Source organism: Nitrospirota bacterium (assembly GCA_020851375.1).
In the GTDB taxonomy this organism is placed as follows: Bacteria; Nitrospirota; 9FT-COMBO-42-15; order HDB-SIOI813; family HDB-SIOI813; genus RBG-16-43-11.
This window is the reverse complement of the sequence record JADZCV010000044.1, coordinates 1-230,686: the sequence shown is the minus strand read 5'-3', so window position 1 is coordinate 230,686 and position 230,686 is coordinate 1. Positions and strand designations below refer to the sequence as shown.

Genomic DNA, 230,686 nt, shown 5'->3' with positions numbered 1-230,686 from the left:
TTCAGCATTGACGGCCTGGTGAGTGCGTCCGGTGTCCTGCTGCTCCCGGTTTATCTGAAGCTGATGACTCAGGCGGAGTTCGGACTATTCAACTATCTTCTGACAATTATCACCACGGTCTCTCTCATTCTCAACTATGGATTATCAGTTGCCCAAAGCAAACTGTATCATGCCTACAAAGACGATGAAGAACGGGGAACCTTCCTCTTTACACTGAACATGATCCAGCTTCTTTTCTTATCCGGAGTCTTATTCATTCTTTATTTTCTGAAATTAGATTACAGGCTTATCTCCCTGCTTTTCAAGAATGAAATTGATTATGAAAGTTACAGACCTGCTGTCTTACTCGCGGTCATTGTTTCTGTTTATTCATTAATCCTTATCAATTATTTCCTGACCAGTGAAAAGATCAGTCTGGTCCGGAAATTCGGTTTTCTGAAACTGATCCTTGTCCATGGGGTAGTTATTATTCTGCTTTATATGATGCCTGTTGACAGTGTTATGGTCAGGCTTAAGTACTCCTTCCTGATCGAAGGGCTTGTTATTCTGATTTTCAGCTATCCGTATCTGAAAAGCATGTTCCTGAGGTTCAACCTGAGCCAGGCTGTAAGGTCTGTAAAACTGGGATTTCCCATGATGCTTGCTGCTATTGTGGGTATCATCATCAACTCCGGAGATAAATTCTTTCTGGAACGGTACGGGAACTTTATTGATTTATCCATCTATTATCTGGCATTTTCTCTCTCAGCCGTCATACCTATTATATTCATGACAGTCCAGAATGTATGGCAACCCCTCTTTTTCAAGGAAAATGACATCTCGATGAATATCATAAAAACAAGAAAACTGATCGTCTACCTCGCCTGCTTTCTGATCGGGATTTCCCTGGTTACCTTGTTCGCTGTAGAACTTCTGCTGAGTTTCGGCATCATTAGTTCAGAATACCGATCCGTCATGAGGGTGCTTCCCATTGTATTACTGACTCAGATACTCAGTTCCATTGTGCCGCTCTACAGCAATTACCTTATTTACTTTGAAAAGACTTATCTTATTCCGACCGTCGGCTTTTTTATAGGGGGAATCTGTATTTTACTGAATCTGTGGCTGGTGCCGGGATACGGTATTTACGGCGCTGCGGCGTCTTCCTTTTTGACGCATTTGGTCTATCTGATAACGGAGTATACGATCGTTACAGTGTACATAAGGAAATATCAGGGTCTGGAACATGCAGGACAGGCAGTATAAAATAAAAAAGATGATAAAATTATTGACCCCTCCTGTGCTCCCGCTCCTCCTGCGCCCACTGTATTGCGGTACCCCTTTTTCGGGAAATTATGCCACATGGGGGGATGCAAAAAAACATTCTACTGGTTATGACTCTGATGTCATTCTGAGAAAGGTAAGAGATTCGCTCCTGCAGGTTAAAAAGGGTCTGGCTGTTCATGAAACGGATTCCATGCTTTTTGACAGGATTAAATATTCGTGGCCATTGCTGACGGCGCTGATGTGGTGCGCCTCACAGGGCGGCAATAAGCTCAGTCTCATTGATTTTGGCGGGTCACTCGGAACGACCTATTTCCAGAACAGGAAATTTCTGCAGGATCTTAAAGAACTTCACTGGAATATTGTGGAACAGAGGAACTTTGTTGAGTGCGGGAGAAAATATTTTGAAGACGAACAACTGAAATTTTATGATGACATTGACTCCTGTTGTGAAGCGCAGTCACCCAATGTCATCATATTTTCAGGCGTTCTGCAGTATCTTGAAGATCCTTACGGGATGCTCGGCGAAATATTCAGATATCCATTCGAATATATTCTTATAGACCGTACCCTTTTTTTCACTGACAACACCCGTGACAGGATTACGATACAGAATGTGCCGCCGGCCCATTATGAGGCAAGTTTTCCTGCCTGGTTTTTTAATCTGGAGAAGTTTCTGAAACATTTTAAAGACCGGTATGACATGATAGAAGATTTTGACTCAAATGACGGGATAATTAACCTGGAAGGAAGAGAGGCTGTCCACAAGGGTTTTATATTCAGATTAAGAAAACCAGAATCATCATGGATGCGTTCTGAAAAGGAGACGATATGCTGACATGCCGGATGTGCCAGAGCAAGAACCTCTACAGGTTTCTTGATTTGGGGTTTACACCCCCTGCAGACCAGTTCAGGAGAAAGGATCAATTGAAAGAGCCTGAGACGCACTATCCGCTCGAAGTCTACATGTGTGATGATTGCGGGCTGGCACAGTTAGGCCATGTGGTTTCTCCGGAAGTGCTTTACCGGATGGATTATCCCTATGAATCATCAACGACAATAACAGGACGGGAACACTGGAATGTTTTTGCCAGGACCGTCGTAAGACGGTTGAATCTCACAGGTGAGGACCTGGTTGTGGATATCGGCAGTAATGTCGGCGTATTGCTTGGGGCGTTCAAGTCGCAGGGGACGCTCATTCAGGGTGTGGATCCTGCTGCAAACATCGTTATGCTGGCCCATGAAAGGGGTATTGATACCATTTGTGATTTCTTTAACCATGAGACAGCGGAGAAAATTCTCAGGGAAAAGGGACCCGCATCTGTCATAACCGCAACCAACGTATTCGCTCATATAGATGACCTTTATCGCCTGATGAAGGATATTTTAATGCTCCTGAAAGAAGACGGGGTCTTTATTTTTGAGGCCCCTTATTTTGTGAATCTGATCCGGATGCTTGAATACGATACAATCTATCATGAGCATTTATCCTATTTTTCAGTCAAGCCCCTGTTAAGATTTTTTCAACTGTTCGACATGGAGGTTTTTGATATTGAGCTCGTGGATATTCATGGAGGTTCCTTCCGTGTCTATGTCGGGAGGAAATCCCGGCAGCATGTTTCTCCTGTGATAGCGCAGTTGTCAGGCGAAGAGGAGGCCATGAACCTCTATTCCCATCAGACCATGGATCATTTTGCGGAGGCAGTAAGAAAGAATAAGAGGGAGCTGACCTGGCTTCTCCATTCGCTGAAGCATGAAGGTAAAAGGATTGTGGGGGTAAGTGCGCCGGCAAAAGGAATGACACTGTTGAATTACTGCAAGATCGGCACTGAGCTGCTGGATGTGGTCAGTGAGAAATCTGAATTGAAAATAGGGAGATTTACACCGGGGATGCATATACCTGTCGTGCCTGACTCGTACCTGCTTGAAGAAAAGCCCGATTACGCATTGCTTCTGGCCTGGAATTTTGCTGATGAAATCATAAAAAATCTTCAACAGTTCAGGGAAGGCGGAGGAAAGTTTATCATTCCAATCCCGATGCCGAGGATTGCCGGCTGAAGAAATTAATCAGGGAGGGTATCCATGAAAAAAATCAGTCTGCCTGTTTCATTTGATGATGAAAGGGGAAAAATCACAGACCTTCTCGAGAACGAGGCGATTAATGCCGTTACCGTGATTACCTTTCAAAAAGGCGCTGTCCGGGCGAATCATTATCATAAAAATACATTTCAATGGAACTATGTCATGTCCGGCAGGGTAAAACTTGTAACCCGCATGCCAGGTGAAGACAAGACAGAAACGGTCCTCGGTAAGGGTGATTTTGCGCTGACAGTTCCTGAAGAACATCATGCCCTGGTGGGGCTGGAATATTCGGAGCTGCTGGTCCTTACGAAAGGACCCAGAGGGGGGAAGGAATATGAGAGCGATACTTTCAGGATTGAGGAGCCGCTGGCATGACTGTAAAAGGCAGACATATCCCGGTGTCGCAGCCGCTATTGGGAGAAGCGGAGACGAATTATGTCAATGATGCACTGGCTAACGGCGCTATTTCAGGTTTTTTCGGGGAATACATTTCAAGATTCGAGAGAGGCTTTGCCGGTTATTCGGACTGCAGGCATGGCGTTGCAACAACAAGCGGGACAACGGCGCTCCATCTGGCATTGCTTGCCCTGTCCCTCAAAAAAGGGGATGAGGTTCTTGTCTCCACATTAACCAACATGGCCACCTTCTTTGCAGTAATTTATGAGGGCGCCACCCCGATACCCATTGATATCGAGGAGGACACATGGAACCTTGACCCAGCCCTGCTGGAATCCAGGATTACACCGAGGACCAGGGCCATTATCGTTGTCCATCTCTTTGGTCATCCGGCAGATATGGACCCCGTGACAGAGATTGCTGGTAAATATAATTTACCGGTCCTCGAGGATTGCGCTGAGGCGCATGGGGCGACATATAAAGGGAGGAAGGTCGGCAGCCTCGGCACAGCCGGGTGTTTCAGTTTTTATGCGAACAAGATCATCACGACCGGAGAAGGCGGGATGATCACGACCAATGACAGTGCTGTTTATGAGAGGGCCCGTATGATCAGGGGACTTGCGTTCGGTGAGAGCAACAAGTTCATGCACCGGGATATCGGATATAATTACAGGATGACCAATCTGCAGGCTGCTATCGGTTGTGCGCAGCTTGAAAAGATAGAGGCTTTTATCAGCGGCAAGAGGAGAATAGCCTCGTTCTATACGGACAGGCTCAGGGACCTGGGTTCTCTGCTGCAGCTTCCTGTTGAGAAACCTTATGCCCGTAATGTTTACTGGATGTATCATGTCGTCTTAAAGGGTGATGTTGCAGGTCAGCGGTCTGTGATTATGAAAAGGCTGCTTGAAAAAGGCATTGAAACCAGGGAAGGTTTTATCCCTTATAATATGCAGGACATTTTTATACAGAAGGGGTGGACGCATTTTGATGATTGTCCGAAGGCAAATGCTGTGGCCATGAATGGCTTTTATCTCCCCAGCACGCCCAATCTGACTGATGAAGAGCTGGATTATATCGTTACTCATCTCAGGGCAGCATTGGTGAAGGGATGAAGAAGATCGGGCTTTTTCTCGAATACGAACCGGCGGGAGGCGGCACATTCCAGTACAATCAGGTCATGATAGATGCTGTGGCAGCGCTGCCCTCAGACAGATTTTCTGTGGTGGTCGGGTTCACGTCGGATCTGTGGCAGGACTATCTGGCAGGGTACAATCTGAAAACGGTCTTGATACCGCGCGGCTTCTGGGGCCGGGCCTTTGGCCTGGCCTGGACTCTCCTCGGCCTGCCGATGGGTTTATGGCGCAGGCTCTGTCCCCTGTTTCATCCCATGGCCAGGGCGCTCATTCGGGAGCATTGCGATCTGTGGATATTCCCATCTCAGGATGTGCGGGGTTTCCAGATCCCTGTCCCGGCCCTTATCAGCATCCAGGATCTGATGCACCGTTATGAGAGGCGTTTCCCGGAATCTGCCTCGTGGTGGGAATACCTGAACCGGGAACGGACTTACACAAACATCTGCCGGTGGGCAAAAGGCATCCTTGTTGAATCTGAGCTCGGGCGCAAACAGGTGATTGAATCGTATGGCGCACCGGCAGGCCCTGTTTACGTTCTTCCACTTCTGGCACCCAGATACATACGAAGCGGGCAAACCCCGGCTGATTTCGATTCCCGCTACAGGTTGCCCGGTAAATTTATTTTTTATCCGGCGCGATTCTGGGCGCATAAGAATCACCGTAATCTGATTAAGGCCATGGGGCTATTGAAAAAAGAGATTTCAGATATAAAACTGGTTCTGGTCGGAACGAAATCAGGCGCTTACGATTCCTATGATGAGGTTGTCAGTCTCATCCACAGCCTTAGTCTTGACAAAGATGTCTTTTTCCCAGGATACGTTCCGGATGAATACATGCATGAATTATACCGCCGTGCCAGGGCGCTGGTTATGCCGACCTACTATGGACCTACGAACATACCCCCCATGGAGGCCTTTGTTGCCGGCTGTCCGGTGGCTATATCCGGCATCTACGGGATGCCGGAGCAGGCCGGTGATGCGGCATTGCTCTTCAATCCCGATTCTGTGGAGGAGATAGCAGACTGTATCCGGAGGCTATGGACCGATGACCGCTTGTGTACGGAACTTGCTGAGAGGGGGAAGAGGCGGGCGGCCTCATGGGGAGAGAAAGAGTTTAATGAAAGGTTGAGAGAGATCGTTATGCGGCTCACCGGTGGCATTGAAGAATACCATGAATAGAGACGTGCGGTTTCCTTTCGTCTGCATCGTGATCCTTAACTGGAACGGATGGCGTGATACACTTCAATGCGTTGAGTCATGCCGGGGACTGACCTGGCCGAATTTCCGGATTGTGCTGGTGGATAACGGTTCAACAAACGGCTCTGAAGAGCGCCTTCGCAGGCAGCTTCCGGACGTGGAGGTCATTCAGAGCGGTTCAAACCTCGGTTTTGCCGGGGGATGCAACGTGGGGATCCGTTACGCGCTCAACAGCGGTGCGGATCTGGTGTGGCTCCTGAACAATGACGCTGTGACGGACTCTGAGGCTTTGACCAGGCTGGTTGAAGCCATGGAGGGAGATGCATCAGCCGGCATTGCCGGTTCCAAGATCTACTACTATGACGATCCCCTCCGCATCTGGTTTGCCGGAGGGCTATGGGAGAAGGGGCGGCTGCGGCTGCGCCATCGCGGCGCACAGCAATTGGACAAAGGCCAGTTTGACAGGATATGTGAGATGGGATCAGTTTCTGGGTGCAGCATGCTGATTCGTGCTGCGGTCATTCAGGACATCGGATTAATGGATGAGAGCTACTTCCTTTACTGGGAGGATGTAGAATGGTGTGCGAGGGCAGCGGAGCATAATTACAGAGTGCTTTTTGTGCCGGACTCGCACATATGGCACAAGGTCTCTGCCTCAGCCGGGCAAAGATCCTTTTCCCAGTACTATTACTGGACCCGGAACGGTTTTGCTTTTCTCCGCAGCTACGATCCCCGCTCTATTATTTTCCTGGCCATGTATGGTCTGTTATCCGGATTCAGGTGTCTGGCCGCAGGGAATGCCCGGCCGCTGCAGGGAATGGTGCATGGTTTCATTGATTTCGTGCGGAGGGAGAAGGGGGCGAGAATTGAAACCTGTTAATGTTGTCAATCGGGGGTGTGGACTTTGCGGATAGGAATAAACGCACTCTATCTGCTTCCAGGCAAAGTCGGAGGGAGTGAAGTCTACATCAGGAATCTTGTCAGGCTGCTTGTGAGCGAGGACAGGGACAATGAATATTTTATCTTTATCAACCGGGAAAGTCAGGGAGTTTTTGAACAGATTGCCACGGGGATAAATATTGTATCATGCCGGGTTCGTGCGGCAAGCCGTCCCGCCAGGATATTGTGGGAACAATTTATATTGCCATTCCAGATAAAACGTTACGGGATAGACATCCTTCTCTCCGCAGGTATGACAGCCCCATTTTTCTGTCCTGTAACCTCCGTACTTGTGATCTTTGATCTTCAGCACATTAATCAGCCTGATAATTTTTCGAAACCTTATCTGGTGTTTCTGAGGGCTATTATCTATCTAAGCGCCAAATCGGCTGATGGGATCATTACCATTTCCCAAAAGGTCAGACAGGATATTGTGAAATATTACAGGATCCTGCCTGAAAAAATTGCCGTCACCTATCTTGCAATTGACCACAACACCTTCAGGCCGCGGGATAAAAGTGATGTAGCGCGGATCAGAGAAAAATATCATCTCCCTGAACGTTTTATGCTGTACCCAGCCTCTTCCCTGCCGCATAAAAATCATGAGAGGCTCCTTCTGGCGTATAAAAAAATCAGGGAAAGATGGAAGGATATGAAGCTGGTACTGATCGGGGCAAGGGACAAGGGATATGATGTGATCGCAGAAAAGATCAATAACCTGGGGTTACAGGATAACGTTGTCTTCCTCGGATGGCTTCCTTTTGAAGACATACCATTGCTCTATTGTGCCTCGGATGTCTTTGTGTTCCCTTCCCTGCATGAGGGGTTTGGAATCCCCATTCTGGAGGCTATGGGCTGCGGTGTGCCGGTCATCTGCTCAGGCATTGAGCCTATAAAAGAGATTGCGGGAAACGGGGCACTTTTTGTGGACCCCTATGATCCTGAGAATATTGCCGAAGGGGTCTTGTCCGTGCTTGAAAACCACAACCAACGCCTCGGTTTGATTGAAGAGGGTTTTAAAAGGGCAAAGGAATTCAGTTGGGAAAATACGGCGCTCGACACTGTCTCTTTTTTGAGGGTAATGGCCGGATGGAAACCAGGGTTAAAGAAGACACAAAGGTTAAGCGTGGCCATTGTGATTGCCTATTATGCCCCGTCATGGGCTTATGGAGGGCCTCCGAGGATTGTGTATGAGTTTTCGAGGAAACTGGTCCAGAGAGGGCATTCTGTAACTGTTTTCACGACAGATGCCTTTGAGAAGGACAAAAGAATTGATACGCCCTTTAGTGTTATCGAGGGGATCCGTGTCCATTATTTAAGGAATTACAGCAATTATCTGGCATGGAACCAGAAAATCTTCTGGCCAAGGGGACAGAAAAAGGCATTGGAGGAGAGGATAAGGCAATTCGATATAGGTTTTATCTCTGATTTAAGAACCATGCAGATTTCAGCTGCCTATAAAGTATTCCGGAGATACAGGCTCCCCTATTTTGTTTCTGTCTATGGGAGTCTTCCCCGCGTGGGAAAGATCAAGAAGTATTTGAAATTTATATATGACAGGCTGTGGGGTTACGATATCCTCAAAAATGCAGTGAAGGTCTTCGCTCAGACGGATAACGAAAAAAGAGAATATATGAAGCTTGGGGTAAAGAAAGAGAACATTGAATGGGTCCCCCTCGGGATAGAATACAGTGATTTTGAAAATGTTCAGATTAACAAAGGGGCCTTCCGGGAAAAATACGCCATAGCCCCGGAGGACAAGATTATTCTCTTCCTTGGCCGCATCCATGTCCTAAAATTTACACCGGTCTTTATCCAGGCCTTCAGGAACCTGTCTGACAGGCATCCTGATCTGAAACTGGTCATTGTGGGACGGGACGACGGCTATCTTGACTCGGCAAAGAGAAAACTGGAAGACAGAGAGGACAGGTACATATTTACGGGTCCGCTATATGATAAGGACAAGGTGTCTGCCTATATGGATTCTGATGTCTTCTGTCTTGCCCCTTCTCATTACGAGGAGACCTCCACTGCAGCCCTTGAAGCCCTTGCATGCGGGACGCCGGTTGTGATCACTGAACAATGTGAGATCCCCGGGCTCGGAGAATCAGGGGCAGGGGTAACGGTCAGGTATGATGTCAGGGAATTAGAGTCTGCCCTGGAGAAAGTGCTTTATCATCATTCTCTCGGTGGAAATGTCTCTGAAAAGGCGAAAAATTTAATAAGGCAAAACTATGACTGGGAAAAGATCATCAACCGGATAGAGGATATATTCTATGGTGCAGCATAAGGAGTTGAGCGCCTATAACGGAAAGCAGGTTCTAATCACAGGCGGATTGGGGTTTATCGGGAGTAATCTTGCCATCCGTCTGGTGCAATTGGGGGCAAGGGTGACGGTACTTGACATCCTGTGGCCTGACCACGGCGGGAACCCGTATAATGTGGATCCGGTCCGAAAGGATCTGACTGTCAACATCTGTGACATACGTGACAAGTACGCGGTCGAGACCCTCGTGAGGAACCATGACTTCATCTTTCATCTGGCAGGCCAGTGCAGCCATGTCCTTGGTCAGGTGGATCCGTATCCGGATATAGACATCAATATAAGGGGGACCGCGATACTGATGGAGGCGATCCGTGAAAGGGCCCCTGAGGCGGTCACCGTCTACACGAGCACCCGTGGTGTTTACGGGCATGCAGAGCAACTGCCTGCAGGCGAAGGTTCGCCGACTAACCCAAAGGGGCTTTATGAGATATCCAACCTGACGGCAGAGAAGATCATAAATTTCTACGGGGAGATTCACAGGTTGAAGGTGATCAACCTGAGGCTCTCTAATATCTATGGCGAGCGGGCCCAGATGAGGCACAGTAAATTCGGGGTCGTGAACTGGTTTGTGAGAAAGGCATTGGAAGACGAGACCATTAAGGTATTCGGCGATGGAAAGATACGCAGGGATTTTCTGTATGTAGCTGATTGTGTGGATGCAATCCTGCAGACAGGGGCCTCGGAACAGGCCTTCGGGGGCACATTTAATGTGGGTAATGAAGAGAACTGCAGTTTTATGGAGCTTGTGAATACAATCATTGATGTTGCAGGCAGCGGCAGGTGGGAATATGCACCTTTCACGAGGGAGCGGGCTGCGCAGGAGCCCGGAGATTTCTATCCTGATATAAGCAGGATCAGGGAGACAACAGGCTGGCATCCCGGAACAACATTGAGAGACGGCCTTCTAAAGACCATTGAATATTACAGACAGCACAGGGCGATGTACTGGTGAACCGTCATGAGCCTCGAGCTCGCAAGGTGTCACGAAAACGTCGTTCCAGCGAAAGCGGAAATCCAGAAATGGTCAAGAAAAACATCATTCCCGCGGAAGCTGGAATCCAGAAATGATCAAGAAAAACGTCATTCCCGCGAAAGCGGGAATCCAGACCGAGGCCTGGATCTGGATTCCCACTTCCCGCTTAAATCATGCGGGGACAGGTTCCGTGGGAATGACGGGTAAATGGGAGCATTTTCAGGTGAAGCAACCAGCGGTTTATATCCTTGCCAGCAAGAGAAACGGTACTCTTTATATTGGAGTGACTAGCGACCTTATCAAGCGAACGTGGGAACACAAAAATGATTTGGTCGAGGGTTTCACGAAAAGATACGGTATTCATCGTCTTGTCTATTACGAATTACATGAAGATATGGAATCGGCTATTAGCAGAGAAAAACAGATAAAGAAATGGAATAGAAGCTGGAAGCTGGAATTGATAGAGAAGCAGAATCCTGATTGGCGAGATTTGTGTGAAGAGATTCTTTAAGGCGGGAAACTGCCGAAGGGTTTATGCAGGGATCTGGATTCCCGCTTCCGCGGGAATGACGGGGATGTCAGGAATGACGGGGATGTCAGGAATGACGGGGATGTCGGGAATGACGGGGATGTCGGGAATGTCGGGAATGACGGGGATGTCAGGAATGACGGGAATGGGTGGCCATCATTGATGATACCGTTTGGTGATTTGAGCAGGGAATACCGGGAGCTTACGGGCGAACTGGGGCAGGCTATCAGGGGGGTGTGTGAAAAGGGTTGGTTTGTTCTCGGTGAGGAAGGGGAGCGCTTTGAGTCAGCATTCGCTAAATACCTTGGGAGCGATGTCCATGCCGTGGGGGTGGGGTCCGGTACCGAGGCCATACATCTTGCTCTGGTGGCAGCGGGTATAGAATATGGCGATCTCGTCATTACTGTCCCCAATACCGCAGTGCCCACTGTTTCGGCTATTAGTCTTGCAGGGGCGATTCCGCTGTTTGTTGACGTGGACCCGCGCAGTTACAACATGGACCCTGCCCAGCTCAGAGAGGTTGTTACGAGGGAGAAGAGGCGTTGGGGGAACAGGCTTAAGGCCATCGTCCCGGTACACCTCTATGGCCAGTGTGCGGATATGGATCCGATCCTTGAGATCGCGACAGAGTTTGGTCTGAAGGTGATAGAAGATGCCTGTCAGGCCCACGGGGCTGAGTACAAGGGCCGGAAGGCGGGTACTATGGGGGATTATGCCGCGTTTAGTTTTTATCCGAGCAAGAATCTTGGCGCCTATGGAGATGGAGGGCTTATCGTGACGCGTGATGCCGGAGAGGGACAACGGCTGAAGATGCTTAGGAACTATGGTCAGGATAGACGCTACTATCACAAGATCAAAGGGTTCAACAGCAGACTGGACGAGCTGCAGGCCGCAATCCTGAGGGTCAAGTTAAACTATTTGAATGACTGGAACAGTCGCCGCAGAAAGATTGCGGACTACTATAGTAACGGGATCACAAACCCACGTGTTGAAAAACCTCCTGTAATGAGCTATGGCAGGCATGTGTTTCACCTCTACGTGATAAGACACCCTGAAAGGGATAGGCTTCAGGGTTATTTAGAAGAAAAGGGGATTAAGACAACGATACATTATCCTGTGCCGGTCCATCTGCAGGAGGCATATAAAGACCTCGGATGTCCGGCAGGAAGTTTTCCTGTTGCAGAGAGACTTGCCAGGGAGATTGTCTCCATCCCCATGTTTCCCCAGTTAACAGATGCGGAGGTATCAACAATTACGGAAGAGGTTAACCATTATGGGTAAGGCCGAACGCAAAAAGGGATTTCATGAAAAGATTTATCAGACGGATACGGGGCAGTTGCATCAGGGGAGGTATAATCTCATAGATGCTTTTTTAAATGCCCTTTATGATAAATTCAGACGATTTGAACTCCATCGGGAAGATGCCGTGGCCCGGCTTATTCCGCGGGGAGAGAAATTACTGGACATGGGCTGCGGTGGTGGATCATTCATATTTAAGGTAAAGGATAAATTTAAAGAACTGCATGGGATAGATATCGCTTCCAACAGGGTCCATGATGCCAACAGGTTAAAGGAGGAAAGGCATCCAAAAGCCAACATCAGTTTCCGGGTAGTGGATATTGATACGGGACTGCCGTATGCAGACGGATACTTTGATACCGTGACATGTATTGCGACGTTTCAACTTATTTATGACCCGTATTTTGTTATAGATGAGCTCCGGCGTGTCTTAAAAAAAAGGGGCGTATTGATGCTCGAAGTCCCGAACATGGCCTGGCTTCCGAGGAGAATAAGCCTTCTTTTCGGCAATTTATCGAGGACATCCGGCGCCGGAGGCTGGGATGGAGGCACATTGCACTACTTTACCGTGGGTTCGATGAAGGTCTTTCTGGAGGAACAGGGATTTAAGGTCACAGGGGTCTCCGGCGCCGGTATCTTCAGCAGCCTTAGAAATTGGTGGGTCTCTCTTCTTTCAGGCGACATCATTGTCAAGGCAGAAAAAAATTAGATGGATAAGAAAAAGGGACAGAGAAAACGTCATTCCCACGGAAGTGGGAATCCAGAACCAGGCCATCGGTCTGGATTCCCGCTTACGCAGGAATGACGGGTATATAGGAGCATTTTCAGGTGAGGATTGTAATCATAGAAAATGTCATAACGCCTTATGAGATTAAACGCTTCAATGTCCTTAACGAAGTCCTGGATAATAATCTGACAGTCTTCTTTCAGAATGAAACGGATATGAACAGGAACTGGAGATTTGACCTCTCCCGCCTGAGATTTAAATACAAAATCCTTCCAGACACACCGTTTAGGATGAAGGGAAAAGACATCTTCACCATGCACATCAATTACACGGCCTTTTCAGAGCTTAAGAATGCCTGTCCCGATGTCGTTGTATCCTGCGGCTGGGATTCTCTCGCATCATACATGGCGTACATCTATTGCAGGATTTACAATAAGAAATTCATCCTCTGGTCAGGGAGTACGATCAATGAGCCCTCGTGGCGCAGGACGGTTAGCAAGCCTCTTGTAAAATACCTTGTAAGGAATTCGGATTCGTATATTGCCTATGGGACGAGGGCAAAGGAATATCTTATGGATCTGGGCGCAGAGAAAGACAGGATATTCATGGGATGGAATACAGTGGACAACTCTTTCTTTGAAATTAATTCCAGAATGACAACTGAGGAGCGGGAGGCATTAAGATTCAAGCTGGGGATAAAGACAGGATTAGCCTTGTTGTATGCAGGTCAGTTGATAGAAAGAAAAGGGGTATATGATCTGTTATCTGCATTTTCCTGGTTAAAGAAAGATATTAAAGATGTGACATTATTGATTGCCGGCGCTGGTATGGAAGAAGATGCCATGAAAAAGAGATGCCTTCAGGAAAATATAGACGATGTGGTATTCGCAGGTTTTGTTGAATATGAACAGTTGCCGCGGTATTTCGGCCTCGCTGATCTGTTCCTGCTACCCTCTCATGAAGAGGTCTGGGGACTGGTAATCAACGAGGCGATGGCATCCGGCCTGCCTGTAATCACAACGGATAAAGTGGGGGCATCGGCTGATCTGGTAAGAGACGGTGTAAATGGTTTTGTTGTACGGGACAGTGATCCCCATGAATTATATAATGCCATGAAGAAGATGACTGCAGACAACGGCCTGAGGCAGAAAATGGCTGACGCATCCAGGCAAATGATAAGAAACTACGGCGCCGAACATACCGCCGAAGGGGTCAAAGAGGCTATATTATGTGCGGCATCACAGGCCTGATAAGCAGCAATCCATTGAAGCCAGCGGATATCGCAATCCTGAACAGGATGAATGATGCGCTGGTTCACCGCGGCCCGGACAGCATGGGTTTTTATCAGGATACGAATATTGCCCTTGCCATGCGGCGTTTGAAGATAATAGACCTCGCAGGCGGGAATCAGCCGCTGTACAATGAGGATGGATCCCTTGTGCTGGTGGCTAACGGCGAGATTTATAATTATATCGAACTTCGCAAAGAGATGGAAAACAGGGGTCACAAATTTAAAACTCAAAGTGATTGTGAGCCGATCCTGCATCTCTACGAGGAATCAGGAGAGGCATGCCTTCAAAACCTCAGGGGTATGTTCGCCTTTGCGCTCTTTGATAAAAAGAGACAGACGCTTTTTATTGCAAGGGATCGTTTAAGCGAAAAACCACTCTACTACTATAAGACAGAGGATGGGGTCGTTTTTTCATCAGAGATGAAATCTTTACTGGTCTGCCTGCGCGAAAAGGATGTCAGGTTAAATCCGGATGCAGTAAATATGTACTTTCACTATCAGTACGTGCCGGAACCCTATACATGCATTGAGGGGGTGTTGAAACTCCCTGCCGCCCATTACATGATGGTCTCTTTAAATCCCTTTGAATATGAACTGAGAAAGTACTGGGATTTTGAAGACGTGAAACCCGTGTCCGGAAACCCATCCCAGCTCATCAGAGAGGCATTTGAAGACCTGTCGGGGATTATCATCAGGTCCGATGTGCCTGTGGGCATTTCTTTATCAGGTGGTATAGATTCAAGCGCGATTGCTGTATTGGGCGCCAGATATTACAAGGAAAAGATGCATGCCTTCAGTGTCGGATATCCGGGACATCCGCAGAACGATGAGAGAGAGATGGCCATGGGGTTATCAAATCAGCTTGGCTTTTCATATCATGAAATAGAATTAAACACAGAAGACCTTGTCAACTCATTTCCTGAAATGGTCTATGCCATGGATGATCCTATTGCAGATATTGCAGCCTTTGGTTATTACTCTGTCAACAAACTCGCCAGGAGGCACAATGTCCCGGTTATATTGAGCGGCATAGGAGGGGATGAGCTTTTCTGGGGATATCTGGGGGTTACAACAGCGGTTGAAAAAAACCTGCAGAAACAAAAGTCCATTTCCAATAATGAAGTACAATCCCTGCAGTTACTCATAAAAAATATTTATACAGATATCAGAAATATCGGAAAAAGACAGCAGATGATACCGGCTGTAATCTCTGTGATTAACAATTTTAAAAATATAAGGGTTCGGTACGACAAGGTATTATCCAAACCAGACACATTTATTCTTTATGATGATGATGATTTTTTATCAGCCTTTGGTTATCTGGAAACCCTTTACAGGGAGGAGTTCAAACAGAAGATCCAGGAGGAAGAATTATTTTCCTTTTTTACCGGCAAAGATTGGGATGAGGTCCCGATTGAAATCTGCAAAATCCTGTATCAGACATGGCTCTATTCCAATTGTGTTGCCCTGGGGGACAGAATGAGTATGGCCTCTTCTGTTGAACTCCGTCTCCCCTTTCTTGATTACAGGTTTGTAGAACTGATAATGGGATTGAGAAAGACATATAAAGATGACTATAAGCTGGGGTATAAGAAATGGTTTATTGATGCAATGAAGGGTATTGTGCCTGATGAAATACTGAACAGGCGGAAGAGGGGATTTACGCCGCCTGTAAAGGATTGGTATAATGCCGTGATCAGCAGGTATGGCAGTTTATGCCATGACGGCTGCCTGGTCTCAGGCGGCGTGGTGAAAAGGGATGCGGTAATGGCATTTATAGACAGGAGTATTTCCAGGGGGGAAGATTTATTCTTTTCCTATAAAATTATCTTAATGGAAATGTGGTGCAGGATATTTATCCGGGGCGAAGATCCTAATGCCATCAAACTCAATATTGTTTAGTGTCATTATAGGGACCTGGAACAGAAAGGATGATTTGGCCGGTGCGATAGATTCCGTTGCAAGTCAGAAAGGTGTTGAAAAGGAGGTCATTGTTATTGACAATGATTCTTCGGATGGTACGGAGCATCTGATTTCGAAATATCAGGGGCAATACCCTTATATCAGATATATCCGGATGGATAAAAATACAGGTGTTATTGCCCCGAGGAATAAGGGGGTTGCTGAGGCAAAAGGCGGGATCATATTTATACTGGATGATGATGCTGAACTTGCAGATGAAGAGGCATTTCTGAAGGTGGCTTCAAAGTTTGAGGAAACAGGAGCGGATGTTATTACTGCAAAGATAATCAATTTCCATACCAGGGAGGACGAGGGTTTTATGTTCGCACATAACAGGGACCTTTATCACGACAAATCCTTTTTTGCCTTTGGTTTCAATGGCAGCTCGACATTCTTCAGAAAATATGTTTTCGATAAGATCGGTTATTTTGATGAAACATTTTTCCGCCAGGGTGAAGAGCTTGATTTCTCCTACAGGATGTCTAAGGCAGGTCTCCTTACATACTACTATGCTGATGTTGTCGTATGTCACAAGGCGAACCCGCACAGGCAGACCAGTAGCACCATTAACTACTTCTCATTTAGGAATACCCTGACAGGGATCTGGAAGAGTTTGCCTTTTTTCGAAGCTATGGCGATGAGCATGATGAATGTCATCCTGTACACCGGAATTGCTGTCCGAAGCCTGAGTTTTCTCTTTCCTCTGCGGTCGCTGATGGATTTCGTGCGGGCAATTCCCCAGACGGTGCGCAACCGCCATCCTCTAAACAGAAAAGAGGCGCGTCGTATGTTTTACCTGATGACGCATCCGCTGTCCCGCAGAGAGGAATTCGGAGGCGAGGCAACGATAGGTGACTATATGGCATATTATGTGGCGTCAAGATGGTTATGTAAACGACCTGGCAGGGTCAACACATCTAATGGAGAATTTTATGAAGACAATTAATTTCGGGAAGAGTGTTCTTTCAGGCAATGGTCCCTGTTATGTAATCGCTGAGATCGGTCATAACCATCAGGGAAATCTTGAAACAGCATTGAAAATGGTCAAAGTTGCAGCATCATGCGGGGTTCAGGCGGTGAAATTTCAAAAAAGGGATAATAAGGCCTTATATACGAAGGCCTTTTATAATAAGCCATATGATAATGAGAACAGTTACGGGGCTACTTATGGCGAGCACAGGGAATTTCTTGAATTTGGAAGAGATGAGTATGCAGCACTAAAGAAATGTGCAGAAGAAAACAGTGTTGAATTCATGTCTACGGCATTTGATTTTAAGAGCGTGGATTTTCTTGAAGATATAGGGATTACAAGTTATAAGATTGCATCCGGAGATGTAACGAATACCCCCCTGATAGAATACATAGCCAGATTGGGCAAACCGATGATAGTCTCTACCGGCGCTGCAAATCTTGAAGAAATTAGAATAGCCTATGAGACGATTCTCAAGTATAATAACAAACTTTGTCTCCTTCATTGTATTGCAGGTTATCCGGCAGAATATCATGACCTGAATTTAAGGGTGATAGAGACATTAAAGAGGGAATTTCCGGAGGCGATTATCGGATACTCGGGGCATGATAACGGGATAGTGGCGCCGGTGATTGCATATATGCTCGGCGCTGCAGTGGTTGAGAAACACTTTACACTAAATCATGCATGGAAGGGAACGGATCACAAGTTTTCACTGGAACCTGAGGGTATGCGCAAGATGATCCGCGACTTAAGGCGTGTGGATATTTCCCTTGGAACCGGCAACCGCATAATTTATGATTTTGAGATGGAGGCTCGGAAAAAGATGGGGAAGGGGGTCTATGCCTCAAGGCCATTACGCTCAGGAACAATACTCTCATGGGATGACATATGCCTCAAGACCCCGGCGAATGGCATCCCCCCGTTTGCTGCGAAAGATATGGTAGGGAGGAAACTGAAGGTAGACCTGGATGAGGAGGCGCCACTTTCGTTTGAGTGCCTTGAGTAAAATGACAAGCGATATGCAAGACAGAGAGCGACTGTACAATCTGGCCCGCAGGGTGGAGATGATCGTCTTTGATTTCGACGGTGTTTTTACTGATAACCGCGTCCTGGTGATGCAGGATGGGACAGAGGGGGTCTTTTGCAACAGGTCGGACGGTTTTGGCCTTGAAGCAGCCAGACGCGCGGGAATAAAACTCCTGGTCCTCTCAAAGGAAAAGAATCCTGTTGTCAGCGCCAGGTGCAGGAAGCTGGATATCCCCTGCATACAGGGGTGCGACCATAAAGGGGAAAGGCTTAAAGAGGAGGCTCGAAGACTGGTAGTCCCACTCGAAAACATCGCCTACATGGGAAATGACATCAACGACATAGAATGTCTGAATATCGTCGGCCTCCCGGTCTGTGTTGCCGATGCCTATCCCTCTGTCAAGGCCGTCTCACTCTATATCACCAGCGCCATGGGGGGGCACGGTGCAATCAGAGAGTTCTGTGATTTTATTATTGACGTAAAAACTGGTGGAAAATAGGTATCATGAAAACGTCATCCCCGCGAAGGCAGGAATGACGGGTATATAGGAGCATTTTTGGATGATGTATCTGAAATATAATTCTTTGTGTCCTTTGTGCCTTTGCGGTAAATAACGGGGATTTTAAGGTGAACCGTCATGAGCCCTTCGACTGTTCGACAAGCTCACAGCTCAGGGCTCACCAGGGTTAATGAAAACGTCATTCCCGCGTAAGCGGGAATCCAGACCGTGGGCCTGGTTCTGGATTCCCACTTCCGTGGGAATGACGGGTGCTTAAATCATGCGGGGACTGGTTCGGTAGGAATGAAGGGTGAATAGGAGCATTTTCAGGTGAAACAAATAATTGACAAGCTATTTAACCTCTCCGGCAAAGTAGCCATCGTTACCGGCGCGGCCGGGCAGCTCGGTGGGGAATATGTGCGCGCCCTTCTTGGCGCAGGCGCCTCTGTGGCCGCTTTTGATCTCAATCCCGGCAATCCAAAGGGGAGGCTCAGTGAGATTGTTTCAGACAAACTGCTCCTGGTACAAGTCAACATCATTGACAGGAAATCAATTGAACAGGGATTGGAGAAGGTCATATCCACGTTCGGGGACCCCGGGATTCTGATCAACAATGCCGCCATAGACGCACCGCCGAACGCGGATGAGCAGGAGACCGGCCCATTCGAGGACTATCCCGAGGCATCGTGGAGTATAATGATGGATGTAAACCTGAAAGGGACCTTCCTGTGCTGTCAGGTGATCGGAGGCCATATGGCAAAATCGGGCGGCGGGTCAATTATCAACATCTCGTCAATCTACGGGATACTGTCGCCGGACCAGAGGATATATGAGTACAGGGAAAAACCGTTTTTTAAACCAGTCACCTATGCGGTCAGCAAGGGTGGAGTCATCAACCTTACGAAGTATCTTGCGACCTACTGGTCGAAGAGCGGCGTCCGGGTGAATACGCTGACACTCGGTGGTGTCTTTAACAATCAGGATGAGACCTTTCTCAGTAATTACAGCAACAAGGTTCCCCTCGGCCGCATGGCGGGGCAGGATGAATACAACGGTGCAATATTGTTTCTTGCATCAGACGCCTCGTCCTATATGACAGGTAGCAACCTGATCATTGACGGTGGATTCAGTTGCTGGTGAGCGGACCCGTCATTCCCGCGCAAGCGGGAATCCAGAATGCGGGCATAGTTCTGGATTCCCACTTCCGTGGGAATGACGATGCGAAAGGAATTTCTGTGAACATCATAGTGGAGGTCAGGACATGACAGTTACCTTTAAGAATTATATCAACGGAGAGTGGGTAGACTCGGTCTCAGGACAGACCTTCGAGAACCGGAATCCATCCAATATTGATGAGGTTCTCGGCCTCTTCCCGCGCTCAACTGCGGAGGATGTCGGCAGGGCGGTCTCTGCCGCCCGGTCTGCCTTTGAAGCGTGGAAGGGTGTGTCGCCACCTGAGAGGGGGAAGATCCTCTATGAGGCGGGCCGGATCATGACCTCCAGGAAGAGGGAGCTTGCGGAGGTAATCTCAGGGGAGAATGGAAAGACCGTGAATGGCGCAATGGGTGATGTGCAGTCCGGGATTGACATGGCCTTTTACGCTGCTGGCGAGGGGCGCAGGCTCTTCGGAAGGACGTCCCATTCAGGTCTAAGGAAGCGCTTTGCAATGACAAAGAGATATCCTGTTGGCGTGGTTGGGATCATCACCTCATGGAACTTTCCGATGGCAATCACCGCCTGGAAGACATTTCCTGCACTCCTCTGCGGTAATACCGTTGTTTTAAAATCTGAGGAGAATACACCGGAAACGGCTGTGCATTTTGTAAAGATCCTGGAAGAGGCCGGATTGCCGAGGGGCGTCCTGAACCTTATCCATGGATTTGGTCAGGAAGCAGGAGAGGCCATGACTCTCCACCCTGATGTCTCCATGATATCTTTTACTGGTTCAAGTTCGACCGGAAAGATCATAGGGAAAAACTGCTCTGCAAGGCTGGCGAAGATATCGCTTGAGCTTGGCGGAAAAAACGCAGTGATTGTCATGGAGGATGCAGATATAGACCTCGCAGTGGATGGTGTGGTTTGCGGGGCATTCTCCATTTCCGGTCAGCGCTGCACAGCCACCAGCCGGGTGATCGTCCACGAACGCGTGTATGACGCCTTTCTTGAGAGGCTCCTTGAACGGACCGGAAAACAAAAGGTCGGCCCGGGGAGTGATGCGGGCTCTGATGTTACCCCGCTTATCAGCAGGAAACAGTTTGACCGGGTTATGGGTTATCTCGGGCGTGCCAAAAAAGAGGGGGCAAAGGTCATGACCGGGGGAGAACAGCTAAAAGGGGGAGTGTATGACAAGGGGTATTACATCGCACCGACTGTCTTAAACAATGTCACCCCTGAGATGGAGATCGCTCGCGAAGAGGTCTTCGGCCCTGTGCTGACTCTCTTTAAGTCCGGCTCCTATGAGGATGCCATAAGGATCCACAATGCGTCCCCCTATGGACTCTCGGCCTCACTCTTTACGAGAGATGTAAACCGCGCGTTTTCTTTCTTTGACGACGCAGACACAGGGGTCTGCTATATCAATGCCCCTACCTTCGGCGGGGAGCCGCACATGCCCTTCGGAGGGCTCAAGGATTCCGGATTGGGTTACCGTGAGTCCGGATGGGCGGCCATCGAGGCCTTCTCTGAGGTAAAGACATTGTATGTGGACTACAGTGCAAAGATCCAGAATGTCCAATTTGAAAAGAAGGATTGAGGAGGAGGTGTAATGCTGAACATTTCATTTATTCCATACAGTGAATTTCAGCGGGTATGGAACTCAAGGTCAGATAAGTTTTGGAAACTGCGGATTGTCAGCGACATGTGCCGTATCAATGCGCTGTCAGCCGTGAAAAAGGCAGGCTCGGGCCACTTGGGCTCCAGCCTGAGCGCCCTGGACATCAACGTGATGCTCTACTTCGACGAGCTGAACACAGTGAAGGCAGGCCTCAGCAGCCCTGACAGGGACATCTATTATTCATCGAAGGGGCACGACTGTCCAGGTCAGTATGCAGCACTCTTTGCCGCCGGCATCCTCTCATGGGATCACCTTCTAAAATTAAGGCGCCTTGGCGGATTAGACGGCCACCCTGATGTGAGCATTCCTGGGATGGAGGCTAACACCGGCTCCCTCGGGATGGGGATATCGAAGGGGAAGGGGATGGCCTGGGCCAGGAAGATGCAGGGGTCCGGGGGAAGAGTCTTTGTGATGACCGGAGACGGAGAACTCCAGGAGGGGCAGATCTGGGAGTCCCTGCAGACGACAGCCCATCAGAAGATATGCAATATCACGGTGATCGTTGACCATAATAAGATTCAGACAGACAAGCCTGTGGGAGAGATCATAAACCTCGGCGACATCGGGAAGAAGTTTCAGATCTTTGGATGGCATGTGGAGCGGTGCGATGGGCACGATTTTGCTGCCATGGACAAGGTGTTTGGCAAGTTGAGCAGTATTTCAGATAAGCCAAAACTCCTGATTGCAGACACTGTCAAGGGTAAGGGGATTTCCTTTATGGAGGGGCCGGCCTCATTGAAAGAGGGGAATGGACTCTATCGTTGGCATTCAGGCGCCCCGGATGATGATGCCTATGAAAGGGGCTTGCAGGAGGTACTCGACAGGATCAACACGGATCTCAAAAAATGCAGCATGGAACCTCTGTCCCTTGAAGTGGTTGAGACAAGGGAGAAGAACAGGACCAGGCTAAAGGATACTGCAGAGAAGGTAGTTACTGCCTTCGGTGAGGCGCTGGTAGAGGCAGGGAAGGGGAGAGAGGATATTGTTGTACTTGATGCCGACCTGTCTGCTGACTGCGGACTGCGCCCCTTTGAGACGGCCTTTCCGGACCGCTTCATCGAGAACGGGATAGCAGAGCAGGACATGGTCTCCATGGCCGGAGGGCTTGCGTTGCAGGGCCTTCTACCGGTCGTCAATTCATTCGGCGTCTTTCTATCCTCACGGGCCAATGAGCAGATATACAATAATGCTACAGAGGGGACAAAGATAATCTATGTATGCCATTACGCGGGCCTGATCCCTGCAGGCCCCGGCAAGTCGCACCAGAGCCTGAGGGACATATCCCTTTTTGCTGCCCTGCCGAACTTTGTCATAATGGAACCAGGCAATAGTCAGGAGACCAAGGCAGTCCTTGAGTGGAGCGTCAACAGGACAAAGGAGAACTGCATGATGAGACTTGCCATCTCGCCCTCTCCGCGAAAGATAGACCTTCCCGAAGATTACAGGTTTGAGATGGGGAAGGGAACTGTCCTGATGGATGGAGGGGATGCCGTGCTCTTTGCTTACGGCCCGGTGATGTTAAATGAAGCGCTCCTTGCATCAGAGTTATTGAGTGAGAAGGGTTTTTCGCTGAAGGTTGTCAATATGCCCTGGCTGAACCGTGTGGACAAAGAATGGTTTGCATGGGTTGTCGGCGGATGCCGCGTTATTTATGTTCTGGACAATCACTTCTCCCGCGGCGGATTGGGCGATTCCCTGCTTAATAAATTGAACGAATCAGAAAAACTGAGAGGCAGGCGATACGATAAAATCGCCATAGACGACTACCCTGTCTGGGGGACGCCACAGGAGGTTCTGAAATATCACCGGGTGGACGGGGCGTCTCTGGCTGAGAGGATTTATAAGTGAAGCGCGATGAGCCCTTCGGCTGTTCGGCAGGCCCACAGCTCAGGGCTCACAAGGTGTAATGAAAAACGTTATTTCCGCGGAACCTGTCCCTGCAGGATTTAATGAAAACGTCATTCCCGCGAAAGCGGGAATCCAGACCTGGGTCTGGTTCTGGATTCCCACTCCCCGCTTAAATCCTGCGGGGACACATTCCGTGGGAATGACACACAGATAGGAGTTATTTTCAGGTGGACATCTTAGCCTTCATCCCAGCCCGAGCTGGCTCAAAGAGGGTAGCCAACAAAAACCTCCGTACCCTCGGGGGCAAGCCTCTGATAGCCCATACGATCGGGGCTGCTGCCAAGTCCGGACATATTAACCGCATCGTCGTGACTACAGACTCGGAAGAGATAGCATCCGTTGCAAGGCAATACGGTGCAGATGTCCCGTTCCTGAGGCCGGTTGAGATTTCACAGAGCGACTCGACCGAGATGCAATTTTTCGAACATGCCCTCGACTGGTTTCTTGAGAACGAAAATTATGAGCCTGACCTGATAGTCCTCCTCTATCCCACGTCCCCGTTCAGAAGAACAGAGACAATTGACAGGGCTATCGAAGAGATGCTGCGGCATCCTGAGGCGGACTCCCTCCGCTCGGTCCGGCTGTGCGCGGAACACCCGTACAAGATGTGGGTAACGGAAGAGGGTTATCTGACGCCTTTCGTCAAAGGAAAAGACCCGAATATCCATACCTTCTCATATCAACTATTGCCGACGGTCTACATCCAGAACGCGAGCATCTATATTACCAAACCGGCTACGATCCGGAACAAGAAATCCCCGACCGGCGACCTCATCGTCCCTTTCATAATGGACGAGATGGAGTCAGTTGACATCAATACCCCGCTCGATTTCAGGATGGCCGAGGTCATTATCAACGGGGGATACTCATGAAAGCGCTTATCTGCGGTATATCCGGGCAGGACGGGACATATCTTGCCCAACTTTTATTGAACAAGGGTTACGAGGTATGCGGGACGTCGCGTGACGCACAGATGGCAAGTTTCAGCAATCTGGCCCGGCTTGGCATCCGGGACCGGGTGATGCTTGAGTCTATGGTCCTGACCGATTTTAGAAGCGTGCTGCAGACGATTGCCAGGATAAAGCCTGATGAGATATACAACCTGGCGGGACAGAGTTCCGTTGGCCTCTCCTTTCAGCAGCCTGTGGAAACGCTGGAGAGCAACAGTATCGGGACACTGAACCTCCTGGAGGCGATCCGGTTCATAGGGCTTCCGGTCAGGCTCTACAATGCCTGTTCCAGCGAGTGCTTCGGCGATATCGGCGAAGAGGCGGCGGATGAAGCGACCCCATTTCGCCCGAGGAGCCCCTATGCCGTGGCAAAGGCCGCTGCCTTCTGGGAGGTGGCCAACTACCGCGAGGCCTATGGCCTCTTTGCCTCTTCAGGCATCCTGTTTAACCATGAATCCCCCCTGAGGCCTGAGCGTTTTGTGACCCGGAAGATCGTCTCAGCAGCCGCACGGATCGCTTCTGGAAGCAGGGAGAAACTCTGTCTGGGCAATATTACCATTTGCAGAGACTGGGGCTGGGCTCCGGAGTATGTGGAGGCCATGTGGCTGATGCTGCATCAGGAACGGCCTGAAGATTTTGTGATCGCGACCGGGGAGAGTCACAGCCTGGAGGAGTTTGTGGAGACGGCCTTCGGGTGTGTCCGGCTGAACTGGAAAGACCATGTGGTAACCGATCCGTCACTCATTAGGCCCACAGAAATAGCCACTGGCAGGGGCAATCCCGCAAAGGCCCAAAGGGTGCTCCACTGGCAGGCTAAATACAGGATGCATGACGTGGTGAAGATGATGATGGAGGATGAACTGAAACGAAGATGAAAGAGATGATCGTCATAGAGCCCCAAAAAGGCTGGGTGCCGGTCAACTTCCGGGAGATATGGAAGTTCCGTGAACTCCTTTATTTTCTTGCCTGGCGGGACGTCAAGGTCAAATACAAGCAGACGGCCCTCGGCGTGATGTGGGCGATCCTGCAGCCTGTTATGACCATGGTGGTATTCTCATTGCTCTTCGGCCGCCTTGCAAAAATCCCTTCTGATGGTGTCCCGTATCCCATTTTTGTTTACATAGGGCTTCTACCCTGGCAATACTTCGCCTCCGTGCTTTCTCAATCTACAAACAGTGTGGTGAGCGGTGCGGACATGGTCAGCAAGATCTATTTTCCCAGGATACTGATGCCCGCGAGCACATCAATCGCCGCCATCCTGGATTTAGCCATTGCCGCCGTTGTCCTGGGATTGATGATGATATACTACGGCATAGCGGTGAGCGTCACTATACTCCTCGTGCCTTTACTCGTTGTGCTCACTATGATGAACGCCGTTGGATTCGGGATGTGGTTCTCGGCGCTCAATGTGAGGTACAGGGATATTCAGTATGTCATACCATTTGGGATACAGATATGGATGTTCGTGACCCCCGTCATCTACCCGACGAGCCTCTTTGATGAACGTTACGCCTGGATCCTTGCACTAAATCCGATGAGCGGGGTTATCGAGGCATTCCGTCCCGCTGTACTCGGCCATCTGCCGGTGCCGTGGATATCACTCGGGATATCTGCTGCAACGGGGATCGTGATATTCCTGGGTGGCGTCTTCTATTTCCGGCGGGTTGAGCGCTATTTCGCGGATGTGATATGAGCCGTCCCATAATCGAGATACGAAACATATCCAAACAATATACCATCGGCAGGAAGGAGGCCTACGGGAGCTTGCGTGATGAGATCATGCAGGCGATAGCAGCTCCTTTCAGGCGCGGTGTCCGGGCCCTGGGAACAGGGGAGGAGGATAACACCATCTGGGCGCTCAGGGACGTCTCGTTCAACGTTCAGGAGGGTGAGGTCATAGGCATTATCGGGAGGAATGGGGCAGGCAAGAGCACCCTGTTAAAGATCCTCTCACGGATCACAGAACCGACCTCGGGGCGTATCGTCATGAGGGGCCGGGTGGCAAGCCTCCTCGAGGTCGGCACAGGATTCCACCCGGAGCTCACAGGCAGGGAAAATATATTTCTGAACGGCGCACTCCTCGGCATGAGCAGACAGGAGATCAAGGCGAGATTCGATGAGATTGTCGCCTTCTCAGAGATCGAGAAATTCCTGGATACACCGGTAAAGAGATATTCAAGCGGAATGTACGTCCGGCTTGCTTTTGCAGTGGCTGCCCACCTGGAGCCGGAAATCCTGATTGTGGATGAAGTGCTGGCGGTGGGGGATATTCGCTTTCAACGGAAATGCATGGACAGGATGGGATATGTAAGTAAAGAGGGCCGGACAGTGCTCTTTGTCTCCCACAGCATGCCGGCAGTCACGCGCTTGTGTCAGCGTGCATTAATGTTCGGTGAAGGCCGCGTGCTGCAGGATGGACCTGCACACCAGGTGGTAACTTCGTATTTTCATTCTGACCTGGGAACCACTGCAATGCGGGAATGGCCTGATCTGAACAAAGCCCCTGGAGATGATGTCGTGCGGCTGAGGGCTGTAAGCGTTCAGACTGAAGAGGGGAAGATCAGTGATTCAATTGACATCCGATACCCGTTTGTGCTTGAAATGCGCTACGATGTTCTTAAATCCGGTGCCGTGCTAACCCCGATTATTCGTCTGACCAACCAGGAAGGTATTGTTTTGTTTACTGCTATAGACGTTGATACCAATTGGCGGAAACAACGACGCCCTACCGGACAATATATAACTAAGTTACAAATACCCGGGGACCTCTTGGCAGAAGGGAATATCTCTGTCTTGGCGAGTATTAGCACAATTAGTCCCACGACAAAGCGGGTATATGAGAAAGATGTAATTTCCTTCCAGATTGTAGATAATATGACTGGTGATTCTGCCCGTGGAGATTGGGGGGGAGACGTCCCTGGGGTAATTCGTCCATTATTGAGCTGGGTGACAGAAAAAGAGGGATAGATATAATATGGTTAATTTAAATCATTTTGATTTCGAGATTGAGAATATCCATGTTGTGGTAAATGAGGTAATCTGAGATGTGGCTGATAGATCGTGCTGCCGCCATTCTTAAACTCCGCCTTCTGGGTGAGTCTATGCACCATAAGGCAGATAAGCAAGATATTTTTCAGAATAAACTTGCCGAGATCGGATTTGAGCGGAAATTTAGGGGAATTAAGTGCGACGTTGTTGTCGGTCCATGGTCTTATTACCAGCCGACCTGTGAGTTTAGAGGCTATGATACAGATGATCAGATAAGAATCGGCAAGTTTTGCTCGATCGCTCAAAATGTTACATTTCTTGTAAATGGAAATCATAAGCTTACGGGTACAACATATCCGATGAGACATTTCCTTCTTAATGAGGTTGGTGCTGATATTCCAAAAAGACAGGGCGATATTGTAATTGGAAACGATGTATGGATTGCATACGGTGCAAGCATAGTGGGAGCAAGAATTGGAGATGGTGCTGTGATAGGGGCGTTTTCTGTTGTTCGGGGAGATATACCTCCATACGCCATAGTTCTCGGTAATCCAGCACAGATTATCAGATACCGTTTTGACGAAGATATGATCAAAAAACTATTACAAATCCAATGGTGGAATTGGCCTATTGAAAAGATTCGCTTTGAGACTATGTTGCTTACAAGCGATGTTGATAAATTTGTTAATAAACATTGGGTACCCGATAGGTTCCAAAATGAATAGATTGCAATTTAAAGAGCAGATTGAGCGGTACAAACAGGAGAGTTGGTGGCATAATTATCTTCATGTTCGCGACCATATCTTTTATTTGCTTGAAGAGGAACAAAAGCAAAGCAATCGGCCAAGCAATTATTGGGAAGAAGAATTGGCCGGATTTGACTACATGTTTGATGCATCTCCATTGATCATTCAGAAATTGCGTGAACATTGTTATCATCTTACCGGTTTGCGGGCTTATGACTATCGGGAGCATCATGCACATCAAATAGAGTCCTTTAAGAAGAAATTAAACGCATTGCGAGAGCAAGACGCAAATGGTCTTTTGGTTCCGGAGTCTCCACTTCTTGGAGGATTTGGTTATCTAATTGATGATATGTTGATCAATCTGGACACGCTTAAATTTTACGAATCGTTTTTAGCTTTAAATAAGGCTGGATTACTTGCTCCATTACGGCAGAATGTCGGTGATAAAAAGGTTATCATTGAGATTGGTGCTGGATGGGGGGGATTTGCCTATCAGTTCAAGAGTCTGTTTCCAAATACATGCTATATTATTGTTGATCTGCCTCAAACGATCCTATTTTCTGGAGTATATCTGAAGACTCTATTTCCTGACGCTTCAGTTCTTTTTTATGGTGATAAGCCTGTAGAAAGTTTGCTTGATGAATATAATAACTATGATATTATTTTTCTTCCCCATTTCTTTTTCAGTGCAATAAAAACTACCAAGATTGACCTTGCGATCAACATTGCATCTTTTCAGGAGATGACTGGTGAACAGGTTGATTCGTACATTCGCTGTTTAGCTGAACTGAAGTGTCCAAATATATACAGCCACAATAGGGATCGCTCGAAGCACAATCGCCAACTTACGACAGTTAGTTCGATTTTAAGTGGATATTATAATGTGACAGAACAACGTGTGCTTGATGTTCCATATACGGACCTGGTTGTTCCGATGACGACGACCAAAACTCTTACTCAAAAAATCCTATGGAAAAGTGATACGAATAGAAAACGATTAATTTACGAATATAGACATTTGATAGGAACTCTTTCAAAATAAGCATTCCGCCTTGGGATGAAAACAAAGACAACTACGTCAGCTTCACCAAAAGTCTGCTTCGGCATGGTTTTATACAACGCGGATCAGTACCTCCATGCTGCATTGGACTCACTACGGAAGCAATCCTATGCTGATTTTCAAATAGTTGCCTCAGACGACTGTTCGTCGGATGGCACTGAAAAGATCATGCGGCATTATGCCTCTATTGATCAACGAATCACCTATAGCCGGAATGATAAGCGCCTCGGGATGATCATGAACAAGCGCAAGGCATTTACTGAGGCCGTCAGGATGGGCGCAGACTATTTCGCCTGGGCTGCTGACCATGATCTGTGGCATCCCGAGTGGCTCCAGGCGCACGTAAATGTCTTAAATGAAGATCCTGAGATAGTTATGGCCTATCCCCTTACGGCGGCCATCGGGCCGACAGATGAACGGCTCCCCATCGGGCCGTCACGGTTTGAGACGGTGGGCATGAGCAAGATCAAGCGGGTCCGTGCAGCATGTACGGAAATGGAGGGGGCTGGAAATATGATCTATGGCCTCTTCAGGACAAATGTTCTTGAGAAATGCGGAGTCTTTCCCTACTGCGTTATGCCGGACAGACTACTGTTACTTGAGATGTCTGTGTACGGGACGTTTAAACAGATTAACAGGGAACTATGGTACAGACGCTATCCTAAGTCTAAGCCGGACTACGAAAAGGAAGTTGAGCGTCAGCGTTATTCGCTTTTTCCTGAAGGAGCAGCTCCGTGGCACTCTCGATTTCCGGTGCTCAGCCAGGCGCTGGGCATTATCTACCATCTGAGCTTACGGCCACCGGCCGGTAATTATGCCAATGCTCATCTGGGCCCTTATATGGCATATCTTCACCTGAGGAGAAAGAAAGGCTTTCTCCTGAAAGAATTTAAATGGGCTATTAAGAGCGGAGGATCCAGGACAAAACAGCGGGTGCTATAGAAAAAAATGATTCATCAGGCAAAAAATACAATCTCCCAATTTATTTTTGGTGGAGGTAAAACATTTTCGTGGGCTCCCCTGCTCAGAAATAATCATCCACAGTGGGATCAATCAAAAAAATCAGCCCAATCTGGTCCACGCGTCCTGATGGCGACCAGTCTTGGGGGCTATGACCAGGGGGCTGTGCTGGAAAGCGCCCTGGCAGTGGCACTGACCCTCCGCGGTGCACGGGTTGATATGTTGTTGTGCGATGAGTTTCTGCCGTCCTGTCAGATGACGAAGTTTGCCAAAATTTCCCCGGAGGATCTGACGGGTCATGGTCAGGTGTCTCTGTGCCGGGACTGTTTCAGTGCCGGTCGTAGGCTGTTTGAACCGCTCGGTCTTTCAATCCAACGCTATAGCAAACTGGTCGGTCCTGAACAGGTGAAGCGTGCTATGGATATGGCGGCCGTTGTTCCTTTGGAGGAGATCGGTGAATACAAGTTTGAAGGCCTGGCGGTCGGCGAGCAAGCGATGGCCGGCGCCCTGCGCTACTACGGCAGGGGCGATCTTGGCGGCGAGCCTCTCGGGGAGGCGGTGCTGCGCCGCTATCTTGAGGCGTCGCTGATGACGGTCTTTGCTGTGCAGAGGTTGATCGAAGAGAACGCGTACGATGTGGCCTGTTTTCATCACGGGATCTATGTCCCCCAGGGGATTATCGGAGAGGTCTGCAGGAAGAAGGGGTTAAGGATTGTCAACTGGAATCCCTCGTACCGGAAGCAGACCTTTATCTTCAGCCACGGCGATTCTTATCACCACACGATGATCACAGAGACTGTCAGCACTTGGCAAGACATCTCCTGGACCCCTGAGACCGAGAGGATGACCCTCGACTATCTGAAGAGCCGCTGGCAGGGGACCGGGGATTGGATCTGGTTTCATGAGTCCCCCAGGGAGGACTTGCCGGAGATCATCCGTGAGGTCGGGATTGACACAACAAAACCGTGGATCGGCATGCTCACCAGTGTGATGTGGGACGCCCAGTTGCACTATCGCTCGAATGCCTTTCCGAATCAGCTCGAATGGGTGATGCAGACGATCCGCTATTTTGCCAGGAGGCCGGAGCTTCAGTTGATCATCCGGATCCACCCCGCGGAAGTCCGCGGGATGGTCCCGTCCCGTCAGCCGATAGCGGCGGAGATCCGGAGCGTCTTTCCCTCTCTCCCTCCGAATGTCTTTGTGATCCACCCGGAGAGTCATGTGAGCACCTATGCCGTGATGGAGCATTGCGACTCGGTGATCATCTACAACACCAAGACAGGGATTGAGTTATCGGGCATGGGGATCCCCGTCCTTGTGGCCGGCGAGGCCTGGATACGGAACAAGGGGTTTTCGCTCGACGCGACAGACCCTGAGGGGTACTTCAAGCTGTTGGAACAGCTGCCGCTGAAAGAGCGCCTGAGTGAAGATAAGCTGATTCTGGCAAGGAAATATGCATTCCACTTCTTTTTCCGGAGGATGATACCGCTCCCGTTTATCACCTCACCGGAGAAATATGCATTCTCACTTAATATTTCCGGTCTTGATGAATTAATGCAGGGCCGGGATCCAGGACTTGATGTGATCTGTGACGGAATATTAAACAACAGGCCGTTCATTTACCCGGCGGAAAGGTTGAAGTAATGGCTAACGAAACGTTCAGGCACAGGCTTTCATGGGAAGAAAAGGCAAAACAGAATCCACTTTTTGCCGTAATGTCGGCGGAGCAATTTGCGGACAAGAGTTCTAATCCTGAAGACTGGTCAGCGGAAGATCTTGAGGTATTCTTTGCAAAGGGACAATTCATGTTTGACAACTTCCTGCGCCCTGTTCTCGATAGAATCCCACTGAATCCCGGTAATACTTTTATAGTAGAATATGGTTCAGGCATGGGAAGGATTCTAAGAGCGGTGAAGGCCGCTGGTTATGAATGCGCCGGCATTGATATATCACCAACTATGCTGGGCTATAGTCGCAAGATTGTTCCCGAAGTTACACGTCTTTCTTTACTCGATGAACATGGACATTGTGATATTCCTGATGCCTCAGCCGATTTCATCTATTCCTATGCAGTAATCCAGCATATTCATGTTTTGAGCAATGTTCGATCAGCAATTGCCGAGATGTGCCGTATCTTAAAACCCGGGGGGATAGTGAAGCTGCAATTCCGGACCCTTGATCCTCCCTTTCGCAGATTAAATTCAAGAGACAGGACATGGGTGTACAATTTTGAACATAGAAGCTTCGTGCTCAGTGGATTGATACCTTCCCTGACAAAACACACGAGCTGGGTAGGTGTCCCTCTTTCCTGCCGCAACCTGCAGCGGTTCCTGAATGACGGCGGTTGTGATCTGATAGGGATCGAAGGGGATGTTGGACAAAAGAAGAATATGGCGTGGGCTGTAGCCCGCAAAGAAAGTTAAAAAGGATTATGAAAAGATTAAGGGAAAGAACGGCATCCTTTCTGTTTATCGCTGGCTCATTACATATCATATTTATCTTTGGATTGTTTTTCATTGGTTCCATTACCTTATTAATGAATATGCCGCTGTCACGTTTCGGATTGTTATCACTAATAGGCGTGTTATACTGGGTATGGTTTACCTCTAAAAAATATTTTCCTGACAAGTATCTTTCCATGTTTATAATCCTCATCACCTCATTTATAGCGCTACTGTTGTTATCACTCTATTTTTCCGGAAAGATCTATGACCTGTCTCCGGACGGTCAAACCTATCACCAGGAGGCAATTGACAGACTGGCTAATGGCTGGAATCCCATTTGGAGTTATGAGAAGAATGATATTGATGCGCGATTAACGTATTACCCAAAGGCGCCATGGATTTATGAGGCATCAATTTACAAGGTAACAAAATACATAGAATACGCCAAGGTGTTTAATTTCCCAATTATGTTTTCCGCTTTCTGCCTGATAATGGGCATTATGCTTAAAGCTACAAACATTAAATCAGGATTGATATTCATCATTTCGTTGTTGGCTTCTTTGAATCCGGTAAATATTCTCCAGGTTCCATCTAATTATGTGGATGGTCATCTCTTTTCTATGCTAACGATAGTATGTTGTTTGGCCTTCTATTGCATATATGAAAAGAAAGACATTATTCCATTGTTAATTTTACTGGCATGTTCTTTAACGCTTGTGATAAATGTGAAGACTACCGGTATGGTTTATGCCGGCTTACTGATAACAGGGATATTGCCTCTTTTTTATATCCTTGGAGGACTTGGCAGGGCAAGGCTCGCTTTAATTTCCGGGACTGCGGCCTTCGCATTCATTATAGGGATTGCTATCTTAGGGTATAATCCTTATATTAATAATCTGTTGATGCATCAAAATCCCTTTTATCCTATTGGAGCGCAATACTGGCCTGGAACTACTTCATCACCTGTTGATCTCATCGAGATTGGCATGCCTGAAACATGGAAATCCTATAATCGTCTTGAGAAGATATTTGCGACCATCTTTTCTGAGTCTGCAGTTGCATGGGATAGCCCGTGGAAATTACCCTTTACATTTAAAATGGATGAACTGATGAGGTTCATTGAGGTGGATGTGAGGGTGGCAGGTTTTGGCCCCCTGTTCGGCGGGGCTATGGTCTTAAGTGTAATCTCTTTAATTATAGTATTAATCTTTAATTGGACATCGGCTGCTTTTTTGAGTATATCAGTCATTCTCCTATTAATAATATCAATCATTATAAATCCAGTTGCATGGTATAGTCGTTACGCCCCTCAGCTATGGCTGGTACCTGTCATTTGTGCAGGCCTGTGTTTTTACTTCAGGCCGAGGGAGATTTTATCCAGGATAGGACTGGTTGTGATCTTTGTCTTAATTTTAGACATAGCCTTAATCTCTACTGTAAGAATCACTGCGGTTTTAAAGGATAATGAACTGTTCAAAACTCAACTCAGTTATTTAATAGATCTTAACAAGCCGGTCAAAGTTTATTTTTCTAATTTTTATGCAAATCGCATCAGGTTCAATGATATGGGAATTTCTGCAACTGAAATTGGAAGGGATGAACTCGTGACATGTAGAAAGACTCTGCCGCTGGTCAGGACCGAGACAGTTGTATGTCTCGATTAACAGGTGGCTTTGGTACCCTTATGAAAAAAATAGCAGTGATGATTCCATGTCTTAATGAAGAATTGACGATCGCAAAGGTTGTAAAAGACTTCAAGGCGGCTCTGCCAGATGCGGAGGTCTATGTATTTGATAATAATTCAACTGACGGGACCAGCGGATGTGCTGAAGATGCAGGTGCAATTGTCATACATTCCCCGAATCGTGGAAAGGGAAATGTTGTAAAACATATGTTTGAAGAGATAGATGCAGATATTTATGTTATGTGTGATGGAGATGATACATATCCGTCAGGCGCTGTTAAAGAACTTATTGAAGCGCTGAAAAGGAGTGATGCAGGGATGGTCGTAGGCGCCCGGCTTCAACACCATATGCCCGGATCATTCAGAGTATTCCATAAGGCTGGAAATTGGATGGTCAAGCTGCTTGTTTCAAGGCTATTTTCCATAACGGTTACAGATGTATTATCCGGGTTCAGGGTCTTTTCCCGCGAATTTGTAAAATCAGTCCCCCTTAAATCAAAAGGATTTGAGATTGAGACAGAATTAACATTGCAGGCGATAACAAAGAATTTTGCCATAAAAGAGATCCCTGTTCATTATGGTCTGAGACCGGAGGGGAGCCATTCCAAGATAAATACCTTCAGTGACGGCATTCTCATACTGAAGGCCTTATTTATGATACTAAAAGATTATAAACCTCTGTTATTCTTTTCTTTGCTTGCTGCCATATTCCTCGCGACAAGTCTTATAACCGGTTATCTGCCTATCCGCGATTATATTACCACAAGGTATGTATACCATGTGCCATTGTCAATTCTTGCGGCAAGCTGTGGAATCTTGAGCGCCATCATGATAAGCATTGGACTTATACTTGATACAATAAGCAAATATCAGCATGAGAATTTCCTGCTCTTTAAAAAGGTGTTGAATCAGAAGATAAGACGAGATGACGCCGGCAATTAAGACCCATTCAGGTGATAACGGGGGTTTGCGTGAATTTGTCAGGATACCGATGGATGTCCTGTGTACACTTACGGATACTGCAAACGTACGCAATATATACATACACCCAAATCCATTAGCCCGTAATATCTTCTGGCAGCGCTTGAGTTGTGCGCATAAGATTCTGGGCAAACACACTGCCAGGAATTATAACGTGATAGATTGCGGTGGAGGGAGTGGCGCATTCCTCCCCACCCTGAGAAATCTATTTACAGAGGTATCTGTTCTTGATCTTGATCTCGGGGATGCACGGGAGATTGCAACGTACTACAGAATGACTAATATCAGATTCTTTGAGCAGGATATGAATTCATTTGATACAAATATATTATACGACCTTGTTGTAGCTACAGATGTGTTTGAACACTTTGCTGATTTAAATGAACCTTATCAGTTTCTGAAGAAGGCCCTTAGACGTGGTGGCCTCCTGCTCCTGAGTCTTCCCACTGAAAATATTCTGTACCGGCTTGGCCGCATCATTGTTAATAAGAGTAAACCGTTGGATCATTATCATGCGGCGAAGGATATAATCCACTATTATTGCAATAACGGTTATACCTTGCAGGAGTATCATTATGTCCCTGTTATTACGTTGATGCCGGTCCCTTTATTCTGGGTCGGCTTGTTGAAAAAAAATACGTAAATGTCTAATCAAATTTCTATACATGATAAGGAAATGACTGCAGGATTGTCTCACATGGCTTCCATGCCGCACTATACAAGCTGGGTTATGAGTTTTTTTCTGCCATATTTACACGGGAAGATTATTGAAGTTGGCGCTGGAATAGGTACTTATATTCCACATTACCAGGCCGTATCATCTTCTATATACGTATTAGAACCAGATCCTCTGTTTGCCGGTGAAATCAGGAGGACTTATCCTGATGTTACGGTAATTGATGTTCCAATTGAAGAAATGTCCGTGCCGGCAGTTGGCCCATTCGATGTTGTAATTTGCATAAATTCATTGGAACACTTTGCGGATGATCGCGCTGCTGTCCGGCAATTAAGTAGCATGTTGGCTGTCGGCGGAAAGATGTGCATATATGTTCCCGCACGACCGGAGTTATTCAGTAAGTGGGATCGCTCAGTTGGACATTATCGTCGCTACACAAAAAGCAGTCTGCGGGCAATAATTGAGGATACGAATATGACCATAAGGTCACTGCATTATACCGATCCGTTGGGTGGCGTGGCCTGGTATATTTCCGGGTGTATTGGTGTTACTCCTGCTGTGCAGGATTCATCTGTCTCAGCATTCATGAGATTCTTTGATATTTATTGTGTTCCGCTGCAACGATTGGTTGAAAGAATAATACCCATGTTCTGGGGTAAGACGTTAGTCTGTATAGCCGAAAGGATTTCATAACATTGAAGGAGTAAATATGAAGCTGTCAGTCGTAATCCCTGTTTTTAACGAAGTCAATACTATAAGAGATATCATCAAAAAGGTCGGGGAAGTTGATTTGGACAAGGAGCTGGTTATAGTTGATGATTATTCTTCTGATGGTACAAGAGACGTCCTGAAAAGCATGGAAGGGGACGCAAATATCCGTATCTTCTATCATCAGAAGAATATGGGGAAAGGGGCTGCGCTAAGGACAGGGTTCAAACAGGCGAGCGGTGATGTTGTGATCATTCAGGATGCTGATCTTGAATATAATCCTCAGGAATACCCCAGACTGATAAAACCTATCCTGGACGGCAGGGCAGATGTAGTCTACGGCTCCCGTTTCCTGACGACTGAGGAGCGCCGGGTATTGTTTTTCTGGCATTCTCTGGGAAACACATTTCTGACATTAATCTCAAATATGTGCACGAATCTTAATCTTTCTGATATGGAGACATGCTATAAGGTATTCAAGGCGGATGTGCTCAAGGACATAGTTATTGAGGAGGAGCGCTTCGGCTTTGAGCCGGAGATTACAGCAAAGATTGCCAAAAGGGGGTATCGGATCTACGAGATTGGAATATCTTACAGCGGCAGGAATTATTCTGAAGGCAAGAAGATAGGGTGGAAGGATGGCGTCAGGGCATTCTGGTGTATAGTAAAATACAACCTGCTTAGAAGATGATGAGTACAAAAGAGGGATATACGAAACCAACAAGGGGCAGCGGGCTATTGGAAGGCCTTCTTGCAAAAAAAAGGGCCAGGATCGCCAATGCTCTGATACCTCCGGAGAAGAGGAATGGACGATTGCTGGATGTTGGCTGCGGGACATTTCCGTATTTTTTAAATAACACCAGTTTTAAAGAGAAATTCGGGATAGATAAAGGGATAGGATCAGGTGTTGTTCAGGCCGGCCCTTTATCGTTGTCCAGCTTTGACTTTGAAAATGACGACACACTGCCGTTCCGTGAAGGCTACTTCGATGTAGTTACCATGCTGGCGGTCATAGAGCATCTCGAGCCTGACCGGGTTGCCGGTGTTTTAAACGAATGCCGCCGGGTATTGAATGATGGCGGGCTGTTGATCATTACGACCCCTGCCTTCTGGACTGACAAGTTGTTAAGAATGATGGCAGCGCTTGGATTGGTCAGCCCTGAAGAGATCCTGGAGCATAAAGACGTCTACAGCCATTCAAAGATAGCAGCGCTCCTATGCAAAGGCGGATTCAGCCAGGGAAAGATGAGGTCCGGGTATTTCGAGCTGTTTATGAATTTGTGGACAGTGGCTGCAAAATAGGCCGCACTAAGATTGAAGAAACCATATTGCCGGCCGGATTGTGGATCTGCTGCTTCAAAATAAATAAGATGAAAGAGGGTAATAAAAAAGTAGTTGTGTGGCTCTATTCTGACGATCACCTCCGGCATCCATTCATCTGCATTGCAGCAGAGTCGCTTATGAATCATGGGTATAGTCTGACAGTCATTGATAAGGCATCAGAAAAGGCAAAACAGTATGACCATATCCCGCTCTATCCACCGCTGCTGTCTGAGTCAGGGAATCTTATTTCACTCCTGATAAAGGCCCTTCAGATCGTAACCTATGAAATGATGGCCCTTTGGCGTCCTTTCTGCAATACGCTACGGAGGTCGCCTTCACTGATTATAGTGACGATGCCTCAGATGCTGGTCATTGGCTGGATCGCTTCACGGATCCTGCGGGCCCGCCTGGTTTATTATCCTTTTGAACTCTATGGGGAACAGTGCGCGCCGGCACGCATATTAGTAAAAAGGCTTGAGAGGCTAATCCTCAAAAGGGGGATTGATGGACTGATTACGCAAAATGAGGAGCGGGCAAAGGTCTATCAGGATGAACGGGGTGCGCGGGTCAGACCGGTCATCGTACACAATTATAAACCCTTAAGGGAAGTTACGGGTTCCGGCAAATTGCGAAAGTCGTTAAAGTTATCTGAAACAGACCGGATCGTATTATACGAAGGTATGCTGGTCCAGGGCCGCTGGCTGGATAAACTGATCCAATCAGCTACGTATCTCCATCCTGATGCCAAACTGGTATTTATGGGGAAAGATACGCCGTGGTGGCGGGAAAGCGCCGGAAGACTGTTGACTATGCCTGGAATAGTTGAGAAGGTACTGGTTGCACCTTATGTCTCTCAGGACGAACTCCTGAGTTATGTAGCTGATGCAGATGTGGGCGTCATCATCTACGATGACAAGGTGCGGAATAATTATTATTGCGAGCCAGGAAAGCTGAGCGATTATGTGATTGCAGGGGTCCCTCTGATCGTCCCGGATTTTCCGACTATAGCCCCTGTGGTGCGTCAGCACGGAATAGGAGCTGTCTTTAATAACCCGGAACCAGAGGAGATCGCACGGGTTGTAAATAGTGTATTAGCGACGCCAAAGCAGGTCTGGCAGACGGCGCTGGAAAAGGCCAGGAAGGACCTGGTCTGGGAGACGCAGCTGCCAGGCTTTCTAATGGCCATATCTGGCGAGCCGTCATGAGCCCTTCGACTGTTCGGCACGCTCACAGCTCAGGGCTCACCAGGATTCATGCAAACGTCATTCCCGCGCAAGCGGGAATCCAGACCGGGGGGCCTGATTCTGGATTCCCACTTACGTGGGAATGACGGGGTGAAAAATCCTGCGGGGACAGGTTGCGTGGGGCTGACGGGTGTATAGGAGCATTTTCAGGTGAACCGTCATGAGCCCTTCGACTGTTCGACAAGCTCACAGCTCAGGGCTCACCAGGGTTCATGAAAACGTCATTTCTGCGTAAGCGGGAATCCAGACCGTGGCCTGGTTCTGGATTCCCACTTGCGTGGGAATGACGGGGTGAAAAATCCTGCGGGGACAGGTTCTGTGGGAATGACTGGTACACAGGTGCATTTTCAGGTGAACCGTCATGAGCCATTTGACTGTTCGACAAGCTCACAGCTCAGGCTCACCAGAGTTCATGCAAACGTCATTCCCGCGCAAGCGGGAATCCAGACCGATGGCCTGATTCTGGATTCCCACTTACGTGGGAATGACGGGGTGAAAAATCCTGCGGGTACAGGTTCCGTGGGAATGACGGGTATACGGGGATTTTCGGATGATCATTATGGGGGATGAAATTGTCAGGGATTAAGAAGGCGATCATTCGGAGAGGCAAGGGGATCAAGGTACTCGGTGATGCCGCAGGGTATCTGTGGGGAAAGAAGAATCTCCGGGAGCTTGGTTTAGAGCGGTGGGATGAGGTCATGGGAAGGGATAAGGCGCTATGGGATCAGGCGATCCATTCCGGAAAAGAGAGGCGTAAGATCCTGCTGGCCACCAGCGTGGGGCACTATTATGCGGGCACTGCTCTTGAGAGCCTGATTGCCACAGCCCTTACCCTGCGGGGATTTGAAGTGCATGTCCTACTGTGTGATTCCTTCCTGCCTGTCTGTCAGGTCTGCTCAATATTTCTCGTGGATAATTTAAGAGACTTTATTAAAGACGGACCTGCACGAAACATCTGCGTTGGATGTTTTGTATCAGGGAAGATGCTCTTTGAGCGGGTAGGGGTTAAGGTCCACCGCTACAGTGATTTTATTACAGATGAAGAGGCAGAAAGGGCAAAGACGATTTCTTCAGGGCTTCCCCTTTCCGAAATCCCAAATTATACCGCGAATGGGATCCATATCGGGGAACATGCTGTTTCAGGCGCCCTGAGATTTTTTGGCAGCGGTACCCTCGATCAGGAGGCTGACAGTGAACCAATCCTGCGTCGTTCTCTCGACGCCTCGCTGCGTTCTTATTATGTCGCATCCGGCATGGCCCAAAAACACCGGTTTGATTGCGTGCTGCTGCACCATGGGATCTATGTGCCCCAGGGAATATTGTGTGAGACCTTCAGGGAATTAAAGACGAGGGTGGTGACATGGATCCAATCCTACAGGAGCAGGACCTTTATCTTCAGCCATGATGAGACCTATCATCATACTTTGATCTCGGAAGAGACGTCCAAATGGGAGAATATGAGGTGGGATGAAGATATTGAAAAAGAGTTGATGGATTATCTGGGGAGCAGGAGATGCGGTACCCATGACTGGATTTCTTTCATGCGCGACCCGGTGGATCAGGAGATAAAGATTGATTTCTCAAAGCCCGCTATAGGGATGCTGACGAATGTAATGTGGGATGCCCAGCTTCATTATCCTGCAAATGCATTCAGGAATATGCTCGACTGGGCCTTAAAAACGATCCGCTATTTTGCAGCAAGGCCGGATATGCAGCTTGTGATAAGGGTCCATCCGGCTGAGATCAGCGGCTTCCTCACTTCAAGGCAACCGATCATTCAGGAGATAAAAAAGGTCTTTCCTGAACTGCCGGCGAATGTCTTCATCATACCGCCGGATAGTAAGATCAGCACCTATGACCTCATGGATAAATGCGACACATTCATCATATACGGCACAAAGACAGGCGTTGAACTTTCGGCAAGGGGAATCCCGGTGATAGTTGCCGGAGAGGCATGGATACGGAACAAGGGGATCACCATTGATGTATCTTCAGAAGAGGAATATTTCAGGATACTGGACAGACTCCCGCTAAAGGAGCGGCTGTCTGCGGAGACTACGCTTAAGGCGAAGAAATATGCCTACCACTTCTTCTTCAGGCGGATGATACCCGTGGAATTTGTGGAGCCAACAGGCATTGATAATATCCCATACCGGATAAGTCTTGAGAGCCTGCACGATCTCCTGCCAGGCAGGAGCAGGGGACTCGATACTATCTGTGATGGGATTACAAAGGGCGTTGAATTTATCTATAAAGCGGAAGAAGCCTGATGACCCGTCATGAGCCGGTGGCTAACAAAGGATCGGAAAAACGTCATTCCCGCGTAAGCGGGAATCCAGACCATGGCCTGGTTCTGGATTCCCACTTACGTGGGAATGACGGGGTGAAAAATTCTGCGGGGACAGGTTCCGTGGAATGACGGGTACTTAGGAGTATTTTCGGGTGAACTGTCATGAGCCCTTCGACTGTTCGGCACGCTCACAGCTCAGGCTCACCAGGGTTCATGAAAACGTCATTCCCGCGCAAGCGGGAATCCAGACCAATGGCCTGGTTCTGGATTCCCACTTACGTGGGAATGACGGGGTGAAAAATTCTGCGGGGACAGGTTCCGTGGAATGACGGGTACTTAGGAGCATTTTCAGGTGAACCATCATGAGCCCTTCGACTGTTCGGCACGCTCCCAGCTCAGGGCTCACCAGGGTTCATGAAAACGTCATTCCCGCGTAAGCGGGAATCCAGACCGGGGCCAGATTCTGGATTCCCACTTACGTGGGAATGACGGGTGAAAAATCATGCGGGGACAGGTTCCGTGGGAATGACGGGGTGAAAAATCCTGCGGGGACAGGTTCAGTGGTTATGACAGGTATATAGGAGCGTTTTAAGGTGAAATAGCAGGGATTATAGATGAATGGTGCAGAGGGACAGGGCAGATGAAGAGCAAGGCTGAAAAGACAGGGCATTTTAATTCCATTGCGCCTCAGAAAGATTACTGGCGCAAAAAAAACAGCTATTACTATAAAGAGCTTGAGAAATTGCTTGCCTCTCTTGTTCCGGTGAATTGCAGGATTATCGAGGTAGGGTGTGGGACAGGCGATACATTGGCACACATGAAGCCTTCCTATGGAAAGGGTATAGACTTCAGCCCTGAGATGATAAGACTCGCCACTGGTAAATATCCAAACCTTGATTTTGCAGTGGATGACATTGAGGATCTGAAGACACAGGAACCTTTTGACTATGTGGTCTGCTCTGATCTGATAGGGGAGTTGACCGATGTCTGGAAGGCATTCCGGGATATGCGCAAGCTATGTCACAGGAACAGCCGGCTGGTCGTAACTTATTATAATTACCTGTGGGAGCCTGTCTTGAGACTGGCAGAGAGGCTCGGTCTCAAGATGCCCCAGGATTACCAGAACTGGCTCTCACTAGCGGATATCGAGAATCTCCTGTATCTGAATGGTTTTGAGACGATCAAGAAGGGGCACAGCGTGCTGCTGCCTAAGTATATTCCGGTGTTGTCCGGCCTGTGCAATCGAATGCTCGTCAAACTGCCTTTGTTAAAAAAACTGGGCCTTGTGGAGTACATAGTGGCAAAGCCGGCGAAGGGTTTCAGGAAACTTGCCGGAGAAAAAGGGTATTCTGTTTCCGTAATCGTCCCGTGCCGCAATGAGGTTGGAAACATTGAGGACGCAGTGGCACGTATCCCTCATATGGGCAGTCACACTGAGATAATATTCGTTGACGGGAATTCAACAGACGGGACTGTTGAGAAAATCGAAGAGATGATAAAAAGATACAATGGGATTAAGGATATCAAACTCATTCATCAGATTCCGAAAGATACCCGGGATAAAGAGAGCGCGGCTGATTTGAAACAGGCCCCGAACAAGATGCTGAGACTTGGCAAGGGGGATGCAGTCAGGAAGGGGTTTGATGCAGCTGCAGGGGAGGTATTGATGATCCTTGATTCTGACCTGACTGTGCCTCCGGAGGATCTGCCCAAGTTTTATGAGGCGATTGCTGAAGGAAAGGGTGATCTGATCAACGGGACGAGACTGGTATATCAGATGGAAGATGAGGCGATGAGGATATTGAACATCGCCGGGAACAAGGTTTTCAGCATGATCTTTACATGGTTGCTCGATCAGCCGATCAAAGACACTCTCTGCGGGACCAAGGTGCTGACAAAAGAGAACTATCTCAGGATCAGGGAACACCGGAATTATTTCGGGGACTTTGACCCATTTGGAGATTTTGATCTGTTATTTGGCGCCGCAAGGCAGAACCTTAAGATTGTGGAGATCCCGATACGGTACAGGGCAAGAAAATACGGGAATATCAAGATCGAGAGATTCAGGCACGGCGTGATATTGCTTAAGATGAGCTGGCTCGCATTTAAGAAGCTGAAACTGTCGTGAAGAAATGAAGAACCCTGCAGCAAGCTGCAGGGTATTCAAGCAACTTCAACGTCATTCCTGCGTAAGCAGGAATCCAGAACTACGCATGATTCTGGATTCCCACTTTCGTGGGAATTACAGGAGGAAACCCTGTAGCAAGCTACAGGGAATTATCAAGTTGAATGGTATCCTCTCCGGAAATAATCGTCGGTAATTTCTTATATAAAAACTGTTTTCCTGTCTATAACATTATTTACCCTCTTTTCAAAAGAAGGCAGGACAGGTTCGAAATAGAATTGCTCCGCCAATATATTAAACAGGGAGATGTTGTGCTGGATATCGGAGCTAATATCGGGTTTTACGCGAGGATCCTCTCACAGCTTGCCGGAAGTACAGGACAAATCCATTGTTTTGAACCGGATCCCCTGAATTTTACACATCTAATAAAAAATACGCTTCCTTTTAAAAATATTAAATTAATCAACAAGGCGGTCGGGGCTGAAACAGGGGTGCTAAAGATATACACCTCAAAAAGTCTGAACGTTGATCACCGCACCTACAAACCGGATGTTTACGACAGGGAGATAGAGATTCAGGCTGTAAGCATAGATGAGTATCTGGCAAACAATAAAAGGGTTGATTTTGTAAAAATTGATATACAGGGTTTTGAGATGCAGGCCATAAAGGGGATGGAGAAGACACTAAGGCACAATAAAACCATAAAACTGCTTTCAGAGTTCTGGCCATACGGACTAAGAAAGGCCGGAAGTTCCCTGAGCCAGTATTATAATTTTCTGAAGGACATGGGTTTCGAGGTGTTTTTACTGGAAATAGGGAGATGCAGGAATATAACTGCGGAAAATGTCAAACGATTGGAAGACTCAGGTGAAGAGCATTACTTTAATATCTTTGTGAAGCGGGACAATGGTCAGGGCGTATAAAATACCATTTAGTCTTGATGATCCGAGGACAACACTTGCCCACAGGGAGATTATTCTTGGTAAACCTTTCTTAAAACGACTCTACAGCGATTGGTACAGGACCTTTATTGGTGTCTGCAAATCGGTCAGCAAAGGCAGGTATCTTGAAATCGGCTCAGGGGGAGGTTTTTTAAAAGATCTGTTTCCGGAAGTCATTACTTCGGATATTCTTGACCTCCCCCTGGTTGATAAAGTATTCAGCGCTGAGCATCTTCCCTACAAAGAAAATGAACTGGGCTGCATAATGATGTTAAATGTGTTTCACCACATTCCGAGACCGTACCTGTTTTTAAAAGAGGCTCAGCGCACCCTCATGAAAGGGGGAAAGATTATCATGATTGAACCTGCCAGTTCAGTGTTAAGCCGGTTTATTTACAAACGGTTTCATCACGAACCATTCGATGTAGAGGGCCAGCGGGAAATTGAGGGAGGAAACCCGCTAAGCCGTTCGAACCAGGCGTTGCCCCATATTTATTTTGAAAGGGACCGCGAATGGTTTAAAAAGGAATTTCCCGGGTTACGGATCAATCGAATAGAGTACCATACCCCGTTCATGTATGCGTTGAGCGGCGGGCTATCGAGAGGTTCCATGATGTTTGATTTCATGTATGGCTGTTTTAATCTCTTGGAAAGACTGTTATCTCCATTAGCGAGACAATTAGGATTGTTTTGTACCATCGAAATTGAAAAGATTTAATTCAATACAAAGACACAATTTAATTTTATTGGCTATTCTTCCTGTTGCGCTGTTTATCAGGTTATACCACCTCGATTATTTCAGCGTCTGGGATGATGAGGCGCGTACATATATAACAGCCGCTGCTACGACCTTTAGCCATGTGCTCAAAATGCAGCAGCTTCAGATTTCTGCAAATCCACCCCTGGACCCATTGATACGTCATTTATTCATGAAACTCGGTAAGGATAATACATTCTATTTTATGCTTCCATCATTGATGTTTTCCCTGTCTGGGATAGTATGTTCCTTCTTTCTGGCAAGGAGATTATTTGGAATTCCTGTGGCCATTATTACAGCGGTCCTTCTGACTTTTCACCCGCTGGATATTGCTTATGCACAGGAAGGGAGAAATTATGCCATATTGAATATCGTCGTCCCTGTTGCATCAATACTCCTTTTAAGGGCCATGGATACAGGTAAGGCGTTAGACTGGCTGCTATACTCCATATCCTTATCCCTCTGTTACTACTCTCATCTTCTGACACTGGGGATTATGTTAGCGCATGGGACTTATTTCACTATAATGACAGGCAATGAGCTGTTACATGGAAAATCCCGTAAGGAGCTAATCAGTGTTTTGTTTAAGTATATTTTATCTGTCTCCCTCTCAGTCATACTTTTCATGCCCTGGTTATTTTCATATTTTAAGAATTCCGGATTAACACCGTGGAGCAGTGGACCTCAGACCATTTATTATGGCCTCAAAGGTGTCATCTTCACATTCAATGCAGGGGGCTTCAAGTTTTTACCGGTAATACTGACAGTTGTTGGTCTTGCCGGCTTTCTGCTGAGAAGGGACAAAAATGTCTTGTTTGTCATTACGACTATTCTTGTTTCCTCTGCAGCCTCGTATGAAGCCACAAAGAATAATTTCTTTCATATCAGGTATATATTTTTCGTTCTCCCTTTTTTCCTGATGATAACGGCATATGGCATATACTTACTCAGTGAAAAGGTATTGCAGGTGTTGCAAAGGGTTAAGTTGGATTTTACAAGGATTGAATATATTGCAGGGGGCATTCTCCTGCTTATTGCCTTAAATAACCTCCCTGTTTTAGCTGCCGGCTATCAGTATGGCTGGGAGAAAAATTCTGATGGAGATTGGAGAGGCGCTGCTGAATATGTTAACAAACATCATAGACAAAATGATGCCATTATAGTGCCTCACAGGTATCATGCCAATTTTGACAGCTATAATAAATTAACCACCTATGGCTTTGAAGTAACTGATCAAAAGGCTGCAATTATACCAGCCAGTGAAATTACAGAAAATTCGCTGACTGGAAGGGAATGGGGTATAATTATGTATAACAACAAAAACCCTGATTATAATGAAGAAATTACAGGATATATTGCTTCCGGAAAGTACCCCAGATTATGGGTGGTATGGAATTTTGAGTCTAATTTAACAAGGGATGACCTCCTCATGACCCTCTTGTTAAAGAACGGAAGACCAGTGGATGTAAAAAAATTTGCAGGGGTTGTAGTAACCTTGTGGGAAATATTCCCGAAATGATTCAGGGTGAGGGTGTGAATCTGCAATGAATAACGGAAACAAAACGGATGTAATCTTCGTCAATCCGCCTTTGACGCTGGAAGAGCGTTACGGCGACCTGTCTGCTGCAGGGAGCAACCTCCCCTCCATGGGGCTCCTTTTGCTGGCTGCTGTAGTAAGAAAACTGGGCCTTACCACAAAAATTATTGATGCCCCCTCACTGAACCTCAGCTATTCAGAGACCATGGACAGGATATTTGAGGCCCCGCCTCTTTTCCTGGGGATAACAGCCGTGACAACATCTGTGTACAAGGCTGCCAAACTTGCTGAAATGGTAAAAGGACGCGAGGGCCGGATCAGGATTATCATAGGAGGTCCTCATCTCACCGCTGTTCCGGAAGAGACCATGAAGCGTTTTCCGGAATTTGATATAGGTGTGATCGGAGAAGGGGAATCTACTGTTACGGAACTCTTCAATAAGTTCAGGGATATTGGGAAAGAGGGGGGATTTGTCAGTAACAGGCAATGGGATGCCTTGTCCGGAGACCTTGAAAAAATACCAGGACTAATCCTTCGTGATAATGGTTCATATAAGATAACAGACAAGAGGGATACTATAAAAGACCTGGATACCCTCCCATTTCCAGCGTGGGATTTACTGCCTGGTTTTCCTGATCAATATAAGCCGGCGGCTTTTAAATACAGGAAATTACCTGCCACATATGTGCTTACTTCAAGGGGTTGTCCGCACAAATGCATTTTCTGTGATACCTCAGTTTTCTCAAGGCAATTCAGATATTTTTCTGCAGAATATATGATGGAAATGATAATGCTTCTCTACAAAAAATATGGCATAAGGGAAATTTCCTTTGAAGATGATACATTCCTGACTTTTAAAAAGAGATTGGTAAAGATCTGCGAATCATTTATTCAACAGAAATTGGATATAAGCTGGAGCTGCAATGGCAGGGTTCATGGCGTGGACAGGGAGATATTAAAGTTGATGAAGCGTGCCGGGTGTTGGCAGATATCCTATGGGATTGAAAGCGGTGACCAGGGTATTCTTGACTTTGCTGACAAACATATAAAACTGGAACAGGTAGAACATGCCATAACACTGACTGAAGAGGCAGGGATATTGAGTAAAGGCTTTTTTATCCTTGGATTTCCGTTTGACAGTGATGAGACCATTGAGAGGACAATCATGTTTGCAAAGAGGCTAAGACTGAACGACATATCTGTTGCAATGATGACCCCGTTTCCCGGCTCTCAGATGTATGAGATCGGGCAGAAGCATGGTACGATCAATACGGACTGGCAGAGCATGAACCTGCTGGAGACTGTTTTTGTGCCGGATGGCCTGACTAAGGAGAAACTTGAATACTATAATAAGAAGTTTCTAAAGGAATTTTATTTAAGACCCAGGATCATGTTTAATTATTTAAACCGGGTGATGACAAATCCCGGGATTATAGTGCCTCTGTCAAAGGCCTTTGCAGGATTTATCAAAAAGGTTGTCATGTAGTCAGTGAATAAAAAGAAGAAACGAAAAGTCCTTATAGTGACGCAGCACTTCTATCCTGAGGTGGCAGCCACAGCCCAGCTAATGACAGATCTTGCTATTGACCTTGCCCATAAAGGGATTGATGTTACTGTAATAGCAGCAAGACCCTATTACCTGCCATCAGGGCACAGTGTAATCCCCCCTGAAGAGGAATATCAGGGCGTTAAAATTATCAGGGTATTTACTACACGGTTTAACCTCAGCAATATTTTTGGCAGGATCCCAAACTGGCTCTCATTTCATGTATCCGGACTGATTAAAAGCATGGTACTTGCGAAGCATGATGTTGTCCTGACCCTTACGATCCCTCCATATATAGCGTTTGTTGGCATGATCTTAAAAATGGTAAAGGGATCAAAGTTCATATTTGGGGTTCAGGATATCTATCCTGATGTAGCTGCACGGCTCGGTTTGATAAATAACAAAATAATTGTTAATCTACTTTCAGGTTTGACCCGGTGGAATTACAGAAAGGCGGACAGGATTATTGCAATAGGCGAGGTCATGCGGGAGGATATTATACGGCATGGGATCAGACCGGAAAAGATAACGGTTATCCATAACTGGGCAAACAGCAATGAGTTGTATCCAATCCGCAAGGAGAAGAATCCGTTTGTAAAAAAACTGGGTCTTGAAGATAAATTTATTGTGTCTTACTCAGGCAACTTTGGCATAGTCCATGACTTTCGTCCTGTTGAGAAGGCTGTCAGGGTGTTGGAAAGTGAAAAAGATATTGTTTTTCTATTAATAGGGGATGGCACTGAGAGGATGAGATTGGAAAAATTTGTGTCTGACAACAATCTTAAGAATGTAATGTTTCTCCCTTTTCAGCCAAGAGAGAATATATTGCACAGCCTCAATGCCTGTGACGTCTCCCTGGTGTCTATAAAAAGGGGAATGGAAGGGAAGCTGGTTCCGAGCAAACTGTATGGCAGTCTTGCTGTGGGCAAGCCTGTCATAGGGATCTGTCCTCCAAACAGTGAGGTGGCTCAAATCATAGAAGAAAACAGGTGCGGGTTGGTTGATACGGATAACGACCTTGCCGGCAAGATTCTAAGGCTTTATCATGACCATGCTTTGCAGGAAGAGATGGGCAGGAATGGCAGGGATGCCTTTATAAAGAAGTATGACAGGGCGATTGCCACTGAAAAGTATTACAGGGAAATAATGGAATTGTAATCATGCAGAGCTCAAAAGAAGTTATCATAATCATTCCGGCCTATAATGAGGAAAATAATATCACACCCCTGATTAAGGAGATTCAGGACAAGGTGTCCGGTGCGGCTATCCTTGTGATTGATGACGGCTCAAGGGATCGTACTGCGAGGGTTGCGGAGAAGGCAGGGGCCATGGTCATACGGCTTCCCTTTAATATGGGATATGGTGCTGCGCTGCAGACGGGATTTAAATATGCCCTGCTGAAGCGGTATATGTATGTGGTGCAGATGGATGCCGACGGCCAGCATGATCCTGATTCCATCAGGGATTTGCTGGATGAAGTAAAAAAGGAAAATGCAGACGTAGTTATAGGGTCGAGATTTTTAGAGGGTAGTGGTGAATATAAGACATCAGGGGTGCGAAGAATCGGCATGGCCTTGTTCAGTAAGATTGCCGGGGTTATTATAGGTCAGCCTGTTACTGATCCGACTTCGGGATATCAGGCTTTAAACAGGGATGCCATACGTTTTTATGCAAGCCCGTATTATCCTGCAGATTATCCTGATGCAGATGTCATGATAATGTTGCACAGGGCCGGATTGCGCATCAGGGAGATCCCTGTGCGTATGCACCCAAGAAAGCAGGGCCAATCAATGCACAGCGGTCTTAAACCCGTGTATTATATATTCAAGATGTTTTTATCCATGTTTGTCACGCTGTTAAGAAACGACAAATTTGACAGACGTGTACTAAAGAAGGGGGAGGGATCTCATGCCATTCCAACAAAAGATATTCGCGATTAGCATAAGCATATTGCTGTTTATAATTATAGTTGAGCTGGTAAGGAGGAGAAGGCTCCGGGAGGAGTATTCATGGATATGGCTGCTCACAGGTGTATTGGTTATAGTACTGGCAGTATGGTATGATCTTCTCAGGTTTATTACTGATACCATTGGAGCAGTCCTCCCCACCACAACCCTCTTTTTATTCAGCCTGATATTTCTGATGGTCGTTAATCTATATTATGCAACCAAGATATCAAGTCTTCATGGTCAGGTAAAAGACCTCGCTCAGGAGATGGCAATCCTCAGGACCGAGGTCCAGGGAAAAACAAGTGAACCGTCATGAGGCTCTGATTCATAAATGGTAATAAATCGTCATTCCCGCGTAAGCGGGAATCCAGACCGTGGGCCTGATTCTGGATTCCCACTTACGTGGGAATGACGGGTGAAATCATGCGGGGACAGGTTGCGTGGGAATGACGGGTGAATAGGAGCATTTTCAGGTGAACCGTCATGAGCCCTTCGACTGTTCGACAAGCTCACAGCTCAGGGCTCACCAGGGTTCATGAAAACGTCATTCCCGCGAAAGCGGGAATCCAGACCGGTGGCCTGATTCTGGATTCCCACTTACGTGGGAATGACGGATGAAATCCTGCGGGGACAGGTTGCGTGGGAATGACGGGTGAATAGGAGCATTTTCAGGTGAACAGGGGGGCAGATTGAAAAACAGGCTTAGCAACAATAAGATATTTATATTATCAGGATTAACATTCTTATCCTTTCTCGTGCGATATTTTAATGCACCCCCTGTGATATTATACCCGGATTCATGCATGTATCTGTCTTTCGCAAAGTCCATACTGAGAGGGCAATTTTCTTTTAATTTTCGTAACGGGGATGATATTATAATGCCGCCGCTTTATTCTATTTCAAGCGCCATCCTTTCATTTTTTACAGGGAATATTGAGCTGTCAGGTATTTTCATATCTGCGCTTGCAGGGGCATTATTGATTATTCCTGTCTTCTATCTCGCAAAGGCCACATATAATGAAAAGGCAGCATGGATAAGTGCCGTCTTAATATTTTTGAATCCATCCCTGATACGCTGGTCAGGGGTCATTTTGACAGAATCCTTATTTATTACGCTCTTCCTGTCCGCCATTGCCTTTGGCTGGTATGGAATTGAGGGTAAAAAAAACATCCTGTTGTTCCTAAGCGGAGCATTTATCGGACTATCGTATATGACAAGAATTATAGGGCTGGTTGCTGTTCCGGCCCTTGTCATGTATATCGTGTATAATTATGTGGTGTCCCGTAAAACAACCGGTTCAAAGCTATTCAGGGACATGTTAACACCTGTCATTATTTTATCCGTTGGCGTTCTCCTTGTTACAGGAGTCTATCTGGTGAAGATGCACTCCTTTTATGGATTCTGGACCCTTTCAGGTTCTTACGGAAGTATAAAAGGCACGATGACATTTGAGGGGGCTGAAACCCTGCACGGATGGGAAAAGTTAGCGTCCCAGCAAACAGAAACAAATTTTATAGATGCAGTATCAAAAAAGATAATTGTTAATATACAGAGTTATTTGTCAGCGCTTTTTAAAATGCTTATCTTAACTATTATTTTTATTGCTGCAGGATTATTTTCAAACAGAAAAGTTGTTTATCTGGTTTTCTTTACCATTTTTTATTTTTTAGCGCTTTTGGTGCAGCCGCTCTCTCCTTTGGCAGAGGAGAAGGTGAGGTACCTGTCTCCAATTCTCCCTATATTAATGATTGCAGCATCCGGCGGGATACTCCGCATCTATGAAATGCTTAGAGGGAAGGCAATCAGGTATTTAGTCATTCCACTGGCAGCTGGAATGATCCTGATATCCTGGATACCACAGTTGTGGTTATTTCCCCTCAACCTGAATGAATCCTGGACAAAAAAAAGGGTATTTATAGATCCCGAAAAAGATGTCGGACGTTGGATGAAGGAGAATCTGCCCCATTCGGCAAGGGTTATGGCAAGGAAACCCTTTATACCATATTATGCCGATGCTATCTGGTTTTTAACGCCGCCTACTTATAATGCTGTCATTGCTTTTGCTGATCAAAATGGAATTGATTATCTCGTGATTGACAGAAAGTATGATTATTATTTGAGACCAGAGCTGCGGTTTCTGTTTCAGACAGAACAGGCGCCTGCTGATCTGAAACTCATTTATGGAACGCGTAATCCCAGGACAGGCGAACTTGTGACCGGGGTGTATGAGATTAAGGGATAGCGATGGGTTTCACAGTTGCCATGAAGAGATTTCTAACTGCCAGGGTGATTGCATTAGGAGGATTTGTTTTCCTGTCCTTTATCCTGCGATTGTTTGGTGCACCCCCGACAATAGTAGTCCCGGATTCATGTCTGTATCTTTCTTTTGCAAAGTCAATCCTCAATGGGAAGTTCTCATTTGACTTCCATGAAGGGATTGATTCCATATTGCCGCCTCTTTATTCAATCTCAAGCGCCGTCCTTTCATTTGTTACAGGTGATATAGAGTTCTCCGGTGTTTTGGTCTCTGTTATAGCAGGGGCCTTGTTAGTTATCCCTGTATTCTATCTTGCGAAGGCAATATATGATGAAAGGTCCGCATGGTTGAGTGCCGTATTGATTTTGTTAAGTCCTCTGATGATACGCTGGTCAGGGGTCATGCTGACTGAGTCACTGTTCATTACCCTATTCCTTTCCGGCATTGCCCTTGGCTGGCATGGAATTGAGGGCAGGAAAAACGTTTTTCTCCTGCTTAGCGGCGCATGCATTGGGTTGTCGTACATGACAAGGATCATAGGACTGGTTGCTGTTCCTGCAGTCATCATCTCTGTAATATTTTATTCTCTGAATTTTACTAAATCTGCCGTCTCAGGCACTGGCTGGAAGGGTGATTTTAATCTAAAGAAGTTGTTTAAAAAAGTTATGGTGCCACTGATGATTTTTTTTGCAGGTTTTATCCTTGTAACAAGCGCCTACCTCGTGAAGCTGCATTCTTTTTATGGTCATTGGACCATTGCCGGATCCTATGGCAGCATAAAAAGCACGATCACGTATGAAGGATCTGCTACCACGTCCGGATGGGAGAGGCTTGATGCAAAAAAAACAGGGGGGGATGTCATTGAGAGGGTCTCTAACAAGGTTATTAATAATGCCAGGAATTACCTGTCTGCATTGTTTAAGATGCTTGTCTTAACCATTATTTTTATTGCTGCCGGATTATTCCCGGGTCGAAAAGCCATTTATCCGTTCTTATTTGTCATATTCTATTTTTTGGCCCTTTTAGTGCAGCCTCTATCTCCTCTGTTGGATGAGAGAGTCAGGTATATATCTCCTATTGTTCCACTACTATTAATTACAACATCCGGTGGAATCGTTCATATCTATGATGCCATTAAATGGAAGGCAGTCAGATATGCTATGGTGCCTGTTTCAACAGGCATTGTCCTCGTGTCATTTATATATCAACTTCAGGTTTTTCCATTCAACTTTAACAGCTCCTGGATTACAAAAAAGGCATTTACAGACCCAGACAAAATCGTCGGGCGATGGATGAACACAAACCTGCCCCATCCCCTCAGGATGATGACAAGGAAACCCTATATACCTTATTTTGCCGGCGCTACCTGGTTTTTAACGCCGTCTACTTATAATGCCGTTATTGAGCTTGCTAATCAAAAAGGAGTTGATTACATAGTAGTTGACAGAAGATATGATTATTTCCTGAGACCCGAATTGCGGTTCCTGTTTCATAAAGAACTGGCGCCTTCTGATCTTAAATTCATTGATGGTGTAAATGATTCCAAAACGAGTGAACTCGTAATAGGGATATATAAGATTAACAGGCAATGACGATATAGTTGGCATATTTATTGCATTTCAATAGTATTAATGTCAAGACATCATAGTTTGTTCATCAGTCTTCCCATTCTATTAACAGCCTGCCTTTTGACTTATATACTCACAGGTTGTAGCAGTGAGTATAAAACAATTGGTCCAATATTAGAAGGCAATAACAGTATAACCGGCGGTAAGATGTTATTGCTGGCAGGGAAGCCAGGTGGTTCAGGTACATCCGATGCTACAGGCACACTTGCAAGATTTTATTCGCCCACCGGAATGACAGTTTATGGAAACAATATCTATGTCACTGACAGGCAAAATCACACGATACGAAAGATTGATTTATCCACTAAATCCGTAACAACCCTGGCAGGTTATCCCGGCAGGCGGGGTTTTAGCGATGGAACCGGCAGGGATGCCGGATTTAACTACCCTGAGGGGCTTGTTGCAGATGGTTTAAATCTGTTTGTCACTGATACCTATAACCAGGTTATTCGTAAGGTCGGGATGTACAGTGGTGAGGTTACTACACTTTCAGGCAGGCGAGGTCAGGCTGGTTATTCAGATGGAACTGGCGCGGATACCATGTTCCAGATGCCGTCAGGAATAACTGCAATTGGCAGTGTGCTTTATGTTACGGATACGGATAATCAGGTTATTAGACGTGTTGACAAGAACAGCGGTACAACATTAACCATAGCAGGTTCAGTTAAAACCCGTGGTTCTGCAGATGGTATCGGTGACTCTTCCAGATTTAACAATCCGTTGGGTATAACTACTGATGGGGAGTTTTTATTCATAGCTGATTCCAATAATCACACTATACGGAGACTGGATATTCAAACAGGAGAGGTCATTACACTGGCAGGAAAAGCCGGGGAGAGCGGCATTTCAGATGGGTCACTTCTTAATGCACGATTTTCTTATCCATCTGGTCTTTATTTAAAAGGAGGCGAACTATTTGTTTCTGAGATAGGGAATGATCTTATCCGGGTCATAGACCTGATTAATGGCACAGTTATTACTCTGGCCGGAACACCGCGGGTACCCGGGTTTTTAGATGGTCCGCCTGGTATTGGCAGGTTCAACAGTCCTGCTGAGATTGCTATTGCAGGCGACTACATCTATGTTACTGATATGAATAATAACACGATACGCAGTGTCAACATCTCTACCGGAGAGATAGAAACAATAGCAGGGGCGCCATCGTATACAGGCGCTACAGATGATGCAGGTGTTAACAGCAGATTTAGCACTCCAGGCGGTATTGCAATAGATGGCAATACCCTGTACGTAGCGGATACCTATAATCACCTTATAAGAAAAGTGGATGGAGAGACAGGTGAGGTTACAACTATTGCAGGTAAAGCCGGCGTGTCCGGAGCTACTGATAGTTCAGAGAGTTCCGCAGTATTTAACTCCCCTACAGATGTTATAGCAGATGAGAGTGGAAATTTCATATATATAGTTGATACGAACAATCATATAATCAGGAGCATGAATATTTCTACAGGCGAGGTGCGTACATTTGCCGGATACCCTGCTGAATCAGGATCTGTGAATGGAATCGGCATAGATGCAAGGTTTAAATCACCCAAACGGGGTGTGAGGATAAATGGGAAGCTGTATATAGCTGATTCAGGGAATCATGTTATTCGCATCATTGACATTCTTACAAAGGAAGTGACAACTCTTGCAGGTCAGAGCGGTGTCGCCGGACTGAATGACTCAAGTGAGGGGTCTTCAGGTATTGCCCATTTTAATAGTCCCGGAGACATTACAACGGATGGGACCTTTCTATATGTTGCTGATACGGGTAATCATGCCATAAGAAGGGTGGACCCAAATACAGGAATTGTCGTAACCATATCCGGCAGCCGTGGAACCTCAGGTCTCGTGGAAAGTGCGGATGGTGCTCCATTATTTAATTTGCCTGAAGGTATTACATGGCATAATGACATTCTTTATGTGTCAGATACAGGAAACCATATCATCAGAAAAATAAATCTTACTACCGGGGAGGTATCTTTACTTGCAGGAGATGTAGACTGCGTAGATGAGGTTACAGTAACAAATGGCGTGGAAACAGTGGTAAGGAAGTGCACCGCTCTTCAGGCTGGGGAAAGCAGCTATGGTGATTCTACAGATGGGACTGGCAAGACAACATCCTTTTCTTCTCCTACAGGGATTAATACAGACGGGACATATCTCTATGTAATGGATACAGGAAGCAGCAGAATCAGAAGGGTAAAGATGAATACCGGAGAAACTGCAACATTTTCGTACTCCTTAAATAAGGGGGTTTCATTGAATTCTCCGGCAGGAGCTGATTTGGCAGGTAATATCCTCTACGTAGCAGACAGAGGCAACCAGGCCATACGCAAGTTGAATATAACAAACTTGGTCAATGCCCCGCTTATTCTGATAGCCGGCAATATCGGGAAGTCCGGCTACACATATAGTGCCGGTTATTCTGCCAGCTTTTACAATCCGGTTGGTATTGTCGCAGATGGCATGGGGAATCTGTATGTGGCTGACACAGGAAACCATACTATAAGAAAAGTGGTCATTTCCACCAGAGAAGTAACTACGATAGCAGGAGTTCCCGGCACAGCCGGTTTTGTAAACAGTGAATTTGGCTACCCCATGTTTAACTCGCCACGGGGGATTTGTATCATTGGAAATCATCTGTATGTAGCTGATTCCGGAAACCATCTTATACGAAGGATCAATCTGCTTACCGGGTATGTGGGACTTGTAGCCGGCTTGAGTGATTACGTCACAAGCACCGGTTCGCCAGGAACTGCTGACAGTACAGGGGCAGCAGCAGGGTTTAACGACCCAAGGGGTATTACTACTGACGGCAAATACCTTTATGTGACAGACAGCGGCAATCATTCGATCAGGAGAATCCTTGCCTCTACAGGGCAGGTAAAGACGATAGCCGGTATGCCCGGTATATCTGGTTATAAAGATGGCACCACATTCTATGTAAGATTTAATTATCCGAGGGGAATAGCTGTTGATGGAGATTATCTGTATGTGGCTGATACAGGGAATAATGTATTCCGGCGGGTCAACAAGAATACAGGTGAGGTGCTTACCTTATCAGGCAGGAGGGGGGAATCTTCTATCATACAGGGTGTAAGGGAAGATGCAAGATATAACAACGTTGTGAGCGTTGCCACGTCACAAGGCTCGCCCTATCTTTATTTTACAGACAGTGTTGAAAATGTGGTTGGGATGGTTGAAAAGTAGCGCTTCAATATGTGAACAGTCATACGGTGCGCGTGCGCGGTACCAACAGCAAAAGGCTTGCATAGATCAGCGCAGCGATAAACAGGCATCCGCTGAAACCTATTATGTATGCGCCGGCAACAGCCAGGGCGCTCCCTGCCACTGACATCATTCCGTTAAGACCCCACATCCATGGGATGTCATCCTGTCCGGATATGGAGATGAGTCTCAGTCCGCTTGGAAAGGGAATACCAAGGGCTACTCCCAGCGGCAGCAAAAGGAGGGCTGAGATAATTAAGCGGGCAAATAATGGCAGCGGCAGGAACAGATTCAGGACAGGGGAAAGAAGCAAAGCATAGATAATCACCAGCAGGGCAACGATCAATCCGGTAAGGCTCACCCGTCGAGCGAGTTGTCCGGTTTGCCAGTTCTGACTCAGGCGGCTGCCGATGCTGGCGCCGATCAGCAATGAAAAGAGTATCACTGCAAGACTTAAGGTGGGGTGGCCCAGAAAGAGAATGAATTTCTGAGCCAGAGGGATCTCGACTAACATAAAACCCATGCCGAGAGCGCTGAAATATATAAGCCAGCCGCGCACAGGACTGCCGGCGCGACCGCGAATCACGAGCATTACGATCGTATAGAGCAGAGCAGCCCCAATGGCGCCTGTAAGCAGCCCTTTAAGCACTCCTGGTACACCAAAGGCCAGATAGAGGAAAAAGGGCTTCTCATCCGTAGCAGGACGCAGGTTTATGAGCCGTCCTTCCTTAAGTATCCCTTCATTGTAAATCTGATCAGGTTTGATTTTCCCCTGCCCTATTTGTTCCAGAACAGTGTTGCCGCCAGCACCCGGAATAAAAACAGCTTCTGCCAGGCCGGAGGCAACCCCTCGTTTTGCCAGGGCAATATCTTCAGGACTGAAAGGGGATTTCTTCCAGACAAGCAGATACCGGTATGGATTGCGTACAGGTTCTGTATCGGTTGTTTTAAGGGCTATCAGGTGCTCTGTTGCTGCGGCAGAGTTTATGCCTTTTTCACCCATGACCCCGATGGCAGTAAAAGCGGCCCGCAACAACAGCTCTTCCGACTGCGTGACAAGGGTATAACGGCCGTTGGTTGTCAGGTGCTGATAATAATCTTCGAATGCCTCCTGTGTGTGAATATAGGATTCAACCAGTGCGACGCCGGCATTGCCGGTTGTCGCTGTCTGGGTCAGGGCGCTCACTATAAGGTCATACTGGTCCGGGGAACGGCGTACAAAACTGCGTCCATCATCAACAGTGACATTCACACCCGGAAGATGATAAATGTCGCCGTTTATTTTGCTGTGAAGGTCCACCATATTGACCAGAGATGCATTAATCTCAACTCCATCCATCTTCCTGAAACCTGCCAGTGATCCGAGGAGAAAATCCATCCCGCCGCCAGGTCCGATGGAAAGCATGCTGTCCCGTGGATTAAGGGCGAAAGAGAAGTATGTGAGCACACTTCTCAGATAACGTACATTATTCAGGTTTCCATCAAATAGAATCATGGGAGCAGGGACCTCCCCGTCTGTGAATATATGCACCCTTGAATCCTCTTCATGAGGGAGGCCATAGCGGACCATGTCGGTGCGGGCATAGGCAGACCATTTGCTGTCAATGATGTGCGCATGCAGTCCCGGATCCGCAAGGTCCTTTAGCATGGGTTTGGCTACTTCCGGGGCGCCTGATGTAACAGGCCGGACCCTGAGAAGATCGTAATTGGCTGTAACAGGCCATAATGCGAAGCATATGGCCACGCTGGCAGCGCTGACCAGGAGGAGCAGGCGGTTGCCCTGTGCAACGGCCCAGCAGAGTGTGCTGACAGCGCTCAGGCCGCCGAGCAGGAATGCCAGATAGAGCGGGCCGGTTATACTGATTAATGGAACTATCAGTATGGCGGCAAGCGCTGCGCCAATGAGATCAGCCTGGTATATCCGGCCGCTTTCCGCAGCGCGCTGTCGAAAAATCTCAGATAGGAATACACCTGCAAGGGTGAAGGGCAGGAGCGGAATAAAGGCTGCCCAAAGATGTGCTGCAAGAACCGAAGAAAGAGGTGTGCCGAAGAGGATTATAATACTGGCCGGCACTGACAGTGCAAATCCCAGTCCTGCCCAGCCGGCCTCTAATTGACGGTTCCTGGTTTTGCTGATCCAGTGCCAGGCGAATCCGCCGAGGCCCAGTCCGCAGACAGCTCCGGAAACCGCCAGAAAGGCGTAATGATAGCGAAACAACACTGAAAAGACGCGGGTAAGGCTGATTTCGAAAGTCAGTACGGCAAAGGAAACAAGAAAAACGCTGGTCAGAATCGCCCATTGCTGCCGACTGTTGAACTGATCCTCCATGCCTGTTATCTATATTCCCTGTAGACTGCCGGATGATAATCCATAATAATTTTCTGCATAAGAATAGCAGTAAGAAAATTAAGTGTCAATGGGAATTCAGGCATGGGAATGCATGCATGTTTATTGACAGAGAAATCTCATTCTGCTACTTTATTGCTTGTCAGTGAAGACAAATACAGCAATGCGCATGTCATCCAGTATTCATGTACAAGGCCTTTCGGGTTTCATCTCATGAATGTAAAAGCTCTGCAATGGCTCGACCGGTGGCTGGGGGTTCCACTCTGTTTCATATTAACCGTCATACGCACACTCGCCGGACGCCGTGCCCCTTCCTGTCCCCGTCCGCCTGGAAGCCTCCTTTTCGTAAAACTGGCAGAACAAGGCTCAACTGTTCTTGCAGCTCCTGCCTTGCGGCGGGCAGTCGAAATTGCAGGACGTGAAAACGTTTACTTCATTGCCCTTGAGGACAACCGGTTTATCCTCGACGCGCTTGGCATCATTCCTGAACAAAACGTAATCACCATATCATCTAAGAATTTACTGGAAATGATTCGCAGCGCGCCCGCTGCCTTACTGCGCCTGCGTACTTTGAAACCTGACGCTGCTGTGGATATGGAATTTTTTTCGCGAGGTTCAGCTGCGCTTACTTTTCTGAGCGGTGCACGATGCCGCATCGGTTTTCACGCATTTTTTGGGGCCGGTCCTTATCGCGGAAACCTGATGACTCACAGGCTGCTCTATAACCCTCACATCCACACCACACAGACCTTTCTGTCGCTGGTTGAGGCCGCCCTTTGTGACCCGGCGGCGCTGCCGACGTTTGATTGGAAACCTGAGACAGCCAGGGATGATTCGCCGCAGTTTACACCAGGCGCAGGCGAAACAGATGAGGTCAGGGAAATACTGCGCCGTAAGACTGGCGGAAGCCCTCCGTTGATACTGCTCAATCCCAATGCCAGTGACTTACTGCCGTTACGACGGTGGCCGAACAATCGCTATGTTGAATTGGCAGGCAGGCTGCTGGCAGGATACCCGGAGGTTTATGTGGCATTTACAGGAGCGCCGAGTGAGGCTGGGGCGACCTCTGAACTGGTCAGAGAAGTAGCGTCTGACCGTTGTTTCTCACTGGCCGGCATGACCACGCTCCGGCAATTGCTGATTCTCTATACGCTGTCTGAAGTCCTCGTCACGAATGACAGCGGTCCGTCGCATTTCGCAGCCCTTACACCTGTTCGCGTGGTTACTTTGTTTGGCCCTGAGACCCCGAAGTTATTCTCTGCATGTTCTTCCAGGAACACGGCTCTCTGGGCTGGAATTGCATGCAGTCCCTGCGTCAACGCATACAACAACCGCCAATCACCCTGCCGTAACAACCTGTGCATGCAGGCTATTACAGTGGAACATGTATTCGAGGAAGTCTGCCGGGCTTATGAACACAGCAAAGATGACTGATAAAACGCATATTTCTCCGGTTTACAAGGGCTGGCTGCAGGCGCTGCTTCTGGCAGCCGTTACCTTCATTGCCTATATTCCTGTGTGGCATGCCGGGTTCATCTGGGACGATGATAAATTTCTGTTGAATAACCCCCTTATCCGCATGTCCGATGGTCTGTACCGGTTCTGGTTTACTGCATCCGCCCCTGATTATTTTCCCGCAACCTCCACCACCCTGTGGCTGGAATGGAGACTGTGGGGAGAGAACCCTCTCGGCTATCACATAGTCAATGTGCTGCTGCATGCACTGAGTTCAATACTGTGCTGGCGGGCGCTGGAGAGGCTTAAAATTCCAGGGGCATGGCTGGCAGCAGCCCTGTTTGCCCTGCACCCGGTCAATGTCGAATCAGTGGCATGGATTACGGAACGGAAGAATACCCTGGCAATGTTCTTCTACGCATGGACCCTCCTCTGGTATCTGCGGTTTGAGGATACGAACCGCAGGTTATGGTATTGGATGTCCGCAGGGGCATTTGTGCTTGCCCTGTTGAGCAAGTCAGCGGTGGCGCCCCTGCCCGTTGTTTTACTGGGCATTGCCTGGTGGCGCCGGGGAAGGGTGGGACTTAAGGACGTGTGGCGCACTGTTCCCTTTTTTATTGCGTCTGGGATACTTGGACTTGTTACTGTCTGGTATCAATATCATCAGTCCATCGGTTCTGCTATTGTGCGGGAAGATAGCCTCTTGTCGCGTCTGGCCGGCGCCGGATGGGCGATATGGTTTTATCTTTTCAAGGCGCTGCTACCTCTAAATCTGATTTTTGTTTATCCCCGGTGGCATATTGACGACACGAATGTCTTGTCGTATGTGCCTGGATTATTGGTGATTGCAGGATTTCTGCTGTTATGGCGCTTCCGGCGCAGCTGGGGAAAGGCATGGTTATTCAGCCTCGGCTATTTTGTGGTAATGCTCCTGCCTGTACTTGGATTTTTAAACATTTATTTCATGCGATACTCCCTGGTAGCAGATCACTGGCAGTATTTTTCAATCATTGGCCCCATTGCCCTGGTGGCAGCCGGGGTTACGATGTCATTGAGCCGTTGGGAGAAGAGATATTCATTTTTTAAGCCAGTCCTCTGCGGGGCACTGCTACTGGCGCTTATTGTGTTGACCTGGCGGCAAAGCACGATGTATACCGGCATCGAAGCGCTGTGGCGGACAACGATTGCCAGGAACCCCGGATCCGCGATGGTACATAACAACCTCGGCGGCCTTTTGCTCGAAAGAGGACAGACAGACGAGGCAATCATCCATATAAAGAAGGCACTGGATCTGGAACCCGATCATGCAAACGCCCACGATAATATGGGTAATGCCCTTCGCCGGAGAGGACAGTTGGATGAGGCGATTGCCCATTACCAGAGTGCCATTGAGATCGAACCCAACCATTTCAAGGCACACAACCACCTCGGCTTTGCCCTCTTTCAGACAGGACGGGTGGATGAGGCGATCGCTCATTACAGGAAATCCCTGCAAATCTACCCGGGTTACGGAGATGCCTGGAACAATCTTGCCTATGCCCTTCAGCAGACAGGACGTGTGGATGAGGCAATCCCCCTTTATCAGACATCTCTGAAACTCCAACCCGGCAACGCCCCGGCGCACAGTAACCTTGCCAGGGCCCTGGCCCAGAAGGGGCGGTGGACCGAGGCTATGGAACACCAGAAGACATCCGTAAAGCTCCAGCCTGACAATCCCTTTATTCTATACAACTATGCCTGGATGCTGGCTACTTGTCCTGAGGCATCAGTCCGCAATGGTGCGCTCGCAATCGAACTTGCCAACAGAGCAAACCGGCTTACCGGCGGCAGAAATCCGGTAATACTCGGCACACTGGCAGCCGCCTATGCAGAGGCCGGACGTTTTCCTGAAGCTGTGACAACAGCGCGTGAAGCGATTGAACTAGCTTCCGCACAATCCGACATTGCATTGGTCAATGCCCTCCGGGTGCAAATCGGACATTACAATGCAGGCTACCCTATTCGTGACTCAGCCCAATAGAGTTTAAAAAGACTCTTATCAGAACGCCTATCGCTAATATTACAAAGAGTGCGCCTGAAACAATGCTTGTCGTGAGCCCTTCTATCCATCGCAAGGGGCGAAATTCCAGAATAAGTTGATGCTGTCCAGGCGGAACCGGCAGCCCAAGGAGTGCCAGGTTTGTGCGGTAGAGATGGACCTCATGTCCATCGAGACTTGCACGCCAGCCTGGATGCCAGACCTCGCTGATCACAAGGTATCCCTCTGTGGGACGATTGAGGTTCATGTTGAGATAGCCGTTTCGGGTCTCCGTAATTTCAACACCACCCCCCCCCTGCGGTACAGGGTATGCGATATCTTTAATTCCCCCCTCCACCACCGCCGCAGAGGAAAGGTTGTGCTGCTGTATTTGGCGGATAGCGGCCTCTTCATCATCTGCCTGAATCACCCTTTCTGTCCAGAATGCCCTGGGAAGGAAGTGTTGATTCCGGTAAAGATAGATATCAGTACGCCTCTCCCCCTGATAGAAGACGAATGCCGGCTGATTCGGAAACACCTCTGCCAGTTCATAGCGGTTGTTGGGAATATCCAGCGGGACCGGAGAGATCAGGTATTTCACATTCAGGGTGTCCAGCATGTCTGTCCTGGCAGTCAGCCGTGGAAGAGAGGGGCCAGGCGCCGGGATCAGATCATTCCATACCCGTGCGGCAGTGCGCTCGATCCTGCCCCAGCGTAAAAGGTCAAAGTAGGCATTGTAATGTTGATAATTGAACGAATCATATCCCGTCACCAACTGAAGCCCCATCGGCGCTGCCCAGCCGTATAAGACCGTTGGACGAAAGACCGGAGCGACACGGAAGAGGGAGCGGTCATCAGACAGGTATCTCTGGTATGCTGTGTGCGGCACTGCCTTTTCGTAAGGAACCATCGTCAGGTACCGCCACGCGTAGCTTATCCCCTCGGCGGAAATAAGGGCGATTATTATGACGGCGAGGATGGTCGCAGGATTGAAACCCCTTGTTTTCCTTTTTATCCTCTCCATTAGCGTGTCGAGTCCGATGCCGGCCAGGGCAATTCCAAAAAACGTACTGAGGAAAAGAAACCGCCCCGGGATGCGAAAGAGCCTGAATCCGGGCAGATAATCATAAATAAAGTGAATGACAGGGCTATCCATTGACAGGAACACGGTTGCTGCGAAACTGACTGCCAGATACTTCGTGTATGCCCGTCTCCACCCAAGTACTGTTCCAGCTCCTGCCAGCAGCAGGGGGATCAGGCCGAAATATGCAGCGTCTTCCCATAACTCACGGCGCTGGTAGCTCCCGTCCAGCGGTGTTCCAAGCGCCTCGGGGAAGAGGAATGTGAGGAGTTGCCTGGGTTCCAAGGCATGGCCGCCAAGAAAAAATGCATAGTTCGTCTCACTCCTCGAGATGAGCGTCGCCTCTGCAGCGAGCGGCCACAGGAGATAAGCCGAGATGCCGGCGGCCAGGATGGCGCTGATCGCCAGAAATAAAACCAAAGGTCCCAATACCCTGGTATTTTTTGTCCGGACTTGTCTTGCTGCGTGGATTAGAATCCATGCCAGCAGGAACCAGAATGTGTAGTAGAGGAGCTGCAGGTGGCCTGAGTGAAGGCAAAGACCTCCGGCTGCTGCCAGGATCAGGGATGAAGCAAGGGACGGCTTCTTCACAAGATAAAATAAGGCTGCAAAGAGCAGAGGCAGGCAGACGACGACCGGGATGTTGGGGAGCCATCCTGCATAAACGGCAACAATCAGCTTGAAACTGAAGAGTCCTGCGGCAGCCATCATCAGGCGCGGCCAGAACCCCAGTCCCAGTGATGCGGCCACAGCATAGTAGGCCAGTGCAGAGACCAGAAAGTGGAGAAAGAAGGTTCCCCCAACGGCTGCAAGAGGAGGAAGGAGATAAAATAAGAAGTGGAGCGGATATGTGTATTGGGCTATGGGGTTTATCAGTCCCGCGTAACCTGAAAATTGATCGTTCCGCCAGAAGGGGATTCCCCAGCCCTGATGGATGGAATCATACAGGACCTGTTTGGTTGAGACATGCTCGGCTATGAAATCGGAATACGGCGAATACAGGGTATTTCCAGGCTTCCAGAGAAAACCATACCCCACAAGCGTCAGGAGCAGGATGACGGCCATTGATTTCCAGAAGTCCTTAGACATCAAAGCGGCAGGCACGTTCCTTCCTCCCTGAAAGATTGCATATCCACCTCCCCATTCCTCTACGGTTAACCTGAAAATGCTCCTGTTCACCCGTCATTCCAACGGAAGTGGGAATCCAGAATCAAGCCCACGGTCTGGAATCCCGCATACGCTGGAATGACGTTTTCATTAACCTTTGTAAGCCTGAGGCTCATGACGGTTTAGCTATACAGGCATCCATAGCCTGGCATGTAGTCCAAAATATTATAGGTAATATGCTCAAGACTATCAAGGCAGGAAAAAATCTACCACCCTTCTAATCTTTTTCTAATCTTCTTTTAATCTTCCTTTAATCTTTAATCTGTACAATTTAACCTTAATTAAGAGCAGGTGATGACCGTAACCACAAGAAACTCAGAGACCCTTGCGCAATATCCTGAAACAACCTTCATCTGCTGCCTTAATCGTCATCGCAATAGCCTTAATCATTTTCTGCTTCAGTCCCCTGCTGAGACTCTTCTTTATCAATGACGACCTCACCATCCTCTATGGCGCTGAAAAAACCCTCGGTATTTCATCCTCAAAGATAGATTACCTGACAACGATACTGACCACTCCGAGTACTTTTGACCTGGCCTACAGGCCGCTTTCTGTGATGCTTTATCCGGCTTTTTTGTTAAAGGTCTTTGCCCTGAACCCCTTTGGGTATCATCTTGTCAATCTGTTTCTTCATATCCTTAATACCATTCTGTTCTTCTTTCTGATTCAAACCATTTTCAAAAATAAGATCACCGCATCCCTGTCAGCGCTGTTGTATGGGGTACGGGATTACCACTATGCGCTTCTGGCCTATTCCGTAGCAGGAAGCGCAGATTTACTAGTCCAGACGACCATGATTTCCAGCCTTCTATTCTACTTTAAATATCTGAAGGGCGGAAGGCGGGTCCACCTTTTCTTTGTCTATCTGTTCTATATCCTGTCCTTTCTGTGCAAGGAAATTGCAGTCACCCTGTTTGGATTACTTATCCTGGTCTTTTGCTATCATCATTTGGTCGTCTTAAAAGGCAAAATTGAACTTAATAAAATGAGGCATCTCATATTCCCATTGGTTGTGACATGTCTCTTTGTTGTCTGGAGAATGACCCTGCAGCAAACTGCGGGTTTCCCGAGCAGACTGCAAATAGATTTTTTAATTCCCATCCGCTTCTTCATATATATTGCGTACAGCCTGCTGGGATACCATTATACTCTCCCTTTTAAGAGCCAGCTGCAGTATGCCAATTTTCTTGAGTTATATGCCGGTTTCATAATATTCATTATTTGTATCGCTGCGTTGAACAACAGAAATCTGCGGAATCAGATGACACTGGCGCTAATATGGTTCACTATTACGATATCACCGATGTTACTGCAGCCCGGCAGGTATGCGGTTCATTATACGATAATTCCTTCGTATCTTCTCATCGGGGTCTTTGTATCGCATGGTGTAACAATCTTCACAAAGAGAAATGCATTATATAAACCTGTAGCTATCCTGGCATTATTAGTGTACCTCTTTTTAAACTGGCAGGTTATACAGTTGAAATATAAAGACCGTATCTGGACTGGCGGTTACCTCAGGACAGCAGATTCTGCACGGCTGGCCACTATGTTATATGAGATTAAACATATAGCGCCGGAAATTGGGCAAAATTCAAATGTATTCATTGCCAGCTACTACAGCGATGTATATGTTTCTGCCAGTCCCGGTGGCGAGGAGTATAAACTCCACTTCATTGGAGAGCATCTGCTGAAACTCTTCTATAACAACCCGCGGATGGAGGTCTATTACCTGTACCCTGGCAAGCCAAAGGGCAATGTTCCTGTCAGTTGGTTTTCCAGTTATGGAGAGTTTTTCCACTCGTATGACTCTGGAAAAGATATTCTATTATTATATCTGAATGGCCATTTTCGTGATTACAGCAAAAAGGAAGAAGAATCACAAAAAATTGTGTGGTACGGTTGGAAAGGCCGGCTATAACCCAATCGCAGTTTTAGTCATTTTTCTCGTCTTGGGATTAATAAGAAGTGCCATCAAAATAAGGATCTCAATGCCGATAAGCCACAGTCTCGATAAAAACGACAGACCAATAGCTACAGATGCAGGTAAAAACTGACTGAGCAGAACCGAGAGCAGCCCCTCACGTACACCAAGGCCTGCAGGCGTAATGAACGCCAGATATCCTGCTGTAAATGAAATAGCAAAAATACCTGCCAGTATTGGGATGTGGATTAGTTCCAAAGTATAAAATGCATTAACAAAAAAATAAAAGGCAGTGCCTGTTATTATCCAGTAGCAGGAATAGTAACAGGTTAGTAATAACATATCCTTAAAAGAGAGGGATATCTTAACCGGTTTTTTGCCGGCCCATGCCAGAACAGGATTCACAATTTTAAGAAATGGTTTTGGGTGGAGGAACAAGACAAATACCGGCAGGATAAAGATCAGGGGCAATACCTTTACCAGCAAATCTGCCGCAGGCCAGAAAAGGAGTGAAAAAACAAACACAATACATGCGGCTACAACCGGATAAGCCTGTTCCAGCAGGATGCTGATCCCTGATTTAGAGTCTGGAATCCCTTCAAGCCTGCACAGGTATAGTCTTCCGAGGGCCGACCAGATGCCGCCGGGGATGTATCTTCCGAATAAAGATAATAAAAATATTATTGTCCCTTTAGCCTTCCCTATCTTTACACCGATCATTTGCAAAATTATTGTCCAGCCAATGCCACAGAATACGTAGGCAAAAATTATAGCGGGGATAGAAATCACAAGCCAGACAGGCTGGGGGGACCAATTATATTTGGACAGGTTGTCCCACTCTTTATAGAAGGCAGCTCCCAGGAAATAACATATGATTATAACTAATATTATGCCTGTAAGTTTTTTATAGGGAATTTTCATTAAGTTGCTTGTGTCTTCTTATGAGGTTATCTTTTTCTGGCTACGAGCAGCATTCCTATACCCCACGGTAATGAACTGAAGATGTTGTCAATGCGAAAGAGGTTCCCCAGTATCAAAGTGGTCCAGCGGCTCAGTCCGATCCTCGTTGCTCTATCATCACATGATATCTTCCCGCCGCTTTTTTTATCTATGTGCCGGGCCCACATGAGAAAGACGATGCGGTGATAAAAGCGCATCAGTGGAAATCCCCAGGTGAATATTTTTTCAACAGAAAAAGATTGATCAGTAAAAAGTCTTGTGATGTCTTCCCTGGAGTATCTGCGCTTATGCCCTGCCATTTCGTCCCACTTATCCCATAAACGCTGGTTTGATGGGACAGTTATCAGGCAGAGGCCGCCTGGCCGCAATAATCTGCTGAACTCCCGGACAGCCTTATGGTCTTCTTCCAGGTGTTCCAGCACCTCAGCCGCAATTATGGCATCAAAAAACCTGTCAGGATAATCTGCCTCCAATGCACTGCCGCGCCTGACCTCAGCCGTGATGCCAGGTGACAGGCGCTTCATCCGTTCCGCGGTAACACGAAGACACTCGTCAGACATGTCTATTCCATATACATGATAGCCCTGCAGGGCAAGTTTGGCCATCAGGCTTCCGGTACCGCATCCGACATCAAGAATACGGCCTGAAGGGAGGCATTTGCGGAGGTTTTCCAATATCAGCCCCTCCCTGTAAAAATGCCTTGGGCCGCCGATCTCCCATGTGCCATAGTGGACCTCTTTACCCTTGTTATTTGCCACTGATGCTCTCCGATCTTTCCTGGATTACCCTTGCAGGAATTCCGACTGCAACACTAAAAGGGGGTATACTGCCGGTAACCACAGCCCCTGCGCCAACAACAGAACCCTCTCCTATTTTTACGCCATCCAAAATAGTAACCCCGGCGCCAATCCAGCACCCATCGCCTATCTCAACCCCTTCGATTGTAATCCCCTGATCCTTGATAGGGACATCAACCCTCGCAGTGACGTGACTTGAGGCAGTCACAAAGACCTGCCCTGCGAGAAGTACATTGTTGCCGATCTTAATGCCTCCATACCCATGAAGCTGACATGCCTGACCAATAAAACAATTAGCCCCAATGTCCACAAAACCATCGTCCCCGCCTGTGGATATCAGCGTAAAGGACCTTATTACAGAGTGTTTACGTATTCGTATGTAACCACTGCCGCCTGTCTTTGCATCCAGACGTACGGCATCATCAATAAAACACCCCTCTTCGACGGTAATATTTCCAGGACACCGGATGGATATATCTTTGCCGAGGAAAACCCTGCCAGTCAGGTTCATAATAAAGCGATAACAGTACAAACGAAGAAACGTGCCTGCAGCGCCCGGTATCCCCCCTAACAAACCTGTGATCAACTCGTAGCGAAGCAGGTCAAGGCATGATTTCCCGCCAACGACCCTGTTGAGGTAATTCCTGTAAGCCGATCCCTGTTTTTCCACACTACCGATGGTTTGAATATGTTTTTTCACCCAAAAATGCCCCTGTATACCCGTCATTCCCGCGGAACCTGTCCCCGCAGGATTTAAGCGGGGAGTGGGAATCCAGAATCAAGCCTCGGTCTGGATTCCCGCTTACGCGGGAATGACGTTTTCATAAGCCTGGTTTAATCAGGTTCAATCTGCAATGCCTTGTATAATTTCTGCAACCTTCCTGCCAATTGCATCAGCAGAAAAGTTATTATTAAAATACGTCATACCGTTTTGCGCTATCTTATTTCTGAGTGATTCATTATCCTTTAACGCAAGCACAGCCTTTGCCAGCGACGCCGGATCACCGGGATCACAAAAGTATACATTTTTATTGTGTGTAAGGACACTGTCTGTAGCTAATGTTCTTGCTGTAATAAGTGGTTTTCCTGCTGCCAGACAGTTATACACCTTGCACGGAATAACCCTCAATGCCTTATCGCTCTTACCGAAAATTCCAAGGCAGATATCAGCATTACTGATAAGGCCTGCGAGTTCAGACTCTTTTACAAACCTGTCTATAAAAGTGACATTCTTTAACCCAAGTCCTGTGGCCAGCCCCTTCATCTCAGGCAGGAGTTGTCCGGTTCCCACAAGGGTGAATCCAACCGTTCCATTATCTGTTTCCTGAAGCATCCCTGCTGCCTTAAGGATAATATCCACCCCATGCAAAGGTATATAAGACCCGAAATAGAGGACCGTAAATTTATTGTTCTTGCTTGAAGAAAGGCCGCTTGTATTATTGACAGGGAGCGAGGAGCCAACGGGTATTGCATGAAATTTCCCGGCAGGCAGGCTGAATTCACTGACAAAATAGTCAATATGGGCAGGAGTATCCAGCAAGACTGCATCGGCAATCCAGCAGGACCACGCATCTGTCATATGGAGCAGTTTTGCCCTGACAGACCCTGATGGCACTATTGCCCTGTCTACGACTGCAGTATCATATATTGAAAGGAAGACATCAAAGATCAGGGGTTTTCTTTTAAATAGGTTCAGTAACTTTGCCAGAAATATGTCTATATGGCCGGCATAACCAACAATGATGGCATCGTGTTTCCCGATACCCCTGTATTTAATGATTAGCCTGAAATAGACCTGCAGGATCCGCAGGAGCTTCGTGATGATGGAAAAACCATCCTGAATGCCTGCAAGTTTATCTGAAGTCCCGCCCCAGAGGTCTTCATGACATTCGACAACATCTATGCCGTTCTTGCTGAGGCCTTCAATGATCACCCTGTTTCTGGGATACCCTTCTTCAAGTGAGTAGGTACCGAAATAACAAACCCGCAATTTCCAGCTTTTCCCTTGTTTCAGAGTTTATTTTCCTGTTCCGATTCCTCTGTCCGGTCTAACCGCAGCTGGGCTATCTGCTCGGCAATAAGGGTCATCATAAAGATGATTACACCATTTCCAATCAGGAGCGCAGACATGTTTGTAAACCTCTGAGTGGTTACGAATGTGTAAATATAATATCCTATGCCGACAACAAAGAAGGAGGCGCTTACAGGAAGAAAGACCCTTGAAGGCGAAAAAAGCGTTGCTATCTTGAGCATGATCATGAAAAATCTGATTCCATCCTTGAGAAGCTTGATCTTGCTCTTGCCTTCCCTCTTTAGTGCCACAATAGGGACAAAGGTAACACTATGTCCTGACCTGATCAGCGAGAGTGTAAGGGTGGTCGGATAAGAAAAGGTGTTTGGCAGCAGGTATATAAATCGCTTTGCAATCTTTCCCTTAATTGCCCTGAATCCGGAAGTAAGGTCCGGTATTTCTCTCTTGGTAAGATAGCTTGCAAATCTGTTATATATGGAATTGGCAATATCCCTGTGAACAGATGTCTCAGACTGACTTGTCCGTGCCCCGATTACCATTTCATAGGGGCCAATCTGTTCAAGAAGCCTTGGTATGTCTTCAGGTTTGTGCTGGCCATCAGCATCCATGAGAACGATTATGTCCCCTTTTGCTGCACGCAGGCCGCTTTTAACTGCTGCGCCGTTTCCAAGATTATATGGATGGCTAACGACGGTTGCACCAGCCTCAAGCGCTGCCTTCTCAGTGCCGTCTTTAGAACCGTCGTTTACAACGATGACCTCACAGTTTCCTCCCAGGATATTTTTAACTCCTTTAATAACCTTCCCGATGCCCTTTTCCTCATTCATTGCCGGGATAACAACGGATACTGATTGACCAGGATTCATAATGAATTGTATGTTAACCTATATGATAATAAAGGTCAATTTAGAAAAACCATGGTATGACCTGCCGGCAGGGGGTTACAGCTTAAGTTGCCCCCCATGCCGCTTATTGTTATGATATAAAAAACAATAGCAGGAAAATAGAACGCTGAGACAGTGAAAAACCTGAAATATAAAATTATCCATGCCACTCTCGCAGTTGCCCTGATTGGCGCCTGCGGTTGCACGCAAAAAGCCCTTCGAACCAGCGGAAATGTGATGTCTGACTTTAATCCCTTCTTTTTCCCTGCGACAGAGGATGTCCGGCAGGAACCAAAAGCACCCTTCCTCGGAGTTCATATGGAGGTTGTGCCTGATCAATATCTCTCTGACCCGGTCAGGAAGGATAAAGCCGTGTATATTGATCGTATTATACCTGACAGCGCTGCGGCAGAGGCAGGCATGAAGCCCGGGGATATTGTAATTGCCGCTGATGGGGAACTTTTTGATGATAAGACTCCACCAATGGATCAGTTGAAAAAGGCTATAACAGGGAAGAATAGAGGAGACAACCTGATGTTGACCATCATCAGGGACGGCAAAGAGATGAGCATAGGGGCAAGGCCTGGAGTAAGGAGGAAAATTGCACCGAAGATTAAGCCTCACCCGGAGACAGATGCGATGCAGAAAACAATGGATAAGACCAGCTCTGCTGTTTATCATATGATGGAGGATTCCGGCAGACTGCAGGATTTCCAGACTACGCTGGCGCAGCTCAGGGAGCAGAGCTTTTTCCCTGATAGCGATAAGTTGGCGCACGACAATTCCTTCCGTTTGAGTGAGATCAATTATCTTTTACAAAATCCAACCAATATCCTTCCTGTATCCAGGGAAATTACGGCCTCTGTCCTCAGTCACATCTCAGGTGATGCCTGCGATCTGAACGGTTTAATTGAAGAGGCTTCACTGCTGCTTGATGTTGAAGTAAAAAGCGGGCCTGAGGATCCTCGGGCTATGGGCAGCCTTGACGGGATATTAGGCTATATTACTGAGACGATTTCCAGGGCAGAGTATTATAGACAGGAGTCCTTTAAGGGGCTGTCAGGGGAAGACAGGAAATTCCTGGAAGAGAAGGTGCTGGGTATCTTATCAGAGGATAAAGAGGCCCCTGAGCTTCAGGAAAGGCTGCTTGAAGTCGCCGGAAAGGTGGACTTCGCGATGTTATTAAGATCTGTGGTTGAGGCTTCAAAAGCAGTATCGCCTCAGGTGATAGAGGCCTTGAAGAAGTTAAATCCCGGGGCAATCAAAAGGCACAATACAGTGTCTCCTGATGTTGCCGAAGGCGATGTCCTCGACATGATAGATTCGGTCTTTGGGAGGATTATTGTTGGAGGCCCGGGCAGTACCCGTTATATAGGCAATGCCTTTATGATTATAGACTTTGGCGGCGACGATGTGTATGAAAACAATGCAGGGGGATCCACGATCGAATACCCTTTCAGTATCACGATAGACCTCGCCGGCAATGACCGGTACATTACAAGGGAGAACATATCCCAGGGGGCAGGGTTTATGGGAACGGGCATACTGGCGGATATTGAGGGAAATGACCTTTATATGGCTGACAGGGTTTCCCAGGGGGCTGGCATATTGGGGGGAGGAATCCTGCTTGATCTTCACGGGGATGATATATATATGGCAGACGCTGTTGCAGAAGGGGCTGGCATCTTCGGCATAGGTATGCTTCTCGATATGCAGGGAAACGACACATATGAGTCCCATGTGAAATCGCAGGGGTTCGCCTCTGTCAGGGGATTCGGGGCTTTGATAGACCTGAAAGGAGGAGATCTTTACCTTGCCGGGGGTAAGTATCCTGACTACAGAGAGCCGGGATACTCCACACTGAGCCTGTCGCAGGGTTTCGCCATAGGGATACGTCCGAACGAGTCAGAAACAGGCGCCTCAGGCGGCATTGGTCTGTTGATTGATAAGGACGGAAATGATAAATATATAGGTGACTATTTTTCCCAGGGTGCGAGTTACTGGTACTCGCTGGGCATTCTCCATGACATGAGTGGAGATGACACATATATTGCAGGCAGATATGCACAGGGTGCAGGGATACATACGTCAGCAGGGATCCTGATTGATGAAAGGGGAAAAGATTCCTACACTGTAACCTTCGGTGTCTCACAGGGCGCAGGGCACGACTATGGCACAGGTGTCCTGGCTGATTTTGACGGGGACAATACCTTCAAAGGCGGCGTCCTGTCAAGAGGGGCTGCAACCTGCGGAAGCATCGGCATCCTTTATGACAAATACGGCAAAGAATCATCCCTGAGTGACAGCGGAGGTCAGGAGGGTGGTAACGGGGAGGTTCCCTGCGGTGCCCCTGGTTTTGGAATATTGATGAACGGCAGAACCGATTAATGGTATGTAATTTGCTTTGTATTTTATTGATTCTAAATGATATTAATTGAAAGGACGTGATTATGCCAAAAAAAGCATTGGTGACCGGGATTACAGGTCAGGATGGATCATATATGGCAGAGCTGTTGCTGTCAAAAGGGTATGAGGTTCATGGGTTGATACGGAGGGCGAGCACGTTTAATACCGGCAGGATAGACCATATCTATGTAGACCCTCATGATCCTGCAGCCAGGCTCTTCCTCCACTATGGAGACCTCTCTGATGCAGGGCAGATCACGCATTTTATATACAACATCCAGCCAGATGAGGTCTATCACCTTGGTGCGCAGAGCCATGTCAGGGTTAGTTTTGATATGCCGGAGTATACAGGGGATATCACCGGCCTGGGCACTACCCGGTTACTGGAGGCGATCAGACGCAGCGGCAACAGCGTAAGATTCTATCAGGCATCGAGCAGTGAGATGTTCGGGGCTGCCCCTCCTCCCCAGGCAGAAGATACACCCTTTTATCCGAGGAGCCCCTATGCAGCGGCAAAGGTCTATGCCTACTGGATGGTGGTCAACTACCGTGAGGCATACAATTTATTTGCATCCAATGGGATATTGTTTAACCATGAGTCACCGAGGCGCGGGGAGATATTTGTTACAAGAAAGATCACAAGGGCAATAGCAAACATAGTTGCCGGGAAAGAGAAATATCTCTATTTAGGCAATCTTGAGGCAAAAAGGGACTGGGGATTTGCCCCAGAGTATATGGAGTGCATATATCTAATGCTCCAGCATGACAAGCCTGGTGATTTTGTTGTAGGGACTGGGGAGACCCATTCAGTAAGGGAATTTGTAGAAGAGACCTTCAGCTATGCTGGTCTGGACTGGAAGGAGCATGTAAAGATAGACCCAAAATATTTCAGGCCTACAGAGGTAGATGTGCTCAAGGCCAACCCGGCAAGGACAAAAGGGGCACTGGGGTGGGAGCCAAAGGTTGACTTTTCCATGCTCGCAAAGATCATGGTGGATGCTGACATGAGAGAGTTGGGTGTTGAGCCAAAAGGTGAAGGAGACAGGATGTTAAGAGAGGTATATCCGCATAAATGGTGGAAGAGGGATTAGTGCAAAAATGAAGACATACCTGTCAGGTCATAGAGGGCTTGTTGGATCTGCCATTCTCAGGACCTTAAATAAAAAGGGTTATACGGATACTGTGTACAGAACGAGCAGTGAGCTTGATCTGCGAAGGCAGTCTGATACAGAAAGCTTTTTTGAAGCGGAAAGGCCGGATCACGTTTATCTGGCTGCGGCAAAAGTGGGCGGCATATTGGCAAACGATACCTACAGGGCTGATTTCATTTACGACAATATGTCTATTGCCTTAAATGTAATTCATTCTGCCTACAAGTTTGGGGTAAAGAAGTTTCTCAATCTCGGTTCCTCCTGCATATATCCAAGGCTTGCCACTCAACCAATGAAGGAGGAATCTCTCCTGACAGGGAGTCTCGAGCCTACCAATGAACCTTATGCTATAGCAAAGATATCTGCCATTAAGTTGTGCCGTTATTATAATGAGCAGTATGGGACAAACTTCATATCCGTGATGCCTTCTAATCTTTTCGGGCCCGGTGATAACTTTAATCTTGAGACTGCACATGTCCTGCCAACCCTGATACGGAAATTTCATCTGGCAAAGCTGTTAAGGAATAAGGATTTTGAAATGATAAGGACTGACCTGAAAACTTTTCCATTAGGTTTTGGCATTGATCTGTCACCTTCCTCCCTCATGTCTGAAGAACAGATACTTGAACGGCTTGGCATTACAAAAGACTATGTTTTTCTGTGGGGCAGCGGTGAGCACTACAGGGAGTTTCTGTATGTGGATGACCTTGCAGGCGCCTGCGTATACCTGATGGAGAATTACGATTATAAAGACATCGGGGAGTTTGTGAATATAGGGATGGGCGAGGATCTGAAGATAAAGGAACTTGCAAATATTGTAAGAGAATTAACCGGCTTTACAGGCGATATAAGGCATGACCTTTCTAAACCTGAAGGAACGCCGCGCAAGCTCCTTGATACTTCAAAAATCAGGTCCATGGGCTGGGCCCCTGTTACCAGTCTTGCGGAAGGAATAATGAAGACGTATGAGTGGTATCTTGGCAATATGCAGTAATCATTACTTTTTGAACATAAAAAAGACAGCCCCAATTATAAACAGAAAACCAACCAGATAATTCCACCGGAACTCCTCTTTCAGGTACAGGATTGAAAACACTGAAAATACAATCAGCGTAATAACCTCCTGTATGGTCTTTAGCTGTGCAGCAGAAAAGTGGTAATGTCCGATACGGTTGGCTGGCACCTGGAAGCAATATTCAAGGAATGCTATGAGCCAGCTTATGATTATCACCTTCCAGAGCGCAGAGTCTTTGTATTTTAGATGGCCGTACCATGCGAAGGTCATGAAAATATTGGAGATGGTTAACAATATTACTGTCGTCATTTTCAGGACGTTATTTTAGCATAAGGTTGCATTGTCGGCCAGTAATATGTATTATACTCAATATGGATGAAATTACTGTATTGGTGATAGACGGACAGGGTGGAGGTATCGGCGCCCACATAATAGAAAAGATGCAGAAGAACCTGCCTGAGGCTTATGTTGAGAAGATGGACATTATTGCTATCGGTACCAATGCAATAGCTACATCATTAATGATGAAGGCAGGTGCAAACAAAGCAGCAAGCGGAGAAAATTCCATAGTTCAGGTATGCAGGTATGCAGACATTATTATTGGCTCATGGGCGATCGTGATACCAAATTCAATGCTTGGGGAGTATACTCAGGTGATGGCTGATGCAGTTGCCGCCAGCAAGGCGAAGAAGCTGCTGGTACCCCTTCCGCAGCAGGGTATTGAGATGATAGGTGTTACCCCTGAGCCCTTTCCTCATTTAATAGACAAACTGATTGACAGGTTGAAGAGAATCCTTTAATCTATCTTAAAAGGAGATGCAGCATGTGTGAGGCAAGCGTTTACATCGAGAAAAATGGAAGAGAAGAACTCCTCCTGGACAGTGTGGATGTCTTAGAGCCCCAGGAAGGGGGCAGGATATATATCAGAAACCTTTCTGGCGAGCAAAAGACGTTGACTGCCCGCATTAAGAAGATCCGGCTTGTTGAGCATAAGATTATCCTTGAGAAGACAGAAGGATAAAAAGTGCAATATGTTGTGTATTGGAGGCCATGGGAGGTAACCCTTCTATGGCCTTTTTAATGTGAGGGAAATGAAATCCACCTTAGTCCCCCTTTACAAAGGGGGAAAGTAATTCTTCTCTGCATAAAAGAGGGAAATCAGCTCCCACACTTTACAAAGGAGGACAGTAATTCTTCTCTGTATAAAGGAGGGAAATCAGCTCCCCCCTTTAGTAAAGGGGGGGAGGGGGGATTTGATCGGGGATTATTGGATGAAGATAAATTTCATAGACCTTAAAAGCCAGTATATCAAGTATAAGTCAGATATTGACAGGGAAATCTCAGAGGTGCTTGAGAGTACCCAGTTTATCCTTGGCAGCAAGGTTGCTGAACTCGAGAAACAGCTTGCCGCCTATGTGGGCGTCCGTTTTGGAATAGGTGTAAGCTCAGGTACAGATGCCCTTCTTCTTGGACTCATGGCCTATGGAGTCAAAAGCGGTGACGAGATTATATGCCCTCCGTTTACCTTTATAGCAACTGCAGAGGTCATAGCCCTTCTTGGCGCGAAGCCAGTGTTCGTTGACATTGATGAAAGGACTTACAATATAAACCCATCCCTTATTGAAGCAAAAATTACTGAAAAGACAAGAGGTATTATCCCCGTTGGCCTCTACGGTCAGGTTGCAGACATGGATGCTATATATACTATTGCGAAGCAAAGGGGGTTGTTCGTAATTGAAGATGGATGCCAGTCATTTGGTGCTACATACAGGGGGCGGAGGTCGTGCGGCCTGCCGGACATTGGTGTCACCTCATTTTTTCCGTCAAAGCCTCTTGGCGCATATGGCGACGCCGGGATGGTCTTTACAGACAATCAGGAAATTGCAGGTATCATCAACAGCCTGCACGTTCATGGAGAGATTAAGAGGTATCAGCACAAATATATAGGCATCAATGGAAGGATTGATGCTATACAGGCAGCGGTTCTGCTGGCCAAGTTTAAGCATCTTGATGAAGAGGTTAAGCTGAGACAACAAAAGGGTGCATATTATAGTGAGGGGCTGAAAGATGCAGTAGTAACACCGTATATAGAGCCGTACAATACCTCAGTATATGCCCAGTATTCTGTCATGTCAGATAAAAGGGATGCCTTGAGCAAATACCTCAATGACAATGGGGTGCCTACGGCAATTCACTATCCTCAGCCATTGCATCTTCAGGAGGCATTCAGCTATCTGGGTTACAGGGAAGGCGCTTTTCCGGTAAGCGAGAAGACATCGAAGGGAATCCTGTCCCTGCCCATGTCGCCGTTTATTACACAGGATGAGCAGGATTACGTGATTGAGAAGGTGAAGGAGTTTTATGCAGGCAGGTAAAATCCCCCTTAGTCCCCCTTTACAAAGGGGGAAAGTAATTCTTCACTGCATAAAAGAGGGAAATCAGCTCCCACACTTTACAAAGGAGGAAAGTAATTCTTCTCTGTATAAAGGAGGGAAATCAGCTCCCCCCTTTATTAAAGGGGGGGAGGGGGGATTTGAACGGGGGATTTTCATATAGTGACCCAGGAATCAAATAACAACTACATAGTCATCATGGCAGGCGGCAGCGGCACCCGCTTCTGGCCTTTGAGCAGGGAGGCCATGCCCAAACAGCTCCTAAGGATTGACGGTGACGAGACGCTGATACAGCAGACCATAGCAAGGGTCAGACCGCTTATCGCGCCTGGGCATATACATGTCGTAACCAATAAGTCCCAGGCTGAACAGATAAAATATCAGGTCCAGGAACTCAACAGAGATAATTTCATCATTGAACCGGCTGCCAGGAATACTGCTGCAGCAATAGGTCTTGCAGCGGTTTATCTGAACCACCAAAATCCTGATTCTGTAATGGGTATTCTTCCGGCTGACCATGTTGTAAAGAATAAAGAGAAATTTATTGAGACAATGAGAAATGCATTCAAAACTGCCAGTGACGGCTATCTCGTAACTATAGGCATAAAGCCATCGAGACCCGAGACAGGGTACGGATACATACATGCAGGAACTTCCCTGAAAATCCCCCTTAATCCCCCTTTTTCAAAGGGGGAAACATTCTCCACCCCGGTATTCTGCGTTGACCGCTTTACTGAAAAGCCGGACATTGAGACAGCAAGGGCATATCTCGCTGATGGAAGCTATTTCTGGAACAGTGGCATGTTTGTCTGGAAGACCTCGGTTATCCTTGATGAGATAGAACGTCACATGCCTTCTCTCGGAAAGGGGCTAAGAGAGATTAAAGAGGCGATAGGAAAGGGTGATGAGGCATCTGTCGTCAGCAAGGTGTTTTCAGGATTGGAATCAGTATCTATTGATTACGGCGTAATGGAGAAGTCTGACAAGGTTGTTGTCATCCCGGCAGACCTTGGCTGGAGTGATGTTGGCAGCTGGACCGCCCTTGACGAGATAACAGCTAAGGACACCAGGGGAAATGTCATAGCCGGAAATGTTGTTGATGTGGAGAGCAGGGATTCGATCATCTATGCGTCAAACCGGCTTGTTGCCACTGCAGGGTTGAGTGACATGGTGGTGGTTGATACGGAAGATGCAACGCTTGTCTGTCATAAAGACAGGGCTCAGGATGTAAAAAAGATAGTGGAGGAGTTGAAGAAGCGCGGGGCTGAGGAGCATCTGACTCACAGGACTGTGATAAGGCCGTGGGGTTCATATACTTTGCTTGAGAAGGGTGACAGGTACAAAATAAAGAGGATAGTGGTAAATCCAGGGGCCCGTCTTTCCCTGCAGATGCATTATCACCGCAGTGAACACTGGGTAGTAGTCTCCGGTACGGCAAAGGTAAGGCGGGGTGATGAGGAGTTTTTCGTCAATCCGAATGAAAGCACTTACATACCGATGGAGACCAGTCACAGGCTTGAGAATCCAGGCAGGATACCGCTCCAGATAATAGAGGTGCAGAATGGCGAATATCTTGAAGAGGACGATATCGTCAGGTTTGATGATGCCTACGGCAGGGTATGACAGGTATACATTTCTGAGTGAACCGTCATGAGCCCTTCGACTGTTCGGCACGCTCACAGCTCAGGGCTTGCAAAGGTTGATGAAAATTCCCCTTAGTCCCCCTTTTTCAAAGGGGGAAATTAGTTCCCCGCTTTTTCAAAGGGAAATTAGTTCCCCCCCTTTAGTAAAGGGGGGGAGGGGGGATTTGGACGGGGATTTTCAGATGTGCTAATCAGATAAGGAGGACTTGCGCAATGATTTCACCTAAGATTTTCAGAGAATATGACATAAGGGGTGTGGTAGGGGAGGACCTGACGGATGATGCTGCACGCCTTATTGGGTGGGCATTCGCAGTTAATCTCCTTCTTGTCAATGACATGTCTCCTGAAGACGCAGGGGAGCTTAAAGTGGCGATCGGAAGGGATGTGAGGCTCCATTCAGAGAAGCTCTGCAACAGGTTGATTGAAGGGATAATATCAACAGGTGTTAATGTCGTTGAGCTCGGTGTATGCCCTACACCGCTGTTATACTTTTCACTCTTTAATATTGATGTAAACGGCGGGATAATGATCACAGGGAGTCACAATCCCCCTGAATTCAACGGTTTCAAACTATGTGTCGGGAAAGAGGCGCTGCATGGAGATGCAGTTCAGGGGATAAGACGGATTATTGAGGAAAAGGATAAGTGGCAAAGGGAACTGGGAAGCCTGAAGATGATCGGCCAGGTCGAGTTTGTCCCGATAATTGAAACATATTTTACTTACATCAGGGAGCAGTTTGTCTTTGACAGCAGGCCACTTCAGCCTCCTGTTAAGGTCGTAGTTGATTCCGGTAATGGTACAGCAGGTGTAATTGCGCCGCGCGTACTTCGTGAGATGGGGTGTGAGGTTATCGAGCTCTATTCCAAACCTGACGGCCGGTTCCCCAATCACCATCCTGATCCAACTGTCCCTGAAAATCTTACTGATCTGATTAAGACTGTCAGAGAAAAAGACGCTGATTTCGGTGTTGCCTATGACGGTGATGCAGACAGGATCGGTATTGTAGATGAACACGGCAATATTGTCTGGGGCGACAGGCTTTTGACAATATATGCAAGGGATATATTGAAGGAATGGCCCGGCGCAATCATAGTCTCAGAGGTAAAGGCATCTCAGGTATTATATGACGAAATAGCGAAGGCAGGCGGTGTGCCTGTCATGTGGAAGGCAGGTCATTCCCTGATTAAGGCAAAGATGAAAGATGAAGAGGCGGTGCTTGGCGGAGAGGTGAGCGGTCATATATTCTTTGCAGACCGTTTCTACGGTTATGATGATGCCATTTATGCGACGTGCAGGCTGGTCGAAATACTTAAAAGGGAGAGGATAAAGGGAAGCAGGAGGGGCATAAGTTTTCTGCTTGAAGGCGTTGCTGCAACATACACGACCCCTGAGATAAGGGTCTCCTGTCCTGATGAAGAAAAATTTCAGGTAGTGGACAGTGTCCAGGAGGTATTGACTGCAGGTGATATACCGCCTTCTGTAAAACCTATGGCTATAAGGGACATAATTACAATTGACGGTGTCCGCGTCCTGTTTGAGTTTGGCTGGGGTCTGATCCGGCCATCAAATACACAGCCTGTGCTGGTGCTGCGTTATGAGGCAGATACAGAGGAGAACATGGCCAGGATCAGGACATTCATGGAGGGTGTGTTGTCCCAATTCTTGCCGCAGCCTTAAGCCTGAGATGCTTAAACATACTCCCTGTTATCCTGATCAGGCTGAAGCGTATCGGCATCCATTCAGGCAGGATAAATGGTCTTCCGGTAAAGTTGTCAAGGCTGTCGCCCTTGATTTTGATGTCTCCTGTGTCTATCGAAATTCCGTAATGATACTTTAGTGCGTTTAACACTTCAGAAGATGCGACAGGCAGTCCTATAATTTCGCACAGCACCCTGTCCAGAGAGATTGCGTCAGCAGATGCTGCAATCAGGCCGGTCTCCTTGGGATTTCCTCTCGTTGGTCCATGTCCCTCCAATGCAGTAACCCCATCAACAATGTGCAGGGCAGGGGTGACCGAATTATAGATTTCGAGAAGCACCCTGCCGAACCTGTATTCCTTATCCCCTGCCTTAAAATGCCACAGGACCTTCTTCTTACCGCTGAGACAGCCGAACAGGTTTTTTACAGCACCGCTGAACCCTACCTGAACATGAGTCTTTAACTTCGGGATGTTGATAATCTTGTCTGCTTCAAGGACAGCCTTGTCAATATCCAGACTCCTGACAAAAGGGTCTGATACCCTGACAGTAACCGGAGAGTTAAATGGCTGCAGCCGGATATCATATCTCCTGCAGATGTCGGCTATGCCTGTGGTTCTGGCAACAGCGGAGAGATCTCCGAATGCAGGACTGTCGCCGATAAAAGGCCTGCAGCCGTAATCAAGGACGATCCGTACGACAGCCTCGACAAACGCCGGGTGCGTTGTAATGCATTCACCTGGCAAGGAGGCCTTGAGCAGGTTGGGTTTAATCAGTACCCGGCTGTCTTTCGGTATGTATTGTCCTAAACCACCGAGGTGATCCAGTGTGTTTAGTATGGACTTTTCAATGTTTCCCCTCTGGTAGTCAGGACAATAGGCTAATGCAACCGTTTTGGAAGGGTTGTTCATAGATTTGGTGATCCCAACGGGGTTCGAACCCGTGTTTCCGGCGTGAGAGGCCAGCGTCCTGGGCCACTAGACGATGGGACCATAATTTGTGCTGAAAAGTGCCCATCTGCGGCGTCAGGACGATATATTTGCGCCTCAGCGTACAGGAAGTACGCCTGCGGCTCAAATATATCGTCCTTCCTTGCACCTGGACACTTTTGAGCACAAATTAGACCTGACTACCTTGTTAAACGCCCATTTGCGGCGTCAGGAATAATTATTTGAGCTTCAACGTACGACACAGTACGCCTCAGCTCAAATAATTATTCCTTCCTTGCAACTGGACATTTTTGAGCAAAAACTCCTTACTTTATTAGGCGCGGCAGGTCTGTTCAACTCAATGTACGAGACACAGTACGCCTGCGGCTCAAATATATCGTCCTTCCTTGTTAAACGCCCATTTGCGGCGTTTGCTATCTGAAAAATAGAAACCATACTAATGCATAGACCGGTATCAGGACTGGCAGCGAATACTTGTAAACGTATGCAAAGAAGCTGGGGCATTCTACTCCAGACTGTTCAGCGATTGATTTTACCATAAAGTTGGGGCCGTTGCCAATATATGTGTTTGCACCGAAGAATACTGATCCGAGAGAGATGGCCTGGACATATTTCCATGTATGGACTGCCATTCCGTTGCCTAATGTTATGACATGACCTGGGTCGAGAAACTTTGCCATGTCTGTGTCTACGGACAGGTTGGCAAGCCCGAAGGATGCACTGAGGAAGTTCAGATATGTGGGTGCATTATCAAGCACGCTGGACAGTATCCCTGACCCCCAGTAGAATTGGCCGTAGGTATTTATGCCAAGCGCTGCTGCATTCTGCTCGAGGTAGTCGAGTGCAGGTATCATGGTGGCAAATATGCCTATGAAGAGTATCGCCACTTCTTTAATAGGCCCGAAATTAAATTCGTTTGCCTCTATGGCCTCTCTGTTTGAACTTTTATATGCTATAGCTGATACAATAATCATGAGTGTTGCTATTATAATTGTGATATACAGCTGGCCATTTGCTCCTATGCCCTCTTCGATATGTTTAATAAATTCTGCCTTCTGAAGCAGCACTAAAACAAGGACCATAAAGAGATATATGAAATTCTTTTTTCCAAGAATCTCCATCTTTCCCTCTGTCCTGGCTTTGGATATCTTCCCCTTGACCCTGGCATAATATCTTGAGTCTATCAAGTAGAAAATGATCAGGACTATTGCCGTTGTCAGGAGCCATATATGCCATACCTTGCCAATGACCCAGAAAAATGGAACTCCCTTTAGATAGCCCAGAAACAGCGGAGGGTCCCCTATGGGCGTCAGCGACCCGCCTATGTTGCTCACTATAAAGATGAAGAATACTACCTGATAACCCTTTACCCTGTCTTTGTTGATCCTCAAAAAAGGTCTTATAAGAAGCATTGATGCGCCGGTAGTGCCCAGGAAATTTGCGGCTATGGCGCCGATGAGGAGTATTGCCGTGTTTACAAGGGGGGTTGAGTTGTTGTTGACCCTGATGAAAATTCCGCCTGATACTACAAAGAGCGAGCCTATCAGTGCTATGAAGCTGTAATATTCAACTCCGGTATGTATAAGCTTGTGCCATCCGTATGATGTTATTCCGGTAACGTCGGCAAAACCATTTGATGCCCTGATGTAGATGAGATAGTACAATATTACCAGTAAGCCAAGTCCGAAGGAGACCAGATGATAGTTGTGTTCCCACCAGTGCCTGTTAAGAAAAGGCATTACAGCTATTGCACAGAGCAGGAGTGCAAACGGGATAATCATAGAGGCGCTGAAATGTGCCATGCTATGCATCTCAAATTCACCGGCAAGCGAAATACCCGATGTGAACATGACTATCAGAACTGACAAAATTATATATATGGGGAACCTTCTCATATATTTTCCCTTGCCATTATGCGACTAAAAGTGTCATATACTACCCCATTGAAGTGTTTAAGTCAACGGTTGACTGAAAAATCGCATCCTGATATTATTGCATTCCAGATGTAGCGCTGTTTTCATTTCAATAAAAAGGGAGGATTAATGCCGAGCCGGATTCTGGTACCTTTTGACCCATCTCCATATGCTGTTTCTGCCCTTGAATATGCCTGCCTGCTTGCCAGACGGGATAATGCAGAAATCACAGGCGTTGTTGTTCTGGATATGCCTGGTATTGAGAAGTCCATCGGACCTGTACCGCTTGGCGGGATTTACTTTGCTGAGAAGCTGGAGAAGGCAAAGGAACAAAAGGCACATGAACATATTGAGTTATTGCTTGAAAAGTTCCGGCAGATATGTCAAAGGGAGGGGGTTGTCCACCGGGAGGCTCAACGCCAGGGATCTCCCATTGATCATATTGTCCAGGACTCTATGTTCTATGACCTTGTTGTAATGGGGGTACGCACCCACTTTCACTTCGAGACAGAGCAGAAGCCAGGCGATTCCATTGAGCTTATACTGAAGAATGCCGTTACCCCGATCATCACAGTGCCGGAACATTTTCTGCCTGGAGAAAGAATGAATGTCCTGATAGCCTTTAACGGGAGCCATCCTTCAGCAAAGGCCATGCAGGAGTTTGCATATCTGTTTGAGCCAACTGCCGCTCAAATGGACATTACTCTGCTGATGTCCGAGACTGAAGAGGCTATTGCAAGATTCCATCTCGATGGCGCAACATCATATCTGAATGCCCATTCCTTCCGCAACATCAATGTTCAAATGACATCTGATGATATTATCCAGGTTATGGCAGAAAAACATCTGCAGTGGGCCGATATGGTAGTGCTTGGTGTCCATTCTAAAAAAGGCCTGCTCGATTTTATGGTTGGAAGCCTGAGCAGGTATCTGATAAAGGCAGGAAATAAAATCCTTCTGTTCGGCCGGTAGTCAGAAAAAAAGGAGTGGCTTCTACCTTTGACCTTCTACCTTCCACCTTCTACCTTCCACCTTCCCCCTAAGTTCCTCGAGTTTTGACAGCGCCTCAAGCGGTGTCATATTCATTATGTCCAGATCTTTAAGTTCTGTCAGGACAGGGTGTGTTTCATGTGAACTGAATATATCTGTCTGAGCAGGCCGCCTTCCTCTGTTCACCTCTGAGTGGGCAAGTTTGGGCATGCCTGAGTCATCAAGCTCCTCTTTTTCCAGGTTTGCAAGCACCTCTTTGGATCTGTTTATGACCTCCATGGGGATGCCTGCAAGTCTTGCTACCTGAATCCCATAGCTTTTGTCAGCCATACCTGGCATGACCTTTCGGAGGAATATGACCTCATCGTTCCATTCACGCACTGACATGTGTGAATTGAATATACCTTCGGTGGTGAGGGCAAGTTCAGTCAGTTCATGATAGTGGGTGGCGAACAGGGTCTTTGCCTTAAGCCTCCTGTTTATGAACTCAGCGGCTGCCCATGCTATGCTTATTCCGTCAAAGGTGCTGGTTCCGCGCCCTATCTCATCGAGCAGTATAAGGCTTCTGTGTGTTGCATTGCGCAGTATGTTTGCGGTCTCCTCCATTTCAACCATAAAGGTGCTTCGTCCCTCACTGATATTGTCTGATGCGCCAATGCGTGTGAATATGCGATCCACAACGCCTATCCTCGCATCTTCAGCAGGGACGAAGCTTCCTGCCTGGGCCATCAGGACTATAATTGCAGTCTGTCTCATGTATGTAGACTTTCCGGCCATGTTGGGGCCGGTCAGGATCATCAGCCGGTTCTTTTCGCAATCGAGTTCAATGTCATTTGGCACAAAGCGCCCGCCGTATCCCATCTGCTCTATGACAGGATGCCTGCCTTCTTTTATCTTTATGGAAAGTCCGTGGTTTATCACGGGCCGGACGTAATGATAAGTATGGGCTGCCTCTGCCAGTGCTGCAATTACGTCTATCCCGGCTATCCCCCTGGCGCACTTCTGTATCCGGCTGGCATCCCGGGCTGCTGCCTCCCTTACCTCTTCAAATAATTGTTGTTCAAGCCTCTTTGTCTTTTCATCCGCACCAAGCACGGTTTCTTCATATTCTTTAAGCTCAGGGGTGATGTAGCGTTCAGCGCCTGCCAGTGTCTGCTTTCTAATATAGTCCTGAGGCACACCCTGCAGTTTAGTCTTTGTCACTTCTATGTAATAACCGAAGACCCGGTTGTAGCGGATCTTCATGGAATCTATGCCGGTCCTCTGACGTTCCTTTGCCTCAAGCCTTGCGATCCATCCTTTCCCCTCACGGCTTATCCCCCTGAGTCTGTCGAGGTCATGGTTAAAGCCATCTCTTATAATACCTCCGTCAGTTATTGAGAGGGGAGGGGAGTCTGAGATGGCGTCGGATATAAGCTTCTTTAATTCCCCGACTTCGTCTGTCATATTGATTGCATTACTTATAAATTGGTCTGAACAACCGGAAAGGAGTCCTTTCAGCTCAGGTATGATCCCAAGGCACTGATTAAGGGATGCGAGGTCCCTTGCATTGGCAGCCTTTAGCGTAATCCTGCTGATTGTACGTTCCATGTCATTTATATTTGACAAAAGCTCACGCAGTTTGTATCTCAACGTAAAATTGTTTTTTATCTCTTCGATGGCATCCTGCCTTTTTATGATCTCATTACAGTCCATAAGAGGATTTAGAATCCAGTGTCTGAGAAGCCTCCCGCCCATTGGCGTCATTGTCTTATCCAGGATTTGAAACAGTGTGCCCCTGCGTTGTCCGGATTGCTGGGACTTTACGAGCTCGAGCGTCCGCTGAACATGTTCGTCTACTATCATATGCCGATCGCGCTTCCAGACATTGACGCTGTTGATATTCCTGAGAGAGGTCTTCTGGGTTTCAGCAAGGTAGCCAAGGAGGCCGCCTGCTGCATTTATTACAGGACTCGATGCATCAATATCTTCCATACCGGTCTGTTTCCACCTGGTATGTTCATCGAATATTGATAAAGCCCTGCCTGATTCAAACATCTCTTGAGGGCAGGTGTTGATGCATAATGTTTGCAGTTGACTGGTGTTTGGAAAAAGTGAGCTATCCACACCTTGTGGTATAATTAATTCTTTAGGTGATATGCGGGATAATTCGTCGTCAAATGTAAAGGGTGCCCTGATCTCTGCAACGTGGAAATCTCCTGTCGAAATGTCAACGAATGCCAGACCAGATATGTCCTTCCCGGGATAAACAGAAGCGATATAATTATTCTCCTTTGAATCAAGGAGGTTTCCGTCAAGCACTGTTCCGGGACTGACAACCCTTATTACCTCACGCCGTACTATCCCCTTTGCTGTTGCAGGGTCTTCCACCTGTTCGCAGATTGCCACCCTGTGTCCTGCCTTTATAAGTTTAGGCAGGTATGAGTCAACTGAATGGTACGGTATGCCGCACATAGGGATGGGGTTTTCATTCCGTTTGTCCCGTGTAGTGAGCGCTATTTCAAGGATCTTTGATGCAGTGACGGCATCATCAAAGAACATCTCATAGAAATCGCCCATCCTGAAGAATAATATTGCATCAGTGTGTTGCTGTTTTATACTTTGGTACTGACGTAACAGAGGGGTTAAATGATCCTGATTTGTCATATGCCGATTCCATCAGCCTCTTGTTTCTTCGAGATCTTTCAGTCTACGCCTGAGGCGCCTGATTTCCATCTTGTCGTGGATCCATGATGGCAGCAGGATCAAAGTGTACAGGCATCCGCTGGCAAGAAAACTTATTATAAGCACGAGATAGAGGGGCAGGGGAGAAGTTGAGCCGAGGATGTAGTTGATCTGAACCAACTCTGTGTTGGTTATTGCCATAATGGCAAATATGATTACAATAATGAGGGCAAAAATAAGTCGCAGCATTTACTTTATCCCTTCTGGCTCACAGTGAGCCGCGGCGCTTAAGGTGTTAACCGTGCCTTATCAGCCTTGTTCCCGGAAAAATGGCATAAGCAGGTCATAGGTCGCAAAAATGTGCTGAGGTATAATCTTTATGTCAGCGAGCACCGGCATGAAGTTGGTGTCTCCTGCCCATCTCGGCACTATGTGAATATGAAGATGTTCATCTATGCCTGCGCCGGCTGCCTTGCCAAGGTTTATGCCTATGTTAAATCCCTGCGCCTGAAATACATTTCTGAGGATGCCCTCAGACTTCCTTGTCAGGAGCATCAGGTCAAGCAGGGTGTCTTCTGACAGCCCGTTCAATTCCCGTGCATGTTCGTAGGGAACTACCATAAGATGTCCATTGCCATACGGGTAGAGATTCATTATAACAAATGAGTGCCTTCCCCTGAACAGGATAAGGTTGTCCCTGTCTTTTTCTTCCTTTGGCTTTGCGCAGAAGATACACTCCTCTCTATTTCCTTCCAGTATGTAAGTAAGTCTCCACGGCGCCCATATCTGCTTCACTCGAAAATGCTCCTATGTACCCGTCATTCCCACGGACCCTGTCCCCGCAGGATTTTTCACCCCGTCATTCCCACGTAAGTGGGAATCCAGAATCATGCCATCGGTCTGGATTCCCGCTTCCGCGGGAATGACGTTTTCATGATACCTTACATGTTCCTTTCAAGCCCCAGCTCCCGCATTACAATCTGCAAGTCCTGCCACGCCCGCCCCTTTTCATTCGGATTTCTCAATAAGTAAGCAGGATGGAATGTCGCCACAATCTTATGCCCGCCTTTATCGTGAACCTTCCCCCTCAAATCACTGATCCTTGTTGCAGTGTCAAGCAGGGTATGTGCCGCAAAGGCGCCGAGGGCGCATATGATGTCAGGCCTGATTATTTCTATCTGTTCATTCAGAAATGGCCTGCAGGCAGCAATCTCATCAGGTTCCGGATTCCTGTTGCCAGGAGGCCTGCATTTTATCACATTTGCTATATATACGTCATCACGTTTGAGACCCATGGCCGTTATCATCCTTGTCAGCAATTCTCCAGCCCTTCCGACAAATGGTTCACCCTGCCTGTCTTCTTCCTGGCCTGGCCCCTCGCCGACGAACATCAGGGATGTATCAGGGTTGCCGGTTCCGAAGACTATGTTGGTCCGGCTGCTCCAAAGCTTACACCGCTTGCAGTCTCCGATCTTATCACGGAGTGCCTGAAGCTGCTCAGGTTTGTGGCCTGGTTTTACATATGAATATCTTCGCTCAAATCCACCCTGTCCCCCCTTTACTAAAGGGGGAAGATTTACTGACACGTGAGCATTAATTTCCCCCTTTGAAAAAGGGGGACTAAGGGGGATTTCAGTCTCCATCTCTTCCACACCTGTCTCCTTCAACGAAAGCAGGTATTCCCTCACATCTTTTATTGTCTCAAGAAATTCGCTGCGATAAGCCATTTATATTTCCGTAACCTTTGACAATTTCTTCAATACCTCTTTATGGTGCTGTCCAAACGCCTCTATTTTTATAGAGCGTGTCTCCTCATCCACCCACTTCAACGTTATATCCATCCTCTCCTCCGGCAGTCTGTCCTTTATCCTTTCTGCCCATTCAATCGCCGTTACCCCATTGCCATACACGATTTCTTCCATCCCGATGTCTCTTAAATCCTCGACGACTCCTATTCTGTAGAGGTCAATGTGCCAGAGAGGGACCTTTCCTTTATATTCATTAATGATAATGAAGGTAGGGCTTGTAATGGCCTTTCCTTTTATCCCAAGTCCCTCTGCAATGCCTTTCACAAAACAGGTCTTGCCTGCCCCAAGTTCGCCTGTCAGGCATATCACATCGCCTGGTGACAGGAGCCTGCCCAATCTCTCCCCAATGGCTATCGTTTCTTTAACGTTTTGCGATTGCCTTAACAATATCCTTCTTTCCCACTATCCCGACAAGCTTTCCCTTCTTGACCACCGGGAGGTGGTGAATATTTTTTTCGCTCATGATGGTTGCTATTTCTTCAATAGTTGAGCTTTCTGTTATCGTAACTACATCTCTTCTGAAGATATCCTCTACCTTTGTTGCCGCCATCCTCTTGATGTCTTCCTCGAATTTCTTTGAGCTGCCGAGATATATTACTGCGTCAAAGATGTTGATTACTGTGGGGATATGGAGCTTTTGCTCCATTTTTATAAGGTCATTTTCTGTAACAATGCCTATAAGCTGGCCCTCTTTATCTACCACTGCCGCACCGCTGATGTCATGCCTTGTAAAGATCCTGGCAAGACCTTCAATTGTTACATCAGTTGTGACTGTGATGACCTCTCTGGTCATGATATCTTTGGCTGTTGCCATGTATTCTCCTTATCCATTTATTACATTCTTGTTGGGCTGAGTTGAATCTTTATCTCCTGTCTGCTACCTGTCTTATTGCTGCTGGTATGCGTTCAATCAGGTCGCCGGCAATCATGCCGATCATCCCTTTTTCCTTTGCTGCCAGGTCTCCTGCAAGCCCGTGGATGTATACGCCAAGCCTGGCCGCATCTGCAGGTGTAAGCCCCTGTGCGATGAGGCCTGTGATTATTCCTGTCAATGCATCCCCGGTGCCGCCGGTTGCCATCCCGGGATTGCCGGTAGGGGATATATGCACTAAACCGGATGGTTCGGCAATTACAGTATTAGCCCCCTTTAGAACAAGGCAGACGCCATACTCAGTGGCAAAACCGCTGGCAGCGCCTATGCGGTCCGTTTGAATTTCTGATGCGCTTTTGCCGGTCAGCCTGCCCATCTCTCCGGGATGTGGGGTCAGTATGGTGGCAGACCTTCTGTCCCTGAGCAGTCCGGGTGAATCAGCAAGCGCGTTTATTGCATCTGCATCTATCACCAGCGGGGCTGTGACCTCTCTTACGAGTTTTTTTACAATTGATACAGTCTCTTTGTTTGTCGTAAGACCAGGTCCGATTGCAACTGCATCCTTGTCCCCTGCGAGCGCAATGATCTCGCCGGTTGAAGATGCGGCGATGGTATGTTCACTTGTTTCGGAAAGGGGATGGGTCATTACCTCAGTTAGTTTGCCGGCAATTATGGGTTGAACACTTTCAGGCACGGCAAGAGTCAGAAGCCCTGCTCCTGTCCGCATGCATGATAACGCTGTCATTGCTGCTGCCCCGCCTTTGCCTATGGAGCCGGCAATGACAAGTGCGTGTCCGTTTGATCCCTTGTGGGAATCAGCGTACCTCAATGGCACTAAAGCCGACATCTCCTTCTCAGTGAGGAGTCTTAACAGGATTGACTCTTTTTCAATAGCCTGTGCAGGTATGGATATGTCTGCTATATGCAGGGTCCCTGCATTGACGCAGCCTGGATGCAGGTAATGTCCCCTCTTTGGAATGGCAAAGGTCACAGTTGCTGCAGCCCTTACTGCTGCTCCCATTATCTCACCAGTGTCAGAATTGACACCAGTGGGGATATCTGCTGAGACAACCGGTCGTCCGGACGCATTAATTAGTTCGATCACTTCCTTATATTCGTCTTTGACTGTTGAAGAAAGCCCTGTGCCTATTATGGCGTCTATAATCAGGTGGCTGTGGTTTAATGCTGACCTAAACCTTCTGATCTCATACTTACCCTTTTCATTTACCTCAACGCCCATCTTTAATGCAATTTGAAGATTTGCAGCAGGCTCTGCTGTGAAGGCTGCTGCATCTGATATGAGGTAAATGGAAACCTCAGCCCCCATGTTGTGCAACTGCCGGGCAGAGGCGAGACCGTCGCCTCCGTTGTTACCCTTGCCGCATATGACGGAGATTCGCTTTCCTTTTACTGTGCCGAGGGTCTGCTCTGCAATATGAGTAATTGCTGATGCGGCATTTTCCATCAGGAGGAGGGTGGGAATTCCATACTCATCCCTTGTCCGGCGGTCTATGTTATTCATCTCCTGTGCCGTTGCTATGTACATTGTCAGTTCTTCCGAATATCTCCGTTCAAATCCCCCCTATCCCCCCTTTACTAAAGGGGGGAACTGATTTCCCTCTTTGAAAAAGGGGGACTAAGGGGGATTTTCATCTGTCTGGTTCATCCCTCCAACACTACCTGTGCAACCGCGTAATCACCGTCATGTGAAATGCTCAGGTGAATTTTCCTGACCCCCATAGCCCCTGCCGTATCCTGTACCTTTCCATGCAGAACTATTTCAGGTCTGCCGCTGTCTTTGTTCTGAACCTCAATGTCCTTCCAGGTTATTCCACCGGTGAAGCCAGTGCCAAGTGCCTTGACAGTTGCCTCCTTTGCGGCAAATCGGGCTGCAAGGCGGGGATGCGGGTATAGTTGAAGCATTGCATATTTAGTTTCACCTGCAGTATAGACCCTGTCCAGAAATCTCCGTCCCCATCGCTTTTCTGCATCTTTAATACGCTTTATGGAAACGATGTCTGTTCCTGTGCCGATGATCATAACCTGACAAAATTATGACAGAAAACCTATTGCATGGTCAATATAATTTATGTAAATTCCAGGTTTTTTTGGGGGAATACATGATAAGGTAGTTGGCAATTTTTTCAGTATGTTTCGTCTGGCATTCTTTGTTTAAGTGATAGGGGGTGTCGTAAAAGCAGCTCCTTTCATACTGGGAATCGTTATCCAGCTCTATGAACTTTGCGCCGTTGCCATAATACAAGCCTTTTATCCTTCTTAAAATCCTTCCATCAATCTTTTTGTCGTTAAACGTCGTAGGAAGTGACCCGTAAACGACGACCTTCTTATCCCTGCACCATCCTATGAAGTCAGCGATGACCTTTTGGGAATAAAAGGCTTCATTATCGTTCAGAAGCCTATCCGAAGGTGTTTCCTGCACACTCTCACGAATGGTCTGTTCGTAGACCCTTCCGTTTGCACTCGTATTGTTTATCACATCCCCGTTATCATTCAAAATGATCAGGAACTTGTTGGGTACGATAAAATTACCGACCATCTCCACGACCGATGAAAAAATGTATTTGAAATCGAAAGAGAAGACCGATGCCAGCGCTTTTTCAGGGGGCAATTTCAGAAGATAATCCGGATCATTTTGAAAGATATAATTATTGCCCGTCAGCATGTACATGACCTCTTTTTTCGTTTGCGAATAAAACTCGTACTCCAGCGCAAGGATGACAATATCTCCCTTGTTTATGAACTCCTTGCTTTTTTCCAGCATGAAGTCTAATCCGAGGGCAGCGGACATGGACGTGTTTACGCATTTTAATCCCGTCAGATCCTCAATCTCCCTGCAGCTGTGGCTGTACAGCCCGTTGCTCCCCCCGATCAAAACCACCTTTCTTCTGCCGTCTATGGATTTGCTGTATGCAAGCTTGTTCGAGTAGTGGGTGCTGAAATGGCCGAGAGAAATCGGCTTTTTAAACAGTGAGAACGTGCTCACGTACAGAGCGAGTGAGGCAAGTATCAGGACTGCGATTTTCTTTATAAGCTTCATCTAAAACCTGAAATACAAAAACTCTGAAGGAATCTGTCTGAAAAATATATTCTGTATCGAGAAGACAAAGGTCACGGAAAAAACGAAAATGGATTGCCTGTATGAAAGCTGATTGGTATTTGTAAAAAATACCGCTATTGTGAACACTACTGCGATAAAGCAGAGGGCTTCCATAAAGCCCATAAAAGTCCCGTCCGCGACGTACCTTAAAGCGTCGGTACCGTGGAAGAAAGACTTCAAAAAAGGCAGTACATCCAAAAGCAGGTTTGGAAGTTCTGCGCCATTGAGATTAAACATCCCTTTGAGGACCTTCACAGCATCATGCCAGTTATTGGCCCTGAAAAATATCCATGTCAGATTTACGAAGTTAAATGTGATGAACCATGAGACAACAGAGTTGAGTCTTATTCCGGACTTCTGCCAGGCCTTTTGGATTATCAGCGCCGTACCGTGCAGGAGCCCCCAGAGAACAAACGTCCACCCGGCTCCGTGCCAAAGCCCGCCTACCAAAAAAGTGATCATCATGTTGGAGTATGTCCTGTAGTCCCCCTCCCGGTTACCGCCCAGGGGTATATAGATGTAATCCCGCAGAAACCTGCTCAAGGTGATGTGCCATCTTCTCCAGAAGTCCTGGATGGACGTAGCCTTGTAGGGCGAATTGAAGTTTATCGGGAGTCTTATATTAAACATCAGGGCAGCCCCAAGGGCCATGTCCGTATAACCACTGAAGTCGAAATATATCTCGAATGTGTATGAAAGGCTTGTAACCCAGGCCTCTACAAGCGTAAGAGACACTGAATTATCAAAGCCATTATTGGCCCATTGCGCCAGGACGTCTGCGATGGAAGTTTTTTTGAACAGGCCGATGAAAAACAACAGTATACCGGGGAACAGGTTTCTGTTATTAAGAAGCTTATTCTTTAAGTTAACGAACTGCGGCATCATCTCCCTGTGGTGGATTATGGGACCTGCAATGAGGTGGGGGAAGAATGTTACAAATAAAGCGTAGTTTAACAGGTCGTACTCTTCTACCCTGGCGTAATAGGAATCGGCCAGGTATGCTATCTGGGTGAAAGTGAAGAAGCTTATCCCCAGAGGTAAGCCGATGTGAATCAGCTCGAAGTGCGCGGCGAAAAGTTGATTTATATCTGATATGAAAAAATCGGTGTACTTAAAGACCGCCAGAAGTCCTATGTTCGAGCATATCCCTATTACGAGCATCCATTTTCTTTTACTCTCTTTTACTCTTGTGAAATTTGTGCCTATAGCGTAGTTGAACAGGATGCTGCCAAGTATCAGGGGGAGGTATTTGACATTCCACCAGCTGTAAAAGAAGAGCGAGGCGAAGACAAGCCACGACTTCGCGGCCAATGTCAGTCTATGTCTGTTAAGAAAAAAGTAGACGATCAGGGTCAGGGGTAAAAACAGAAAGATAAATTCAAAAGAGTTAAAAAGCATGAAGCATTCAATATTCTACAGGAAAATCGGTGTCTTATAGCCCATTCTACTATCCGGAATTTCAGGCGTCAAGGAAATTTATACAGGGTTTTACCCTTTGATTGACTTTGAATGGCGCTTGTGTTTTTATATTATGGCCATGAAGGAGATAAAAATAGCTCCGTCTATCCTTTCTGCTGATTTTGTGCAATTAGGTGAGGAGCTTAAGAAGATAGAGGATGCAGGGGCTGATCTGGTCCACATAGATGTGATGGACGGACATTTTGTCCCCAATATCACTGTCGGGCCGTTCGTTGTTGAAGCAGTCCGTAAGGCGACGTCGCTGCCGCTCGATGTCCATTTGATGATTGAGGGGCCTGATGACTACATATCTGCATTTGCCGATGCAGGTGCGGACATAATTACTGTGCATGTCGAGGCAGCAATTCATCTGCACAGGACTATCCAGTATATCAGGGAGAAGGGGAAGAAGGCTGGTGTGTCCTTAAATCCTTCAACCCCCCTTGTTATGGCCGGATGCGTAATTGAAGATATTGACCTGCTGCTTATCATGTCGGTCAATCCTGGCTTCAGCGGTCAGAAGTTTATTCCATTTGCCATGGAGAAGATACGGGAGGCAAGGCGGATGCTTGATAAGGCTGGTTCCAGGGCATACCTTGAAGTTGACGGAGGGATAAAACTGGACAATATAGCAGAGGTTGCGTCTGCCGGCGCTGATATGTTTGTATCAGGGTCAGGTGTATTCGGGACTCAGGATTACAAGAAGACAATTGAGGAGATGAGGAAGAGGATTCTCAGATGAATGCAGAAGACCTGAATAATATAGTTGACAGCCTGCACCCGCTTGAGACAAAGCTCCTCTTTGCCTTTGTGGCAGGTAAGGCTGTTGATGATGATAACCTGATCAAAGAGGCATCAATAGAGCCGTCGCAAAAAGATATGGCCATAGGGTGGCTGCTTGCAAAGGGCATTCTGACTGTTGCCAGCGAAACCGTGGAACGCTCTGTTGTCCTTACTGAGACAGGGGATAGATATTCGGACATCAGGATACCGGAACTAAGGATCTTTCAGTCTGTGAAGGAAAACCCTGCATACAGCATGTCGGATGTCAAAGGGCGCGATGATATTGAGCCGGCTGAGGTAAGCTCTGCCGTAGGTCTTCTTAAGGAAAAGGGGATAATCAGGATTGCAGCAGGCGGCCGTCTTGAAATGGGCGATGCAGCGTTAATATCAGAGTTTGAGGATATTCAGAGGCTGATAGATCTTGTGAAAGGCAAAAGTGAGATCAGGCTGAATGAGTTGTCTGATGATGAACAGACGGTCATAGAAGGGTTGCACAGAAAGAGGGGGAAGTCCAAGGGGATATTCAGGATCAATGAAAAGACAAACCGTACCTATCTCCTGACAGACAACGGGGCTGATATCCACAGTGCAGTACTGCAGAAGGGGAATCCTGTTGGTGAGATTTCCCAGTTGACTCCACAGATGTTGAAAGACGGCTCGTGGGAAGGTAAGTCATTCAGGAAATACAACATCTCACTGCCGCCGCCGAGGGTACCCCCGGGCAGAAAACATCCTTACAGGGAATTCCTCGACAATGTAAAATACAAGTTTGTTGCAATGGGATTTGAGGAGATGAGGGGGGGACTTGTTGAGAATGAGTTCTGGAATATGGATGCCCTCTATATGCCGCAATTCCATCCTGCAAGGGACATACACGATGTCTATTATGTAAAGGAACCCGGATTATCAGGAGAGATAGAAGAACCATTCCGGACAAGGGTGTCAGAGGCACACTACTCAGGAGGCGGCACAGGCTCACGGGGCTGGAAGTATCACTTTGACATAGAGAAGGCAAAGCGGCTCATGCTGCGGAGTCAGGGAACGGCAGTATCAGCAAGAACCCTTGCCGGCGGCCCGAAGATCCCAGGCAAGTATTTTTCCATAGCAAGATGTTTTAGGTATGAGCAGGTGGATGCCACGCATGCACAGGACTTCTTTCAGATAGAAGGGATAGTCCTTGGCGACGACATCAATTTCCGCACACTGCTCGGACTGCTCGAGCTGTTTGCAGTGGAGGTTGCAAAGGCAAAGGAGATAGAGTTCCTGCCTGCATACTTTCCATTCACCGAGCCGTCAGTGGAGCTTCATGTCAAACATCCGAAGCTCGGCTGGATGGAGCTTGGCGGGGCAGGGATATTCAGACCTGAGGTTACCATTCCGCTCGGTGTTAATGTCCCGGTAATAGCATGGGGGCTCGGCCTCGACAGGATGGCAATGGTGGCGCTGGAGATTCATGACATAAGAGACCTGTTCTCAGGCGACCTTGATATGATCAGGACAAAGCGCGTACAGTGGGTGTAGAGCAAGGGGTTCATAAAGGACGATGAAAATCCCCCCTTGGTCCACCTTTTTCAAAGGGGGAGTCATTACCCCCCTTTAGTAAAGGGGGGACAGGGGGGATTTGAACGGGGATTTTCAGGTAAAACCGGAGTTTTTAGATGCCAACTATAAGTATAAAAAAGAAAGATCTTGAGCATCTCACAGGCATGTCTTTTCCCCTCCATGACCTTGAGCATCACCTTCAGCTTGTAAAGGGTGAACTGAAGGGTTATGAGTCCGGGACTGATGAGCTTAAGATTGAGTTGAGTGACAGCAACAGGCCCGACCTCTGGTGCTGTGAGGGGATTGCACGGCAGATTAAGGGGAAGCTGACCTCCTCATGGAGGGATTATGAATTTTTCTATTCTGACGGTTGTGACAAAAGCGGTGTGATAATAGTATCTGAAGCAATGAACAGGATACGCCCCTATGTAGGTGGTTTTATTGCCACAGGTGTTACTGTTGATGAAGAGATGCTGGTCCAGATGATCCAGACGCAGGAGAAGATATCAGAAATATTCGGCAGCAAGAGGAGGAGGATTTCAATCGGGATATACAACCTTGCCAGGATAACCTTCCCGGTGCACTATAAGGCCGTTGGGCCGGAGGATATGAGATTTACGCCGCTCGGATTTGATGAAGAGATGACTTTGCAGGAAATACTTGAGAAGCACCCCAAGGGCCAGGCTTATGGAGATATATTAAAAGGGATGCGTGAGTACCCCGTACTTATTGACAGCAGGGGGAGTGTACTCTCATTCCCGCCTGTAATCAACAGCAGGGAGGTTGGCGAGGTAAAGGCAGGGGATAGCGAGTTGTTTGTAGAAGTTACCGGCACAGATATCAGGCTGGTGTTGTTGGTCCTGAATATCCTGTCGGTGAACCTCTATGACCGGGGCGCACGGATAGACATGGTTGATGTCAGGTACCCCTATGATACGGAATTCGGCAGGGACATAAGCATCCCGTGTGATTTTGCAGAACACATTTCCATAAATGTTAATGATGCTGAACGGGTAATTGGAGAGAAACTGAAGGCGGAAGACATTTCGAACCTGCTTGACAGCTATGGCCTTTGGGTAAAGATAGATGGTGATATGCTGCATGTTACCCCCCCGCCATACAGGGATGACATCATGCACCCTGTTGACCTGTGCGAAGATATTGCCATAAGCCGGGGGTACGGAAGCTTCAGGCCTGTTATGCCTTCAAGGATGACAGTAGGCGCCCTGTCTGAGAGTGAGAAGTTCTCTGACAGGATCAGGGGATATATGGTTGGTGCAGGATTCCAGGAAATTATCTCGAACATACTGACTTCGAGGGAAGACAATCTATATAAGATGGGGCTTGGTGAAGAGAGGGTCATTGAGGTGGATAATATAATGTCACTCAGCTATTCAGTGCTGAGGCACTGGATCCTGCCGTCTTTGCTGAGGGCTGAGTCAGCAAGCAGTGAGAGCTTCTATCCGCACAGGATATTTGAGGCAGGAGAGGTTGCTGTATTTGATGAGACAAAAAACCTCTCAAGCAAAACAGTTGTAAAGTGCGCTGCCCTGATATCCCATCACACCGCAAATTTCTCCGAGATCCATTCAATCCTCGAAACCCTGATGTACTATCTCCAGATGGATTACAGGCTTGTGCCCGGAGACCACCCCTCCTTTATTCAGGGGAGAATGGGATGGATACATGCAGGCGGGGATGTCATAGGCATGATAGGAGAGATACATCCAAAGGTGCTGACTGAATGGGAAATACATTCGCCATGCAGCGCCTGCGAAATAGACATAGACAAAGTCCTTGCACTTTGCCAGTTATAGTTGCCAAACACAATCAAATGACAATTACGGTATGACTACACGGACAAAAAGGCTCTTATATATTGGAATCACAGTTGTCATTATCGCCCTGCTTGCCTTCTTATATTATCGCCGCAATATAATTGAAGTTCACGTCTTTGTTGTAAAAAAGGGGTCTATTGAGAGGACGATTACAGGTGTGTCGAGCGGTTCTGTAGAGCCGCTGCAGCGTGTAAAGCTTCAGCCCCTCCTTGCGCTAAAGGTCAAAGAGGTCAATTTCAGGGAAGGTGATCGCGTCAGAAAGGGTGATGTAATAGTTAAACTGGATGATGCGGAGTCACTCATCAATCTTGAAATAAGAAAGAATGCCCTTGCATCTGCAGAGTTCAGGCTGCATGAAACAGAGGAAAGGTACAGGCTGGCAAAGCAGAATTTTGACAGGGCAAAGCCGCTGTTTGATGAGGGAATTATGCCGGACAGCACCTTTGATGAGATAAAGAGCCAGTTAACAGTGACAGGGAAGGAACATGAGATAGCAAAGAATGCCCTGAATGAGGCGAGGCTCGGGATCAGGCTTGCGGAAGAAGGACTTGAAAAGACAAACATCCGGGCACCCTTTAATGGTGTTATATCCTTTCTGAACGCCACTGCAGGAGAACTCCCTGAATATTATCTAAACAGTCAGACAAGCATGGTTTCCCAGGCTAACGTTGCCACGACTATTGAAACAGAGCCGTTCTGTGAGTTGATAGACGACTCGGTTTTAAAGGTTGAAGTCCCTTTTGATGAGACGGATGTTATGGTGATAAAACGCGATCAGAAGGTAATAATGACGAGTGATGCCAGTCCGGATAAGGCATTCTATGGCAGTGTGATGTATGTCTCGCCTGTTGTTTCGAAAACAGCCGAGCAGAACCGCACCGTGGATGTAGAAATTAATTTTAGCCGGTTAAATCAGGAGAGGCTGCCGGTAGGCGCTTCTGTTGATGCAGAGATAATCCTCGAGACTAAGAGGGATGCTGTTATAGTGCCTACAAATGCGGTGATAGAAAGGGATTCAGTCAGATTTGTTTACACCATTGCAGGGGGCAGGATAAAGAAGAAATCTGTTCAGACCGGTATTTCAGGCTGGGAAAATATAGAGATACTTGAAGGTGTTGCAGAAGGGGATGAGGTCATTACTTCACTTGATGTTGCAGGGCTGGAGGAAGGGAAGAGGGTAAAGGTCAGCAATGAGCCGAAGGCAATGAGTCGAAAACAATGAGTAATGAGCAATGAGTAGCGCTGTACTTATATCTCTTGAAAATGTCAGTAAGGTCTATGGTTCCGGTACGGTTCACGTTAATGCAATTGCTGAAATTAATCTTAAGATTGACAGGGGTGAGTTTGTTGCTATCCTTGGACCTTCCGGTTCCGGCAAGTCCACCCTGATGAATATTATCGGGTGTCTTGACCGTCCTTCAGCCGGCATTTACACGCTGGATGGTGAGGACATATCCAGCCTCAGTGATGAGAGGCTTGCCCATATCAGGAACAGGAAGATAGGTTTTGTATTCCAGATGTTCAACCTCATGGCAAAACACAATGCGCTTTTCAATGTCCAGCTCCCGCTTGTATATTCGGGCGTGGGACCTGATGAAAGAAGGGATAAGGCTGCACGAATGCTGAATAAGATGGGGCTTGAGGGGCGCATGCATCATCGTCCCAATGAGCTTTCAGGCGGAGAGTGCCAGCGAGTGGCCATTGCAAGGGCTCTGATAAATGAACCGCCTATACTCCTTGCTGATGAACCTACAGGAAACCTTGATACGAAGACAGGTGAGGAGATTATTGCGCTCTTTAAGAAGCTAAACCAGGAGGAAGGTGTCACGGTAATCATGGTTACACATAATCCTGAAATTGCTGATGAGGCGAGGCGGAGGATATTTATCCGTGATGCCAGGATTGTGGAAGATGTTATACACAAGCAATGAGTAGCGGGTGATGGGCAATGAAGTGAAAGAACGGAGATTTTCAAGTGAACCGTCATGAGCCTCAGGCTCACCAGGGTTCATGAAAACGTCATTCCCGCATAAGCGGGAATCCAGACCGGGGGCCAGATTCTGGATTCCCACTTCCGTGGGAATGACGGGGTGAAAAATCCTGCGGGGACAGGTTCCGTGGGAATGACAGGTGAATAGGAGCATTTTCAGGTGAGCCTTGTTGAATTTCTCAGAATTGCGGTTGCATCCATCCTGGAAAACAGGATACGTGCCTTTCTGACCATGCTTGGCATAATGATCGGCGTAGGCTCTGTAATCCTCCTTGTCTCAATGACTGCCGGATTCAGGGAATATCTGGTCAAACAATTTATGGGCATAGGGACAAACCTGATAATTATAAGTCCTGGCAAGACAGAGACTCAGGGTATGGGACACCCTGGATTGGAAGGCGTTCAGAAGATGACGGTTGGTGATACAGAGGCATTACGCAGGCATGCAACAGCCCTTGAAGCCGTATCTTCTATAACTGCAGGAACGGCAGATGTGAGGTATGCAAACAGGGAAAGAAAGGTAATGATAGTAGGGACTGATCAGGAATTTACAACAGTAATTAATATCGGTATTGACGCCGGAAGGTATTTTACAAGGGATGATGTTGATGCATCCCGCAGGGTCTGTGCAATAGGGTATACCGTAAAGAATGAACTCTTCGGCAGCAGGAATCCGCTTGGTGAGATAGTGAAGATCGGGGGCTCGGGCTACAGGGTCATAGGAATTATGGAGAAGAAGGGGACATTCATGGGTACTGATGACATGGATGATGTTGTATATATCCCTGTATCTTCTTCATTGGGGCTCTTTAACACGGATAAGTTATTTGGCATAAGGGCCAAGGCCCGCAGTGCAGCTATGGTGAACCTGGCAAACCAACAGATAACAAAGATCCTTAAAAAAAGACACAATGATAAAGAAGATTTTACCATTCTTACGCAGCGTGCCCTGCTATCGAGCCTTGACTCGATCCTGAACACCCTTTCATCTGTTCTTGCAGGGATTGCCGCAATTTCATTACTGGTCGGCGGTATAGGGATAATGAATATCATGCTTGTTACGGTTAGAGAGAGGACAAAGGAGATTGGTATAAGAAAGGCGGTCGGAGCAACCAGACGCGACATCCTGCTTCAGTTTCTTGTTGAATCTATCATGTTAAGCCTTATAGGCGGCGGTATCGGCATACTTATAGCATTCATAGGCGGTATCATAATCGGCCTGTTTTTACCCCACATCCCGCCTGTTGTAACACCGTGGGCTGTTGCACTGGCTACTTTTTTTTCTGCATGTGTAGGGATATTCTTTGGCGTGTATCCTGCGTACAGGGCGGCTCAGATGGATCCGATCACAGCATTGCGGTATGAATAAAGAAATCCCCCTTAGTCCCCCTTTTTCAAAGGGGGATATTTAATAGAGAATGGAGAATTAGTTCCCCCCTTTAGTAAAGGGGGGATTTGCACGTGGCTTTTCGGATACTTACTACGCTGCTTCTTTTACTGTCTGTGCAATCTTTGCAAATCCTGCCGGGTCATTAACTGCTATGTCTGCAAGCACCTTGCGGTCTAAGTTAATGCCTGCCTTTTTTAGGCCGCTGATAAATGTGCTGTATGAAAGGCCGTGCAGTCTTATTGCTGCATTTATCCTTGCGATCCAGAGGCTTCTGAAACTGCGTTTCTTCTGCCGCCTGTCTCTGTAGGCATAGCACAGTGCCCTGTCAACTGCCTCTGTGGCGCTCCTGTATAAGCGGTGTCTGCCTCCCCAGTATCCTTTCGCCGCCTTCATTACCTTCTTGCGGCGTTGTCTTGTCTTTGATCCACCTTTTGCGCGTGGCATTGCTGATTAACCTCCTTCCAATAAAAAAATTATCCGTACGGTATAAGTTTCTTTACATTCCTCTCGTTGCTTTCATGAACCAGCGCTGCCTGTTTAAGGGCCCTCTTTCTGCGCGAGCTCTTCTTGGTCAGCAAATGGTTTCCAGAGGCCCTGCTCCTTTTTACCTTACCGCTTCCTGTAAGTTTAAAGCGCTTTGATGCGCCCTTGTGTGTCTTAAGTTTGGTTTTGGACATCTTCCCTCCCTTCTGCAGTCGCTACAGCTTCCGTACCTGTACCCTTTGACTTCTGTGCATCTGACCTTGGAGAGATTATCATAATCATACTGTTTCCCTCCATCTTGGCAGGCACTTCCACCATTCCTATATCCTTGACTCCTTCTGCGAAGGATATCATGATCCCCCTGGCAGTCTCCCTGTATGCCATCTCCCTTCCCCTGAAAGTAAGTGTAATCTTTGCCTTGTTCTTATCTTCAAGGAATCTCCTGACATTTCGGATCTTTATTTCAATATCATGCTTGTCAGTGTAAGGTCTAACCTTCACCTCTTTGAGCTGCATGGTCCGCTGGTGCAATCGTGCGCCATGCTGCTTTTTTGCAAGTTCATATTTATATTTCCCAAAGTCCATGATACGGCATACTGGTGGTTTGGCTGTAGGTGCTACCTCAACGAGGTCCAGGCCGTATTCTCCGGCTTTCTTAATAGCCTCATATGTCGGCAATATCCCTAACTGCTCACCCTCAGGGCCGATTACACGAACTTCTTTGATTCTTATTTCTCTGTTTACCCTTATTCTTGGCTCAGCGATGTTATATCACCCCCTCTTGTTGACGCTGAAAAATGCGGGGCACCCATTGCTTGCGAAGCAAGTGCAATGGGTCATGCGGCGTCAGGACGGCCCGCCTTCCTTGCATCTGGACATTTTTGAGCGTCAACGGTTTAGTTATGACTTCAGGTTAATTTCTTGTTTCACCTTGTTAACAGCATCTTGAAGCGGCATTGCCCCTGTGTCGCCTTCCTTACGAGTCCTTACTGCAACTGCACGGGACTCAGCCTCCCTGCCGCCTATTATAAACATATATGGGATTTTTTCCAACTGTGCCTCACGTATCTTGTGTCCTATCTTCTCGTTTCTGACGTCCACCTCCACCCGGATACCTTCATTAGCAAGTAAATTTCTTATCTCTTCCGCATATTCTTTCTGCTTTTCCGTTATCGGGAGCACCTTAACCTGCACAGGCGACAGCCATAATGGGAAGGCGCCGGCATAGTGCTCTATCAATATGCCGAAGAATCTCTCCAATGACCCCATCAGCGCCCTGTGTATCATGATCGGCTGGTGCTGCAGACCGTCTTCTCCTGCATACGTCAGGGAGAACCGCTCAGGCAGGTTAAAATCAACCTGGATCGTGGTGCACTGCCAGGCACGGTCCAGCACATCCTTTATCTTTATATCTATCTTGGGTCCGTAAAACACCCCCTCGCCAGGGTCTATCTGATAAGGAAGGCCCTTCAGTTCGAGGGCATTGCGAAGGGCATTAGTCGCCTTTTCCCAGTTGTCAAGTGTCCCGACATACTTCTCCGGCCTTGTAGAGAGATAGATATCATACCTGTCGAAACCGTAAGTGGTCAGCAACTCAACAGTAAAGTCCAGAATAGAAGTTATCTCATCCTGAATCTGATCTGGCCTGCAGAATATGTGTGCATCATCCTGTGTAAAACCCCTTACCCTCAGAAGTCCGTGTAAAACTCCAGACCGTTCGTAACGGTATACAGTGCCGAGTTCAGCCCATCTTATCGGAAGCTCCCTGTAACTGTTCAGTTTAGACTTATAAATCATTATATGAAAAGGACAGTTCATAGGTTTCAGCTGGAAGTCCTGACCCTCTACATCCATAGGCTTATACATATTCCCCTGATAGAATTCCGTATGGCCGCTCGTCTTCCAGAGGTCCAGTTTTGCCACATGGGGGGTGTAGAGTAGCTTATATCCGTGCCTCAGGTGTTCCTCCCTCCAGAAGTCCTCAATCGTCTTGCGGATTATGGCGCCTCTCGGATGCCATAGGATCAGGCCTGCACCTATCTCATCATGAACGCTGAAGAGATCCAATTCCCTCCCCAGCTTGCGATGGTCCCTTTTCTTTATTTCCTCTAATTTAGTAAGATAGTTGTCAAGTTCAACCTGTCCGGGAAACGCGGTCCCGTATATCCTCTGGAGCATCCTGTTGTTTTCATCACCACGCCAGTATGCGCCTGCAGTATGAAGGAGTTTAAATGACCTTATCCAACCTGTAGACGGGACATGCGGCCCCCTGCACAGGTCTATAAAATCCCCCTGTTTATAACAAGATACGGTCTTGTCAGGTATTTCGTTGATTATCTCGACCTTGTACTTCTCTCCCATATTGTCAAAGAGCTTTATGGCATCTTCCCGCAACATTTCCATACGGGTGACTGCCATGTTCTTATCTGCCAGCTCCCTCATCCGCTTTTCTATCCGGACAAGGTCATCAGGCGTAAATGTCCTGTCATAGTCAAAGTCATAATAAAATCCCTCCTCAATGGCAGGACCTATTGTAACACTGACTTCCGGATATAGCTCTTTTACTGCCTGAGCCATAAGATGGCTTGTGCTGTGCCTGAGGATTTCCAGGCCCTCAGGAGAAGAGACACTAATCCACTCTATTTCGGGACCTTCAGTTACAGGAGTGTTTAAATCTGCAGGCTGGCCGTTAATTTTTGCTGCAATTATCTCCGGATTTTCCCTGCCCCTTGCTTTTAAAATTTCTATAAGTGTCATGACGTTACAAAGTTTTGACATGTTATCATCTATCGCCGGGCAGTGTCAAGACAATATAGAACAATATAGAAAACCTTATTGATTGTTGCTTTGACACTTCATATAATGCAGTGATGTGGTTATACAGATTTTTCGTGATTTTCGCCCTTGTGAATTTACTATTGTCCTGCAGTGGGATGGTCCGGGCAGATGAACTCATTATTGACAGGATAGCTGCTGTGGTTGATGATGAGGTGATTACCTACAGGGATGTAACTGTTGAACTTGTTCTTAATATGTATGAAAAGGATGAGAATAATACGTTGCAGGGTATTATTAACAGGATGCTCTTACTGAGGGAGGCTGAAAAATTCAAGATTACAGAGTCTAAGGAGGATGTTGAGAAGATTCAGGGGAGGCTTGAGGCGATCAGGCAATTTCTGGGAGATGAACGTTATAATGATTTTCTGAGGGATTACAATCTAAGGGAATCAGACATTATCAAGAAATTGTCAGATCAGGCGATAGCAGAAAAATTTATTGAGTTCAGGATAAACTTTTTTGTTGTCATATCAGAGGATGCGATTAAGACATTCTATGAGGAACACAAGGCAGATTTCGGGGAACAGGCGATTGCTGATATTCATGATCAGATAAAAGGGATGTTGTTTACTGCAGAGTCAGAAAAACGATTAAAAGAATATCTTGATGGATTGCGGAGAAGGGCAAAGATCGTTATTAATCAGTAGCCCCTGATTTCCCTGGTGGAGCTGAGCGGGATCGAACCGCCGACCTCTTGAATGCCATTCAAGCGCTCTCCCAACTGAGCTACAGCCCCATAGTTTCTTAATGCTTCGGCAATGTTACATTTATGCTTATTTGTTGTCAAGTATATGATAGGCCTGCTTTTTGACAAACGGCTAATATTTGGTTGACATGCAAAAATTGTCCTGATATTGTATTCAATAGCCTAAGTATTCCTGACTCACCTTTGTTTTTGCTTCGTGCTTTCGAACAGGATATTCATTTCTATCACTTCTTTTTGAAAGGAGAAGCGCCATGAAGATCAAAATTATATTTCTTTTTGTGGTATTTGCCCTATTGACCGGGTCAACAGCCGTTATGGCTGAAGAGCCTGTTGATACGAGATGGTACATTGCGCCTGGCGTCAATTATATCTTTGCAGACAATGACCGGAATGCAGACAATGACGCGGGCTTCAGGCTTGGCATTGGAAAGGCAATTAGCAGAGAATGGAGCGCTGAGCTGGATATCCTGATTGATAATCTGTCCATTTCAGGGAAAAGCAATGACTTCAGGCAGAGGGGATTAAGTTTAAATGCCCTCTACTTCTTTACACAGCATGCCCAACTCTCTCCATATGGTGTCCTGGGCATAGGCGCCCTCAGGACCACGGTGCCGGGGACCAGGAGTACGAACCTGATGGCTGAACTTGGACTCGGACTTAGTTATTCAACAGCGAATACAGGGGCGACTTGATGTGCGGCACCGCTATGATGGGGATGATTCCAGTATCTCTACTGAAGACCATTTCAATGACTGGCTTGCCGGCCTGACGTGGGCAATTCCATTAGGAAAGAAACCGGTATCAGAGGAGAAGATGCAGGTTACAAAAGCGCCTGAGCCGGTCCAGGCACCGAAAGATGATGATGGCGACGGTGTAAGAAACGAGATTGATCATTGCCCTGGTACACCGGTTGGTGTAAGGGTTGATTCGTCAGGATGTCCTGTAGATACGGATGGGGATGGTGTTGCCGACTACCTTGACAAGTGTCCGGGAACACCTGCCGGTGTGCGGGTTGACTCCAGCGGATGTCCGGTTGACAGCGATGGTGATGGTGTGTCTGATAGCATGGATAAATGTCCGGATACGACGGTGGGCGTAGCGGTGGATTCAAGCGGGTGTCCTGCAGATTCAGATGGAGACGGCATCGCAGATTCACAGGACAGGTGTCCCGGCACCCCTGCTGGTGTGAAGGTTGACGCGTCTGGCTGCCCCCTTGATTCGGACGGCGATGGTGTGGCGGACTACCTCGACAAATGTCCTGATACGAGACCCAAAACCCCGGTGGATGACAGTGGTTGTGCGCTTCCGGAAAAGGTGTCTATCACTCTTAATATCGAGTTTGACACGGCTAAAGCAGACATAAAGCCTCAATATAGTGATGAGGTTAGGAGGCTTGCAGACTTTATGATCAAATATCCTGTTACGACTGTTGAGATAGGCGGTCATACTGATAATACTGGCAGGGAAGAATCTAATATAAAATTATCTCAAAGGCGCGCAGACGCTGTAAAAAAATACCTCATTGAAAAGTTTGGAATAGATGCTTCAAGGATTAGCGCTAAGGGATATGGGCCTTCAAAACCTGTTGCTGACAATTCAACTGCCTTAGGCCGTCAGCAAAACCGCAGGGTTGAAGCGGTTATAGATACTATGGTTAAGGTACAGTAAAAGACGGAAGGAGGATATATGGGTTTCATTCAGGAATTTAAATCCTTTGCTGTAAAGGGGAATGTCGTTGACATGGCTGTAGGTATCATTATTGGCGCTGCCTTTGGCAAGATAGTCGCATCCCTCGTTGAAGACGTCATCATGCCGCCTGTTGGTCTGATTGTAGGCGGCGTGGATTTTACAGACCTTACAATTATAATGAAGGCTGCATCAGGCGGCGCTCCTGCCGTTACGTTCAAATACGGCAAGTTTATTCAGACGGTGGTGGATTTTACCATTGTTGCCTTTGCCATATTTCTGCTGGTAAAGGCAATAAATGCCCTTAAACGGAAAGAGGAGGCCGCTGTATCGGCACCGCCGGGTCCTTCGAAGGAAGAGACCCTGCTCACAGAGATCAGGGATATATTGAGATCTAAATAACTGAACAGGAGGAATGCAGATGTTTCGTAAAACCAGGATTGCCTTTGCCGCTGTCTTAATGCTGGTATTATTCCTGCCTCTCAAGGCATCGGCTGAGACGCCGGATCCAAAGAAGATTACTGACGTGGCTCAACTGTCTTACATCAATACGCAGGGGAATACAGACCTGACCACGATGTTGCTGGTAAATTCATTGAAATACACACCCATTGATTATATCACTACGACATGGAAGATCGAGGCGCTGAAATCTTCGCAGGAAGGCAAGGATACGGCGGAGAGATATATGACATCACTCCGTCTCGATTACAGGATAGAAAGCAGGCTGTATACATTTGCCGATGTGCAGTGGCTGCGGGACGTTTTTGCAAACATAGATGACAGGTACTATCTTGGCGCAGGTCTTGGCTATAAAATCCTGGCCGGACCCAGCCATATTTTAGATGCCGAAGGCGGAATCAATTACACGATGGATAGTTATTCCGACAATACAGATAACAACTACACCGGCGGCCGTATATTTGCCAAATATGCATATCTCTTTTCAGAAAAGAACAAGTTTGAGCAAACTGTTGAATACCTGCATGATTTTGAGGACAGTGAAAACTATAACATAAATTCTGAAACAGCCATTATTGCTGCCCTCAACAGTATCCTTTCATTAAAGACCAGCTATCAGGTAAAATATGACAATGAACCTGCTGGCGGGGCAGAGTACGCTGACCGGATCATGGCGGTTACACTGGTTGTGAACTTATTGTAAACTAATTTGAGTCAACTGTGGAGGAAAACAGGTATGGGTCTTCTTTCCGGAAAGAAGGGTATTGTCTTTGGTGTTGCAAATGAGCGGAGCATTGCATGGGCTATAGCGGAGGCCCTCCACAGGGAAGGGGCGGAGCTTGCATTCACATACGCCGGTGAAGTTCTTGAAAAGCGGGTCAGACCGCTCGCCGAAGGACTAGGCGCAAGGATAATCGAACCATGCGATGTTACCCGTGACAGCGATATAGAGAATGTCTTTAATAAGGTCAGGAATACATTCGGAGGTCTTGATATTGTCGTTCATGCCATTGCATTTGCAAACAGGGATGAGTTGAAGGGTGAGTACCTTAATACGTCAAGGGAGGGATTCAGGATTGCAATGGATGTCAGCGTCTATTCTCTTGCGGCAGTTGTGAGGCATGCCGCGCCCTTAATGGAAGGCAGGCCAGGCAGCATAATTACGCTTTCATACTATGGATCAGAAAAGGTGGTGCCTAATTACAATGTCATGGGTGTTGCAAAGGCTGCCCTTGAGGCGAGTGTTCGTTATCTTGCCATGGACCTCGGCCCCAAAGGCATCAGGGTCAATACCATTTCCCCCGGGCCCATAAAGACCCTTGCTGCCTCCGGCATAGGCGGCTTCAGGGAGATGCTGCAGCATGTAGCAGAGAAATCTCCGCTGAAAAGGAATGTACTGGCTGACGAGGTCGGAAAGACCGCGCTTTATCTTTGCAGTGACCTTGGGAGCGGTGTGACAGGCGAAATCATTTATGTTGACGGGGGCTATAATATAGTCGGGATGTAAATGGAATCAGGGGACTATTTTCACTTCTCTTGTATGCGTCTCTTTCCGTGATCCCACTGAACTGGCGCAGTAGACGCACATGTAATCATAAAGGTCTCCGTCTGCAAGGACAAGCAGAAGCCTTTCCCGTACAGGTACTGCCTGTTTGCATCCCTGACAGAAGAGCATGGATGCCTTGAATTGATCAAATTGCTTCATCCGAAAATACTCCTAAGTATCCGTCATTCCCACGGAACCTGTCCCCGCATGATTTAAGCGGGCAGTGGGAATCCAGAACCAGGCCCCGGTCTGGATTCCCGCTTACGCGGGAATGACGTTTTCATGAACCCTGGTGAGCCTGAGGCTCATGACGGTTCACATGGAAATCCCCCAAACTCATCTGGAAATCCACCAAACTCATCGCTTCTTATAACTCCAGCATCCTCGCCAGCGCTATCTTTGCCCACTTCTTCTCTTCTTCAGGCACGATGATTTGATTGACTACATTGCCGTTCACAAGGTTTTCCAGCGACCAGCACAGATGCTGTGGGTCAATCCTGTACATAGTTGAACAGAGACACACCGTTGGGGACAGAAAGAATATAGTCTTGTCAGGTTGTTCTTTCCGAAGCCGGTTTACGAGGTTGATCTCTGTACCTATTGCCCATGCCGTGCCTGAAGGGGCGGCCTTTACTGTGTTGATAATGTATTCTGTAGACCCGCAGAGATCTGATAACTCAACTACCTCCCTGCGGCATTCAGGATGAACAATGATGTTTATGCCGGGATGTTTTTCTCTGAAGTATTCTATGTGTTTTGGCAGAAAGAGCATGTGGACGCTGCAGAACCCATTCCACAGGATGACCCTTGCCTTTTCAATTCCTGCAGTGCTGTTTCCTCCGCGATGTTCTTCCCTGTGCCACACGATGATCTCATCTTCAGGGATGCCTATCTTAAATGCACTGTTTCTGCCAAGGTGCTCATCAGGGAAAAAGAACACCTTCTTATTCCCGCCAAGCGCCCATCTTAAGATCTTTTCTGCGGATGAAGACGTGCAAATGGCGCCTCCCTTTTTTCCGCAGAAGGCCTTTAATTCGGCGGAAGAGTTGATATAAGTTACCGGCAAAAGGCCATCGTTACCGGTTATACCTGTTATTTCTTCCCATGCCTTTTCCACTTTGTAAATATCTGCCATGTCCGCCATGGAACAACCGGCGGTGAGGTCAGGCAGTATCACCTTCTGGCTGTCCCCTGTGACGATGTCTGCAGTCTCTGCCATAAAGTGCACGCCGCAGAATATTATGAACTCCCGGTCACTTTTAGCCGCCTGCTGAGATAGTTTAAGTGAATCACCGCGGAAATCAGCGAACCTGATTATGTCATCCTGCTGGTAGTGATGTCCCAATATAAGGAGGCGTCTGTCAAGTGATTTTCGCGCCTTTGTTATCCTGTCATCAAGTTCTGTTGCGGATAAGTCCAGATAATCTTCAATAGGGTTAACAGCGCTCACAGACATAATGATATTATATTATATGAACTCCAATAAAATCAACAGGTTTCATTGCTACAGTATATATTATTTACACCGATAATTAATTCACCGTGAAAGACAGGGTAAAGGCATACCTTTTTTTTGCATCTATTACATTTGTCATCATCTTTGCCATTTCCGAGTATCTTGCACAAAAGGTAGATGAAGAGGTTGAAATATATGATAAACATGTAGGTATACTGTTTAATGCCCACGAAATACTCTACCACATCACTGCTATCAAGGAGGGTATTTACAGCCTCGAATACGGTACATCAGCTGATGCTGTACCGATTAAACCACATATAGACCACGTTGAACGTGGTATGGAAGGCCTGTCACGTGAAATAAACTTCATATTCTATGCCGGAAAGGATGACAAGTCTTTCAGGGAATATGCCAATTCTGCAGAGGCTCTTCAGAAACTCTATCCGCAATTTATATCGCACGTCAACGGAGTAATTGCAGCAAAAGACGCCACAGTGAGGAGGCGGAAACTCGATGAGGCCATTGAAGTGGGAGAGAGAATGGAGTTCTTCATGAACGAGATTGACAATCGTATAGATGAAGAGGCCGCGACAGTAACTGTATTCCTTTCTACAGTAACATCGAAGATGAGGTGGATAAGGAATGTTACGGGTATATTATCCTGGTTGATGATAGTAGCGCTCTCCATCATGCATTTCTATTCCTGCAAGTCCTGCAGCAGGCTTTTGCCCTATTTGGCCGCGATGAAAAAAGGTGACTATGACTATCAGCCGAACCTGAAAGAGACCCTGTGCGAGAAAGAGATTGAAGCAACCGTCAGGACACTTGTCGAAAAGGTGCATGAAGTTCAAAGATCCACGTCAGAATTATCAATCGTGGACTCTCTTACCAGCGCATATAACAGGAGATATTTTGATATAAGAATCGGAGAGGAGATGAGCCGGTATACACGGCATGGAACCATTTATTCCCTTTCGATTATTGATATAGATTACTTCAAGAAAATAAATGACACGCTGGGTCATCAGACCGGAGATTCAGTCCTTAAGGAGCTGGTTTTGGTAATTAAGAATTGTGTTAGGGACACAGATATTGTTGCCCGCTACGGCGGAGAGGAGTTTGCGATAATATCACCGTACACAACGAAGTCCGGGGTATTGTCACTGGTAGAGAGGCTTCGGGAGGTTGTTGAGGGACATCATTTTGCAGGGCTGGCCAGGCCTCTTACCATAAGTATTGGCGTTTCCGATTCTGCAGGGAAGAGCACGGTGGAACAGATAATTAAAGAAGCTGATTCCAGTCTTTACATTGCAAAGAACAGCGGTAGAAACATGTGTATCATCGGCGGGCTTTCAGCTCAGCAGTCTGCATAGAACCTCCGGTTTTTCTTGCCACTTATTTCCGAAATGTGCTAAATTGTTTTGATGTCCGGAAATACATATAAATCAGGGTTTGTCTCCATAATAGGGAGGCCAAATGTCGGGAAATCCACGCTTTTGAACGCCATACTTGAAGAGAAGGTATCTATCGTCTCTGATAAGCCGCAGACGACGAGAAACAGGATACTTGGCATCAGGACGCTCCCGGGCATGCAGGTTATTTTTATAGACACCCCGGGCATTCACAAACCAAAACACAAGCTGAATGAATACATGGTAAAGACAGCCCTTCATACCCTTGATGAAGTGGATATAGTACTGTTCATGACTGAGGCCGCTGAGGCAGCCGGAGGTGGTGACAGGTATATCATAGAAAGACTGCGGGATGTCAAGAGGCCTGTGTTTCTCCTTATAAACAAGATAGACCTCGTGCCGAAGAGTTCGCTTCTGCCGCTTATCGCCGAATACAGCCGGTTGTATAACTTTACTGAGATATTCCCGCTGTCAGCCCTTCATGGTGATAACATGTCCGGCCTTTTTGAGGCTATTGTGAAGCGGCTTCCGGAAGGTCCGCAGTACTTCCCGGAGGATGCAGTGACAGACCAGCCGATGAGGTTTATAGCTGCAGAGCTTGTGCGGGAGAAGATTTTTCAGCTTACTTATGAGGAGATACCATATTCGGCAGCTGTTGGGATTGAAGAGTTCAGGGAGGATAAGGAGAAAAATGTGGCATTTATCAGGGCGGTAATTTTTGTAGATAAAGACTCACAGAAGGGGATTGTAATAGGAAAGGGCGGGGCTGTGTTAAAGAAGGTCGGACAGCTTGCAAGACAGGAGCTGGAGGCTGTCATGGGTATAAAGGTCTTTCTCGAGTTATGGGTAAAGGTTAAATCAGGCTGGCGCGGGGATGACGCGGTCTTAAGACAGCTGGGTTATAAAATATAGAGATGGGAAGGCGAGGGTGGGTTTGTGGCAGTTGTAAAATTTGATCAGCTTGTCTGGACAGTAAGAAAGTTTCTCCATCGCGGGGCCATAGCCAATTTAGCCAACATGGCCAACCGCATGCACCCGGCTGACCTTGCGAGGCTGTTCAGAAATCTTGATGCCAAAGAGAAAAACACCATATTCGGCCTCCTTAAAGAGAGCAGGACGAGGGGATTGCTCATAAGTGAGATGGATGAAGGGAGCAGGCGGGCCGTCCTCGAGATGATCCCGCCCTATGAGATCGTTCAGCTTCTGCGGCACATACCATCGGATGATGTGGCAGATATATTTGCAGACCTGCCGGATGAAAAGGGGCATGAGGTCCTGACCCTGATGGGGGTCAGGGAGTATGAGGCTGTAAAGGAGCTGCTGCAGTATCCTGCCGAGACTGCCGGCGGCATCATGAACACCAAGGTGTTTTCACTCAGAGAGGACATGAGTGTTCAGGACGCAATAAAAAAACTGCAGGAGGCAGGAGAAGTTGAAATGGTTTTCTATGTCTATGTCGTTGATGAGGCCGGTAAGTTAGTGGGGGTCGTTTCCCTCAGAAAGCTTCTCCTTGTCCCGCCATATACGAGGCTTCGTGAGATCATGGACACTGAGGTCATTCGGGTAAATACAGGTGTTGATCAGGAAGAGGTTGCGCGTCTTGTGGCGAGGTACAACATACTCGCTATCCCGGTTGTAGACAAGGAAGACAGGCTTGCCGGCATCGTCACTGTGGATGATGTAATAGATGTTATACGTGAAGAGGCGACTGAAGACATACTGAAGATGGCAGGCACGGAAGATGATGAATATATATTTACCAGTTCCCCTTTGAGGGTTGCACGATTCCGGCTGCCGTGGCTTATCGTCACAATCCTTGGTGAGTTCGTGGTGGGCGCTGTCCTGTGGCATTTTAAGGCGACACTTGAACAGATAATTGCCCTTGTTTCCTTTGCACCAATTATCAGCGCTGTATCCGGCAATGTAGGCGTGCAATCTTCAACAGTAATTACCCGTGGCCTTGCTACAGGCCGTGTTGAGGTGACCAATGCCCTGAGGGTATTGTTAAAGGAGTTCCGGGTGGCTCTCCTGATAGGCGCAGTATGCGGCACGATAATTGGAATAGCAGTCTATATATGGCATGGCCGCGCCATGCTTGGCCTGGTAGTTGGCAGTGCGATGGTTACCTCTGTTTTTGTTGCATCATCGCTTGGCACAATGATGCCTGTTATCTTTAAGGTATTCAAGGTAGACCCTGCAATCGCATCCGGACCTGTAGTGACAACGTTGACAGACATAGTCGGATTTTCGATATATCTTACGGTTGCGACGGTTATGCTTTCTTATTTATAGGTAAAGTTATGCCACTGATAAAGACATCCGGTATTATACTCAACAGCCGTCCTATGGGCGAGTATGACAGGATTGTTGGTATTTTTACTGAAGACCTTGGCAGGATTGACTGTATTGCAAAGGGGGCAAGGAGTTTTAAAAACAGGTTCGGAGGCTCACTTGAGCCATTTACGCATTGCAGGCTCGGCCTCTTCAGAAAACGTCATGGTTCTTTCTTTCGCATTGAGTCAGCAGATATAGTAGCTTCGTTCAGTGAGGTAAGGGAAGACCTTGATCTGCTCCTGCATTCATCAAGTATGGTGGATGTACTTAGAAAGATAACCCCCCCCGAAGACCCTAACAGGGCCATATTTGCCCTCCTGCTCAGATCTCTTGAAAGGATATCTTCCGGAGATCATATAGATAATATACTCTTTTTTTATCAGATCCAGATACTCAACTTGTCCGGGCTTGGGCTTCGCTTTGACGGTTGTGTAAAGTGCAGCAGGGCTGTAGCAGCCCCAACAATAACTGTTTCAATAGCCGAAGGAGGACTTATATGTCCTGTATGCATTGCTAAGACCGGCAGCAGGGGGATCCTGACAAGCGGGGGCACCATAGCAGTGATGCGCAGATGGCAGACACTGGTGAGCAGTCATATCAGCAGGTTCAGACTTGCTGAGAGTATCAAGAGTGAGATGAGGGGAATACTTGATCTGCACATAGGTCATGTAACAGGGAAGAAACTGATAGATATAAAGAGATATAGTTAAATAGGGACAGCGACTATTTAATAAAATAGTCGCTGTCCCTATTTAACTATGCGTTAGCTGTGCCGGTTAACGTGCGTATCAACTTTTCAATGTCCTGCAATTTAAAGGGCTTGTGGATAAAGGGCATATCTGCCCTTATGTCCTTTGGGAGCTTATCGAAACTTGAGTCACCGCTCATCATTATCAATTTTACACCTGGTTTAGTCTGGTTAATCTTTCTGATGAGAGAGACGCTGTCTGTTCCCGGCATCTTAATGTCAGTTATAACAATATCAACATGGTCGTTGATTAACACCTTCATTGCGTCAGCCTCGGTATTGACGCAATCAACTCTGAATTTCCGGAGAGACAGAAAGCTTTTCAGAAGGGATCTCATGACAGGATCATCATCTATTACCAGAATGTGCTTCATTCAATGCCCTTCCTGACAGTCAACATGTTAACGTTATACCCCGTAAGATTGGGAATGTCAACATAATAAAGGTTGACTTATTAAAACCCTTTGTTTTATTCTATGGGCTATGTTGATAGAGAAATATTATCTGACCCATCTGCCGTTTACCTATATACCTGTTTGTTCATGGATGGACCCTGACGAATTTATTTCCTGTTCCGCTGAGTATAATCTCCCAACGCTGTCGCGGCTGACATTGCTGAATGATGGTTCACTTGTCAGGTTTTTCAGATCGTTATTTATGACTGACATTACTGTAGATGTTACCGGACAGAAGGGTGCGGGCATGGGCCTTGAGATGGCTAAATTCCTTGATGCAAGGGAAGGGGCTGCGGCAATAGTCAGAGATGCCTGGCTCAACAGGAATGGAAGGAAGTTCATGTATGCCCACTCTGTAATTGATTCATCACGCATTGCGGAACCGTTGATGCGTGAGGTAAGCAGAATGAATAAACCTGTAGGTATCCTGCTAAGTGATTATAATATGCCGCTCCTCAGAGATCAGTTATTTATCAGCAGGATAAAGAGTGACTACCTGGCGGAACATTTTTCAACATTGGAAGATACGTTCTGGGCAAGGTGTTATCGTCTCAGGGGATCTGATGAATTCAATGCAGCGATACTGGAAGTCTTCTCCCCGGATACATGGAAAAGTTAAAGGCTGTCTGTGATCTGATACGCCTTGACAAGCAATATGGCACGCTTCTCCTCATGATGCCCGCCCTGTGGTCACTTGTCCTTGCCTCAGAAGGGAGACCGTCGCTTATATATGTTGCAATATTCGTTCTCGGCTCATTTATTATGCGCAGCGCCGGTTGTGTTATAAATGACATGGCTGACAGAAACTATGACAGGTTTGTTGAACGGACCAGGGAGCGCCCGCTTGCATCCGGCAGATTGAGGACAACAGAGGCTGCAGCCGTATTATCCATACTGCTCATTATCGCCCTGGGCATTGTCCTGTACCTTAACAGGCTCAGCATGCAGTTATCCCTGGTAGCCATTATACTGACAGGACTGTACCCCTTTACAAAGAGGGTCGTTAACATGCCCCAGCTTTTTCTTGGCGCGGCCTTTGGGTGGGGCGCAGTAATTGCGTGGGCGGCTGTACGGAATGAAGTGGCCCTGCCAGCGGTCTTTTTTTTTCTTGCAACGGTATTTTGGGCAACAGGCTATGACACGATCTATGCAATGATGGATATTGAGGATGATTTAAGGATCGGAGTTAAATCTACAGCCATCCTTTTTGGCAGGCACACATGGTTTGCCCTCGCCATCATATTCCTTATTACAGTATTCTTCTTGTTTGCCGCTGGCAGGGCGGCGAGGCTTGGACATATCTACATGTTCTCCATGCTGCTGGTCACGGCAGGATTTATGTATCAGGTATATCAGATAAGCCGGGGTGTTGAGCGGGAAGGGCTGATGCAGTTGTTCAGGTCCCATGTATGGATAGGGATTATCATTCTGATAGGTATACTGTCTGATCTTCTTATAAGGAGTCATTATGCCGTATAAAGATCTGAGGAATTTTCTTGATGTGCTGGAGCAGAGGGGGGAACTCGTCCGGGTAAAGACAGAGGTAGACCCCGGGTTTGAGATTACAGAAATACTGGAGAGGCTCCTATCAAAGGGAGGGCCGGCTGTCTTATTTGAGAATGTCAGGGGATACAGCATCCCACTGGTGGCTAACCTGTATGGTACAGTAGGAAGGGTTGCCCTTGGGCTCGAGTGTGATGAGGCGGGACTTGATGAGATAGGGACATTCCTTGCATATCTTCAGCAGCCGGAACCGCCGAAAGGGCTGATTGAGGCTATAAAGAAATTCCCATTCTTTGCCAAAGTGATGAATCTTACGCCCAGGACCGTCAACCGGGGGGTATGCCAGGAGGTTATACTCCGGGAAAGCGATGTGGACCTGTCAAAGATTCCGGTGATGACATGCTGGCCGGAAGATGCCGGTCCGCTTATTACATGGCCGCTCGTTATTACCCAGTCGCCGTCAGGCGGGCCTTTTAATGTCGGTGTATACAGGATGCAGGTGATCGGCAGGGACCGCGTTATAATGCGCTGGCTCAAGACGCGCGGCGGGGCGCATCACCACAGGGAGTGGCTTGAGAAGGGTGTACCTATGCCGGTATCAGTAGCCATAGGGTGTGAACCGGCAACGACTATCGCTGCAGTGACGCCTGTGCCTGAGAGGATGGGCGAGTTTCATTTTGCAGGGCTCCTCCGGAAGGATGCCATTGAGATTGTAAAGTGTGTAACAAATGATCTGATGGTGCCGGCAACAAGCGAGATAGTTCTTGAAGGTGAGATACTCCCGGGAGAAGAGGCGCCGGAGGGTCCGTTTGCAGATCACACCGGATATTACAATGCAGAGGAGAGATTTCCAGTCATGAGGATTAAGTGCATAACGCACAGGAATTCCCCTCTGTATCTTTCAACAATTACCGGACGCCCCCCAAAAGAGGACGCTATAATCGGACTTGCACTTACACGGATATTTCTGCCTGTATTAAGAAATCAGTTTCCTGAGATCGTGGACTTTCATCTTCCTATGGAGGCTGTATCTTACCGCATTGCAATCGTGTCAATGAAGAAGTCATTTCCCGGACATGCCAAAAGGGTGATGATGGGGTTATGGGGCTTCCTGAAACAGTTTTTATACACAAAATATGTAATCATTGTGGATGATGATATTGATGTGCGAAACTGGGACGATGTCATCTGGGCGATTTCCACCCGTGTTGATCCTGCGAGGGACACTGTAATGATTGAAAACACACCTTACGACTATCTCGACTTTTCAACACCACTGCCTGAACTGGGTTCGAAAATGGGGATAGATGCCACTATGAAATCATATCCTGAAGTCAACCGTGTTTGGGGGAAAAAGATCGAGATGCCTGCCGAGATCAGAGAGTTGGTGGACAGGAAATGGTCATCCTACGGCATTCCAGACACATCCTTACACGGCAATCAGGACAGGAAGCAGAAGAAAAAATAAGCCGTAGCGCTGGTGATGAATCCCGGCGCTACGGCTCGGATTGGAGACGCTTCCCCTGGTGGTCCATGGGCAAGTGTCCCTGGCAGCCCCATGGATAGCCCTATTTCATTGCCTCGTAGACTTTTCCGACGATCTTTGCTGACGGCTTAATAGTCTTTTCGCCTTCATGCCAGTTTGCAGGGCAGACCTCATCAGGATGACCTGAAAGATACAGATTGGCCTGCATCTTTCTCAGAAGCTCATCAGCATTCCTGCCGACATTGTAGAAGTTAATCTCAGATGCAATCAGCTTTCCGTCCGGATTGATGATAAATGTGCCTCTGAGTGCCAGACCTGTATTCTCATCATAAACCCCAAACAACCGCGAGACCCTGCCGGTCGGATCAGCCCCCATCAGATATTTAACATTGGCAAGCAGCTTTTCAGACTGTTGCCATGCCATGTGGGAAAATTTTGTATCTGTGCTTACTGCGATAACATCACAGCCGAGGTCCTTGAGCTGTTTTTGCTTGTCAGCAAGATCATCGAGCTCAGTAGGGCATACAAACGTAAAATCTGCCGGATAAAAGAAGAGTATGGTCCATGACCTCCTCGCTTTAATCTCATCAAGGTTAATCTTACCAAAGTCACTTTTATTGGGATCAAAGACCTCCATCTCGAAATTTGGTACTATCTGTCCTATAGATAAATATTCTGACATCGTTGCTTCCTCCTTTTAAGATATTGTTAATATATTGATTAAACATAATTACCGCAGGTGTTAGTGCAGAGTAATCACCCCCCTTCCTCTTTATGGCAGCTCCTGCAAATACCATAGAAATCCACATGAACTCCAACAGCCCTGATCTCTCCTGACATGCTTGCAGGCAGTTTCAGGATCCCGGAATAATCTTCAAATACATCCCGGATCTTGTTGCACCTGATGCACACTACATGATGATGTTGATCTGTGTTCGGGTCATAATGCTTTCTCTCCGGATCAATCGTAATTTCCATGACCCTGCCGTGGTCCTTCAGTGTCTGAAGGGTATTATATACTGTGGCAAAGGACAAGGTAGGATAGTGCCGCCTGACATCCCTGTATATATCCTCAGCAGTTGGATGGCTGGTATTTCCATCAAGGTATTTAAGTATTGCAATCCTCTGGGGAGTCAGCCGCATGCCGCTGTCTTTATATTTATTAATAATCTTTTCCATATCATTAGTTAGAATAATTCCAATCTGAGAATAATTCTATTATAGCTTAATTAGTTTGTCAAGTCTTTTTTTAATTGTTAAAATAACTCCATAAATCTTTACTTTTATTTTTTCTTAATATAAAATACTCAACTCAAAAAGAAAGGAGTGATGTCTGATATGAACCTTTGCCCAAAGTGTAAGCATATGTCAAGTTGCCTGGTGCCGGCAGAGCTTGATACATCTGCGGAGATGGAATCACTTGATGAGGCGCTTGAGGAGCTTAGGGAAATGCAGGAAGAAGACGGGAGCGACTCAGTCTTTATCCCTGAGGATGTGGTATTTGATGTAATTGTGTCGGAGTGCGCGGACTTCGAGGAAGAATCATTCCATTAAGTTTACGCTGAAAAACGCCCATCTGCGGCGTCAGAACTTAAAATCTGAGCCTCAACGTACGAACCAGTACGCCTCGGCTCAAATTTTAAGTCCTTCCTTGCACCTGGGCATTTTTGAGCGTAAACTTGGCGATTATTTTCTAAGATGGAGTGCTGTGTCCTTTCTATAAAAAGGGGTGAATATGGAAGCATGTGAAGATATACTGAAAGAGAAATTGTCGAAGCGTGTCCTTTCGAATAAAACGACCCGTGAAGGGATGCTCGCCTGTCTTGTTGTAACAAGGATGAAGTTTCTGGCCTTGAGAGGGACGCCTCAGCCGGAGGATAGTGTGAGAAAGGCTGTTTATGACTATGCAGGCGAGGCATTTACATCAATAGGAGTAGACTTCGAGTTTCCCAATCTTGAAGACCTTAAGAAAGTCAAGGCCATTGTGGAGGGGAAAATAGATATATCTTCCATAAGACAGGAAGCCCCTGAACTTTTTAGTGAACATGAGAGTATCTGCAATATCCTGTTCCAGAAATTCGAGGGATAAAGATAAATAGGGACAGCGACTATTTATTTGCATGCACGGAATATGAATAAATAGTCGCTGTCCCTATTTATCTTGAAACGGTATGGATCCTGTTACACATGGTTTAGCAGGCGCTGTTATTGCCAAAGCCGGATTTTCGAAAAGTTTTGGTAAATGGGGCACTGCAACAGGTATTATTGCAGCTACATTGCCTGATTCAGATTTCCTGCTTCGGTTATTCGGCGAGGAAACCTTTCTGAGGCACCACCGTGGCATTACACATTCACTGATTTTATTGCCTTTTTTTAGTCTTATCCTTGCCTTTATTTTTAATCGCGTATCCAGGAAGCAAAACTTTTTATCTTTTTATCTTCTATGTTTCCTGTCGCTTCTCAGTCACATCCTGCTGGATCTGGTAACCTCCTTTGGAACTATGGCCTTAAGCCCACTTTCCGATCAAAGGATCGCATGGGATATCATATTCATCATAGATCCATATTTTACGGCAATCCTCATGGTCCCGTTTCTGCTCACGTACCTGTTTAAGAGTTATAACAGGGAACTTGGCGTAATGTCTTTAAGCCTTCTGGTGCCGTACATTGGACTCTGCATATTCAGTCATAACACAGCAGTCTCCATGGCCTTCGAGGAGGCAAGGGAAAGAAATCTTTCTGCACACACTATAGCGGCGCTTCCCCAGCCGCTCTCTCCATTCAAATGGGTTTTGCTTGTTGATTCAGGGGACACGCTTTATCAGCGTTTTGCGGATATTTATAATCAACATGACTCCGGCAGGGAAATGAATGGTATAATGTGGAAGAAATGGCCTGCCTCTCCCTGGCTTGATAATGCACAGAAAATGCCAGGCGTAGAGTTTTACATGTGGTTTGCAAGGTTTCCTGTGGCAGTAGTTAAGGATATGGCTAACGGACATCACCTTGTTGAATTTATAGATCTCAGGTTTGATAATTTAATGGATAGAATTCCATTTACATATAGAGTAGAATTTGATAATGATGGAGCAGTAGTGGTGGAGAAATTTTCTACGGTTAATTCATTCATGGAAAATTATGGCGGAAGATAGTTTGACACTTACAGATGACTTTGTTCTCAATGCATACAGGTTACCCAGGAATGTCCAGCCAAAGATATGGAAGTGCGTAATACTGCTTCTTAAGAGCGACCGCCATCCTTCTCTCCAGGTAAAACAGTTAAGGACAGGCCGAAAGGGTATAATGGAGTGCAGGGTGGACGAGACATACAGGCTTATATTTGAACACTCAGACAACGGGCCTATACGGTTGTGGTATGTGGGACATCATGACGAGGCCCTGCAGTACGGGTCCAAGATTACAGAGCTTGCACCCAAAGAGAGACATCCTGAAGTGTATCATGACAAGATGTTACACGAAATTGATTTTTGACGGAGTCGTAAAATGATATTATCCCCAATAGATATCCTGGCACTGGTTCTTTTTGTATCATGCACGTTGTTTTATCATGCATACTATTATTTCAAAGTATCAAGGCTTCCGAGGAATATCTTTAAAGGTAAGATCAACATAATCCGCAGGACATGGGTGGAAAATATGCTTAGACCAGGCCATGCAATTACTGCTGTTCAGTCACTTCGCAATATACATATGGCTGCCTCATTCCTCGCATCTTCGAGCATCGTGTTTATAGGCAGCATACTCTATCTCATAATTAATATAGAACAGACGTCAGGAATTGTTACAGGAAAGGGGACTATTTCACTCCCTGATTATCACGTGTTTATCAAATTAATAACCCTTATGATCATGTTTCTGCTCTCCCTGCTTAATTTTACCCTCTGCATACGCCTCCTGAATTACCTTGCTATTCTGATTGGCGCCTCCACGGAAACGATAGAGGAGACGATGAAGATGAGCGCCGTTGACTATATTACGAAGATGTTTTCTACTGCAGGCATTCATTATACATTTGGCATCCGGGGATTCTATTATACGATTCCGTTAATAGGCTGGTTTCTGGGCACGTGGCTCTTTATTATTCTAACGATCCTTGTCTTATTATTATGTCTCAGGCTCGATTACGGGAAATGATTATCAAGCCTTTATGCCTGGCAGTGATTCCCTGTGTCATTTTATCTCAGGCTGGCTACTTTAAGCTTTTCTTTTGAAGCACCCTTGTCCTTATTGTTGAAGTAAGTCAAAAGGCCTTCCCTTGCGACAAACGGGGCCTTAATCTGCCATTTGGGGTGATTTATTACAAGCGCTGCAACTGCTATCTCCGGATTGTCAAGTGGCGCCATGCCTATGAACCAGCTGTAATCGCCCTGCGGATCATTGCCTTCCAGTGAACCAGTCTTTCCCCCAACGGCCATGTCTTTAAGGTAAGCCTCTCCCCGCCGCGTGTAGAATGCATGTCTTGCGGTTCCCTTTTCAACAGTCTTAACCATCATGTGCCTGAGCTTATCAGCGGTTTTATTGGAAATACCTGAAGGCCACTCCTTCATGTCAACGTTATACGCCTCTCTTCCATCAATGAAGATCTTTTCAACTATCCTTGGCTCAACCATACGCCCGTTATTTGCAATTGCAGAGGCGATCAGGGCGCCATGCAGCGGCGAAAGTGTGACATGGCCAAACCCGGCCGCTGTTTTTGCAATACTTGACTCAGTATTTTCAACATATACCCTGCTTGTCTGTACCGGAAATTCGAAGTTTATTGAGTTGTTAAATCCGAACTTTTCTGCAGACCTGAGCAGGTCATCCGCCTCAAGCCACTTCAGGGCCACTTTTGCAAACGCGACATTGCACGACTTCCCCATAGCATCAGCAAGTGTTATCTTGTTTTTGTCTTTCCTGGGATTGTCAGTCCAGTTTCGCGGAGAGAGTGAATAAAGCCCTCCACTGAAATTTATTACGGTATCAGGTTCAACCTTCCCTTTTTCAATGGCAGCCGCAGCTGTTACAAGTTTAAAGACAGATGCAGCCGGATATGTTGCCCTGAGAGCGAACTGCTGGTCAGGACCGTCCTTTTCTGAGTAGCCAACCATGGCAAGGACCTTTCCTGTACGGGGTGATATTGCCACGAATGCCCCGTATGGAACTTTGTATTTTTCAAAAAGAGACGTCACCTTTTCCTGCAGTACCGGATCCAGTGTGTAGATCACCTGTACATCGTCTCCGAACTTACTAACAACCCTGTTTTCAACAACGTCATTGAAAAGCGGGTCAATTCCACCTTCTATGTGAACGAAGTCCTCTGTGAATTTCAGGTTAAGATTGTCCTCCTGAATCGAGTAATTGAATTTCCCTGAAATACCCGTGCCTCCCAAAATGGCCGAACTCGTAACAAGAAATGTTATTCCGAGGATTAATGATATGACAATGAAGCCCTTTTTTCTAAAGTTCTTCTGTCTTTTGATGCTGCCCTGATAATCGCGCCATCCATTTTCCACAAGGACCTCCCTTTCTGCTTCTGGTTTGTTATCAGTAGGTTTAAAAGTAAGCTGCCTGTCTAAGCGATGCCACAAGAAATCTTTTTAAGAATAATATTATCAATATTGCTATCATAGGTGACAGATCCAGACCCGTTTTCCACACAGGTATCAGCCGTCTTAACGGACTCAGGACAGGCTCTGTTACCTTGTAAAGCATCTGTACTATAGGATTATAGGGGTCAGGACTTACCCATGACAAGATTGCCCGCGCAATAATTACATACATATAGACTGTCAGTATTATATTAATTACATCGGCGACCGCAGCTATAAAATTAGTAAATACGAACATAGTTATTCCCTCTTTCCCAATTCTTCAGCCTTTTTGGCGGCGTGTTCGACTGCGCTGATAAAAGCACCGCGAATTCCTGACATTTCAAGTGTATGTAAACCTTCGATAGTTGTCCCCCCTGGTGAAGTTATCATATCTTTAAGCCTTCCAGGATGCTCTCCGCTTTCAAGTACCATCCTCGCTGCTCCAAGTACGGTCTGAGCTGCAAGCAGGGTGGATGCCTGGCGGGGTAGTCCTGCTTTTACTCCGCCGTCCGAGAGCGCGTCTATGACAGTGAATATGTAGGCCGGCCCGCTCCCGCTAAGCCCTGTGACTGCATTGATATACTCTTCACCAAGGAGTATTGACTTGCCTACTGAATCAAATATTTTTTTAACGTCCTCAATCTCTTCGTGCCTTACACCGGGGCCTGAGGCTATGGCTGTAGCCCCCTCCAATACGAGGACAGGGATATTGGGCATTACTCTTATGACAGGGAGTTCCTTTTTCAGCCACATCCGTATATTGTTTATAGATATGCCTGCTGCAACAGATATAACAAGCTTTGATGTATCCAGTAAATGTGCGATTTCATTTAAAAGTGACTTCACTACAGCAGGTTTCACAATAATCATTATATATCTGGAAGAGGAGGCGGCCTGCGCATTATCTTTTGTTGTTTTTACATTGTAACGTTCATGTATATACGAGAGCCTCTCTTCAGAAACGTCCGTTACAACGATATCCTTTTTAGGGTATAACCCGGACGTAAGTATCCCCCTGAGTATGGCCTCACCCATGTTCCCGGTTCCCAATATACAAATCTTATACTTTGCCATTTATCTTCCTTTCCTTGCTCCGAAAATAGCCGTTCCTATCCTGACCATTGTTGCCCCTTCTTCGATCGCCACTTCAAAATCGCCGCTCATACCCATGGATAATTCCCTGCAGTCACCATAACATGTCCCGGAATTCCTGACATTGTCCCTTATCTCCCTGAGCATCCTGAAATATGGCCTTGCATCTTCAGGATTATCACTGTATGGGGGTATAGTCATAAATCCCCTCAGTGAGACATTATGAAATGCTGAGATTGCCTTTGTTACAGCACTTACCTTTTCCGGCATGATGCCAAATTTGCCTTTTTCTCCTGAAACATTTACTTCTATCAGTATTTTTTGAATTACACCTGTCTTTTCGGCCCTGCTGTTTATTGCCTCCGACAGTTCAATGCTGTCTGCAGAGTGAATAAGTGTAAATTCACCAACAACATACTTTACCTTATTGCCCTGAAGGTGCCCGATAAAATGCCATTCAGCCCCTTTTCCAATGGCCTGAATCTTGGGCATAGCCTCCTGTACCTTGCTTTCGCCAAGAACCCTGATCCCTGCAGACAATCCTTCCCTGAGCCTGTCAATTCCGACGCCCTTGGAAGCTGCGATCAGAACCACATCTTCTGGATTCCGTCCGGCCCTCCCTGCCGCGTGCGCCATCCGCTCAATTACGTTGTGAAGGTTATCACTGATCATTCACCTGAGAATCCCCGTTCAAATCCCCCCTGTCCCCCCTTTACTAAAGGGGGAACTGATTTCTCTCTTTTATACAGAGAAGAATTATTTTCCCCCTTTGTAAAGGGGGACTAAGGAGGATTTTCATATGCCTCTGTTATCCGGAAGCACGTAATTGTTTACCTGAAAATTTCCGCTGATCCTGCCATCCCGTAGCGTAGTGGTTCATCCCCCCACAAATTTGGATAACAAACCTGGCGCTTTTAGTTCAGCATGATTCCGCTCAGCATCCTGCCTGTCCCGGCCCCGTCTCTCCTGTATGAAAAGAATAGTTCCTTGTTACATGAAGTACATAAGCCCAGGTTAAATACATTCTTTGACAGGACACCTGCATCCTCAACCTGTCTTATGTTCAATGCCGCCAGGTCAAGCATGGACTGTCCCTCTCCATCCGGCCTTAAATATCTGCCCCATTCAGGGTTTGCGCTTTTTAATGGCTCTGTTACTGTACCGCCTACCGTGTAACAACATGACCCGATGGCAGGACCGATGCCAACCACTATATCCTCAGCATGGCATCTGAATCTATTTGTCATTTCCAGGATGACCCTCGGCAGGACACCCTTTATAGTTCCCTTCCACCCGGCGTGCACTGCTGATATTACAGACCTTACGGGGTCAAGAATCAGTATCGGGACGCAATCTGCAGTAACGATTCCTATCCCAATATTCCTCTGATTGGTTATAATTGCATCACCCTGTGTCCTGGCTGCAGCATTCATCAGAGCGGCAACCTTTTCCACAGGTTTGTCTATTACAAATATATCATTTCCATGCACCTGATTTATCGTCAGAATCGTGTCTTTACTGCCGAACGGCGTCATGTCCCTGAAGTCAGATTGTTTCGTTGTAAAGAAATGTTTAATACTGTAATTTTCCAGTTCAGGCAAGTAGAGGAGCATTCAGATATCCTTCCTCCTTAAGAAGGCGGGCATGTCAAACTCATTATTTTCTATTCCGACTGCCTCGTTTCTGAAGTCAGCAGAGCTGAATTTCCTGGTAAATGCCGGCCGTTCCATTTCTTTCTGACTGTGAATTGACTTTTCATACTCATTTCCAAACCCAGCGCCCACGGCAACAGGCACCTGCATGTCTTCGCTGAAACCGGTGGCAATAACCGTTACAACAACCTTATCTCCCAATGCCTCATCAATTACGCATCCAAGTATTACATTGGCATCTTTGTCAGCAGCCTTCTCTATTATAAGGGATGCCTCCGAAATCTCGTTGAGCGCAAGGTCCATCCCGCCTGATATATTGATCAGGATTCCCTTGGAACCTTCGATGGAACTGTCTTCGAGCAGGGGGCTTGTTATCGCCTTGTTTAACGCATCAACAGCCCTGTTTTCACCGCTGCCTACGCCCATTCCCATAACCGCACGGCCCATATGACTCATGATAGTCTTTATATCCGCAAAATCCACATTTATATAACCGGGTTTGATAATGATATCAGATATTCCCTGAACAGCCTGCCGCAATACATCATCGGCAAGTTCAAATGCCTTTAGCATGGGTGTTGACTTGTCTACGAGGCTGCGGACCTTTTCGTTTGGTATAACAATGACGCTGTCTGCATACTTTTTCATCTCCTCAAGACCGCGTTTTGCATGAGCAATCCTCTTACCCATCTCATACATGAATGGTTTTGTTACGACTGCGACAGTCAATGCCCCCAGGCTCTTTGCGATTTCTGCTATAACCGGTGCAGCGCCTGTTCCTGTCCCTCCACCCATTCCTGCGGTTACAAAAACCATATCAGATTCTGCGAGGACCTCTCTTAATGCCTCGGCGTCTTCCAGCGCAGCATCCCTTCCTATATCAGGGTTTGCCCCTGCCCCAAGGCCCCTCGTCAGTTTGGCCCCTATCTGTAATTTCGTGTTAGCCTTTGATAGCGCAAGGTTCTGGACATCTGTGTTGACTGCAATGAATTCAACTCCTGCCAGTTTTGATGCAATCATATTGTTTACAGCATTGCATCCGCAGCCGCCAACGCCGATAACCCTGATCCTTGCGCCAACTTCAATAATTTCCTCAAGTTCAAACATTTGCACCCTCCTGTGGAATAATAAAAATGATGTGTTAGAAGAATTCCCTGAACCATCCCTTCATCTTTTTAAACATATTATCAACCATGCGTCCGTTTCCGAAATTTCCGCAATCAACGCCTTCCTGCTGTATTGCATACAGGAGAATGCCTATACCAGTTGAATACATAGGATGATTAATATTAGCAATGCTGCCTGATATATTTTCAGGGGTTCCCAGTCTGACCGGCAGTCCCGTAATTTTCTCTGCCAGTTCAGGTAAGCCTTTCATTATACTGCTTCCCCCGGTCAGTACAATCCCGGAACAGAGCGCATCAAAAAAATTTGCCTTCTTTATTTCATGTTTTGCCAGTTCAAAAATCTCTTCTGCCCTTGGCTGTATTATTCCGGCCAGCTCATGTCTTGATAACTGCCTGGGAGGCCTGCCTCCGACATCCTGAACTTCTATGGTACCATTTTCCATAATCAGTGACTTCATTGCGCATCCATATTTTATTTTAAGGTTTTCAGCCTCAGTAAATGGGGTGCGTACTCCGAATGCAATGTCATTTGTAACATAATTGCCGCCTATTGGTATGACTGCAGTATGCTTAACGGAACCATTTATGATCAGGGCCATATCAGTTGTACCACCGCCAATATCTATGAGGGCCACCCCAAGCTCCTTTTCATCCTGTGTCAGGACAGCTTCAGCTGAGGCCAGCGGCTGGAGGATAACATCCATGACATCGATGCCCGCCTTATTTACGCTCTTGATTATATTTTGGGCAGAGGTGATGGCGCCTGTAATTATGTGAACCAGCACTTCGAGCCGTACTCCAGATATCCCGATGGGATTTCTGATGCCATCCTGGCCGTCTATGATGAACTCCTGTGGAATAACATGTAATATTTCTCTGTCAGGGGGGATTGCTATTGCCCTTGCCGTTTCAAGGGCCTTTTCCACGTCACCCATTGCTACTTCCTGGTTCCTGATGGGGACGGCGCCTTTGCTGTTGAGCCCAAGGATGTGACTGCCGGCAATTCCCGTATGGACATTCTTTATTTCCACTCCGGATGTTTTGCAGGCCTCCTGCACGGCCTTTCTTATTGAATCAACCGTCTGTTCTATGTCAACAATTATCCCTTTTTTCAATCCCTTTGAAGGGCTTGTTCCCATTCCTTTTATACTCAGTTTATTGCCTTCCGTTACTTCAGCGGCAATAGCACAGATCTTTGTGGTGCCTATATCAAGGGCTGCAATTATATTCTCCTTCTTACGCACGCTCTTCCTCCGTTAATTTTCAAAGAGTCTGAACAACCACCTGGTTGTCAAATCTCAGGTCTACTTCCTTATAAGAGATACCCTTTCCATTAAGGTCCTTTGCGATTTCATTGAATCTGAGCATCTTATCCCTGTATCTGTTGTGACCAAGCTTTACCCTGTATCCCCTCATATGAAGGGTTATATCTGATCTCTCATCAATCTCTATTGCTGTTTGAGGAAGTTCTATCCAGGACAGAGAACTCAACTCGTTCCTTACCCGGATGGCTGACATGAGCGCCTCAGAATTACTCTTTTCCCCAACCCTGGTGCTGCCAAGCGATATTCCATAAACAACCGGCAATCCAAAGGTGATGCCGCCCTTTTCTCCCAGCAAAGTACCTTCCTCATCAGCAAGATACAAACCGCCCCTGCTGTTGACATATACTGCCGGCGTCCTCTCCACTATACTCACGGCTATAGAAGACGGCGGCTCCCTCCTGACAGACACATCTTTAATCCAGGGATTGTTTCTGAGTTTTGCTGCCAATACCCCGAGATCGAGTTTGAGAATATTCCTGCCCTTTGCCGATTGCAGATATGGATTTAATTCTTCCATTGTAACCATGTTGTTTCCGGAGACCCTGACAGATTCCACGCGGAAGTGGCGGTCCATGTAGGATGTCTGAACCGCCTGCCTGTTATCTGGTCTTTTTGCCGCCAGTCTGTATACGCTGTCTGACAGATATACCACAGGAACTATAGAGATGATAATTGCTGCAAGGATAAGGAATCTGAGAACGCCTTTTTTCACACCGCCACGCTTCTGTCCGCGGATCCTGTTCTTTTTTCCGGCAGTCTTCTTTGATTTGTATTTAGAAAAGTACATTGCTGGCCTTCCCTGTAAAAGCCGACGATAGAATCATTTCCACAAGTTCATCATATCCGATACCTGCTTCTCCGGCCGCTTTGGGCAGGAGACTGGTATCTGTCATGCCCGGCACTGTGTTTACCTCCAGTATGTATGGCTGCCCTGCAGGATCAACCCTGAAATCCACCCGGGACACATAACAACAACCCAGCGCCTTGTGGGCCTTAAGTGCTGTGTCCTGTATATTACCGGATACGGCTGAGGGTAGTTCAGCCGGCACTATATATTCAGCCATACCGCCTGTTGTCTTGGTATTGAAGTCATAGAATCCACCGCGGGGGACAATTTCAACAAGCGGAAGGGGAGTATCACGGATAATTCCGGCAGTGATTTCCCTGCCGGCAATATATTCTTCGAGCAGGATGGTATCTCCGTATTGGAATGCATTATCAATGGCCGGCTTTAGCCCTGTTTTCTCCTGCACTATACTGATGCCGATAGTAGAACCCTCCCTCAATGGCTTGACTACAACGGGGTATCTCACTGCAGGAAGCTCTTCTGCTGCACCTTTATTCAGTACCGAGAACTTGGGTGTGGGAAGACCGTGATGGAGCAGTATCTCCTTCGTCAGCAGTTTGTCCATGCATACAGCGCTTGCGGATACTCCTGAACCGGTATATGGGATGCCCATTAACTCAAGTAGTCCCTGTACGCAGCCGTCTTCTCCGAATTTGCCATGAAGGGCGATAAAGGCGGCCCCTATTCCCTCATTTATTAAAGTCTGTGGCAGGTCCCTCCCGACATCAATGGCAGCGACATTGTAACCCTTCCTTTTTAATGAGGCAGCAACAAGCCTGCCTGTCTTAAGGGATATTTCACGTTCCGATGACAAGCCGCCCATAAGTACGCCTATTTTCCTGTCACTAATCATGACCCTACTATTTTTACCTCCAGCTCAAGTGTTGTTCCAGTGTCTTTCTCAATCTTTCGCCCAATCTGTTTTATGAGCGACAGGACATCTCCTGCAGTGGCGTTGCCGTTGTTGACTATGAAGTTGGCATGAAGAGGGGATACTGATGCCCCGCCGGCAGATGCCGTCCTCATACCCGCTGAATCAATCAGCTCCCATGCCTTTGTCCTGTCAGGGTTCCTGAATATGGAACCGGCGCTGTGCGCGCTCAAAGGCTGACTCGTCCTTTTTCTCCGGATGTTTTCTTCCACGGTTTTTTTTATTTTCTCAGGATCGCCTTTGCTCAGTCTGAGCACTGCCCCGGTTACTGCTGTCCCATGAATGGCGGCTCCCCTGTATTTAAATGATATATCCTTTGCAGGGATATCTGCAGGGATGCCATTTCTGTCAATAATCCTGACTGTATCAAGTACGTCCTTCATCTCCCTTCCATATGAGCCTGCATTCATAATTACAGCGCCGCCGAGAGAGCCCGGGATTCCGGCTGTGAACTCAAGGCCGGTCAGCCCGTTTTGGATCGTGTATTTAAGCAGTTTTGCCAATGCAGTCCCTGCGCCTGCATAAATATATACCTGGTCGTTGACTTCCCTTATTTTTACAATTTGCCTGAAACATTCTCCGGCATCAGCGGAAGATAAAGATACCACGATACCATGATAACCTTTGTCACCTGCTAAAATGTTTGTACCATTTCCCAAAACAAAGAGGGGGATCCTTTCAGACCTGGCTATATGTACCACCTTCGTAAGCTCAGTTTCATTGCATGGGTATACCATAGCCTCTGCAGGCCCGCCGATTCTGAAAGACGTATGCCTGCTCAAAGGTTCATTAAACAGCACAGTGCTCTTTAATCCTGTAAGGACAGATCTCAGTTGTCTTTGTTTCCTTATCACCATGTAAACGCGTTCGCCTACTTCATGCCTGTTGTCTTGTCATTGCTGACTGAACTATCAACGAGTTCCCTGCCAACCCTCCATATATCACCGGCTCCGAGAGTGATGACCATATCCCCATTCATGAGTAATTCCCTCACCTTTTCAGAAATCGCCTTTTTGTCGGATACAAACAGTACGTTTCTGTGGCCATGCTCCCGTATGGCGTCAAATAGTTTCCTGCCGCTGACACCTTCAACAGGCTGTTCGCCTGCAGGATATATTTCTGTAACCAGAAGGACATCTGCATTACTGAAAGCCCCTGCGAACTCATTCATAAGATCCCTTGTCCTTGTATACCTGTGCGGCTGAAAAAGGACGATAGTCCTCCTTTCCCATCCTGACTTGGCGGCCGCCAGTGTAGCCCTGATTTCTGTAGGGTGGTGTCCGTAGTCATCAACTATCAGTACATCCTGCGCATTTATCCGTCCGACTATCTGGAATCTGCGTTCAACACCGCTGAAATCCCTCAGCGCCTTCTTTACATCATCTGTATTAATATCAAGCTCGACAGCCACACCTATGCAGGACAGGGCATTGCTGATATTGTGCATGCCTGGCAGCGACAGCTCGAACCTGCCCATGTCCATGCCCCTGTAAAGCACCCTGAACTTTGATTTTCCCGATGACATTTCTATGTCAGCAACAGTGATGTCCGCCCTGCTGTTGATCCCATATGTAATATACCTCTTTTCAACTGAATGGAGAATGCTCCTTATATTGGCATCATCTGCGCACAGGATGGAAACACCGTAGAACGGCACCTTATTTATGAAATTAAGAAAGGTCCTCCTGATATTTTCAATGTCATGATAATAATCGAGGTGTTCAGCGTCAATATTTGTAACTACGGCGATGGTCGGAGAGAGTTTAAGGAATGATCCGTCGCTCTCATCTGCCTCTGCCACAAGAAATTCGCTCTGGCCCAGCTTGGCGTTACTACCGAGGCTGTTAAGCTTTCCGCCTATTACAACAGTAGGATCAAGTCCTGCTGATGCGATTACGCTTGATATCATGGATGTAGTTGTAGTCTTTCCGTGGGCCCCTGCTATAGCGATCCCGTACTTAAGGCGCATTAATTCAGCCAGCATCTCTGCACGCTGTATCACCGGAATGGAAGAACTCCGTGCTGCAACTACTTCGATATTATGAGGCGAGACTGCTGAAGATATGACAACCACCTGAGCCCCCTTGATGTTCGAAGAACTGTGTCCGATGGTTATGTGTCCGCCTGCATTCCGCAGTCGCTGCACTACCTCTGTCTCATTCATATCCGAGCCGCTGACCTTGTATCCGAGGTTGAGCAGGACCTCGGCGATTCCACTCATGCCTGCTCCACCTATTCCTACGAAGTGTATATGCTGTATTTTCCTGAACATATGGCTGTATCCCCTGAAGCTTTTGAATTAATTTATTTTAACACAAGAAACCTGCACAGCTTAACAATATCGTGTGCTGAATTCTGTCTGTAAAGACCGGAGCTTTTTTCTGCCATTTCTTTTAGTCTATCCCTGTTATACATAAAATATTTAATCTTGTCAGCAAGAATTTTTCCACTGAGATCTTTTTCATGTATTACCTCAGCGCCGCCCGCTGATTGCACGTATTCTGCATTTGTCCTCTGATGGTCATGAGCTGCATAAGGATACGGTATTAGTATTGCAGGACGCCCGCTTGCGGTGATTTCAGCTATAGTTGTAGCTCCTGCCCTGCATATAACTATGTCCGACTTGCCATACATATCAACTATGTTGTAAACATAGGGCACCACTTCAGCCTGCATTCCCGCCTTCTTGTAAGACTCATCAACCCATGCATAATCCCTTTCGCCTGTCTGATGCAGAAACCTTATCTGACCGGCCGCATCCTGCAAATATTCAAGTGATTCTGCAACGCTTTTATTTATTGCATGGGAACCCTGGCTGCCTCCGAAAATAAAGACTGTAAATGTCCTCCTGCCGCTCCTGTATGTGCAATTCTGAATACTCCTTCTGACAGGATTGCCAAGGACGTCCACCTTTCTGTTAAAGAACTTCTCAGATCCTTCGAATGCCACAACGACCCTGTCAACTATCCTGGAAAGAAATCTGTTTGTTGAGCCTGGATAAAGGTTTTGTTCCATTATCATCGTGGGATACCTCATCAGGGAAGCAGCAGATAGCATGGGTGCAGATGCATAACCACCGACGCCGATTACTACGTCAGGCCTGAATCGTCTGAGGAGAAAAAATGACTTGAAGAAGCCACCGGTCATTTTCATTAATGATAATAATTTTGACATCAAATTCTTCCTGACAACTCCTCCAGCTGGTATTATTTCCAATTTGTATCCCTCCCTGGGTAGTATCCTTGACTCAATGCCGGCTTTAGTGCCTACAAAAAGTACTTCAGAATCCGGCTCCTGCCTGTAAATCTCCTCAGCCACCGCCATCCCCGGATACAGATGGCCTCCGGTGCCTCCGCCTGCAATGATTACGCGCATATTATTGTTTAATGCGTTTTTATCAGCGTCCTGAATTTACCATTTGTCCGCACTTCCACCTGATGTTTAACAGGAGATCTTCCTGATATGGAATACAGCAACCCAACCAGCACCATATTTGTCAATAAGGATGTGCCGCCGAAACTCAGAAACGGCAGCGCCAGACCCTTTGTAGGAAAGAGTCCTGTCACAACATACATGTTGATGATAATCTGAATAGCAATGAAGATGGTTATGCCTGACGCCAGATAACCCTCAAACGAACCCCAGTGATTCCTGATTATTCTAAAGCATCTCCACAGAAAGAAGATAAAAAGGATTATTATCGCAACGCATCCGGTGAATCCGAGCTCTTCGCCTGCAACCGAGAATATGAAATCCGTATGGGCCTCAGGAAGGAAAAAGAGTTTTTGCCTGCCCCCGCCTACGCCCCTTCCAAATATTCCACCGTTTCCAAATGCAAGAAAGGACTGTACTATCTGATAGCCTGTGCCGTCAGGATCATCCCACGGATGCAGGAAGGCCGTAATTCTCTTTGCCCTGTAACCGACATTCACGATAAGGAGAATGACAGCCGGCAGACAGGTTAGAAACAATCCTGAGATATGCAATATCCTGGCACCCCCGATGAAAAGCAGTATTCCGGAACCACCGCAGATGACAAGAACTGTCCCGAGGTCCGGTTCAACTACTACAAGGAGTGAGATGAGTCCCACAACAAGAAGCGGAGGGACAAAGCCGTTGACAAAGTCCTGGATCCGTTCGCCTTTCTTTGCCAGATATGTTGACAGGTAAATAATGACGGACACCTTTGCCAGCTCTGAAGGCTGAAGAGACAAAGGCCCCAGCCTGAACCATCTTCGGGAGTTATTTATTTCACTGCCCACTCCAGGGATCAGGACGAGCACCAGGAGAATGCAGGAGAGGGCTATCAGCGGAAAATGAAGACGCTTTAGTATGTCCAGATCCATTCTTGACACCACAAGCATTGCAATGACAGATAATATCATCCAGGCGAACTGTTTCTTGAGGAAATAGAAAGAGTCGCCGTATTTCTGCAGGGCAGTCATGGCGCTGGCGCTGTAAATCATGATCATGCCAAACCCTGCGAGGCAAAAAACGATTGCAACAAGCATTTTGTCCTTCCGGCTGAAGTTTAAGCTGAGCTGTTTAGTCTCCATACTATCTCCTTGAATTTATTCCCCCGGTCTTCAAAGTTCCTGAACATGTCAAAACTCGCACAGGCAGGGGAGAGGAGTACAACATCCCCTTTTACGGCACTTCCCTGTGCCATGCTTACGGCCTCTTCAAGTGAGGATGCAAAGGATGTCTCTGTCAGACCCGCGGCATCTTTTGCTATCTTCCTGCTTGCCTCGCCTATAAGGATAAGTCTTTTGACACGTTCTTTTATCAGCGGTCTGAGCGGGGAAAAATCACTCCCCTTGTCTCTCCCGCCTGCAATCAGGAGCAGGGGTTCGTCGAAACTTTCAATGGATTTTATGACGGCCCCCACATTTGTCCCTTTTGAGTCATTAATATATCTTACGCCATTGATCTCCCGTACTGACTCCAGCCTGTGCTCAAGTCCTGTAAATGTCTTTAAGGCAGACTCAATGGCGTTCTTACTGCAACCGGCAAGGATCCCCGCGGCAGCGGATGCCATGGCATTTTCAAGATTATGCACGCCCCTGATACCTAGGGCTGATGTTTCACACACCCTTAACCTTGTTCCCCCGATGTCAGAGACAATCCATCCATCTTCAGTGAAAATTCCGTTTGCCGTTTTATTCCTTCTGCTGAATAATACCGGCCTGCATTTAATCCTGCCTGCCAAATCCGGACACCACGGTTCATCTCCGTTAATGACTGCAAAATCATCTTTATCCTGATTTTCAAATATCCTGAATTTTGCCTCTTTATAATCTGATATGTCGTGGTAACGGTCCATATGATCAGGCGATATGTTCAGGAGCAGGGAGATCCTGGGCCTGAATCCTTCAATGGTTTCCAGTTGAAAGCTGCTTATTTCAGCTACAACCCAGTCAGCGGTTTTTCCTGACAGCACATATTCACACAGGGGAGTTCCTATGTTGCCCCCTACAAAGACGCTGCTGCCGTTCAGCATGAGTATACGTCCAATCAGGGTAGTCGTGGTGGATTTTCCATTGGAGCCTGTAATGGCAATAAGCGGGGTATCAATAAAGCGGCAGGCAAGCTCTATCTCGCTAATTATCCTTACTCCCCGCTCTCTTGCAGCAGCCATAGGTTTAATTTCTTTAGGGACGCCGGGGCTTAAAATAATAAGGTCGGATGAGGTGAATGATCCGGTCAGGTGTCCGCCGGCTTCTATCTTTACACCTGATGTCATGAGACTTCTTGCATCATCTGACAGTTTTTCAGCGGGATTGTTGTCGGTTGCCGTGACTATTGCCCCATTACGCAGCAGCAGCCTTGAAGCAGCCACGCCGCTTTTACCAAGGCCGACGACAAGTGTCCTTTTCCCTTTCAGATCTAAATTCTTCATGTCAGAAAAACTACCTCAGTTTCAATGTGCTCAACGCGAGCAATCCCAGTATGATCGCTATAATCCAGAACCGGACAATTATCTTTGGTTCCTGCCACCCCTTCAGCTCATAATGATGATGAAGGGGTGCCATTAAAAAGACCCTCTTGCCGTGCAATCTGAATGAGGCTACCTGGAAGATGACGGAAACAGTCTCTACAACAAATATGCCGCCGACTATTATCAGAAGCAATTCATGTTTTGCAATAACTGCAACAGTGCCAAGAAGCGCTCCAAGAGGGAGTGATCCGACATCACCCATGAATACAGAGGCAGGGTAGGTATTGAACCAGAGGAAGCCGAGTCCGGCGCCGAATACAGCGCCGCAGAGAATAGCAAGTTCACCGGAACCATTTATGAAAGGTATCAGAAGATAACTGGCTATTTTTGCGTTTCCGGCGACATAGGTGATGATTGTGAATACCATCGTAACTACTATAACAGGACCAATGGCAAGACCGTCGAGTCCGTCGGTAAGATTTACAGCATTGGACGTGCCGACTATTATGAAGATTACAAATGGAATATAAAACCATCCAAGGTCAGGATTAAAATTCTTCAAAAAAGGGACGCTTAGTGTAGTGGAATAAGCCGGAAGATAATAGAGTGCAATTGCTACCAGGGTTGCTATGGCTATCTGCATCGTGAATTTGTATTTTCCCCTCAAACCCTCCGACTTCTTCCTTACGACCTTAAGGTAATCATCAGCAAATCCTATAAGGCCGAAACCTGCCAGGACGGCAAGGACAAGCCACACATATACATTGGACAGATCAGCCCATGAAAGGGTGGCAAGAACCACTATAATCAGGATTAGCACGCCTCCCATGGTAGGAGTCCCTGCCTTGTTCAGGTGACGGGAGGGGCCGTCATTCCTGACGAACTGTCCTATCTGATATTTCTTTAACAGCTCTATCATATACGGGCCTATCATAAGGCAGAGGACGAGGGCTGTAATTACCGCATAAACAGTCCTGAGGGTGATATACCTGAAGACATTGAAAAAGGAATAATAATCGTGAAGAGAATATAATAAGTGGTATATCATTTCAGATGCTTTCTTTCAGTCCTTCCACTATCCTTTCCATCTTCATCCCCCTGGACCCTTTTACCAGTACTACATCACCTGCTGATATCCATTCCTTTATCTGCTCGAGGGTCTGAGGGTAGTCATTGAATACCTTGACCTGTTCTTCGTTCATCCCTGCCTCTGAAGCCCCTTCTGCAACGTAGCCCGCGAATTCCCCAACTGCAATCAGCCCGTCTGTGCCTGCCCCTGCAATGTAAATACCAAGGTCCCGATGGGCCATAATGGTGTTTTCGCCCAATTCCAGCATGTCTCCTATGACAGCAAACCTTCTTTTCCCTGCTTTGAATGTCTTGAGCATGTCTATTGCAGCTACCATAGAAGCGGGATTGGCATTATAGGTATCATTGATAATATAGATATCCCCGGTCTTTTCTACTGAGCTCCGCATCCTTACAGGTGTAAATTTCTCCAAACCTGATTTGATTTCTGCCAGGGATACTCCATGTGCATGTGCGGCCGCTGCAGCGCTGAGTGCATTATAGATATTGTGAAGCCCCGGGATGTGCAGATTGACGTCTGTCCTGCCTGCAGGGGTTATGAGGTTAAAAACAAGCTGGTTTACAGATGTGCCTTCAATAGCTGTCTCGTAGGATTCTATATGCACATCTGCATCAGGTGAAATGCCAAAGCTTATTATCCTGCACGGAGACATGGCCCTGAACACGTCATAAAACTTGTCATCCCTGTTTAAGATGCAGAAGCCGTCAGAAGGAAGAGTCTTCAGTATTTCACCCTTTGCCTCAGCGACATTTTCTATCCTGCCAAGTTTTTCCAGATGAGTCGGTCCTATGTTTGTAATCACTGCTGAGTCCGGCGCAGCTATCCGGCAGAGCCTTGTAAGTTCACCCCGCTCACTTATACCCATTTCAATTACTGCCATATTATGCGATGAATCGAGCTTCAGGAGTGTAAGCGGTACGCCAATATGATTATTAAGGTTTCCTTCATTCTTCAGGACATGTGCTTTCTGACTCAGGATGGACCAGAGCATTTCCTTTGTAGTAGTCTTTCCATTGCTGCCTGTTATTCCTGTTACAGGGATTGAAAACCTGCTGCGATAGAATCTTGCGGTTTCCTGAAGGGCATGGAGTGTATCGGTGACTGCTATAACTGCCTTGTTCTGCAGGAGGGAGCCTGAGGCCGGATAGCCGTTCCCGGCAATTATTACGCCGCAAGCCCCTTTCCTTACAGCCTCTTCAATGAAATCATGTCCGTCAAACACATCCCCTTTGATTGCTGTAAAGAGTTCGCCATTCTTAATAGTGCGTGAGTCAATTGAAATTCCCGGCACCTCAAGGTCATGCCGTCCATGAATGAGTCTGCCGCCGGCAGCTTTTAATATTTCATCTATAGTTAACATTTCCCCCCCAGCCTGACTGAAACAGCCCTTTTCACCTCTTCCCTGTCATCAAAGTGAAGCCTTTCCCTGCCGGTTATCTGATAATCTTCATGCCCCTTGCCGGCTATTATAACAAGGTCACCCTTTTCCGCTATTCTGACAGCCTCTTCTATGGCCTGCCTCCTGTCAGGCAGAGTTATATATTCTGCAGCCCTTGCCTTGTCCCTGGCAATTGCCTCAGTTATGCCGGATACAACTTCTTCAATAATCTTTTCAGGATCTTCGGATCTCGGATTATCTGAGGTCACAATTACGTAATCACTTAATTCGACGGCAGTTCCGCCCATGAGTGGACGTTTTCCCCTGTCCCTGTCTCCGCCGCAACCAAAGACAGTAACAATCCTCCCTGGCGAGAACCGTTTAGCCGCTTCAAGCAATAATCTCAGCGCATTTTCAGTATGTGCGTAATCAACCACCACGCTGAAGCCGAGCCCGCTGTCGATCCGTTCAAACCTGCCGGGGACAGAAGTGAGGGAAGATATTCCGGAGGAGATCTTCTCCAAAGCTATGTTGTTTGAGAGCGCCGCGCCTGCAGCGGCGAGTATGTTATAGACATTATGTATTCCAACAAGGCTTGATTTTACATAAATACGTCCTGCAGGAGTTGCCATGTCAAACCCGGTACCTTCTATTGAAAGTGAAATATTCTCCGCCATTATATCTGCACTTTTATCAATTCCGTACGAGAGACTGCGGCATTTGATCATCGTGAAAAGGCGTTGTCCGTATGGATCATCTGAGTTTATAACCGCATATTTATTTGATGATATGCCGGAGAAGAGGAGGGCTTTTGCCTGAAAATAATCTTCCATATCAGCATGGAAATCCAGGTGGTCCTGCGTCAGATTGGTAAAGACGGCGGTACTGAAGTCGGTCCCGTAAACCCTGCTGAGCGAGAGTGAATGGGATGAAACCTCGGTAACGGCGAAGGTGCAGCCGTTGACTGACATTCTTCTTAATAAATTTTGAAAATCAACGGCCTCCGGCGTGGTATGTTCAGCCTCTGACGTCCTGCTGCCGTCTGACCAGAATATGGTGCCCAGAAGTCCGGACTTATAGCCTGCATTTTCAAGAATAGACCTGATGAGGAATGAGGTTGTCGTTTTACCGTTGGTCCCTGTGATTCCTATCACGCTTAGTTCGCGTGACGGATGCCTGAAGTAATTGGCTGCTGCTGCTGCAATGGCCTTTCTCGTGTCCTTTGCTATGATTAAAGGTATGTCCGGAGGAACCGTCACGCCTTCAGGTTCGCGCTCTGCAAGGATTGCAGCCGCACCATTCTCTATGGCATTTTTTATGTAGAGATGTCCGTCTGTTTTAATTCCCCTGATCGCAGCGAAGAGTGTGCCCCTGCTGACATTGCGTGAGTCATAAGCAATACCTGTTATGTCACACTCCATGTTTACCAGGGTCTTCTGCAGTCCTATGTCCTTCATGATCTCTGATAGTTTCACTGATGCCGCCTTAATTGTCGCTGTTTTTCGCCATAATCGTTATTTTCTGCTGTTCAGCCGGTTCTACATGCAGGTATCTCAGTGCCTGTTCTGCAACGCTGTGAAAGACAGGAGCTGCGACGCTGCCTCCCCAGGAGACACCGCGCGGCTCGTCTATAACAATCAGAATGACAAGCTCCGGGGAATCTGCCGGCAGAAATCCTATAAAGGAACTTATGAACTTGCTTGACGAGTACCTTCCTGTGGCAGGGTCCGCCTTTTGTGCAGTACCGGTTTTCCCTGCAACGGAGAAGCCATCAACAGCCGCAAGTTTGCCTGTTCCCTCGTTACTTACGACCCATTTCAGGATATCTGTCATCTTTTTACTTGTAGATTCAGAGATTACCCGACTTTTGATCTCAGGATTAATCCTCTTTGAATTTCCCATATGGTCAATTTCTTCTGATACAATATGAGGCCTCACAAGGAGACCGCCGTTGGCAATAACGGCCATGGCCGCAGTAAGCTGGATCGGGGTTATTCCCACCTCCTGGCCTATTGAAATTGTTGCGAGTGAACGTCCGGACCAGGACTCCGGACTCCTGACCAGTCCCCGCACCTCCCCGGGAAGATCTATTCCGCTCTTGTCGCCAAATCCAAAAGCCCTCATATATTTGTACAGCCTTTTATCCCCAAGCTTTATGCCGATCTTTGCAGAGCCTACGTTGCTTGAGTGTGATATTACCTCCCTGAACGACATTGGAGTACCTTTTGGGTGAGGGTCGTGAATGACCGTTTTGCCAAACTTCATGCTTCCGCTGCCATCGTGCACAATCTCATTCGGAGAAAAGAGCTTCTCCTCGAGGGCTGCAGACGCTGTCACAATCTTAAATGTTGAGCCCGGCTCATATACGTCGGTAATGGCCCTGTTGCGCCATGAACCTGCAGTGTATTTCTCAGGCGTGTTGGGATTAAATCTGGGACTTACGGCCATTGAGAGGATTTCGCCGGTATGGGGATCCATCACTATCCCGATCCCGCCGGCTGCGCTGTGTTTCTCAACTGAGCTATCAAGTTCTTTTTCTGTTATATACTGGATTACTTCATCAATTGTCAGCACGAGGTCATTGCCTTTGAGGCCGTCAAGGTTAGTGCTCGTAAGGACGGCCTGACCGCGTGCATCCCTCTCAAGCACCAGCGCACCCTTGTCCCCGTTAAGGGATTCTTCATAATATTTCTCGATACCCTCCAGACCGTGGTTGTCCGTATTCGTGAAACCAAGGACTTGCCCGATCAGTTCCTTATCAGGATAAAACCTCTTTTTTTCCGGGGCAAGGCCTATGCCCTTGATATTCATGGCCTCGACCATCTCTGCCAGGTCAGGAGAGATTCTCCTCTTAATCCATGCGAAATGTTTCCTGCTGTCTAATTTGGATTTTACGGCTGAAGTGTCAATATCAACGACGCGGGATATTTTTTTTACCACGAAAGATGGGTCAGTTATTGAGGACGGGATGCCATAGAGAGAGGGCATATCCAGATTTACTGCAAGCTCTCTCCTGTTCCTGTCATAAATATTTCCCCTCTCGCCTTCTATGTCAACGAAACGGCGGTGTTGCTTTTCTGCCTTCATTGCAAGCGCCTCTCCCTGCAGGAGCTGGAGCCAGGCAAGTCTTATGATGGCGGTAATGAACCCTGCCGTTATGATAATAAATATAATATTTAACCTTCGCCGTTTCAGTCTGCAAAACTTTTCTCTTTTTGTCAGGGACTCTTTGTCCTTATCAGGAAAGTTCATTATTACAGTCTTTGATTAAAGTATTTTACGAGTTTAACAGGTGAATTTCCATGGTCATCATCCGTATTTAACCTTGCATAAGTGCTTCTCCTGCCTGTTTCTTCCGAATTCCTGACTACAATGATCTGGCTGTTGTCAGGATTTTTCATCCCTATAAAGGTCGTTGCTATTTTTTCTATGCGTTCAGTGGATGTCAAAGCGGCCCTCTCTATGAGGAGACCATTATTAATCTGCTGCAGGTTTTTTAATTCTTTTTTGAGACCTTCTATCTCATAGCCAAGTTTCATAACATAGCTCCTTTGTACCACATAACCGAGCATAATTACAAAAAAGACGACCGGCAGGATTTTCAAACCTGAGCGCACTTTGTACCTCCTGTTCTTAAGTCAAACTGTTATATTCTCTCTGCTGCGCGAAGCCTGGCACTTCCTGATCGCGGGTTGCTGATAATCTCTGCTGAGGAAGGCCTGATGGGTTTCCTGGTCAGTACAGTTATCTCTTTTTTGAGTCCGCATATGCAATATGGAATACGGGGCGGACATATGCACCCCTTCTCCATAGCTCGCAGCGTCTGCTTGACGATCCTGTCCTCCAGGGAATGAAACGAAATAACACAGATGCGGCACCCCTTTTTGAGATGCCTGACTGCGTCCTTTATTGCCTCATCTATATGATCCAATTCTCTGTTAACGGCGATTCTGAGTGCCTGAAACGTTTTAGTGGCAGGGTGGATGCGGGCCGGCCTGAACGAATGAGGCACAGCTGAGCTGACAACTTCCGCTAACCGGCCGGTTGTTGTAATTGCGCCCCTGCCTCTCTCCCTTACAATAGCCGAAGCAATCCTTCCGGCCCATCTTTCTTCACCGAAGACCTTAAGTATATGGGCGAGTTCGCCGGCGTCGAGATTGTTTGCGAGTTCTGCTGCTGTTGTTTGTTTCCTCCTGTCCATCCGCATGTCAAGCGGGCTGTCATAGCGGAAACTGAACCCGCGCTCCGGAGAATCCACCTGCATGGAGGAGAGTCCGAGATCAAACAGGATACCGTCTGTTTCTCTTATCTCCATTTCATCAAGTACAGACCCTATGGAGGAGTAGTCCTCCCGGATGAATGTCACCCTGTCTCCAAATTCCCTGAGATTTTCTCTTGCCGTTTCTATTGCCGTACTGTCCCAGTCAATCCCTATTACCCTGTTATTGGGAGATGACGAAAGAATTGCTGAGGCATGTCCGCCTGCTCCGACAGTGCAATCAACATAGAGACCGGGGCGTTCGCATCGCAACTGCTTCAAGACCTCCTCCAGCAATACAGGGATATGTTGTTTCACTTACTTATATGCCCATTTCCGCCATCTTCCTTGCTATATCCCTTGGATCATAGGCGGCCATTGCATCTTCCCACATCTGCGGGTTCCAGAATTCAATCTTATTATTTTCAACACCTGCCACGAGCACTTCTTTTTCCAGAGAGGCATACTCTCTGAGCCTTGGAGGTATCAGGATTCTGCCCTGCTTGTCAATAACGCAGTCTTCTGCTTCAGAGAACATAAGGCGGCGGAAGGCCTTAACCTCTTCTGCGAGCGATGAGGCCTTCTGGATTTTCATGGTAAGATCCTCCCATCCGTCAGGTGTGTATGCGGCAATACACCTGTCAACGAGGTCTTTAATAAGGATCAACTGGCCTGCATAACTATGGAGAACCTTATCCCTGAACTTGGATGGAATGCTCAGGCGTCCCTTTGCGTCAATTGTGTGATGGTATCTTCCACGAAACATTAAATCGTGGTCTCCTTTGCCAAAACCTGCCCATTTACACCATTACATCCCACTTCATCCCACCGATGGATGAAAGTATATACTATGAAAATAAATTGTCAAGAAAAAAATGATAAATTTTAAAGGGTTAGGAAATATTTAGTGTTGTTGAAAACTACACATCATATTGTGGATAAGTTCGGACGATATCCCATATATTGAAGTAACGCTTTATGTTCCCAAATGGCTTATTCCATTCATGCTCAATACCTTACCTCATCCAGGTACAGCCCATGCGGAGGCGCAATAGGACCTGCATAGCGCCGGTCTCTCTTCTCCAGAATTTTATCAATATCAGATGGAGGTGTTTTCCCTCTTCCGACCTCTGCCAATGTCCCTACAATATTCCTTACCATGTGCTGCAGGTATGACCTTGCTTCAAACGTGAAAGAAATAATCCTGTCTTTTTCTTTGCCCGGCGCAGCTGAACCGGATGATACAGCGCCGGCCTGTAATACCGGCACAGATGGCCTGATGAAGCCGCATTCAGTAGTAAATGTTGCCACATCAACCTCAAGCCTGCCGAGTGTTTTGACCGGAGACCTGGAACTGCAATCAGACGCCCGGAAAGACGAGAAGTCGTGGTTGCCAATCAGATATTGGGATGCCTTTTCCATCAATGAAACATCGAGGGGGTATTTAATGTGCCACATATAATTTCTCTGAAATGACGAGGGGAGATGGGAATTTAATATGAAATATTTGTAGACCTTGCTCTTTGCATCAAACCTGGCATTAAATCCATCATGGACATACTCTGCCTTCTTAACAACTATATCTTCGGGGAGCAGAGAGTTTATTGCCTTAACCCATGATGATTCATTGATCTGCAGTACTGACTTGAAATGTATAACTTGTCCTGCAGCATGAACTCCGGCGTCAGTCCTGCCGGCAGCTACTATTTTTGCAGGCTGCCTGATGATGCGTGAAAGGACATCTTCAATAGTTCCCTGTATAGTCTTGTGTAAATCACCTTCTGCGCCATGCGGAGAAGCCTGCCTCTGCCAGCCGTGATAATCTGTGCCGTCATATTCTATAATCAGTTTGACATTATGTGTCATAAGTCAGGGATTTACGGGAGAGGTTCATAGGCTGCCTGTTTCGGCTGAGCGAGGAGAGGTGTAGACTCGATGTATTTTCTGATCCCCTTTAAGATCGCCTCAGCAATCTCCTGCCTGTGTCCGGCGTCAGACAGCAACCGTTCTTCTTCAGGGTTGCTGATGAAGGATATTTCAGCGAGGATGCCTGGCATCCTCGCATTCACAAGGACATAAAAAGGAGCCTGTTTTACACCGAGGTCATTTATTTTGTAACGGTTCTCCATATGCCCTATCATATTTTCCTGGACATAATGGGCCAGCCTTAATGACTCTTCCTTCCTGGCTGTATTTACAAGGTCTGCAAGTATCAGCTGCAGCGTATTCAATGAGCTCTCTGATGCACTGTTCTCACGCTCTGCTGTTGCCATGGCATCTCTGTCTGTTGCCCTCCCGAGGAGATATGTCTCAACGCCGTTTGCCCCCTGCCGCCTGCTTGAATTTGCGTGTACTGATACAAATAGATCCGCCCCCCGTGTATTGGCAATTGCAGTCCTTTCCTCAAGAGGGATAAAGACGTCTGTGTCTCTTGTCATTATCACATTTATGCCGAGCCTCTCTTTGACGAGTTTGCGCAGCCGAAGTCCTACATCAAGCACAACGTCCTTCTCCCTGAGGCCTTGTTTTCCTATGGCTCCGGGGTCTTTACCGCCGTGTCCCGGGTCTATCACGATAGTCTGACTTTTCATGATGGTATTTTTATCACTGCCATTATCAGTCTGCGGGGCCGGTTCAGCAGCAGGAGGAATGTTTTCACGGAACACATCTATTACCAGCCTGTCAGGGGACGTCAGAGGCAGTATCTTGTATTCAGCCCTGGAGCTGAAATCAATAACGACACGCACGGTTTCTTTATCATGCTGACCGGCCCGCACCTGAGTGACAACCCCGTCGCTGATCTGGATTGGATTTAGTCCCCTGCCCAGGCTTGTATTATGGAGGTCAATAAAGAGCCTGTCAGGGTTATGCAAATACTTCTTGCTGAAAGCAGAGGGATTGCTTAAATCAACGACTATCCTTGTGTAATTAGGATCCTTCCAGTAGCGTATGCCGTTTATGGTGGCCTGCGGAGTCTTGTCCAGTGCAGAAACAGCCGGAGCAGCTGCTACATACAACATGCAGATTACCAGTGATGCATAAAATAAGATGTGCCTGATTGCTTGCATGACTTGTCATATTTAATTACCTTAAAAATGCATGGTTTGTCAACTTAGGATTAATCCCGGTAGTCTTGCCGATGGTGGCTGAATAGCGTATACTTTGTATCTTAAAACTATTATGATAATCAAGAGCGCCACTTTTGTAATGAGCAGCACCGATTATAGAAAATGTCCGGAAGCGGGTATTCCTGAGTTTGCCTTCATCGGGAGATCGAACGTAGGCAAGTCATCGCTGATAAATTACCTTACCGGACAAAAGGGACTTGCGAGGGCTTCGGATAAGCCTGGCAAGACCCAGTTGATAAATCATTTTATTATCAATGAAACAGAAGCCCCCTGGTATCTCGTTGATTTGCCGGGCTATGGTTATGCAAGTGTGTCAAAAAGTAAAAAGGAAGAATGGAATATATTCTTAACGGAGTATATATTAAAAAGAGAGAATCTGCTCTGTCTCTTCGTACTGATAGATTCGAGGCTTGGACCGCAGGAAATGGATCTGCAGTTTATGGAGTGGCTTGCAGGCAATGAAATTCCTTTTGTCATGGTATTTACGAAAACAGATAAACTCACGTCAGGGCAGTTAATGAAAAACATCAGCAGTTATAACAGGGTCATGCTGGAAACATGGGAAGAACTCCCGAAGCAGTTTCAGACATCCTCCACCGCAAACAAGGGCAAACGGGAACTGCTTCAGTTTATTGAGGAAACGAATAAACTGATGGAGTGCGGATAATCGTATGAAAAATAACAGAAGGCCGCCTTCAGGAAAAGATATAAGAATTCCCGCCCCGGCTCACCCGCAGGAGCGTCAGGAGCCGCTGCCATGGCAGAAGCCCAAGTCCGCTGATGAAGACCCTGAGGCGCTGCTGCGCATCAAGGCCATACTGGCAAGCCCGAGCTACAGGGAGGCCGACCATGATGTTGATTTTCTAAGCCGGGATGACACCCGCGGAGTGCGTCTTCAGTTGGATTATCTTAAACCTGAATTATTTCTTAAACAGCATGGCATCGGACAGACCATCGTTGTCTTCGGCAGTACCCGTATTTCAGAGACTTCTGCTGCTCAGCGCAAGGTAGATTTGCTGCGCCGGTCCCTTGCCGGGGCCCCATCCGATAAAGTGCTGCAAAGCAGGCTTGAGATAGGGGAACGTATCCTGGCAAAGAGCTTCTACTACGAAATTGCACGTGAGTTCAGCCGGTTGGTAACGAGCTACAGGCAAAATTCAGGGGACAGCCGCATAGTTGTCGTGACAGGAGGCGGCCCGGGTATAATGGAAGCTGCAAACCGCGGTGCGTATGACCTGGGGGCCAAATCTGTAGGATTGAATATCAACCTGCCCCATGAGCAGTATCCGAACCCATATATTACGCCCGAACTCTGCTTCAGTTTCCACTACTTCGCCCTGCGTAAGCTCCATTTTCTCCTGCGTGCCAGGGCCCTGGTTGCCTTTCCCGGAGGTTATGGGACATTTGACGAGTTGTTCGAAACCCTGACGCTGGTGCAGACACGCACCATAAGACCGCTTCCCATCATCCTGGTGGGTGAGGCATACTGGAGGCAGGCATTCAATGCGGACTTTCTTGTTGATGAGGGTGTCATTGACCCGGAGGACCGGGAATTGTTCTGGTACGCTGAAACGGCTCAGGAAATCTGGGACGGGATTCTGCGCTGGTATGAGGCAAGCGGGGAACCTCTGTTCCCGGCAGAGTGATTTGTATGGAACGTAAACCGTTCTAATGACATGAAAAAAAAGCCCCCCGCATGCAGAAGCAAGGGGGGGCTATTATGATTCAATTACATCTTTGTTACATTGATTGCCTTGGGGCCTTTCGGTCCCGCTTCAGTATCAAATTGAACTGAGTCACCCTCGGCAAGGCTCTTAAAGCCTTCGCCCTGGATGGAAGTATGATGAACAAATACATCACTACCGTCTTCGCTTGTGATAAAACCAAAGCCTTTTGAATCATTGAACCACTTTACTGTTCCTTTAGCCATTTACTATTACCTCCTTTTCTTTGAACTCAAATCTCAGAAGGTCTTAACAAATAAAAAAGCCACAAAGTCGAAAAGTCTTTGTGGCCTTAAAAAAATCAAAAACTTCCAAAATTCTGTTTTTATATTAGCATACATTAATACAGTTAGTCAAGGAAGACTAAGAAATTATTTTTTTCTGCTTCCATCGTACAATTCATACTCAAGCAGCCTGCATTCTATAGCTCCGTTAAAAAAGGGGACCTTTCTGTTTGTCCTTAATCCCACCTTTTTTGCCAGGTCCGGATTTCCTGTAAATATATATCCTGTATAGCCTTTGCACCTCTGTTTAAGGAAATCGCCGATACCCTTGTATACACTCTCAAGCTCTTTGGCCTGTCCCATTCTTTCTCCATATTCAGGATTAAGGATAACGACACCGTTACCGCCGGGAATTGGCGTTTCAGAATAATTACATACGGCAAATTCGATATGTTTTTCAACACCGGCCAGGGCGGCGTTCTGCCTGGCAGCCGCAACTGCATCCCTGTTTATGTCAGTGGCAATAATCCTGAAATTGATGGTGTTCCTGGCGGATTTTACAGACTCTGTGCGCAGCCTCATCCAAAGGGATTTGTTAAAGCCCTTCAGATGCATGAATCCGAAATTATCCCGTAATATCCCCGGAGCCACGTTCAGGCCTGCAAGGGCAGCCTCTATGGCAAGGGTGCCGCTGCCGCACATGGGGTTAACGAAGTGGCTGCTCCCGTTCCAGCCTGTAGCCATGATAATTGCTGCCGCAAGGGTCTCCTGCATGGGCGCATGCATGGGGATCTTTCTGTAGCTGCGTCTGGAGAGGGGTTCGCCGGAGGTATCCAGATAAATGGAGCAGTCCTCATCCTTCCAGTACAGGTTGACCACAACCCGGTCTTTTTTGGGTCCGGAATCAGGACGCTGTCCGCACTTATCCCTGATCCTGTCCACAATCGCATCCTTGCACGTTACATTGGCAAAGAGTGATGTCCTGACAGTCGGATTATCCACACTGGATGTCACACAGAGATATCCATCGCCGGCGATATACTCCTCCCACGCGATATCAGACACTGCACGATACAGATCATCAGCGTCTCCTGCACGGAATTTTCTGATAAGAAAGAGTACGCGATGCCCTGTGCGGAGCAGGAGGTTCAGACGAAAGGTATCGTCCATAGTCCCTTCTGTCTCAATGCCTGCGACAGTTTCAGAGATTACCGGGAATCCCAGAAGAAGGAGTTCCTCCCTCAAAAATGGGGTTATTCCCTTTGCACAGGTAATCAAAAGCCTGCTTTTTCCCATGCCCCTGTCTCCTTATTTTTAGTAATTTATCACAAAAAATGGTTGACGAGGAAAAATCATGATCAAACAGGATTATTCTGATTGACTTTACCCTATCATGAGGGTAAGTTATAGACTATAGGGATGAGTGAAATCATTTATGATTATTGAGATATCTGTAGGGGTAATCGCAGTATGTATTGTAGTGATTACGGTCCGCGTGTATACCCTCAGTATACGGGTAGAAGAGTCCATAAGGCGATGGGAGGAGTTCCTGTTACGCATGGAGACCGACATAAGACCGATCCTGTATGAGGTAAAGGATATTCTAAACGATGTAAAGGGGGTTGTTGAAACTGCAAAAGACGGGACAAGGAGGGTCAACGACGCAATAGAGATTTTATTAGGGCCTGTTCAGACCCTGGGTATCATTCTGAAGGCTATCAGGGCAGGTACAAAGGCGTTTTTTAAAAGAAATGGGGGTGATGATCATGGCTTGTGAACATGGAAGGGGTGAAAACCTGGTATTTTTACTGGTGGGAGGTCTTATCGGTGCCGGTATCGCCCTGTTGTACGCCCCAAAAGCAGGGCGTGAAACAAGGGAGGATATCAGGAGGCTCGCTGCCCGTGGAGCAGAACGTGTCAGGGAAGGTAAGGATGCGATAGAAGAGAAGATGTCTCATCTCATGCATCAGATCAGCAGTAAGACAGAAGAGCTCATTCACGGCGGCACTCAGCTAGCCGAAGACAAGAAGCGTGAGATTCTGGCGGCTATTCAGGCGGCAAAGAAGGCCTATGATGAAGAGAGGCGAAAGCTTGAGGAAGAGAGGAGATCAGCCTGAATGTACCTGGTTAAAATGAGGGCAGCGACTATTTAAAAAAAATAGTCGCTGCCACCGGCCCTGCCCTTACAGTCCCTATGGTCTCAATTCCAGATAAATTTCTTGACGCTCAGTATTTACAAGTATAGAATACATACATATTTTACATAATTAGCATTAAATAAAGGAGACTGATATGTTTGGTCTTGGATTTTCAGAATTACTCGTTATCCTCGCTATTATCCTTATCATCTTCGGTGTGGGAAAACTTCCCCAGGTTGGCGAAGGCCTTGGCAAGGCTATCAATGGTTTCAAAAAGGGACTTGCAGAGGCGCCAAAAGTGGAAGAGATGAAGAAAGAGGGCGAAAAGGATCCCAGGTAAGTTATGTTTGGCATCGGGACATCTGAGCTTATTTTGATACTCGTGATAGCTTTTCTTGTTATAGGTCCCAGGGAATTGCCCAGGGTTGGCAAAGAGTTGGGCAGGGCATTCAGAAGCTTTCAGCGCGCCAAAGCTGATATTACTGAGAGCATAACGCGCGATGTTGCGGACCTGAATAAGGAATCAGAATGCAGGACTGATGAAGAAAAAAGGACTTGATAAAAATATAAGCCGTATGACAGGCCACCTTATAACTGTTCGTGCAAAATTATGGCTTGAGATTGGGGGCAAGCCGTTCTTTGGCGAGGGACGCTTTCAGCTTTTAAAAGGTATAGACAAGTATGGTTCCATTAATCAGGCTGCGAGGGCGGCAGGGATACCATACAGAAGGGCATGGAGTTATCTGCATGCAATGGAAGAACGTCTGGGTGTAAAATTGATATCTACGCAGACAGGCGGCTGCAATGGCGGCGGGACAATGCTTTCTATGGAGGCAAAGGAGTTTTTAAGCAGGTATGAGGAGATGACGTCGTACCTTGAAGGTGTTCTGAGAAAAAAGAAGTGGAATTTTTTTATAATCCTGCGTTATGCTAAATAGCATAACGATATGGCTCGTCTATGACAGGAAAGACAAAATCATCAACGCCGGTTGTATGCTTTGTAGGTTCTTCCAACAGCGGCAAGACTACGCTGATTGAAAAGGTCATAAGACTGCTCGCAAAAAGGGGATATGATATTGCGACGGTCAAGCATACACATAAGAATTTCAGTGCGGATTCAGAAGGAAAGGACAGCTGGCGCCATAAGGCCGCAGGGGCAAGGACGGTCGTCCTTGCATCTCCTTCACAATATTCCGTTGTGTCAGACAGCAGAAGTGAGATAACCATTGAGGATGTTTTGAACAGGTTTGCAGAAAAGGCGGATATCCTGATCGTCGAGGGTTTTAAAAAAGATTCATACCCCAAGATAGAAGTGAACAGGAATGGCGGTCATGATTTAAGGTGTCTCAGCGATCCGTCAATCATAGCCGTGGCTTCTGACAGCAGGCCTGACCCTGGCATCCCTGTATTTGATATTAATGACGCCGAAGGCATAACGGATTTCATTGAAGCTGCTTTTCTGGAAAAGGAGGGATATAAATGATAAAGGTTGCAGTATTAACGATGAGTGACAAGGGTTCAAGGGGGGAGCGAATTGATGAGAGCGGGAAATTGATCTGCCAGATGGTAAAGGATATTGACGGCGATGTTATAGTGCATGACATTATTCCTGATGAGCAGGACATTATCGAAGACAAGTTACGCTATTTTGCAGACAAGCTTAAGGCGGACCTAATTGTGACGACCGGGGGGACAGGGGTAAGCCCAAGGGATATTACACCGGAAGCTACAAAAAATGTAATGGAAAAAGAGATTCCCGGGTTGGCGGAACTGATGAGGGCGGAAGGGTGTAAAAAGACCCTGAGGGCGGCAATCTCCCGCGGACTTGTAGGGACAAGGGGAAGCACGATGATTGTCAATCTGCCGGGCAGTCCTAAAGGGGTCGCAGAGAGTCTCGGGGTAATACTGACTACGATCCCGCATGTTGTTGAAAAGTTGCACGGAGATGAGTCGGACTGCGGAAAGCCTGTAAAATGACCGGTGTAATCCTGACAGGCGGCAGGAGCAGCCGCATGGGACAGGATAAGGCGCTTCTATCCGTAGGCGGCGTGCAGGTGATCAGGAGGATCCTTGACATCTTCGGGACTATGTTTGACGAGATACTTGTAGTCACTAATACGACAGGACGGCACGCTGGGTCAGGGTACAGGGAAGTGGCTGACATAATACCGGATTGCGGCCCTCTCGGGGGCATATATACAGGGCTGTCTTATGCCAAATCTGACAGGATATTCGTCGCCTCCTGCGACCTGCCTTTTATCATGGCTTCAGCGGTCAGAGTTGTCTTAGACGAGCCTGTACGTTATGATATAGTTGTCCCGGAGGAAGGCGGAAGGCTTCATCCGCTTCACGCAGCATACAGCAGGAGGTGCTCTCCGTATATTCGTGAATGGCTTGATAACGGGCATTATAATGTAACTAAATTTATTAATGAGGTGGAGGGATTAAGCGTGAAGAAAGTGCAGGCAGCGCAGATGAAAGAGGGCGATTCCGGTGTCATTTCTCTTTTTAATATGAATACCCAGGAGGACTGGGCACTGGCTGACCGGATTTCAGGTAAAAAGGAGGAATAATAACATGCGTTCAGTAGAGGAGGCTTTGAAAACTGTTTTGGAAAGCACAAAGGTGCTTGGTACGGAGAGGATTTCAATTCAGGATGCGCATGGCAGGGTGCTTGCTGAAGACGTGACAAGCGGCCTGTTCCATCCGCCGTGGGATAATTCGGCCATGGACGGTTTTGCGGTTCGCTGGGATGATATTAAAAATGCGTCAAAAGAGGATGCAGTACGGCTCCGCATTGTCGGTGATGTCCGTGCCGGTATCATGCCTGACAAGCCTGTAAAAAAGGGAGAGGCGATACGGATTATGACAGGAGCGCCTGTGCCTGACGGCTCTGATACTGTAGTGCGTGTCGAGGATACAAAGGGAGATGGTGACGTCGTTAATATCTTCCATGCAGGGTACATGGGAGAGAATGTAAGGCACAAGGGTGAGAATATTAAAAAGGGTGATGTAGTCCTGAGCAGGGGGAGTATCCTCAACGCAGCACACATTGGGGTATTGGCAATGGTCGGCAAGCCTGTTGTATCAGTTTACAGAAGGCCCAGGGTCATGGTTCTTGCCACAGGTGATGAGCTCGCTGACCTTGACGAGGATATAACAGAGAACAGGATCCCTAACAGTAATGGCTATACTGTAGCTGCTCAGGTGATTGAGGCAGGCGGTGTTCCGCATCTGCTTGGCATTGCCCGTGACAATAAGGAAAGTCTCAGAGAGAAGATAGGCGAGGGTCTTGGAGGAGATATGCTCCTTGTCTCAGGCGGAGTGTCTGTAGGGATGTATGATTTTGTAAAGGATATCTTAAAGGAATACGGCATTGATATGAAATTCTGGACTGTAGGCATCAGGCCGGGCCATCCTATTGCCTTTGGTCTTGTAGGTGACAAACCGATATTCGGCCTTCCTGGCAATCCGGTATCTACTATGGTGACATTTGAGGTGTTTGCACGACCGGCCATACTGAAGATGAGCGGTCACAGGTCTTTGTCAAGGCCGGTTGTTGATGCTGTTTGCGAGGGAGAGTTCCGCAGCCGTGCAGGACGCACCAACTATGTAAGGGCTGTAACCCGTTATACGGACGGCAAATATTATGTCAGATCCACCGGAGACCAGGGCAGCGGAATTCTGATATCCATGTCTCAGGCAAACAGTTTCATTGTACTGCCTCCTGACAAGGAGAAGGTACTGCAGGGCGAGTCTGTCAGGGTGCAGTTGTTCGTGGGACCGGTTGATCACTCTTAGTTTGCAGGGCAGCGGCAGGGGGAGGGTATTATTGGATGAAGAAATGACAGGCAGGCGCGGTTTTTTCCGGACTGCATTTGCCGAGCTCACGAAAAGATTTGCAGAGTTTGCCATTGACGCAGAAAACAGGCCTGCCAGGAAGAGGAAGTATCAAAGACCGCCCGGAGCAGTTGAGGAGGAGTTATTCCTCTCCCGCTGCACGAGATGCAATGAGTGCATAAGGGTATGTCCCCATTATGCCGTAAGAGGTATAGATTCTGATGTGGAATATGGTATTGGCACTCCAATAATAATCCCTGAGATTACTCCCTGCAAAATGTGTTCTGACTTCCCATGCATCAGCGTGTGTAAGGACAAGGCCCTGATAATGCCGGAAGTCATGCATTCTACTTGACGTAGAATGAAAATAATGGTAAAAGATAGTTTATGATTAAACGCCTTACATCCTCGTTTAAGCCGCACAAAGCGGGTCTTGGCCGCGTACTGGGTGATCTCGAAAAGCAGGTTATGGATGTGTTATGGAACAGGGAAGAGATAACAGGGCGTGAGGTACTGGAAGAGATTGAAAAGCAAAGGGTGCTTGCCTTTACCACCGTACTAACTGTTATGGACAGGTTGTTAAAGAAAGGACTCATTAAGAGGAAAAAGAGGGGAGGGGTATTTATCTATGCCCCTTCCATTTCCAGAGAGGAATTTGTAAGGCAGGTCTCGGAAGAGGTGTTACAGGGTATCCTTGACATATCCGCAGGCTCAGCCGCTTCTTCCTTTGTGGATATACTGTATAGGACAAGCCCGGACGAGATTGACAGGCTGTCGCGGCTTATAGCAGAGAGGAAAAAGGCCGAAATTAAATAGCCCGATGAAAAGGCCTTGAGTATTGAGACAATTCCAATCGCAATAGCGATAATTCCGATTACTATTGCATTGACTTTACCGCCTATCGGCATTATATTTTTGTAAGTCCATATGAGACCATTAAAGGCCTTCCATTTCGTTTCAAAAAAATAACTCAGGATGGAGAATATGCCGCCAAACAACATCATGATTCCCCAGACAAGGAGCAGGATATCAGCAAGTATATGAAAGCCGCCGGGAAAGGCAAGTACCCGCACTGTTATTTCACCGGCAATGGCAGCGGATGCAAGGATTACAAGTACCCATAAAGGGTGTATAATATGTTTTTTCATGAAATGATTATATAGGAGAAATACAGGGCAATTCAAATGAAACTGATACGCCGACTCTACAAATGGGTTATTCACTGGTCAGCAACGCCGCATGCAGTTGCTGCCCTCTTTCTGATAGCATTTGCAGAATCTTCCTTCTTCCCTGTACCGCCGGATGTACTGCTCATAGCAATGGTTATTGCTGTTCCGGCCCGCGCCATGTGGTATGCCATTGTCTGCTCAGCGGGTTCTGTGCTTGGGGGTATGGCAGGCTATGCAATAGGCTGGGGAATATGGGAAATGGTGGATACGATATTCATCGGCCATATATTCAGTCAGACGGTCTTTGACAAGGTAGTCCAGGCGTACAATGACAATGCCTTCCTTACAATCCTTACAGCGGCTTTTACCCCGATCCCTTACAAGGTAATTACCATAGCGGCAGGTGTTACAAAAATTAGTTTTCTGACACTGGTTATTGCGTCTGTCATAGGCCGTTCCTCCCGCTTTTTCATGGTTGCCGGACTCCTCTATTACTTTGGTCCTGTCATGAAGGAGAAGATAGACAAATACTTCGACTGGCTCGCTCTTGCTTTTTTTGCGCTGCTTATTGCAGGGTTCCTTGCAGTGAAGTATCTGCTTTAGTGACCCTTTCGGGATGCAATGATAAAGTATATGGTGTCAATGTAACAAAATTCAGGAGGTGCGCCATGCCGGTAATCTTGATTGAATTCAGTATGACCCCGCTTGCCAGGGGGGAGAGTGTGAGCAAATATGTGGCAAGGTCTCTGGATATTATTGATAAGAGCGGCCTTGACTACAGGATGAATCCTATGGGGACGGTGATTGAAGGGGAGTGGGATGAGGTATTTGATGTGGTGAGACGGTGTCTTGACCGGATGAGGAAGGACTGTGACCGTATCACAACCACCATCAAGATAGATTACAGGAAGGGAAAGACTGGCAGGATTGACAGTAAAATAGACAGTGTAGAGAAAAAACTCAGGAAAAAACTAAGGACTTAAAAAATCAGATTAGGTTGACACAGTAAAAACAGGAGACCGGACATGAACAAACTAACCCTTTCAGCCCTCATCTTCATTATGGCCATCCCCTCTCTTGGCCTGGCAGAAGATTTGGTCAAACAGGGGGAACAGCTCACGCTGGAGAGATGCATCGAGATCGCCCTGGCAAAACACCCCAGTGTTGTTGCATCGGCGAATACGCTCTCAGTCAGTGAAAGCAGGGTTGGTCAGGCTGAGGCAAAATACTATCCCCAGGTGAACTGGATGGCGGGTTATCGCAGGATCTCCCCCGGCTCCTCCGACCAGTATTCCAGCAGTATCACCCTGAGCCAGAATATCTATGATTTTGGAAAGACGCCGGCCCAGGTCAGCGTTCAGAAACGGAATCTTGAGTCGGCAGGTTCCGACCTTCAGGATGTTTCGGATCAGATCATCTTCAACGTCAGGCAGGCCTACTACGGTGTGCTGCAGGCGCAGCGAAACAGGGAGGTCGCGGCTGAAACAGTCAGGCAGTTCGCGCAGCACCTGGAGCAGGCGAGGGGATTTTATGAGGCTGGCTCCAAACCGAAGTTCGACGTGACCAGGGCCGAGGTGGATCTGAGCAACGCAAGACTTGGCCTGATAAGGTCTGAGAACGCCCTGAGGACCGCCATGGTGAACCTCAGCAACGCCATGGGTATTCCTGCGGCGCCTGAATACACCATTGAAGACAGCCTTTCCTTTCAGAGGTATAATATAACCCTCGAAGATGCCACGAAGAGGGCCTATGAAAGCAGACCTGACCTCAGGTCTGCCAACGCGAGAAAGCAAGCGGCAGAGGCCTCTGTCCGACTCGCAAAGACAGGCTATTATCCGGAACTGAGCGGCAGCGCCTCTTACAACTGGGAGGGAGAGGGCTTTCCGCTCGATCACGGCTGGAATATCGGGGCAACCCTCTCACTGCCGTTGTTCAGCGGCTTCCTGACCCGGTATCAGGTGGAAGAATCAGGGGCCACACTGAACGTTTTGTCGGCCAATGAAGAGTTGCTGAGACAGACGATCCTACTTGAGGTGCAGCAGGCGTATCTGAACCTTACAGAGGCGGAGGAGAGGATCCCTGCATCGGAACTCGTAGTAAAACAGGCGGAAGAAAACCTTGACATTGCTAACGGAAGATATACGGCAGGCGTCGGAAGTCCGATCGAGGTGACCGACGCAGAGGTAGCGCTGAGCAGCGCAAAGACCGCATACATCCAGGCGCTCTATGATTACAGGATCGCACAGGCAAGCCTTGAAAAGGCTATGGGGGCAAGATGAAAAAGACAGTGATCGGCATGATTATACTGCTCATTTCCGCAGGTCTTCTGTTCCTGTTCCTGAGGAACAATGAAGGGGAGGCAGGGTACAGGACAGAGAAGGTCGGGAAGGGCTATATCAGGGAAACCGTGACCGCTACCGGCACGGTCAATGCTGTCACCACGGTCCTCGTGGGAACGCAGGTATCCGGAACGATAAACCAGATATATGTGGACTTCAACTCGCCCGTAAAGAAGGGGCAGATCATTGCACAGATAGATCCCGCCCTGTTTGATGCCCAGGTGGAACAGGCAAGGGCGAACCTCCTGTCTTCGCAGGCAAACATGGAGAAGGCCGAAGCAGCGCTCCTCGATGCAAAGAGGACAGCGGACAGGAATAATGAGCTCTTTACGAGAAACCTTGTGGCAAGGAGCGAACTGGATACAGCGGAGACTAATTACGAGACGGCAAAGGCCCAGGTCACAGTGGCGAAGGCTCAGATCGCACAGACCGGGGCGGCACTGAAGAATGCAGAGACCAATCTCAGATATACCCGGATCCTCTCGCCGGTGGATGGCATCGTGGTCTCACGGAGCGTGGACGTTGGCCAGACTGTGGCTGCAAGTTTTCAAACCCCGACACTGTTCACCATCGCCCAGGATCTGACGAAGATGCAGATTGACACGAATGTGGATGAAGCGGATATCGGCAAGATCAGTATGGGACAGGATGTGGAATTTACAGTGGACGCATACCCTGACACCCCGTTTCATGGCAGGGTCTTGCAGGTCAGAAATGCACCGATCACAGTACAGAATGTGGTGACCTACGATGTAGTTATTAAGATGGAAAATCCTGATCTTAAACTCAAGCCCGGGATGACCGCCAACGTGCAGATCATTACGGATGAGAAGGAGGGTGTCTTAAAGATACCGAATGCCGCCCTTAGATTCAAGCCTGCAGATAACAACAAAGCGGCCACGCCTCAGAAGGGGCCCGGGGTATGGGTGACCGAACAGGGAAAACTGAAACGAATCCCGGTATCTACCGGAATCAACGACGGAATTCATACCGAACTGATTTCAGGTTCGTTAACGGAAGGTCAGGAGGTGATCACAGAATCCCTGACCAAAACAAAGAATCAGACCTCCGCGCCCCGTGGCCCGAGGTTCTTCTGAACGTAGCAATGGGAAGAAAAACAGGGATAGCGCGATGATGATAGAAACCACAGAGATCAGTAAGAATTACCGGATGGGGGACTTCGCTGTCAACGCGCTCGACAAGGTCTCCCTGAGCATAGAGAAGGGGGAATTTGTTGCTATTATGGGGCCCTCCGGTTCCGGTAAATCGACCTTCATGCACATACTGGGATGTCTCGACCAGCCGACAAGCGGCCGGTATCTCCTGGATGGGATTGACGTGAGCCGCCTTCAGAGAGACGAGCTGGCGGATATACGGAAGAAAAAGATCGGCTTTATTTTCCAGGGGTTCAACCTCCTTTCAAGGACATCGGCCATCGAGAACGTTGAACTCCCTATGCTCTACGACGGTCTCGCGACAAGTGACAGGAGGGAGCGGGCTATGGCGGCGCTCAGGAGCGTGGGGCTGGAGGAGAGGGAGAATCACCATCCCAATCAGCTTTCCGGCGGACAGCAGCAGAGAGTCGCCGTCGCGAGGGCGCTCGTCAATGCTGCGCCCGTCATCCTCGCTGATGAGCCGACAGGCAACCTTGACACAAAGGCAAGTGCCGAGTTGATGGAGCTTTTTACCAGACTCAACATGGAATCAAACATCACCATTATCCTCATAACGCATGAACCGGACATTGCCTCATACAGCAGACGAATCATCAGGTTTCTCGACGGCCGCATAGTCAGTGACGAACCGGTGGAAAGACATGATTAATTTTCCCTCGACATTCAGAATATCCTTCAGGGCTTTAAGGGTGAACAAGATGCGCTCCGCACTGACTATGCTCGGGATGGTAATAGGCGTCGGCGCCGTGATCGCCATGCTTGCCGTCGGCACCGGGGCAAGCACGCAGATTGCGCAGCAGATTTCAAGCATGGGGAGCAATCTCCTGATCGTTCTTCCAGGCGCCACCACTGCAGGCGGGGTCCGAATGGGCTCGGGAACGCAATCCACCCTCACAGCCGGCGACGCGGAGGCAATCAAGAGAGAATGCCCGGCAGTATCCGACGTGGCGCCGGTTTTAAGCGGTGTTGCGCAGGTGGTCTACGGCCACCAGAACTGGTCAACCGGCATCACCGGGACCACGCCTGGCATCCTGACCGTGCGGGACTGGTCCCTTGCCTCCGGCAGGCCTTTTACGGATCAGGATATCAAGAGCTCCGCGAAAGTGGCCCTGCTGGGGAAAACAGTGATAGAGAATCTGTTTGGCGATCTCGACCCTGTGGGCCAGATAATCCGGATCAGGAAGATCCCCTTCACCGTTATTGGGGTCCTATCCGCCAAGGGTCAGACCTCCGGAGGGCAGGATCAGGACGACACGATCTTTGTCCCCCTGACGACCGCCCAGAAAAAGCTTTTTGGTACTGCATTTCCGGGAATGGTACGTATGATTTCGGTAAAGGCAACGGGCACGGAAGATCTCGACGCAGCCGGGGAACAGATCACCCGGCTCCTGAGGCAGAGACACCGCATCGGGCCGGGGGTAGAGGATGATTTTAGCGTCAGAAACCTCACCCAGTTTATGCAGGCAGCGGAACAATCCACGCGGGTCATGACCCTGCTGCTGGGCGCCATTGCCTCGGTCTCGCTGATCGTGGGCGGGATCGGGATAATGAACATCATGCTGGTCTCTGTCACCGAGAGGACCCGGGAGATCGGCATCCGGATGGCCGTAGGCGCCAGGACCTGGGACATCCGGCTTCAGTTCATCGTGGAGGCCCTGACCCTTTCCGTCATCGGTGGCATCGCGGGAATCATTGCCGGAGTCGTCAGTTCGGAAGTCCTCTCCATGCTGGCTGGATGGCCTGTCACCATATCTCCCCTGTCCATACTCCTCGCCTTTGGTTTCTCAGCTATGGTGGGTATTTTTTTCGGATTCTACCCGGCTTACAAGGCCTCGCTCCTGAATCCGATTGACGCATTGAGGTATGAATAACAAAGCGCAGCAAACAAAATTTTCATGCTTTTCCCCCCTTGACAAAACGTATAAGTTCTATTAAGGTGTTTTCTTACCACTGGGGGGAAGCAAAAAATGCTGATGACCTATCTTCCGGTTTTGATAATCGTGGGCTTTGTTACTGCCCTTGCGGTTACCGTCCTTTTCGTCAATTCAATTGTAAGTCCCAGTAATCCTTTTAAGGGAAAACTATTGCCCTGGGAGTGCGGTATGGAGCCTATCGGCAGCGCATCAACGGGACATTTCAGAATCCATTTTTTTATCGTGGCAATCCTGTTCATCGTATTTGATGTTGAGACATTATTCCTCTTTCCCTGGGCAGTTGTCCTCAGGAGCATAGGAGGGATTGCCTTTGTCGAGATGTTTGTTTTCATAGCCATACTTGCGGTCGGATTTATTTATGCATGGAAGAAAGGCGCACTGGAATGGCAATAAACGAGAATGTATTATTTACCACTCTGGATAATGTTGTGAACTGGGGCCGCAGGTCTGCCCTCTGGCCAATGACGTTCGGTCTGGCCTGCTGTGCCATTGAGATGATTGCAGCAGGATGTTCGCGCTATGATACCGACCGTTTCGGTATCGTTTTCAGGCCGACTCCGAGGCAGTCGGATGTTATGATAATCGCGGGGACCATGACCAAGAAGATGGCCCCGGCGGTCAAGAGGCTTTATGATCAGATGCCTGATCCAAAATGGGTTATTGCGATGGGTGGTTGCGCCTCAGCAGGCGGACCGTTTAATACCTACAGTGTTGTTCAGGGTTCAGACCTTGTAGTCCCTGTAGATATTTATATACCGGGATGTCCACCAAGGCCGGAGGCCCTTTTATACGGGTTCCTGCAATTACAGGAGAAGATACGGCGGGAGATGCCGTCTGTGCTTGAAAAGTTTAAGAGCTGAATGTGATGGACGTGAATGAGCTAAAACAAGAAGAAGTTCTTTCAGAACATCCGGTACTTGTTCAAAAGATCAGGAGCAGGTTCGGTAAATCAATCATTGAGACTGCAGTATTTCGTGGTGAGATAACCCATGTGATTGCGACTAAAGATATTGCGGATGTATGCAATTCCCTCAAGTATGACCTGGATTTTCAGTTTAATTTTCTGTCAGACATTATAGGCACGGATTGCCGTCCCCTCAATTCTTATTTTGAGGTCGTCTATCAGCTCTATTCCATACCACACAAACATCGTATAAGGCTTAAAGTGAGGGTCAAAGAGGGTGAGAGCGTCCCGAGCGTAACATCAGTCTGGAAGAGTGCCAACTTTGCGGAGAGGGAGGCTTATGACCTTGTAGGGATTGTATTTACAGGACATCCTGACCTTAGACGGATTTATATGGCCCCGGACTGGGAGGGACATCCGCTTAGAAGAGACTATCCGCTTGTTGGATATAAGGATCAGTATAATCCGTGCGGAGTGGAGAAGAAGCAATGAGCAATGGGCAATGAGTAGTGAGTAGATGAATGGGAACATTATGGCGGAAACTTTAGACATTACAACAAATAATATGGACTTGATAACCCGTGAGATGACCCTTAACATGGGGCCTCAGCACCCTTCTACCCATGGTGTTATGCACCTTGTCCTCCATCTGCAGGGTGAGAAGATAGTCAAGGCGGACCCTGATATAGGGTATCTGCACAGGGGGATGGAAAAGATTGCGGAAAATCTCCTCTATGGCCAGTTTGTGCCTTACACTGACAGGCTTGACTATCTCAGCAGTATGACCAACAACCTTGGCTATGTAATGGCAGTGGAAAAACTGCTTGGCCTTGAGATACCAGAGAGGGGCAAATACATACGGGTAATCACCTCTGAGTTATCACGCATATCAAGTCATCTCCTTGCGATTGGCGCCTGGGGACTGGACCTCGGCGCAATGACTATGGTCCTGTATGCATTCCGTGAAAGGGAGATGATACTTGATCTGTTCGAGATGCTTTGCGGCGCCAGGCTGACTTACAACTATATGAAGGTCGGCGGAGTGCGGGGAGACCTTCCGGCGGGCTTTGTAGAGAAATGCACTGAGTTTATTAAAATATTTCCGAAGCGGGTGGATGAATATGAGACACTCCTGACCGGCAACAGGATATGGCTTCAGAGAACTAAGGGTATAGGCGTATTGTCTGCAAAGGATGCGACAGACCTCGGGCTCACAGGCCCTTCTCTCAGGGGGTCAGGGGTCAAGTGGGATATACGTAAGGATGAGCCTTATCTGGTTTATGACAGGTTTGATTTTGACGTACCGGTAGGCACCAATGGCGACTGCTTTGACAGGTATATGTGCAGGGTGGAGGAGATGAGGCAGGCGGCCCGGATAATATCCCAGGCGCTGCAGCAGTTACCTGACGGGTCGGTCAATGCCAATGCGCCTGATATCGTTTCACCGCCAAGGAAGGACGTGTATAACAACATGGAGGCCCTCATCCACCATTTCAAAATCATATCACACGGATACAAGACCCCGGTCGGCGAGGTCTATTGCTCTATAGAGGCGCCGAAGGGAGAACTTGGTTTTTATATAAAGAGCGATGGGACTGAAAAACCCTTCAGGGTCAAGATCAGGGCCCCATCCTTCGTGAATCTGCAGAGTATAGACCCGATGTCAAGGGGCGCATACTTTGCTGATGTTGTTTCGGTAATTTCAAGCCTTGACCCGGTATTTGGTGAAGTTGACAAGTGAGGAAACAGGGATGCTTTCAGAAGCAGCGGCAAACGAGATAAAAGAGATAAGAAAGAGATATGCAACGGCGCGTTCGTGTATCATGCCCTGCCTCTATGTTGTCCAGCGGGAATATGGCTATATTACTGAAGAGGGTATGAGGGAAATCGCAAAGATACTTGGCGTGCAGCCGGTCCTTGTCTTCGAGGTTTCGACATTCTATACGATGTACAATAAGAAGCCTGTCGGCAAGTATCATGTACAGGTCTGTACCAATATTTCATGCTCTATTCTGGATGGTGAACATATAGTGGACGTTATTTCAAGAAAGCTTGGTATTAAGGTCAAAGAGACGACACCGGATAAGAAGTTTACCCTCTCGACAGTTGAGTGTCTTGGTTCATGCGGCACAGCGCCTATGATGCAAATAAATGACAAGTATTATGAAAACCTTAATGATGCAAAGGTTGAGGATATACTGAACGGTTTACGGTAGATTATGTTTGAACCAGTACTTTTAAAAAATATAAATATGCCGGATTCATATAAGCTTACCTCTTACATGAGCAGCGGCGGTTATCAGGCCCTGAAGAAGGCGCTTGAGATGACGCCGGACTCGCTTATCCAGATGGTGAAGGATTCGGGGTTAAGGGGGCGCGGCGGTGCAGGTTTCTCCACCGGGCTTAAGTGGAGCTTTATCCCCAAGGACCCGACTCTGCAGAAATACCTCTGCTGTAATGCTGATGAAGGGGAGCCTGGTACATTCAAAGACAGGGCAATCATAGAATATGACCCCCACCAGTTGATAGAAGGTATGGTTATCGCCTCATACGCTATCGGGGCTGATACATCATATATCTATATCCGCGGAGAGTTTAGCCTTGGTGCAGACAGGCTCGAGGATGCCATTAAAGAGGCTTATCAGAAGAACTACCTTGGGAAGAATATTCTGGGAACGAAGTTCAGTCATGATATCTACGTGCACAGGGGGGCTGGGGCTTACATCTGCGGCGAGGAGACTGCACTGCTTGAGTCTATCGAAGGGCGGAGGGCACTGCCGCGTATCAAGCCGCCGTTTCCAGCGCATGTCGGGCTTTTTGGAAAGCCTACTGTGATAAACAATGTGGAGACGCTCGCATGCATACCTCATATCGTCAACAGGGGTGCGGCGTGGTTTGCTTCTATAGGTCCGGCAAAGAGCCCGGGGCCGAAACTGTTCGGGATCAGCGGGAGCGTGAATAAGCCGGGATTGTATGAGCTTCCAATGGGGACGCCTCTCAGAGAGATTATATTTACACATGCGGGAGGCATCAGGCCGGGGAAGAAATTAAAGGCCGTGATACCAGGCGGTGTATCAGCTCCAATGCTTACGGAAAAGGATCTTGATACGCCAATGGATTTTGATTCCCTTGCGGCAAAGGGTACGATGCTTGGAAGCGGCGCCGTTGTCGTTATTGATGACAGCATGTGCATAGTAAAGGCTGCCCTTATCACTCATGAATTTTTTCATCATGAATCATGCGGAAAGTGCACCCCGTGCCGGGAAGGCCTTGACTGGATTGTAAAGGTCATGCGGCGTATCGAACATGGTCAGGGTAAAGAGGGTGACATGGAGTTGCTGAAGAAATTGTGCGTGGATATTTTCGGAAGGACATTCTGTCCGCTGGGTGACGGCGCTGTTATGGCGCTAAGAGGCGCATTTAACAACTTCACGGAAGAGTTTGAGTATCATATAAAGAACAAGAGGTGTATGGTTAATGGCAACCGTTAAGATAAACGGCAAAGAGATAACTGTAGACGACGGGACGCTGATAATTGATGCTGCACGCAGCGCAGGATTTGAGATCCCTACCATGTGTTATCACGCGAGACTCAGCAAGCTTGCCTCGTGCAGGGTATGTCTTGTCGAGATAGTGGGACAAAAGAAACTTCAGCCATCCTGTGTGACACCTGTAATGCATAATATGGAGGTCCTGACAGAGTCGCCTGTGGTAACGTCTGCCAGATCTTCCATGATAGAGCTGCTGCTCGCGAATCATCCGCTTGACTGCCCTGTATGTGACAAGGGTGGTGAGTGCGAACTCCAGGATGTGACTTTCAGGTTTGGTCCGAGGCAGAGTCCTTTCAGTGACAGAAAACGCAGATTCCATGAAGAGGATTACATCTTAAGTCCTGTAATAGTCCAGAATATCAACAGGTGTATCCAGTGCAAGAGGTGTGTACGCATTTGTGCCGAGGTCGTCGGCGCCAATGTGATCGGCTCAATAGGACGCGGTGCAGGGACCCAGGAGACAAGTTTTGTCAAAGAATACCTTGATTGTGATCACTGCGGCAACTGTATTGAGGTATGTCCTGTCGGTTCACTGATGAGCAGGACATTCAGATACAAGTCGCGGCCATGGGACCTTACCGGTGCGGATACTGTCTGCACTTATTGCGGTACAGGCTGCCAGTTGACGGTACAGGCAAGGAAAGGCGAGGTTTTAAGGGTTATTTCAAAGCCTGACACAGGCATCAACAATGAGACACTTTGTGTGCGCGGCAGATATGGTTATTCGTTCATTAACAGCCACGAGAGGCTTGTTACTCCGTTTGTAAGGGTTGATGGAAAACTTGAGCCTGCTACTTGGGGTGAAGCTATGGATGTTATAAAACAAGGCCTTGCTCAGTCTCTGAAAATGGGTGAAAAGATGGGTGGCGTTGCCTCAGCCAGGCTGACAAATGAAGAGCTTTATCTGTTCCAGAAGCTCATCAGGGTGGCCTTTAAATCCGGCAACCTTGATACAGGCAGCAGGTGGAGCAGTGAGTCAGCCAGAGAATTCATAGGTGTCACTGGATTAAATAACGGTGGTGTTTCTCTGTACGATGCCTTAAAGGCAGACACCCTCATTATTATAGGTTCGGGCATCTCAGAGGAAAATCCTGTAACAGATTACATAATCCGCCGGATATCTTCATACAGGAGGCTGAACATAATCATCGTTTCAGCCCGTGGTGTCAGGCTCGATAGTTCTGCCAGGATGTCATTCAGATGCAGGCCGGGGGCTGAAGGTGAAATAATAAGCGCTATTACCGGCATTATAACAGGCCAGGGCAAAGGTTCTCCGGATAAGGAGATTGCCGGGGCCGCAGAGTTGATAAAGAACTCAAACAGTGTATCCATAGCAGCAGGTACAGATGTCCTCAGGGCCGGCTCGCAGTTAAGCTATCTGAATGGACTTGGGGCTGCACTTAAAGGACTTGGCAGGGATGTCAGGTTTATCCCGCTCCTTGACAGGGCCAACCAGAGAGGGGCCTGGGATATGGGTGTTCATCCTGCCTTCCTGCCTGGTTATAAAAAAGCAGACGGGACAGGTCTTGGATGTGACGGTATTATTCAGTCTGCTCTGAAGGGAGAGGTCGGGGCGCTTTATCTTGCAGGTGAAGATCTGGTCTCGGATTTTCCTGACGGCAGGGCTGCAAGGGAGGCGCTTGGCAAGGTCAGGTTTCTTATTGTTTCGGATATGTTCATGACGGAAACAGCGAAGATGGCAAATGTCGTCCTTCCGTCAGCAAGCTTCGCAGAAAAAGACGGCACATTTACAAATCAGGAGGGGCGGGTTCAGCGGGTACACAGGCTGTTTGAGCCTCAGGGTGATGTAAAGGCTGACTGGGAGATAATTTCCTCCATAGGCGAGGCACTGGTGCCGTCTTTCGGGGTCAGATCAGCCGCTGGTATATTCGATGAGATCAAAGGGATTGTAGCGGGATACAGTGACATAAGTTTTGAAAGCCTGAACGGTAACGGGGCGGTACTGCAGTTGACAGGGGGTGAATCCTCTCACCTGGGCAGCACTGGTAAATTTTCAGGTCCGTCCTCAGGGACTGCGGACACTGAATACCCGTTTACCCTGATTACCGGGAATTGCCTCTACCATTCAGGGAGGCTTTCACTTAAGGCTGAAAAGCTCAGGGAGATTATGAATGAGGCCATTGCAGAGCTGAACGCAGAAGATGCCCTGTCTCTTGGTGTAACAGAGGGTGTAAAGGTAAAGGTGAAGAGTAAATCGCATGAGGCATATCTGACTGCAAAGATAAATGAAGGTATGGCAAAAGGAGTAGTGTTTATACCTGAGAATTTTACAGATGTCTGTGTTAATATGTTTTTTAAGATTGGAGAAGGTTTACCTCGGGTAAGCGTATCTCTGGCTTAGCAGCGCCGGCTTTTGCAACCGGCATGGAGGAGATGAAAATGATTGATCCAAAGTCACTCCGGGAAATAGGTTTTCTGTCAGACCTCAATGACCAGGAACTTGGCGTCCTGGCCGGGGCATTGAAACAAAAGGACTATGCTACAGGGGAAACGGTCTTTAAAGAAGGTGAAAATGGACAGTCCCTCTATATCATAAAAAAAGGCGAGGTCAAGGCTTGCAAGACATCTCCTGAAGGGGATCTGCTGACACTTATGCTGCATAAAGACGGAGATATTTTCGGGGAGATGTCGTTCCTTGATGAAAAACCGCGCTCAGCGACAATAGTTGCGATTGCAGATACGAAGACATATATCCTTGATAAGGATGAATTCGAAAAACTGATAGATAATAATCCCAGATTGATATATAAGGTCCTGCGGAACATCGTATTTCATATCCATACCATAGTGAGGGGAATGAACTCAAGGTATCTTGAAATGATCAACTATATGTGGGGGAGAAAGAGATAAGTGACTGAACTAATTAACATGAATCCGATGCTGGTTAATGTACTGGAAGTCCTGTTGATCTGTGTCAAGGTCGTTATAGTTTCCCTGATACTGTTCATGCTCCCTCTTCCACTGACCTATATGGAAAGAAAGGTAGCAGGACATATTCAGGTCAGGCTTGGCCCGTTCCGCACAGGACCGCACGGTCTGCTTCAGCCCTTTGCAGACATGTTGAAACTTATGTTCAAGGAGGATGTCATACCTGCAAAGGCTGACAGATTCCTGTTCAAGATCGCGCCCATTATTGCCATGGTCCCTGTCTTTGCCGTTTACGCGACTGTCCCGTTTGGCGAGAGTGTCACCATCCCGTTTATCAATAAAGAACTCACACTTTACATATCGGACATGAATGTGGGAATTCTGTATGTGCTCGCCATAGCCGGCCTGAGTGTTTACGGGATAATACTCGGCGGATGGGCATCAAACAGCAAATATCCAATGCTTGGCGGATTAAGGTCATCCGCGCAGATGATCAGTTATGAGCTTGCCCTCAGTTTTGCCGCTGTTGGGGTTGTGATGATGGCAAATTCCCTCAGCCTTCTTGACATTGTAAAGGGTCAGTATGGCTGGCACTGGAATATCATATATCAGCCTGTCGGGTTCTTTATCTTCCTGATAGCCGGCGTGGCGGAGATTAACCGTATTCCCTTTGATATGCCGGAGGATGAGGGTACACTTGGCGCAGGATATCATGCGGAATACAGCGCCATGAGATTTGCTTTCTTCATGCTGACTGAATATGTGGCTATGGTGACAATATCTACGCTTGGCGTCATCCTGTTCTTCGGAGGATGGGATGGACCATCATTTCTTCCTGGAATTGTCTGGTTTGTGCTAAAGGTAGTGGCATTTATATATCTGTTTATGTGGGTAAGGTTTACATTCCCGAGGTACAGGTTTGATCAGCTTATGACAATCGGCTGGAAGATACTCCTGCCGCTGTCTTTATTGAATATCCTTGTTACCGGGCTGGTGATCATATGAACAAAAACGAAAAGTGCAATATCAGCATCAGGGATCTTCTGAAAAAGGTCTTTTTTGTAGACCTCATTCAGGGGCTTGCAGTTACATTCGGCTATACATTCACAAAGACTATAACCATGAGGTACCCGGATGAAGAGACATGGGTGCCTTACAGCAGATTCAGGGGACTGCATACCCTGAACAGGAATAAGGAAGGCAGGGAGTTGTGTGTAGGGTGCGAGCTCTGCGCCAAGTCCTGTCCGACCCAGTGCATTACAGTCGTCCCGATGGAGGATAAGACAGGGAAAGGCATTGCTGACAGGGTTGCCGCAAGATGGGAGATAAATCTCCTGCGCTGCATGTTCTGCGGTTTGTGTGAAGATGCCTGTCCTACTGAGGCCCTCAGACTTGGGAGACAGTATGAACTTGCAGGCAAGACGATGCAGCGGCAGCTTCGCTCCAAGGAAGAGCTGCTTGGACCACAGCCGGTTCCGTTTGATTTTGAGGGTGGTGTGATAACGAGGGCAAGGCTTGAAAGGGATGAAGATGGTGTTGTAGTGAAGGCGGATTTGAGCTCACAAAAGAGGTGGTGGTAATGGCTGAGATGATCTTCTTTTTTATATTTGCGGTTATTGCAATAGTCTCGGCAGCAGGGGTGGTGACGTTGAAAAACCCTGTGCACAGTGTGCTGTCTCTTATGGTGTGCTTCCTTCAGATGGCTGCGCTTTTTGTGCTGCTGCGCTCTCCATTCCTTGCAGTGGTTCAGGTATTCGTATATGTCGGTGCAGTCCTGGTACTGTTCCTGTTTGTAATAATGATGCTCGATATTCGCCAGGCAAGCATGACGAGGTTTATTTCCGGCGGGTTCTCATGGATAATAGCCCTGCTTGTTATACTTGTTGCCGAGATGGTGTTTATATTATCCAGGAGCAAATTTGCTGATATGACCGTTGCTACACCCGGAAGGCTTGACGGAACTGTTAAGGAGATGGGTATCGCATTATTTACAAAGTACCTTCTCCCGTTTGAGATTATTTCAATGATACTTCTTGTGGCGCTGCTGGGAGCCATTGTATTGGGAAAAAAGGAGCTAAGGTAGCATGGTCCCTGTGTCATGGTACATAATTTTAAGTTCAGTCCTCTTCATTATAGGGACTGCAGGCGTGTTGCTGAGAAGGAATATTCTGATAGTCCTGATGTCGGTTGAGTTGATTTTAAATTCTGTGAATATCAACCTTGTGGCATTTTCCTACTATCATCAGGACCTGCGCGGGCAGGTATTCTCCATATTTGTAATAACGGTTGCTGCTGCGGAAGTTGCTGTAGCCCTTGGCATACTGATAGCGCTTGTGAGAAATAAGGCAGCACTAAATGTTGATGAGATCAGGACAATGAAAGGATGATTAAGTGGAAGTTATAGAATCAGTAAGGCCGCTGCTGGCATTATCCGTTTCCTTTATAGCTATTTTTGTAGTGCTGGGATTCAATAAGATGCCGAACCAGAGGGATATTACCTCATTTGTGGCGGCCATCCTGAAGTTCCTTATAGTAATCTCAATGGCGCCGGTCATCCTTGCCGGCAACACCATTGAGTATTCGTTGTTTAACGTCATGCCTGGCATTGACTTTAAGTTCAGGGTGGATGCCCTCGGCATGGTCTTTGCCACGATCGCGTCGTTCCTCTGGATACTGGCGTCGGTATATTCAGTCGGCTACATGCGAAGCAGTAAAGAGCATGCGCAGACAAGGTTTTTTGCATGCTTTACGGTAAGCATATTTGCCGCAGTGGGAGGGGCATTTGCCGCAAATCTGTTCACTCTCCTTGTATTCTATGAGATACTGAGCCTTGCAACTTATCCGCTTGTTTATCATAAGGAGACGCCGGAGTCATGGGCAGGCAGTAAAAAGTATATAATATATCTGGTTGGAACATCAAAGACAGCCCTGCTGGCCGCTGTTGTACTGACATACTATATTGCCGGCACCCTTGATTTGGCGCCGAAAGGCCTCCTTGCCGGCGTGAATGCCTCGCCGATCCTTCTGACAGTGGTCTATATATGCTTCCTTATAGGCTTTGCCAAGGCTGCAATCATGCCTTTTCATGCATGGCTCCCTGCTGCAATGGTCGCGCCTACCCCTGTCAGCGCACTCCTGCATGCAGTTGCTGTTGTCAAGATGGGTGTCTTCTGCGTGCTCCGTGTGGTCTTTCATGTCTTTGGAGTTGACCTCCTGCGTGACCTTCATCTTGGTATCGCAACAGCCTATGTTGTTTCATTCACGATAATATTATCTTCAGTATATGCCCTGACTCAGGATAATCTTAAGCGAAGGCTTGCCTACTCAACTGTGAGTCAGCTCTCTTATGTGGTGCTGGGAGCTGTATTGCTGACACCGAGCAGTATGGTTGGCGGTATTGTGCATATTGCCAATCATGCGTTTTCAAAAATTACACTGTTCTTCTGTGCCGGTTCGATTTATTGCGCGGCGCACAAGACAGAGATAAGCCAGCTCTCAGGCATAGGGAGAAAACTCCCCTGGACGATGACTGCATTCTTTATAGCGTCGCTAAGCATGATAGGGGTGCCTCCGGCGGCAGGGTTTATCAGCAAGTGGTATCTTGCCATGGGTTCGATCGAGGCGCATGAGGTGCCTATACTTATTGTCCTGCTTGTCAGTACAGTCCTTAATGCGGCATATTTCCTGCCTATAACCTACAAGGCATTTTTTGAAAAAGAGGGGGGCGCTCATCATAAGGAATGGGACCATGAACTGCATAAAGACAGCCATGATGATCATGGCCACGGACATGGCGAAGTCAGGGAGATACCGCTTGTTGCGATACCTCTTGTAATAACGGCAGTGATATCCGTAATAGCTGGTATTTATCCGGATTACTTCCTCAGTCTGGCTAAGGTGGTAATAAGGTAAGGGACGGACTTTTTCAGGAGACGATCAATGCTTGAAAAGATTGTTAATTTTATAGGTGATTCAAAGAACGCAAAGACCAACAGGATTATTCTCTACATAATTCTTGTTGTCGTGTTTGCCGCTGATTTCGTGGTTCCCAGGGAACATGCCCATTACATATGGGATAAGATACCGGGGTGGGGAGCTGTATATGGTTTTGTATCCTGCGTCCTTATTATTGTAGTCTCAAAGTTCCTGGGCCATCAGGGGAAACTGATGAAGAAAGAGGATTATTATGACTGAGGCGTTCTTCCATCCATCCATACTTTTTATAGCCGGCGCCTTCCTGATCCCGTTTTTATGGGGAAGGGTTCAAAAGGCATATCTTCTTGTCATACCGGCCATTGCATTCCTTATCTGCATAAATGCATCTCAGGGAACTTATGGTGTATATAACTTCCTCGGTCACGATATTATTTTTGCCAAAATAGACAAACTGAGTCTCGTATTCTCCTATGTCTTTACCATAATGGCGTTTATCGGGATGATGTATGGATTGCATGTCAAGGATGCGGGCCAGCATATGGCGGCATACTTCTATATAGGAAGTGCGCTTGGCGTGACCTTTGCCGGCGACTACTTTACCCTCTTCGTTTTCTGGGAGATCATGGCGTTTGCCTCTGCTTATCTGGTTTTTGCCCAGAGGGAAGAGTCAGCAGTTAATGCAGGTTTCAGGTATATTCTCGTGCATGTTGCAGGCGGGGTATTCCTCCTTGGCGGTATTATACTGCATTATGCAGAGACAGGGTCCATACTCTTTGGACCGATTGAGCAGAATGGAAGCGCTGCCTTCTATCTCATAATGATTGGTTTTATCCTTAATGCTGCTGTCCCGCCGCTCCACGCATGGCTGGCTGATGCATATCCGGAGGCTACTGTTACAGGTGCTGTGTTCATGTGCGCCTTTACAACCAAGACTGCAGTGTACGTACTTGTCAGGGCATTCCCGGGAACGGAATTATTGGTATGGCTCGGAGTGATTATGGCGCTATACGGCGTTGTATATGCCGTGCTTGAGAATGACTGCAGGAGACTTCTTGCATATCACATTGTAAGTCAGGTTGGGTACATGGTGGCCGGCGTCGGCATGGGCACGTATATGACGCTCAATGGTTCTGTCTCTCACGCCTTTTCTCACATCCTCTACAAGGCGCTCCTGTTCATGGGGGCGGGCGCTGTCATATATATGACCGGAAGACGGAAACTTACGGAGCTCGGAGGTCTGTACAGGACCATGCCTGTTACATTGACGCTCTATATGATAGGCGGGTTTGCGATCTCGGCGTTTCCTCTGTTCAGCGGTTTCGTAAGTAAATCCATGGTAGTCGCCGGGGCTGCGGCTGACCACAGGCCGGTTGTTGCACTGCTTCTGACAATGGCGTCAGCAGGAACGTTTCTTCATACAGGCCTCAAGCTCCCGTACTATATGTTCTTTGGCAAGGACTCCGGTCTCAGGCCGAAGGAGCCGCCTGTGAACATGCTTATTGCCATGGGCATAGCAGCGTTTCTGTGCATTGCGATCGGTGTTGTACCGGGACAGCTCTACAGGGTGCTTCCGTATCCGGTTCACTTCGAACCCTATACAGCAGACCATGTAACGAGCGCACTCGGTATACTTATGTTTACCGCCCTTGGTTTCTTCCTGCTACTTAAAAAACTTGATCCTGAGCCTACGATAAGCGCTGATACAGACTGGTTCTACAGGAAGGGATCTCGCATATTCATGTGGTTTGCAAGGAAGCCTGTCGGCGCCTGGGAAGGTTTTATTACAGAGATAGCGAATACGGCCGTCATGCCGTCTATTTATGCAGTTGCGCGTCTTGGTTTCTGGATTGACAGAAACCTGGTTGATAAGGCTGTTAACGGAATTGCCGGGATTATTATGTCTCTGAGTGCAGGCGTCAGAAGGGTTCAGACAGGCCTGTTGCAGCACTATGCCATAGGCATGGTTGTGGGGATCATGGTGATCATCTTTATATTTTCCGTGATTGTGAGGGGTTGATGGAATTACCAATACTGAGCATAGTAACATTCCTTCCGCTGCTGGGCGCTGCAGTCCTGTTGTTTATAAAGAATAACACTGCTGCGAGGTGGATCGCCCTTGGTTTTACTGTCGTTGATTTCCTGGTCGCGATCCCGATTGTGTTAAATTTCGACCGCACGACACATAATATGCAGTTTGTTGAACATTATAACTGGATCCCTTCCTGGAATATTACATACCATATGGGCATAGACGGGATAAGTGTGCTCTTTATATTCCTCTCAGCCCTGCTTGGATGGATCTGCGTTCTTGCGTCATGGCGTTCCATAGAGCATAAGGTGAAGGAATTCATGATGGCGCTCCTTGTCATGCAGACGGCCATGATAGGCGTATTCTGCGCCCTTGATTTCTTCCTCTTCTATCTGTTCTGGGAGGCTATGCTCATACCTATGTATCTGATCATCGGTGTCTGGGGTGGGAAGAACAGGATATATGCAGCCATCAAATTCTTCCTCTACACGCTGGCCGGAAGCGTGCTCATGCTTATCGGGATTATTGCACTCTATTTTGCCGGAGGACAGACCTTCGACATTATGGAACTGATGAAGCAGAACTATCCGTTTGCATTCCAGTTCTGGGTATTTCTTGCATTCTTTATTGCATTTGCAATCAAGGTCCCGATGTTCCCGTTTCATACATGGCTGCCGGATGCCCATGTGGAGGCGCCGACCGCAGGCAGTATTATACTTGCAGGCGTGCTACTCAAGATGGGTACATACGGCCTCATAAGATTTAACCTTACTCTTTTTGAGGAGGCGGCAAGGTATTTTACTCCAATTGTACTGGTTATGTCTGTCATAGGGATCATCTACGGAGGTTATCTTGCACTTGCCCAGAGCGACATCAAGAAACTGATTGCCTACTCGAGTATAAGTCATATGGGATTTGTGACACTGGGGTTGTTTGTATACAATTCCGCAGGTGTTGAAGGGGCCATTATGCAGATGCTAAATCACGGCATCTCAACAGGGGCGCTGTTTTTGTGCATAGGGCTGATATACGAGAGGACGCATACGAGGGAGCTTGATGCGTATGGCGGGCTTGCCAAGGTGGTGCCGGTCTATACGACCTTCTTTACGATTTTCATGCTGTCATCGCTTGCTATTCCGGGGACTAATTCGTTTATCGGCGAATTCCTCATCCTGGTGGGCGCCTTCGGGTACAGCAAGTTAGCCGGCGGCCTGTCAATCATAGGCGCTATGCTGGGTGCAGTCTATCTGCTCAGTATGTATAAAAGGTTCGCCCTTGGCGAGGTAAATCACAAGGGGCACATACATGATGCGCGCGATGTAAACACCAGGGAATTCATTGCAATGGCGGCCCTTGCTATTTTTGTCTTTTGGATCGGTGTGAACGCAACGCCGTTTATGGAACTGCTGCATCCGTCCGTGAATCATCTGCTGGAACAGCTCAATGCCGCAGGAAGTATGGCTGCGTATATTAAATGATAATTTTAAGGGGTATTCATGAATTTTGACATAAACAATATAATATTCAGTATGCCGGAGATCATCATACTGGCCGGGGCATGCCTGCTCCTTATGTTCGACCTGGTATTGCCAAAGAGCCAGAAGCACGTTATAGCGTATCTGTCACTCGCTGTTGTCATCATAGCCGGGGCTCAGACATGGATGCTTTCAGACAATATAGCCCATATCTTTGACCGGATGTTCATGTTTGACGGTTATGCACTGTTCTTCAAATTTGTGTTTTATATCGCAACCCTGCTTGCGATCCTTCTTTCGATAAATTACATGAAGATTGAAGGGGGGAGTTATGGAGAATATTATGTGCTGATCCTGTTTGCCCTTAGCGGTATGATGATAATGGCGTCAGGCACAGACCTGCTGAGCATCTACGTAGGGCTTGAGCTGATGGCCCTCTCTATATACATTCTTACCGGATTTACGCAGCATTATGGCAGGTCAAACGAGGCTGCAATGAAATACATTATCCTTGGGGCATTCTCATCAGGAGTCCTGTTATACGGCATTTCACTTATTTACGGGCTGACAGGAACTACTCAGTTGACTGACCTTGCTTTGGCGCTGAAGGGGCAGGATAGCATGGATATGTCGTTGCTGCTTGCAGTAATATTTCTTGTGGCCGGTTTTGGCTTCAAGGTTGCTGCAGTGCCATTCCACATGTGGGCTCCTGATGTTTATGAAGGCGCGCCGACATCAATTACCGCATTCATGTCGGTAGGCCCGAAGGCAGCGGCCTTTGCTGCCATTCTCCGTGTATTCATAGATGCCCTTGGTCCTGTTGCAGCGAGCTGGGAGACGATACTTGCGCTTGTGGCTGTTGTCACAATGGCAACAGGAAGCCTGTTCGCACTTGTACAGACCAACATAAAGAGGATGCTTGCCTACTCCAGTATTGCCCATGCCGGCTATGCACTTCTCGGTGTTGTTGCAGGAGGCCGCGACGGTATATCAAGCGTGATGCTCTATATGCTGATTTATACCCTGATGAATATGGGTATATTCGGTACCATTATAATGATGAGAAAAGGGGATTTCAGGGGAGAGAATATACATGACTATACGGGCCTCTCCAAAACGAACAAATTGACGGCATTTCTGATGCTTATATTCCTCTTTTCGCTGGCCGGCATCCCACCCACAGGCGGCTTTGTAGGCAAGTTTTATATCTTCATAGCCCTTGTAAGCAGGGGACTGATCCCCCTTGCCGTTATAGCCGTGCTGTTCAGTGCAGTCTCGGCATATTTCTATATACGCATTGTGATGCTGATGTACATGAAAGAGCCAACGCACAGGTTTGATCTTGCGGCTACGCCCGCCAGCGGTATTGCGATTGCCATCGCTGTTATCGGTACACTCGTCATTGGCATCCTGCCGTCATGGTTTCTTGAGATGGCTCAGCGGGCGGCATTCCCGGTTTAAGCATAACAAAACAGAAAGGAATTTCGATGAAACACACCCTCACATACATTTCCCTCATCATCCTGTGTACTATGACAGCAGTCTGCGTTTTCCCCGGAGCAGTGCTGGCGACGAATGGTTATCAATTAATCGGGGTAGGCCAGGTGCAGAAGAGCATGGGAGGGGCAGTAACTGCAGCGCCGCTGGACACTATGACGGCGATAAGCAATCCTGCGGGGATGGCGCGTGTAGGAGAACGGGCTGACTTCAGCATGGAGGCGTTTATGCCTGTGAGGTCTGTTGACTTTGGTTCAATGGGAGGCGGAAACACCAACGGAGGCTCTGAATTATATGGCATACCATCAGTAGGATGGGTTGCAAAGGCATTTAACCGTGACAATGTATATTTTGGGGGCGGCATGTTTGCGACATCAGGACTTGGCGTTGATTACGGCGAGGTGCTTATGATGCCTGGAACTGCGCTCGATGCTATGGCAGGGGTTGCCCCGGGTACGCATGATGACGTTACTTTTGACGGCTTCTCAGGTATCCAGTTCTGGAAGATGGCGCCGACTGTGGCATGGAATGTCAATGACAGACTGAGTCTCGGCGCATCACTGAATCTTGACTATCAGTCTGTAACAATCATGGAGAGGCTTCGCAGTGTCCCGTTCAATCCTCCTGCTCCGGGGGCATATAATCAGATGGATGTCAATCTTGACCTTGGAAGACCTACAAATCAGCTGGGGGTCGGGGCAACTGTCGGCGCTCTGTATGATGTCAGTGATAAGGTCACCATCGGGTTTTCTTATGCGACTGAACAGGTCTTTGGCGACGGCGACTACCGGGTTGGATCAGGCGATGTACAGAACTATAATGGGGCAATGGGCACAGCCGGTATCTACAAGCTGGATCTTGATTATCCTCAGCAGGCTGCTGTTGGGATTGCATTTCGTCCTGATAAGAAGTGGCTGATTGATTTTGATATCAAGTGGCTGAACTGGTCAGGCACACATGACAAGGTGACTCTTAAAGGTCCTTCCAACTCATTTGACACCGATATGAACGGTATCGGGGATTCAAATCAGACAAAGCTTGAATTCGGGTGGGAAGATCAGTACGTTTATGCAATCGGCGCCCAGTATCAGGCCAATGACAGGCTGGCGCTTCGTGCCGGATTCAATTATGGCAAAGCCCCTATTGATGAAGCGGACGTCTTTAATAACCTGATTTTTCCTGCCTATGTAGAGAGACACCTGACATGCGGTTTAGATTATCAGCTCGGCGCTCACTGGGGGATTGGCGGTGCATACAAGAAGGCATTTAAAGAAACAGTAACCGGAAAGGGTGATGTGCCGGCGGGATTTACAGCCATGACGCCGTTTCCGGCTGACTCAGGAGCAAAAACCTCTCTTGAAGAGGATTCCATCGGTCTCCTGATCTCATACCGGTTCAGATAGCATGATTCCTGGAAAGAGGCGATGACGCGAATATTTTAGCGAAGGCTATAATACCGGCATATCTTTAAATTCTGCTTCTTCGTAGCCGCAGGTAGAGCATTTCCATGCTCTTGCCTGCTCGTGCCATTTTGCCTTATGTCCGCAGGCGCGGCAATTTTCATATTCCTGATTCTTTTGGGAATAGTCAGAGTTTTCAAAGAGACCGTTTGGGTTTTCTTCTTTTATTCCGGTGGTAAACTCAACAACCCTTCTCTTGATTTCTGTAATCTCTTCCGCAATTCCTGACAGCACATTATCAATTTCCTTTTCAATGGATTTTCTCTCATCGTCGCGTGATGCCGTACTGCTCAGGATTTCCTGTTCCTCCAGCTCCAGCCTTGCTATTTTCTCACGCAGGGCTGATATCTCGATTCGGATCTCCAGTGACTTGGATTCCATTCTCTTTTGTTCATCGCGCAAGTTGGGAAGAGAGGACTTGAACTTCTTTTCAAATTTATTCAATTCCGAAAGTTGACCATCTGCAGCCCCAAGGATTTCGTTCTGGTTCAATCCTGAAGTGCATGACAATGCCTTGATGGCAGCCTGATAGCGCTGCTTTTCTTCAGGGATGATGTCCCGGAAGGAATCGAGAAGTCCCCGGAACTTATCAAATGTCCCGTTAACACCTGAGATTTCCTTTTTGATCTCCTCATGCAGATGACTGAGATCTATAGATAGATCTGCGTTTACATTAGCCCTTTTATTTTTTGTTGAAGCGCCCATGGATTTCCTCCTATGGTATATATAAACGGTAGAATTCAGATTTTACTGAAATGATTACATCTAAACGGTCAAATAAATATCCCTATGCAGGTGTCTTTATACAAACCTGAGCGCCACGTCATTATAAAAGAGGATACCTTTGCGTGTAAGCCTGATATGGTCATTATCACAGATCAGAAGACCATCATTCCTCAGCTCCTCTGTTGCATCTTTAAATACTTCTTCAATCTTAATCCCGAACCTGATTTCAAGGTCCTTTATGTCAATCCCTACCATCATCCTCAATTTCAAAAATACTGCCTCAGACATGGCGTTTTCCCTGGACAGGGTTTCCTCTTCATCAACTGCAGTGCCATTCCTGTTTATGCGGCTCAGATAATCTTTGAAGTCAGGAGTATTTGCTATTCTTATACCCCATCCTTTTCTGTGATATGAATGGGCTGAAACACCTAAACCCAAATAGCCCCTGCCAGTCCAGTATGTCTGATTATGACGCGACCGGAAACCAGGCAGCGCATAGTTTGAGACTTCATAGTGCTCATATCCGGCAGAAACAAGTGTGTCAATTGCCGCAACGAGCATGTCCGCCTGTTCTTCATCAGGCGGCAGGACCAGCGAACCTTTTTCCTGTTTCTGATGAAAAGGGGTGGCTTCTTCAATCGTAAGGCTGTATGCCGAGATATGCTCAGGATAGAGGGATACCGCAGCCATCAGATCATCTGTCCAGTCCTGCAAAGACTCTCCTGAAATGGAATGGATCAGGTCAATTCCTATGTTATCGAATCCAGCCATTCTGGCTGATTCAAAGGTAATACGGGCATCTTTGCTGCTGTGGTACCTGCCGAGGCCCTGCAGCAGCCGGTCGTTGAATGACTGGACGCCGATGCTGATGCGGTTTATTCCGGCCTTTTTGTAGTCCCTGAGTTTGGCCGGATCAATCGTGCCGGGATTTGCCTCAATGGTTATCTCAGGATTCATCAGCCTGAACCTGTTTGAAATAGCTGAAAGAATAGTTGACAGGCTGCCGGGTGAGATGAGTGAAGGGGTTCCGCCGCCGAAATACACGGTTTCAGCGTAAGACGACTGTGTCTCGCTGTAACGTGTATCTATCTCTTTTAATATGGCGCTGACATATTCTTCTTCAGGTATTGTACCTGGGGTAATTGATACGAAGCTGCAATAGGGGCATTTAGTCCTGCAGAAAGGTATGTGGATATAGATTCCGATGGTTTCCAGGGCTGCTACTTCCTGCGGTGATGTGTCTTAGATGAGGATTTCCCGGGCGTCTTGTCACTTTTGTTTTCACTGCGCCTTTTCGAGGCATTGCTGATGACAAAGCGGCCATGCAATATGCAGCCTTTCATCCCGGGTTCACACGGCCGGACCTCTGCGATAGTACATTTTTCATTTACTTCATGTGGACATCCCCAGTTGCTCATACCTCACCTGTGTTAAATTCTATATTGCAGCAAATACATTGTCAAACGGTCAATTGTCTATTAATATAAATTCGACTATACTTAACCGCACGGAGAGATGGCCGAGTCCGGTTGAAGGCGACTGCCTCGAAAGCAGTTCTGGGGGTAACTCCAGCGGGGGTTCGAATCCCTCTCTCTCCGCCAGAAAAATTGCCATGCAATTTTCACTTATAGCTTGCAGCGTATAGCTTCACATGACTGTATCACGATGATACGGTGAAGTGAAGTCAGGATCAGGCACTGCCGGGACTATCCTGGTTGGATTGATGCGGTCAATTATCTCTTGACCTGATATATCAATTCCCCTAAAATTGCAGGATAGCATGAAATGACCGGAGAGGTACCCAAGTACGGCTTAAGGGGCGTGCCTGGAGAGCACGTGTACTGGTAACGGTACCGTGGGTTCAAATCCCACCCTCTCCGCCAGGAAAATTGCGTGGCAATTTTCACTATTTGTTTCCTGAACGCAGCCGGGAACAGGGCAGGAGGCTGCGCAACATAGGCTTGTGAACCCCGACAGGTCCGGAAGGAAGCATCGGTAAGCAATCACCTTTGTGTGCCGCAGTTACTCCTGTCTAATCCCGGTTGCGTTCAGGAAACAGGTTAATGTTTAAGAATTTCCACAGGTGTCAACCGGAGAGTTTTTTTTCGCAGCATGTAATGGCATTATGAGTTATCAGGTCCTTGCAAGAAAGTGGCGTCCCAGATCCTTCCAGGAGCTTACAGGCCAGGAACACGTATCTAAGACTATAGAGAATGCGATCAGGTCTGATCGTATGGCACACGCATATCTGTTTTCAGGTGTTCGGGGGGTTGGAAAGACTACTGTAGCAAGGATACTTGCCAAGTCTCTTAATTGTTCCGATGGCCCGACCCCAACACCCTGTATGAAATGCCAGTCGTGCAAAGAGATTACCGATGGCTATTCCGTAGATGTAATTGAGATTGACGGGGCGTCTCACACAGGAGTGGACAGTGTACGGGAACTCCAGGAGAATGCCCGCTATGCCCCCATGAGAGGGCGATACAAGATATATATTATTGATGAAGTTCACATGCTCTCCACGTCGGCCTTTAATGCATTGCTGAAGATACTGGAAGAGCCTCCCCCGCATCTGATTTTTATCTTTGCCACGACGGAGCCCCACAAGATTCCAGGTACAATACACTCAAGGTGCCAGCACTTCCAGTTCAGGAGGATAAGCTACAGGGAGATAGTGGAACGTCTCAGGTTTATCCTACAGGCAGAGGGGATTAATGCCGGAGAAGATGCGCTGTCTGTAATTGCAAGATCCTCTGACGGCAGTATGAGGGATGCACTGAGTCTCCTTGATCAGGCGATAGCCTATACAGGAGGCAATCTGACAGGCGGGGATGTGTCATGTATACTGGGGCTGGCAGACAGCATGACAACCCCATTTGTACTCAGCATATTGAACAGGGATTCATCAAAGGCCCTGCTGATCATAAAAGATGCCATTGACGGTGGCTATGATGTGAAGCAGTTCTGTTCAAACGTTGTTGGGTATTTGAGAGATCTGACTATGGTCATGCTTGGCATGGGCGCCGAGGTTATTGATTTGCCGGAAGAGGGCATTGCTGAAATGGGCAGGCTGACAGAGAATGTGCAGACAGTGGATCTGCAGAGACTGTTTGTAATTTTCGCAAAGGTGCTTGATGAGATGAAGTGGTTTCCATATCCGAGGTTCTCACTGGAGATGGCTGTTGTCAGGGCCTCAAATCTTAGACCTGTTGCTGCGGTTGATGAGATACTTGACAGGCTGGAAAAAATGGAACACAGGATCGTAAAACAGACAGCCGGGGCAGAATATAATTCTGTACCCGATAAACGGTCATCCGTGTTTCAGGCGCAAGAGGTCCAGAAGAATGTGCAGGATGATAAATTGAATGAGTATCCGGATGAAAAGCAGATTAACCCTCAGGCATCTAAATCAGATACATGTCCTGTTGCTGCATGGAAGAATATTCTCAACGACATACACAACAGCAGGCCGAGCCTTGCTTCCTATCTTGAACAGGGAACTCCTTTAGGCTATGATAATGGTATCCTTACCGTAGGATTTAACGGCAGCGGGGCAATTTTTATTAATCTGATTGAGAGAAAAGACAGCAGGGATCATGTTCTCAGGATTGCAAAGAATTATCTGCCTGATATATGTGGAGTTACATTTACTGCATCTGTCCCGGCTGCAAAGAAATCCGGCAGTCCGGCATTGACTGAATATATGGCTGCTGCTCACGAGAAGCGGCAGGAGGAAGTTGAAGAAGCCTTCTCAGATCCGATTGTGAAAGACGCAATTGATATACTCAACGGTGAATTGATAGAGTTAAGAAACAGAAAGGGAGGATAAGGGTAAATGTCAAAAAAGATGTTCGGGGATATTATGAAGCAGGCTCAGAAGATGCAGGAACAGCTTGCCAGGGTTCAGGAGGAGGCGGCCGGTAAGATCGTGGAGGCATCATCCGGCGGCGGAATGGTAACGGTCACGGCAAACGGACGTCAGGAGGTATTGTCAGTAAAGATCGAACGTGATGTTGTGAATCCTGACGACATTGAGATGCTGCAGGACCTCATTGTTGCGGCTGCAAATGAAGCGCTTAAGAAAGGCCGTGATATGCTGGCAGATGAGATGAAGGCAATGACAGGCGGACTTGGATTGAATATCCCGGGTTTAATGTAGCATGAATAATGTTACCTCCTTTAGCAGGCTTATTGATGAGCTAAAAAAACTTCCCGGCGTTGGACAGAAGACAGCGCAAAGGTTTGCCTTTTTTCTGCTGAAGATGCCGGCTCCTGATGCAAAGGCGATAGGGCAGGCAATCATAGATATGAAGGACAAGAGCAGGTTATGCTCAGTCTGCAACAATATTACGGAAGATGACCCCTGTGTCATATGCCGTGATGCAAAAAGGGACAGGAGCAAGATCCTTGTTGTAAAAGAGCCCGGTACGCTTTATACTATAGAAAGGACAGGGGGATACAAGGGGCTGTATCATGTTATGATGGGCGCCCTGTCTCCTCTTGACGGCATAGGACCTGACGATATCAAGATTGAAAGTCTGCTGAAAAGGGTGGAGAAGAATGGTGTTGAAGAACTTATCCTCGCAATGGACCCTGATATGGCAGGTGAGGCGACTGCCATGTATCTGACAAAACTCATTAAGCCTATGGGCATTCACGTTACCCGCATAGCTTACGGTATCCCTGTTGGAAGTGATATCGAATATGCTGATGAACTTACCCTTGTCAAATCGCTGGAAGGACGAAGAGATATTTAACATCTGTCTGCAGGGGGTAGTATGGTCACTAACAAGAGAAGGCACAAAAGGGTCAGTTTCATAAAAGAGATAGACATTCAGTGCCCTCATAATGAGGTTATTACTGCAATAGTAGTCAATATCAGCCGCAGCGGAATCGCCACTTACTGTAGTAAACCGCCGGAAGTAGGGTGTGAGGTTGCACTAAATCTCCTGTTTGCTGATGAATATAAGGTAGACAGGACAGAGGTTGTAATAGGAAAGGTATGCTGGGTCAAGTCTCTCGAAGACTTCTACGCTGCCGGGATTCAGTTTAAATCGTTAAACGAACATAAGCATTTCATGACTCTTGCATATCTGGATTACGCAGAGGGGTTTGAGCAGCCGTATTTAAGCGAATAACATTTCAATTTTATTGACAGCAATGACATGCAATGATAGTATCAGTCTTGTAATTTGATTTATGTGCGGCCATTCTATAACCTGCTGATCAGGTTTCTTGCCTCAGGTTTCTTCGCAGGCTACTCCCCGGTTGCGCCGGGAACGGTTGGCAGCCTTGTGGGAATCCTTGCTTATTTCTTCCTCCGGGATGTTTCGTATACAGCATATGCTGTAATTCTAATACTTACTCTCATCGCCGGAGTTTTTATTGCCGGTGAGGCTGAGAAGATTTATAAGACAAAAGACAGCTCACACATAGTAATAGATGAGATTGCCGGTGTTTTTTTTACTTTTCTATTTCTCCCGGCGGGTGTCAGTTTGCTGATTGCAGGTTTTGCCGCATTCCGTTTCTTTGATATTCTGAAACCATTTCCCATCAGATTAATTGACGAGAAATTAAGGGGCGGATGGGGTATAATGCTTGATGATGTCCTGGCGGGCGTTTATGCCGGTATTCTTATCAGATTGATCGGATGGGGGACAGGATGGCTCTAAAACCGGGAGTGGAGTCTGCTGAAGAGATAATAGGCAGGCTGCTCAGAAAGAAGGGATGGCGGCTGGCAATTGCTGAGTCGTGCACAGGTGGTTTGATTGGGCACAGGATAACCAATGTTCCGGGGAGTTCTGATTATTTTGATGCCGGTGTTATTTCCTATAGCAATGATGCAAAGAGGGCGCTTTTAAGCGTCCCTGATGAGACTATCAGGACTTACGGCGCTGTGAGCCGTCAGACTGCAGTTGCCATGGCCGAGGGTATTCGCAAATTAAGGGGAGTTGAGGCCGGAGTGGGAGTCACAGGCATAGCCGGTCCTTCGGGTGGAACGGAAACAAAACCTGTCGGTCTTGTATATATTGCCTTGTCCTCGTCTGTTCATACAGAGTGCAGGGAGTTCAGGTTTGACGGTGACAGGGATATTATAAAGCTGCAGGCGTCAGAAGCAGCGCTGGAAATGCTAAGGATGATGCTGGAAGAGCCGGTCATTGTATAATAAATTGCAGGGTGGGTAATGCAGTTGCGCTGTTTTATAGCAATATCATTGCCGGAAGAATTAAAGGCTGTAATATCAGGTATTCAGGAGAGGCTGAAGACTGCCGGCGCCGATGTCTCCTGGACAAGACCGGAAGGTATGCACCTTACACTCAGGTTTTTCGGTGAGACAGATGAGACAGGGGTCCGTAAGATAGAAAAGGCGTTGGATGCGGCGGTTGACGGCATATCATCATTTACACTTGCTGTTTCAGGGATAGGGATGTTCCCTGATATGAAGCGGCCGAGGGTGGTCTGGATTGGATTGAAGGACAACAGCAGCACACTCCTGAGACTTAATAAGCGGGTGGAAGAGGAATTAAAGAAGGTGGGATTCCCCGCAGAAGTACGCAGATTTACGCCCCACATAACACTTGGGCGCATCCGGTCTGACAGAAGTATGGGTAATTTGTCAGGATTGATTGATGATATGAAGGATATTAATCCAGAAAGATTTGAGGTCATGAACCTGCACCTGATAAAGAGTGATTTAAAGCCGTCCGGGGCTGTGTATACTAATCTTTATTCCACTGTGTTAAATTCAGGAGGATATGTGAACAATAGAAAGGAGACTGGTCATGGGTGAGAAAGATCAAAAGATGAAGGCGCTTGATTTGGCCCTTTCACAGATTGAGAAGCAATTTGGCAAGGGGGCTATTATGCGTCTGGGAACAGACGGTACGCTGGCGGATATGGCGGTGATTTCTACAGGGTCCCTTGGTCTTGATATTGCGCTCGGTGTGGGTGGAATGCCAAGGGGGAGGGTTGTGGAGATCTTCGGTCCTGAGTCATCGGGCAAGACAACACTGTCCCTTCACGTGATTGCAGAGGCGCAGAAAAATGGCGGAGTTGCTGCGTTTATTGATGCCGAGCATGCACTGGACGTCAGTTATGCTAGAAAGCTCGGTGTCAGCATTGATGACCTGTTGATTTCCCAGCCTGATACAGGGGAGCAGGCGCTTGAGATCGCTGAGACCCTTGTCAGAAGCGGGGCTATTGATGTTATTGTGGTGGATTCTGTTGCTGCCCTTGTGCCCCGCGCTGAGATTGAAGGGGAGATGGGTGATGCTCACATGGGACTTCAGGCGAGACTAATGTCCCAGGCGCTGAGAAAGCTGACTGCCGCCATCAGCAAGTCCATGACAACTGTAATCTTCATCAATCAGATAAGGATGAAGCTTGGCGTGATGTTCGGAAACCCGGAGACTACTACGGGGGGTAATGCACTGAAGTTCTACTCATCGCTGAGACTTGATATCAGAAAGATTGAGACGATTAAGGAGGGACAGGATGTTACAGGTAACAGGGTTCGCGTTAAAATAGTGAAAAATAAACTCGCCCCTCCGTTCAAGCAGGCAGAGTTTGACATCCTGTTTAATGAGGGGATCTCAAGGCTGGGTGAGCTGCTCGATATTGGAATTGACAGGGGAATCATAGAGAAGAGCGGTTCATGGTATTCCTACAAGGGCGACAGGATTGGCCAGGGGAGGGAGAATGCAAGGCAGACATTGAAGGACAATGCCCCTATGGCAAAGGACATAGAAGTCAGCATTAAAGAGGCCTGCGGCATGCAAAAGAATGAAGCCAAAACAACCGAAAAGAAAGGTTCGGGATAAATTATGGAAATAAATGACCTGCTTGCAATTATTGTTAACCAGAATGCATCTGACCTGCATATCAAAGTAGGAAGTTATCCTGTTGTAAGGATTAATGGAGAGCTGACCTTACTCGAGAGTGCGGGAAAAGTGTCACAGGAGTCTGCCATAGCTATTCTTTCTGCCATGATGAGTGATTCACAGAAGAAGCGCTTTGTGGAAAGGAAAGAGGTAGACCTCTCATACAGCGTATCCGGTCTTGGCCGTTTCAGGGTAAATGTGTTCCAGCAGCGGGGCTCAGTAGGCATGGTGTTTCGTGTAATCCCGATGAAGATAATGACCATATCTGAACTTGGATTGCCGAAGATACTGGAAAAGCTCGCACTTGAACCGAGGGGGTTGATCCTGGTTACAGGTACTACCGGAAGCGGTAAATCCACTTCGCTTGCGGCAATGATTGAACATATCAATACGTACAAGACGATGCATATCATGACGATAGAAGACCCTATTGAATATCTGTACAGGGACAAAAAGAGCCTGATAAACCAGCGGGAGATTGGTCAGGATGCCGACACATTTGCAAACGCACTCAGGAGCGCCTTAAGACAAGACCCGGATGTAATACTCGTGGGTGAGATGAGGGATTTCGAGACTATTTCCACTGCAATTACGGCGGCAGAGACAGGACATCTTGTGCTGAGCACACTGCATACAGTGGATGCTGTTGAGACTATAAACAGGATTATCGGGATATTTCCTCCCTATCAGCAAAAGCAGATACGCCTCCAGCTTGCATCGGTTATCAAAGGTGTAATCTCCATGAGGCTTGTGCCAAGGGCTAACGGAAAGGGAAGGGTGCCGGCAGTAGAAGTCCTGGTCGCAACTGCAACCATACGCGAATGCATATTGGATGAGGACAAGACAAGAAAGATTCATGACGTTATCGCGACAGGAGCCTCCCAGTATGGCATGCAGACCTTTGACCAGTCTCTCTACAAACTGTTTAAGGACAACCTGGTTACCTATGATGAGGCATTAATGCGATGCAACAATCCGGATGATTTTGCGCTGAAGGTCAAAGGGATACAGTCTGACAGCGACGCGAAATGGGAGAAATAGCCCGGTCAATGAGCAGTGATGAAAAAAGCAGGGCCCGGGAAACTGCACTGCGTCTCCTTGGCATGTGCGACAGGAGTAAGAGGGAACTTAAAGAGAGGCTCCTCAGGAATGGGCATTCAGCAGAAATAGCTGATAATGTCACTGCTGAAATGGAGGCCCTCGGATACATAGATGACCGCCGTTACGCTGAGAGGTTTGCTTCTGATGCTGTAAACAGGAGGAATGCCGGGCATCAGATGATTGTCTCTGCACTCAGGAAGAAGGGAGTTGCAAAGGATATAATTGACGATGTGCTGTGTAAGGTTTCAAGTGACTATTCACAGGCTGATACAGCCCGCCGGGCGCTCGGGAGAAAACTCAGAAAGTCCGGCTCCCTGCCGCTGGACAAATGGGAGATCCGCAGATTGTCAGATTACCTCAGGCGAAGAGGTTTTTCTTATGATATTATCAGGGGTGTTTTGAAAGGGACAGAACAGGATGATTACATCGGCTGACATAAGAAGGTCTTTTTTTGAATATTTCGGAAGAAATGGCCATACGGTAGTTACGAGCTCCTCTTTAATTCCACAGGATGACCCGACGCTCCTGTTTACCAATGCCGGAATGGTCCAGTTCAAACGGGTATTTACCGGCGAGGAAGAAAGGGGTTACAGTCGCGCGGTTTCCATTCAGAAGTGCCTGAGGGCCGGAGGCAAGCACAATGACCTCGAGAATGTCGGGTTTACGGCCAGACACCACACCTTTTTTGAGATGCTCGGTAATTTTTCATTTGGCGACTATTTCAAAAAAGAGGCCATAAGCATGGGATGGGAATTTCTGACGGGGGTGCTCGGTCTGCCTGAGGAGAAATTGTGGGTTTCTGTGTATAAGAAAGATGATGAGGCATATGATTTATGGAAGACAATGACAGGCATTCAGCAGGACAGGCTTGTCCGGCTTGGGGATAAGGATAACTTCTGGCAGATGGGGGATACTGGTCCGTGCGGTCCCTGTTCAGAGATTATAATTGACCAGGGGGCCGGCACAGGTTGTGGAAGGCCTGAGTGCACAGTTGGCTGTGATTGTGACAGATACCTTGAACTCTGGAATCTGGTATTCATGCAATATGAGAAAAAGGCCTCCGGAGAACTTATACCGCTTCCGCGGCCGTCCATTGATACAGGTATGGGGCTTGAGAGGATAACGGCTGTTGTGCAGGGTGTCAGGAGTAATTATGACTCTGACCTTTTTATGCCCCTGATCAGAGCAATTTCAAAGGAGTCAGGTGTGTCATATGACTCCGGGCACAGTGTATCATTAAGGGTGATTGCCGACCATATCAGGGCTGCATCCTTTCTGATAAGTGATGGGGTTATGCCGTCAAACGAGGGCCGTGGTTATGTGCTCAGGAGGATAATGAGACGCGGTGCAAGGCATGCAAGGCTTATTGGAATAAATGAACCCTTCCTGTACAGAAATGTGGATCATGCAATAGACCTGATGAAGGGGCACTATCCTGAGCTCTATATGAACAGGGATATAATCATTACTGTCACGCACAGGGAGGAAGAGGGTTTTATAAATACACTTGAGCAGGGGATGAAGATCCTTGATGATGTTATACGTCAGGTTAAGGAGAAGGGAAGCAGGACGATCCCCGGAGAGACCCTGTTTAAACTTTATGATACTTACGGATTTCCGCTGGATATTACTGCAGAGATAGCAAGGGAAAACGGACTCGTACTGGATGATGCAGGGTTTCAGGAAGCCATGGAAACGCAGCGGGAGCGGGCGAGGCGGTCATGGGTGGGTCAGGAGAAGATAAAACCTGTTTACCAGTCGCTTAAATCCAGGGTCTCGACCGGATTTACGGGTTATGAGCAGATTGAGTCAACCGGACGAATAGCAGCCATATTAAAAGACGGGGTTAATGTTGAAATGGCAGTCTCAGGAGATGAGATTGAGATAGTGTTCGATAAAACACCATTTTATGGCGAGTCAGGGGGACAGGTTGGCGATAAAGGGGTTGCTCTTGGGCCTGAAGGCAGTATGGATATTACGGATACTATAAAACCGCTTGATATTATCATCAGTAAAGCCAGGGTTACCAGCGGCGCTGTAAAGGTTGGAGAAGAGTGTCTGCTGAAAGTGAATAAAGGACTGCGGCAGGGTACTGCAAGGAGCCATACTGCTACACATATGCTGCAGGCTGCCTTAAAACAGATAGTCGGAGGACATGTCAAACAGGCAGGTTCTCTTGTGGAGCCGGACAGGCTCCGGTTTGATTTCATACATTTCAAACCGCTGACAGCAGGAGAGGTTGAAGATATCGAAGGTTTGTTAAATGAGAAGATCAGGGAAAATGTCCCGGTTGTTACTCATGTAATGGATATTGACAGTGCACTGAAGGGGGGAGCTACTGCCCTGTTTGGGGAGAAGTATGGCAATGAGGTCAGGGTCGTTCAGGTTCAGGACTTTAGCAGGGAGCTTTGCGGCGGTACGCATTGTAAGGCAACAGGAGACATAGGGGTAATCAGGATAATTTCAGAGAGCGGGATTGCCTCAGGAGTGAGGAGGATAGAGGCGCTGACAGGCGAGGCGTCTTTGAAATATTCAAAAGATACAGAAAGCAGATTCGGAGAGGTCTGTGAGGCCGTAAAAGGGGTGCGTGAAGATGCCGCTTTAAAGACAATCCGCCTCGTCTCAACAGTCAGGGAGCAGGAAAGGGAGATGGCAAGACTGAAAGATATGCTGGCCGCATCAAAGGCAAAGGATGTGGCATCTGAAATCCGCGAGGTTGCCGGTATAAAGGTGCTGTCTAAAAGGGCTGAAGGGATGAACATAGATGAATTAAGAAATTTTGGGGACTCACTTCGTTCCAGGATAGGTTCAGGGATCGTGTCTGTAGGCGCTGAGGTGGATGGCAAGGCTGCTATTCTGGTCATGGTAACCAAAGACCTATCGGATAAATTCAATGCACGTGATATAATAAACGAGATAGCTGGTCTTGTGGATGGCCGCGGAGGGGGAAGGCCGGACATGGCTCAGGCCGGAGGCAGGAAGCCTGAAGGATTAAATGAGGCGCTGGATAAGGTGGCAGAAGTTATTAAAAAAATATCAGGAATGTAGTGCCGGTCTTTAAGGCCGGCCGGAAAAGGAGGCGGTTATGCTTGATGTAATTCGTAAGGCGTTGCTCGCAGGTCTGGGCGCTCAGGAACGGGCAAAGGAGTTTATTGATGATCTTGTCAAAAAAGGGGAGTTGAATCAGAGTGATGCGGCGAAGCTGATGAATGAGGTGATGGCAAAGGCAGAGAAGAGCAGTGAAGAGATAGACAGGAAAATCAGCTCTATAGTGGAAAAAACACTTGATAAGCTGGCAATGCCTGGTAAAAGAGATATTGAGAAGCTTGAAAAGACTGTCCAGGAACTTTCAAGCCGTGTAAAGAACCTGGAAGAATCCCGCTGACTTCCGGTATAGCAGATGCGTATCCTTGCCCTGGATGTAGGAGACAAGAGGATTGGGGTTGCTATAAGCGATGAGCTTGGGATAGCAGCCCACAGCCTTACCACTATTCACCGTTCAGATCAGAACAGAGATTTTGCAACAATTAAAAAAATCATGGAAGACTATGGTGTGGAAGAGATTGTTGTAGGTATGCCTGTTATGATGAGTGGAATTATTGGCATTCAGGGAGAGAAAGTTTCCAGATTTACGGATGAACTTAAGAAGGTGGTTACGGTTCCCGTTATATTTATGGATGAGAGATTGAGCACCCGTTTTGCAGAAAAGGTATTAATTGATGCTGATGTCAGCAGAAAGAAGAGGGGAAAGGTTATTGATAAAATGGCGGCTGTAGTCATACTGCAGGATTATATGAGCATCAGGGGTAAAGGGGGATAATCCCCACGCTGCGATCTGGTAGTAAATGGGTGTATTTCGGATGAAATCTAACCGGTTCAGGATTATCATTGGAACAGCCGTGATTCTTGCTGTTCTTATTTCTGTAGCGGGATACAGCAGCCTCCTTACTATGAGGAGCTCGAATATTGAGGTGCGTATATTTGAGGTGCCGGAAGGGGTGACACTAAAGTGGATCGCAGCCAATCTTCAGAAAGAAGGTATTATTGAAAACAAAACATTATTTATGCTGGCCGGGAGGGTTCTCTTGTCAGACAAGGATGTCAGGGCAGGTGAGTATCTTTTTACTACTGATATGAGCCTCTTTGAGGTTATATCATCTTTCAGGAACGGGAAGGTAAACTACCGTACGGTGACAATACCGGTTGGGGCCAGGATTGACCAGATTGGGGAGATACTGCAGGACAAGGGTCTTGTGGACAAAGAGACATTCAGGCAGCTTACCAGGAATCATGGATTAATCAGTTTGCTGAATCTGGATTCAGAAACAGACAGCCTTGAGGGATTTCTCTACCCGGATACCTATTACTTTGTCAAAAACAGTTCACCTGACAGGATTGTACGAAAGATGATAATGAGGTTCAATAAACTCTTTACACCGGAGATGGCAGCCAGGGCATCTGAACTGCATATGAGCATAAAGGAGGTCGTGACCCTTGCGTCAGTAATAGAAAAGGAGCTTGGTTCAGAGAGTGAACGAACCCTTATCTCAGCGGTCTTTCATAACAGATTAAGACGTAAAATGCCTCTACAAAGCGATCCTACTGTTATCTATGCACTTGGTGAAGACTTCGACGGCGATCTCAAGAAGAAACACCTCATCTTTAAATCGTCGTACAACACGTATTTACAACGCGGACTTCCTCCGGGTCCAATAGGCAGTCCTACGATAGAGTCTATTCGCGCAGCCTTATATCCTGCTAATGTTGATTATCTCTACTTCGTATCCAGGAACGACGGTACACACTACTTTTCCAATAACTTTGAGGAACATGACAGGGCGGTAGCCGTGTATCAGAGGTCCCTCGCATTAAAGAAAAAGTTGAATTAAGCGGATATAACCTGTTAGGCAGTCCGGCTTGACACTTTGCGGGGTAGTATGTTAGCGTCCTTATAACATTCAGAACGGAGGAGCAGCCATGGGGAAACGGATTCTTGTTGCAGACTCAGACGGCGTAGTGCAGCAGGTAGCGTCATATTTCCTTAAGTTGGAGGGGTTTGAGGTAGAGGCGGTTGGTGATGGCGTTTCCGCAATGGAAGCAATAGACAAATTTGTACCGGATGTAATCGTTGTGAACCCGTCCCTGCCGGGTATTAATGGTGTTGAGGTCAGTCAGTTTATCAGGGAGAATCCGAAATACAGGAGTATACCCATTATATTTCTTGCTGAAAGTGAAGAACCATTACTCAATAAAATCTCTGAAGTATCCCTGGATTACGGGATTGTGAACAAACCTATTGACCCGACAAGGCTTGTCAACACACTTAAGGAGTACCTTGAGAAAGAGGCAGTTCCTCCGGAAGAAGTAAAGGAATCACTGAAGAATATTGAGGAACTGCTCGGGTGGGAGGTCTCAGAAAAGAAGGCGTCAGAGATTAAGGAAGACGTCATTGAAGAGAATATTCAGGCAGGGTCTTTTGATGTCACTGAAATGCTGACAGGTATTATTAATGTTCCTGAAATGGAAAACGCCATGAATGAGGAGACTCTGTGTGCAGATGAAACCGTCATGTGTCCAATGACATCAGAACATGCGGAAACAGAAACTGCAGTGGATGTCAAAGAGCACGATGACAGGCCAGGGCAGCCTGATGAGCATGAAAAGGCAGCGCCGGCCTTTATGTACAGTATTGAAAATGTTGAGGCAGAGGTAAAAAGCAGGATAACTGATGAAATGATAGAGACTATGGTCAGGAAGATTGCTGCTGATGTGGCGGAAAGGGTAGTGAGAGAGATCCTGCCTGATATAGCAGAGAGAGAGATATTAAAAGAAATTGAGCGACTCAAAGGTACTGAATAAGATATACGAGCCCAAAGAGGTAGAAGAGAAGTGGTATAAATTCTGGGAGGACAATGGCTATTTCCGGGCAAATCACGATGAAGGCCGTCCTTTGTTTTCCGTAGTAATCCCGCCCCCTAACATTACCGGTTCACTCCATATGGGACATGCCCTCAATACCACCATACAGGATATTATTGTCCGGTGGAAGAGGATGTCCGGATTTAATACCCTTTGGCTGCCTGGTACGGACCATGCCGGTATCGCAACTCAGAATGTGGTTGAACGTCAGCTTGCTTCAGAAGGAAGCTCAAGAAGTGAGTACGGCAGGAAGAGATTTGTTGAAAAGGTCTGGGAATGGCGGGAGCAGTACGGACGCACGATTGTTTATCAGTTGAAGCGCCTTGGCGGTTCCTGCGACTGGAGCAGGGAGCGTTTTACAATGGATAAGGGAATGTCAGAGGCTGTGCGGGAGGTCTTTGTGCGCCTCTATGAGGAAGGCCTGATATTCCGTGACAGTTACATAATAAACTGGTGTCCGAGATGCATGACTGCATTGTCTGACCTGGAGGTGGAACATGAGAATCTCCGCGGCAAATTATATCATGTGCGCTATGACCTTTCAGACGGCTCCGGTTCTCTGATAGTTGCTACCACAAGACCTGAGACAATACCTGGCGATGCGGCAGTTGCCGTAAATCCACAGGATGAGAGGTACAGGGATTTTATAGGCAGGAAGCTGATTCTTCCTGTTATCGGCAGGGAGATACCTGTTATTGCGGATGATATCGTTGATATGGAATTCGGCACAGGCGCATTAAAAATTACGCCTGCCCATGACCCGAATGACTTTGAGGCAGGCAGCCGGCATGGCCTGCCAAGGATAAAGGTCATGGATGATGATGGTGTCATGAATAACGAAGCCGGTCCATACATGGGAATGGATCGTTTCCAGTGCAGAAAGGCAATCCTTAAGGATATGACTGACAGCGGAGCCCTGGTTAAGGAAGAGGATTATGCTCATGCAGTAGGCCATTGCTACCGCTGCAAGACTATAATAGAACCTAACATATCAAAGCAGTGGTTTGTCAGGATGAAGACACTGGCTGAGCCGGCAATAAAGGCTGCAGAGGATGGTTCAGTCCGGTTTATTCCAAAGGGATGGGAGAATACATATTTTGAATGGATGAATAATATTAAGGACTGGTGTATTTCAAGGCAGATTTGGTGGGGACATCAGATACCTGCGTGGTATTGCGACAAATGCCCTGCTGTTACCGTTTCCAGGACTGAGCCGTCATCATGCAGCCACTGCGGGAGTACAGGAATCAGGCAGGACGAAGATGTGCTGGACACATGGTTTTCCTCTGCACTATGGCCGTTTTCAACCCTCGGATGGCCAAAGGAGACCGGAGACCTTAAGCGGTTCTATCCTACATCAGTGCTTGTGACTGGATTTGATATCCTTTTTTTCTGGGTAGCCAGGATGATGATGATGGGGATCAGGTTTATGGGAGATGTCCCGTTCCGGGATGTCTGCATACATGCCCTTGTGAGGGATGCCGAGGGTCAGAAGATGAGCAAGTCAAGGGGGAATGTCATTGACCCGCTTATCATTATGGATAAGTATGGCACGGATGCACTGAGATACACCCTTGCGTCAATGGCCTCACCGGGGCGGGATATAAAGCTCTCGGAAGAACGTATCGGGGGCTACAGGAATTTCGGCAATAAGATATGGAATGCTGCAAGGTTTATTTTTATGAATATGCAGGATGTGTCTGTGAGCCCTGACCTGGCAGCGTTGACACTGCCTGACAAGTGGATCCTAAGCCGCCTCAACCGGACAGTCAGAGATGTTACACAGATGCTTGGCGAGTACAGGTTTGACCTTGCCGCAGGCACAATGTACGGTTTTTTCTGGCGGGAGTTTTGTGACTGGTATGTAGAGTTTGCAAAGATACAGATGCAGGAAGGCGGCAGCATAAAGGATAATACAGTTGCTGTGCTGGGCAATGTACTTGATGCCTCACTGCGTATGCTCCATCCCTTCATGCCTTTCATTACGGAAGAGATATGGCAGCAGCTTCACGGTTCGTCAGTCATGAAGGCTCCGTATCCGGTTGCAGATGCCGCATTAATGGATGTGGACGCTGAATCCAGGATGTCATCAGTTATGGAAATCATAAAGAATATCCGGAGCCTCAGGTCAGAGCTTAATATCCCACCTTCCAGAGAAGTTGACGTCTACCTTAAGATTGACGACGATGCAGCGCTGAAATTGATTGAGGGACAGATGGACTACATTAAGAGGCTATCCTCTGCCGGCAATGTTGTAACAGGCGCAGATATTAAGCGCCCGGAGCTTTCAGCGATTATGATCTTTGCAGGCGGTGAGATCTATCTTCCTCTAACGGGAATTATTGATATAGACAAAGAGAAGGGGCTCCTTGAAAAGAGATTAAAGGGTATCTGCGACGAAATCATCCGGATAGAGAAGAAACTGTCAAACGAGAGCTTCGTTGCCAGGGCGCCGCAGGATGTTGTTCTGAAAGAGAAGGAGAAGCATAAGGAATTGATGGATCAAAAAGAGAGAATCGAGTCAAACCTTTCATGGTTGAATTAAAAAGCCTTTTATCAGCAATTGAAATAGAACAAACTATAGATGCTGCCTTGTCAGAAGACATGGGTCATGGTGATATTACTTCATCCTTGTCAGTTCCTGACAACATTGTTGCCAGGGGGATTATCACTGCGGAAGAAAACATTGTATTGGCGGGGATTGACGTGGCAGGCGCAGTGTTCAGGAGGCTCGACAGAGATGCACGTTTCCAGGTGTTTGCATCAGACGGGGATTTGGTCAGCGCTGGGACTGTCGTAGCCAGAGTATCCGGTAAGGGGAGGGCGCTTCTGTCAGGAGAGCGGACGGCCCTTAATTTCCTGCAGAGGCTCTCCGGCATTTCTACGCTGTCCAGAAAATTTTCAGACGCAGTAAAAGACCTGCCTGTACGTATTGTGGACACCAGGAAGACAACTCCAGGACTCAGGAGTCTCGAAAAATATGCCGTGAGGGTTGGAGGCTGTGCCAATCACAGATATGGCTTGTCTGACGGAGTCCTGATAAAGGAAAATCATATTGAGCTTGCCGGAGGGGTGAGAGAGGCCTTATCCGCGGCAAAGAATAATTGTCCTCACACATTGAGAATTGAAATAGAAGTAAAAGATCTTGATGAGGTAATTGATGCCGTGCAGGGTGGGGCGGACATTATCATGCTCGATAATATGGATGCCCCGATGATGCGGGAAGCTGTCAGGATTATCAGGGAGCAGTCTGATCGAAAGATAGTGATAGAGGCTTCAGGTGGCATGAGACTTGACAGGGTCAGGGATGTTGCATTAACAGGCGTGGACCTTATATCTGTCGGCGCATTGACACATGCGGCGGACTGGGCAAATATAAGTATGGACATTGCGAAGGTATAAAACATCATTAGCAGTGTTTAAGGGTGCATTTTCACAGGAGCGTTTTCAGGTGGACCGTCATGGCCTCAGGCTCACCAGGGTTCACGAAAACGTTATTCCCGCGTAAGCGGGAATCCAGACCGGGGCCTGGTTCTGGATTCCCACTCCCCGCTTAAATCCTGCAGGGACAGGTTCCGTGGGAATGACGGGTATACAGGGATTTTCGAGTGAACCGTCATGGCCTCAGGCTCACCAGGGTTAATGAAAACGTCATTCCCGCGTAAGCGGGAATCCAGAACGGTGGCCTGGTTCTGGATTCCCACTTCCCGCTTAAATCATGCGGGGACAGGTTCCGTGGGAATGACGGGTATACAGGGATTTTCGAGTGAACCGTCATGAACCCTTCGACTGTTCGGCACGCTCACAGCTCAGGGCTCACAAAGACAGATGAAAATCCCCCTTAGTCCCCCTTTACAAAGGGGGAAATCAGTTCCCACACTTTACAAAGGGGGAAAGTAATTCTTCTCTGTATAAAAGAGGGAAATCAGCTCCCCTCTTTATTAAAGGGGGGAGAGGGGGGATTTGGACGGTGATTTTCGGATGAAGCAGACATATCAAATAGATAACCTGATTATCAGTATACTCAAGAACAACAGCGATAGCTTCGTATCAGGCCAGCACATCAGCAGCAAGATAAAGCTCACAAGGAGCGCAGTCTGGAAGCACATCGAATCTTTAAGAAAGAAAGGGTACGTAATAGAGAGCATCCCTTCCAGAGGATACAGACTTATAGAAATACCTGACCGGCTCTCTCCTGATGATATAAGAACAAGGGTGGGTAAGCGGATTATCGGGAAAGAAATCCTCTTTTTTGATGAGGTTGATTCCACCAATAATGTTGCAATGGAGAAGGCGGGAAGCGGGGCCGCAGAAGGCCTCGTGGTTCTGTCAGAAGGACAGTCGCACGGCAAAGGACGGATGGGCCGGACATGGGTTTCTCCAAAATATGTAAATATATACCTTTCAATACTGTTTAGACCGGATCTGTCGCCGCAATATTCCCCTGTGATGACCATGATGTCTGCAGTTTCGACAGCGAGGGCGATTACTGAGGTTACAGGCCTCAGGACACAAATCAAGTGGCCGAATGACATACTGATTGACAGGAAGAAGGTTTCCGGCATCCTGATGGAGATGAATGCGGAACAGGAACGTATAAACCATATTGTGGCAGGGATAGGTATTAATGTTAATATGAAAGAGAGAGATTTTCCTGACGGGCTTCGAATGCCGGCAACATCTCTTGCAGAATGCCTTGGAAAGAAGGTGGACCGCACGGACCTGCTGTTGATGCTGATTGAAATACTGGAAGAGGACTATGAAGAGCTCAGGAATGGCGGAGTAATGTCAATCTTCAGCAGATGGCGCAAAGGATGTGATATCCTTGACAGGCGCATCAGGGTCTCTCTGCCGGGTGAAGAGATCACGGGAGTTGCAGAAGACCTTACACCTGAGGGCGGACTTGTCCTGAACCTTGACGGAAGCGGAAAAAGGATTATATATGCAGGGGATGTATCAATAATAAGGTAGAAAGGCTATGCTACTTGCTATAGATGTTGGAAATACAAATATAGTGTTCGGGTTATATGAGAATCAGAATCTCATTGATTACTGGCGCATAAATTCGGATCAGCATAAGACTGCCGATGAATACGGCATACTCTTCCGTGAGGCTGTCAAATCTGCCAATGCCGGGGTAAGGGCCATAGACTCTGTTATTATTGCCTCTGTAGTTCCGCTTCTCTCAACCACAATCAGGAAGATGGTGGAAAGGTATTTTAAGGTTACCCCTCTGTTTGTAGATGAAAATACCAGGACAGGCATAAAGATAGGCTACAAAAACCCAAAGGAAGTAGGCGCTGACCGTATTGTGAATGTTGTTGCAGCCTGTACTATTTACGGAGGACCTGTTATAATCATTGATTTTGGAACGGCGACAACACTTTGCGCAGTCAGTAAGGATTCAGAATATCTGGGTGGTGTCATTGTCCCGGGTATTATGATCTCTCTGGATGCATTGTCACAGAGGGCGGCAAAGCTTCCAAAGATATCACTGGAACTGCCTGAGACAGTGATAGGCACAGACACTGTCTCCAGCATTCAATCCGGTATCATATATGGTTATTCCGGGCTGGTAGATGAGTTGGTCGAAAGGATGAAAAAAGAGATAACCGGAGAACCCTATGTTATAGCAACCGGTGGACTGGCTGAATTGATTTCATCACATACAAGAAGTATAAAAGAGATTAACCCGATGCTGACCCTTGAGGGGCTCAGGTTAGTGTTTGAGATGAATTCAGTTGCCTGAAGAATGGATTTTCTGGTAAACGGAGGTGAACAAGGTGAAAAATAATTATTTCAATGATGAGGATAACACGGCTGCCGGGGACAGGGATATGCCGGAGGGAGATACAACCGGAGAAGAGGGTGTTGCCTCTATCCGTGAGGCTCTGGAGAAGAAAGAGGCTGAGTGCAGGGATTTACAGGATAAATATGTACGGGCTCTTGCAGAGATGGATAACTTCAGGAAGAGGATGAACAGGGAGATGACTGACTCTGTAAAATATGCCAATGAGAAGATACTTGGCGACCTTCTGGTTGTCATTGACAATATGGAGCGTGCGATAACTCATTCAAGAGAGAAGAAGGATTTTGACTCTCTTATAGACGGCCTTGAGTTGACAATGAAGGAGTTTAAGGGGGTTTTTGAAAAAAACGGGGTTCAATCTATTGAGTCTGTAGGACAAGCATTTGACCCATCGAAGCATCACGCTGTTTCAATGGCAGAGTCAGACAAACATGAAGATAATATCATAGTTGAAGAGTTCCGCAAGGGTTATCTCCTCAATGACAGGGTCCTGAGGCATTCCCTTGTAAGTGTTGCAAGGAAAAAGGGAGCAGGGTAAAAATTACCTTAATTTAGACTTGAAATCACAGCGTATGATGATTATATAGAATTGGATTGGTTATTCTTATTAAGGGAGGATTAATATCATGGGTAAAGTTATTGGGATAGATCTTGGTACTACTAATTCGTGTGTAGCTGTCATGACAGGCGGGGAGCCTGTGGTTATACCCAATTCTGAGGGGAGCCGGACTACGCCATCTGTCGTTGCTTTTACAGAAAAAGGTGAGAGGCTGGTTGGCGCCATAGCCAAACGCCAGGCAATAACAAATCCGGAAAACACGATATTTTCAATAAAGAGGCTGATCGGCCGCAAGTTTAACTCACAGGAAGTCAGCGAGGCAAGGAAGAGGCTTCCGTATAAGATTGTTGAGGCATCTAACGGTGATGCGCATGTAGAGGCCAGGGGCAAGGCGTACAGTCCGGCAGAGATATCCGCCATGATCCTTCAGAAAATGAAGCAGACTGCGGAAGATTATCTTGGAGAAACTGTTACAGAGGCAGTAGTTACTGTTCCTGCATACTTTGACGACAGCCAGAGACAGGCCACGAAAGACGCAGGGCGCATTTCAGGTCTCAATGTACTGAGAATTATAAATGAACCGACGGCAGCATCCTTGTCGTATGGTCTTGATAAGAAAAAGGACGAGAGGATAGCGGTTTATGACCTCGGCGGCGGGACGTTTGATGTCTCGATCCTTGAGATTGGTGAGGGGGTATTTGAGGTCAAATCCACTAATGGTAATACATACCTTGGAGGGGACGATTTTGACCTCCGGATCATTGACTGGATGGCTGAAGAATTCAGGAAAGATCAGGGGATTGATCTCAGAAAAGACAAGATGGCCCTTCAGAGACTGAAGGAGGCTGCTGAAAAGGCAAAGATAGAACTGTCATCTTCAATGGAGACAGACATCAATCTTCCTTTCATCACTGCAGATGCATCAGGTCCGAAGCATCTTACGATGAAGCTTTCAAGGGCGAAGCTGGAACAGCTCACAGACGACCTGGTTGACGGCTCAGTAGTTCCCTGCCGCAAGGCAATGCAGGATGCCGGTGTTACGGCAAAGGAGATAGATGAGGTTGTGCTGGTTGGAGGACAGACAAGGATGCCCAAGGTACAGAAGGTGGTTCGTGACTTCTTTGACAAAGAACCACATAAGGGCGTCAATCCGGATGAGGTAGTTGCTGTAGGGGCTGCAATCCAGGGTGGCGTATTGAAAGGAGAGGTCAAGGATGTCCTTCTGCTTGATGTGACGCCTCTTTCACTCGGTATTGAGACACTGGGCGGGGTCTTTACAAAATTAATTGAGAGAAACAGTACCATTCCTACACGTAAAAGTCAGATTTTTTCAACCGCTGCAGACAATCAGACGGCTGTGACGATAAAGGTCTGCCAGGGTGAAAGGGAGATGGCTGGAGACAATAAAATGCTTGGGATGTTCGAGCTCATGGGTATCCCGTCTGCACCGCGCGGCATTCCCCAGATTGAAGTGACATTTGATATTGATGCAAACGGTATAGTCCATGTATCTGCCAGGGATAAGGCTACGGGTAAAGAGCAGTCAATAAGGATTACTGCCTCGAGCGGATTGAACGAGGACGAGATAAAGCAGATGGTCAGGGATGCAGAGTCTCATGCTGAAGATGATAAGAAAAAGAAACAGCTTGCTGAGGCCAGGAATGAGGCAGATAATATGGTCTATTCCGTTGAAAAGTCTCTGACTGAATTTGGTGACAAGGTATCAGCGGATGAAAAAACGAGTATCCAGGCTGCTATTGATAAAACGAAAAAGGCTTTGGAGTCCAATGACGTTGATTCAATTAAGAGCGCAATACAGGAACTGAGCACGGTTTCTCATAAACTTGCAGAGGAGATGTACAAGAAGGCATCTGCACAGCAGGCAGGTGGAGGTTCTGAGGCCGGAGGGCATGGCGAGGGAGCAGAACCGGGTTCAGAGGGCAAGCCTAAAGAGGATGTGGTGGATGCGGATTTTGAGGAAGTGGATAAGGATAAGAAGTAAGCAGTTCCCGCCTTATTTATTTTGGACATGAAAAAGCTTCTGGAGCGGATAAGCGTTGGCCAATAAGAGAGATTATTATGAGGTGCTTGGTGTCGGACGTGATGCAACGGCTGATGATATAAAGAGGGCCTACCGCAGGCTTGCCCACAGCTACCATCCTGATAAGACGCAGGGAGATAAAGAGGGCGAAGAGAAGTTTAAGGAGGCGAATGAGGCCTATGAGATATTGAGTGACCCTGAAAAGCGCCGGAAGTATGATACATTCGGGCATGGGATGGAAGGCGCAGGGTTTGGCGGCGGCGAGGGGTTCGGTGGCTTTGGAGATATATTTGAGGACATCTTTGAAGACTTCTTTGGTGCTGGTACAAGACGGGGAAGGCGCAGCCAGAAAGGTGCGGATCTAAGATACAATCTTGGGATATCATTTGAAGAGGCTGCATTTGGTTTTGAGACAAAGATAAGCATACCACGAATGGAGGCATGTGCCTCCTGCAACGGTACCGGATCAAAGACTTCCACAAAACTTTCTGTTTGCCCTACCTGTAAAGGTACCGGTCAGGTCAGATTCCAGCAGGGTTTTTTCACACTCGCAAGGACCTGTTCGCATTGCAATGGAGAGGGGCGCCTCATAACAGATCCATGTGACACATGTCATGGCAGAAAGAGGATACAGAAGGAGCGCACGCTATCCGTTAAAGTCCCACCAGGAGTTGAATCTGGTTCGAGGTTGAGGCTTGCCAATGAGGGTGAGGCAGGGGTTGACGGCGGACCTCCCGGTGACCTCTATATTGTCATTACAGTTAAAGAGCATCCTTTTTTTGTCAGGGAAGGCAATGATGTCCTGTGCCAGGTACCTGTTAGTTTCGTCCAGGCTGCCCTGGGTTCCAAAATCGAAGTCCCCACTCTGAAAGGAGATGTGTCTCTTAATATACCGCCTGGCACTCAGCCAGGCAGTGCTCTACGCATAAAAGGCAAGGGAATTCCTGACCTCAGGGGGTATGGCACAGGTGATCAGATCGTAACAGTTGATGTCCGGATCCCCAAGAAACTTACCCCGAAACAGAAGGAACTCCTGGAGGAGTACGCCAGAGTCTCCGGTGAAGAAATAAATACCGGAAGCGGCAGCTTCTTTCAGAAGGTAAAGGATATTTTCTGAGCTGCACAATGATCGGACACTGGTGTTTATCGGGGATAAAACGTGTCTGTATTCTTCATCAATAAAAATCAGTTAACGGATAATAAAGTGAGAATAACAGGTGAACTATTAAAACACCTGCGTGACTCATTGCGCATAAAAAAGGGGGAAATGATATTCTGTGTTGACGAAGATGGGACTAAGTATGCAGTGCTTGCCACACATACAGGTCATGATCTGTTTGTTGGTGAAATAATAAAAACGACAGGCAAATCAAAATGTCCGGCAGTTTCAATTCATTTAGTTCAGTCGCTGCCTAAAGGACCTAAAATAGATTTTATCATTCAAAAGACAACAGAACTCGGCGTTAATTCCATAACGCCCCTTGTTTCAGAGAGGACTGTTGTAAAAATAGAAAAGGAAAGGGTTGAGGACAGGTTAAGACGATGGAAGAAGATTGCACTTGAGGCTGCCCAGCAGTCAAACCGCCTTGATGTGCCTGATATAACGCCTCCGGTCTCCCTGCATAATTATATAACATCATTTAGAAAAGGTGATTTAAACCTCCTGCTTTATGAAGGAGAAAAGAATAAGGGGATAAAAGGGGCAATATGTGATGCCAGAGAGGCTGAGGATGGCGTAAAGACTATAATATTACTTATAGGCCCTGAAGGAGGTTTTACTCATGAGGAGGTAGAAATGGCGGTGAATGCCGGATTTACCCCTGTTTCTCTCGGAAGCCGGATCCTTCGTACAGAAACTGCCCCTGTTGTTGCATTGTCCATATTGCAGTATGAGTTTGGAATGTGATGTTAATTTTGTCAGCTTATTGTCATCCCTGCATATCCCACCACCTGATCATAATCCCCGCTTACATCACCTGAGTTCATGTATTTTACGAGAGTTGCTGTTGTTGCGCCCAGTTCCAGGGCTGCATACAGCATTGTGACTGCCGGTGCAAAGCCGCACATGGTAATACCGTTCTCCTTTACAGTATGGTGAAGGCCTGCCGGATCAAGGGCGAGTATCTTTTCTATCGCCTTATGATCCTTTTCCCCGGCTGACCTGGCGGATTCATAATGGGTCATGTCAGAGCTTGCAACTATAAGCACATCCCTTTGAGTCTCTTTGATTGCAGAACTGATAGCGATACCTACCTCCCTGCATATCTCAAGTGCAGTGCTCATCATTGTAACAGGGACGATCCTGACATCCCTGATGAAGTATTGAATAAATGGTATCTGCACCTCAAGGCTGTGTTCTCCTGTATGTGCATCATAATCTTCTGATGCATATCTCGATTTTCCGGTAATAGCCCGTGCAAGCACTGAATCAACCACGGCTGTCCCGTTCGGCATTGACCACTCACCATCAGAAAACACTGAGACTGGCGCCCCCATACCTGTGTGATTGGGTCCGATCAGAATAAAAGTTTCCGGCAGAAGGACCCTGGAGAATACCGCCCCTGCTGCTGCTCCTGAGTAGATAAGCCCTGCATGAGGAGAAAGCACACCGATGGCTTTGATGCGGACAGCATCAGCATTTACAAATTTCCCTACCTGCTTTCTCAAACCATCCGGTGAAGATTGATAAAAGTAGCCGGCTACTGCGGGTTTTCTGATCATAATCCCCCCTGGAGGACGAATCCCCCGCGCTGATCTCAGCATAACAGAACATTTGTGCAACTTAGCACCTGTTTCGGCCTGCTTCCATTTCTGAAGACGGTGACCCCTTTGCACCCGAGTCTGAATGCTGTGAGAAATGCCTCTTCCACATCCTGTGCTGAGGCTGTTGCAGAAAGATTTATAGTCTTTGAGACTGCATTGTCAACATACTTCTGAAATTGAGACTGCATCCGTACATGCCATGACGGAGTAATATCAAATGCCGTTACAAATAATTGTTTTATCTCGCCCGGGATTGATGGAATTTCCTGAATTGATTCCCTGCGTGATATCGCAGAGACCAGTTCTTCATTATATATTCCGGCAGACGAGGCTATTCTCCTGAAAATTGGATTAATCTCAACAAGCCTTATGCTGTCGAGCACATCCCTTGCGTAGCTTACGGCGTAGAGGGGTTCAATTCCGCCGGAACAGCCTGCAATTATGCTGAGAGTGCCTGTCGGCGCTATGGTAGTGGTCGTTGCATTCCTTAAGGGAAGTGAACCGGGACCGTAATAAATGCTGTTATTATAATTGGGGAATGCGCCCCTTTCTTTTGCCAGCTTATAAGAAGCATTCTTTGAAGCCTGCTGTATGAATCCCATAATATCACCGGCAGTTTTCAGCGCATCTTCTGAATTATATGGGATGCCAAGCAATATCAGTGTATCTGCGAAGCCCATTATGCCAAGCCCAATCTTTCTGTTTCCTTTTGTGACCTTTTCAATTTCAGGCAGGGGATAGCGATTAATTTCTATGACATTATCGAGGAAACGGACAGCATCCTCTGTTGTCCTTGACAGTTTTTCGTAATCAATGCTGAATTTATTCCCTTTTTTATGCAGCATTTTCGTAAGGTTTATGGAGCCGAGATTGCAGGATTCGTATGGCAGCAACGGCTGCTCTCCGCATGGATTTGTTGATTCTATCTGCCCGATCTCAGGGGTTGGATTTGTCCGGTTAATATGGTCAATGAAGATGATCCCGGGATCCCCGGACTTCCATGCGGCTGCTGATATCTGTTTGAGTACTTCCCTGGCATTTAGATGCCGTACGGTCTTTTTATTTCTGGGGTTTAGAAGCGGATAAGTCCTGTCAAGCCTGACGGCCTTCATGAAATTATCTGTAACAGCCACTGATATATTAAAATTTACGAGTTCCTTAGGGTCATCCTTGGCCCATATAAATTCCAATATGTCGGGATGGTCAACCCTCAGGACACCCATATTCGCGCCCCGGCGCGTTCCACCCTGTCTTATTACCTCCGTGCCTGTATTAAATACCTTCATGAAAGATACAGGGCCGCTTGCTATGCCCCCTGTTGTAGACACACGGTCGTTTTTAGGACGAAGTTTGCTGAAAGAAAAGCCTGTGCCTCCCCCTGTCTGGTGTATCAGTGCAGTATTTTTTACAGCCTGGAATATGGAATCTAGAGAGTCTTCGATTGGGATGACAAAACATGCAGAAAGTTGTCCTAGTTCCCTGCCTGCATTCATTAATGTCGGGGAGTTTGGCAGGAACTCCAATCTCGACATCATTTCATAAAACCTGACAGCAGTTTGTTCCGTACTCTTGCCTGTTTTGAATTTTCTTTCAGATTGTGCAACGTGAAATGCTACCCGGTGAAACATTCCGGCGGGGTTCTCGACAACTTTACCCTGAGGGTTTTTCTTAAGGTATCTTTTTTTAAGGACTTTTAAGGCATTCTCTGACAGCCGCCGCGATATCATAATAATAAAATATCATAGTGCTGAACATAGAAGCAATACTCATCTGATTTGGCAAACCTTTTAATGCATTAGGACCTTGTCTATAACAATGTCACTTACTTTCACGCCAAAGCTTGGAGTGGACAGGAGATAATCTGCTCTGTTTCGCTGAAGGTTGATCTTGTTTTCACGAACCAACTTGTCAATCGCAAGGAATATTACATTATACGAATCAGTAAGGCATGATTCTAACTCTGAGAATGATATGCAACCCTTTTCTTTAACCAACACCAGTATTTTCTCTGATGTTGAGCTAACCTTTGATTCCATAAGGCACCTCCTGAGTTTGTTATTCAATCTGATTTCTTAAGTTATTTTCACCTCCTTCTGACAGGCTGTTTTCTATATGACTAACACTTTAATTAATACTTGTCAACTCATTTTGACAGCACCCATTTAAATATACACGCACTTGACAACTTTGACGCATTCCTGCTATTTTATATAATCTTTGAGGAGGGGCAGTATATTATGCGAATCAGGATTAATGGCAAAGAAGAGAATACAGATGTGATTTCAGTCCTGGACATTTTAAAGGCGAGGAATGTAGAGCCGAGGATGGTAGCTGTTGAAGTCAATTCGAAGATGATCGAACGTGATGACTATGGAACTACACAATTAAAAGATGGTGATGAGTTAGAATTTCTCTATTTCATGGGAGGGGGATTTGCATGAGTAAGAATATATACAGAAATTCCATTGACCTTATAGGCAATACCCCCATGGTAAAGATTAATAAAATGCCTGGCCTCAGCGGCGGCAGTGTTTATGCAAAGATGGAGTTATTTAACCCCGGAGGCAGCATAAAGGATCGTATCTGCCTGAGTATGATAGAGGCGGCAGAGAAGGCAGGAAGGCTTCGCCCTGGTGATACTATTATAGAGCCTACAAGCGGGAATACCGGTATTGGACTGGCCCTTGTTGCTGCGGTCAAGGGTTACAAGGCTATACTTGTCATGCCGGAGAGTATGAGTACAGAACGCTTTGGACTTCTCACGTCCTTTGGTGCCAGGGTCGTGTTAACACCTGCCATAGATGGAATGAAAGGTTCCATTATAGAGGCAGAGAGGCTTCTTAAAGAAAATCCGGACTACTTTATGCCGGACCAGTTTTCAAACCCTGCCAATCCTGATGCCCACAGGAGGACAACAGGGCCTGAGATATGGGATGTAATGAATGGAGAGGTAGACGCCTTTGTTGCGGCAGTTGGCACAGGAGGCACTATAACAGGTGTAGGCGAGGTTCTTAAAGAGCGCAAAAAGGGTGTCAGAATAATTGCGGTTGAACCTGCGTCATCTCCTGTTATATCTGGTGGTTCTCCCGGACCGCACAAGATCCAGGGTATCGGAGCAGGTTTTATACCGAGGGTCTTGAACAGGGATGTAATTGATGAGATAGTCCCTGTGACAGATGATGAGGCATTTGAAACAGCAAAACTGCTTGCAAAAGAAGAAGGGCTTATGGTCGGTATATCCTCAGGGGCCAATGTCTTTGCCGCGATGAAGGTAGCAAAGAAATTGGGGGCCGGAAAGAATGTAGTCACAGTACTGTGCGATACAGGAGAGCGTTATATCAGCATAGAAAAATACTTCAGAATGTAGAGGTTGACGCTGCAACTGTGCATTTTTGAACGTCAACCTGGCATGGAGGCTATAATTGAGTTTTACTGATGATCAGATTAAGAGGTACAGCAGGCATATAATCCTTCCTGAGGTCGGAGGCAAGGGGCAGAAGAAGATCCGCCAATCCAGGGTGCTCGTAATCGGCGCCGGAGGGCTTGGATCTCCTGCGGCATATTACCTTGCGGCAGCCGGGATTGGAGTGCTTGGTATCATTGATGGCGATGTCGTCGACCTCTCTAACTTACAGAGGCAGATAATCCATCAGACACCTGACATTGATAAACCAAAGGTAATTTCTGCTAAAGAGAAAATAGAGGCGCTTAATCCGGATGTAGAGGTAAAAACATATCATGAACTTCTGACCTCGCGTAATGCATTGGAACTTTTCAAGGAGTATGACGTTATTCTTGACGGTACCGATAATTTCCCGGCAAAATTTTTAGCAAATGATGCAGCAGTTTTTGCTGACAAGCCCCTCGTACATGGCGGGATACTCAGGTTTGTAGGACAGGTTATGTCTATTGTGCCGCATAAGACGGCCTGTTACAGGTGCGTGTTTAACAGTCCGCCGCCTGCAGGGCTTATACCGACATGTCAGGAGGCAGGTGTGGTCGGCGTCCTTGCCGGGGTAGTAGGTACGATACAGGCGACAGAGGTGCTAAAGTTAATACTAAACATAGGGCAACCGCTTAAAGACAGATTGATGACTTTTGATGCCCACAAGATGGAGTTCAGGGAGATCAAAATCAGGAAAAATCCAAAGTGTCCTGTATGCGGCGAAAATCCTACGATTAAAGAATTGATAGATTATGAACAAGAAGTCTGCAGCATCTGATATTTTAAAACAAAAAATCAAAGGACTTAAATGCAGGGAGTGTGGAAAGTTATATCCGGCTGTTGCACTGCACGTATGTGAGTTCTGTTTTGGTCCCCTCGAAGTTGACTATAATTACGATGAGATCAAAAAACAGATAAGCCGGGAGCGCATTGAGAACGGTCCCGGGAGCCTCTGGAGATATGCCGATCTCCTTCCGGTTGAAGGCCTGCCGACTGTTGGCCTGTATGCCGGTTTTACACCCCTGATCCATGCGAAGAATCTTGGAGAAGAGCTTGGTCTTAATAAGCTCTATATCAAGAATGATACGGTCAATCACCCGACGCTGTCATTTAAAGACAGGGTAGTGGCAGTTGCCATTACGAGGGCTAAGGAACTTGGTTTTACTGCAGTTGCCTGTGCGTCAACAGGAAATCTCGCAAATTCCGTGGCAGCGCATGCGGCTGAGGCAAAGCTTCAGTGTTATGTGTTTATACCCGGGGACCTTGAAGCAGGCAAGATACTTGGCAGTCTGATATACTCTCCCACTGTTGTTGCTGTTAACGGAAATTACGATGATGTAAACAGGTTGTGCAGTGAAGTGGCAGGGGAGTATAACTGGGCATTTGTCAACATAAATATCAGACCATATTATGCTGAGGGGTCAAAGACGCTGGCATTTGAAACAGCCGAACAGCTTGGGTGGAAGGCGCCTGACCATGTGGTTGTTCCTGTTGCATCCGGGTCTTTGTTGACAAAAATATGGAAGGGGTTTAATGAGTTTAAGACTCTTGGATTGATAGACAGTGTGCATACAAAGGTGAATGGAGCACAGGCAGAAGGATGTTCCCCTGTAGCCTCAGCCTTTAAAGAAGGCAGGGACTTTATAAAGCCTGTTAAACCGAAGACTATTGCCAAGTCAATTGCGATTGGCAACCCGGCAGATGGATACTATGCACTAAAGGCTGTTCATGAGAGCAAGGGGAGTGTTGATGCCGTCTCTGATACAGAGACCATTGAAGGGATTAAGCTCCTTGCCAGGACTGAAGGGATCTTTGCCGAGACAGCAGGAGGGGTCACTATAGCTGTTCTGAAGAAGCTGGTCATGAAGGGGCTTATACCGGCGGATGAGAGTGTAGTGGCCTATGTTACGGGGAATGGTTTAAAGACACAGGAGGCTGTGATAAACGCTGTCGGCGATGTCGTAAGGATAGACCCTTCTATGGATGCATTTGAAAAGTCTTTGAACATCAGGGAAAAATCATAAGAGGTGATACATGGCAATTAAGGTACGAATTCCCACACCATTACGCAGATTGACTGACGGACAGGGCGAGATTGATGCATCAGGAAAGACAATAGGAGAGATGCTTGGAGACCTCGAAGTAAGATATCCCGGAATTAAAGAACGGCTTTGTGATGAGGCAGGAAACCTGAGGCGCTTTGTAAACATTTACGTTAATGAGGAAGATATAAGGTTTAAACAGGGCAGTGATACGGCTCTCTCGGATGGCGACGAGGTTTCTATTGTCCCTGCAATAGCCGGAGGATAGACTGATGTCATATTACAGAATCAGGATTAATTTCCCTGAAGACAAGATCAAGGAGCCTCTCATATACCAGTTAGGCCGGGAGTTTAAAGTTGTTACCAATGTAAGAAGGGCGGATGTCAGAGAGAAGACCGGATGGGTTGAGCTTGAACTGGAGGGTGAATCGGGCGAGATAGAGAAGGCCGTTGAATCCCTGCGAGCTAAGGGAGTTAAAGTAGAACCTATAGAAAGAAATATTATAGAATAGGAATTGTATGGATTTTACTGAGGAGCAGGTTAAGAGATATAGCAGGCATATAATCCTTTCAGAAGTTGGTGGAAAGGGGCAGGAGAAGCTCTGTGAAGCCAGGGTCTTTATTACCGGCGCAGGCGGGCTTGGCTCTCCTGTTGCCCTCTATCTTGCCGCTGCAGGGGTTGGCACTATCGGTATTATTGATGACGATGTCGTTGATATGTCCAATCTACAGAGACAGATACTCCATTCCATGAAGACGCTTAATAAACCAAAGGTTGAGTCTGCAAGGGAAACCCTTGGGGCATTGAACCCTGATGTTAAGGTGGTTCCTTACAGGGAAAGGCTCTCTTCTGCGAATATAATGGATATAATAAAGGATTATGACCTTGTCCTTGACGGGTCAGATAACTTCCCCACAAGGTTTCTTGTAAATGATGCATGTTTCTTCAGCGGAAAACCGCTCATTTCCGGCAGTATCTTCAGGTTTGAAGGACAGGTTACCACGTTAAAGCCTCATGACGGACATCCCTGCTACAGGTGCCTTTATCCTGAGCCTCCTCCGCCGGGCCTTGTGCCAAGTTGTCAGGAGGCCGGCGTCCTTGGCGTCCTGGCCGGGACAGTCGGCGTGATACAGGCTACAGAGGCTGTCAAGGAGGTGCTTGGAATAGGCAGCTCGCTTGCGTCCCACCTGTTGATATATGATGCGCTTGGTATGAAGTTCCTGAAGGTCAGGACTCAAAAAGATCCAAACTGTTTTCTGTGTGGCAAAGAGAAAAAGATTACCGGGTTGATGGACTACGAGCAGAGCTGTACACTTAAGATATAGCCGTTGTCCCCAGTTATCCATGCTGAGAATTCCACCTGAAATTGCGGAATCAATGATTGAACACGCAAAGAATGATTTTCCCCTCGAGTGCTGCGGGATACTTGGTGGAAAAAACGGCGTGGTATCGCACATATATCCTATGTCCAATATTGACCAGTCAAGGACAAGATACCTTATGGATCCGGCTGAGCAGATGAGGGTCTTTAAAGAGATGAGGTCACTTGGAACGGAACTCAAGGCAATATACCATTCGCACCCCAATCACCCTGCCTTTCCTTCACGGACAGATGTGGAGCTTGCCTATTATCCGGAGGCGGTCTACATAATCATCTCTGTCAATGACAGGATGGAGACAAAGACCGGGAGTTTCAATATAACGGGCGGGGAAATTACAACAGCGGCTACAGACCTTCAGTAGTATATGGTTAAACGCTCTGTCTATTTTGCAGCCGGTTCTGTATTGATAGTTATAGGACTGGCAGGGTTCCTGCTTCCATTTTTCCCTGGTTTTGTGCCGTTTATAATCGGGATCGCGTTAATCTCAAGGTCAAGCTCATTTGTAAGGCGGAATTTGTCCAAGCTCAGGACCGTATTTCCAAAACAATATGCAAAACTGCATGAGATAAAGGAAAAGATATCCCGCAGGAGAGGGTGATTATCTCCTGCGCTTCCTCATCTCCTCTTCAAAGAAGCGATTATACTGGTGGTTCCAGTCAGGGGTTCCTTCATCTGTCTTTTTGGTATAAGCGGCCAGTTTTTTTCTTACAATTGCATCCACTTCTTCATCTATGTGAACCTCAGCGGAAATCAAACGTTTGATCTCCCTCAATACCGACACATCGTCTGCCTTGAACGTAACGGGCGCATCCTTAATGCCCTTTAAAATTAGGTGTGACAGATGGTTTATCTTGTCTTCGCTCATTATCATATCAGAGAATTAATCCCCTTTCCTTAACAAGCTTGTCTTTGACCATCTGAAACATCTTCTGATAATTTACACTCTCCTTCTCAAGCTGTTTTGAATGACTTTTCAGAATTTCCCGGACCTCTTCATTGAGTTTGTCTTCGATCATCAGATCATCCATAACAGTATTTTCAATTTTTCTGATCAGTTCTTCTGCCGGGACGTTTGCAGAAATAAGTCCGTTCTTCAGGAGACCTTCGAAAATACCGGTGGCAAGGATTGAAACCCGTTCTTTTTTGAATTTCATGAAAATATATTAACATTATACCAGGGTGAAGTCTATCTTTCTGTTTTCCATATTTACCTTTTCAAGGCGAACACGTACGCTGTCTCCAAGCCTGTATATCTTCCTGGATCTGTCACCAAGAAGTCTGTGTCCTTTCTCATCCAGCCTGTAGAAATCGTCATACATTGAAGTTACACGAACGAGGCCTTCTACAAGAATGTCTTCCAGTTCTACGAAGAATCCGAATGAAGTAACCCCTGATATCACACCATCATATTGAGTCCCGATCTTATTTTGCATATACTGGAGCTTCTTCAATTCTACAACGTCCCTTTCAGCATCCATTGCCATACGTTCTTTTGCTGATGTCTGACTTGCAATCTCAGGAAGGATGACATCAAGCTGCTGCCTTATATCCTTTTTCAGATAACGCCGTTTAATGGTATCCTTTACCAGGCGGTGCACAATCAGGTCAGGGTATCTGCGTATTGGCGATGTAAAATGGGTATAATGCTGTGACGCAAGGCCGAAGTGCCCGATGTTCTCTACTGCATATCTTGCCTGCTTCATGGTGCGCAGCAGGAGCTGGTTAATCAATGCCTCTTCCGGCCTGCCGGTCAATTTATGCAGCAATTTCTGGAATGTTTTGGGATTCTGATGTATCAGCTTGTGGCTGTAACCTATTTCCGATATAAACTCGTTGAACTCAGAGATCTTGTCTTCATCAGGCGGCTCGTGCACCCTGTAAATTGAAGGAATTGGTTTGCCGGACATGTGGCGGGCAATTGTTTCATTGGCGGAAATCATGAACTCCTCAATTATTTGATGTGCTATGTTCCGTACTGATTTAACGATGTCTATTGTGTTACTCTGAAGGTCCAGTATTATCTCAGGCTCCGGCAGATCAAAATCTATGCTGCCACGCTTCATCCGTTTGGAGCGTATCTTAAGGCACAGCTCCTTCATAAGCAGAAATGTGTCCACAAGCCCTGCATATCTGGATATTATTTCCTGATCCTGATCTTGCAGTACCTTGCTGACATTGGTATATGTCATCCTCTCATTGCTGTTGATAACGCTTTCATAAATCTTATAATCAGTCCGGATGCCGTTGTGATCAAACAGCATTTCTACAGTCATGGTAAGACGGTCCGTCTTTGGATTAAGACTGCATATATGGTTGGATAGTTTCTCAGGGAACATAGGTATTACACGGTCAGGCAGGTAGACGCTTGTTCCGCGCGAGTATGCCTCCTGATCAAGGGGAGAGTCCCACGGGACATAGTGGCTTACATCTGCAATATGTACCCACAGGATATATTTCCCTCCGGCAGTTTTTTCAATAGAAACAGCATCGTCAAAATCCTTTGCCCTTTCCCCGTCAATTGTCACTGTCGTAAGGCTGCGAAGGTCCCGCCGGCCCTGCATCATTTCATTTGTAACCTCATCCGGAAGAGATTCCGCCTCTGACAGAATCTCCTGGGAGAATACCGCTGGAAGCCCGTATTCTTCAATTATCACCTCTGTGTCAATGCCAGGTGTCGTTGCCTTTCCAAGGACCTTTATAATCTCACCTTCCGGGTTCCGCGACTTCTGAGGGTATGCAGTGATTTCAGCTACGACAAGGTCGCCGTCCTTTGCCCCATGGAAGTATTTGGGGGCAATGAAAAGGTCATAACATATTTTTCTGTCTGTCGGTATGATGAAACCAAAATTCCTTCCCTTTTCAAACCGGCCTACAATCTTTTTGTGAAATCTCTCAATAATTCTGATAATTCGTCCCTCTCTCTTACCGTCTCTTCCGGATGCCTCGATTCTCGCGACCACTTTGTCGTTATGCATCGCCCCCATCATGCTCCTGCGGGGGATGAACACATCCTGTATGCCTTCTGTACCGGAGATCACAAAACCGTAACCGTCTGCATGACCCTGAAGAACGCCTGTTACAAGATTCATCTTCTCAGGAAGGCCGTAGCGGTCCCCGCGTATCCTGACTATCAAGCCATCACCCAGCATCTTTTCCAATGTTTCGTAGAACGTATCCTGTTTCTTCTTTGGTACTGATAGTACTGCCATCAGTTCTGTGAGCAGAAGGGGACGGTATGCCCTGCCCTGCATAAGCCTCAGTATATCGTTTCGTGTAAACTTCATTCCTCAGTCCTCCATTATCAGACCATACGGCAGTGCTGTGATCATTCCCTGTCTGAAGCCGGCCATGAAGCCGACTTGACAGTAAGCCTCCTTATAGGTTAACGTATTTTTCTATATTTTAAAAGAGGAGGAATTCAAGATGCCTAAGCCAAAACACCATATTGTTGTCTGCACTAACACCCGTCAACCGGGGCATCCCAAAGGATCATGCGGAGAAAAGGGTGCGCAACCGGTTGTTATGAAATTTTCTGAAGAGATGGAGAAAAGAGGCTTGTTTGGCAGGGTCATTCTTACCGGTTCTACATGTGTCGGAATGTGCAGCTCAGGAACGATTGTGATTGTATACCCGGATGCCGTATGGTATCAGGGGGTGAAACCGGAACATGTCAATGAAATATTGGATCAGCACATTGAAAACGGCAAACCTGTAGAAAGGCTCGTAATTCCGGATAGTGCGTGGGGATAATGAAAGTCCTGTTTCTCGGTTCAGGTACGTCAACCGGCGTCCCTGTAATCGGTTGTAAATGTGATGTCTGCAGGTCAGATGACCCAAGGAACAAGAGGACACGGTCATCTATTCTTATAACTGCCGAAGACACGGGGACAGAATTTAATTCTGTCCCCGCTGTATCAGTCAGTCCCGGCGGGGCTGATCACCGTGCAGCGGGAGTACGGAACATACTTATTGATACAACGACAGATTTGAGGTTTCAGGCCCTCAGATGCAGTATAGAGAGGGTAGATGCGGTACTTTTTACACATGCGCATGCAGACCATATTCATGGCATAGACGACCTGCGTTCTTTCAACCATATTCAGGGTGAAGCTATTCCATGTTATGGCAGGTCTGATACCATGGAGACCATACGCCATAAATTCAGTTACATCTTCGATGGATCTGCAAGGAGTGACTGGATTCCGAGACTCGATATTAATATTGTCAGCAGCGACTTTGTTTTGTACGGTCTCAGGATAAAGCCTCTTAAAATATTTCATGGGGATTTGACCATTTTGGGGTACCGGATAAATGATGTCTCGTATCTTACTGACTGCAATGGTATGCCTGAAGATACGAAAGAGCAGCTTAAGGGGACTAAAATACTTATTCTCGATGCAACAAGGTATCAACCGCATGCAAAACACTATGGTCTTGATCAGGCCATTGAAGTCATAAGGGAGCTGAAGCCGGAGCGTGCGTTTCTAACACACCTGTCCCATACGTTTGATCACAGTAAAGTGAATAGTGATCTTCCGCCGGGCATAGAACTGGCGTATGATGGGATGGAGATTAGTTGAGGATTGTAATATGACTGAAATTCCATCAGAATTCGATTCATCATCATACAGGGATGTCCTGGCCCGGTTTGATGCTGCTGCAGAGTGGTTTCGCCTCGACCCTAATATATGGAATAGGCTTAGACTGCCGCAGAGGGCGCTTTGCGTGACAATGCCCATCAGGATGGACAATGGAGAAGTGCATATCTTTCAGGGGTTCAGGGTTCAGCATGATTCCATTCTTGGTCCTACAAAAGGCGGGGTCAGATACCATCCGGAAGTAAACCTCGGCGAGGTGGCATCGCTTGCAATGAACATGACCTGGAAGTGTTCACTGACAGGCCTGCCTTATGGCGGCGCCAAGGGAGGCATAAGGTGCAACCCCAGGAGTTTATCAAAGCAGGAGCTGCAGCGGCTTACAAGACGCTACACTGCAGAGATATTTCCAATAATAGGTCCTGATAATGATATTCCGGCTCCTGATGTTGGAACTAATGAGCATGTCATGGCATGGATGATGGATACGTACAGTCATCAAAGGGGATATGCGGCGCCTGGTGTTGTAACAGGCAAGCCGATCTGTATAGGCGGTTCTCTCGGAAGGGAGGAGGCTACAGGCAGGGGTGTTGTATCTGTAGTTATTGAGTCCATGAAACTCCTTGGAATTAACTGTGAGGGGGCAACGGCTGTCGTCCAGGGTTTTGGCAATGTCGGCGCATTTGCTGCCCGCTTCCTGACTGAATTGGGAATAAAGGTTGTGGCAGTGAGTGATTCCACATGCGGCATCTACAACAAAAACGGCTTGGATATAGGCAATGTCACTGACCATAAGAATTCAAGGCGCACACTTCAGGGCTATCCTGAGGGAGAGATTATTTCAAATGAGGAGTTGCTGGAGACTGAGTGCACTGTAGTAATTCCTGCTGCGCTGTCAGGGCAGATCCGGGGAGATAATGCCCATAAATTAAGATGCAGAATGGTTGTCGAAGGGGCAAATAACCCTACAACCAAAGAGGGGGATGCGGTTTTGAGGGAAAGAGGAATATTCGTTGTCCCTGATATACTTGCAAATTCCGGCGGGGTTATTGTCTCGTATTTTGAATGGGTTCAGAATTTGCAGAAATATTTCTGGAAGGAGAAGGAAATAAATGAGAAGCTTCATGACTTTATTGTTACTGCATTTAACAGGGTGCTTGGATTTTCTCTCTCCGAGAAAGTGGATATGAGGATGGCTGCCATGGCAATTTCGATCAGGAGACTGGCTGATGCCCACGTGGCGAGGGGATTATATCCGTAAATAATTGCCATGCAGATTTATGTAGATGCAGATGCATGTCCTGTAAGGGATATAATACATGAAGAGGCCCTTCGGCGTGGTGTAAGGGTTACTATGGTTGTCAGCATGGCCCATAATATTAATGAGCGTGAAGGAATGTCGGTCCTGCGGGTTGATTCTTCATTTCAGGCAGTTGACATTGCGATAATTAACAGGGCTTCATCAGGCGATATAGTAGTTACTTCTGACTACGGGTTGGCTTCCCTGGTGCTTGGAAACGGTGTTCATGCCATCTCCCCGTCAGGCAGGGTTTATACAGAGCGCACCATTGATTCACTTCTCGAAAAGAGGCATCAATCAGCGAGACAGAGGCGGGGTGGCGGACGTGTTAAGGGACCCAGAGCAAGACACAGGGATGACGATGACAGGTTCAGGGAGAACTTTATAGAATTGATTGAAGGCATCAGAGTGTGATGGAAGTATGATTAAACTGAAACGTGTCTATGACAGTACAGAGCCTGATGATGGTTGCAGATACCTCGTGGACAGGCTCTGGCCGCGCGGCGTCAGCAAGGATTCACTCAAATTAGACGGCTGGTTTAAAGATCTGGCTCCCAGTGATTCCCTTCGCCGCTGGTTTAATCACGACCCTGATAAATGGGATGAGTTCCGGCGCCGCTACTTCATTGAGCTTGAGTCTCAGACGGATAAATGCCGGCTCCTTATGAAGGAGGCAAAAAAAGGTGTTATAACACTTTTATTCAGCGCAAGGGACATGAAATACAACAATGCAGTTGCACTGGCAGAATTTCTCAAAAAGAGTAAATCGGGATAAGCCCGGCTATTTTAACACTTTTTTGTCGTATAATCTTCCTGCCATATCGTATATCTGATCGTGAATTTCCCGCAGCTCCTGCGATGAGGGTTCACTGATAGTTTCTTTTGACTTATTGTCTATAACCTTAACTGATACGTGCCCTGCTTGTCCGTTAACATGCAGGCTTAAAGAGTAATCCTTTTTTTTCTTCCCTTTTCCGCTCAGTGGGCCTTTATTGAGATGATGCGATGCATGATTTTCAATCTCATTAATTTTCATATGTGGTTTCCTGTTGATTGTAATATTTTGTTCGTCAGCTTTCAGGCGCTGAGGTTTATTCGGAGTCAGAGAGTAAAACATTAAGGCCTTATTTAATTGCTGCATGGCTCATTAAGTAGTTGTAAACACCTGCCGATATTCAGTTTGAAATTCATCAATTAAGGCACAGGCAGGCCAGTGAAGTGCAGAAAAATTACATCATCAATATTATTGATCATATTTATAACCTTAATATCATCAATATCCTTACCAAAGGCATCAGCGGCCGGTCTTAAAGACATTTCTTTAATTGGACTGGCATTTCTGACAAATCTCAGTATTCATGAAACAGGACACTATTTAATAGCGAATCAGGCTGGGGCAGAAGGCAACAACCTGAATTTCTTTACCAGAGACAAAAACAGCTTCTTCCTTGGACTGAGTACAGTTACAAAGATTGATAATAAGGCGAAACCGGGTTATCACCTTGCAGGAGAAGTGGCATCCAACTGCACCTTTGAACTCGCACTAAGTCAGTACCGGGAAAACAACACAACATACAATCGTGCGCTGATGCTCTTCAGCATGACGGATTTTCTATGGTATACAGCTTATGCCTATTATGTAGCCCCATACAAGAATGGCAAGTTTGACCCTATTGGCATCTCAGACACTACAGGCATTGACAGAAGCAAGATATTTATGGCTGCCCTTGTCCATACATCCTTAAATGCCCTCCGCGTCTACACAGGAGATGACCGTGTGATTCCTTACTACATGATTGACAGGAATTATATAGGTCTTGGACTAAAGGTACCCTTCTGATATGACCTCCGTCATATTTAATTGACCTCTCCTGCAGTAATATGATTATATAGATATGTAACTGAAAGACTAAGGAGGGGACTATGTTGGTTACTGAAGCACAAGTGTTTGACGCCTTGAGGAGTGTAGAGGACCCTGACCTCAAAAAAGATGTGGTTTCTCTGGGCTTTATAAAAAAACTGAAGATAGAGGGTGGGGCTGTTTCCTTTGATCTGGAGCTGACTACACCTGCCTGTCCTGTCAAGGGACAGTTAAAGTCAGCTGCTGAAGAGGCAGTCAGGCAGATAAACGGGGTTACTTCCGTAAGTGTGGAGGTGACGTCCAGTGTTTCTGCACACAGGATTCCAGGCAATGAGGAGATACTTCCCTGTGTAAAGAACATTGTTGCTGTTGCGAGCGGGAAGGGCGGAGTAGGAAAGTCTACTGTGAGTGTGAGTCTTGCTGTAGCCCTGGCGAAGACCGGTGCAAAGGTCGGACTGCTGGACACGGATATTTATGGACCAAGCATCCCTATTATGATGGGTATCACAGAAAAGCCTGAGATCAGGGGGGAGAAACTTATTCCTATTGTAAAATACGGTGTGAGTCTCATGTCAATAGGATTTATGATCCCGGAGGATACCCCGCTTATTTGGCGCGGGCCAATGGTTATGAAGGCTGTTGAACAGCTTCTTACAGATGTAGAATGGGGTGAGCTTGACTACCTTATTATGGATCTGCCGCCGGGCACAGGTGATGTCCAGCTTACCCTGTCACAAAAGGTGCCTCTAACAGGTGCGGTAATTGTGACTACTCCGCAGGATGTTGCGCTTCTTGATGTGGTGCGTGGCATATCTATGTTCAGAAAGCTTAATGTGCCTATTCTGGGTGTGATAGAGAATATGAGTTTCTTCTCCTGTCCTCACTGTGGCGGGCGTTCGGAAATATTCAGCCATGGAGGCGGGGAGGCTGCATCAAAGAAGCTTGGTGTGCCGTTCCTGGGCGAGGTTCCCATAGACCTTAAAATACGTGAGGGCGGAGATGCAGGAAGACCCGTTTCTGCAGAGGATGCAGCGTCTCCTCAAAGCAGGATATTCATAAACCTTGCTGAGCAGCTGGCAGCAAGGATAAGCGCACTTGGATAGAGAAAAAGAAGATCCCTGTCCTTTCCCTCTCCTCAAACGGAAGAGGGAAAGGGATAGGTCGTTTTAAAACAGTTTTGATATCCTGTCGAGCCTTTTGTTTGCAACATCCCAGTTGATATTTTTCATAAATACGTCAATATAAGGCGGTCTCTTAACTCCATAGTCAATTGTGTAGGCATGCTCGTACACATCCATGACCAATAGTGGCCAGGCCATTGCAGGAAAGTTGAAGTGATGCGCATCAGCGCCATAATTATGGAGTTTGCCGTCCCAGAGATTGTAAGCAAGCACTACCCATCCGCGTACAGCCATTCCACAGGCCTTGAAATCCTCTGTCCATTTTTCAACCGATCCAAAATCCCTCTTGATGAGATCTGAGATCTGACCCGTTGGATTTCCCCCGCGTCCCCCCATGTTCTCAAAATACAACTCATGAAGGATTACACCGTTTAATGCAAATGTCTCATCTGCCTTAAGGCCCCGGTATTCGCTGTAAATCTGATTGGCCTTTGTACGGTCCGAAGTTTTGAGCTTGTCTTCGATCTCATTTAGCTTGTTTACATAACCAACATAAAGAATATCTCTGTGCTGAGAAATCTGGCTGTCAGACAGTCCTTCCAGTCCCTTCAACTCAAACTTTTTTGCCTCGTGTGACATTTTGTACCCTCCTTGTTAATTTGTGTCATGCTGGCATTCGCGGCATATGCCTGCAAAGCCGACACAATGATTAGTGATCTTAAATCCGGTTGCATCCGCCACCTTTTCCTCCATATCTTTAAGTACAATGTTATCTACATCTACGATCTTTCCGCAACTCTGGCAGGTGATGTGATAATGAAGATGAGGGTTTCCGTCAAAGCGCCCCTCATTGCCATCACATGAAATTTCTGTAACATCCCCGTGTTCCTGCAAAAGTTTGAGGTTTCTATATACTGTTCCAAGACTTATGCTGGGTATCTCCCGTTTGACTTCTCTGTATACCCAGTCAGCAGTTGGATGACCGTTGTTTTGTTTGAGTACCTCCAATATGAGTTTCCTCTGTTTGGAATGGCGTTGCATCAGTCCTTTTTCTTCCTCACATAGACCTTGTATACCATGTTTTCCTCCACAAGGCCTATGTACTCATTCCTGGTTGTGTTACACCAGGCAGGCATATCTTTTTTTATTCCTGCATCATCTGAAATTACTTCAAGGACATCACCCGGAGACATCTCTTTAATTTTTTTTGATGTCAGAATGATTGGCATTGGACAGAGTTGGCCAATAGTGTTAATCCTGAAATCAATTTTATCTGGTAATATCAATTATTCTCCTCGTAATAATAGTAATCATTACTAATAAATATAATACTTGAACTTTTCTTCATTTGTCAAGTTTAAAATTCCATTCATTTAGATTTTTTAATTGACGAAGTATTTGCTTACATCTATGCCATACTTCCTGTGGTCAATGGATTGGATTATGGCCATCTTTGATTCCCAGGACAAATCAATGGTTTCACCGTCTATTTCATTTCCATGAGGGTCAGTTATCAGTTTAATGCAGGGTTTGTGGATATTTGAAGGATTTGCATTGGCTCTGACTACTACTGCCATCTCATCAGTATTCAGAAGTACAATTGTGCCGACCGGATATATGCCGACTACATTGACAAATATCTTTAATAAGAGGGGGTCAAATGCAGTATCACTTTTTTTCATCATAAACGACAGGGCCTTGTCCGGGACGAGCGGCGACCGGTTATAGACCCTTGCTGAGGTCAGGGCATCGTAGCAGTCGCAGATAGTGGTTATCCTTCCGAAGAGACTTACCCGCCTTGCGGTTGCAAGTTTCGGGTAGCCTGAAAGATTGTAATTCAGGTGATGTTCAAAACTTGCAAGAATCATCCGGATTGCCTGCTCCTGAAGGCCCTTCAACCTGAGGAGAGTTTTCACTCCGTTAACAGGGTGAGTCCTCATAATCTTCCACTCTTCAGGTGTAAATTCTGAAGGTTTGTTCAATAAATCAATCGGCAGGTCAATCTTGCCAATATCATGAAAAAGTGTTGCCATGCCAAGGTCACTCATCTCCTTCCTGCTATAGCCGAGCCTTTGTCCTATTGCAATAGACAAGATGGAGACGTTTACTGAGTGATTATATGTATATTCGTCATAGGACCTTAGCGTGGTCAGACCGAGCAGGGTGGATTCCTCCTTGACCATCAAATCTACCATTGAATGAACAAGCCTTTTTGCCTTCTTTATCCCTACGGCATTCTTGAGTTTTGCACTATCCATGACGTCAGAAACAGCAGTGAGTGTTTTAAAGTACAGGTGCGTTGCCATCTCTTTGGAATCCTGAATCACGTGAATTGGAGTGTCATTGATTTCTGACGGTCTGTGCAATGAAATGTTGGTTATGCCCTGAGATGACAGTCTGGCTTCAAGCTCCTGAAACGGATCACCAGATTTCAGGTCTGCATTATTGAACGCGTACACAAACCCTGCAATCTCACTTGCCGAGGGTTGACTCAAAAATACTATTGATCCTATTCCGCGCCTCTTCATCTCATTTATGAGGGATGTACAGGCAAGGAAATTTTCAATATCCACCCGTATCTTTACGTCATCTATAAAGAGATGTTCCTGAAAAAGCCTGAGAGGAAATGGGCCGCCGCTGTCTAAAAGTGTTTTTACAGACTCTGCTGCCTTATCCAGGGCGGCAATGGTTGCAACATTTCTTGAGTCGTGAATCTGGGCGGTCCTCATGAGCTTATAGAGATTATTTGTAAAGTCTTTTCCGACAGAACCCCTTTTTTCTTCGAATATCCTGTCTGTCATACCTCCCCCTTCACAGTGCTTCTCAGAGTATCTTCACATATCTTTCTTATTACCTTGTCAGATGATGATGCACCCTCTCTTATAATCTCCATTGCGCCTGGGACTTTCATTTTTGTGAGAGCCTGAACTGAAAGTAGCCTCATCTCATCAGCCTTTGACTTGCCGAACAACCAGGACTTCTTCATCAACAACTCTTTTAGAAATGGCAGTTGATCCTGAGTCCCGAGTGTGGCAATCGCCTCAAACAGTTCCTTCTTCTCGTAACTCTCCTTACCGTCAAACTCCTCAGACGATATTATCTGCAGGATGCCCGGCAATGCCCTCCTGTGTTCCATGGAGCAGATTCTTTTTAATGCTGCAATGCGGACGGTGTTGTCGCTGTCATTAAGATATGATGCAAGCATGTTTTTTGCTTCGTCGCTTTTTATTTCAGACAGCGTATGGACTATTTCCTTCCGGACCCTTGGTTCCTTATGGTCCTTGATCCTCTTCAGATGGTTTAATACCTTTGCGTCTCCTATTCTTCCAAGGACATAAACTATGTTTCTGACAGTGTACCAGTTGCCATCCTGAAGTTTCTTCAGCACTGATTCAAGGTTATCCTTTGCAATTACGGCAAGCGCATCGCAGACGACCCGGCGGGCCTTTATATTTTCGAGAGTTGACAGCATAGTGGTCATAGGCGAAATTGCCTTGTTGTCCAGCATCGTAAGTATATTATAAAGTTCGTCCACATTTTCAGTTTTGCTTGCATTCAGTGATTCGGTAAGCTGCTGAAGGAATGCTTCATCACCAAGGGAATACAGGGTTGCCCGTGCTGTCTCAGCATGTGCCGGTCTGTTATCTTTTTCTGTTTCGGATATGGCCGTGATCCTGTTCAATGACCCGAGTGCGTGTTTATAGTCACCGCAAAGCGTCATCATCTTAACGGACTTTTCTACGTAACTCATTATCTCTGCATAACTTACGGCATCTTCTTCAATTTCAAGGATGTGAAAAAGGATGTCGAGCATTTCCAGTATAAGATCACTTTTAGCCTCCCTCTCCATCTCCTGTTTGATCGAATTTATCTCATCAGGAGAGAGCACGAATATTTCATCAAAAGGCTTGCCATAAATCTCTTCAATCTCGCGTTCGATGCCTGGTGCGCTGCTGCCATCCGCTGCCAGTGTCTGATCGTGTACGCTCTCCGACTTGTGTGCATTCCTGAGTGCGTCTGCGCTTTTAATCGTCACTGATTCAGCATCTGAAGATTTTCCTTCCGGTCTTCCGTCAGCAGCATCTCCGCTGTCTTCGATAACAACGTAACGGATATTCTTAAATTCTTTTTGCCACATCAATGTAACAATGTCATCATCACCGTCTGCATGGTCTCCGTTGCCCTGAATTACATTGATGAAATCAAGGAGCTCCTGCTCGTCAATGTTATCTGAAAAGGCCACCTCCTGTATCCCGTCACCAAAGAATTTGAACGCGATGCTGTCTTCTTTAACCGGATTGTTATACACGACCTCACCCTGGTACAGCAGGTCATACTGTCTGACTGCTAAAGTCAGGTCCCCGTATTCTTCAAGAAATTTGGTGAATTTCCCTGTCAGGTCAGAAATGAACTTATGCCTTACAGGACTATTGTCAGGATAGAGTTTAAGCGCCTTGAGGGCCTTGGAGAGAGACAGAAGGACATCAGATGCCATCTTTACTACGGCTTTTTTTTCGAGTTCATCAGAGGAGTGATTGTTAGTATGGTCCTTTACAGGATTCATGACGAATCTCCACTACGACTATATAGTTCTTTCTGATATAATTGTCCAAAATGTACACTCTTTACAACGAAATACCCTGGATTGACCCATTTGATTGTTTTATCCGTTTAAGGGGAGATGGACCATCTTTTCTTTTAGAGAGTCATGCTGGCAGCCCAAAAACTTCCCGCTACTCCTTTATCGGTGTTGATCCAAAAATAATTATTGCCGGAAACGCCGGCGACCATGATGTTTCTGAGCGGCTATTAAGAGAGTTGTTGACAGCCGGAAGGGTAGAGAAGACTGACGGCCTTCCTCCTTTTACAGGTGGTATAGTCTGTTGTTTTGGATATGGTTTCGCCCATCTTTTTGAGAACCTGCCGCACAATGCAGTTGATGACCTGCTGATTCCGGATGTTGTCCTTTTGGGTACAGACCTTGTTGTGGCCTTTGATAATGTTCTGAGAAAGGGCTGGATAGTGGGAACTGCAGGAGGGAACGGTCAGGATGAGCGGTTGTGCAGAGACAGGATCCGTGATGTAGAAAGGAAGATTTCACAGGGAAACAGGCTGCTAAAAGCCGGCCCGGAGATTTTCTCAAAGAGGGTAATGTCCAACCTTACAAAAAAAGAATATATAGACATGGTTAAGAGGTGCAAGGAGTACATATCTGCAGGTGATATATTTCAGGCAAATCTCTCACAAAGATTGTCGGCCCATATAAGGGGTATTGATCCATTGAGCCTGTACAGGGTGCTCAGGGAAGTAAATCCTTCACCATTCTCTGCATTTTTTGATGCCGGTGATTTCCAGCTTGTTGGATCTTCTCCTGAAAGGCTTGTGAGATTGCAGGACGGGATTGTAGAAACAAGGCCTATAGCAGGTACAAGGCCGCGTGGTGATGATACATTAATAAATGGGATCCTTCAGAAGGAGCTCCTTTCTGATGAAAAAGAGCGGGCTGAACATATAATGCTTGTAGACCTTGTAAGGAATGACATAGGGAGGGTTTGCAGGTTTGGTTCCGTATGCGCTGATGAGTTTATGGTCCTGGAGCCGTATTCACATGTTATGCACATAGTGTCCAATGTTACCGGCGAGATGAGGGATGACAGGGATGTATTTGACCTCATTGGCGCTGTTTTCCCGGGTGGGACCATAACAGGTGTACCCAAGATACGATGCATGGAGATAATTGATGAGCTTGAGCCTACCGCACGGGGTCCGTATACGGGTTCTCTTGGCTATATAAGCAACACAGGTGACATGGACTTTAATATTATTATAAGAACATTTGTGATCAGGGATGGATGGGCGCATGTTCAGGTTGGTGCAGGTATAGTTGCGGATTCAGACCCGGTCAGGGAATATAATGAGACACTTTACAAGGCTGAGGCATTAATAAAGACCCTCGAATTATTGTAGCTTTTGCTAATCGCTGAAAAATGTTATAATCCGGTCATGTCAGAAGGTCAAAGTAAATGGGAGCAGGATTTTTTTGATGTTGCAGAGACAATAAGGCTCAGGGACCCTCTTGCTTACATACTCGGTTCTATGGAGGAGGGGGAGCTTTTTGTATTCAAGTATCCTGATGCTGTCAAGCTTGCAGGACACTCATGTCCTGCTGTATCAGGCGCTTATAAAATAACGGCAAAGGCATTGTCAGCGCTGTATGGGCCGGAGATACCTGTAAGGGGGGAGATCAGGGTAGCTGTAAAGGGTAAGGCTACAGACCTCGCTTACGGCCCCATGTCGCAGGTCATATCGCTGATTACTGGTGCAGCGCCGGTAACCGGTTTTGCAGGATTAGGACGGAGGTTCAGGAGGAGAAATCTCCTGGTGTTTGATGAAGACCATTTTGAATATAATACGTTTATTTTTCAAAGGACAGATACCGGGAAAACGGTGTCAGTTACTTACAATCCGGATGTGGTGCCTGAAGACCCGGGTATGGGGGAGTTGATTCCGCTGGTTTTGACCGGACAGGCAAACAAAGAGGAGCATATGGCCTTTAAAAAGGCCTGGCAGGGAAAGGTAAAGATGATACTCCTTGATGATGACAAACTTCCGGGTCTGTTTGATGTAAGGGAGATACCAGCAGACCATTTTCCGCAGGTAATTAATAAATAAACCAGAATGCAGTCTGGAGCGGGCGACGGGATTTGAACCCG

230 protein-coding genes, 4 tRNA genes and 1 other RNA gene (1 of these 235 cut by a window edge) are annotated in these 230,686 nt (G+C 47.2%); 165 read left to right on the top strand and 70 right to left on the bottom strand.

The genetic code is table 11. The features are described from left to right. From IT393_09250 to IT393_09015, 48 genes are all read left to right on the top strand, one after another. Positions 1–1,245, top strand: partial view of an oligosaccharide flippase family protein gene (locus tag IT393_09250; protein MCC7202827.1) — the 3' portion only. Its footprint begins 66 nt before the window's first position; only the last 1,245 of its 1,311 coding nucleotides appear in the window; the start codon falls outside the window, past its left edge; its stop codon occupies positions 1,243–1,245. Further along, positions 1,226–2,101: a methyltransferase, TIGR04325 family gene (locus IT393_09245; GenBank protein ID MCC7202826.1), complete on the top strand. Its 876-nt coding sequence runs from the start codon at positions 1,226–1,228 to the stop codon at positions 2,099–2,101. Before IT393_09250 ends, IT393_09245 begins: the two co-directional genes overlap by 20 nt. Beyond that, a complete protein-coding gene (locus IT393_09240; GenBank protein MCC7202825.1) occupies positions 2,098–3,321 on the top strand; it encodes a class I SAM-dependent methyltransferase in 1,224 nt (407 codons plus the stop codon). Before IT393_09245 ends, IT393_09240 begins: the two co-directional genes overlap by 4 nt. A 24-nt stretch (positions 3,322–3,345) precedes the next feature. Further along, positions 3,346–3,720, top strand: a complete 375-nt coding sequence (locus tag IT393_09235) for a cupin domain-containing protein (protein MCC7202824.1) — start codon at positions 3,346–3,348, stop codon at positions 3,718–3,720. Next, on the top strand, positions 3,717–4,853 hold the full coding sequence (locus IT393_09230) for a DegT/DnrJ/EryC1/StrS aminotransferase family protein (protein MCC7202823.1): 1,137 nt from the start codon (positions 3,717–3,719) through the stop codon (positions 4,851–4,853). The genes IT393_09235 and IT393_09230 overlap by 4 nt, the downstream gene beginning before the upstream one ends. Then, positions 4,850–6,052 (top strand): glycosyltransferase family 4 protein, encoded by a 1,203-nt coding sequence (locus tag IT393_09225; protein MCC7202822.1) that lies wholly within the window; start codon positions 4,850–4,852, stop codon positions 6,050–6,052. The genes IT393_09230 and IT393_09225 overlap by 4 nt, the downstream gene beginning before the upstream one ends. A gap of 28 nt (positions 6,053–6,080) precedes the next feature. Further along, entirely contained in the window at positions 6,081–6,950 is an 870-nt protein-coding gene (locus IT393_09220; GenBank protein MCC7202821.1) for a glycosyltransferase family 2 protein, read from the top strand. A 24-nt stretch (positions 6,951–6,974) separates the two neighbouring features. Continuing rightward, the gene (locus IT393_09215) at positions 6,975–9,299 is read left to right on the top strand and encodes a glycosyltransferase (protein ID MCC7202820.1); all 2,325 of its coding nucleotides are present in this window, start codon (positions 6,975–6,977) and stop codon (positions 9,297–9,299) included. Continuing rightward, a complete protein-coding gene (locus IT393_09210; protein MCC7202819.1) occupies positions 9,286–10,287 on the top strand; it encodes a GDP-mannose 4,6-dehydratase in 1,002 nt (333 codons plus the stop codon). The genes IT393_09215 and IT393_09210 overlap by 14 nt, the downstream gene beginning before the upstream one ends. 217 nt (positions 10,288–10,504) lie before the next feature. Further along, complete coding sequence (locus IT393_09205) at positions 10,505–10,819, top strand: GIY-YIG nuclease family protein (protein ID MCC7202818.1); 315 nt, start codon at positions 10,505–10,507, stop codon at positions 10,817–10,819. A 180-nt stretch (positions 10,820–10,999) separates the two neighbouring features. Beyond that, positions 11,000–12,118, top strand: a complete 1,119-nt coding sequence (locus IT393_09200; GenBank protein MCC7202817.1) for a DegT/DnrJ/EryC1/StrS family aminotransferase — start codon at positions 11,000–11,002, stop codon at positions 12,116–12,118. Further along, a complete protein-coding gene (locus IT393_09195; protein MCC7202816.1) occupies positions 12,111–12,845 on the top strand; it encodes a class I SAM-dependent methyltransferase in 735 nt (244 codons plus the stop codon). Before IT393_09200 ends, IT393_09195 begins: the two co-directional genes overlap by 8 nt. A 119-nt stretch (positions 12,846–12,964) precedes the next feature. Then, the gene (locus IT393_09190; GenBank protein ID MCC7202815.1) at positions 12,965–14,113 is read left to right on the top strand and encodes a glycosyltransferase; all 1,149 of its coding nucleotides are present in this window, start codon (positions 12,965–12,967) and stop codon (positions 14,111–14,113) included. Further along, positions 14,092–16,056: an asparagine synthase (glutamine-hydrolyzing) gene (gene asnB, locus IT393_09185; GenBank protein ID MCC7202814.1), complete on the top strand. Its 1,965-nt coding sequence runs from the start codon at positions 14,092–14,094 to the stop codon at positions 16,054–16,056. Before IT393_09190 ends, asnB begins: the two co-directional genes overlap by 22 nt. Then, positions 16,031–17,062 (top strand): glycosyltransferase, encoded by a 1,032-nt coding sequence (locus IT393_09180; protein MCC7202813.1) that lies wholly within the window; start codon positions 16,031–16,033, stop codon positions 17,060–17,062. Before asnB ends, IT393_09180 begins: the two co-directional genes overlap by 26 nt. Continuing rightward, positions 17,037–18,095: an N-acetylneuraminate synthase family protein gene (locus IT393_09175; GenBank protein ID MCC7202812.1), complete on the top strand. Its 1,059-nt coding sequence runs from the start codon at positions 17,037–17,039 to the stop codon at positions 18,093–18,095. The genes IT393_09180 and IT393_09175 overlap by 26 nt, the downstream gene beginning before the upstream one ends. A 13-nt stretch (positions 18,096–18,108) precedes the next feature. Next, complete coding sequence (locus IT393_09170) at positions 18,109–18,615, top strand: HAD hydrolase family protein (GenBank protein ID MCC7202811.1); 507 nt, start codon at positions 18,109–18,111, stop codon at positions 18,613–18,615. A 342-nt stretch (positions 18,616–18,957) separates the two neighbouring features. Beyond that, a complete protein-coding gene (locus IT393_09165; GenBank protein ID MCC7202810.1) occupies positions 18,958–19,755 on the top strand; it encodes an SDR family oxidoreductase in 798 nt (265 codons plus the stop codon). A 121-nt stretch (positions 19,756–19,876) separates the two neighbouring features. Continuing rightward, positions 19,877–21,367: an aldehyde dehydrogenase family protein gene (locus IT393_09160; protein MCC7202809.1), complete on the top strand. Its 1,491-nt coding sequence runs from the start codon at positions 19,877–19,879 to the stop codon at positions 21,365–21,367. 12 nt (positions 21,368–21,379) lie between these two features. Further along, positions 21,380–23,296 (top strand): 1-deoxy-D-xylulose-5-phosphate synthase, encoded by a 1,917-nt coding sequence (locus IT393_09155; GenBank protein ID MCC7202808.1) that lies wholly within the window; start codon positions 21,380–21,382, stop codon positions 23,294–23,296. Between the two features lie 227 nt (positions 23,297–23,523). Beyond that, the gene (locus IT393_09150) at positions 23,524–24,228 is read left to right on the top strand and encodes an acylneuraminate cytidylyltransferase family protein (GenBank protein MCC7202807.1); all 705 of its coding nucleotides are present in this window, start codon (positions 23,524–23,526) and stop codon (positions 24,226–24,228) included. Beyond that, entirely contained in the window at positions 24,219–25,181 is a 963-nt protein-coding gene (locus tag IT393_09145; protein ID MCC7202806.1) for a GDP-mannose 4,6-dehydratase, read from the top strand. Before IT393_09150 ends, IT393_09145 begins: the two co-directional genes overlap by 10 nt. Continuing rightward, entirely contained in the window at positions 25,178–25,999 is an 822-nt protein-coding gene (locus IT393_09140) for an ABC transporter permease (protein ID MCC7202805.1), read from the top strand. Before IT393_09145 ends, IT393_09140 begins: the two co-directional genes overlap by 4 nt. Positions 26,000–26,007: 8 nt before the next feature. Beyond that, entirely contained in the window at positions 26,008–27,273 is a 1,266-nt protein-coding gene (locus IT393_09135; GenBank protein MCC7202804.1) for an ATP-binding cassette domain-containing protein, read from the top strand. Positions 27,274–27,350: 77 nt separating this feature from the next. Next, positions 27,351–28,019 (top strand): CatB-related O-acetyltransferase, encoded by a 669-nt coding sequence (locus IT393_09130; GenBank protein ID MCC7202803.1) that lies wholly within the window; start codon positions 27,351–27,353, stop codon positions 28,017–28,019. Next, complete coding sequence (locus tag IT393_09125) at positions 28,012–29,082, top strand: putative sugar O-methyltransferase (GenBank protein MCC7202802.1); 1,071 nt, start codon at positions 28,012–28,014, stop codon at positions 29,080–29,082. Before IT393_09130 ends, IT393_09125 begins: the two co-directional genes overlap by 8 nt. A 15-nt stretch (positions 29,083–29,097) precedes the next feature. Beyond that, complete coding sequence (locus tag IT393_09120; protein MCC7202801.1) at positions 29,098–30,042, top strand: glycosyltransferase; 945 nt, start codon at positions 29,098–29,100, stop codon at positions 30,040–30,042. Positions 30,043–30,189: 147 nt separating this feature from the next. Further along, on the top strand, positions 30,190–31,704 hold the full coding sequence (locus tag IT393_09115) for a capsule biosynthesis protein (protein ID MCC7202800.1): 1,515 nt from the start codon (positions 30,190–30,192) through the stop codon (positions 31,702–31,704). Beyond that, the gene (locus IT393_09110; protein MCC7202799.1) at positions 31,704–32,483 is read left to right on the top strand and encodes a class I SAM-dependent methyltransferase; all 780 of its coding nucleotides are present in this window, start codon (positions 31,704–31,706) and stop codon (positions 32,481–32,483) included. Before IT393_09115 ends, IT393_09110 begins: the two co-directional genes overlap by 1 nt. A gap of 8 nt (positions 32,484–32,491) precedes the next feature. After that, positions 32,492–34,168, top strand: a complete 1,677-nt coding sequence (locus IT393_09105) for a hypothetical protein (protein MCC7202798.1) — start codon at positions 32,492–32,494, stop codon at positions 34,166–34,168. Then, on the top strand, positions 34,156–35,130 hold the full coding sequence (locus IT393_09100; protein MCC7202797.1) for a glycosyltransferase: 975 nt from the start codon (positions 34,156–34,158) through the stop codon (positions 35,128–35,130). Before IT393_09105 ends, IT393_09100 begins: the two co-directional genes overlap by 13 nt. Then, on the top strand, positions 35,114–35,812 hold the full coding sequence (locus tag IT393_09095; protein MCC7202796.1) for a class I SAM-dependent methyltransferase: 699 nt from the start codon (positions 35,114–35,116) through the stop codon (positions 35,810–35,812). Before IT393_09100 ends, IT393_09095 begins: the two co-directional genes overlap by 17 nt. Beyond that, on the top strand, positions 35,813–36,538 hold the full coding sequence (locus IT393_09090) for a class I SAM-dependent methyltransferase (protein MCC7202795.1): 726 nt from the start codon (positions 35,813–35,815) through the stop codon (positions 36,536–36,538). 16 nt (positions 36,539–36,554) lie between these two features. Further along, entirely contained in the window at positions 36,555–37,244 is a 690-nt protein-coding gene (locus tag IT393_09085) for a glycosyltransferase family 2 protein (protein MCC7202794.1), read from the top strand. Then, the gene (locus tag IT393_09080) at positions 37,244–37,855 is read left to right on the top strand and encodes a class I SAM-dependent methyltransferase (protein MCC7202793.1); all 612 of its coding nucleotides are present in this window, start codon (positions 37,244–37,246) and stop codon (positions 37,853–37,855) included. The genes IT393_09085 and IT393_09080 overlap by 1 nt, the downstream gene beginning before the upstream one ends. Positions 37,856–37,923: 68 nt before the next feature. Further along, positions 37,924–39,081 carry a glycosyltransferase gene (locus tag IT393_09075; GenBank protein ID MCC7202792.1) on the top strand — a complete coding sequence of 386 codons (1,158 nt, stop codon included), beginning with the start codon at positions 37,924–37,926 and terminating at the stop codon, positions 39,079–39,081. A 737-nt stretch (positions 39,082–39,818) separates the two neighbouring features. Next, positions 39,819–41,390: a capsular biosynthesis protein gene (locus IT393_09070; protein ID MCC7202791.1), complete on the top strand. Its 1,572-nt coding sequence runs from the start codon at positions 39,819–39,821 to the stop codon at positions 41,388–41,390. A 660-nt stretch (positions 41,391–42,050) separates the two neighbouring features. Continuing rightward, a complete protein-coding gene (locus tag IT393_09065; protein MCC7202790.1) occupies positions 42,051–43,538 on the top strand; it encodes a glycosyltransferase in 1,488 nt (495 codons plus the stop codon). A 275-nt stretch (positions 43,539–43,813) separates the two neighbouring features. Then, positions 43,814–44,458: an FkbM family methyltransferase gene (locus IT393_09060; protein ID MCC7202789.1), complete on the top strand. Its 645-nt coding sequence runs from the start codon at positions 43,814–43,816 to the stop codon at positions 44,456–44,458. Further along, the gene (locus IT393_09055; GenBank protein ID MCC7202788.1) at positions 44,442–45,194 is read left to right on the top strand and encodes a class I SAM-dependent methyltransferase; all 753 of its coding nucleotides are present in this window, start codon (positions 44,442–44,444) and stop codon (positions 45,192–45,194) included. Before IT393_09060 ends, IT393_09055 begins: the two co-directional genes overlap by 17 nt. A gap of 28 nt (positions 45,195–45,222) precedes the next feature. After that, the gene (locus tag IT393_09050; GenBank protein MCC7202787.1) at positions 45,223–46,752 is read left to right on the top strand and encodes a glycosyltransferase family 39 protein; all 1,530 of its coding nucleotides are present in this window, start codon (positions 45,223–45,225) and stop codon (positions 46,750–46,752) included. A gap of 25 nt (positions 46,753–46,777) precedes the next feature. Further along, positions 46,778–48,256, top strand: a complete 1,479-nt coding sequence (locus IT393_09045) for a cobalamin-dependent protein (protein ID MCC7202786.1) — start codon at positions 46,778–46,780, stop codon at positions 48,254–48,256. A gap of 3 nt (positions 48,257–48,259) precedes the next feature. After that, the gene (locus IT393_09040; GenBank protein MCC7202785.1) at positions 48,260–49,474 is read left to right on the top strand and encodes a glycosyltransferase family 4 protein; all 1,215 of its coding nucleotides are present in this window, start codon (positions 48,260–48,262) and stop codon (positions 49,472–49,474) included. A 2-nt stretch (positions 49,475–49,476) separates the two neighbouring features. Next, a complete protein-coding gene (locus tag IT393_09035; GenBank protein MCC7202784.1) occupies positions 49,477–50,256 on the top strand; it encodes a glycosyltransferase family 2 protein in 780 nt (259 codons plus the stop codon). Further along, positions 50,225–50,581 (top strand): DUF2304 domain-containing protein, encoded by a 357-nt coding sequence (locus IT393_09030; GenBank protein ID MCC7202783.1) that lies wholly within the window; start codon positions 50,225–50,227, stop codon positions 50,579–50,581. The genes IT393_09035 and IT393_09030 overlap by 32 nt, the downstream gene beginning before the upstream one ends. 373 nt (positions 50,582–50,954) lie before the next feature. Beyond that, entirely contained in the window at positions 50,955–52,508 is a 1,554-nt protein-coding gene (locus IT393_09025) for a glycosyltransferase family 39 protein (protein MCC7202782.1), read from the top strand. A 2-nt stretch (positions 52,509–52,510) separates the two neighbouring features. Further along, the gene (locus IT393_09020) at positions 52,511–54,115 is read left to right on the top strand and encodes a glycosyltransferase family 39 protein (protein ID MCC7202781.1); all 1,605 of its coding nucleotides are present in this window, start codon (positions 52,511–52,513) and stop codon (positions 54,113–54,115) included. A 39-nt stretch (positions 54,116–54,154) separates the two neighbouring features. Next, entirely contained in the window at positions 54,155–57,364 is a 3,210-nt protein-coding gene (locus tag IT393_09015; protein MCC7202780.1) for a hypothetical protein, read from the top strand. Positions 57,365–57,383: 19 nt separating this feature from the next. Here IT393_09015 and IT393_09010 read toward each other — a convergent pair whose 3' ends face one another. Beyond that, positions 57,384–59,711, bottom strand: a complete 2,328-nt coding sequence (locus IT393_09010) for a hypothetical protein (GenBank protein MCC7202779.1) — start codon at positions 59,709–59,711, stop codon at positions 57,384–57,386. Between the two features lie 102 nt (positions 59,712–59,813). On the opposite strand from IT393_09010, the gene IT393_09005 reads away from it, so the two are divergent. Next, positions 59,814–61,163: a glycosyltransferase family 9 protein gene (locus tag IT393_09005; GenBank protein MCC7202778.1), complete on the top strand. Its 1,350-nt coding sequence runs from the start codon at positions 59,814–59,816 to the stop codon at positions 61,161–61,163. Further along, the gene (locus IT393_09000) at positions 61,141–63,204 is read left to right on the top strand and encodes a tetratricopeptide repeat protein (GenBank protein MCC7202777.1); all 2,064 of its coding nucleotides are present in this window, start codon (positions 61,141–61,143) and stop codon (positions 63,202–63,204) included. Before IT393_09005 ends, IT393_09000 begins: the two co-directional genes overlap by 23 nt. Here the strand turns inward: IT393_09000 and IT393_08995 are convergent. After that, the gene (locus tag IT393_08995) at positions 63,182–65,461 is read right to left on the bottom strand and encodes a YfhO family protein (protein ID MCC7202776.1); all 2,280 of its coding nucleotides are present in this window, start codon (positions 65,459–65,461) and stop codon (positions 63,182–63,184) included. The two genes, IT393_09000 and IT393_08995, sit on opposite strands and share 23 nt — an antisense overlap. 313 nt (positions 65,462–65,774) lie before the next feature. Here IT393_08995 and IT393_08990 point away from each other — a divergent pair, with 313 nt between their 5' ends. Further along, positions 65,775–67,370, top strand: a complete 1,596-nt coding sequence (locus IT393_08990) for a hypothetical protein (GenBank protein ID MCC7202775.1) — start codon at positions 65,775–65,777, stop codon at positions 67,368–67,370. Here IT393_08990 and IT393_08985 read toward each other — a convergent pair. The 5 genes from IT393_08985 to IT393_08965 form a co-directional block, all read right to left on the bottom strand. Beyond that, positions 67,365–68,294 carry a flippase-like domain-containing protein gene (locus IT393_08985; GenBank protein MCC7202774.1) on the bottom strand — a complete coding sequence of 310 codons (930 nt, stop codon included), beginning with the start codon at positions 68,292–68,294 and terminating at the stop codon, positions 67,365–67,367. The genes IT393_08990 and IT393_08985 overlap by 6 nt on opposite strands. Positions 68,295–68,320: 26 nt before the next feature. Further along, positions 68,321–69,091, bottom strand: a complete 771-nt coding sequence (locus IT393_08980; protein MCC7202773.1) for a class I SAM-dependent methyltransferase — start codon at positions 69,089–69,091, stop codon at positions 68,321–68,323. After that, entirely contained in the window at positions 69,081–69,830 is a 750-nt protein-coding gene (locus IT393_08975; protein ID MCC7202772.1) for an acyltransferase, read from the bottom strand. Before IT393_08975 ends, IT393_08980 begins: the two co-directional genes overlap by 11 nt. Positions 69,831–69,974: 144 nt before the next feature. Then, entirely contained in the window at positions 69,975–71,120 is a 1,146-nt protein-coding gene (locus IT393_08970) for a glycosyltransferase family 4 protein (protein ID MCC7202771.1), read from the bottom strand. A gap of 20 nt (positions 71,121–71,140) precedes the next feature. Next, positions 71,141–72,028, bottom strand: coding sequence for a glycosyltransferase family 2 protein (locus IT393_08965; GenBank protein MCC7202770.1), 888 nt, complete (start codon positions 72,026–72,028; stop codon positions 71,141–71,143). Between the two features lie 255 nt (positions 72,029–72,283). Here IT393_08965 and IT393_08960 point away from each other — a divergent pair, with 255 nt between their 5' ends. From IT393_08960 to IT393_08950, 3 genes are all read left to right on the top strand, one after another. Further along, positions 72,284–74,434 carry a PDZ domain-containing protein gene (locus IT393_08960; GenBank protein MCC7202769.1) on the top strand — a complete coding sequence of 717 codons (2,151 nt, stop codon included), beginning with the start codon at positions 72,284–72,286 and terminating at the stop codon, positions 74,432–74,434. Between the two features lie 62 nt (positions 74,435–74,496). Continuing rightward, on the top strand, positions 74,497–75,543 hold the full coding sequence (gene gmd / locus IT393_08955; protein ID MCC7202768.1) for a GDP-mannose 4,6-dehydratase: 1,047 nt from the start codon (positions 74,497–74,499) through the stop codon (positions 75,541–75,543). Positions 75,544–75,550: 7 nt separating this feature from the next. Continuing rightward, positions 75,551–76,597 carry a GDP-L-fucose synthase gene (locus IT393_08950; protein ID MCC7202767.1) on the top strand — a complete coding sequence of 349 codons (1,047 nt, stop codon included), beginning with the start codon at positions 75,551–75,553 and terminating at the stop codon, positions 76,595–76,597. Positions 76,598–76,600: 3 nt separating this feature from the next. Here IT393_08950 and IT393_08945 read toward each other — a convergent pair whose 3' ends face one another. Beyond that, positions 76,601–76,927: a DMT family protein gene (locus tag IT393_08945; protein MCC7202766.1), complete on the bottom strand. Its 327-nt coding sequence runs from the start codon at positions 76,925–76,927 to the stop codon at positions 76,601–76,603. 71 nt (positions 76,928–76,998) lie between these two features. On the opposite strand from IT393_08945, the gene IT393_08940 reads away from it, so the two are divergent. The 5 genes from IT393_08940 (at position 76,999) to IT393_08920 (ending at position 82,331) form a co-directional block, all read left to right on the top strand. After that, complete coding sequence (locus tag IT393_08940; protein ID MCC7202765.1) at positions 76,999–77,418, top strand: DUF3842 family protein; 420 nt, start codon at positions 76,999–77,001, stop codon at positions 77,416–77,418. A gap of 23 nt (positions 77,419–77,441) precedes the next feature. Next, on the top strand, positions 77,442–77,639 hold the full coding sequence (locus IT393_08935; GenBank protein ID MCC7202764.1) for a CooT family nickel-binding protein: 198 nt from the start codon (positions 77,442–77,444) through the stop codon (positions 77,637–77,639). Positions 77,640–77,889: 250 nt separating this feature from the next. Beyond that, positions 77,890–78,993: a DegT/DnrJ/EryC1/StrS family aminotransferase gene (locus tag IT393_08930; protein MCC7202763.1), complete on the top strand. Its 1,104-nt coding sequence runs from the start codon at positions 77,890–77,892 to the stop codon at positions 78,991–78,993. A 216-nt stretch (positions 78,994–79,209) separates the two neighbouring features. Beyond that, the gene (locus IT393_08925; protein MCC7202762.1) at positions 79,210–80,634 is read left to right on the top strand and encodes a mannose-1-phosphate guanylyltransferase/mannose-6-phosphate isomerase; all 1,425 of its coding nucleotides are present in this window, start codon (positions 79,210–79,212) and stop codon (positions 80,632–80,634) included. A 233-nt stretch (positions 80,635–80,867) separates the two neighbouring features. Beyond that, positions 80,868–82,331, top strand: a complete 1,464-nt coding sequence (locus IT393_08920; protein MCC7202761.1) for a phosphomannomutase/phosphoglucomutase — start codon at positions 80,868–80,870, stop codon at positions 82,329–82,331. Here IT393_08920 and IT393_08915 read toward each other — a convergent pair. From IT393_08915 to IT393_08905, 3 genes are all read right to left on the bottom strand, one after another. Further along, positions 82,291–83,262, bottom strand: coding sequence for a DUF362 domain-containing protein (locus tag IT393_08915; GenBank protein ID MCC7202760.1), 972 nt, complete (start codon positions 83,260–83,262; stop codon positions 82,291–82,293). The genes IT393_08920 and IT393_08915 overlap by 41 nt on opposite strands. A 5-nt stretch (positions 83,263–83,267) precedes the next feature. After that, positions 83,268–83,343: transfer RNA gene (locus IT393_08910), tRNA-Glu, on the bottom strand. Positions 83,344–83,714: 371 nt separating this feature from the next. Then, positions 83,715–85,196 (bottom strand): sodium:proton antiporter, encoded by a 1,482-nt coding sequence (locus IT393_08905; GenBank protein ID MCC7202759.1) that lies wholly within the window; start codon positions 85,194–85,196, stop codon positions 83,715–83,717. A gap of 147 nt (positions 85,197–85,343) precedes the next feature. Here IT393_08905 and IT393_08900 point away from each other — a divergent pair, with 147 nt between their 5' ends. Further along, the gene (locus IT393_08900) at positions 85,344–86,186 is read left to right on the top strand and encodes a universal stress protein (protein MCC7202758.1); all 843 of its coding nucleotides are present in this window, start codon (positions 85,344–85,346) and stop codon (positions 86,184–86,186) included. Between the two features lie 21 nt (positions 86,187–86,207). On the opposite strand, the gene mutS is transcribed toward IT393_08900, so the two are convergent. The 10 genes from mutS to IT393_08850 form a co-directional block, all read right to left on the bottom strand. After that, positions 86,208–88,850, bottom strand: coding sequence for a DNA mismatch repair protein MutS (mutS, locus tag IT393_08895; GenBank protein MCC7202757.1), 2,643 nt, complete (start codon positions 88,848–88,850; stop codon positions 86,208–86,210). 12 nt (positions 88,851–88,862) lie between these two features. Further along, positions 88,863–89,117, bottom strand: coding sequence for a LapA family protein (locus IT393_08890; GenBank protein ID MCC7202756.1), 255 nt, complete (start codon positions 89,115–89,117; stop codon positions 88,863–88,865). A gap of 60 nt (positions 89,118–89,177) precedes the next feature. Next, positions 89,178–89,663, bottom strand: coding sequence for an HIT domain-containing protein (locus tag IT393_08885; GenBank protein ID MCC7202755.1), 486 nt, complete (start codon positions 89,661–89,663; stop codon positions 89,178–89,180). 146 nt (positions 89,664–89,809) lie between these two features. Continuing rightward, complete coding sequence (locus IT393_08880; protein MCC7202754.1) at positions 89,810–90,511, bottom strand: uracil-DNA glycosylase; 702 nt, start codon at positions 90,509–90,511, stop codon at positions 89,810–89,812. 84 nt (positions 90,512–90,595) lie between these two features. Continuing rightward, a complete protein-coding gene (gene tsaE, locus IT393_08875) occupies positions 90,596–91,066 on the bottom strand; it encodes a tRNA (adenosine(37)-N6)-threonylcarbamoyltransferase complex ATPase subunit type 1 TsaE (protein MCC7202753.1) in 471 nt (156 codons plus the stop codon). Then, positions 91,038–91,490, bottom strand: coding sequence for a CBS domain-containing protein (locus tag IT393_08870; protein ID MCC7202752.1), 453 nt, complete (start codon positions 91,488–91,490; stop codon positions 91,038–91,040). Before IT393_08870 ends, tsaE begins: the two co-directional genes overlap by 29 nt. Positions 91,491–91,539: 49 nt before the next feature. Further along, positions 91,540–93,093: an NAD(P)H-hydrate dehydratase gene (locus IT393_08865; protein ID MCC7202751.1), complete on the bottom strand. Its 1,554-nt coding sequence runs from the start codon at positions 93,091–93,093 to the stop codon at positions 91,540–91,542. 116 nt (positions 93,094–93,209) lie between these two features. Further along, a complete protein-coding gene (locus IT393_08860; protein ID MCC7202750.1) occupies positions 93,210–93,587 on the bottom strand; it encodes a holo-ACP synthase in 378 nt (125 codons plus the stop codon). 37 nt (positions 93,588–93,624) lie between these two features. After that, entirely contained in the window at positions 93,625–94,605 is a 981-nt protein-coding gene (locus tag IT393_08855; GenBank protein ID MCC7202749.1) for a hypothetical protein, read from the bottom strand. Beyond that, complete coding sequence (locus IT393_08850) at positions 94,606–96,063, bottom strand: MBOAT family protein (GenBank protein ID MCC7202748.1); 1,458 nt, start codon at positions 96,061–96,063, stop codon at positions 94,606–94,608. It lies immediately after the preceding gene. A 139-nt stretch (positions 96,064–96,202) separates the two neighbouring features. Here IT393_08850 and IT393_08845 point away from each other — a divergent pair, with 139 nt between their 5' ends. From IT393_08845 to IT393_08820, 6 genes are all read left to right on the top strand, one after another. After that, the gene (locus IT393_08845; GenBank protein ID MCC7202747.1) at positions 96,203–96,865 is read left to right on the top strand and encodes a ribulose-phosphate 3-epimerase; all 663 of its coding nucleotides are present in this window, start codon (positions 96,203–96,205) and stop codon (positions 96,863–96,865) included. Next, positions 96,862–98,427 carry a phenylalanine--tRNA ligase subunit alpha gene (locus IT393_08840; GenBank protein ID MCC7202746.1) on the top strand — a complete coding sequence of 522 codons (1,566 nt, stop codon included), beginning with the start codon at positions 96,862–96,864 and terminating at the stop codon, positions 98,425–98,427. The genes IT393_08845 and IT393_08840 overlap by 4 nt, the downstream gene beginning before the upstream one ends. A 137-nt stretch (positions 98,428–98,564) precedes the next feature. Further along, positions 98,565–100,265: a phenylalanine--tRNA ligase subunit beta gene (gene pheT / locus IT393_08835; protein MCC7202745.1), complete on the top strand. Its 1,701-nt coding sequence runs from the start codon at positions 98,565–98,567 to the stop codon at positions 100,263–100,265. A gap of 31 nt (positions 100,266–100,296) precedes the next feature. Further along, positions 100,297–101,508 (top strand): efflux RND transporter periplasmic adaptor subunit, encoded by a 1,212-nt coding sequence (locus tag IT393_08830; protein MCC7202744.1) that lies wholly within the window; start codon positions 100,297–100,299, stop codon positions 101,506–101,508. A gap of 10 nt (positions 101,509–101,518) precedes the next feature. Next, positions 101,519–102,217, top strand: a complete 699-nt coding sequence (locus tag IT393_08825) for an ABC transporter ATP-binding protein (protein ID MCC7202743.1) — start codon at positions 101,519–101,521, stop codon at positions 102,215–102,217. Between the two features lie 219 nt (positions 102,218–102,436). Further along, the gene (locus IT393_08820; protein MCC7202742.1) at positions 102,437–103,645 is read left to right on the top strand and encodes an ABC transporter permease; all 1,209 of its coding nucleotides are present in this window, start codon (positions 102,437–102,439) and stop codon (positions 103,643–103,645) included. 111 nt (positions 103,646–103,756) lie between these two features. Here IT393_08820 and rplT read toward each other — a convergent pair whose 3' ends face one another. The 4 genes from rplT to thrS all read right to left on the bottom strand — a co-directional run bounded on the left by rplT (position 103,757) and on the right by thrS (position 106,927). Next, complete coding sequence (gene rplT, locus IT393_08815; GenBank protein ID MCC7202741.1) at positions 103,757–104,110, bottom strand: 50S ribosomal protein L20; 354 nt, start codon at positions 104,108–104,110, stop codon at positions 103,757–103,759. A gap of 29 nt (positions 104,111–104,139) precedes the next feature. Then, positions 104,140–104,343 carry a 50S ribosomal protein L35 gene (gene rpmI, locus IT393_08810; GenBank protein ID MCC7202740.1) on the bottom strand — a complete coding sequence of 68 codons (204 nt, stop codon included), beginning with the start codon at positions 104,341–104,343 and terminating at the stop codon, positions 104,140–104,142. Next, a complete protein-coding gene (locus tag IT393_08805) occupies positions 104,324–104,914 on the bottom strand; it encodes a translation initiation factor IF-3 (protein MCC7202739.1) in 591 nt (196 codons plus the stop codon). Before IT393_08805 ends, rpmI begins: the two co-directional genes overlap by 20 nt. Before the next feature lie 135 nt (positions 104,915–105,049). After that, positions 105,050–106,927 carry a threonine--tRNA ligase gene (gene thrS / locus IT393_08800; protein MCC7202738.1) on the bottom strand — a complete coding sequence of 626 codons (1,878 nt, stop codon included), beginning with the start codon at positions 106,925–106,927 and terminating at the stop codon, positions 105,050–105,052. Between the two features lie 155 nt (positions 106,928–107,082). Between thrS and IT393_08795 the strand changes: the two genes are divergently transcribed. Further along, the gene (locus IT393_08795) at positions 107,083–107,634 is read left to right on the top strand and encodes a hypothetical protein (protein ID MCC7202737.1); all 552 of its coding nucleotides are present in this window, start codon (positions 107,083–107,085) and stop codon (positions 107,632–107,634) included. A 13-nt stretch (positions 107,635–107,647) separates the two neighbouring features. On the opposite strand, the gene IT393_08790 is transcribed toward IT393_08795, so the two are convergent. Further along, positions 107,648–107,723: transfer RNA gene (locus tag IT393_08790), tRNA-Ala, on the bottom strand. A gap of 221 nt (positions 107,724–107,944) precedes the next feature. Between IT393_08790 and IT393_08785 the strand changes: the two genes are divergently transcribed. From IT393_08785 to IT393_08765, 5 genes are all read left to right on the top strand, one after another. Further along, positions 107,945–108,385 carry an outer membrane beta-barrel protein gene (locus IT393_08785; GenBank protein MCC7202736.1) on the top strand — a complete coding sequence of 147 codons (441 nt, stop codon included), beginning with the start codon at positions 107,945–107,947 and terminating at the stop codon, positions 108,383–108,385. Between the two features lie 121 nt (positions 108,386–108,506). Next, the gene (locus IT393_08780) at positions 108,507–109,361 is read left to right on the top strand and encodes an OmpA family protein (protein ID MCC7202735.1); all 855 of its coding nucleotides are present in this window, start codon (positions 108,507–108,509) and stop codon (positions 109,359–109,361) included. An 18-nt stretch (positions 109,362–109,379) separates the two neighbouring features. Then, the gene (mscL, locus tag IT393_08775; GenBank protein ID MCC7202734.1) at positions 109,380–109,781 is read left to right on the top strand and encodes a large-conductance mechanosensitive channel protein MscL; all 402 of its coding nucleotides are present in this window, start codon (positions 109,380–109,382) and stop codon (positions 109,779–109,781) included. 19 nt (positions 109,782–109,800) lie between these two features. Further along, positions 109,801–110,544 (top strand): DUF481 domain-containing protein, encoded by a 744-nt coding sequence (locus IT393_08770; GenBank protein ID MCC7202733.1) that lies wholly within the window; start codon positions 109,801–109,803, stop codon positions 110,542–110,544. A gap of 33 nt (positions 110,545–110,577) precedes the next feature. Next, a complete protein-coding gene (locus IT393_08765; protein ID MCC7202732.1) occupies positions 110,578–111,348 on the top strand; it encodes an enoyl-ACP reductase in 771 nt (256 codons plus the stop codon). A gap of 6 nt (positions 111,349–111,354) precedes the next feature. Here the strand turns inward: IT393_08765 and IT393_08760 are convergent, their stop codons facing one another. Both IT393_08760 and nadA read right to left on the bottom strand, forming a co-directional pair. Continuing rightward, on the bottom strand, positions 111,355–111,546 hold the full coding sequence (locus tag IT393_08760) for a hypothetical protein (GenBank protein MCC7202731.1): 192 nt from the start codon (positions 111,544–111,546) through the stop codon (positions 111,355–111,357). Between the two features lie 208 nt (positions 111,547–111,754). Then, positions 111,755–112,843, bottom strand: coding sequence for a quinolinate synthase NadA (gene nadA / locus IT393_08755; protein MCC7202730.1), 1,089 nt, complete (start codon positions 112,841–112,843; stop codon positions 111,755–111,757). 86 nt (positions 112,844–112,929) lie between these two features. On the opposite strand from nadA, the gene IT393_08750 reads away from it, so the two are divergent. Genes IT393_08750 through recO form a run of 4 tightly spaced genes read left to right on the top strand, consistent with a single transcriptional unit; the run spans position 112,930 to position 117,302 of the window. After that, positions 112,930–114,219 (top strand): GGDEF domain-containing protein, encoded by a 1,290-nt coding sequence (locus IT393_08750; protein ID MCC7202729.1) that lies wholly within the window; start codon positions 112,930–112,932, stop codon positions 114,217–114,219. A 51-nt stretch (positions 114,220–114,270) separates the two neighbouring features. Then, entirely contained in the window at positions 114,271–115,170 is a 900-nt protein-coding gene (gene era / locus IT393_08745) for a GTPase Era (GenBank protein MCC7202728.1), read from the top strand. A gap of 24 nt (positions 115,171–115,194) precedes the next feature. Beyond that, on the top strand, positions 115,195–116,550 hold the full coding sequence (gene mgtE / locus IT393_08740) for a magnesium transporter (GenBank protein ID MCC7202727.1): 1,356 nt from the start codon (positions 115,195–115,197) through the stop codon (positions 116,548–116,550). Positions 116,551–116,558: 8 nt separating this feature from the next. Then, the gene (recO, locus tag IT393_08735) at positions 116,559–117,302 is read left to right on the top strand and encodes a DNA repair protein RecO (protein ID MCC7202726.1); all 744 of its coding nucleotides are present in this window, start codon (positions 116,559–116,561) and stop codon (positions 117,300–117,302) included. 46 nt (positions 117,303–117,348) lie between these two features. Here recO and IT393_08730 read toward each other — a convergent pair whose 3' ends face one another. Further along, entirely contained in the window at positions 117,349–117,714 is a 366-nt protein-coding gene (locus tag IT393_08730) for a response regulator (GenBank protein MCC7202725.1), read from the bottom strand. Positions 117,715–117,823: 109 nt separating this feature from the next. On the opposite strand from IT393_08730, the gene IT393_08725 reads away from it, so the two are divergent. The 3 genes from IT393_08725 to IT393_08715 are packed head-to-tail and all read left to right on the top strand — an operon-like array spanning position 117,824 to position 120,766. After that, positions 117,824–118,414 (top strand): DUF98 domain-containing protein, encoded by a 591-nt coding sequence (locus tag IT393_08725; protein MCC7202724.1) that lies wholly within the window; start codon positions 117,824–117,826, stop codon positions 118,412–118,414. Beyond that, positions 118,402–119,274 (top strand): 4-hydroxybenzoate octaprenyltransferase, encoded by an 873-nt coding sequence (gene ubiA / locus IT393_08720; protein MCC7202723.1) that lies wholly within the window; start codon positions 118,402–118,404, stop codon positions 119,272–119,274. The genes IT393_08725 and ubiA overlap by 13 nt, the downstream gene beginning before the upstream one ends. Beyond that, positions 119,264–120,766 carry a UbiD family decarboxylase gene (locus IT393_08715; protein MCC7202722.1) on the top strand — a complete coding sequence of 501 codons (1,503 nt, stop codon included), beginning with the start codon at positions 119,264–119,266 and terminating at the stop codon, positions 120,764–120,766. The genes ubiA and IT393_08715 overlap by 11 nt, the downstream gene beginning before the upstream one ends. Before the next feature lie 100 nt (positions 120,767–120,866). Here IT393_08715 and IT393_08710 read toward each other — a convergent pair whose 3' ends face one another. Both IT393_08710 and IT393_08705 read right to left on the bottom strand, forming a co-directional pair. After that, positions 120,867–121,466 carry a redoxin domain-containing protein gene (locus IT393_08710; protein ID MCC7202721.1) on the bottom strand — a complete coding sequence of 200 codons (600 nt, stop codon included), beginning with the start codon at positions 121,464–121,466 and terminating at the stop codon, positions 120,867–120,869. 74 nt (positions 121,467–121,540) lie between these two features. Continuing rightward, positions 121,541–121,963 (bottom strand): transcriptional repressor, encoded by a 423-nt coding sequence (locus IT393_08705; GenBank protein MCC7202720.1) that lies wholly within the window; start codon positions 121,961–121,963, stop codon positions 121,541–121,543. A 186-nt stretch (positions 121,964–122,149) separates the two neighbouring features. Here IT393_08705 and IT393_08700 point away from each other — a divergent pair, with 186 nt between their 5' ends. The 5 genes from IT393_08700 to IT393_08680 all read left to right on the top strand — a co-directional run bounded on the left by IT393_08700 (position 122,150) and on the right by IT393_08680 (position 124,939). Then, positions 122,150–122,338: a hypothetical protein gene (locus IT393_08700; protein MCC7202719.1), complete on the top strand. Its 189-nt coding sequence runs from the start codon at positions 122,150–122,152 to the stop codon at positions 122,336–122,338. 181 nt (positions 122,339–122,519) lie between these two features. Next, positions 122,520–122,873, top strand: a complete 354-nt coding sequence (locus tag IT393_08695) for a hypothetical protein (GenBank protein ID MCC7202718.1) — start codon at positions 122,520–122,522, stop codon at positions 122,871–122,873. A gap of 82 nt (positions 122,874–122,955) precedes the next feature. Next, entirely contained in the window at positions 122,956–123,936 is a 981-nt protein-coding gene (locus tag IT393_08690; protein MCC7202717.1) for a metal-dependent hydrolase, read from the top strand. Continuing rightward, positions 123,923–124,276, top strand: coding sequence for a hypothetical protein (locus IT393_08685; protein ID MCC7202716.1), 354 nt, complete (start codon positions 123,923–123,925; stop codon positions 124,274–124,276). The genes IT393_08690 and IT393_08685 overlap by 14 nt, the downstream gene beginning before the upstream one ends. Before the next feature lie 12 nt (positions 124,277–124,288). Continuing rightward, a complete protein-coding gene (locus tag IT393_08680; GenBank protein ID MCC7202715.1) occupies positions 124,289–124,939 on the top strand; it encodes a DUF599 domain-containing protein in 651 nt (216 codons plus the stop codon). Positions 124,940–124,980: 41 nt separating this feature from the next. On the opposite strand, the gene IT393_08675 is transcribed toward IT393_08680, so the two are convergent. From IT393_08675 to IT393_08565, 23 genes are all read right to left on the bottom strand, one after another. Continuing rightward, positions 124,981–126,375 (bottom strand): penicillin-binding protein, encoded by a 1,395-nt coding sequence (locus IT393_08675; GenBank protein MCC7202714.1) that lies wholly within the window; start codon positions 126,373–126,375, stop codon positions 124,981–124,983. Then, positions 126,341–126,634: a YggT family protein gene (locus IT393_08670; protein ID MCC7202713.1), complete on the bottom strand. Its 294-nt coding sequence runs from the start codon at positions 126,632–126,634 to the stop codon at positions 126,341–126,343. The genes IT393_08675 and IT393_08670 overlap by 35 nt, the downstream gene beginning before the upstream one ends. A gap of 2 nt (positions 126,635–126,636) precedes the next feature. Next, the gene (gene proC, locus IT393_08665) at positions 126,637–127,452 is read right to left on the bottom strand and encodes a pyrroline-5-carboxylate reductase (protein MCC7202712.1); all 816 of its coding nucleotides are present in this window, start codon (positions 127,450–127,452) and stop codon (positions 126,637–126,639) included. Continuing rightward, positions 127,453–128,142, bottom strand: coding sequence for a YggS family pyridoxal phosphate-dependent enzyme (locus IT393_08660; GenBank protein ID MCC7202711.1), 690 nt, complete (start codon positions 128,140–128,142; stop codon positions 127,453–127,455). It abuts the gene before it with no gap. A 242-nt stretch (positions 128,143–128,384) separates the two neighbouring features. After that, positions 128,385–129,083 (bottom strand): peptidoglycan editing factor PgeF, encoded by a 699-nt coding sequence (gene pgeF / locus IT393_08655; protein ID MCC7202710.1) that lies wholly within the window; start codon positions 129,081–129,083, stop codon positions 128,385–128,387. Beyond that, positions 129,084–130,229: a cell division protein FtsZ gene (gene ftsZ, locus IT393_08650; protein ID MCC7202709.1), complete on the bottom strand. Its 1,146-nt coding sequence runs from the start codon at positions 130,227–130,229 to the stop codon at positions 129,084–129,086. 34 nt (positions 130,230–130,263) lie between these two features. Further along, entirely contained in the window at positions 130,264–131,493 is a 1,230-nt protein-coding gene (gene ftsA, locus IT393_08645; protein ID MCC7202708.1) for a cell division protein FtsA, read from the bottom strand. Positions 131,494–131,512: 19 nt separating this feature from the next. Beyond that, the gene (locus IT393_08640) at positions 131,513–132,361 is read right to left on the bottom strand and encodes an FtsQ-type POTRA domain-containing protein (protein ID MCC7202707.1); all 849 of its coding nucleotides are present in this window, start codon (positions 132,359–132,361) and stop codon (positions 131,513–131,515) included. Further along, complete coding sequence (locus IT393_08635) at positions 132,348–133,274, bottom strand: D-alanine--D-alanine ligase (GenBank protein MCC7202706.1); 927 nt, start codon at positions 133,272–133,274, stop codon at positions 132,348–132,350. The genes IT393_08640 and IT393_08635 overlap by 14 nt, the downstream gene beginning before the upstream one ends. Beyond that, the gene (gene murB, locus IT393_08630) at positions 133,271–134,209 is read right to left on the bottom strand and encodes a UDP-N-acetylmuramate dehydrogenase (protein MCC7202705.1); all 939 of its coding nucleotides are present in this window, start codon (positions 134,207–134,209) and stop codon (positions 133,271–133,273) included. Before murB ends, IT393_08635 begins: the two co-directional genes overlap by 4 nt. A gap of 14 nt (positions 134,210–134,223) precedes the next feature. Next, a complete protein-coding gene (locus tag IT393_08625) occupies positions 134,224–135,624 on the bottom strand; it encodes a UDP-N-acetylmuramate--L-alanine ligase (protein MCC7202704.1) in 1,401 nt (466 codons plus the stop codon). A 32-nt stretch (positions 135,625–135,656) separates the two neighbouring features. Next, positions 135,657–136,727: an undecaprenyldiphospho-muramoylpentapeptide beta-N-acetylglucosaminyltransferase gene (gene murG, locus IT393_08620; protein MCC7202703.1), complete on the bottom strand. Its 1,071-nt coding sequence runs from the start codon at positions 136,725–136,727 to the stop codon at positions 135,657–135,659. 8 nt (positions 136,728–136,735) lie between these two features. Continuing rightward, positions 136,736–137,908, bottom strand: coding sequence for a putative lipid II flippase FtsW (gene ftsW / locus IT393_08615; protein ID MCC7202702.1), 1,173 nt, complete (start codon positions 137,906–137,908; stop codon positions 136,736–136,738). After that, positions 137,884–139,251, bottom strand: a complete 1,368-nt coding sequence (locus IT393_08610; GenBank protein MCC7202701.1) for a UDP-N-acetylmuramoyl-L-alanine--D-glutamate ligase — start codon at positions 139,249–139,251, stop codon at positions 137,884–137,886. The genes ftsW and IT393_08610 overlap by 25 nt, the downstream gene beginning before the upstream one ends. A 10-nt stretch (positions 139,252–139,261) precedes the next feature. Then, positions 139,262–140,338, bottom strand: a complete 1,077-nt coding sequence (locus IT393_08605) for a phospho-N-acetylmuramoyl-pentapeptide-transferase (GenBank protein MCC7202700.1) — start codon at positions 140,336–140,338, stop codon at positions 139,262–139,264. A gap of 1 nt (position 140,339) precedes the next feature. Further along, positions 140,340–141,740, bottom strand: coding sequence for a UDP-N-acetylmuramoyl-tripeptide--D-alanyl-D-alanine ligase (locus IT393_08600; GenBank protein MCC7202699.1), 1,401 nt, complete (start codon positions 141,738–141,740; stop codon positions 140,340–140,342). Beyond that, on the bottom strand, positions 141,734–143,233 hold the full coding sequence (locus tag IT393_08595) for a UDP-N-acetylmuramoyl-L-alanyl-D-glutamate--2,6-diaminopimelate ligase (protein ID MCC7202698.1): 1,500 nt from the start codon (positions 143,231–143,233) through the stop codon (positions 141,734–141,736). The genes IT393_08600 and IT393_08595 overlap by 7 nt, the downstream gene beginning before the upstream one ends. Before the next feature lie 10 nt (positions 143,234–143,243). Beyond that, positions 143,244–145,010: a penicillin-binding protein 2 gene (locus tag IT393_08590; protein ID MCC7202697.1), complete on the bottom strand. Its 1,767-nt coding sequence runs from the start codon at positions 145,008–145,010 to the stop codon at positions 143,244–143,246. A gap of 2 nt (positions 145,011–145,012) precedes the next feature. Next, positions 145,013–145,375, bottom strand: coding sequence for a cell division protein FtsL (locus IT393_08585; protein ID MCC7202696.1), 363 nt, complete (start codon positions 145,373–145,375; stop codon positions 145,013–145,015). A gap of 29 nt (positions 145,376–145,404) precedes the next feature. Next, positions 145,405–146,334, bottom strand: coding sequence for a 16S rRNA (cytosine(1402)-N(4))-methyltransferase RsmH (rsmH, locus tag IT393_08580; GenBank protein MCC7202695.1), 930 nt, complete (start codon positions 146,332–146,334; stop codon positions 145,405–145,407). A gap of 4 nt (positions 146,335–146,338) precedes the next feature. Further along, positions 146,339–146,782 (bottom strand): division/cell wall cluster transcriptional repressor MraZ, encoded by a 444-nt coding sequence (gene mraZ / locus IT393_08575; protein ID MCC7202694.1) that lies wholly within the window; start codon positions 146,780–146,782, stop codon positions 146,339–146,341. Positions 146,783–147,024: 242 nt separating this feature from the next. Continuing rightward, the gene (gene truA, locus IT393_08570; GenBank protein ID MCC7202693.1) at positions 147,025–147,882 is read right to left on the bottom strand and encodes a tRNA pseudouridine(38-40) synthase TruA; all 858 of its coding nucleotides are present in this window, start codon (positions 147,880–147,882) and stop codon (positions 147,025–147,027) included. A gap of 11 nt (positions 147,883–147,893) precedes the next feature. Then, the gene (locus tag IT393_08565; protein MCC7202692.1) at positions 147,894–149,084 is read right to left on the bottom strand and encodes an N-acetylmuramoyl-L-alanine amidase; all 1,191 of its coding nucleotides are present in this window, start codon (positions 149,082–149,084) and stop codon (positions 147,894–147,896) included. A gap of 112 nt (positions 149,085–149,196) precedes the next feature. On the opposite strand from IT393_08565, the gene IT393_08560 reads away from it, so the two are divergent. Together IT393_08560 and IT393_08555 are read left to right on the top strand one after the other, a co-directional pair. Continuing rightward, on the top strand, positions 149,197–149,811 hold the full coding sequence (locus IT393_08560; protein ID MCC7202691.1) for a YihA family ribosome biogenesis GTP-binding protein: 615 nt from the start codon (positions 149,197–149,199) through the stop codon (positions 149,809–149,811). A gap of 4 nt (positions 149,812–149,815) precedes the next feature. After that, entirely contained in the window at positions 149,816–150,790 is a 975-nt protein-coding gene (locus IT393_08555; protein MCC7202690.1) for a TIGR00730 family Rossman fold protein, read from the top strand. A gap of 83 nt (positions 150,791–150,873) precedes the next feature. Here the strand turns inward: IT393_08555 and IT393_08550 are convergent, their stop codons facing one another. Beyond that, positions 150,874–151,074 carry a cold shock domain-containing protein gene (locus tag IT393_08550; GenBank protein MCC7202689.1) on the bottom strand — a complete coding sequence of 67 codons (201 nt, stop codon included), beginning with the start codon at positions 151,072–151,074 and terminating at the stop codon, positions 150,874–150,876. 165 nt (positions 151,075–151,239) lie between these two features. Further along, positions 151,240–152,388 carry a class I SAM-dependent RNA methyltransferase gene (locus tag IT393_08545; GenBank protein ID MCC7202688.1) on the bottom strand — a complete coding sequence of 383 codons (1,149 nt, stop codon included), beginning with the start codon at positions 152,386–152,388 and terminating at the stop codon, positions 151,240–151,242. A 139-nt stretch (positions 152,389–152,527) separates the two neighbouring features. Between IT393_08545 and IT393_08540 the strand changes: the two genes are divergently transcribed. From IT393_08540 to IT393_08370, 35 genes are all read left to right on the top strand, one after another. Continuing rightward, positions 152,528–152,869, top strand: coding sequence for a hypothetical protein (locus IT393_08540; GenBank protein ID MCC7202687.1), 342 nt, complete (start codon positions 152,528–152,530; stop codon positions 152,867–152,869). Continuing rightward, positions 152,859–153,209 carry a YtxH domain-containing protein gene (locus tag IT393_08535; GenBank protein MCC7202686.1) on the top strand — a complete coding sequence of 117 codons (351 nt, stop codon included), beginning with the start codon at positions 152,859–152,861 and terminating at the stop codon, positions 153,207–153,209. Before IT393_08540 ends, IT393_08535 begins: the two co-directional genes overlap by 11 nt. A gap of 175 nt (positions 153,210–153,384) precedes the next feature. After that, on the top strand, positions 153,385–153,570 hold the full coding sequence (gene tatA / locus IT393_08530; GenBank protein ID MCC7202685.1) for a twin-arginine translocase TatA/TatE family subunit: 186 nt from the start codon (positions 153,385–153,387) through the stop codon (positions 153,568–153,570). 3 nt (positions 153,571–153,573) lie between these two features. Beyond that, on the top strand, positions 153,574–153,789 hold the full coding sequence (locus tag IT393_08525) for a twin-arginine translocase TatA/TatE family subunit (GenBank protein ID MCC7202684.1): 216 nt from the start codon (positions 153,574–153,576) through the stop codon (positions 153,787–153,789). Between the two features lie 16 nt (positions 153,790–153,805). Then, the gene (locus IT393_08520) at positions 153,806–154,168 is read left to right on the top strand and encodes a winged helix-turn-helix domain-containing protein (GenBank protein MCC7202683.1); all 363 of its coding nucleotides are present in this window, start codon (positions 153,806–153,808) and stop codon (positions 154,166–154,168) included. A gap of 20 nt (positions 154,169–154,188) precedes the next feature. Continuing rightward, positions 154,189–154,713 carry a molybdopterin-guanine dinucleotide biosynthesis protein B gene (mobB, locus tag IT393_08515; protein MCC7202682.1) on the top strand — a complete coding sequence of 175 codons (525 nt, stop codon included), beginning with the start codon at positions 154,189–154,191 and terminating at the stop codon, positions 154,711–154,713. Further along, entirely contained in the window at positions 154,710–155,207 is a 498-nt protein-coding gene (locus IT393_08510) for a MogA/MoaB family molybdenum cofactor biosynthesis protein (GenBank protein MCC7202681.1), read from the top strand. Before mobB ends, IT393_08510 begins: the two co-directional genes overlap by 4 nt. Continuing rightward, positions 155,204–155,803, top strand: coding sequence for a molybdenum cofactor guanylyltransferase (locus tag IT393_08505; protein ID MCC7202680.1), 600 nt, complete (start codon positions 155,204–155,206; stop codon positions 155,801–155,803). The genes IT393_08510 and IT393_08505 overlap by 4 nt, the downstream gene beginning before the upstream one ends. A 4-nt stretch (positions 155,804–155,807) precedes the next feature. Then, on the top strand, positions 155,808–157,031 hold the full coding sequence (locus IT393_08500) for a molybdopterin molybdotransferase MoeA (GenBank protein ID MCC7202679.1): 1,224 nt from the start codon (positions 155,808–155,810) through the stop codon (positions 157,029–157,031). Between the two features lie 31 nt (positions 157,032–157,062). Continuing rightward, complete coding sequence (locus IT393_08495) at positions 157,063–157,425, top strand: 4Fe-4S binding protein (GenBank protein MCC7202678.1); 363 nt, start codon at positions 157,063–157,065, stop codon at positions 157,423–157,425. A 32-nt stretch (positions 157,426–157,457) separates the two neighbouring features. Next, positions 157,458–157,886: a BlaI/MecI/CopY family transcriptional regulator gene (locus IT393_08490; GenBank protein ID MCC7202677.1), complete on the top strand. Its 429-nt coding sequence runs from the start codon at positions 157,458–157,460 to the stop codon at positions 157,884–157,886. 368 nt (positions 157,887–158,254) lie between these two features. Beyond that, a complete protein-coding gene (locus IT393_08485; GenBank protein ID MCC7202676.1) occupies positions 158,255–158,842 on the top strand; it encodes a DedA family protein in 588 nt (195 codons plus the stop codon). A gap of 65 nt (positions 158,843–158,907) precedes the next feature. Further along, positions 158,908–159,222, top strand: a complete 315-nt coding sequence (locus IT393_08480) for an MTH1187 family thiamine-binding protein (protein MCC7202675.1) — start codon at positions 158,908–158,910, stop codon at positions 159,220–159,222. 42 nt (positions 159,223–159,264) lie between these two features. Then, the gene (locus IT393_08475) at positions 159,265–160,518 is read left to right on the top strand and encodes a TolC family protein (GenBank protein MCC7202674.1); all 1,254 of its coding nucleotides are present in this window, start codon (positions 159,265–159,267) and stop codon (positions 160,516–160,518) included. Beyond that, positions 160,515–161,675, top strand: coding sequence for an efflux RND transporter periplasmic adaptor subunit (locus tag IT393_08470; protein ID MCC7202673.1), 1,161 nt, complete (start codon positions 160,515–160,517; stop codon positions 161,673–161,675). The genes IT393_08475 and IT393_08470 overlap by 4 nt, the downstream gene beginning before the upstream one ends. A gap of 37 nt (positions 161,676–161,712) precedes the next feature. Further along, positions 161,713–162,402, top strand: a complete 690-nt coding sequence (locus IT393_08465) for an ABC transporter ATP-binding protein (protein ID MCC7202672.1) — start codon at positions 161,713–161,715, stop codon at positions 162,400–162,402. After that, entirely contained in the window at positions 162,395–163,624 is a 1,230-nt protein-coding gene (locus IT393_08460; protein ID MCC7202671.1) for an ABC transporter permease, read from the top strand. Before IT393_08465 ends, IT393_08460 begins: the two co-directional genes overlap by 8 nt. Before the next feature lie 102 nt (positions 163,625–163,726). Then, positions 163,727–164,080 carry an NADH-quinone oxidoreductase subunit A gene (gene ndhC, locus IT393_08455; protein ID MCC7202670.1) on the top strand — a complete coding sequence of 118 codons (354 nt, stop codon included), beginning with the start codon at positions 163,727–163,729 and terminating at the stop codon, positions 164,078–164,080. Next, entirely contained in the window at positions 164,050–164,547 is a 498-nt protein-coding gene (locus IT393_08450) for an NADH-quinone oxidoreductase subunit B (protein MCC7202669.1), read from the top strand. The genes ndhC and IT393_08450 overlap by 31 nt, the downstream gene beginning before the upstream one ends. 5 nt (positions 164,548–164,552) lie before the next feature. Continuing rightward, positions 164,553–165,083 carry an NADH-quinone oxidoreductase subunit C gene (locus IT393_08445; protein ID MCC7202668.1) on the top strand — a complete coding sequence of 177 codons (531 nt, stop codon included), beginning with the start codon at positions 164,553–164,555 and terminating at the stop codon, positions 165,081–165,083. A gap of 73 nt (positions 165,084–165,156) precedes the next feature. Further along, complete coding sequence (gene nuoD / locus IT393_08440) at positions 165,157–166,332, top strand: NADH dehydrogenase (quinone) subunit D (GenBank protein MCC7202667.1); 1,176 nt, start codon at positions 165,157–165,159, stop codon at positions 166,330–166,332. Positions 166,333–166,342: 10 nt separating this feature from the next. Next, entirely contained in the window at positions 166,343–166,807 is a 465-nt protein-coding gene (nuoE, locus tag IT393_08435) for an NADH-quinone oxidoreductase subunit NuoE (protein MCC7202666.1), read from the top strand. A gap of 3 nt (positions 166,808–166,810) precedes the next feature. After that, positions 166,811–168,082 (top strand): NADH-quinone oxidoreductase subunit NuoF, encoded by a 1,272-nt coding sequence (gene nuoF, locus IT393_08430; protein ID MCC7202665.1) that lies wholly within the window; start codon positions 166,811–166,813, stop codon positions 168,080–168,082. Beyond that, complete coding sequence (gene nuoG, locus IT393_08425) at positions 168,069–170,504, top strand: NADH-quinone oxidoreductase subunit NuoG (protein ID MCC7202664.1); 2,436 nt, start codon at positions 168,069–168,071, stop codon at positions 170,502–170,504. Before nuoF ends, nuoG begins: the two co-directional genes overlap by 14 nt. Before the next feature lie 38 nt (positions 170,505–170,542). Next, positions 170,543–171,013 (top strand): cyclic nucleotide-binding domain-containing protein, encoded by a 471-nt coding sequence (locus IT393_08420; GenBank protein MCC7202663.1) that lies wholly within the window; start codon positions 170,543–170,545, stop codon positions 171,011–171,013. A gap of 30 nt (positions 171,014–171,043) precedes the next feature. After that, on the top strand, positions 171,044–172,036 hold the full coding sequence (nuoH, locus tag IT393_08415) for an NADH-quinone oxidoreductase subunit NuoH (GenBank protein MCC7202662.1): 993 nt from the start codon (positions 171,044–171,046) through the stop codon (positions 172,034–172,036). Further along, the gene (locus IT393_08410; protein ID MCC7202661.1) at positions 172,033–172,611 is read left to right on the top strand and encodes an NADH-quinone oxidoreductase subunit I; all 579 of its coding nucleotides are present in this window, start codon (positions 172,033–172,035) and stop codon (positions 172,609–172,611) included. The genes nuoH and IT393_08410 overlap by 4 nt, the downstream gene beginning before the upstream one ends. A gap of 8 nt (positions 172,612–172,619) precedes the next feature. Beyond that, positions 172,620–173,114 (top strand): NADH-quinone oxidoreductase subunit J, encoded by a 495-nt coding sequence (locus IT393_08405; GenBank protein ID MCC7202660.1) that lies wholly within the window; start codon positions 172,620–172,622, stop codon positions 173,112–173,114. Position 173,115: 1 nt separating this feature from the next. After that, the gene (nuoK, locus tag IT393_08400; protein ID MCC7202659.1) at positions 173,116–173,418 is read left to right on the top strand and encodes an NADH-quinone oxidoreductase subunit NuoK; all 303 of its coding nucleotides are present in this window, start codon (positions 173,116–173,118) and stop codon (positions 173,416–173,418) included. Between the two features lie 4 nt (positions 173,419–173,422). Beyond that, entirely contained in the window at positions 173,423–174,943 is a 1,521-nt protein-coding gene (locus tag IT393_08395; GenBank protein ID MCC7202658.1) for a monovalent cation/H+ antiporter subunit D family protein, read from the top strand. Positions 174,944–174,970: 27 nt separating this feature from the next. Continuing rightward, positions 174,971–175,225, top strand: coding sequence for a hypothetical protein (locus IT393_08390; protein ID MCC7202657.1), 255 nt, complete (start codon positions 174,971–174,973; stop codon positions 175,223–175,225). Next, the gene (locus tag IT393_08385; GenBank protein ID MCC7202656.1) at positions 175,218–176,984 is read left to right on the top strand and encodes a Na(+)/H(+) antiporter subunit D; all 1,767 of its coding nucleotides are present in this window, start codon (positions 175,218–175,220) and stop codon (positions 176,982–176,984) included. Before IT393_08390 ends, IT393_08385 begins: the two co-directional genes overlap by 8 nt. Beyond that, complete coding sequence (locus IT393_08380) at positions 176,984–178,474, top strand: NADH-quinone oxidoreductase subunit M (GenBank protein MCC7202655.1); 1,491 nt, start codon at positions 176,984–176,986, stop codon at positions 178,472–178,474. The genes IT393_08385 and IT393_08380 overlap by 1 nt, the downstream gene beginning before the upstream one ends. Before the next feature lie 18 nt (positions 178,475–178,492). Beyond that, on the top strand, positions 178,493–179,932 hold the full coding sequence (locus IT393_08375) for an NADH-quinone oxidoreductase subunit N (GenBank protein ID MCC7202654.1): 1,440 nt from the start codon (positions 178,493–178,495) through the stop codon (positions 179,930–179,932). A gap of 101 nt (positions 179,933–180,033) precedes the next feature. Then, positions 180,034–181,371, top strand: a complete 1,338-nt coding sequence (locus IT393_08370) for an outer membrane protein transport protein (protein ID MCC7202653.1) — start codon at positions 180,034–180,036, stop codon at positions 181,369–181,371. A gap of 45 nt (positions 181,372–181,416) precedes the next feature. Here IT393_08370 and IT393_08365 read toward each other — a convergent pair whose 3' ends face one another. Both IT393_08365 and hemW read right to left on the bottom strand, forming a co-directional pair. After that, positions 181,417–182,133, bottom strand: a complete 717-nt coding sequence (locus IT393_08365; GenBank protein MCC7202652.1) for a hypothetical protein — start codon at positions 182,131–182,133, stop codon at positions 181,417–181,419. Between the two features lie 96 nt (positions 182,134–182,229). After that, positions 182,230–183,369 carry a radical SAM family heme chaperone HemW gene (hemW, locus tag IT393_08360; GenBank protein MCC7202651.1) on the bottom strand — a complete coding sequence of 380 codons (1,140 nt, stop codon included), beginning with the start codon at positions 183,367–183,369 and terminating at the stop codon, positions 182,230–182,232. A 294-nt stretch (positions 183,370–183,663) separates the two neighbouring features. Between hemW and IT393_08355 the strand changes: the two genes are divergently transcribed. The 26 genes from IT393_08355 to IT393_08230 all read left to right on the top strand — a co-directional run bounded on the left by IT393_08355 (position 183,664) and on the right by IT393_08230 (position 207,369). After that, positions 183,664–183,755, top strand: a tRNA-Ser gene (locus tag IT393_08355). 190 nt (positions 183,756–183,945) lie between these two features. Further along, positions 183,946–184,037: transfer RNA gene (locus IT393_08350), tRNA-Ser, on the top strand. Between the two features lie 54 nt (positions 184,038–184,091). Further along, positions 184,092–184,190: signal recognition particle sRNA small type (gene ffs / locus IT393_08345), an RNA gene on the top strand. Between the two features lie 89 nt (positions 184,191–184,279). After that, a complete protein-coding gene (dnaX, locus tag IT393_08340; GenBank protein ID MCC7202650.1) occupies positions 184,280–185,983 on the top strand; it encodes a DNA polymerase III subunit gamma/tau in 1,704 nt (567 codons plus the stop codon). Positions 185,984–185,989: 6 nt separating this feature from the next. Then, a complete protein-coding gene (locus tag IT393_08335; GenBank protein MCC7202649.1) occupies positions 185,990–186,313 on the top strand; it encodes a YbaB/EbfC family nucleoid-associated protein in 324 nt (107 codons plus the stop codon). Between the two features lies 1 nt (position 186,314). After that, positions 186,315–186,911, top strand: coding sequence for a recombination protein RecR (gene recR / locus IT393_08330; protein ID MCC7202648.1), 597 nt, complete (start codon positions 186,315–186,317; stop codon positions 186,909–186,911). Positions 186,912–186,932: 21 nt separating this feature from the next. Further along, the gene (locus IT393_08325) at positions 186,933–187,292 is read left to right on the top strand and encodes a PilZ domain-containing protein (protein MCC7202647.1); all 360 of its coding nucleotides are present in this window, start codon (positions 186,933–186,935) and stop codon (positions 187,290–187,292) included. A gap of 87 nt (positions 187,293–187,379) precedes the next feature. Beyond that, entirely contained in the window at positions 187,380–187,826 is a 447-nt protein-coding gene (locus IT393_08320) for a phosphatidylglycerophosphatase A (protein MCC7202646.1), read from the top strand. Then, entirely contained in the window at positions 187,817–188,320 is a 504-nt protein-coding gene (locus IT393_08315) for a CinA family protein (GenBank protein ID MCC7202645.1), read from the top strand. Before IT393_08320 ends, IT393_08315 begins: the two co-directional genes overlap by 10 nt. A gap of 18 nt (positions 188,321–188,338) precedes the next feature. After that, a complete protein-coding gene (thpR, locus tag IT393_08310; GenBank protein ID MCC7202644.1) occupies positions 188,339–188,944 on the top strand; it encodes an RNA 2',3'-cyclic phosphodiesterase in 606 nt (201 codons plus the stop codon). Further along, the gene (gene recA, locus IT393_08305) at positions 188,937–189,974 is read left to right on the top strand and encodes a recombinase RecA (GenBank protein MCC7202643.1); all 1,038 of its coding nucleotides are present in this window, start codon (positions 188,937–188,939) and stop codon (positions 189,972–189,974) included. Before thpR ends, recA begins: the two co-directional genes overlap by 8 nt. 3 nt (positions 189,975–189,977) lie before the next feature. Beyond that, on the top strand, positions 189,978–191,075 hold the full coding sequence (locus tag IT393_08300; GenBank protein MCC7202642.1) for a type IV pilus twitching motility protein PilT: 1,098 nt from the start codon (positions 189,978–189,980) through the stop codon (positions 191,073–191,075). Positions 191,076–191,083: 8 nt separating this feature from the next. Continuing rightward, entirely contained in the window at positions 191,084–191,569 is a 486-nt protein-coding gene (locus tag IT393_08295) for a regulatory protein RecX (protein MCC7202641.1), read from the top strand. Next, a complete protein-coding gene (gene alaS / locus IT393_08290; protein MCC7202640.1) occupies positions 191,556–194,183 on the top strand; it encodes an alanine--tRNA ligase in 2,628 nt (875 codons plus the stop codon). Before IT393_08295 ends, alaS begins: the two co-directional genes overlap by 14 nt. A gap of 37 nt (positions 194,184–194,220) precedes the next feature. Beyond that, on the top strand, positions 194,221–194,520 hold the full coding sequence (locus IT393_08285) for a phasin family protein (GenBank protein MCC7202639.1): 300 nt from the start codon (positions 194,221–194,223) through the stop codon (positions 194,518–194,520). A gap of 15 nt (positions 194,521–194,535) precedes the next feature. Next, the gene (gene ruvX / locus IT393_08280; GenBank protein MCC7202638.1) at positions 194,536–194,955 is read left to right on the top strand and encodes a Holliday junction resolvase RuvX; all 420 of its coding nucleotides are present in this window, start codon (positions 194,536–194,538) and stop codon (positions 194,953–194,955) included. A 40-nt stretch (positions 194,956–194,995) separates the two neighbouring features. Beyond that, positions 194,996–196,024, top strand: coding sequence for an endolytic transglycosylase MltG (mltG, locus tag IT393_08275; GenBank protein ID MCC7202637.1), 1,029 nt, complete (start codon positions 194,996–194,998; stop codon positions 196,022–196,024). A gap of 88 nt (positions 196,025–196,112) precedes the next feature. Further along, positions 196,113–196,994 (top strand): response regulator, encoded by an 882-nt coding sequence (locus tag IT393_08270; protein MCC7202636.1) that lies wholly within the window; start codon positions 196,113–196,115, stop codon positions 196,992–196,994. Beyond that, positions 196,969–199,599 (top strand): valine--tRNA ligase, encoded by a 2,631-nt coding sequence (locus IT393_08265; GenBank protein ID MCC7202635.1) that lies wholly within the window; start codon positions 196,969–196,971, stop codon positions 199,597–199,599. Before IT393_08270 ends, IT393_08265 begins: the two co-directional genes overlap by 26 nt. After that, positions 199,587–200,456 (top strand): carboxylating nicotinate-nucleotide diphosphorylase, encoded by an 870-nt coding sequence (gene nadC / locus IT393_08260; protein MCC7202634.1) that lies wholly within the window; start codon positions 199,587–199,589, stop codon positions 200,454–200,456. Before IT393_08265 ends, nadC begins: the two co-directional genes overlap by 13 nt. Positions 200,457–201,035: 579 nt before the next feature. Next, the gene (locus tag IT393_08255) at positions 201,036–202,025 is read left to right on the top strand and encodes a biotin--[acetyl-CoA-carboxylase] ligase (GenBank protein ID MCC7202633.1); all 990 of its coding nucleotides are present in this window, start codon (positions 201,036–201,038) and stop codon (positions 202,023–202,025) included. A 7-nt stretch (positions 202,026–202,032) separates the two neighbouring features. Continuing rightward, a complete protein-coding gene (locus tag IT393_08250; GenBank protein MCC7202632.1) occupies positions 202,033–202,803 on the top strand; it encodes a type III pantothenate kinase in 771 nt (256 codons plus the stop codon). A 34-nt stretch (positions 202,804–202,837) separates the two neighbouring features. After that, the gene (gene grpE, locus IT393_08245) at positions 202,838–203,401 is read left to right on the top strand and encodes a nucleotide exchange factor GrpE (GenBank protein MCC7202631.1); all 564 of its coding nucleotides are present in this window, start codon (positions 202,838–202,840) and stop codon (positions 203,399–203,401) included. An 88-nt stretch (positions 203,402–203,489) separates the two neighbouring features. Continuing rightward, positions 203,490–205,424, top strand: a complete 1,935-nt coding sequence (dnaK, locus tag IT393_08240) for a molecular chaperone DnaK (protein ID MCC7202630.1) — start codon at positions 203,490–203,492, stop codon at positions 205,422–205,424. A 55-nt stretch (positions 205,425–205,479) separates the two neighbouring features. Beyond that, positions 205,480–206,580: a molecular chaperone DnaJ gene (dnaJ, locus tag IT393_08235; GenBank protein MCC7202629.1), complete on the top strand. Its 1,101-nt coding sequence runs from the start codon at positions 205,480–205,482 to the stop codon at positions 206,578–206,580. Between the two features lie 87 nt (positions 206,581–206,667). Beyond that, complete coding sequence (locus IT393_08230; protein MCC7202628.1) at positions 206,668–207,369, top strand: 16S rRNA (uracil(1498)-N(3))-methyltransferase; 702 nt, start codon at positions 206,668–206,670, stop codon at positions 207,367–207,369. Positions 207,370–207,380: 11 nt separating this feature from the next. Here IT393_08230 and amrB read toward each other — a convergent pair whose 3' ends face one another. Genes amrB through IT393_08215 form a run of 3 tightly spaced genes read right to left on the bottom strand, consistent with a single transcriptional unit; the run spans position 207,381 to position 210,262 of the window. Then, a complete protein-coding gene (gene amrB / locus IT393_08225) occupies positions 207,381–208,184 on the bottom strand; it encodes an AmmeMemoRadiSam system protein B (GenBank protein MCC7202627.1) in 804 nt (267 codons plus the stop codon). 35 nt (positions 208,185–208,219) lie between these two features. Then, complete coding sequence (locus IT393_08220; protein MCC7202626.1) at positions 208,220–209,953, bottom strand: adenosylcobalamin-dependent ribonucleoside-diphosphate reductase; 1,734 nt, start codon at positions 209,951–209,953, stop codon at positions 208,220–208,222. 60 nt (positions 209,954–210,013) lie between these two features. After that, positions 210,014–210,262, bottom strand: a complete 249-nt coding sequence (locus IT393_08215) for a hypothetical protein (GenBank protein MCC7202625.1) — start codon at positions 210,260–210,262, stop codon at positions 210,014–210,016. Positions 210,263–210,463: 201 nt separating this feature from the next. On the opposite strand from IT393_08215, the gene thiS reads away from it, so the two are divergent. The 9 genes from thiS to IT393_08170 are packed head-to-tail and all read left to right on the top strand — an operon-like array spanning position 210,464 to position 215,694. Next, positions 210,464–210,667 (top strand): sulfur carrier protein ThiS, encoded by a 204-nt coding sequence (thiS, locus tag IT393_08210; protein MCC7202624.1) that lies wholly within the window; start codon positions 210,464–210,466, stop codon positions 210,665–210,667. Further along, positions 210,664–211,593: a cysteine synthase A gene (gene cysK, locus IT393_08205; protein ID MCC7202623.1), complete on the top strand. Its 930-nt coding sequence runs from the start codon at positions 210,664–210,666 to the stop codon at positions 211,591–211,593. The genes thiS and cysK overlap by 4 nt, the downstream gene beginning before the upstream one ends. A 55-nt stretch (positions 211,594–211,648) precedes the next feature. Continuing rightward, positions 211,649–212,449 carry a molybdopterin-synthase adenylyltransferase MoeB gene (gene moeB / locus IT393_08200; GenBank protein ID MCC7202622.1) on the top strand — a complete coding sequence of 267 codons (801 nt, stop codon included), beginning with the start codon at positions 211,649–211,651 and terminating at the stop codon, positions 212,447–212,449. Next, positions 212,424–213,695 carry a threonine synthase gene (locus IT393_08195; GenBank protein ID MCC7202621.1) on the top strand — a complete coding sequence of 424 codons (1,272 nt, stop codon included), beginning with the start codon at positions 212,424–212,426 and terminating at the stop codon, positions 213,693–213,695. Before moeB (IT393_08200) ends, IT393_08195 begins: the two co-directional genes overlap by 26 nt. 10 nt (positions 213,696–213,705) lie before the next feature. Then, complete coding sequence (locus IT393_08190; GenBank protein ID MCC7202620.1) at positions 213,706–213,981, top strand: MoaD/ThiS family protein; 276 nt, start codon at positions 213,706–213,708, stop codon at positions 213,979–213,981. Between the two features lie 4 nt (positions 213,982–213,985). After that, positions 213,986–214,225 (top strand): NIL domain-containing protein, encoded by a 240-nt coding sequence (locus tag IT393_08185; protein MCC7202619.1) that lies wholly within the window; start codon positions 213,986–213,988, stop codon positions 214,223–214,225. A gap of 7 nt (positions 214,226–214,232) precedes the next feature. After that, positions 214,233–215,039 (top strand): molybdopterin-synthase adenylyltransferase MoeB, encoded by an 807-nt coding sequence (gene moeB, locus IT393_08180; protein MCC7202618.1) that lies wholly within the window; start codon positions 214,233–214,235, stop codon positions 215,037–215,039. A 19-nt stretch (positions 215,040–215,058) separates the two neighbouring features. Next, a complete protein-coding gene (locus IT393_08175; GenBank protein ID MCC7202617.1) occupies positions 215,059–215,457 on the top strand; it encodes a M67 family metallopeptidase in 399 nt (132 codons plus the stop codon). 3 nt (positions 215,458–215,460) lie between these two features. Further along, positions 215,461–215,694 (top strand): hypothetical protein, encoded by a 234-nt coding sequence (locus tag IT393_08170; GenBank protein MCC7202616.1) that lies wholly within the window; start codon positions 215,461–215,463, stop codon positions 215,692–215,694. On the opposite strand, the gene IT393_08165 is transcribed toward IT393_08170, so the two are convergent. From IT393_08165 to rnr, 3 genes are read right to left on the bottom strand one after another with little or no spacing between them, the layout of a single operon-like run. After that, positions 215,695–215,961 (bottom strand): DUF507 family protein, encoded by a 267-nt coding sequence (locus IT393_08165; protein ID MCC7202615.1) that lies wholly within the window; start codon positions 215,959–215,961, stop codon positions 215,695–215,697. Between the two features lie 7 nt (positions 215,962–215,968). Continuing rightward, positions 215,969–216,250, bottom strand: coding sequence for a DUF507 family protein (locus tag IT393_08160; protein MCC7202614.1), 282 nt, complete (start codon positions 216,248–216,250; stop codon positions 215,969–215,971). Between the two features lie 15 nt (positions 216,251–216,265). Next, the gene (gene rnr / locus IT393_08155) at positions 216,266–218,380 is read right to left on the bottom strand and encodes a ribonuclease R (GenBank protein MCC7202613.1); all 2,115 of its coding nucleotides are present in this window, start codon (positions 218,378–218,380) and stop codon (positions 216,266–216,268) included. 139 nt (positions 218,381–218,519) lie between these two features. On the opposite strand from rnr, the gene IT393_08150 reads away from it, so the two are divergent. Genes IT393_08150 through IT393_08130 form a run of 5 tightly spaced genes read left to right on the top strand, consistent with a single transcriptional unit; the run spans position 218,520 to position 221,766 of the window. Beyond that, positions 218,520–218,846, top strand: a complete 327-nt coding sequence (locus IT393_08150; GenBank protein MCC7202612.1) for a (2Fe-2S) ferredoxin domain-containing protein — start codon at positions 218,520–218,522, stop codon at positions 218,844–218,846. Next, positions 218,846–219,676: an MBL fold metallo-hydrolase gene (locus IT393_08145; GenBank protein MCC7202611.1), complete on the top strand. Its 831-nt coding sequence runs from the start codon at positions 218,846–218,848 to the stop codon at positions 219,674–219,676. Before IT393_08150 ends, IT393_08145 begins: the two co-directional genes overlap by 1 nt. Positions 219,677–219,686: 10 nt before the next feature. Next, positions 219,687–220,952 carry a Glu/Leu/Phe/Val dehydrogenase gene (locus IT393_08140; GenBank protein MCC7202610.1) on the top strand — a complete coding sequence of 422 codons (1,266 nt, stop codon included), beginning with the start codon at positions 219,687–219,689 and terminating at the stop codon, positions 220,950–220,952. A 9-nt stretch (positions 220,953–220,961) separates the two neighbouring features. Next, complete coding sequence (locus IT393_08135; GenBank protein ID MCC7202609.1) at positions 220,962–221,405, top strand: YaiI/YqxD family protein; 444 nt, start codon at positions 220,962–220,964, stop codon at positions 221,403–221,405. Between the two features lie 7 nt (positions 221,406–221,412). Next, positions 221,413–221,766, top strand: coding sequence for a DUF488 domain-containing protein (locus IT393_08130; protein ID MCC7202608.1), 354 nt, complete (start codon positions 221,413–221,415; stop codon positions 221,764–221,766). A 6-nt stretch (positions 221,767–221,772) separates the two neighbouring features. Here the strand turns inward: IT393_08130 and IT393_08125 are convergent, their stop codons facing one another. Further along, complete coding sequence (locus IT393_08125; GenBank protein MCC7202607.1) at positions 221,773–222,027, bottom strand: flagellar protein FlaG; 255 nt, start codon at positions 222,025–222,027, stop codon at positions 221,773–221,775. Positions 222,028–222,204: 177 nt separating this feature from the next. On the opposite strand from IT393_08125, the gene IT393_08120 reads away from it, so the two are divergent. Beyond that, positions 222,205–222,831, top strand: a complete 627-nt coding sequence (locus IT393_08120) for a hypothetical protein (GenBank protein ID MCC7202606.1) — start codon at positions 222,205–222,207, stop codon at positions 222,829–222,831. Between the two features lie 83 nt (positions 222,832–222,914). Next, a complete protein-coding gene (apbC, locus tag IT393_08115; protein MCC7202605.1) occupies positions 222,915–223,955 on the top strand; it encodes an iron-sulfur cluster carrier protein ApbC in 1,041 nt (346 codons plus the stop codon). 63 nt (positions 223,956–224,018) lie between these two features. On the opposite strand, the gene IT393_08110 is transcribed toward apbC, so the two are convergent. From IT393_08110 to IT393_08090, 5 genes are all read right to left on the bottom strand, one after another. After that, the gene (locus IT393_08110) at positions 224,019–224,612 is read right to left on the bottom strand and encodes a superoxide dismutase (protein ID MCC7202604.1); all 594 of its coding nucleotides are present in this window, start codon (positions 224,610–224,612) and stop codon (positions 224,019–224,021) included. Between the two features lie 15 nt (positions 224,613–224,627). Continuing rightward, positions 224,628–225,014, bottom strand: coding sequence for a transcriptional repressor (locus IT393_08105; protein ID MCC7202603.1), 387 nt, complete (start codon positions 225,012–225,014; stop codon positions 224,628–224,630). After that, positions 225,014–225,202, bottom strand: coding sequence for a sulfurtransferase TusA family protein (locus tag IT393_08100; protein ID MCC7202602.1), 189 nt, complete (start codon positions 225,200–225,202; stop codon positions 225,014–225,016). Before IT393_08100 ends, IT393_08105 begins: the two co-directional genes overlap by 1 nt. Before the next feature lie 153 nt (positions 225,203–225,355). Beyond that, positions 225,356–226,774: an HD-GYP domain-containing protein gene (locus IT393_08095; GenBank protein ID MCC7202601.1), complete on the bottom strand. Its 1,419-nt coding sequence runs from the start codon at positions 226,772–226,774 to the stop codon at positions 225,356–225,358. Next, positions 226,771–228,537, bottom strand: a complete 1,767-nt coding sequence (locus tag IT393_08090) for a HEAT repeat domain-containing protein (protein MCC7202600.1) — start codon at positions 228,535–228,537, stop codon at positions 226,771–226,773. Before IT393_08090 ends, IT393_08095 begins: the two co-directional genes overlap by 4 nt. Positions 228,538–228,587: 50 nt before the next feature. Between IT393_08090 and IT393_08085 the strand changes: the two genes are divergently transcribed. Together IT393_08085 and IT393_08080 are read left to right on the top strand one after the other, a co-directional pair. After that, on the top strand, positions 228,588–229,940 hold the full coding sequence (locus IT393_08085) for an anthranilate synthase component I family protein (protein MCC7202599.1): 1,353 nt from the start codon (positions 228,588–228,590) through the stop codon (positions 229,938–229,940). A 36-nt stretch (positions 229,941–229,976) separates the two neighbouring features. Further along, a complete protein-coding gene (locus tag IT393_08080; GenBank protein MCC7202598.1) occupies positions 229,977–230,645 on the top strand; it encodes a hypothetical protein in 669 nt (222 codons plus the stop codon). Positions 230,646–230,686 lie beyond the last annotated feature (41 nt).

What these genes read in the sequence shown, in the direction of transcription:
- IT393_09225 (MCC7202822.1), top strand. Translation starts at nt 4,850, where the DNA reads ATGAAGAAGATCGGGCTTTTTCTCGAATACGAACCGGCGGGAGGCGGC.
- IT393_08285 (MCC7202639.1), top strand. Translation starts at nt 194,221, where the DNA reads ATGCTTGATGTAATTCGTAAGGCGTTGCTCGCAGGTCTGGGCGCTCAG.
- IT393_08540 (MCC7202687.1), top strand. Translation starts at nt 152,528, where the DNA reads ATGATTATTGAGATATCTGTAGGGGTAATCGCAGTATGTATTGTAGTG.
- amrB (MCC7202627.1), bottom strand. Translation starts at nt 208,184, where the DNA reads ATGATCAGAAAACCCGCAGTAGCCGGCTACTTTTATCAATCTTCACCG.
- IT393_08365 (MCC7202652.1), bottom strand. Translation starts at nt 182,133, where the DNA reads ATGGGCGCTTCAACAAAAAATAAAAGGGCTAATGTAAACGCAGATCTA.
- IT393_08170 (MCC7202616.1), top strand. Translation starts at nt 215,461, where the DNA reads ATGGTTAAACGCTCTGTCTATTTTGCAGCCGGTTCTGTATTGATAGTT.
- ruvX (MCC7202638.1), top strand. Translation starts at nt 194,536, where the DNA reads ATGCGTATCCTTGCCCTGGATGTAGGAGACAAGAGGATTGGGGTTGCT.
- IT393_08690 (MCC7202717.1), top strand. Translation starts at nt 122,956, where the DNA reads ATGGATCCTGTTACACATGGTTTAGCAGGCGCTGTTATTGCCAAAGCC.
- IT393_08565 (MCC7202692.1), bottom strand. Translation starts at nt 149,084, where the DNA reads ATGCAAGCAATCAGGCACATCTTATTTTATGCATCACTGGTAATCTGC.
- IT393_09130 (MCC7202803.1), top strand. Translation starts at nt 27,351, where the DNA reads ATGTGGCTGATAGATCGTGCTGCCGCCATTCTTAAACTCCGCCTTCTG.
- IT393_09205 (MCC7202818.1), top strand. Translation starts at nt 10,505, where the DNA reads ATGACGGGTAAATGGGAGCATTTTCAGGTGAAGCAACCAGCGGTTTAT.
- IT393_08635 (MCC7202706.1), bottom strand. Translation starts at nt 133,274, where the DNA reads ATGATTAGTGACAGGAAAATAGGCGTACTTATGGGCGGCTTGTCATCG.
- moeB (MCC7202618.1), top strand. Translation starts at nt 214,233, where the DNA reads ATGGATTTTACTGAGGAGCAGGTTAAGAGATATAGCAGGCATATAATC.
- IT393_08490 (MCC7202677.1), top strand. Translation starts at nt 157,458, where the DNA reads ATGATTAAACGCCTTACATCCTCGTTTAAGCCGCACAAAGCGGGTCTT.
- IT393_08765 (MCC7202732.1), top strand. Translation starts at nt 110,578, where the DNA reads ATGGGTCTTCTTTCCGGAAAGAAGGGTATTGTCTTTGGTGTTGCAAAT.
- IT393_08185 (MCC7202619.1), top strand. Translation starts at nt 213,986, where the DNA reads ATGTCATATTACAGAATCAGGATTAATTTCCCTGAAGACAAGATCAAG.
- IT393_09180 (MCC7202813.1), top strand. Translation starts at nt 16,031, where the DNA reads ATGCCATCAAACTCAATATTGTTTAGTGTCATTATAGGGACCTGGAAC.
- IT393_08385 (MCC7202656.1), top strand. Translation starts at nt 175,218, where the DNA reads ATGACTGAGGCGTTCTTCCATCCATCCATACTTTTTATAGCCGGCGCC.
- IT393_08870 (MCC7202752.1), bottom strand. Translation starts at nt 91,490, where the DNA reads ATGGCAACAGCCAAAGATATCATGACCAGAGAGGTCATCACAGTCACA.
- IT393_09110 (MCC7202799.1), top strand. Translation starts at nt 31,704, where the DNA reads ATGGCTAACGAAACGTTCAGGCACAGGCTTTCATGGGAAGAAAAGGCA.
- IT393_08705 (MCC7202720.1), bottom strand. Translation starts at nt 121,963, where the DNA reads ATGGAAAAGATTATTAATAAATATAAAGACAGCGGCATGCGGCTGACT.
- IT393_08165 (MCC7202615.1), bottom strand. Translation starts at nt 215,961, where the DNA reads ATGAGCGAAGACAAGATAAACCATCTGTCACACCTAATTTTAAAGGGC.
- recR (MCC7202648.1), top strand. Translation starts at nt 186,315, where the DNA reads ATGAATAATGTTACCTCCTTTAGCAGGCTTATTGATGAGCTAAAAAAA.
- IT393_08700 (MCC7202719.1), top strand. Translation starts at nt 122,150, where the DNA reads ATGTCAAGTTGCCTGGTGCCGGCAGAGCTTGATACATCTGCGGAGATG.
- murB (MCC7202705.1), bottom strand. Translation starts at nt 134,209, where the DNA reads ATGGTGATAAGGAAACAAAGACAACTGAGATCTGTCCTTACAGGATTA.
- IT393_08845 (MCC7202747.1), top strand. Translation starts at nt 96,203, where the DNA reads ATGAAGGAGATAAAAATAGCTCCGTCTATCCTTTCTGCTGATTTTGTG.
- IT393_08625 (MCC7202704.1), bottom strand. Translation starts at nt 135,624, where the DNA reads ATGTTCAGGAAAATACAGCATATACACTTCGTAGGAATAGGTGGAGCA.
- IT393_08140 (MCC7202610.1), top strand. Translation starts at nt 219,687, where the DNA reads ATGACTGAAATTCCATCAGAATTCGATTCATCATCATACAGGGATGTC.
- IT393_08680 (MCC7202715.1), top strand. Translation starts at nt 124,289, where the DNA reads ATGATATTATCCCCAATAGATATCCTGGCACTGGTTCTTTTTGTATCA.
- IT393_09005 (MCC7202778.1), top strand. Translation starts at nt 59,814, where the DNA reads ATGGGAATGCATGCATGTTTATTGACAGAGAAATCTCATTCTGCTACT.
- IT393_08725 (MCC7202724.1), top strand. Translation starts at nt 117,824, where the DNA reads ATGTTGATAGAGAAATATTATCTGACCCATCTGCCGTTTACCTATATA.
- IT393_08715 (MCC7202722.1), top strand. Translation starts at nt 119,264, where the DNA reads ATGCCGTATAAAGATCTGAGGAATTTTCTTGATGTGCTGGAGCAGAGG.
- IT393_08695 (MCC7202718.1), top strand. Translation starts at nt 122,520, where the DNA reads ATGGAAGCATGTGAAGATATACTGAAAGAGAAATTGTCGAAGCGTGTC.
- IT393_08190 (MCC7202620.1), top strand. Translation starts at nt 213,706, where the DNA reads ATGGCAATTAAGGTACGAATTCCCACACCATTACGCAGATTGACTGAC.
- IT393_08090 (MCC7202600.1), bottom strand. Translation starts at nt 228,537, where the DNA reads ATGAATCCTGTAAAGGACCATACTAACAATCACTCCTCTGATGAACTC.
- IT393_08770 (MCC7202733.1), top strand. Translation starts at nt 109,801, where the DNA reads ATGTTTCGTAAAACCAGGATTGCCTTTGCCGCTGTCTTAATGCTGGTA.
- IT393_08375 (MCC7202654.1), top strand. Translation starts at nt 178,493, where the DNA reads ATGAATTTTGACATAAACAATATAATATTCAGTATGCCGGAGATCATC.
- IT393_08460 (MCC7202671.1), top strand. Translation starts at nt 162,395, where the DNA reads ATGATTAATTTTCCCTCGACATTCAGAATATCCTTCAGGGCTTTAAGG.
- IT393_09030 (MCC7202783.1), top strand. Translation starts at nt 50,225, where the DNA reads ATGCCATTCCAACAAAAGATATTCGCGATTAGCATAAGCATATTGCTG.
- IT393_08560 (MCC7202691.1), top strand. Translation starts at nt 149,197, where the DNA reads ATGATAATCAAGAGCGCCACTTTTGTAATGAGCAGCACCGATTATAGA.
- IT393_08865 (MCC7202751.1), bottom strand. Translation starts at nt 93,093, where the DNA reads ATGTACATAGCAACGGCACAGGAGATGAATAACATAGACCGCCGGACA.
- mobB (MCC7202682.1), top strand. Translation starts at nt 154,189, where the DNA reads ATGACAGGAAAGACAAAATCATCAACGCCGGTTGTATGCTTTGTAGGT.
- IT393_09115 (MCC7202800.1), top strand. Translation starts at nt 30,190, where the DNA reads ATGGCGACCAGTCTTGGGGGCTATGACCAGGGGGCTGTGCTGGAAAGC.
- IT393_08760 (MCC7202731.1), bottom strand. Translation starts at nt 111,546, where the DNA reads ATGAAGCAATTTGATCAATTCAAGGCATCCATGCTCTTCTGTCAGGGA.
- IT393_08850 (MCC7202748.1), bottom strand. Translation starts at nt 96,063, where the DNA reads ATGCTTTTTAACTCTTTTGAATTTATCTTTCTGTTTTTACCCCTGACC.
- IT393_08130 (MCC7202608.1), top strand. Translation starts at nt 221,413, where the DNA reads ATGATTAAACTGAAACGTGTCTATGACAGTACAGAGCCTGATGATGGT.
- IT393_09170 (MCC7202811.1), top strand. Translation starts at nt 18,109, where the DNA reads ATGCAAGACAGAGAGCGACTGTACAATCTGGCCCGCAGGGTGGAGATG.
- IT393_09055 (MCC7202788.1), top strand. Translation starts at nt 44,442, where the DNA reads ATGGTCAGGGCGTATAAAATACCATTTAGTCTTGATGATCCGAGGACA.
- IT393_08445 (MCC7202668.1), top strand. Translation starts at nt 164,553, where the DNA reads ATGGACGTGAATGAGCTAAAACAAGAAGAAGTTCTTTCAGAACATCCG.
- IT393_08860 (MCC7202750.1), bottom strand. Translation starts at nt 93,587, where the DNA reads ATGATCATCGGCACAGGAACAGACATCGTTTCCATAAAGCGTATTAAA.
- IT393_08520 (MCC7202683.1), top strand. Translation starts at nt 153,806, where the DNA reads ATGACAGGCCACCTTATAACTGTTCGTGCAAAATTATGGCTTGAGATT.
- IT393_08640 (MCC7202707.1), bottom strand. Translation starts at nt 132,361, where the DNA reads ATGTACTTTTCTAAATACAAATCAAAGAAGACTGCCGGAAAAAAGAAC.
- mutS (MCC7202757.1), bottom strand. Translation starts at nt 88,850, where the DNA reads ATGACAAATCAGGATCATTTAACCCCTCTGTTACGTCAGTACCAAAGT.
- IT393_08450 (MCC7202669.1), top strand. Translation starts at nt 164,050, where the DNA reads ATGGAAGAAAGGCGCACTGGAATGGCAATAAACGAGAATGTATTATTT.
- pheT (MCC7202745.1), top strand. Translation starts at nt 98,565, where the DNA reads ATGCCAACTATAAGTATAAAAAAGAAAGATCTTGAGCATCTCACAGGC.
- rnr (MCC7202613.1), bottom strand. Translation starts at nt 218,380, where the DNA reads ATGAAGTTTACACGAAACGATATACTGAGGCTTATGCAGGGCAGGGCA.
- IT393_08525 (MCC7202684.1), top strand. Translation starts at nt 153,574, where the DNA reads ATGTTTGGCATCGGGACATCTGAGCTTATTTTGATACTCGTGATAGCT.
- IT393_08160 (MCC7202614.1), bottom strand. Translation starts at nt 216,250, where the DNA reads ATGAAATTCAAAAAAGAACGGGTTTCAATCCTTGCCACCGGTATTTTC.
- IT393_08600 (MCC7202699.1), bottom strand. Translation starts at nt 141,740, where the DNA reads ATGTTAACTATAGATGAAATATTAAAAGCTGCCGGCGGCAGACTCATT.
- pgeF (MCC7202710.1), bottom strand. Translation starts at nt 129,083, where the DNA reads ATGCTCCTCTACTTGCCTGAACTGGAAAATTACAGTATTAAACATTTC.
- IT393_08830 (MCC7202744.1), top strand. Translation starts at nt 100,297, where the DNA reads ATGACTACACGGACAAAAAGGCTCTTATATATTGGAATCACAGTTGTC.
- mraZ (MCC7202694.1), bottom strand. Translation starts at nt 146,782, where the DNA reads ATGTTTCGTGGAAGATACCATCACACAATTGACGCAAAGGGACGCCTG.
- IT393_09045 (MCC7202786.1), top strand. Translation starts at nt 46,778, where the DNA reads ATGAATAACGGAAACAAAACGGATGTAATCTTCGTCAATCCGCCTTTG.
- IT393_08945 (MCC7202766.1), bottom strand. Translation starts at nt 76,927, where the DNA reads ATGACGACAGTAATATTGTTAACCATCTCCAATATTTTCATGACCTTC.
- truA (MCC7202693.1), bottom strand. Translation starts at nt 147,882, where the DNA reads ATGACACATAATGTCAAACTGATTATAGAATATGACGGCACAGATTAT.
- IT393_08380 (MCC7202655.1), top strand. Translation starts at nt 176,984, where the DNA reads ATGGAATTACCAATACTGAGCATAGTAACATTCCTTCCGCTGCTGGGC.
- IT393_08255 (MCC7202633.1), top strand. Translation starts at nt 201,036, where the DNA reads ATGAAGCAGACATATCAAATAGATAACCTGATTATCAGTATACTCAAG.
- nadC (MCC7202634.1), top strand. Translation starts at nt 199,587, where the DNA reads ATGGTTGAATTAAAAAGCCTTTTATCAGCAATTGAAATAGAACAAACT.
- IT393_09200 (MCC7202817.1), top strand. Translation starts at nt 11,000, where the DNA reads ATGATACCGTTTGGTGATTTGAGCAGGGAATACCGGGAGCTTACGGGC.
- IT393_08535 (MCC7202686.1), top strand. Translation starts at nt 152,859, where the DNA reads ATGGCTTGTGAACATGGAAGGGGTGAAAACCTGGTATTTTTACTGGTG.
- ndhC (MCC7202670.1), top strand. Translation starts at nt 163,727, where the DNA reads ATGACCTATCTTCCGGTTTTGATAATCGTGGGCTTTGTTACTGCCCTT.
- IT393_09010 (MCC7202779.1), bottom strand. Translation starts at nt 59,711, where the DNA reads ATGGAGGATCAGTTCAACAGTCGGCAGCAATGGGCGATTCTGACCAGC.
- IT393_08175 (MCC7202617.1), top strand. Translation starts at nt 215,059, where the DNA reads ATGCTGAGAATTCCACCTGAAATTGCGGAATCAATGATTGAACACGCA.
- IT393_08480 (MCC7202675.1), top strand. Translation starts at nt 158,908, where the DNA reads ATGCCGGTAATCTTGATTGAATTCAGTATGACCCCGCTTGCCAGGGGG.
- IT393_09230 (MCC7202823.1), top strand. Translation starts at nt 3,717, where the DNA reads ATGACTGTAAAAGGCAGACATATCCCGGTGTCGCAGCCGCTATTGGGA.
- tatA (MCC7202685.1), top strand. Translation starts at nt 153,385, where the DNA reads ATGTTTGGTCTTGGATTTTCAGAATTACTCGTTATCCTCGCTATTATC.
- IT393_08795 (MCC7202737.1), top strand. Translation starts at nt 107,083, where the DNA reads ATGGTCCGGGCAGATGAACTCATTATTGACAGGATAGCTGCTGTGGTT.
- IT393_08550 (MCC7202689.1), bottom strand. Translation starts at nt 151,074, where the DNA reads ATGGCTAAAGGAACAGTAAAGTGGTTCAATGATTCAAAAGGCTTTGGT.
- IT393_08925 (MCC7202762.1), top strand. Translation starts at nt 79,210, where the DNA reads ATGGCAGGCGGCAGCGGCACCCGCTTCTGGCCTTTGAGCAGGGAGGCC.
- thpR (MCC7202644.1), top strand. Translation starts at nt 188,339, where the DNA reads ATGCAGTTGCGCTGTTTTATAGCAATATCATTGCCGGAAGAATTAAAG.
- IT393_09020 (MCC7202781.1), top strand. Translation starts at nt 52,511, where the DNA reads ATGGGTTTCACAGTTGCCATGAAGAGATTTCTAACTGCCAGGGTGATT.
- IT393_09075 (MCC7202792.1), top strand. Translation starts at nt 37,924, where the DNA reads ATGAAAGAGGGTAATAAAAAAGTAGTTGTGTGGCTCTATTCTGACGAT.
- cysK (MCC7202623.1), top strand. Translation starts at nt 210,664, where the DNA reads ATGAGTAAGAATATATACAGAAATTCCATTGACCTTATAGGCAATACC.
- IT393_08985 (MCC7202774.1), bottom strand. Translation starts at nt 68,294, where the DNA reads ATGAAAATTCCCTATAAAAAACTTACAGGCATAATATTAGTTATAATC.
- IT393_08505 (MCC7202680.1), top strand. Translation starts at nt 155,204, where the DNA reads ATGACCGGTGTAATCCTGACAGGCGGCAGGAGCAGCCGCATGGGACAG.
- IT393_08315 (MCC7202645.1), top strand. Translation starts at nt 187,817, where the DNA reads ATGGCTCTAAAACCGGGAGTGGAGTCTGCTGAAGAGATAATAGGCAGG.
- ftsZ (MCC7202709.1), bottom strand. Translation starts at nt 130,229, where the DNA reads ATGTTTGAACTTGAGGAAATTATTGAAGTTGGCGCAAGGATCAGGGTT.
- IT393_08610 (MCC7202701.1), bottom strand. Translation starts at nt 139,251, where the DNA reads ATGAAGAATTTAGATCTGAAAGGGAAAAGGACACTTGTCGTCGGCCTT.
- IT393_09195 (MCC7202816.1), top strand. Translation starts at nt 12,111, where the DNA reads ATGGGTAAGGCCGAACGCAAAAAGGGATTTCATGAAAAGATTTATCAG.
- IT393_08295 (MCC7202641.1), top strand. Translation starts at nt 191,084, where the DNA reads ATGAGCAGTGATGAAAAAAGCAGGGCCCGGGAAACTGCACTGCGTCTC.
- IT393_08900 (MCC7202758.1), top strand. Translation starts at nt 85,344, where the DNA reads ATGCCGAGCCGGATTCTGGTACCTTTTGACCCATCTCCATATGCTGTT.
- IT393_09155 (MCC7202808.1), top strand. Translation starts at nt 21,380, where the DNA reads ATGCTGAACATTTCATTTATTCCATACAGTGAATTTCAGCGGGTATGG.
- IT393_09035 (MCC7202784.1), top strand. Translation starts at nt 49,477, where the DNA reads ATGCAGAGCTCAAAAGAAGTTATCATAATCATTCCGGCCTATAATGAG.
- IT393_08840 (MCC7202746.1), top strand. Translation starts at nt 96,862, where the DNA reads ATGAATGCAGAAGACCTGAATAATATAGTTGACAGCCTGCACCCGCTT.
- nuoK (MCC7202659.1), top strand. Translation starts at nt 173,116, where the DNA reads ATGGTCCCTGTGTCATGGTACATAATTTTAAGTTCAGTCCTCTTCATT.
- IT393_09070 (MCC7202791.1), top strand. Translation starts at nt 39,819, where the DNA reads ATGGGAAGGGATAAGGCGCTATGGGATCAGGCGATCCATTCCGGAAAA.
- nuoD (MCC7202667.1), top strand. Translation starts at nt 165,157, where the DNA reads ATGGACTTGATAACCCGTGAGATGACCCTTAACATGGGGCCTCAGCAC.
- IT393_08660 (MCC7202711.1), bottom strand. Translation starts at nt 128,142, where the DNA reads ATGATCAGTGATAACCTTCACAACGTAATTGAGCGGATGGCGCACGCG.
- IT393_09160 (MCC7202809.1), top strand. Translation starts at nt 19,877, where the DNA reads ATGACAGTTACCTTTAAGAATTATATCAACGGAGAGTGGGTAGACTCG.
- IT393_08485 (MCC7202676.1), top strand. Translation starts at nt 158,255, where the DNA reads ATGAAACTGATACGCCGACTCTACAAATGGGTTATTCACTGGTCAGCA.
- recA (MCC7202643.1), top strand. Translation starts at nt 188,937, where the DNA reads ATGGGTGAGAAAGATCAAAAGATGAAGGCGCTTGATTTGGCCCTTTCA.
- IT393_08405 (MCC7202660.1), top strand. Translation starts at nt 172,620, where the DNA reads ATGATCTTCTTTTTTATATTTGCGGTTATTGCAATAGTCTCGGCAGCA.
- IT393_09245 (MCC7202826.1), top strand. Translation starts at nt 1,226, where the DNA reads ATGCAGGACAGGCAGTATAAAATAAAAAAGATGATAAAATTATTGACC.
- IT393_09210 (MCC7202819.1), top strand. Translation starts at nt 9,286, where the DNA reads ATGGTGCAGCATAAGGAGTTGAGCGCCTATAACGGAAAGCAGGTTCTA.
- IT393_08545 (MCC7202688.1), bottom strand. Translation starts at nt 152,388, where the DNA reads ATGGGAAAAAGCAGGCTTTTGATTACCTGTGCAAAGGGAATAACCCCA.
- mscL (MCC7202734.1), top strand. Translation starts at nt 109,380, where the DNA reads ATGGGTTTCATTCAGGAATTTAAATCCTTTGCTGTAAAGGGGAATGTC.
- IT393_09015 (MCC7202780.1), top strand. Translation starts at nt 54,155, where the DNA reads ATGTCAAGACATCATAGTTTGTTCATCAGTCTTCCCATTCTATTAACA.
- IT393_08555 (MCC7202690.1), top strand. Translation starts at nt 149,816, where the DNA reads ATGAAAAATAACAGAAGGCCGCCTTCAGGAAAAGATATAAGAATTCCC.
- IT393_08325 (MCC7202647.1), top strand. Translation starts at nt 186,933, where the DNA reads ATGGTCACTAACAAGAGAAGGCACAAAAGGGTCAGTTTCATAAAAGAG.
- murG (MCC7202703.1), bottom strand. Translation starts at nt 136,727, where the DNA reads ATGCGCGTAATCATTGCAGGCGGAGGCACCGGAGGCCATCTGTATCCG.
- IT393_08420 (MCC7202663.1), top strand. Translation starts at nt 170,543, where the DNA reads ATGATTGATCCAAAGTCACTCCGGGAAATAGGTTTTCTGTCAGACCTC.
- IT393_08905 (MCC7202759.1), bottom strand. Translation starts at nt 85,196, where the DNA reads ATGAGAAGGTTCCCCATATATATAATTTTGTCAGTTCTGATAGTCATG.
- IT393_08105 (MCC7202603.1), bottom strand. Translation starts at nt 225,014, where the DNA reads ATGCAACGCCATTCCAAACAGAGGAAACTCATATTGGAGGTACTCAAA.
- IT393_08915 (MCC7202760.1), bottom strand. Translation starts at nt 83,262, where the DNA reads ATGAACAACCCTTCCAAAACGGTTGCATTAGCCTATTGTCCTGACTAC.
- thiS (MCC7202624.1), top strand. Translation starts at nt 210,464, where the DNA reads ATGCGAATCAGGATTAATGGCAAAGAAGAGAATACAGATGTGATTTCA.
- dnaK (MCC7202630.1), top strand. Translation starts at nt 203,490, where the DNA reads ATGGGTAAAGTTATTGGGATAGATCTTGGTACTACTAATTCGTGTGTA.
- rplT (MCC7202741.1), bottom strand. Translation starts at nt 104,110, where the DNA reads ATGCCACGCGCAAAAGGTGGATCAAAGACAAGACAACGCCGCAAGAAG.
- IT393_09095 (MCC7202796.1), top strand. Translation starts at nt 35,114, where the DNA reads ATGACGCCGGCAATTAAGACCCATTCAGGTGATAACGGGGGTTTGCGT.
- ubiA (MCC7202723.1), top strand. Translation starts at nt 118,402, where the DNA reads ATGGAAAAGTTAAAGGCTGTCTGTGATCTGATACGCCTTGACAAGCAA.
- IT393_08500 (MCC7202679.1), top strand. Translation starts at nt 155,808, where the DNA reads ATGCGTTCAGTAGAGGAGGCTTTGAAAACTGTTTTGGAAAGCACAAAG.
- IT393_08590 (MCC7202697.1), bottom strand. Translation starts at nt 145,010, where the DNA reads ATGAACTTTCCTGATAAGGACAAAGAGTCCCTGACAAAAAGAGAAAAG.
- nuoE (MCC7202666.1), top strand. Translation starts at nt 166,343, where the DNA reads ATGCTTTCAGAAGCAGCGGCAAACGAGATAAAAGAGATAAGAAAGAGA.
- IT393_08100 (MCC7202602.1), bottom strand. Translation starts at nt 225,202, where the DNA reads ATGCCAATCATTCTGACATCAAAAAAAATTAAAGAGATGTCTCCGGGT.
- IT393_08685 (MCC7202716.1), top strand. Translation starts at nt 123,923, where the DNA reads ATGGCGGAAGATAGTTTGACACTTACAGATGACTTTGTTCTCAATGCA.
- thrS (MCC7202738.1), bottom strand. Translation starts at nt 106,927, where the DNA reads ATGTCAAAACTTTGTAACGTCATGACACTTATAGAAATTTTAAAAGCA.
- nadA (MCC7202730.1), bottom strand. Translation starts at nt 112,843, where the DNA reads ATGTCTGTGAGCGCTGTTAACCCTATTGAAGATTATCTGGACTTATCC.
- asnB (MCC7202814.1), top strand. Translation starts at nt 14,092, where the DNA reads ATGTGCGGCATCACAGGCCTGATAAGCAGCAATCCATTGAAGCCAGCG.
- IT393_08950 (MCC7202767.1), top strand. Translation starts at nt 75,551, where the DNA reads ATGAAGACATACCTGTCAGGTCATAGAGGGCTTGTTGGATCTGCCATT.
- IT393_09080 (MCC7202793.1), top strand. Translation starts at nt 37,244, where the DNA reads ATGAGTACAAAAGAGGGATATACGAAACCAACAAGGGGCAGCGGGCTA.
- IT393_09125 (MCC7202802.1), top strand. Translation starts at nt 28,012, where the DNA reads ATGAATAGATTGCAATTTAAAGAGCAGATTGAGCGGTACAAACAGGAG.
- IT393_08110 (MCC7202604.1), bottom strand. Translation starts at nt 224,612, where the DNA reads ATGTCACACGAGGCAAAAAAGTTTGAGTTGAAGGGACTGGAAGGACTG.
- IT393_09090 (MCC7202795.1), top strand. Translation starts at nt 35,813, where the DNA reads ATGTCTAATCAAATTTCTATACATGATAAGGAAATGACTGCAGGATTG.
- IT393_08780 (MCC7202735.1), top strand. Translation starts at nt 108,507, where the DNA reads ATGCAGGTTACAAAAGCGCCTGAGCCGGTCCAGGCACCGAAAGATGAT.
- IT393_09105 (MCC7202798.1), top strand. Translation starts at nt 32,492, where the DNA reads ATGAAAAGATTAAGGGAAAGAACGGCATCCTTTCTGTTTATCGCTGGC.
- IT393_08825 (MCC7202743.1), top strand. Translation starts at nt 101,519, where the DNA reads ATGAGTAGCGCTGTACTTATATCTCTTGAAAATGTCAGTAAGGTCTAT.
- IT393_08710 (MCC7202721.1), bottom strand. Translation starts at nt 121,466, where the DNA reads ATGTCAGAATATTTATCTATAGGACAGATAGTACCAAATTTCGAGATG.
- dnaX (MCC7202650.1), top strand. Translation starts at nt 184,280, where the DNA reads ATGAGTTATCAGGTCCTTGCAAGAAAGTGGCGTCCCAGATCCTTCCAG.
- IT393_08730 (MCC7202725.1), bottom strand. Translation starts at nt 117,714, where the DNA reads ATGAAGCACATTCTGGTAATAGATGATGATCCTGTCATGAGATCCCTT.
- IT393_08935 (MCC7202764.1), top strand. Translation starts at nt 77,442, where the DNA reads ATGTGTGAGGCAAGCGTTTACATCGAGAAAAATGGAAGAGAAGAACTC.
- IT393_09235 (MCC7202824.1), top strand. Translation starts at nt 3,346, where the DNA reads ATGAAAAAAATCAGTCTGCCTGTTTCATTTGATGATGAAAGGGGAAAA.
- IT393_08920 (MCC7202761.1), top strand. Translation starts at nt 80,868, where the DNA reads ATGATTTCACCTAAGATTTTCAGAGAATATGACATAAGGGGTGTGGTA.
- IT393_08150 (MCC7202612.1), top strand. Translation starts at nt 218,520, where the DNA reads ATGCCTAAGCCAAAACACCATATTGTTGTCTGCACTAACACCCGTCAA.
- IT393_08085 (MCC7202599.1), top strand. Translation starts at nt 228,588, where the DNA reads ATGTACACTCTTTACAACGAAATACCCTGGATTGACCCATTTGATTGT.
- era (MCC7202728.1), top strand. Translation starts at nt 114,271, where the DNA reads ATGTCCGGAAATACATATAAATCAGGGTTTGTCTCCATAATAGGGAGG.
- apbC (MCC7202605.1), top strand. Translation starts at nt 222,915, where the DNA reads ATGTTGGTTACTGAAGCACAAGTGTTTGACGCCTTGAGGAGTGTAGAG.
- IT393_08475 (MCC7202674.1), top strand. Translation starts at nt 159,265, where the DNA reads ATGAACAAACTAACCCTTTCAGCCCTCATCTTCATTATGGCCATCCCC.
- IT393_08135 (MCC7202609.1), top strand. Translation starts at nt 220,962, where the DNA reads ATGCAGATTTATGTAGATGCAGATGCATGTCCTGTAAGGGATATAATA.
- IT393_08670 (MCC7202713.1), bottom strand. Translation starts at nt 126,634, where the DNA reads ATGTTCGTATTTACTAATTTTATAGCTGCGGTCGCCGATGTAATTAAT.
- IT393_09000 (MCC7202777.1), top strand. Translation starts at nt 61,141, where the DNA reads ATGAACACAGCAAAGATGACTGATAAAACGCATATTTCTCCGGTTTAC.
- IT393_08390 (MCC7202657.1), top strand. Translation starts at nt 174,971, where the DNA reads ATGCTTGAAAAGATTGTTAATTTTATAGGTGATTCAAAGAACGCAAAG.
- IT393_08855 (MCC7202749.1), bottom strand. Translation starts at nt 94,605, where the DNA reads ATGAAGCTTATAAAGAAAATCGCAGTCCTGATACTTGCCTCACTCGCT.
- nuoF (MCC7202665.1), top strand. Translation starts at nt 166,811, where the DNA reads ATGTTTGAACCAGTACTTTTAAAAAATATAAATATGCCGGATTCATAT.
- IT393_08125 (MCC7202607.1), bottom strand. Translation starts at nt 222,027, where the DNA reads ATGAAAATTAATGAGATTGAAAATCATGCATCGCATCATCTCAATAAA.
- IT393_09175 (MCC7202812.1), top strand. Translation starts at nt 17,037, where the DNA reads ATGGAGAATTTTATGAAGACAATTAATTTCGGGAAGAGTGTTCTTTCA.
- IT393_08880 (MCC7202754.1), bottom strand. Translation starts at nt 90,511, where the DNA reads ATGGAGACTGAAATCCCCCTTAGTCCCCCTTTTTCAAAGGGGGAAATT.
- proC (MCC7202712.1), bottom strand. Translation starts at nt 127,452, where the DNA reads ATGGCAAAGTATAAGATTTGTATATTGGGAACCGGGAACATGGGTGAG.
- IT393_08510 (MCC7202681.1), top strand. Translation starts at nt 154,710, where the DNA reads ATGATAAAGGTTGCAGTATTAACGATGAGTGACAAGGGTTCAAGGGGG.
- rpmI (MCC7202740.1), bottom strand. Translation starts at nt 104,343, where the DNA reads ATGTCCAAAACCAAACTTAAGACACACAAGGGCGCATCAAAGCGCTTT.
- mltG (MCC7202637.1), top strand. Translation starts at nt 194,996, where the DNA reads ATGAAATCTAACCGGTTCAGGATTATCATTGGAACAGCCGTGATTCTT.
- IT393_08145 (MCC7202611.1), top strand. Translation starts at nt 218,846, where the DNA reads ATGAAAGTCCTGTTTCTCGGTTCAGGTACGTCAACCGGCGTCCCTGTA.
- IT393_09120 (MCC7202801.1), top strand. Translation starts at nt 29,098, where the DNA reads ATGAAAACAAAGACAACTACGTCAGCTTCACCAAAAGTCTGCTTCGGC.
- IT393_08195 (MCC7202621.1), top strand. Translation starts at nt 212,424, where the DNA reads ATGAACAAGAAGTCTGCAGCATCTGATATTTTAAAACAAAAAATCAAA.
- IT393_09100 (MCC7202797.1), top strand. Translation starts at nt 34,156, where the DNA reads ATGTCTCGATTAACAGGTGGCTTTGGTACCCTTATGAAAAAAATAGCA.
- IT393_08960 (MCC7202769.1), top strand. Translation starts at nt 72,284, where the DNA reads ATGTCTGACTTTAATCCCTTCTTTTTCCCTGCGACAGAGGATGTCCGG.
- recO (MCC7202726.1), top strand. Translation starts at nt 116,559, where the DNA reads ATGCCACTGATAAAGACATCCGGTATTATACTCAACAGCCGTCCTATG.
- IT393_08335 (MCC7202649.1), top strand. Translation starts at nt 185,990, where the DNA reads ATGTCAAAAAAGATGTTCGGGGATATTATGAAGCAGGCTCAGAAGATG.
- ftsW (MCC7202702.1), bottom strand. Translation starts at nt 137,908, where the DNA reads ATGGAGACTAAACAGCTCAGCTTAAACTTCAGCCGGAAGGACAAAATG.
- IT393_08250 (MCC7202632.1), top strand. Translation starts at nt 202,033, where the DNA reads ATGCTACTTGCTATAGATGTTGGAAATACAAATATAGTGTTCGGGTTA.
- IT393_08215 (MCC7202625.1), bottom strand. Translation starts at nt 210,262, where the DNA reads ATGGAATCAAAGGTTAGCTCAACATCAGAGAAAATACTGGTGTTGGTT.
- IT393_08270 (MCC7202636.1), top strand. Translation starts at nt 196,113, where the DNA reads ATGGGGAAACGGATTCTTGTTGCAGACTCAGACGGCGTAGTGCAGCAG.
- gmd (MCC7202768.1), top strand. Translation starts at nt 74,497, where the DNA reads ATGCCAAAAAAAGCATTGGTGACCGGGATTACAGGTCAGGATGGATCA.
- IT393_08890 (MCC7202756.1), bottom strand. Translation starts at nt 89,117, where the DNA reads ATGCTGCGACTTATTTTTGCCCTCATTATTGTAATCATATTTGCCATT.
- nuoG (MCC7202664.1), top strand. Translation starts at nt 168,069, where the DNA reads ATGGCAACCGTTAAGATAAACGGCAAAGAGATAACTGTAGACGACGGG.
- IT393_09140 (MCC7202805.1), top strand. Translation starts at nt 25,178, where the DNA reads ATGAAAGAGATGATCGTCATAGAGCCCCAAAAAGGCTGGGTGCCGGTC.
- IT393_09085 (MCC7202794.1), top strand. Translation starts at nt 36,555, where the DNA reads ATGAAGCTGTCAGTCGTAATCCCTGTTTTTAACGAAGTCAATACTATA.
- IT393_08930 (MCC7202763.1), top strand. Translation starts at nt 77,890, where the DNA reads ATGAAGATAAATTTCATAGACCTTAAAAGCCAGTATATCAAGTATAAG.
- IT393_08220 (MCC7202626.1), bottom strand. Translation starts at nt 209,953, where the DNA reads ATGATATCGCGGCGGCTGTCAGAGAATGCCTTAAAAGTCCTTAAAAAA.
- IT393_08785 (MCC7202736.1), top strand. Translation starts at nt 107,945, where the DNA reads ATGAAGATCAAAATTATATTTCTTTTTGTGGTATTTGCCCTATTGACC.
- IT393_08470 (MCC7202673.1), top strand. Translation starts at nt 160,515, where the DNA reads ATGAAAAAGACAGTGATCGGCATGATTATACTGCTCATTTCCGCAGGT.
- IT393_09065 (MCC7202790.1), top strand. Translation starts at nt 42,051, where the DNA reads ATGAAGAGCAAGGCTGAAAAGACAGGGCATTTTAATTCCATTGCGCCT.
- IT393_08465 (MCC7202672.1), top strand. Translation starts at nt 161,713, where the DNA reads ATGATAGAAACCACAGAGATCAGTAAGAATTACCGGATGGGGGACTTC.
- IT393_08605 (MCC7202700.1), bottom strand. Translation starts at nt 140,338, where the DNA reads ATGATATACCACTTATTATATTCTCTTCACGATTATTATTCCTTTTTC.
- IT393_08965 (MCC7202770.1), bottom strand. Translation starts at nt 72,028, where the DNA reads ATGAATCCTGGTCAATCAGTATCCGTTGTTATCCCGGCAATGAATGAG.
- IT393_08410 (MCC7202661.1), top strand. Translation starts at nt 172,033, where the DNA reads ATGAACAAAAACGAAAAGTGCAATATCAGCATCAGGGATCTTCTGAAA.
- IT393_08080 (MCC7202598.1), top strand. Translation starts at nt 229,977, where the DNA reads ATGTCAGAAGGTCAAAGTAAATGGGAGCAGGATTTTTTTGATGTTGCA.
- IT393_08095 (MCC7202601.1), bottom strand. Translation starts at nt 226,774, where the DNA reads ATGACAGACAGGATATTCGAAGAAAAAAGGGGTTCTGTCGGAAAAGAC.
- IT393_08300 (MCC7202642.1), top strand. Translation starts at nt 189,978, where the DNA reads ATGGAAATAAATGACCTGCTTGCAATTATTGTTAACCAGAATGCATCT.